Below are 184,959 nucleotides of genomic sequence, written 5' to 3'. Positions count from 1 at the left end.
AAACTAAATAACCAGTCGCCAGTGAATTACCGGCGTCTGGCTGCTTAAACTTGTAAGGTGTTTTGATCCCTGTCTCACATAAAGGGGTCAGTCCCTTGATTCCAATTTTGTACATAGCTTGGGTTTTTAATTTTTACTTAATTTTAGTGACTAACTGTAATGTTACCCACAGAAGTTCTCAGTGTGATCGGAGGTCCTCCGCCGTTAAGCTTAACTCCCTCATTATCTATTCCTGTTAACTCCCCTAGCTCGGTAGTCGCCTCTACTTCAGAAGGTAAGGTAGATGGAACCTTTGCAATAAGATTTCCTAGCTCCACCATCGCACTTAAGCTGCTAAAATTAGATTGTTCATTAATACTCATATCGAGCTGACCTGTATTCACAATAATAGAGGAATCACCTGCGATTTGAACTTCCTGAATCTGAATTTCACCAACATCAGCCTGTAGCTGTAAGGAACCTTGTAGTTTACTCATTGTAATATTGCCGACATTGCTATGGATTTGATACGCTGTAACCTGCTCAGGTACATAAATAGTATAATCAACAAGCAATTTGGAAGTCTTATACTGCTTTTGCGCCCAGTCCCATAGATTTTCATCTTGGTTACCATGAGGATGGATCAATAAAGTTAATGTCTCTTGATCAGGTACAAGTGATATCTCTGCTTGCTCAAAAATTTGCTTTATTTTCTCCTTTTCTGCCTCACTTTTGCTTACCCATAACTTTGCCTCCACCTTAATTTCCCCACTTTTGGAAGAAGGCTCAATCGTAATGTTCCCTATTGGATGATTAATGTTCAATGTTGTTGCATTATTTATCGGCTGAGTTCGATTTAGTTCAGTTAATACACCTTGACTTCTCATATCCTTACTCCAATCTGCTCCAGTGTCTTCAATTAAATCTCCAACCTGATGGACGGCATTTTGCGCACCACTCGCTACCTCTTTTAAATTATCCTCTAGCTGGTCACTGCAACCTGATAACAATAGTGTAGAAGCTAGCAATGAAACACCTAGCGTTTTTAAAGAATTCATTTTATTCCCCCTATTTGTGTAAGCCTTATGTATAAATTCAGTATACTCCATTAAACTTAGTTCAGCTTCAACCTCAGGTCTATAAAAAAACTAGACCGTAGTCTAGTTTGAAATTTTATAATTCATTTTAATTCATTTATCTAATTTCTGATGGGCTTTTTCCTGTGTATTGTTTAAATTGACGACTAAAAAAGAAAATATCCCGATAGCCTAACGCATCTGCAACTTCGGTAACATTCATTCCCGCATGTAACAACAAATGCTGCGCACGATCAATTCTAGATTTTATAATGTACGATTGGACAGACATACCGATGATTTCTTTAAATTTAATTGAAAAATATCTTGGGGACAATCCCGCTCTTGCTGCTAAATCCTCAACCTTATGCGGTAATCCAGGATGCTGAACAACATAATTAGAAATTTCATGAATGACCTCTGCAAGCTGGTTACTCACCTTTTTTTCAACCTGTGGTTGGCGTTCTTCTCTCAGTAAGGAAATGAGCAGCTGCTTCAAAATCAGGCGAGCCTCTTCCTCTGCAGCATACGCTTGGATAAGAAATAAGCGAACATAACGTGACAGCATATATTCGAAGTCCAGCGTATCCTCCAAAACTCGATAAGGACTAGGCACCTCAGTCACTGGTTCAGTGACATCAAAATGGATATAGGTTAGCACTAACGGCTTTTGCGGGTTATGGGTTGCAGTCGTATGATCGCCTTTACGAAATAAAAAACAGCTTCCTTTGCCAACAGAAAAAGATTGGCCATTTAGCACAACAGTGCCCTCACCACTCCATACATAAAAAAGATCATAGTTATCTAATGCCTTTTCTCGCTTGCGCCATCTCCATGTCGGCTCACAAACAATTTTGGCAAATGCAGGTTTAAGTACAAATGAAGACGGTGACAGGTGAAGCATATTTTTATCCCTCCGTAAGTAGAGTCCAGACTTGTTATCCATATTATACTCATTTGTACGTTTTACCAAAAGTAACTTTTCAATATTTATTCTATAAAGTATCCATTTCTGTTGATGTAGAGAGTGACGACGATAGATCAAGATGATATAATGTTAGGCAATATAATGGTTGTCGCCTAGTACAACTCACATCGAGAGGATGAGTTTTGAATGAACCCACTTGCGGAGCAGATGAATCATAATCTGAAATCCAGCAATATCCATGTATATGATATGTTGTCTACAATCGGAAAAGAAATTTACTTTCCTAAAGAGGGCATTCTTAATCAGTCTGCTGAAGCAGGTGCTAAAGCAACAAAATTTAATGCTACGATAGGGATTGCCACAGAAAACGGTACAGCAATGTACCTTAATGCGATTCAGGAAACATTATCTGCTTATCACCCAAATGATTTATATCCTTATGCCCCCCCCGCGGGTAAGCCTGCTCTTCGCAAGTTATGGCGCGAGAAAATGCTAACTGAAAACCCATCTCTCGAAGGTAAAGCTTTCAGCCACCCTATCGTTACAAATGCACTAACACACGGCTTAAGTATTGTTGCAGATTTATTTCTGAATGAAGGTGATGTCGTTATTTTCCCAGATAAAAACTGGGAAAACTACGAATTAACATATGCTGTACGTGGTCATGGTACAATTGTCAATTACCCATTATTTACAGATGAAATGAAATTTAATAGTGCAGGGTTACGTGAAGCCTTGCTTGCACAACAAGAAAAAGGAAAAGCGATCGTCCTTTTGAACTTTCCAAATAACCCTACAGGCTACACCCCTGGGGATCGTGAGGCCAATGAAATTGTAGCTGCCCTACTTGAAGCCGCTGAAGCGGGAATTAATGTTGTCGCCGTTACGGACGATGCTTATTTTGGACTCTTTTTTGAGGATACCATTTGCGAATCATTATTTGGTAAATTAGCAGGTTTACATCCGCGTATTTTACCGATTAAAGTAGATGGTGCAACAAAAGAAGAATATGTATGGGGCTTTCGTGTAGGCTTCATCACCTATGCTTGTAATGATAAAGCAGTTGTAGAAGCATTAGAAAATAAAACAACTGGAATTATTCGTGCCACAGTTTCAAGTTGTTCCCATCCTTCTCAAACCTTTGTATTACATGCGTTGCAATCACCAGATTTTGCAGCTCAAAGGGAAGAGAAATTCATTACGATGAAACGCCGTGCAAATAAAGTCAAAGCGATTTTAGATAATGAGGATTATATTAAAGTATGGGACTACTACCCCTTTAACTCCGGTTATTTCATGTGCTTAAAATTAAAGCATGTGAAGTCAGAAGATTTGCGTCAGCATTTGCTGGAACAATACGGAATCGGAACAATCGCTTTAGGAGAATATGACTTACGGATCGCTTTTTCCTGTATTGAGGAAGAGGATCTCGAAGAGTTATATAGCCTGATCTATCAAGGTGTGCTTGATCTGTTGAAGAAATAAGGCTATAGAAAAACCTGAAAGATTACGAAAATCTAATTTAGAGTTTCTTAGTCATTCAGGTTTTATTTTTAATCTATATTTGCAATTCCCCATTGCCCTTCTTTGTTTTTAGTGAATGTAAACATAACACTTGTATTACTAATGACATTATCTGAAGACTTTTCTGCATATCGAATTAATACATTAATTCTTACACGATCATCAATAATAAGCTTTTGAATGAATTCAACATCATAAAACATATATTTGTTTTTTTCTTCGCTAAAAAAGAGTGAATCAAGTGAATTACCTTCATGTATATATTTATTAAAGTTCTCTTTATTTTGATCGATAACCGCTTTAAGCGTGCTATTTAACATATTAATAATCTCATCATTAAAAAAACTTTCTTTATACTGTTCTAAATTAACAGCAACTTGTGGTTTAAAGTTAGTTTTGGTAATCTCTTTGCCTTCTTTTGTTGAGTTATCTAGTAATACTTGTGACTCAGGTTCCTTACTTTTGGGTGAAGAAGGTTGTTCTTTATTTTTATCTACTATGTTTACTTGATTTTTTTGGGTACTCGGCTCTGAGGTATTTAGAGCCTTTTCTGTGCTACAGCCCGATATAAGCAAAGATCCAAATATACAGACAATCAATAATCTAAAAGCTGATGCAGCCATCAAGTATAATCCTCCTATTTATAGCTAAAAACTAAAAGGCCGGTTTTTGTTTATGTCTTTAATGCGAAAAGTTTTTAAACTTAACCGAATGTGTTCTAAGCTTATTCAAAATATAACTAAAGCACACATCAGCTATAATAAAACCAACAGTATTAAGTATAAGATCATCGATATCACAAAATCCTGTTCTTGTTATCCCCTGGATCAGCTCTACAGCTACAATAAGAAGGACAAAGCCTACATATTTTTTAAGCTTGCTAGTCCCTTTAGGTAAAAGCAAAATAGCGAACAAAGCCATCGGCATAAACAATATTAAATTTCCAAGTAGGTTTTGAAGGACAGTACCTACATTTATATTGTGACTTATCAACTCGTTAATGTAGTTAATTATTGTTTTGAATGGAACTAGGTTAGTGTTGTCCTTCATATAGTCAGACCAAGAATCATATTCCCAAGTAGGCCCACCTTTAAACAAAAAGAAATAGAGCAACACAATATAATATATAAAATAGCTTAGTAACCCAAGCCTCACTGCTCTTATCTGTTCTTTTGTCTCAGTAGCCATCCATTTATGAAACTGCTTTCCTATAAAAATACTAACAATATAACCAAACCCTAACAACAGCAAATATTTCATAATATCTGTATTATAACCCGCCACGATTACGATATAACCTGTAAAAACTAAGATAGCTAACGCTATAATGTAAAATATGAGTGCCCCTAGCTTTTTGAATAAATTATTAACATTCATTGCCTAGATAGCCTCCTTAATAATTTCAATATAAACCTTTTTTACTATACTTTATTTTCTAGTTTTAAAAATACGTAACAAACCTTTAACTACGAGTACAGCTAAGACTACAAAAACTACTAATGCAACAGATGTTAAAATTATATTTTCCCAAAGTACAGTCATGTAATAAAACCTCCTGCTTTTAGTTAGTAATCTCTTTTACAATTTCCCCGTCCTTTAACTCTATCACACGATCACACATCGCTGCTACTTCCCTATTATGAGTGGCAATTACAAAAGAAGTTTTATTTGTCTTATTAATTGTTTTTAACAATTCCATTATTTTTATAGTTGTTACAGAATCCAGTGCCGCAGTGGGTTCATCAGCAATAATTAACTGCGGACGATTAACAATCGCACGCGCGATCGCAACACGTTGTTTTTCACCACCAGAAAGTCTTTTAACTTTTTTGCTAATATATTGATTTAATTGCACTTTGGTTAACACTTTTCGTACTAATTGTTCGATCTGCTCCATAGGCACATCCTTATTAAACAATAGGGGTAACTTAACATTTTGAAATACTGACAAATTCTCAATCAATCCAAAATCCTGCCATATATATCCGATTTCCTTATTTTTAACGGTTGAAATTTGCGCATCAGATAGTTCATTTAAAGCTTTACCCTGAAACAAATAAGTTCCTTTATCCTGCTCCAATGCACCACCAATAATGTTTAATAAGGTGCTTTTTCCAGATCCAGATTCACCAATAATGGCTACCATCTCTCCCTGTTCAACCTGCATTGTTATATTTTTTAAAGCAAACCCGTATTCATCATATTGTTTACCCAAATTTTCTAAATGTACTAGTGATTTTTTCACAAATATAACTCCTTATTTTGTACTTAAAAATATTGTCTAGCTTTGTGAAAATAATAGTAATTTAACAAGGTCAGACAAGTCATAATAAATAGGCTCAAACTAAATGTAATAAAGGTATGGCTAAATAAAAAAGAAAAATCGCCTACATATCGTAAGAAAGCCCACACCATTTCTCCTATAATAAAGGCACCGATACAAACTATAAAATTCAAGCACAATAAAGCACGAACCAAAAAAATTCGAGTTATGCCATAGCTTAAATAAATATAATATTGTCCCTTTTTATTATAAAACTCAAGATAATAGAAGCTTCCCAATGATACGATTATAAGAAGTAACAATACAATCAAAGAGGTTATGTTAATAGAAAAATCATGATGAGACACTTTGGCTGAGTTATTTATATTTTCTTCGATACTTCGAATATCAAATAACCCTGTAGGGGTAAGTAGCTCAGATAGCATACTAGAATCATCTACTTCACTTTGAAACGTAACTGTAATTTTATTACTACTATTAACATAAAATAATGGAATTGTATCTTGGAAATGATCAAAAACCAAAATGGTATGATCTCGATTTTGGATATTAGGACTATAGGCTAAATCTAAAATGTAATTATATTCACGAACACCAATTACTTTGATCGTTATCTCTTTTAATGGTTTTAAATTTTTTTCAACAGGAATTTTGTATGCTTGTCCCAATTTATATTTACTATTTAATTCACTAGGAATTATCGCTTGATATATGTAATCATTGTCCCATTTACTACTAAAATATGAGCCCTTAGTAGTTTGATATTTGAACTGCGTTATTTCATCCAAATTCATAAAATTAATTGTAATTTGCTTCCCTCCATTCCTTTCGTTAGTGTAGGCAAACTGTTTATTTGGCGTAATAATGTTAACTCCTTTTGGTAATTTTCGTTGTAATTGTTCCATTTCAGTTGAAATATGATCTTTATCCTCGATGTAATAATATCCTTGAAAAAGTTGCTCCGCGTTAGTATCTTCTATTGTTTGTTTTAAGTGCTTAATTTCAAATAAATGATATAACACTACATGAAGAAGAATAAGTACCACCACAAACTGAAGTAGATGATAAATATACTTTTTTTCACTCTGATTAATATACAACACTAAAAATTCATATATTCGTTTCATTATGTCCCCTTTAAATCATTGTTAGATCTTTAATTACTGGAGATAAATAATTTGAAATAGCTAGTGCAATGCTTACTGATACAATGAGCATCAAAACAATTTCTGATATTAAAGAAGCGATTGTATTAGCTCGTGTATAGCCCAAGCTTACATATATAATTGCTGTATTTTTATTTGTTAATATTAATATTTTTACGTTAAAGATTATATTAACTATAGAGATTATGCATATAATTAACGCAATGATAACACTGCCAGTAACATTTTCTATTTTCGCAGTGAGTATTGAAGAAAAATTAGAACTAATCTCATATTCAGTATCTTGAACAATATTGGATGCATGTTTAATCATACTTGTAATTTCACTGTTTATTAACGGTTTTACTGTCGTTATCCAAATTTCATTAACAGATAATTCGTTGTTAGTTTGTGATAACTTTTGAATTGTATTATAAGGAAATACAGTTTCATATTTGCTAATCCCAATAAATTTAAAGTTCGTATTAAAAATAGGAATTTCATCTCCTAGGTCGAAATTTCTATAATATGTTAAATAATCATCTTGGTTTAAGATAATTACTTGTTCTCCATTCTCTAACTCAGTTGAATTAAAAGGTCTACCTTTTAAAATACTTGATTCGATGGATTGAGGATTTAAAAAAGAATAGTTACCTGAAAAATATACAATATAATTCCCATATATATTTCCTTTTTCATATAGTGATACTTTATTAGCTGTCTCAATCTCCTTTTTCACCCAATCTTGCAGTATCGTATCTAAAGCTTTTATAGTATTTGAGGAAGAAATCCTAGTGACATAAGTCCTTTTAGCAAGACTTAAGCTTTCAAATTTGGATGCACTATTATAAATTTCATGTCCAGTTAGAATCAAAAAAGAAATTGTAAGTGCAAGTGTAAAAATCATTACTAAATACTTATTCCAATTCACAAGAAACCTTTGATATAAAATTTCGATTAAAACTTTTATATTTCTCATTTGACCTCACACATAGGTAGGGTGTGTAATAAAACCTGGAATTTAGTGCTTTAAAACACATCCTAGTAGTAAAAATAATAAAAACATAGAGGAGAGACTAATAAAAATAATAAATCTCTCCTAAATACTTTGTTTAAAGCTTATTCAATTATTTATTAATTATTAGTTATAGTCCCTGATCCAACTAAATAATGATTATCTCCCAGTCTATCATTATTCACAACTCTCAATTTATAATTACTACCCTTAGATAAACCTGAAATCGTTCCAGATTCAGTTTTACCCAATTTCATTTGTACTGATTTAGTAGTAAATCCTTTAAATAATTCAACTGTATATTTATGACCTGAATATCCACTCACTCTAGTTCCGTTATAATTTTCAACATGCGCCGAAGCCTTCACCTTCACAGATGAGCTATCAATCTTAAAACTAGTAGATTCTACTGAATAACGAATATTAAACTCAAATGACTTAGCAACAGATCCCATTAAGGAAAATTCTGAAGGAACATCCTTCCATCTAAAATATTCACCTGTCTCTTTATTCTCATAATCTACACCATACTCAATTTTGATTGTTTTATCATTTTCTTGTGCTGAGGCACTGATGGGAGTAACTAAAATAAATGCCATACATAATGTAACTAACACTGCTAACATTTTTTTGACTTTCATTCTTATTTCCTCCTAGAAAAATAGTATTATTGCAAACAATCTCTCTATATGAATTACTAGACACACCTTCTTTCCATTTATTATTATAAAAGAGATTATTTTACAATATACTAATATGCTAGGATATATATTATTTTTTGTCAAATTTAGACAATGATATAAATGTTTTCATTCATTAAAATAACTTCTATTTACCCTTCTTTAATTTAAACGGAATCCGCCTCCATTTCTTTCCACACTTCATAACACTAAACAATCAGGTCTATAGCAAACAAAACATCGAACGCTGAAAATGACCTCATAAAGCCATGAAGCCCCTCCCCTTTATTTTTCTAAAGTTAAAAATTAAAACAAACTTAATTGTCTCATGAGGATATCTGCCCAATCATCTAAAGGCGTTCTGACATAAACTACGATTGTAATATAACAATTCTTCACACAGAGAGGGGAATAAGTACATGGGAGCAATTGAAGAAAACAGAGGTTATGGTGCTGCTGGTCTTTTTACTAGCACAGGGGTTATTCTCGTATTGTTTATCCTCTTAGTTATCGTTAGCCGCGCATTTGTATAATTCATTACTGATCCAGTAAGGGTTATACCAAAAAAGGTGACTGGGGCTGTCTATAAGACAGCTCCAGTCACCTACTTCAACGTTTACCACATGATTGATCTACCGTTACTCCTCTTCCTCTCTCCACTTTCGAATCCAAGTAACACGAAGAGCAACAATGAATATAAATCCCAAACCAAGTGCAGCCAGTTTAATTGTCAGTTCCCCTACTGGAACAAATAACATTGGCAACCACATGATAAGGCTGATCACGCATAAAAAGGATATAATCACACTGATTACTGTATTTTTCCGCACCCCTTCTGGGATGGGATAATATTGTACCGCAGGCGAATCCTCATGTACTTGGCGTAAGGAGGTTAGCTGTGCCCCAATTAAGAAAATAAACAATAGATACACAGCAAGCCCAAGCCAACTTCCTCCACTCCAGCCAACTAAAAAGGCACCTAATATCCCTAAGCGAATGACGATCGCTAGCAATTCACTACGAATCAACGTTTTTTGCAATAAATATTTGTAAGACAATTCCTTTTTCCAAGGAAGATGTTGCCCTATGCTGGAGAGCCAGACACGATGTACGATCTTTTGCCCTTCAGCTTGGACATCTACAAACCAGCTCAGCACAAGCATCACCCTTGAAGCGGATGCCTTCTCGATCGCAATCAGATTTTCCCATGCTAACCGATGTTTCATCGGAATACGCAATACAACTAAATAGGTTGCGATAACCAAAAGTGAGAAAATAACACTTTTCCAAATTGGTTGCCAAAGCCATACACCTAAAATAAGGATTAGCACACTAAAACGCATCAGTTTAAGTAATCTTCTTGTGGTTTGGGAGATTGTATTGATTTCTTGCCAGTAGCCGTAGCCACTCACACATTTTAAAACAGTAAGTAAAAGTAGCAACAGCCAGATTGGCAACATGTCAATTTTACTAATAATCACCATCGGCCACAAAATAAAGACAATTAAAAATAATCCCACTAGCTTATACACAATGCCACGAATAAAGGTAGGTCTCAAATACTGATTCATTATACTTTCTTGAGGCATCAACAATACAACATCTGCTTCACGTAAATAAGTACGAAAGCTAACATGTGCAATAAATAAAGCCAGCGTAAAAAATACAATAAAGCGAACTGGAAAGTCTGCAGGAAAATGAGTTAAAAAGGTGGTGTACCATGCTGAAAATGTAATTAAGCTGATTAGTAGCAGCACAGCCACACCGCTTTGCATCACATAAGGAAAAAAGGGAAGCACTTTGCCCCAAAAGGCGTGCTTACGTTTTTGATAAAGTGCTTTAAGCTCCATATCTATTCCCCATCCTTAACGAGGGCATAAAACATGTTTTCTAATGTAGCTCCACGCATTCCTGTTTGCTCCCCGATATTTTCAAGCGTTCCTTGTGCTATTACAGCCCCGCGATGCAACACGATAAAGCGATCACAATATCCTTCAATCGTAGATAAAATATGTGAGCTTAGCAAAATAGAGGCGCCTTCATCCCGAATTCGCTTCATAAATTCTAATAATGAACGAATACCAAGGGGATCCAGTCCCAAAAATGGCTCATCAATAATATACAAAGGCGGGCGAGCAACAAAAGCACACATAATCATCACCTTTTGCTTCATCCCTTTGGACAAATGCATCGACAAGCTATCTGCCTTTTCCTCCATACGAAATAGCTTTAATAGCTCCTCTGCTCTTTGCTTATAGGCTTGTTGATCAATTCCATACGCACGTGCTGCAAATTCTAAATGCTCCCGAACGGTCAACTCCTCATACAAAAGTGGAGATTCAGGTACAAAAGCTAACGAGGACTGATATTGATCTGGTGCTTCATTTTTAGTGCTACCTTGGATTAAAATATTGCCTTGATGAGGAGTCATCAGACCTAACACATGCTTCATCGTGGTGCTTTTACCAGCTCCATTTAAACCGATCAAGCCCACCATTTCCCCTGGCTTCACATCAAAGGTCACATCATGTAAGACAGGCTTGCCGATGCTATATCCACCTGTTAATTGCTTTATTTCAAGTACAGGAGTTTCACTCAATGCTGCTTCCTCCTTTATTTTTTATCCTTTAACCATCTTGGAGCTCCTTTATTTTTCCGCTCTAATTCAAGCTCCTTTTTGCTTTTACGTTTATTCGTCGGCTGACTTTGCATGTTACTTCCTTTTTTCTTAGGCTCAGTTTTCGCCTTAGGCTTGGACTTAGGAGTGGATATAGAGCTGGTATTGGCTGATGATTTACGTTGGTGTTCTCCAGCTTCTAACAGTTTCCCATCAAACAATTGACGTGCAGCAATTTCAATGTCTAGCTCTTTAGCAAACTTATTCATAATAAATTGCTCTTGTGGTGTGACGAGGGAAATCACCGTCCCTTTCCGCCCCATTCGACCTGTCCGACCAGAGCGATGAACATAATGATCACTATCAATCGGAGGATCAAAATTAATGACAAGCTCTAGCTCCTCTATATCCAGCCCTCTTGACGCAATATCGCTGGCAACTAATACTTCAATTTTCCCTTCACGGAAACGACGTAAGGTTAAGCTTCGTACCGTTTTATCTGCATCACCATACAATCCACCCGCTTCCAGATTGACATAGTTAAGCTTCGCTTCTACTTCAGCAATTCGATCAACATGATTCACAAATACGATAACACGTTTTGTGTTAGATTGACGCACAAGTCTACGTACATAGTCCACCTTGTCACGCCCATCACATGTGATATACAAATGTGTTAAAGTTGCCGCCGTTTTTGTCTCAGGCTCAATACCAATCTGAACCAAATTTTGCATTTGACGTTGGGCAAGTTGTAAAATTTCGTCATTGATCGTTGCAGATAAAAATAATAGCTGACGTTCTTTTAGCGTACCACGCAAAATATGCTCTAGCTCGGCTTTGCCCCCAAGCTGGAACATTTGATCCACCTCGTCTACCACGATCATTTTTACGGTGTGTAGCTTAAGCTTGCGTAACGCTACGATTTCCCTTATTCGTCCAGGCGTTCCGACAACAAGGTGTGGGTGTAGACGTAGCTTCTCCAATTGTCTTTTAATCGCCGCCCCTCCAATTAAGGGTTGTGACGAAATGCCAAGTGGCTCGCCGTAATTTTCAGCCTCACGCTGAATTTGCATCGCTAGCTCTTGCGTAGGTGCCAAAATAATAGCCTGCAAGCCTTTTTCCTCTGGGTTGATACGTTGAAGCAACGGTAATAAATAGGCAAGCGTTTTTCCTGTCCCTGTCTGAGATTGAGCAAGTATATCTTTACCTTCAAGTGCAGCAGGAATACTCTCTGCTTGTACCTGAGAAGGTGTTGTTATCCCGTAATCTGCAAGCTTGTCTACTAATACATTGCTTATACCTAAGCCTGCAAAAGTGGTTAATGTCATTGTATTCATCCTCTGTGGTCAAAATTTTTAGCTTAAGTATAGTATATGACACTTCATAGAGAGAAACCAAATAAAAAGAAAACAGATTTGGCTAAAGAGCATAGAGGCCAGGTCTGTTTTCATCTAAAGATGCCACACATGTATAAAGTTAATATGTGTCATTCACCAAAATATTTTACTATTTTTTGTTTAACATGCGATAACTTACTGCATCTGCAATCCGTGGAAATAGCTGATACAGCTTGGTTCCGATACTTGCAAGCCTAGGCATGTTTGTCTCGGGTTTCCCAGTTCTAGCAGCCTTTACAATCGCTTTAGCAACCACCTCAGGCTTTAACATCATCCATTTCACATTATTCACGTAATGTCCACTTGGATCTGCAAGCTCAAAAAATGGAGTATCAATCGGTCCTGGATTAATGCTACTCACACTAATTCCATAAGATCGCACCTCTTGTCTGAGGGCATTGGTAAACCCTAAAACTGCATGTTTTGTTGCAGTGTAGGAAGTTGATTTTGCAGTCCCAATTTTTCCAGCAATGGAAGCTACATTTACAATTACACCATTGCGTGTTGCTTTCATATATGGCAAAACAGCCTTAGTGCAACGAACAAGACCTAAATAATTGACGTCCATCATGTCTTCATATTCATCCATTGAAGTCTGCTCGCAGTACTCAAATACACCATAACCTGCATTATTTATCAACACATCAACTCGTCCAAATTGTTCGTATATTTGAGAAAAAACAGAAGCTACCTGCTCATCGTTAGTTACATCTAGTTGAAAAATTTTATGTAGACCTTGTAATTGAGACCCAACCGCCTCAAGCTTGCTTAAAGATCGGGCTGTTAAGATGACAGTCGCGCCTTCTTCTGACAGCAATTTAGCAGTAACGGCCCCAATCCCACTGGACGCCCCTGTAATTACAACCACTTTGGATTGTAGTGACATGTATAAATCAACCTCCTAGTTACGCTCATTGGCAAACTCGTAAGATTAATTTTACCATATAGCTTATTAGGAGACCATGACTTGAATATCTAACTCACCAATGCCATCCATTAACAATGGTACACACAATGCTTTACGAGGACTAAGTCCTTGCGCAGCAGAGCTCTTAATGACTTGTGGTGGTGTAATATCGACAACGATCCCTTGGTTAGATAATAACGTGCTTGCATTACCACTAATCATATTTCCTAGCTCTGAAATTGCACTTTGCCCCATCTCGTCCATTTCAGTTAACACAAAGCCCCCCATCATGGCGGACACGATGCGTAATGCAACGGCTTCCTCTAGACCAAATGTAACCATACCGCTAAAATGACCTGTCATGCCAATCTGTATCCAGATGTGATCTTGTATCGGAACGATCTCCTTCAAGCCAGGACTTCCGGTTGAGGGAGAAACCTGAACAACTTGTTCAATTACAGAGCATGCTGACTGGAGAAATGGATTAATAACTTCTACTTTCATTATCTTGCCCCCTTCGCACTAGGAAGTAACTTATTCATTACAAAAGTCCCATGTTTTGGCTAACCATTATTATACTTTATTCCTATACACAAGTCATTAAAAATGTAAGATTACAAATTTGTAAAAGGGCGCATCATTGCGTTTTTAAGGTGGAATCACCTATAATGAATGAAATCACAGCTTGCTCGGGTAAATTTATATATAGGAAAAGAAAGGAGGGGTTTAGATGAATATGAGTCAATTGGAAACGCTAATTACCATTTCAAAAACGAAGAGTTTTCGGAAGGCTGGCGAACTGCTAAACTTAACGCAACCTGCTGTGTCAGCACAAATTAAAAGTCTAGAGGATGAGTTCAAGACTGTACTTGTGGATCGCAACCAACCCGTCACACTTACAGATCGTGGTCAGGTTTTTCTCGAACATGCAGAGCGTATGCTTGATATTGTTGATCAATTACGGCTGAAATTGTCTGATATGGAGCAAACACCACAAGGTCACATTGTATTAGGCACAACGACATCGATTGCCATCCAAATTTTGCCCCGTATCTTATCTTATTTTCAGGATCAGTTTCCATTAATTAAAACTACCATTCAATCGATGCCTTCATCATTAATTTATCAAAATGTAGAGCAAGGACTTGTCGATATCGGAATTGGGTATTTAATTGAAAACAATCCGCAGGTACTCTCCTCTGTTTTATATTACGATACGTTTGATCTAGCAGTATCTCCGCTACACCCTTTAGCTAAAGAAACGGAGCCAACGTTAGATAGTCTTAAAGATGTGCCGATAATTATGTTATCTCCTGATACTGTAGGCAGACGTTTCACAGATGAATTGTTTGTACGCCACAACATCGAACCTCATATCGTCATGGAATTATCCAGTAGTGAAGAGGTAAAAAGAATGGTTGAGATCAACCTTGGGGTGGCTATCATTTCAAGGCAATCGATTTTACGTGAGCTACGGCAAAATACGTTAAAGATTGTACCTATTCCTGAGCTTGCTGTTACTCATCCTGTTGGTGTGATCTATAAGGCTAGTCGTTACGTAAATTCAGCGATGCAGCAATTTCTTGCAGATTTAAAGGGCATGCCAGAGGATCACTTTACACGAGAATAAAATGTTAGAAGGGAGACATCACCTTGAAATTTGATCTTCATACACACCACTTCCGCTGTGGTCATGCAGACGGGAACATTCGTGATTATATTGAGGCTGGGATTGCCGCAGGATTATCGGTCATTGGCATTAGTGACCATACCCCTTACTTTGGAAGTCAAGAAGAACAACCTTTTCCACACATTACGATGGCTAAGGGAGAATTTGCTCATTATGTGCAGGAGGTGCTTGCACTTAAGGAAGAGTATGCTGGAAAAATCGAGGTTTTACTTGGTATCGAAAGCGACTTTTTTCCAAAACATGCTCAAATATATCACAGTACACTAAGCCAGTACCCTTTTGATTATGTGATTGGTTCTGTACATTTTGTGAGGGACGTTAGTATCTTTAACAAAACAAGATGGAATAACCTCTCTACTGAGCAAAAGATTGCTCACAAAAAGGATTATTACGCCTTGATTAAGCAATCTGCGGAGAGTGGCATGTTTCAAATATTAGGGCATATTGATGCGATGAAGGGGAATTACCCTGCTTTTTCTGAAATTCCTGCCAATGAAGCCATTGATGATGCGCTTGAAAGTATTGCTAAGCATGATGTCGCCATTGAAATCAATACATCAGGCAAAACAAAACTGAGTGGTGGCTGGTATCCTTCCGATGAGATATTAGAACGTGCGTTGAATTTCGGGGTAAATGTTACATTTGGATCAGACGCACATAAACCAAGCCGTGTAGGGGATGAATGGCAACAGGTGGCGGATCGCCTGAAGGAAATCGGCTTTAGCCATTTTGTATATTATAAACAAAAGCAAAAAATTGAAGTTCCGCTTTAATCCATTTTTAAGTTATAGGGCAAAAAAAGAGAACCCTTTCACGTCCGTTCCGTAGGGTTCTAAAAAATAATCTATTCAAAAGGGGGTCATGTGATAAGTTTACCCTGTCACTGTTAGAGACAGATCACAGCAATATTTCATTTGTGTAACAAATGTTAACATTGTGGTTATAAGCTTATCGCATGGGTTCTCCATAAATGGTATTTAATATTTGACTCCGTTTTACCTTCCATCGCCTTAACCATTCCACACTTCTTTAGTACACTTTCTGAGGCTACATTCCCAACCTGGCACCTTGCCTCGATCATACCTAAGTTTAATGCGGAAAAGCCGAAGGACAACACTAGCTTTGCAGCTTCTGTTGCATAACCTTTATTCCAAAATTGTGGCGCAATAAAATAGCCCAGCTTCGCTTGTTTAGTGATCTTGTCCAAAAATTGTAATGAACAGAGCCCAATCACAGAATCTCCTACCACCTGTTCGTGATGATCCACATTAAATTGCTTTGAAGATAACGGAAGAGTAACGGCAAAATGAACATCTCTAAGTCGCTCATAGCTTTCTTCGAAATAGTGAAATAGCTTTGACGGTGTACGCAACACACCTTCTCTAAAATTAATAAATTTTCGAACTCTATCATCTAACATATAATGTGACAATAATGAGGTGTCATCCTCTTCTAATTTGCGTAATATGACTTGCTCACCAATAATGTGCGGAAATGCGGATCTAAGTTGCTTTAGAACCTTTTCCAATGCCTACTCCCCCTGTCCATTTACCAAATAACCAGCATAACGTATAAGATACAAAGGTGATCAGGAACATCCATTTACAAAAAGCAAGCGTGTGCAATAAATTAGGTTTGTTTAAAAAATAGGTCAATGTTTCCTCTAATACATATAGAGGACGATGAAATACATCCCAGCTATTCCATCTTAAGAATCTTCCCAAGTATACCCCGAAGCTGCTAAGCCCAAGCACAATAACTGCAAAACACCAGCCCACTACTTTACCATATAAACGCTCCACGATAAGGTGTACCGACACTAAAGAGATGATCCCTAATATTAATCCTAACAGAGCTACATAAAACAAAATAAATAAATGATTCCAAAAAGGAATCTCCATCCAAAATCGGCTTGTGTCAGTAGGATACCTTACAAAAGGATGCAACATATCCGTAATTAAATAGGTAGCATTAGGATAAAACAACAACCAAATTATTCCAAAAGAGATCATACTTATCATACGTGTTGCTTTTAATTTAATCAAGCTTAGTGCATCAAGAATAATACTCAAAATAGCAGGAATCCATGCTAAAAATGTGTTCCAGATTAAAAATAAATAAGGTGGTTTACTTACACCCGGTAACCTTGTCTCACTTACGATCTTTAGTCCAATCATCGTCGCGATAAATAAAAAGAGATATAAATACAATTTAGCAGGATAGCCAAGTTCCCTCCATTTTTGCATGTTGTAGTTGTCCTCCAAGAAATAAATTCGTTATAGTATACAACGTATTGCTGTACATATAGTTACTATATTTCTGTAATTTGTTATTTAGTTAATTGTATTTTTAGCTGTATATGAACATTGGTAATTGTGTATTACAATTAACTTATCTTTTATCTTTCTAATGAACGATCGTATCATTAAGGTTGAATCTTGAAATTAGTGCTTGACCACAAACCCAAACTAGCGAAGAGACAGAGAGATTCTGAAGGTTGTCTCTTAAAATCAAATTCCACCCTTAAATATACTTAAATAGAGGAATTTGATTTTAACAACAATCGCAAGAACTCTCTGAATCGTAGCTCCCAGCTTCTTCTCGCGGTTAAGTACTAGGTTTCTATTATAAGCTTTATTAAACGGAGAGTGATAGATATGACACCATTTACAAGTAGAGTAGTTGCAATCATTCAAGGTATTCCTGTCGGTAAGGTTACAACCTATGGGGAAATTGCCAAGGCGGCGGGAAGTCCTAGAGCCGCTAGACAAGTTGTACGAATTTTACATAGTATGAGTCAAAAATATAATTTACCTTGGCACCGCGTTGTTAATAAGCAAGGGGAAATAGCTATTAAAAATGATGAGTATACTTTTATGCAGGGTCAGCTATTAGAAGAAGAAGGTGTCACTGTGATCGCTGGTAAGCGAATTCCACTTGACACCTTCTTATACATCCCATCTGCAGTTCATAATGATCAATGCTAAAACTGCTTTAGGAGCTCGGCAATTCGCTCATTAATCTGCTTTACATCTGGTCCTATTGCCTGCTGATGATCAGTAAGCTTATATTTTTGTTTAAGCTGTAAAACTTGAGTTACCCGTTCATCAAGCATTTTGGGTGTAATCTCACCTTGCTGGACTGCATCTGTAAGTGCTTTTGCAACACTTTGGATATTTTCCATTCCATGTCCAATTAACACTACGTTACCACCAGCTTGGATAAATTTAACAGTAGCTTCGCCCATATCATAATGCTCCGTAATCGCTCCCATCGTCATATCGTCGGAAATTACGACACCTGTAAAGCCTAACTCTGCTCGAAGCAGATCATGAATAATGATGGATGAAAATGAAGCAGGAGCACTATTGTCTATCTGAGGCATTAGAATATGCGCAATCATCACCGCGTCAGCCCCCTTAGCAATAGCTTGCTTAAAAGGCACCAACTCAAGCTGTCTTAATCGTTCTATATTATGCTTTACAATCGGTAACCCAATATGAGAATCTACTGAAGTATCTCCATGCCCTGGAAAATGCTTGACGACTGGAATAACATTTCTTTGCTGCAACCCTTTCATCACTGCAATCCCCATCTGACTAACAATGTTGATCTCATTTCCATAAGCCCGATCACCAATGACAGGGTTTTTGGGGTTACTATTTACATCAAGTACAGGTGCATAGTCCATATTAAGTCCAAACGACTGTAGCTGATCACCAATCACTTTACCAATCTGGGTAGCAAGCTGTTCGTTTTTCGTATCCCCTACTTTTTTAGCAGATGGGATTTTTTTAAGCGTCGAGGGCATCCGTGATACTTTTCCTCCCTCTTCATCGACACTCATAAAGAGAGGAACACCTGATTTCTGTTGTGCGTTGAGTTGCTTTAGATCATTTAATAGCTGAACAGCTTCGTTCTCTTTTTTAATATTAGTACTATAGAAAATAAAACCACCCACGTTATAGCTACGTATTAGCTCCTTCGCAGCTTCATCAACCTCTGTCCCATCTATTCCAGCCATAATAAGCTGGCCAACCTTTTCAGAAACAGAAAGCTCCTTTAGCTTGTCCTGGATGGGGTCTTTTTGTGGTTGGTTAGACTCAGTAGGTGAAGAAGGCGTGTCGGTATTATAATTAATATTATGATCCTTTGCTGTATTTCTAGCTGTATCTTGTTCTGTAAAAACACACCCCGTGAGGAGCAATACCATTAGAAAAGTCAGTGATCGTAATCTCATAATCAGCTTCCTATAGATTTATTTTGTTCATTTACTTCATTCTCTTCGGTTTTCTCATTTTTAACATATAGATTTTGATGACAGCTTGGACATTGAATCAAATAAGGTGATTTTTTGTGAATCGTTTCACCACAATTTGCACAAACAACCTTATTGCGTATCTTCATTTGAGTCAGGAAGCTAATTAAGCCTCTTACAAAAATAATAATAGGTCCAAGCAGTAACGTTCCAATAAACCACATCGGAATTGTACCGCCACGCCCTTTAAAATACAGTGCAAAGCCAATTGCATACACAAGAAATAGTAACGCTAAAATAATAGCGAGACGGTTTTTTTTACCTAGATTCATGTTTCGTAGCCTTCCTTCTCAGTTGATGTCTTTACAAGTATAACGCATAATGCTCTTTCATAATCGTAGAATTTATAAAAAAAAGAGTATCCTGTCGGATACCCAATACCAAGCGCTTGTTGTATAAACAGTAGTACACATTATCGATCTGTAAGCTTACTATCAATTTTCCCTTGTAATTCCACCATTCTCATAATAACTGCAGCAGCTTCCGCTCTAGTCACCTTGGCCTTACCATTAAACCGTTCATTGGTTGGCTTTAAAAGTCCTAATTTCATTACCAATGCAACTTCACCACGATGCTTAATCTGTGATATATCTCGTAGCTTAGCTACAGTAGTGTCGTTCTCCATAAATTTAGCGATTTTATTATATTTCAAAATTGAAGCTAACTGTACAGCTAGCTTTTCTCTTGTAAGAGCTTCGTTTAAATTCAGAACCTCTTTATCAGAAATCCACTGACGTTCCAGTGCAAAGCTTGCTAGAGCATAATATTCATGCTCTGGTGAGATGCCAGCTATATCTTGGTTTTGATTATTTATAATGCTACCATAGCTTTGATAATAAGGATTAACTGCTTTTGCAATGATTGACAACCATTGACCTTGAGTCAAAACCTCGTTTGGTTGCACCATCCCCTCCTTAATATCTAACAGATTATACGCTAACAGTATCTTAAGCTGTTTTTCAGCCCAATGGCCTTTAATATCACTAACCTGTGTCAGATCTTCTTGATTTACCGATAACTCTTCATAAACCTTTGTCCATTGTCCTGTAATTGCATCTAAAACCGTATTGTTTTTTTGCTTATCTTTAAATTCTGTCGTATATACTAAACGAATGTCTGGCTCCGAATACGTTCCATTTACGATCTGACTCCCAAAATTTTTATATTGAAGCTGTTGCTGCACAAGCGAAGCGTATATCTCTTGGGCCTTTTCCTTAGATATTTTAATTTTCGGATCCTTTGGCATTTTAGAAAGATTATAATGATTAGAATTATAGGAGATCACGTTCCCCTGATCATCCAAAACTAACGATGCTGCATTCCCTTCAACAACAATGTCATTATAAAAACGTTCAAAGGAATATGTAAATTCCTTTTCATTTTTGGTTGAATGAGTACTATTACGATTAACAAGCTTTAAATTTGTACTTGCATCATTATATAGCAGCTGAATCCATTCGATTGCCTTATTTTTTAATGCCTCCTCTGAAAGTTTGGCTGTCACATCTTTTTTATTCATATCCGGTGCTACTACTCCCAAGCCGATTGTAGGAAACTCCTGATAATAATAATTAATAATTTCACCCGTTAAAACGTCTACTTCTGCTGTCGTTCGGTCTGGCAATGCACCTAAAGAAGTTTGATCAGGACTTTGCCACGTTAAGCTCCATACTTTACGATCTTTATTCCAATAATCGTTTCTAACTGATTGCGTCATTAAGGTGCGATCATCGGGCACCTTGAGTATTTTTTTTACAATATTAGCCGCTTCCTCTCCAGTAAGCTCTACTGAAGATTTTCGTGGTTGAAAAATCGTTTTCCCTTGATCTATCGAAGCATAGGTAATCCCTTGATCAGAAATGAAATTCCCTTCATTATCTAAACTTCGGCCACTATTCGCATCAATTGAAATTAATGCAGTATTCCGATCTAAACCCCATGCCAAAACCCAATTATTAACTTTATTACTGCCAAACACAGGAACATATTTTAATTGGACATTCAGCTTTTCCTCCTGCTTCTTTTTGACCTCTTCTAAGGTGATTTTAGGCGTCGCAGAAGGATAATAAAAATGATCTGATGGTCTAGAAAAGTCTAATAAATCGCCATTTGAGCTTATACTAATTCGGATATATTGGGCATCTGATGGAACCCCATTTTTATATACATCAAATGTAAAGCCGTATTTCATAGGTCCAAACAATGAATCATCAAAGCTACTACCAGTATGATTAAGATGAAGATCATCCAGTTCAATTGAGGAAACTGCCTTTACAATTAATTGCTTCGCTTTTTTTAGCGCCTCTTCTCTATTAAGCTTAGGCGGGTAAAACTCATCATTTTGATAAATGTTGTGGATATATCCTTGAATCAAATCGCCTGTAATTGCATCAACAGAGCTACTAAATCCATAGGTCACATTTTTTTCACTATAGCTCCAATTCATCGTCCATACCATTTGATTTCTAGGTGCAGGATATGAATTGTTTACGCCTAATTCAATAGAGCTTAGCTGTGATTTGCTATTTTTAAGGACTGGAAATAACGATTTAACTTTTTCAATCGCTTCCTCTTGACTTACTTTGACCAACGAGGGATCAGGGGTATTCGTTAATTTATGGAGTGGAGTGTTATCCCCAGCCGCCTCCTTTAATAATTGTTTTGTTTCATCTATAGTCGTATTAGACGTGAAATCTGCTAAAACTAAGCCTTGCGGCAATATAAGAGAGAGGGTAATCGCTAAAGCTGGAACCAGCCTTTTCGCTCCTGAGTTTCCATCTTTTGAACTCAACTTTTCTTCAACCTCCTAAGTAAATTTTCCCATAACATGTCTAGCTTAGTATACTATATAATGTATTATTCGTCAGTGAAGAACTCAGAAACAATGATCTGTTTTAGCTTGTTAAGAATGCGGTGCATATCCACAAGATCTGCTTCGTCCAACTTATAATAAACACGCTCAATCATAAGTTTTTCTATTTTTTCGGATTTTTCTATGAATTTATTTCCATTAAAGTCTAATTCGATGATAGTCTCTCTTCTATTGTCTGGATTAATAGTTCGTTTAATATATTGTCCCTTCTCTAATTTAGACAAAATTTGACTCACAGCACTAGGAGAGACATCCATTAATTTAGATATCTCTCCTGTATTTAAACAATGATGTAGATGTAGATGACGTAATAAAACAGCCTGCTGTCCAACTATATTTTCATCAAATAAACGATGAAAGGCCTTCAACATACTAGTGTGACATTCCATATTTAAATGATTAACTTCCTTAATAAATGAAATACGTTGTTCCTCTTGCATCCCAAGTCCCTCATTATATATGAATTTAGGAAGATTCAATATTCTTCCCCGTATCAAAAATCTTAAGGAACTATTAAAATAATGTCAATCAATCTATATTACTCTGTAGAGGCACCAAAATCAGTTATTGTTAATTTCACATCAAAATCTACTGGAATATTTGCATAAACCTCATCCCAACGATCCTTCACTTTTTTCCACATTTTAGGATTTCTAATACTTAGACATTTTTGAAAACCAATAACATCTGCCTGATATACCTTTTGTGTTTTTTTCATCACGGATTGGATCATTTTTAGGAGGTGTTCCTCAAAAATCTTTTCTGCTTTCTCCTGATTTTGAATCTCAGAGAAATTTTCTTTATCATCCCAGTTTTCAATTAATCGACCATCCGACTTAAGCTCAACATGATAAGAGATATCATTCCCTTTTACGGTACATCTCATTTTACTTTTAAAATTTTTAATTTCATATACAATTTGCTTTCCTCTCTTATTATAGGCTTTTATTAATCCTCCTTTTGTATTTCCGTTAATTAAGTTTATAGTGGCAACTTCATCTTGGGTTAAATTCCCTATCCAATATCCTGTATCTCCTTTAATAATACCCGCACCAGAAAATTCAATATGATCATTTGCTGAAACAATATTTTGCAGTATATAGCTTTGCTTGGAGTTGGCATGTTCATCTAGTTGAGTTAAAGTAAAACCTTTCAAAATTTTGTTTGTCCGAAATGTGTTCCGCGTCATGTCCTGAAGTTTAAAGGCTGGAACTTCCCCAGGATTATTTGTTAGTAATGTTTCCTTAGCATCTCCCTCACTTAAAAAAAGAAGTGCACTAGGACGAATATCATTGTCTCTTAATATAAAATCAGTAAGTTCACCTACTTTGTATTTTTTTAGTGCATCATTTGAAATAACAATCACCTTTAAATGATGACCAATTACAGGCCGATCTCGCCAAATAGAATATTGACGCATAAGTTCAAGAACTGAATTACCTGATATTGTTACATTATTAAATTGTCTTGCATTTCCACTATCCGTTTTTGTTTTACTGCCAAACGCTTTTACAGGAACAACTTGAACTGTAAGTGTGATCTCATCTTTTTTCTGGTATGACTTAGATCCTTTTTCTACGAATTTTTGCTCCAATTCAGTTGGTCTAGCCGCATCTATTGCAATTCCTGCATAAATACTTAAATCTTCGATTTCTTTACTACTCCAGCATCCTGGAAGTAAAAATACGATTGTAGCTAGAATAATAAGCAGTTTATATTTAGGTATATATTTATACATTCTGCTTCAATCCTTTCTTGCGAATAATATAGATTAAAGATAACAAGCAAGGAACTAAGAAAAAGAGGACTATAGCGGCATACCCTATATCATTTCCAAGATTAAACACATCATTAATTCGTTTAGGAATCATCGTAAAAACAAATATGACCGGGATAACCCCTAAAATTGCCCATGTTCGACTGACCTTAAATATCTGAGAGATACCTAGTGATGCATTGAAATAAAAACTACTGAAATTACAAAACATTTGCATAATCCAAATTACTAAAAATGGAAACTCAAAACGTTCAAAAAACAAGCCTGTAATTTCAAACGTCCTCATTAAATCGATGGTTGGCCAAGTACTGCGCATCACCGCGTCTACAGACATCCCACCAATAACAACAATTACAGTAGACAAATAAATGAGCAGGGGAATTCCAATTCCAACTGTCATTGCTTTCATAGCATCCTTTGGACACTCCATATGCCCTACAAGCGTCATAATTACTTCACATCCGCTATAAATTAATATTGTTGATTTCAAGCCTTTAACTACAGGAACTAAACCTTCACTTAAAAGCGGACGTAGGTTATTAATTTCAAACAAATGAAAACTAAACCCATACGCAATCACAAGTACAAATACGCTGATGGGAAAAATAATTTGAAACACACGTGCGATGGAGTTGATTCCTCCAAAAACTAAATATGTTGACACCCAAATAAAAGGAATGACAATCGCCCATGATGGCGTGCCCTCAAGTAAGAAAAAAACCATAATCTCTACTAATACTCTTGCTTCAAAGGCAGCAATCACTAAATAATAAAGGATTAGAAGACTACACAAGGCGCCGCCTGGAATCTTACCCACAATTAATCTTGCATATTGGTAAATGGTAAGGCCTGGAAATTGTTGACTTAATTTCACCATGACGAATATTACGCCTAGTACAACTAGGCCACCCAATAAAACCGACAACCATACATCTGGGGTTTTTACGATTTCCACTACACCTCTTGGTAACGTCAAAATACCTGCTCCAAGAACAGAGTTCGTTAAAAATATGGACGCTTGTGTCGTTGTTATTTTGTCATCTGAGCGCGTGAACATGAAATCCCCCCCAAATATCTACAACTCGCTTATCTTCGTTTTTTGTTTTGTGTTTTCATAAGGTCAGGTCTATTATCCATTAATGAAAGCGGAGCACGAATGTACAAATCCTTCCAGTCACTGATGCGAAACGGTGAAAATGGAGTAACATAAGGCACCCCAAAGCTTTCCAGCTTCGTTAAGTGACTGCATAGGAATAAGAAAAATATAATCGTGCCAAACATTCCAAGTGGTGCAGCAAACATCATGCCAGCGAACCTCAATAGCCTTAGTGTTATTCCTGCACTATACATTGGAATCGCAAATGAGGATATTGCAGTAACCGCAACGACAATAACTAAAAACGGACTCACAATCCCCGCCTGAACAGCGGCTTCGCCAATAATCAAACCACCAACGATCCCCATTGCAGGCCCAATTGGTTTAGGTAATCGAATGCCAGCTTCACGTAAAATTTCAATCGCAATTTCTAAAATCAGTACCTCAACAAGAGATGGAAAAGGAACTCCTTGTCTCGTTTCAATAATCGTAATTGCCAATTCAGTTGGAAGTAGACCTGGATGGAATGAAATAAAAGAAATGTATAGCGATGGCGCCATTAACGATATAAATGCACACAGGAAACGCAACATCCGTAAAAAGCTAGCAGGCAGCCAACGCTCATAATAATCCTCTGGTGATTGCAGAAGCATACTAAAGGTGACAGGAACTATTAACGCAAATGGTGTGCCATCCAATAAAATCGCAATTTTCCCCTCCAAAAGGGAGCTAATTACCCGATCTGGTCTTTCTGTATTTTGTGCCTGTTGAAATGGACTCAAAACGTCATCTTCCACTAATTGCTCAACGTAACCAGCATCCAAGAAAAAATCCATATCAATATTTTTAATTCGTTTTTCAACCTCAGCCAGTAAATCCTGATTTACAATTCCTTTCATATATGCGATAACTAATGTTTTTCGAATTCGCGTACCAACCTTAAACTTTTTCATCTCTAAATCTTCTGTATACCCTTGCCTACGCAACATTGAAGTATTTTCGCTTAATTCCTCTGTGAAACCAAGCCTTGGTCCTCTCAATAGAGACTCTGATACAGGTTCACTAATCGATCTCGTCTTACCACTGGGAACTCCAACCAATAACACTTCTGGCATCCCTTCGATCATTAATGCTGTATAGCCCTTTAACACATACTCATTAAGATCGTCTAACATCGTAATCACATCAACATCTGCAATGGGTAATACTTTGTTTAAAATATATTTATTTAGCTCTTCTGAGGAACAATAGTCCAGTTCACTTTGATCTTGGTACATTAACATTCGCATAACCTGCATACTTATACTTTGTGGATCTAACATGCCATCAATATAAATGAGTGTAGCCTTTATATTCGTTCCCTTAATTATGAAATCTCGAATATTTACATCTCCATTACTTCCTATCGCTTCTCTTACAGCTTGAAGATCCGTATTATAATCACCAGCAAGCGGTTTAGGGGAAGTTGGATGTGCTTGCTGATATCCATAATCCTTTTTATTTATTACAAAGGAACGAACACGACGATAACAATAATAAAATAAGGTTGGAAGAAGAAATGCAGCTGTAGCCTGTGCCCATATTTGCCAGCTAGGAATATATGAAATGATTGTTTTCCACATCTATGTTCACTCCCCACTTCCCTTTAATTATTAAAAATGATTCAGCACATATAAAATGCCCTATTTTTTTACTTTCAATACAAAAAAACGAACCTAGAGCACTTACTCAGGTCCGTTTTTTAATATTTATTTTTTCGTATTTATTTTTTCACATTGTATTATATAAATAGTTTAATAAACCCCATACACTTTACTGTACAGCACATGCTTGACATGATCGAACTCCACTGGAGACAACAAAGCAGGATAACTCATAATGAGTAATGGAAGCTCAGCTTCGCCTTCGCGTAAAGCAGGTTGAGCATAGCTGTAGTTGTTGTTAACTTGAAATCCTAACTTTTTGTATAAACCAATTCGCCGCTGTGCCATCTCTTCATGAGGATGCTCTACCTCTAACACCACGGTTTTATTTAAATCCTTGCGTAAATAATCAATGACTAATTTACTCCCGATTCCACCCCCACGTAACGTTGGATTCACAGCAAGATGCTCTACAAATCTAAAGCAGGAAAATTCCCAGCTAGCAATAAAGCCTTCTATCTGTTTTTTTTCATTAAATCTACCATATAATTGATACAAAGGATTGCTTAATAAATTAAGCTGTCCGTCATAATTCCTGTATTCACTTTTGGGAAATGATTCTGACATTAATTCATATACTTGATCAAACGAAGATTGATCGATTTCTTTCATCAATTGATACAACTTCCTTTCTTTCACCCATTCTTTCTTGATGCTAAAGCTAAAAAACATATTTATTTAAATGGCTCAATCTTGAAATAGTACTTGACTGCTAACCCAAACAACAATCGCAAGAACTCTCTGGATCGTAGCTACCACACTCTAGTCGTTGGCAAGTACTAATTTATAAATAGAGCCAGTTAAATTGTAGCATTATTTCCCCCCATTCTCATTCATCTCTGCTGTAAATGTTATTTTATGTAAATTAACGAATAACCTTCTTTATTTATCGGCAAAGTGTTCTAATAAAGTTTAGTGTACTTCTCATATTTATTTATTTTAATTTCTTACTTTCATTTGATTATATTACCTGCTTTAGCATTTAGACAAAATGTTCTATAATAAGAGCCATGTCGCCTATATATTACCATTATAAAAATAGGCTGAGGGGGATTCTTGCGTTGTCAGATCAATTGTTAATTATTTTCCGAAGTGATATTAGAAATTTAGATGAAATTACTCAAAAAAATTTATATTTTTCATTATATAATCTCATTTATCCGCAATTATTATTTTTATTAAATGATCATGGCCTAGCTGAAGATGCAATTAATGAAGTTTTTATAAAAGCGATGAAATCGGGACCCAAAACAAAACCTGATTCTAATATTAAGGCTTGGCTGAAACAGATTGCTCGTAATACTGCTTTTGATATTTTAAGAAAAAATAAAAAATATCGGCAAGTTTCAGATATAGAAAACGTTATAGATACTAAGAATAGTAAAAGTTTCAATGGAATTACAGAAGATATTGATAAAATGATTGATAATTTAATTCGTACCGAGGCCATTCATACCTGCTTATCCCAAATTAAATGGGAATATCGGGTTGTCTTATACCTCAAATATATTGAAGATAAATCCAGTAAGGAAATCGCCAATATGTTAGGAATTAAAGAACCAGTCATGAGTAAACGACTCAAAAAAGCCAGATCAGCGCTAGCTGAAGTATTAACACAAACCTGGGGGGATAATTAAATGAGCCCTGATAACAATGAAAATCAGCATAATGAGCTAGATAATATGGCAAAAAAGACTGTTCAACGCTTGTATAAACAGATCGAAAATAACACACCTGATCCAAATGCAGCTTGGATAAAAATGCAAGGCCAATTACAAAAAAGAAAGAAAAGATATCAATGGTTCAAAATGAGTTCCGTTGCAGTAGCAATAGCCTGTATTTTTTTAACTGTGGCAATTTTCTCTACTGGCTCAAGCCCTGCTTATGCTTTTCAGCAAATGATACAAATTGTAAAAGATGCTCAGGCGGGAATTATTCACATTATGTATGGGAGTGAAGAAGTCACAGCTCCCCATGATGATGCAAAAACAGCACCACCTCCAGATGTAGCACAAGGTGACGTTCATTCAAGTCCAGTAGAACCTGAAGCGACTCTCACTTTAGACCCTGTCGAGGTGAGTTTGAATGATGCCTTAATGCAAAGTGATGTACCTATTTATATGCCTCAATCACTGCCAGATCAGGTTCAGTTGGATAAAATCGAACTTTATCCAAATGCAGAAGGTATTTACCAAATGGTCAGAATCGAGTATATCCAGTCAAATGGAAATTTGATCTCGCTGACAGAGCGAAAGCTCAATTCACATGGAACACCTTGGAATACCAGTGTGGATCAAGAGGCAGGGAAAGTAACTGCAATACAGATTCAACACAGGGAAGGTATCTTAGTTGAATATGCTGAAGGTGGCGGACGGGTAGAATGGCTTGATCCCACAAATCACTATTTGTTGCAGCTGACAGGAAACTTAAGCTCAGAGGAGCTGATAAAGATGGCGGAGGGTACGTTACAACAAGGGAATACGCAGAAATAATGAGCATGTCTGACAGAGGGATTATTCTTAATCTCTCTGTCTTTTGTTTTTGTTTCATTAATTTTTAACCTAATTAAAGCAATTTCTATTGCTGAATGTAAAACAATTACTTATTATAATTTATAAAGGAACTAAAGGCATAAAATAGGAGATGAGATCTGTTGAGAGATTTAATTATTGATCATTTACATATCGACGCCATTGTAGATTTACTGAAAGCTGCTTTTAGAATGGAAGATTGGGATAAAATGATAATCATCGCTGACAAACTCTACTCAAATGCCGTAAAGCTACAGCAAGAAAAAAGTAGCATTTCCCCACAAACTAAACGACATTTAGTTTATTACTTTGGCTTTAGCCAACTTGCCAAAGGAGTCGCATTACAAAATAAAAAACAGTTTTCAGAGTCAAAAATGCTGATTGAAAAATATAGTGATTTATCTCTATTAGATGATGGTAGCCCTGAGGCAAGAGAAGAGATAATTTTTTTTAGATCATTTGCTAATTTAAATAGATTAGCAGTGAATGTTTTAGAAGGTAACAAACAATATATTGAGACATATGTACAGTTTTTAAAAGAGGCTGATTTTGATGATAAATTAGCAGGAATACTTAATATTATTGAAGCAAGTCTAACACATAGTTTTAATATAGATGATATTCTGACTTCATTTGAAAATGAAATTAACACAGCAATCTCATTTTTAAAAGATAAAAACTCCTCTTATGTAATGAAACTTTTTTACTCACTCGCCTTGTATAACATTAAACATCGAAAGTACACCAATGCAATAAATAACATACTACAGGGTATAGAATCATCAAAGTTATTTAAGGATTCAAACTTTTTCAGAAAGTTTGTTAGCCTATATAAGTCTTTTTCCCATTGTGCTGATGACACTCAGCAGGAACAATTTATGATCATTATGAAGGAAACGCTTAAGAGCGAATTAATAAATGAAAAAAATATTTTTTTTGATTCAGATTTCTACTTTGAACTAGTATTTGATTAAAAATTTTCATGAAAATTTTCCCTCCTGCATATTTATTCTATTAACCCAAGTTCAATACTGCGAAATACTGCGATTTGACAAGGGAATAAATAAATATCTGGATGGAGGAGTTGGATTGAAAAGAAACGGATTTATCTCTAGGTTATGCATGACCTCAGCAATTGTCGGGCTATTAGTCAGCCATTTAACTGGACTGGCAGCAGCCAAAACCCCATCACTTGACACCTCTCCAATCATTTCATCACAGATCACACAAACTAGTGGAGATATTTCTGTCATTGTACAGCTTGGCACCCAACCTGCAGCGATAGGTAAGTATGCAGCCGCTCAAGGGATTCAAAGCTTAGCCAAAACAGCGACCGAAGCTAACGTTCAGACGGAACAAGCACAATTTCTAGAAGAAGCGACCGATTCAGGCTTATCCCTCAAGGTCAATTACCAGTATGATACCGTATTAAATGGCTTTGAAGTTACATTGCCTGCGGAGCAGCTATCAGACCTAGCCAAGCTACCAGGTGTGAAGGCGATTGATGCCAACCGTACTTGGTTCCCGATTCCGATTGAACCTACTGGTGCTGAAAACGATGAATTCCAATATGATAGTAACCCACTTAAACAGATTGGCGCAGACCAAGCTTGGGCCAAAAACCTGACTGGTGAAGGCTTAAAGGTGGGCGTGATTGATACAGGAATTGATTATACACATCCAGATATCGCCCCAATTTATAAAGGAGGTTACGACTCCTTTTATCAAGATGATGATCCTTATGAAGAAGTCCCATTAACAGCTCAAGAGGACCCTTTTAATGTTGGCTACAAAGGGACCTATCATGGTACACATGTCGCTGGTACTATTATTGGCCAATTTGCAAATCAAGAAAGTGAAATCGTACAAAAAGGAGTAGCCTACAACGCGCACCTGTATGCCTATAAAGTGCTTGGCAGAGATTTAGAGCAACCGGATCGCTCCTCTGGTTCATCCGCTCAAGTCATTGATGGCATTGAACGCGCGGTCAAGGATGGAATGGATGTCATTAATTTATCGTTAGGCTCTGACTCTGAGAAAAATGTAAACTCACCTGATTCCATTGCCATTAATAATGCGGTGCTTGCAGGGGTAACCGCGGTCGTGGCAAATGGGAATGCAGGACCAGGTCACTATACGATGGGTTCACCTGCCTCCTCTCAGCTTGCTATTTCCGTTGGAGCGATTACGAGTGAGGAGCAACGTTTCTCCGGTCAGCTTAGTGCAAGCTTCAGTGATAAAGATGGGAATCTAGATGAAGATGAGAATCTAGACAATCTAGATGAAGCTGCGAATCCAGATGACAATGAGCCTCTACCTGAAAATGAAACTACACCTGAAAATGAGATTGCAGCTGAACCCGTTGATTTTAAGCTGTTAGGATGGGAAACTGCAAAAACTGATTTTTTAGCTATTTTGGGAACCGAACAACATGAGGTTGTTTATGTTGGACTTGGTGATAAAAGTGATTATGATAATAAAGATGTACAAGGTAAAATTGCATTGGCTTCAAGAGGAAAGCTTGCTTTCGTTGATAAAATTATAAATGCCAAGCAGCATGGCGCAACAGCGATCGTTATTTTTAATGGTAAAGCCGCCGCAAACCAAACTGATGCCGATTTAACCCCTTCCCTACCTAACCTTGACGGTTTTATCAATTTAAATGTCGGTGACAGCTTTGACTATATTCCTGCATTTGATATCCAAGGGACAGTAGGTAGATCGTTAGCCAATCAGCTTATTGAAAATGAAAATGTAGAGAAGACACTTTCCATCACATTCCCTTCTCATTATGAAGAGGATATCGTTGCAGGGGATCGCCTTGCCGACTTTACTTCATGGGGACCTAATGCCGATGCAAAGCTAAGTATAAAACCTGATATCACTGCCCCAGGTGTAAATATACTCTCTACTTATCCAGCCTACGGGAAAAATAAAGAAGGTGTCTCCTATGCGAAAGCTTATGCTCGGTTAAATGGCACAAGCATGGCAGCCCCTCATGTGGCTGGCTTAGCATTATTGCTGAAGCAACAGCACCCAGATTGGACTCCTTTTGACATTCGGGCCGCACTTGCTAACACCTCTGACCTTTTAAGCGATGAAGACGGGAATCCGTATGATGTATTTAAGCAAGGGGCAGGACGTGCAAATGTTGCAAAAGCAATAGAAACGCCTGCTCTACTCCAAGCGGTTGAACCCATCACAATTTTAGATAAAAATTATAATCGGCAACAAGTGATTAACTACAATTCCTCTACTAGCTTTGGCGTAGTTGGACTAAACCAAGAGCTTACTAAAAAACTACAATTGAAAAATACATCAGCGCAAACTGTAGACTATACTACCTCGATCGAATGGTTTGGTGGGGATGGAGGCATTGATGCTACCCTTTCAGACGGAACAATATTAGCCAATGCACAACAAACGAAGGAATTCACCCTAAACCTCAAAACGCCTAACGAAGCGGCAGAAGGCTTTTATCAGGGACAAATTAAATTAGAAAATCCTCAATTGCCTACACTACATCTTCCGTTTTCAATCTATATTGGGCAAGAAAAACCAAGCACAGGATTTGGAGTTCAAGATTTAGCCCTATCCAAGGAGCTGATTTACCCTAAACGCACAAATCAAGACAAGGCTGAGCTTTCATTTAAATTAAGTGCGGAAAATACTAATTATTATATTTTGGAGATCTTAAACCTTCATGATGAAACGATTGGTTATTATGAAGAAAAATTCACTGACTCACCGACTACCTTCTTTAAGCCAGACACATACACCTATAAAGGCGTAAGTGACGTCTACCACCCTTATGATGAAGAAGGAAAGCCGATATTAGATGATAATGGCAAGCCCAAAACTGCTCACTTACAGGAAGGTCAATACAGAATCAACGTGGTTGCAGCTCAATTGGATGAGGATGGGCAACTCGTGTACGAAGGAACCAAAGCCATCTTGTATAAAGGTTTTATTGCGTTTCGGATTGATCCATCTCCTACCCCTGATTCAGGAGGGAATCCAGGCGGAGAACCAAATCAAGGGGGCAACACAGGTTCAAATGGTAACGGAGGTAGTGGGAGCGGGAATAACCTAAGTTCTCCACCTAAGTCTGAAGCCAATCAAAATGTAACACCAGTTGAAAAAACCGTTATTCCACAAGGGTTTAAGCAGCATGTGCTCGTTGGAGCTAAGGGAAATGCTGAAAGCCATGTTGTTGAAATTACAGCTGCTCAGCTTAAAGAAGCAATAGAAGCCAATAAAGAGCATCTGACGGCCTATATCATACGTGCACCGTTCACGCCAGATAATAAATTAACACAGATTTCATTTTCAGCAGAGCAATTAAAATTAATTACAGCTTTAAAAGAAAAACCACTTCTTGTTATAAGCACAGGAAAGGAAGCTGTAGCTCTTCCATCCACCTTGATAACTTTAGCACCTAAAATTGCGGGACTTAGAATTACACTTGGCACAAATAAGGATGTAACCTTTACAGGGAAAATTTCCAAACAACGTACACTTCTTGGTGATCCTGTCTCATTTAATGCAGAATGGACAACAGCAAACAGCATCCAGCCTATTCAGCTTCCAACAGACTTATTTATTAAACGCGCATGGACTGTAGGAGAGGAGGTTCAAGCAAACCAAGCCGGCGTTTTAGTTCAAGCAGGAAAACAGATTGGGGCAATTCCTTCATTTGTCGAACCTCAAGAGGATCATACTACGATCGTATCCGTCAATCATCCAGGTTGGTCAACGTATGTATTAGCAGGACAAAAAATAAGCTTCACCGACATTTCTACCTCTTGGGCAGAATCACACATTAAAGCGTTGGCACACAAGTTTATTATTGAAGGAACGAGTCAAGACAAATTTTCTCCAGCTGCGTCGTTAACTCGTGCACAGTTTACAGCATTACTTGTGCGTTCACTAGGCTTAAATGCTTCAAATTCAAATTTAAACTCAACTACAGGACCTACTTCAACTATTGGGAAGCAAGTGAGCTTTAGTGATGTCCCATCAACGTCATGGTATGCACAGGATGTAGCAACTGCTTATGAAGCAGGGCTAATTCAAGGTATTAGCGCAACAAAGTTCGCGCCTGATACAGTTGTAACCAGACAAGATTTAGCCGTCTTACTTGCTAGAGCATTGGAACTAACAGGCGTCAAGCTCCAAAACAGTAACCCTAGCCTACACACTTATTCTGATGCTAATGATATTCAAAACTATGCAAAGGATAGCATTAAGCTATTATCACAATACGGAGTTATTGATGGGACCGCCAACAATAAAGAAAAATTTGACCCACAAAAACCAGCCACTCGTGAAACCGCAGCAGGTGCACTTCATTTGTTACTACGTGGAATTAAATTTGTAGAATAATTACGGCTCAACACAGAAATCGGTTCTTCACAATCAATGAAGTAAGAGGCTACGTAGCAGGGAGTGGCTTCAACCGCTGTTAAGGCCCCAATTTCCGATTTTAAGATTGAGTCATAATTATCGCTCTATTAAAAAATTAGTATTTATTTAACCCGAACTACTACGGAAAGAAATTTTCGTAGTAGTTCGGGTTTTTCTTTAGCTAAAACTTAAAACAACTATTGACAATCTCCCCCTCCGCTTATATAGTTAGTTACATGAGTAATTAACCAGTTAGGTGGTGTGGTGATGAGTTTTTTGACAGACGATGGTCGTCCAATCTTTATACAGATCGCAGAAAAAATCGAAAACGATATTGTTGAAGGACGCCTTCAGGAAGAGGCGCAAGTCCCTTCTACGAATCAATTCGCAGCGTTTTATCAGATTAATCCAGCAACCGCTGCGAAAGGCGTCAACTTACTTGTAGATCAAAATATTTTGTACAAGAAGAGAGGGATTGGCATGTTTGTTGCTGAAGGAGCCAAAAATACGTTGATTGAAAAACGAAAAGAACAATTTTATGAGCAATACATTGTCACTATGGTGCGAGAGGCAGCCAAGCTTGGGATTACAGCCAATCAACTGACTGAGATGATCCAAAGGGGAGAAGAACAATCATGACTACCAACGTGATTGAGGTCAAGGGACTGACAAAAAAGTATAAAAAGATGACAGCCGTAGATAATCTTAGCTTCCAGCTCAAACCAAATGTGATTTATGGGTTAATCGGCAAAAATGGCGCGGGGAAAACAACATTATTATCCATGTTAACTTCACAGCTACTCCCCTCTTCTGGCGCAATTTCTATTTTTGGCGAGTCCCCTTACGAAAACCTACAGGTCCAAAATAAGCTTTGCTTCATAAAAGAAAGTCAGAAATACCCCGAGCATTTCTTAATTTCAGATGTACTTGAAATATGCGCTCACTTATATGTGAATTGGGATGCACAATATGCAAGTAAGCTTGTAACGGGCTTTAAGCTCCCCTTAAAAAATAAAATGGGTAAATTATCTCGTGGACAGCTATCCGCGGTAGGCATTGTTATCGGCCTTGCTAGTCGCGCACCCATTACGATTTTAGATGAGCCCTACGTAGGTTTAGACGTTGCAAATCGAAGCTATTTTTATAGTGAGCTTATTGAGGATTATGCCAATTTTCCACGTACCTTTATTTTATCAACGCACTTAATTGATGAGGTTAGCGACCTACTAGAGCATATTTTAGTTATTGATTGCGGCAAGCTTATATTACAAGAAGAGGTAGAAAAGCTACAGCAATCGAGCTTTTATGTCTCTGGTGCAGTCAATCAAGTCAATCAATTTATCCAGCAATACAACTGCCAAACCTTACATTCTGAAACGCTAGGAGATACGATGACTGTGATCATATCTGGTGGATTAACAAAGGAAATGTCTACAAGTGGTAACCTTAATGCGCTCACCTTTGCACCTGTGCCATTGCAAAAGCTAATTGTATATACAACAAGGGCTGTTCATGGCAAAAAAGGAGTGAAACTGTATGAATAATAAAATCAGTGCTGTGCTTCGTATCCATTTAAAGGATAAAGCCACATTGCTTTATCTCCCTATCATTATTTTTTTAGGAAACTTACTCATCGGTTCCATTCTTAACATTTTTCGAGATCAGCCTACCATGAAAAATAGTATCGTTACGATTTATGTTTTTATGTTTGTGATGGGGATTTTAATCATAGGTCGAACCTTCTATTATGCTGTAGGTCTAAGCACGCGTAGACGTGATTATATGATTGCAACCATGATAACATTAATCTCAATCAGTGCTATTTTGTCATTATTTTTTTCATTCATATCCTTATTAGAAAACTACTTTTCCTTTAACTTAGGTGTAATGATTAATGAGTATTCTGACTTAAATAATTTTCCAATCTGGGAAAGGTTTTATTTTAACTTTTGTGTATTTCTGCATATGTTTTTGCTAGGCATGCTAATTAATTGCCTAACTAGAGTATTTGGTAAGCATTTAATTTGGATGCTAGGATTGCTGGTGTTAGGCTTCGCTAATTTAGAGCCACTTCAGGATTTGGCTGTTGCTTTCATTAAAACATTATGGGAGCTCCCCCCTGCCGCGCTATTTAACTGGAGTCTTTTGCTCTCTTTTGTATATGGATGGATTGTTTATCTATTTTTAAGAAGGTTACCTGTTTAAGTTTTAATAAGAATGTATAGAGAGGTGAATGAATTTGACACCCACATTGGAATGTCGTGATATAAATAAAAGCTTTCAAGCCCACCCCGTTTTACAGCAAATTAATGTAACCTTTGAGCCTAACGTCATCCATGGACTATTAGGTGCAAATGGGGTTGGTAAAACAACTTTAATGCATATGTTAGCTGGTCATACCTATCCAGATCAGGGAGAAATCATCGTAGACGGGCAAAATATAATGCTAAATGAAGAGCTTCGCTCACAGGTCGCTTTGGTGAAGGTAGATGATCACATTTGGAGTGAGCATAAAGTAAATGAGATTATGGCGTTTGGCGCATTGCTCCATCCAAACTGGGATACAAAATTAGCAATGCGATTGCTTGAAATATTTGGACTCCCACTCAAAAAGAAATACAGCAAATTATCACGCGGGATGAAATCAATGGTAGGGATTGTGAGAGGACTTGCCAGCCGCTGTCCAATTACGATCTTAGATGAACCCACGTTAGGGCTTGATGCGGATAAACGGGAGCTTTTTTACGATCTACTATTACAGGAATATACGAAGTATCCAAGAACATTTATTATTTCTACTCATCTTATAGATGAAGCTTTTAAGCTCTTTGAAAAAATTACTTATTTAGAAAATGGAACGATCTTAGCTACTATGGACAGTGATACATTTGTACAGCAGGCGAAGCTAATTCAAGGTGATGCACGTTTACTGGAGCAATGGGTACAAGATTCTCATGTCATCCATCAAGAAAGCTTAGGTGGTACGCTCGCCCTTATTTGGTTAGGGGAACTACCACCGGCGTTGACTACCTTACAAGGGCAAGGCGTACAGATTTCAGGCTTAGCACCGCAAAAGCTAGTCCAATATTTAATTAAAATGAACGATCAGGACAGAGGTGAATGGTAATGCTTCCATTAAGAAAAATGATACCCTTATTTGTAATGCAATACCGCAAAGCTTATATAATTTTTTGGGGCATTTTGCTTATTGTAATTACCGACCAATCTTTAGTTCGTGGATTTTTTAGGAGTGAAGGGAGATTAAACGATTCACTCCCTGCTGCCATTACAGCGGTATGGATTTTCGTTTTGGTTACAAGTATTTATAACGCCACACATCTATTTTCGTTAATGATGAACTATAGTGTCACGAGGAAAAGCTACTATAAGACCTTGGTAATCTGGTCGACGATCAGTTGCATTCTAATGTCACTTTTCACGGTTATGCTAGTCTATGGTGTAGTATTCATCGCACCATGGTTAGGTGTACAGCTTGCAGCACCAAGTGCTAATCCTGTAATTATGTTTTACCATTTATTCACAACCTCAATGATTGTTTCGGCATTATCTTTAATTACAGGTGCGTTATTTTACTTTTATCATTTCATTGCAGGTATCGCTAGCCTATTGCTATATTACGCTCTATTTTATCAATATTTATTTCATAATTTTGTAGCCTTAACCCAAATTGATCAGCCTATGTGGATGGAAAATCATCTCATGTTGATCCTGTCCTGTATCTTGTTAGGCTTGGGATGGGTGTTTTACCGCCGTGGTAATGTAAGCACGAAAAAGAAATAATTATTCATCCAGCACAATTAATAAAAAAGCGAACTATCTTTGAAATTCTAAAGGGAACGATCCCTGTTAAAATTTCTTGGATAGCTCGTTTTTTAGTACTACTATTGTTGTTTGTATCGTTTATCTTATTTATGTTTTGCCGCTAACCACTCCATGATTGTCGTGCGTTTACCTCCGATTTCCTTGGCAACCTCATTGTTATACACATAAATCCAAGACCAATGTCCGTCATATTCATAAGGTGTACCATCACTTTTTTTATAAAGACCTGAAGTATCACTCACGTTATCAAATAAAGTCATGTGCGCATCCTTTGCCCCTGCTTTTATTAAGCGATTGTACGTAGAGACCATATAGTCACTTGGTGGAACTAATTTATCTGTTTTCGCAGCCACAAACCACATCGGAACTTCCTTCATTGCAGCGATTTGCTCATCTGTAATTAAGTCATCCTTTAAAGCCTCACAAGCTACAAACGCCGCGGCAAAATAGTCCTTATAATCGCGTACCATCAACATCGTCATGTAACCCCCATTAGAGTCACCACCAATGTAAATACGATCCTGATCAATATCATGATGTTTAGCGACATAATCCTGAATAAGCGACATTAAAGCTTTTTGGTATTTAGAAGTTCCATCTCCAAACCCATTAAAGCCATCCATCCAGAAGGTAGGTGTCTGTGGTGCTAGTACATACGCACCTTTAAAGTATTGCTGAATATCCTTTGAGGCAAAGTTCACGACCTTATTGCCAGCAATAGCAACGGTTGGATCTGTCCCACCTTCACCCATCCCATGTAGCCAAATTATGAGTGGTTTTTTGTCATTCTTTCTTGATTTTTCCTTACCTTTAACTTTCGGTGGCGTATAATCTGCATACGTTAATTGAACACCATCATAAGTGGCCTTCCCTGTCTTGAACTGCTCTACTCCTTTTCTAATTTCACCCTGAGAAGTAGTCACTTTTAAACCGGTCAGCTTATCACGCTTCATCTTAATAGGTTGCTGTTGAGTAATGATATATTTACTTTCCACCCAGTCATTTAAACCTGTTTTAAGATCAAAGTTCATCGCTGAACCTAAAGTTTTATCAGGTGCAATTTCCATCTCAAGTGCTACATAATTTCCACTCTTTTTTACGGGATTTCCGTTATTATCGGAGATATAAGCTTTGGTAACTGTACGGTTTCCTTTTTCAAGTAAAGGTGTACTTAACCTTTTATCACTACGTTCTACATAAACATCAAAAGCATGATTTGAAATTGCTTGCTTAGGCACTGCTTTCCCGACATTAACAATGACTTTGGAAATAACGGGTCCCCAGTCCTCGACTTCAACTACAGTACGATAGCTAGGGGTTTTCTTTTTGCTTTCTTTTGCTTCTACGGCTGGAGTAAAATGAAATGCCATTGTAAAAATAAGTGTACTCGCCATCATAAGCTTGGCGGACTTCAATGTTTTTGTGAACATTAGTCATCCTCCTAATTAATTTAAACTTTTAGTAAACGCTTACACTTAATTTTAATTCTAAACATAGAAAGTAACCTGCACATTATTAACCTTTTTATGGTCAATTTTCATCCTTTATGATCATACTCCCTTTTCGAGCCTTGCGATATTGATGGGGAGTAACGCCATATCCATTTTTAAAAACTCTTATAAACGACTTTTCATTAGGGAATCCATGGTTCATAGCCACATTTAAAATTGACAGATCTGTATTCATAAGATCACGATATGCCTTCTCTAGCCGTAGCTCATTAATATATTGGAATAAGGTCATGCCCGTATGCTTAATAAAAAAACGAGACATATATTGAGGGGAGAGCTGAAAGGTGTGCGCAATTTGCTCTACAGATAAATTTTGATCATAATGTCTCTCTACATAATTTTTTATGGAAAGTAAGCGTTCCCTATGTTTACTAGTTTGAACGGCCTGCTTCTCTTCTTTTCTTATTACAAAATATTTTAGCAATACATAAATAATCTGATACGATAACGCAGTTAAATGAATATGTGCAAACTGATCTCTATGTTGCTTTAAATGAGATACCACGACCGCATTTAGTAATTTACGCAACTCTGCAAAATGTGCCAACCGCCGTTGATCATTCTCTACGATCGAGATACAATCAAATTCAATTGTCTCACTCCCTTGGACACAAGGTTTTATAAAATCATAAGGAATCAAAATGGTAACAGCTTCTCTGTCCCCATTATTCCGAGTTGTAAAAGAATGTAGGGCTTTCGAGTTAATTACTACAATATCTCCAGCGTTAGAGCTGTAATGGGTCCCATCAATATAAATATCATCAATCTTTCCCGATAAAACATAAGATATTTCAACACTGTCATGCCAGTGCAAAGGCACATGAACGGGGCGATTATATTGATGAATAATAATTTTTAATGGTAAGTGATTATCTCTCTGAACTAACTCATACTTATATTGCAACCCTAGCACCCCATCCCAAAAATGATCGATAACTATTTCGTAAATGAAATGTTTTGCTCATAGGTGTTTTGTGATCTATTATTTATTCCTCATCTTCGTTTAAGGAAGACTCGAATTCATCAATTTTACGATTTGGCCCAATAACGACCATAATATCTCCTTCACATATCTGATCCATAGCAGTTGGCGCAACAATAATCCCATGCTCACGATGCAGAGCAACGATACTACAGCCAAAGCGTACTCTTGGATTAAGCTCAGCTAACGACTTGCCATTAAGACAATTTGGCGCTTTCAACTCTACAATGCTGTAATCCTTAGAGAGTTCAATATAATCTAACATATTCGTGGTTACAAGTTGGTGCGCAACACGTACCCCCATATCTCGTTCAGGGAAAATAACACGATCAATACCTAGCTTTTCAAGGGCACGACCATGCAAAACAGAAATCGCTTTGGCGACCACGGTTTTAATCCCTGAGTCCTTAAGTAAGATCGCAGTCAAAATACTTGTCTGAATATCACTCCCAATCGCGACAATTCCACAATCAAAATTACGAACACCTAATGACTTCAATACCTCTTCTTCTGTCGAATCAGCAACAACAGCATGTGTCAGTCGATTGGAAAATTCATGAACCACCTCTTCATTACAATCAATACCCAAAACTTCATATCCTAAATCCATTAGCTCCAACGCTAAACTTGATCCAAATCTTCCTAGACCTACGACCACAAATTGCTGTGTCTTCATGTTCCTTTTTAGACTCCTTATCCTATAATAATTTTACCTTCTGGATAACGAAATAACTCTCGTTCTTTTTTAGGTCCAAGCGCATAGGCTAATGTCAGTAACCCTACTCGGCCTACAAACATCGTTAAGCAAATAAATACTTTACCTACTACTGATAATTCCGTTGTCAGCCCCATAGACAGACCTACCGTCCCAAAGGCAGACATTGCTTCAAACAATATACTTAAAAAAGGAGCGGCTTCCGTTACAGATAATATCATTGCAATCGCGATCACCCAAAATAATGAAAACATTGTAATCGTAACTGCTTTAAAAATTCGCTCCTGTGCCAAGCGATAACGAAATAAAATGACATCATTTTTTCTAGTAATCATCGCTATAACTGCGCCAGCTAATATGGCAAAGGTGGTTGTTTTTATCCCTCCACCCGTTGATCCAGGAGATGCACCAATAAACATTAGAATAATCATAAAAAATTGGGTTGCCTGACGCATACTACCAATGTCTAAAGTATTAGCTCCTGCAGTACGTGATGTAACTGACTGAAATAATGCACTCCATAGCTTCTCTCCCCAAGATAATGGGGAAAGTGTAGCTTTATTCGTAAACTCAAATATAAATATCGTAATAAAACCGATTGCGATCAATGCAGCTGTCATCGATAATACAACTTTAGCATGTAATGACAATCTACGGTTTTTACGATAACTAATCAAATCAGCAATCACGATAAACCCAATACCACCACTTACAATTAGGAACATCACAACGATATTTACGATCGGGTCCCCCACATAATTGGTTAAGCTATGAAATTGTCCAAACAAATCAAACCCAGCATTGTTAAACATAGATACCGCATGGAAAAGTCCAAAATAGATTGCCCTGAGAATCGGCATGTCTACAGCAAAACGTATTGCAAGAAGCACCGCTGCACTACCCTCAATAATTAAAGAGTAATATAACACTTTACGAATAAGTCTTACAATTCCTTCCATACTACCTTGATTCATGGCTTCCTGTAAAATTAGCCGGTCCTTAAGTGATATTTTACGTCTAAATACGAGGGCAAAAAGTGTAGCCATCGTCATAAAACCAAGACCACCGATTTGGATTAAGATCATAATCACAACTTGTCCAAACGTCGTAAAAAAAGTACCCGTATCTCTTACAACTAATCCGGTCACACTCGTTGCTGAGGTTGCGGTAAAAAAAGCATCTATAAAGGCAAGGGATTCACCCGTATGATTCGCAATGGGAAGCATCAATAAAAAAGTGCCAATAAGGATCATGCCACTAAAGCCCAGTACTAACATTTGAGGTGGGGAAAGTTTAAATTTTCTTCGTTGCTTCGTGTGCAAATCATTCACCTCATTTAATTAAAATAAAGCTATCATTATTGCTTTATTTACAGTCTGTGATAAACAGCCCATATGAACTAGCGGAGAGACAGAGAGATTCTGGAGAAGATAGCGGCCGTCTTTAAAACCGGATTGTAACCATTAAATTTCATAATTAAGAATCTGGTTTTAACAAGGGTCGAAAGAACTCTCTGGAACGTAGCTAGCATAGCAAAGTTGCTGTGGAGCACTGGCTTTAAAAACAAGTCATAATTATAGGCTAAAAATGGATTATAAGCTTTATTTTTGCGAAGCTCAAATACAGATTTTAACCAAATATAATGAAATAGTACCAAATGGATTCAAACTTGGCTCGTATTAATATTGAAGCCTAGCCATACTTCTTGTATCATGCATTATTACCGTTTTAAACACTTTATTCCTACTTTAGATTAAACTACAGCAAGTTAAGTCAAAACAAAGGCATCGTATTGAAGTACTATGTGTATACCCTTAGTAGCACCAAGCTGTTCTTTTATGTTATCGTACAATCATAATGTTTATAAGACTTGGAAAAAATTCGATTTAGCAAAGGAGTCATTTCATGTTTACAAAATCAAATCATTCTAATGCTCGGCATAATGTAAAATCAAATAAATTATGGATATGTGCAATAATTGGACTCATTATTTTTGTTTTTGTACAACTTATCCCTAATACATCCTCTGACACGATTGGTGTAAATCAGGCAAGCAAGATCATTACAAAGGAACAGGCAAAACAAGCAGCGATTTCCTATCTCAATACAAATCTTAATATGAAGGATGAAGGGAATCAGATCACTGTTACATACGATAGTCGTCCAGATATTTATGGATATTTATCAAAAGAAGGACTATTAAAAAGTTATGGGGAGCAATATGGACAAAAATTTCCTTATGATGTTTTTAAGGTAAACTTCAAAAACCCTAATGCTGTACTTAAAGCAATCACCGTTGATGTACACATGACAACAGGAAAAGTAGTTGGCTTTGAAAAAATTAGTATAACCAATAATGAATCCAAACAACTTATGCTGCAAATCGATCCTGCTAACGCTAAGTTTCTTTTAGACCGTGAAGGTCCGATGACCGTCGCAGAAAAGGAAACAGCTGCCCTTCCTTATTTAAAGCAATTTGGTTATGAGCCTAATCAGTTGCAGCTTGATAACAATAGTAATGGGCTTGGATTACGTTATCAAGTTAAGGACTACAACATCGGTCAGTCTAAAGCCTATATTGAATTACATTTTGAATATAAAAATGTGTCTTCGATTGAAACTTATTTTGCGCCACCAGCAAGCTACAAAACGTATGTGGATAATCAAACCACTATAGCAAGCTGGCTCACGTATGCAGGATATGGTTTACTGACATTTGTATTAGCCATTCTCGCAATTATCTATAGTGCAAAAACTCGTGCTTATACCTCATTTAAACGTGGTGCATTCCTAAGTGCTTGTTACTTCATATTTTCAGTGATTGGGACTTTAAATATGTTGCCTATTTTAGAGCAAAGTGTATTCAGTCAAAGTGTGCTCATCAAATCATTAATTTTTCAGTTTGGCATTACACTCATTATGTCCTTTTCCATTTATTTTTCTCTTGTAGGTGGTGACGGATTGTACCGTGCTCAAGGGAAGATATTGTGGAAGCAAAGAAATGAAGCCAACTATGGAGAACATGTTTTGCAAGCAATGAAATTAGGTTATGCATGGGCACTTATTTTGCTAGGTGTACAGTCGATTATCTACTTCATTATGGAGCCACTTTTAGGCACCTGGTCATCCACAGATCCAACGCAATCTCCTTATAATATGGTCTATCCATTATTATTCCCATTACTTGCATGGGTAGCCGGCATAGGAGAAGAAGCCGTTTATCGATTATTTGGGATTCCGATGCTTAAAAAGATGTTCCGTAGTACTTTGATCGCTAGCATTGTGACCACTGTGATCTGGGCGTTAGGACATACGTTGTATCCGATTTATCCAATTTATACAAGACCGATTGAGCTTCTCTTTATCGGACTCATATTTAGCTTTATTTTTATAAAGCATGGTTATATTGCAGCCATGTTTGCCCATGTTATTTTTGACAGCATCCTAATGGCATTAAGCTTAATTCTTATGGGAGGTAGTGTGAACTGGATCGCGGGGATATTCTATATGGTGTTACCTGCAATCGTTGCCTATGTGGTTTATCGATTTAATCGTGCTAAGATAGCTAGTATAGGTTAATAACTTTAGTTAGACACTTCGAGACTAATAGAAAAAAGAAGCTGGGATTAAGTCCGGCTTCTTTTTTTTGTAAATTACTGAAGTTGAGTTTTATCTACATATTCCTTAAATTTTTTATATGATTCCTGTATATCATGTATACGAATATCTTGATTATCAGAGTCTCTTATGTTAGGAATAGGCACTACTCCATAATTAGAGATTTGAGATAAAATAGGTACAAAAACTACCTAAATTATTCACCGTCATGCAATGCTTCTAAAATTTGTGTCGCTAGCTTATCCCCAATCGATAATGGACGGAAATCCTCCACGGTCGCTTCTTTAATTTTTTTGAGTGAACCAAAATGCTTAAGCAGCGCTTTTCTGCGTTTTTCTCCAATGCCTGGAATCGCATCAAGCTGTGACACGACCATCGATTTCGCACGTTGCTCACGATGAAATGAGATGGCAAAGCGATGCACCTCATCTTGAATACGTTGTAGCAAATAGAACTCTTGGCTATCGCGTGGCAAAGAAACCGGCTCAGGTGGATCACCAATCATTAACTGTGCGGTTTTATGCTTGGCGTCCTTCACTAGTCCGCAGACAGGGATATCTAACCCCAGCTCGTTTTCAAGCACATCGATCGCGGCTGTAATTTGACCTTTCCCACCATCAACGACAATTAGATCAGGTCTAACCAACCCTTCCTTTAATACCCGCTCATACCGCCTGCGAATGACCTCACGCATCGTCCCATAATCATCAGGTCCTTCAACTGAACGTACCTTGTATTTACGATAATCCTTTTTAGACGGCTTCCCATCGATAAATACAACCATCGCAGATACAGGATTCGTACCTTGAATGTTAGAGTTATCAAATGCTTCAATCCGCGATAATGATTCAAGACCAATATGGCGTCCTAAATTTTCTGATGCCTTTAAGGTTCGTTCCTCATCCCGCTCAATTAAACGGAACTTCTCATCTAAGCTTACCTTGGCATTATCCTCTGCCATCGTAATCAACTGCCGTTTTAAGCCACGCTTCGGTACTAACACCTTGACCCCTAACCATTCCTGTAGCGCAACTGCGCCACTAGCTGGGTCAAGTAAAGCATCTGTTGCTTCATCACCAGACTCCCCTACCTCAGCTTTAATCTGGTCTTCAATCTCAATCCCCTTCAGCTCTGGCAAAATAATTTCCTGCGGAAGTGCTGGATTATCACTGTAATATTGCGTCACATAAGATAAGAAATCACTATAAGCATCACCATAAAACGGAAAAACAGAGGCATGTCGTTCGATCATTTTACCTTGACGCATGTACAAAATTTGTACACACATCCAGCCTTTATCGACTGCAAAGCCAAACACGTCCCGATCCTTGGCATCCTTCATCGTAATTTTTTGCTTTTCCATTAAGGCATCAATACTTATAATCTGATCCCTTAATTCCTTCGCACGCTCAAAATACAATTCCTCAGCAGCTTCATGCATTTTACGTTCCAGTTCCTTCTTGATTTCCTCATGTCCACCACTTAAAAACTTCTGAATCTCCGAGGTGATTTCATCATAACTAGACTGATCAATCTCCTGTACACAAGGGGCTAAACATTGCCCCATATGATAATACAGACATACTTCCTTTGGCAAAACATTGCATTTACGCAAAGGATACATGCGATCCAGTAGCTTTTTCGTTTGCTGGGCTGCATAACCATTAGGATACGGTCCAAAATACTTGGCCTTATCCTTTACGATTTTACGAGTTACCTCCAATCGTGGATGTAGCTCATTTGTTATTTTTATATATGGAAAAGTTTTATCATCCTTTAAAAGTACATTATAACGAGGATAATATTTCTTTATTAAATTACATTCAAGAATAAGTGCTTCCATGTTACTACCAGTCACAATATATTCGAAATCCCGAATATCTGTAACTAAACGTTGAGTTTTACCATCATGACTACCTGTAAAATAGGAACGAACACGATTTTTTAAAATTTTTGCTTTACCTACATATATAATAGTACCTTCGCGGTTTTTCATTAAATAACAACCTGGTAAATCGGGCAACAGAGCTAATTTATGGCGAATACCTTCCATCGCCTTTTCCCGTTCCTCTTCTCGTTCCGCTAACGACTCAGCATCAACAACCTGTTCAATTTCTTGCTCATTTTCATGCTGATTTTCATTGAAATATTCATTCTCATTATCATGTTCATGCTCCATGTTAGTTCTCCCCCTTCCCTGCATTACTTTCTCTATTATACAAACAAACGTTCCAAAATACACATTACTTTGTAATTACAGCAACGAAAAAACCTCCGGACAACTGTACCGGAGGTTTTACTGTTGATTAGCTTCACATCACCATTATTGGTGTTTAGCCACTAATTCCTTCAGCTTATCTTTAGAATTAAGGCCTACTACTTTATCTACTGCTTGACCGTCTTTGAACAAGATCATTGTAGGGATACTCATTACGCCAAAACGGGAAGCAGATTCAGGGTTTTCATCTACGTTTACTTTTGCAATTTTTACGGAATCACCAAGATCACCAGATAAATCCTCAAGAATTGGTGCTAGCATTTTACAAGGTCCACACCATGGAGCCCAGAAATCAACTAGAACTACGCCTTCGCTTTCTACTTCACCATGAAAGGATTGGTCAGAAACGTTAACAATTGCCATAATTAGCACACTCCTTATATATAAGTCTGTCATCTTAGTTTAACCTGTTTAGGGTAAAACATAAATTATATACCGAAAATCCACCCACTATTTTATAAAAGGTGGTTACTTAATTATAGCACATTTTATTTTTAAAGCAACCTCATGACAAGAAGACCAGCTCTTCTGACTTTAATTAAGACCGACGTTTATTGCTACCTTTTATTTGAAGCACATCTACAAATGGGGCAATACGATCCATAATCCGTTGTCCTTTATGGACGTCTTCGCCTTCCTTGTTCGTAAAGGCAAGGTGCTTTTCTAACATGGACAATGAATAATTGGAGGTATAAAAAGTAGGCTTCCGATTCATTCGATAATTTAAAATTGCACCTAAAATATGATCGCGTACCCACGGGTTCAAATTTTCCGCACCAATATCGTCAAAAATCAACAAATCAACTTCCTTCATTAGCTCCGTGGTTTCCTTTAGCTTCCCATTATCCTGCATCATGGACTTCAAATCCTCTACAAAATCAGGCATATAAACAATTGCACCTGTATATCCCGCCTTTGCTAACTCATGCAGCATATAACACATCAAAAAGGTTTTGCCTGTCCCAAAGCTCCCCTCCATATATAACCCTTTGGGGGACAAGCCTTGCTCCTTAGTTTGTTCAATATATTGAAATAGCTTATATACAGCGGGACTTCTGTCACGGTCCTTGCCCATAATCTCAACTTCACTATAGCCCTCGCTTAAAGCACGCTCATCCACATAAAAGCTTGTTATTTTTTCCTTGATCAACTGTTCCTTTTCACGCATCACCTGAAGCTGACAAGGCACTTGACGATCTACGATGGTGGAGACACCACCTTGAGCTTCTACACTAATTTTCGTGAAATGCCCAGGGAAATCATTAGGACAACGATCAAGACCAGGGCACTGGCTACAATGCTTATCATCCTTCACACACTGATATAATTTCGCCATATTTAATGTAAGCTGCTTCTCTGTAATTTCAGGATGTTCATTCCTGAGCTTTAACACAAGTGGATCGTTTAACAAGGAGGTTGTTAGCTGCTCTGTTCGTTTGCGTAGCTCCGTATTTTTCATTTGTGATAATAGATCACCTAGTGATTCCATCGTTAGATTCACCTCCTCTGACATTTAGTGTAGCTATTTTAAATAAAGAGTCCTAATTACTGCTAGGACTTTTTCTTCGCCTTTTCAAGCTGCTCCGCTGCCTTCATCATTTGGACAAAATCTTCCTCTGAAAGTTCATTTCCTTGATCTGAGTGCTCAACTACAGGAATATACGGTTTTGCATTTTCCTTCCGTCCTGTATAACCTTTTTTGCTACGTCCTTTATTAGCCCCTGCCTTACCTTGCTCTTGCTTATTTTTTACCTTAGATTGCTCACGAATATAATGAACCGCTTTTTCATACGTATCAATTTGCTTTAATAACATATTTGAAGCAATTGCATCTACAAAATTCCGATTAATTCGCTGATCGCCACCTTGTGTAAGCAGGTTCATTAAATAATGAATAAGTACATTAATAACTTCACCAGGTAAACGATAATTCAAATCAACTTTTTCAAAAATATCCATTAAGTTATCAGGAACAGCACCAGGGAAAAAGGTTTTAAGTAAGCGTGTATAGGGCTCATTGCGAAGCATCATATTATATTGATGAATATCACATTTACTGCGGAATTGCGGAGGAACCTCCACATAATATTCCATTTGTACTGCAACTTCCTCTTGAATTTGCTCCTGTGCTTTTGTTGCACTAGCCTCCTGCTGCTCTGCACGCAAAGACACCACTTTATTATAAGTAACCTCTCGTTCCTCCCGCCGACGTTTCCCTTGTCTAAACTGTACATTCGCTTTATGCTGAAGCACTTCAAGCAGCAAATTGCCATTTGAATCAAATACGCCATCTTCATCAAGCAATCGACATAGATCAGGCGCAGCTAACTCATATTTATGTGCTACATAATTTACCGTTGCCATGCCCTCGTGATTAAAACGTAGGCTTTCAACATAAGTACGATTATGAGATTCACGCGGAAAACGTAAGATAATATCTGCATAATTTAGTTTATTTTCTATTTGACTAGGCTGCTCATTCATTCTTGAAATTGCCGTTTCAGCAATCGCCTGCTCTAATTCATAATCAATGACATGTGTATTTAACTCAAATATTTCATAGAAAGGAACTGAAATATTTTCTTTATTATGTGAAGTATTCCATTCCTCTGGCTCTGCACTAAATAACTTCTCGCGTAAGGACAACAATGCAAATTTGCCTAGCTTGTCCCGCAACAGCAACGTTAAATGTTGTGTTCTAAAAAATTCTGTAGGTGATAACGGAGCTTGAAGCTCATATTCATACATATAATCATCATGCTCTGGAATATATAAACGACTGGTCTGTAGTAGTCCTACTGCCTCTAAACAAGACGCTTGCTCGATTAAAAATTTACGTCCCTTCTCACTAGGCTCTATTCCTAAGGTAAGAAATAATCCTCTTTGCTGCTCAATACTAGAATAGCCCACCTGCTCCATAGGAACCTGCTCCGCCAATACTCGATACAATGCCACCGCAAATGCACCTAACATCGGCTGATAAACCATATTAAGCATTCTAGATTCCAAAGGACCAATACAAAAATCGCGGTACACAAGGTAACGGTGATTTTCTGTGAAATTCAGAATGTGACTCATTCGCACGGCTTTCATCGCCTACTTTCTAACCTTAAATCTGTAACCCATCTAACCTATTCTATCATAAAAATAGTGGCTTAAAAGAGGCTCAACATAGAAATTATTGGTTGAGAGGAAGCAAAACCGATAACTATTTAATTCAAGGAAATCAGACTGTAACAGGGGTCGAAGCCACCCTCTGCACCGTAGCTGCTTTCCCCCTGAAGTTAGCAACCTTGTACCGATACAAAAGAAATTATATAATCTAAGAAGGTGTATCATGAGTTTATCATGATATGACATGTAAATGTAGAGGTGATTATATAATGAACGAAGCAGCCTTAACCCTTGAAGGTTGGTATGCGCTTCATGATTTTAGATCCATGGATTGGAACGCTTGGAAGAGAGCAGATGATGAGGAGCGTGCAGGTGCACTTGAGGAGCTACATACCTTTTTACAAGAGTGGGGTAGCGTCGAGGAAGAGCACAAAGGTAGCTCTGCTGTATATTCCATCATCGGACAAAAGGCAGATTTCGTATTTATGCATCTACGTGAATCCCTAGAAGAAATCAATAAGGTGGAAACCGAGTTTAATAAAACGACCTTTGCTGGCTACACTCATAAAGCATATTCTTATGTTAGTGTAGTAGAATTAAGCAACTATTTAGCTTCAGGTAATGGTAACGATGAGGACCCAATGCAAAATCCTCATGTTAAAGCTAGATTGTTCCCGATCCTACCGCAGTCCAAACATATTTGTTTTTATCCTATGAATAAAAAACGGGATTTAAACGACAACTGGTACATGCTTTCGATGGAAGAACGTCGAGACATGATGCGTAGTCATGGCATGATTGGACGTAGCTATGCAGGTAAAGTGAAGCAGATTATTACTGGCTCGGTTGGCTTTGATGATTGGGAATGGGGCGTAACCTTATTTTCCGACGATGCCCTCCAGTTTAAAAAGCTTGTATATGAAATGAGATTTGATGAGGTAAGCGCTAGATATGGTGAATTTGGCTCCTTCTTCGTAGGGAATTTACTTCATGAACAAGGCTTTGAGGATATGTTAAAGCTATAAATGAAGATCAAGCAAAGTTAACAAAAGGCTATACCTAAGATGATGTCCACCTTAGGCATAGCCTTTTTATATTAGACTTTTTGATTAAGTTATTGTTTAATCCTGCTCTTCATTTTGCTGTAGTGAAGCCAAATAATCTGCCGTTTGCTGGTCACGTTGTCTACTTTTTTCCTTAAGACGTTCAATCGCCGGCAAAATTAAAATATCCACCTCTTTTTGCACTGTATATGCAAAATCGTATTGCTGCATCGATTCAAGGTAGCCACCTAGCTCCATCAGTGCATGATAACGATCCAGCTCTTCTCTCGTCAGCAATCCCCGCACCTGAACACTACAGTGTCTCATCTTAGAGGAATCTGCCTTTTTTCAAAACTAAACCAATACCACCAATAATAAATAAGTAGCGCATATCTACTACCTTTTTCAATTGAGCAGCAATCCAACCTTTGTATTTTTTACCAAATGCTGATGCTACTGCCTCCCCTTTACCTAAGGAAGCTACTGTACCTTTATTACTAAACACAAATTTCTTAAATTCTTTGCCCCGAATTGCCGCAACGACGTTTTGCGCACACACAACACCTTGCTGCATCGCAATTTGCGCTGTAGGCGGGTAAGGACGGCCTTCCTCATTAAACATCAAAGAGTTATCCCCAATAATAAATACATTGTCATGCTCAGGCGCCTGTAAGAAATCGTTGATTTTCACACGTCCACGTGCAGTTTCAAAACCAGCAGCTTCAATCAATCGATTACCACGAATACCACCTGTCCATACTACTGTTGCTGCCTTAATTTCTTCTCCTGTTGCAAGCAACACACCATCAGCAGTACATTCCTTAATTGCTACACCAATTTTGAATTGAACTTTTTTCTTCTTTAATACATCCATCGCATATTCCACTAATTCAGGATCAAAGCCTGGCAAAGCAGTTGGTGCTGCCTCAACATTGTATATATTAACAAGATTAGGATCTACATCATATTCTTTACATAGCTCAGGAATGCGGTCCGCCAATTCAGCAACAAACTCGATTCCACTAAAACCAGCTCCACCAACGACAAAATTTAGACATTCTGTCCGGCTCTCATCCGCTTTATATAAAGCAAATTGATATTCAATATGTTGGCGAATAAAACGAACAGAGTTAATGCTACGAATGGTCATCGCATGCTCAGCTAAACCTGGGATACCAAATGTTTCAGGCTCTCCACCTAATGCAATCACTAAATAGTCGTAAGATAACGTTCCATCCTGCAAAACAACCTTTTTCTCAGCAAGACGAATTTCTTGAACATTAGACTTTACAAGATCAATTTTAAATTCATCTATTAATTTAGAAATAGACACACGCGTATTATCAATGGAATCTGTACCCGCAGCAGGCATGTGAAGATGGGTTGTAAAATAATGATAGTCATGACGATTCACTAATGTCACATCAGCTTCATTATAGTTTAATTCTTTTTGTAGACGTTGGGCAGTTAATATACCACCATATCCAGCTCCAAGAATTACAATTTTAGGTATGGTACTCATTTTAGTTCTCCTTTATGGCTTAAGCCTTCTATATTTGTTGTTTAATAGCACAAAACTTATAGTAAATAATGTGAAAATTAACACACAGGGTTGCACAATAATACTACATCCTATTCAATGGAATAAAATATAATAACGTTTTAGTAGCCAACAACATATTATGCAAAAAAAATCTGAGATATTTATCACAGTTTATTTTAAACAATTTTTGTCTTTCAATCAAAAAATACTGATTTTTTCAACTAAATGTACGTTTTTTGTCACAATGTTTCACACATACATCTGAATGATATCGACTTTTCCACAAAAGATCAAGTCTTTATTTACAGTATTTTTGTATAAATTTCCCTGCTCTAAGGGTGTGTTTTTTATTACCTTTGCAAGTTCTCAACGGATGTTTATAATAAAGTAGAAATGACATTATAAATTAAGCTCATTACAAACCAGTACTTGACAACGACTAGAGGCTAGAAGCTACGATCCAGAGAGTTCTTACGATTGTTGTTAAAATCATATTCCTTTTGTTGAAGTAGTTTATTGGTGGAATTTGATTTTAAAAGACAATCTCCAGAATCTCCCTGTCTCTTCGCTAGTTTGAGTTGGCTGTCAAGCACTGATTTCAATAATCGAGCCATAATTTACTGTTAAAATATATGGAGGTGTTTACTCGTGTCACCAACTCATCCAACTAGCGAACCTACTGATCTGCTTATTATCGGTGGAGGTCCCGCAGGGATGTTCGCTGCTTTTTACGGAGGTATGCGCAAAGCTTCCGTTACATTAATTGAAAGCATGCCACAGCTTGGAGGTCAGGTAGCTGCACTCTATCCTGAGAAATATATTTATGATATAGCCGGTTTCCCTAAAATCACAGGCCAAGAGCTTGTTGATAATTTAAAGGAACAGCTTAAATTGTTTAACCCCGATATCCGATTGGAAGAAAAGGTTTTACAAATTATTAAACAAGATGAACGTCATTTTATAGTAAAAACGGACAAGACTGAGCATCATGCCAGAGCAATCATCATTACAGCTGGCGTTGGTGCATTTGAGCCGCGCAGACTTGATGTTGAACATGCATCTAAATTTGAGAAAGCTAATCTTCATTACTTTATTAGTGATCTTAACCAATTTGCAGGACGCAGGGTTGTTATTAGTGGTGGTGGCGATTCTGCTGTGGACTGGGCACTTATGCTTGAGCCAATCGCAGAAAAAGTCACGTTAATTCATCGCAGAGATAAATTCCGTGCGCATGAACATAGCGTTGAACAATTGCTTGCATCTAAGGTAGAGGTAATCACACCTACTGAAATTACAGCACTTCATGGGGAAGAAAAAATCTCTAGTGTTACATTAACCCATGTGAAAAGTAAAGAAACACAACAAATTGAAGTTGATGATGTTATCGTTAATTTTGGATTTGTATCTTCATTAGGTCCAATTGCAGAATGGGGACTTGATATTGAAGGAAATTCAATTGTTGTGGACTCTCGTATGGAAAGCTCAATTCCAGGTATTTTTGCTGCTGGTGATATTACTACATATCCAGGTAAGCTAGATTTGATTGCCGTTGGTTTTGGTGAAGCGCCTACTGCAGTTAACAATGCAAAAGTTTATATCGATCCTGAGGCGAAGCTATCCCCAGGGCATAGTAGTAATTTGAAGCTCTAATCCGCTATTATTAGGATATAACATAAAATTTAATGTTTTAAAAAAAGGGTATCTTGTTTATACGAGTTCATTCGTACAACAAGGTACCCTTTGCCATGCTGTCCAATTGGCTGTGGACAACTTTAGCCATAACCTGCTTGTCCACAATTCGTGGATACAAAAATTGATTGTATTACTCACACATGCACGTCCTAACCCATTCTTAGTATTTACTAATGAACAATACAAACCTTCTCTGTAGTTAAATTGCGACGATGAATCTCTGCCAATAGCAGTGCGATAAAATCATGATCTAACTGCATTTTATTCGCCATGTAGTAGGATTCGAGCAGCATCTCATCACTCAACATCGCCATTGGTAACACATCCTTTCTTAGTTTACGTTTCAATCATAACAAGATTTATTCAGTAGAACAAGCGTTCTTCTTATCCACATATGCCTGTGGAAATCCTGTGAATAATTTGTTGGTAAGGTTGGCAAATGCTTGTGGATTATAGTGGTATAATGTGGATAAAAGTTATTCACAGGATAGTACTTGTCGGTTTTTGCGTTTAATATCTTGCTAAACCCCTTTTTCTTACAATTATTGCGGTCTAGTATTCACTTCAAAAATCCATATTTTCCCACTTTTGTCTAGTCCATAATCAAATCCTAATTCACCGATACCAGGAAAAGAAGATTCAAGGATACCGATGCATATATTTGTCAGATTCCGCATTTCCTTACGTTTCGAAGCTGCAAACTTTTTACTTCTAAAAGAACGAGTTAGCCCTTCTCTTGCACTTAGTTGTGTCCCACCCTTGCATAAGTTGGTAACAAAAAGTCCTGGTCTTGCCAATCTACCTACCATTGATCGATAAATCCAATTTCCTTCAGGCTGTTTAGCTACTTTAACTCTATAATCAATAGGACGATTATGAATACGTGCTAATTCGATTCCTTGTTGGATCATATATTTCCGTCCTACCTTCACTTTATTTAATGCCCGAAACATCTCATTAAAGTTACGAAAACTTCTCTTCTTCGCAAAATAAGTAAACGTATACACACCCATGTAATACGTTATTTTGATGACACCATATCCACCACCACCCACAAGTGGCTTAATGACAACCATGCCAAATTGATGTAACATTTGTTGCAAATCGTGTTCACTATACATTCGGGTTTGCGGAATGTGAGGTGCTACTTCCCCATGCTGCAGTAATGCTTCCGTTTTGAGCCACTTATTTGCTAGCTGTCTTCCTGCCATTGATCCATGCCCCCTTTCAGCTTTATATCCTATACATACTCAGCTAGGGCAATTTGTTCCTGTATGATTGTCCAAGGCATATGCCTTTTTTGAATTTTCTGAAACCAAATGAATTTTATACGTATTATTTATATAGGATAGGAGCACAGCTATATTTAGAAGAGAGAACTATATTTTATAAATAGGGGGCGCTAAATATTAATGGCAGCAGATTCTTCAACTCACAGCACTAGGAATAATCGTTTCTTTCAATTTTTCATTAACAATCGGCTTGTTGTTTTTCTCCTGATCTTGCTTCTAATTGGTCTAAACATTTTTATCTTTTCAAAAATTTCATTTATATTTAATCCACTTACTGTTTTTATTAAAACGATTTTGTTCCCGATTTTACTCACAGGGGCGCTTTACTATTTGCTTAATCCACTTGTGAATATCCTTGAAAAAAGAAAAATTCCGCGTGTTTACACGATTATTGCTTTATATCTAAGTATCGCACTTCTTATTACCTTATTATTAAACACCGTTATTCCGCTTGTGCAGGAGCAAATTAATTCATTAATTCTGAATTTCCCTAGATACAGTCAGGAAGTGCAGATCCAATTTGAGAGCTTAGTAGGTAGTGACCTATTTGGAAAAATATCAAGCACGAGTGGCTTTGATCCCTCTAAAATTGGGCAAACGGTAGCAGACCAAGCAACCTCATTATTTAACGGTGCAGTTAGTGGTTTAGGCGGATTTATTGGTGCAGTGAAAGACATTATTTTAACGATTGCTACCATTCCGTTTATTTTATTTTATCTATTAAAAGACGGCAAAAAGTTACCTGGCTTTATTTTACGATTTGTTCCTGTAAAGTTTCGTAAACAAAGTGGTCGTGTCATGGCTGAAATGAATGATCAGATCAGCTCTTATATTCGTGGTCAGATTATCGTTAGTATGTGTATCGGTTTATTGTTATATATCGGCTTTTTGATTATCGGAATAGAGTATTCGCTTGTTTTAGCAATTATTGCCGCTTGTACATCGATTGTGCCTTATCTCGGTCCAGCTATTGCGATTACCCCCGCATTAATTATTGCGATCGTAACTTCACCAATGATGTTACTTAAGTTAATCGTAGTATGGACCGTTGCTCAATTTGTGGAGGGAAAGTTTATCTCACCTCAAATTATGGGTAAAACGTTAAAAATCCACCCGATTACAATTATTTTTGTCATCTTAACTGCGGGGAACTTATTTGGTTTCCTTGGTATCATTTTGGCGGTACCAGGTTATGCTGTCTTAAAGGTCATTTGTACACATCTGTTTCACTGGTTCGAGCGAAGAACGCATTTATATGATGAAGAGCCAGAGCTCGTAGAGATGAATGAGAATGAAAACAATGAAGTTGTGCTAGAACCAAATAAGTTAAACGAAATCAATACACCTTAATGAACTTTACTACCTAAGGGGCTGGTTTTTTTGGAACACTATCGACATAGTGTAGACAAGACACTGCAAGTGGTACAAAGCTCTGTATCAGGACTTACAGATGAAGAAGCTTCGGCACGCTTACAAACTAATGGCTACAACGAATTAAAGGGAAAAAGCAAAACACCAATTTGGAAATTATTCCTTGAAAATTTCAAGGACCCTATGGTTATTGTGTTGCTAATTGCTGCGGGCGTGCAGGTTGTTTTAGGTCATCTAATTGAATCCCTCATTATTTTTTTAGTTATTGTGCTCAATGCAATTATAAGTGTTGTCCAAACAAAAAAAGCTGAGGGCTCCCTCGATGCGTTAAGGCAAATGTCTGCCCCTCAAGCCAAGGTCATTCGCAAGGGCGAAAAGAAAACGATACCGGCTAGGGATCTCGTTGTGGGTGATATCGTCTTACTTGATGCTGGAGATTATGTGCCTGCGGATGGACGGATCATAGAAGCGGGTAGCCTTAAGGTTAATGAAGGAATGTTAACCGGCGAATCCGAACCTGCCGAAAAAAATGTGGAGCAGCTTCAAGAAGAGGCTCCCATTGGTGATCGCCTGAATATGGTATTTAGCGGATCGCTTGTTGTGTATGGACGAGGTGTTTTTGTAGTTACAGGGACAGCATTAGATACAGAAATCGGGAAGATAGCTCAGTTAATTGAAAATGCTGAGGCGAAGGAAACCCCGCTACAGCGTAAGCTTGAAGCTTTTAGTAAAAAGCTAGGTTTTTTCATTCTTGGCTTATCTATTCTTATTTTTGCCGTTGAGGTAGGCCGGGTTTGGTTAGTGCAGGGGACAGAAAATATCGGTACATCCGTCATTAATGCGGTAATGTTTGCAGTTGCGGTTGCCGTGGCTGCCATTCCAGAAGCCCTTTCTTCCATTGTGACGATTGTATTGTCTTTAGGAACAAATAAGATGGCAAAGCAACACGCCATTATTCGTCGCCTTCCTGCTGTAGAGGCGTTAGGCTCTACAAGCATTATTTGTACAGATAAAACGGGAACACTCACGCAAAACAAAATGACGGTTGTGGATTATTATATTCCGCATGGAACCAAGGATGAATTCCCTACTAATCCTGAGGAGTTATCCAAAGAGGAGCAAAGGTTGCTACATATTGCGGTGCTTTGTAACGATTCCAATATTAATCAGGAGGGCAAGGAAATTGGTGACCCAACTGAGGTTGCCCTTATTGCCTTTAGCAATCGGATGAACAAAGATTACCGTGAAATTAGAGATCAATTTCCGCGTGAAGCTGAGCTGCCTTTTGACTCGGATCGCAAGCTGATGAGTACCGTGCATACGTTTGAGGGAGTACCTGCTCTATTGACTAAAGGTGGACCTGATGTCTTGTTTAATCGTTGTACAAGGGTATTTATGCATGGTGAGGTCAAGCCGTTAACAGATGAGATTCGTAAACAGTTTGAAGAGCAAAATGAAGCCTTCTCGAAGCGAGCCTTTCGTGTGCTTGCCTATGCCTACAAGCCAATTCAAGATCAAGATCCACTTACGCATGAGGATGAAAATGATTTAATCTTAGTTGGTTTAACGGCAATGATTGACCCTCCTCGTGAGGCTGTATATGGCTCGATTGCGGATGCAAAAAAAGCTGGTATCCGAACGATCATGATTACAGGTGATCACAAGACGACCGCCCAAGCGATTGGTGTTGATATTGGACTTGCTAAACCTGAAGATATCGCTGTCACAGGTAGTGAATTAGATCAAATGTCCGACGTGGAATTGGATGAGAAGCTAGAGAAAATTTCTGTATATGCTCGTGTTTCTCCAGAAAATAAAATTCGTATTGTTACTGCATGGCAGAAAAAGGGTAAGGTTACAGCGATGACAGGCGATGGTGTTAATGATGCACCTGCTCTTAAACAAGCAGATATTGGCGTTGCAATGGGAAGTGGTACGGATGTGGCTAAGGATGCTTCTGCCATGATTTTGACGGATGATAACTTCGTTTCCATTGTCCAAGCGGTTCACGTGGGGCGTATGGTATTTGATAACATCAAAAAATCGATTGCTTATTTGTTTGCAGGCAACCTTGGTGCTATTACCGCTATCTTAGTTGCACTCGTTTTAGGTTGGGTTAACCCATTTACCGCGTTACAGCTTTTATTTATTAACCTTGTTAATGATTCTTTACCCGCTATCGCGTTGGGGACTGAAAAAGCTGAGCCGGACGTCATGGCGCGGAAACCACGTGACATTAATGAAGGTATATTTGCAGGTGGAATGCTTCAAACGGTATTAATTAGAGGTTTACTTATTGGCGTTGCTGTTATTGTCTCACAATACATTGGGCTTGGCATATCACCAGAAATGAGTGTCGCAATGGCATTTACAACGTTGATATTGGCACGCACACTTCAGACATTTACAGCAAGATCCAATACACAGACCATCGTACAGGTTGGGTTCGCAAGTAATAAGCTTGTGCTTGGCTCCATTTTGATTTGCCTCTGCCTTTATAGCGCCACCTTATTGCCTGGGATAAGATCAATTTTTGCGATTCCTGACGCGTTTGGTTGGGATGACTTCCTCATTGCGGGTGGCTTGGCGTTAGGAGCCGTTATTTTGATGGATGTGGTTAAATGGGTGCGTAACCATACTTATAAGCAAGGCTAATTGTAGTGTAGAGAAAGCTATAAAAAGACCTCCAGAACATTAGTTTACTGGAGGTCTTACTTTTAATTAATTAACTAATAACTCATTCATATCAATTGAATTTTTTTCGCTTTCTAGTATCTCTATCATAGGACTATTAATATAAGTTTCACCTTCTTCATTACTAAAATTAATAATAATCTCTACATTTGAATTCTCTAATAAAACACCTAAATCTTCAAATGTGATATAACCTTCATTATCTGAGGTAATATGAACATTCCCTAACAAAGTACCTTCTACATCCCCTATAATCTTAGCCACTATTTTTGCCCCAGGAATAGGTTCTCCATTACTGTCAAGTATTCTAAGCACTGGCTGAACATCCAAAATTTCTCCATTAATTACACTCGTTGAAGGTAGCGTCACAAGCTCTATCACTGTTTTTGGCTTATCGATTGATATTTTAAGAGTGATTGCTTCTTGTTTATTAAATCCTTCAAGTTCAAAATTTAAAGTGTATAATCCTCCATCATCAAATGTTAAAGGTAAATACGCAATTCCTTCATTAAATTTTATATCTTCTACACTAGCATTAACATTCAGTTGATTAGAGTTTGAAGTATGATACTTAGTAATTTTAAGTTTACTGATACCAGTATATAAATTGTCTATCACCTCATCTGCATTATAAACAGATAATGTTACTGTAACTTGGCCACTCTTCATTTCGGTACTATTATCCATTTCAACAGTAAAATATGATGGTAAAGTAGTCAAGCTAAATGTATTTAAATTATCAGATACTGGAACCATTATTGGGATTAAACTTTCACTTAAACCTCCATCTCCCAGCTGACCTCTATCATTCCGTCCCCAAGCCCATATACTTCCATCTGCTTTAACGGCATAACTTGCCGTCTCGCCTCCTGCTACTCCAACAACTTCCTTCATATTCGGTACCTGAACAGGTATCGTTCTGTTTGTTTTTGTGCCGTCTCCCAGTTGACCATATGTGTTCAATCCCATTGCCCACATAGTTCCATCCGTTTTTACAATTTGAGTTGTATCCATGCCTCCAGACATCGTCTTTACACCACTCATGAGCTTCGTCGGTTGAACTATTCTATTATAGTTGTGTGTACCCCAGTACCAAAGTTCGCCTTCCTGTGTCAATGCCATGCCATGAATTGAACCAGCGGCTATACGCTTCACATTGCTTAGTCCCTTAATTTGCATTGCTTTGACTTGGGAATATACACCAGTACCTAGCTGAAGCTCCCAACCATCTCCCCAGGACCATACTGTTCCGTCACTTTTCAAAGCCAATGCATACCGGTTATTAGTAGCGATCTGACTCACACCTGTTAAATCATTAATTTTCTCTGGTTTAACAAGGGAATACCCACCAGGACCATATCCCCAAATCCATACTGTTCCGTCTTGCTTTAGGGCATAACTACTCTTTGAGCCTGCAGTGACGGCTATAACATTTTCCAGGTCAGGTACTTGTACCGGGGTTAACGACGATACCGTATCTCCGGTTCCCAATTGGCCATTAACGTTATTACCCCAGGTCCACACTGTCCCGTCGTGCTTTAACGCCAGGCTGTGCTCTGCTCCAGCACCTACCATCACCATGTCACTTAATCCTTCTACCTGCACCGCTGTCGTTTTATTCGTTTTTGTTCCATCTCCCAGTTGACCTTGCGCATTATCGCCCCATGTCCATACACTTCCGTCTGTTTTTACATGCACAACATGATGACTCGACGTTGCTAGTCCTGCATCTTCTTGAACTACACCTTCTTCAATCCCAATTTTAAGCCACCTCGGTTCGGACCATTCTGACCAAGCTGCCTCATCCTTTACCCGAACCTGTATCTTCAGCGCCTTCCCTCTTGGTAGTTCTTCGTTCACTGTCCATGCATTACTGTCCTGTGTAATTGACTGATTGACGATACCTGTGTCCAACAGGATCTGGTCCACTCCATCCATAATTTGGACTTGGTAGGCTGTGAACACTGTTTGAGCATCATCCTTCTGATTCCAAAGAATCGAAGGATAATTGATATTCGATATAGAAGGTGATGCTTGACTTCCAGTAGGATAGCCTAATGTAACACGAGGTGCACTGTTGTCTAGTACTTTTACCGCTGTTAGACGGTCCGCAATTGTCCCATCTCCCAACTGACCTCTGTCATTCCGTCCCCAAGACCACACACTTCCATCTGCTTTAACCGCATAACTCGCCGTCTCGCCTCCTGCTACTCCAACAACTTCCTTCATATTCGATACCTGAACAGGTATCGTTCTGTTTGTTTTTGTCCCGTCTCCCAGTTGACCATATGTGTTCAATCCCATTGTCCACATAGTTCCATCTGTTTTCACAATTTGAGTTGTGCCCAAACCTCCAGACATCGCCTTTACACCACTCATAAACTTCATCGGCTGGGCTATACCGTTATTGTAAGGTGTACCCCAGTACCAAAGTTCGCCTTCCTGTGTCAATGCCATGCCATGAATTAGACCAGCTGCAATACTCTTCACATTGCTTAGTCCCTTGATTTGCGCTGCTTTGACACGGGAATATTCACCATTGCCTAACTGAAGGTCCCTACCGTAGCCCCAGGTCCACACTGTCCCGTCGTGCTTTAACGCCAGGCTATGCTCTGCTCCTGCCGCGACCATCACCATGTCACTTAATCCTTCTACCTGCACCGCTGTCGTTTTATTCGTTTTTGTTCCATCTCCCAGTTGACCTTGCGCATTATTACCCCATGTCCATACACTTCCGTCTGTTTTTACTCTAATGGAGTGATTCGCACTTGAGTCCAATAGTATGAGTGCAGTTTTTTCTATATATGTTGCTTCTTCTGATGAGTTTTCTGCCTCATCCCTAGCAACAATTTTAATAGTATAGATAGTATTTCGATTTAGATTGTTAAAGGTATATTCTGTATCCCTTGTTGTCCCAACAAATTTAGAGTTGAGATACATATCGTAGCCAACAACCTCTACGTTATCAGTTGAAGGGACCCAACTTATTTTAATTTGTTCATAATCTCTAATTAGTGTTTTTATACTTTCAGGCTTAGATGGTGGAGTTTTATCAACTTTCGCTTCCCCTGATATCGTTTCACTCTCATTAAAGACGTTATCTAAAGCTTTCGCATAAACTTGATGCAGTCCTTCAGTACTAATAATCACAGGTTCTTTATAATCAATCCAATCTGTACTGTCATTGATTTTATATTGGTATTTTTGGAAACCACTATCTGCATCCGTTGAGTTACTTAAAGTAATACTTACAAATTTATTCGTCCATTTTAATGGCTCTATAGTCATTGTTGGTTTAGTAGGCTTTGTAGTGTCTACTTTTATTGTTTCAGTTAAAACTTCAGAATCATTTCGGTTTTTATCTCTAACAAAAGATTCAAAATTATATATTCCTGTATTAGGAAGCGGAATTGGATTAATGTATTCTTCAGTTTCAGAATCATTTACTTTGTAAAAAATTTTATAGACACCTGATTCTTCATCTTTTCCTTCTAAATTATAATGAGCACCAACTCCATACCATTCATTTACTCCCTTAACACCGTCCATATGTGAGCTAATAGTTGGAATTGTCTCGTCTTGAGTACCATTTAAATCTAGTTCTACTGCAGGAGTTACAGTACGATCTATTGTTCCATCCCCGTTGTCATCGATTTGAAGTGTAATTTTTCCGTTTCTATCTGTACCAGAAGTAAAAATAGAATTAGGTGTTACTGGAATGCTATCAAACCTTACTGTTTTTTCCTCTATATCTTCTTCATTTGACCAAATTAAAGAATAGGTCATTTCTCCATATCCAGTTCCTTTTAGACTAACACTATATTTCCCATCATTAAGAAATGCAATTTTGGTTTCACCATCAGTATAATAACTTCCAAAAGGTATATTTTCCTCATAGGTATTTTTTCCAGTTGATCCAAGATGATTACCATCACTATCAACAACACTTAGTTCTACTGGGCACTCTATCTTTAATTTCAAAGTCTTAGTTGATTGTGTAGATTTCCGAATATTCGCCTCCAACTTCCCAGGATTTCCCTCAAGAATATTTTCAATCTGTTTCTGTACATTCTTATTTCCTGGTAATTCAGAATGTTCTTCTTGTATATAATATGTTTTATTAGCTTTAAGTAATCCTCCAACATTGGCACTAATAACTGGAACAGTTCCATCCCCTTGAACTGTTTTCAAATCTGTAATAGACATATCTGGAGATCCTGGATTATTATAGGAATTAAAAGTCATACCACCAATAGTTCCAATCTTATCTCCGATAATATGATATGAATCCACAGTATTTACATTTGTAATAATTCCTAAGTTATCATGAAATTCCTCTGCCTCAGAAAGTAATTTTTTATTTATCCAACTGGTTTCAGTTTCAAAAAATGTTTTTGTACTTTTGTAGTCTTGTATTTTTTCTTTTTTAGGACGTGGATTATTATATGTAATAAATAAATGTTTTGAAATATAATAAGTTTTATTTACTGAAAAATAACTTTTATTAGGTAATAGTTGATAAGCAGATGATATATTTCGCATAATACTTTTTAACTTCTTGCCAACAATAAAATCGTTTAGCTGATCTCCTGTTGCATTACCAGTTTCAAAAATATATGCTGCTTTAGGTGCCCCTAAAAATGGCGTTCCAATAGTTATTAATTTATCAACGTCTTTTCTATTACCTTGATTAAGATATTCAGTTGCTACTACCCCCCCCCATACTGTGAGCAACAATAAATATCTTACTAGAAGGTGATTTCTTTTTCTCCTTATCTATAACATTCTTTAGTAGGCTAGCATTTTTAGATGCACCATTTCTCCAATCATATCCAAAATCAACCACATGATACTTGACATCTAAAAATTTATGTAAAGAATTATAGTATTTGGGCACTGGTAACCCAGCACTTAGTTCTACAATTTGTTCTCCATTACTGTTCATGGCTAATTTTCCTATTTTATTAGTGGCAGCAATCGGGTTTATTGTATCTGGAATCCAAACCTTTTCATTTCCATCATATAATTCTGAAGCCATAATCCCTGGAATTAGAATGACCCGATGTTTATATACATTGACAACACATTCTCCTGTAAAATTAGAAGAATCTAGTGGTGTAATTACAAATTTATAATCACCTTCTTTATCAGCTTTGTAGTCCATTGTATTGCTCTGTTTTGCATCAACATATCTTACATCTATCTCTTTTCCGTTATAATAAATTGATATTTTAGTATAGTGAGAACCATCATCAAAACCATAATGAATTTTTATAGTTTTACCAAACTCTACTTTATATTCATCTGCCCAAACATTAGTGCTAGCATTCACTATAGGTAAATAAGAATTAAAAATATTCAAAAAAATAATAAGTACACAAAATGAGACAAAGATTTTCTTCATAAACAACATCCTTTTCTTTATTTTTCCAACTAATTTCGAATCTTCTAAGATTTATTTATACTATTTTATAAAAAACTAGCTATAATATCTCCAATCACAGGAAATAATAAAAATGAAAGGGTAAATACTACAAAATATCTCCTTGTTATTTTTCTACTTCCTTCTTTTTTTACCATGTATAAATAACAAAAAATATTTAACACTAAAATAGCAATTAAATATACTAATGGAATCCAAATTGGACCTGGATCCCAAACAATAAATGAAGCATTTTTATTACCTATACTCACTAAAACTGCTAATAATAATGAACAACTTATAAATCCACTAATACTACCGAATATTAAAAACAAAACTTTTAGTAGTAATTTCAATTATTAATCCTCCTTTCTATAATCTAATGTGGTAATTATACAAGATACATGAAGTCGAATACTGTCGTAATTTGTAATAAATTATATAATTAGTTCAAGCTACCAACATTTCATGTGACTTCTGAAATCTTTTAATTAGTAAGTGTACTGTGTTAAGTTTAATTCTCTATTATATTTTAGAAAAACCACCTTCCTATTGAGTAATATTTTTACATTTTTTATTAACACGGTACAGTGTTTAAATTGTTTTAATACACTAATTAGTATCTGACACCCCGAACGTCTGATTTTCCGAGGATATAAATTTGTGTTCCTCATAGCGCACACGATCGTATTTCATATACGAAACATGATCTCGTAATATTTGCATTGTAATTTCGTGAACATAGACCACATCCGGATGGACCTCATTAAGCCATTCAAGAAAATACCGGTAGTGCTTCTTATAGTCTGATAAAGTCCGCTCACGAAGCCCTTCCGATTTTTTAACGCTGATCACTAAGTCTAATCCTTGCTCAAACGTCAGGGTGGGATATTCCTGTAGAGTCCTCGCGCCTACTGGTACGCGTCTTTCTCTCTTTTTTAACGACACAAAAAGACCTCCATATACGAAATATTATCGAGATAATACCCGCGGAGGTCGTAGTCCACAACCCGGAAACGAATAATTTAGGGTTGTTAATGTTCAATAATCGGGGTTGTTAATGCGCGTTTTTCCGTTGTAATCCACAACCCTCGTCTATTTAAGTTACCGTAATTCTCGTTACGCTCACGTTAAGATCAACGTAATAAAATCCCCGTTAGATCAACGATTATCAATCGCAAACCTCAGGCTTACCTTCCTCATTCCGCATTTTAAATGACTGTCCACAGCCACAGGAAGCTACTGCATTTGGATTATGAATGGTAAAGCCGCCACTCATGCCAGATTCCTGATAGTCAATTTCAAGTCCGTTTAAAAAACGTACACTTTCCTTATCTACAACGACCTTGACGCCTTTGATATCCATAAATACATCTTGATCACTTTCTTCATTGTCAAGTCCCATGCCATAAGAGAACCCGCTACATCCACCTTCATTAACGCCTAAGCGCAAAAACATATTTGGTGTTTCATCCTGTGCAATCATGTCTTGAATACGTGCTAAGGCACTATCTGAAATATTAATCATTATATAACCTCCTATAATTAAGGCTCAATCTTGAAATCAGTACATGACAACCACCCATGCTAGCGAAGAGACAGAGGGATTCTGGAGATTGTCTCTTAAAATCAAATTCCACCAACTTATTTATTCCAATAAAAGGAATATGATTTTAACAACAATCGAAAGAACTCTCTGGATCGTAGCTTCTATCCGCCAGTCGTTGTCAGGTATTGATTTATAAATAGAGCCAAAATAATTAATCAAGCTTATATTTTAAGTATACTCCTTTTGTCACCCAATAGTAAATGAATGAGCAAATGTGATATTTTACACAGACATACATAATATTCAGCAGTAACATTTGTTGCCCTTCTATGAAATGGAGGTTTATAATAGAATGAGCTTTGGATTTAGGAAACGGAGGTAGCTTGCTAATGTTAACAGTCGAAACAACAGGTATGGATAAAAGAATGGCTGAGATTGTAGAGAAGGTAACACATGGAGAACGATTAAGCCTCGAAGATGGCGTTTATTTATATAAAAGTGATGATCTACTCACCATCGGTCAACTGGCAAACCAAGCAAATTTAAAGAAAAATGGTAAAAAAGTATATTTTATCGAAAATATGAGTCTTTACTTCACCAATGTATGTGAATCGTATTGTGCTTTTTGTAATTTCCGCAAGGATCAAGGTGAAGAAGGGTCCTATACGTTATCTGGTCAACAAATGGTGGATTACGTGAATCAGCATATTCATCCCAACATTCGTGAGTTTCATATCGTAGGTGGACATAACCAGCATGTGCCGTTCCAATATTATGTGGACTCCTTACAAGCATTGAAGGACAACTTCCCAGATGTAACAATTAAGGCTTATACCGCAGCAGAAATTGACTTCTTTACACGCATTAGCGGCTTATCGATTACAGAGGTGCTTAGAGAGCTACAAAAAGCAGGCCTTCAAACCCTCACTGGTGGTGGTGCTGAAATCTTATCAGATCAATACCGTGAAAAAATGAAGGTGGATAAAGCAAACGTGGAGCGCTACTTAGAGGTACACCGCACCGCACATCAGCTTGGTATGAAAACACATACCACCATGCTATATGGCTCAATTGAATCTCATGAGGATCGGATTCGCCATATGCTGCATGTCCGTGATTTGCAGGATGAAACTAATGGCTTTATGGTCTTTATTCCATTATCTATGCAGCCACGCAACAAAAATGCAGGCATTATGCGCCGTAATTCTGCTTATGAAGACTTGAAGACATTAGCGATTAGTCGCTTGATGATAGATAATATTCAGCACATTAAGGCGTATTTCATTAACATTGGCGTACAGCTTACCCAAGTCGCAATGTCCTTTGGTGCATCAGATGTGCATGGTACGATTGTGAAGGAAAGAATTAGCCATGCCGCAGGTGCTTTGACACCAGAAGGCTTAACACGTAAAGAATTAATTTGGCTCATTCAAGGTGCTGGTCGAATTCCAGTTGAGCGTGATACGTTCTATAATGAGATTAAAGTTTACGAATAAAAAGAACAGCTGAGATTAACTTAGAACTTTTTAACTGTGATCTGAGCCATTTAAATTTAAACTTTTTTATACTATAATAGGGGAAAGAAAGGAGTTGAAACTAATGAGTGAAAAAACACATGACCAATTGTATGATGAAGTATTGGAAGTGTTAGATAAACTTCGTCCGTTCTTACAACGTGACGGTGGCGACGTGGATCTCGTAGATGTTGAGGACGGGATTGTAAAATTGAAACTGCTCGGCGCATGCGGCGGTTGCCCAAGCTCCACCATTACTTTAAAAGCAGGGATTGAACGCGCCTTGTTCGAAGAAGTTGAAGGTGTAGAAGAGGTCGTTCAAGTATTTTAATAAATAGCAGGACTCGATAAAGCCGGTATCTCACTACGAGATGCCGGCTTTATTTAGTACAGGCTAATACCAGTATGTGCAGTGAAAGACAGCCGTCTTCAGAGAAACACTAATGTACAAAAAAATGCCCGCCCTCATCAGAGCGGACATTTTACATACCGTATTTTGGTTAAAAATACCTCAACTTAAAATACAGGGACTAACGCACCTTTGTACGTATCGTTGATGAAGGTTTTTACTTCATCGGAAGTTAAAGCCTTCACTAGCTTTTGGATAGCATCAGAATCTTTATTGTCTGGACGAGTTACAACAATGTTTGTATACGGAGAATCCTTATCTTCGATAAATAAAGCATCCTTCGTTGGGTTAAGTCCTGCTTCAATTGCAAAGTTTGTATTGATAAGTGCAAGGTCAACCTCATCTAACTGACGTGGAAGCATAGCCGCATCATTTTCAGAAATAACAAGATTTTTAGGATTTTCTACAATATCATTTTTAGTTGCTTCATTTCCTACACCATCTTTTAGCTTAATTAAGCCTTGTTTTTGTAGCAATAGCAATGCACGACCACCATTTGTTGCATCATTTGGAATCGCAACCTTTGCTCCGTCTGGAATCTGGTCAACAGATGTAATATTTTTAGAATAAGCACCAAATGGCTCAACGTGAATACCTGCAACAGAGACTAAATCAAAGTTGTTATCTTTATTTTGTTGATCAAGGTAAGGTTGATGTTGGAAATAGTTTGCATCAAGCTGTTTTTCAAACAATTGACGGTTAGGCTGATTGTAATCAGTGAACTCGATTACCTTCAAATCCACGCCTTCTTCCTTCAACTTAGGTGCAATAAACTTCAAAATATCAGCATGTGGTACAGTTGCGCCTACTTTGAGTTCCACCGTTTCTGTCTTTGTATTATTACCTGCGGCTGCTCCAGTATCAGAACCTGTTGTACCTGCCTTATTTTCTGCCTTGCTGCCACATGCAGACAACACCAACACAAGTGCTAAAGTTAAAAACGTTAATGTCCATTTTTTCATACTAAGATTCCCCCTAAAAGTGTTTTTAAAATAAGGTTGGTATACATGGTATATGTGGTATATGTGATGTTTCCTTATTTCCATTATTTTCGTGTAAAATGACTTACTAATCGATCCCCTACCATTTGTAGTATTTGTACCAGGATCACCATTAATACAATGGCAACAATCATAACTTCAGATTGATATCTATAATACCCGTAGCGAATGGCAAGATCCCCTAATCCTCCACCGCCAACCATCCCTGACATCGCTGTATAGGATACAAGCGTAACCACGGTAATGGTCATCGCCGCAATAATGCCTGGTAATGATTCAGGTAACAATACTTTGCGGACAATTTGCCAGATCGAAGCGCCCATCGCTTGTGATGCCTCAATAACACCACGATCTACCTCACGCAGAGCAGTTTCAATCAGTCTTGCAAAAAATGGTGCAGCTGCAATGACTAAAGGAACGATGGTTCCTTTTACGCCCATCGAGACGCCAACAATAGAACGCGTTATCGGAATCAATGCAACGATTAAAATAATAAATGGAATGGAACGTAATATGTTAACGACTAGCGATAACACTCTGTAAACCCATCTTGATACCCAGAAATTAGACCTCGAAAGGACAAAAAGTAATACACCAAGCGGTAATCCCACTAAAAAGGTAAAGAGAGCGGAATACCCTAACATTAGCAAGGTATCTGTAGAGGAAGTGCCAATCTCCTCCCAATTTACCTGTGAAAAGTCTAGCCCTTTCATGACTCCATTACCTCCACATCTAAATCACGTTCTCTTAATTTTTGTATCGTCGTATCGATATTACTAGCTTCTCCTTCAAAAGAGACGATCAATTGACCATACGGTGTTTCTTTTATTTTGGAAATTGTACCTTGTAGGATCGCAAAATTTACATTTGTTTCCTGTACAATTTGGGATAATACCGATTCATAAGTGGCTTTACCAAGGAAGGTAATTTGCACTAACCGTCCAGATTTCTCTAGCTCTAAATCACTCCATTTTTCACTGCCACCCTGCACATCACGATGAATGAAATCTTTAGTGACATGATGTTGAGGCTTCAAAAATACTTGCGTGACCGGCCCTTCCTCTACGATATTGCCATCATGGATCACAGCCACTCGATCACAAATGCTTTGAATGACGTGCATTTCATGTGTAATCAACAAAATAGTCAGGTTAAACTTTTTATTAATATCCATCAGTAGCTTTAAAATGGAATCTGTAGTTTGTGGGTCCAAAGCAGAGGTCGCTTCGTCACATAACAACACATCAGGATCACTAGCAAGTGCTCTTGCAATACCAACACGCTGTTTTTGCCCACCAGATAGTTGTGCTGGATATTTATTGCGATGCTCCTCTAATCCAACAAGCTGGAGTAACTCATTTACCTTTTGCTCTATTTTTGCCTTGGGTGTACCAATCAAAGTTAAAGGAAAAGCAATATTGTTAAACACCGTTGCCGACGATAGCAGATTAAAGTGCTGGAAAATCATCCCGATCTTTCGTCTTTGTTGCTGTAACTGCCACTTTTTAAGTTTCGTAAGCTGTATATTGCCAACCCACACTTCACCTTTTGTTGGACGCTCAAGCAAGTTAATACAGCGAATCAAGGTACTTTTCCCTGCACCGGAATGTCCAATGACTCCAAAAATTTCACCTTTATTTACTTTAAGGTTTAAATTGGACAAGGCCGTTGTCTTTTTGCCTTTAGTACCGTAAACCTTAGTCACTGATTTTAGCTCAATCAAAGAAATTTCCCCCTGAAACATCAAAAATTTATCAAAAAACCCTCCGAATTAGATTCGAAGGGTTTAAATTCCTAAATTCTCCTTCTCATCTGCCAAAACCGTATACCTATACGATTTTGAAGGATTTAGCACCATGACACTCTACCTCGTTAAAGCAAAAACAGTAGAATCGGTTGCTGGGCTTCATCGGGCCTTTCCCTCCACCACTCTCGATAAGAAAATATGATGTTGTCTTAAACTTATTTCTGAGTATAGATTCTTTCTCTCATTTTGTCAAAAGAAAAATAATAACAAATTTAGTTATGTTCAAAAGTTAAACTATAAACCATTTTTCTCAATAACCTCTTTATACCAATAAAAGCTATCCTTCTTCATTCTAGCTAACGTTCCGTTGCCATCATCGTCTTGATCGACATATATCATTCCGTATCTTTTTTCCATTTCAGAAGAGGAATAGCTAATCAGATCAATGATGCCCCAAACCGTATAGCCCATTAATTCAACACCATCTAGAACAGCCTCATGCATTTCTTCAATGTGGGACTTGAAATAACTAATACGATAGTCATCCTTAATACGCCCATCCTCATCCACCTTGTCATACGCACCTAGTCCATTTTCAACAACGAACAGCGGTATTTGGTAGCGACTATATAACGTATTTAAAATGATTCTTAAGCCAGTCGGGTCAATTTGCCATCCCCATTCGCTTAGGGGTAAATATGGGTTTTTTACGCCCCCCATCGTATTGCCACTTACCTTTTCCAAGCCTTCACTGTCTTTACTAGCTACAAAAGAATTGTAGTAGCTGAAGGATAAGAAGTCGGCTGTGTAGGTCTGTAATAGCTCTGCATCACCCTCCAATTGCTGGAACTCTATTCCTTTTTCTTTGAAAAAGCGTTTCATATAGTTTGGATATTTCCCTCTAATCTGTACGTCTGAGAAAAATAAATTAAACTCATTATTGCGGTGTGCAGCTAATACGTCATCTGGACTACATGTATGAGGATAATGTAACAAGCTCGTGAGCATACAGCCAATTTTAGCCTCTGGCATAAGCTCATGACCGTACTTAACTGCCAGTGCACTTGCTATAAACTGGTGATGTAGTGCCTGATAAACTGCTTGCTCTACGTTCTCAAAGCGATCAGGAACAATTCCACCATTCGTAAAGGGATGACGAACAATCCCATCAATCTCATTGAAGGTAATCCAATATTTCACTTGATCCTTATATCTATTAAATACGGTCTTGCAGAAGTTACCAAAGAAATCCACGACCTTACGTGATGTCCAGCCTCCGTATTCATTAACCAAATGCATCGGCATTTCATAATGTGATAAGGTGACAAGGGGTTCAATGCCATGTCTGTGCATTTCAGCAAATAATGAATCATAAAACTGCAAACCAGCTTCGTTAGGCTGTGCTTCGTCTCCATTTGGATAAATCCGTGTCCATGCAATTGAAAGACGTAATACCTTTAAACCCATCTCCCCCATTAACGCTAGATCCTCAGGGTAACGATGATAAAAATCAATCCCTCTACGTTTAGGATAATTAGCATCAGATGGATCAATCATCGCTTTTTTAATCTGATTATCATCAATTGCATTTAAACCCTTATAATCATTTTTATTTATATTTTTTTTGTTAATTGCGATATCAGCAGTGGACATCCCTTTACTGTCTTTGTTCCATGCCCCTTCCGCTTGGTTAGCAGCTATCGCGCCTCCCCACATAAATCCTTTAGGAAAAACTCTTTTGGCTTGTTGCATTCCTCTACATCCTCCTTAAATCGACCGATTCATTACTCTTCCAAGATGTATAATCAAATACATCATTTCATCATTAGACATGTCACTGTTAAACTTAGCATGAATATAGCTTTTAATTGACTCAACACATTTTGCTTCCTCAGGATACTTTTCTATGATTTGTGGTAAAAGATCAAATTCTTGTGGCTCAAGCATTTTATTTTCTAATAAACGCTGCACAAAAAATTGAAGATGAGTTAAAAATCGTGAATAATTGATACTCATTGTATCCATTTCCATCCCATAATGTATCTTGATAATATTTAAAATGTCTTTAACTGTATTAGTCATCAGCATAACTTGATTCATGTTGTCATCCGTTTGCTGCGCATTCACTAAATGAAATGCAATATTAGCCGCCTCTTCTTCAGGCAAATTGACATCAAGGCGTTCATTGATGAGAGCTACGCCATATTGTCCAATCTGAAACTCCTGTGGATAAAATTTGCGCACCTCCCAGAGCATCCGATTTTGAATTTGAATGTTAGCTTGTGATCGTTTGACAGCCATATGCAAGTGATCCGTCAAAGAAAGATACAACGTTTCACTCAGATGCTTCGATAAGACTCCTTTAGCATGCGATATGATTTCATCTGTCAATATCAAGTACTCTTTAGGAGTTTCTCTCATCAATGCAACCATCTCAGAGGACATGCCTTCATTTTCAAGGACATAGACCTTTTCAATCTCTGCTGGATTGACCAAATCTCCGGGCTTGCTCTTGAAGCCGATGCCTTTGCCCATGACAATAACCTCTTTTTGGTCTTGTCGCTTTGCTATGATGACACTCACATTAAGGACTTTAACTACTCTCATATCGCTTCTCATCTTTCGTGCACCTCTTTTATATAGATTTACACTACAATACAGTAATTAAAGGCTTAGAGGGTCCTGTTACCCTTTCATTTTGATGACCTAAAACTTCTAAATACTGTGCTGTGTTCGTAATAATGATTGGTGTTGTAACGTCATAACCTGCTTGCTTTATCGCTTCAAGATCAAATTCAATTAATAAGTCTCCATGCTGAATCGTAGCACCTTCTTGGACATGAACCTTGAAATGTTGTCCTTTTAATTTAACAGTATCAAGACCAATATGAATTAACACCTCAACACCCTCAAGTGATCTTAAGCCAATGGAATGTTTTGTTTTAAAAATGGTATCTACTACACCATCAAATGGAGCAACAACTTTTCCGCTTGTAGGTCGAATTGCCATCCCTTTTCCCATCGCTTCTTGGGAGAATGCCTCATCGTTCACTTCAGCCAAAGGAATGACCTCTCCTTCAAGTGGCGCAAATACAACCGTTCTAGTATTAGCTTTATTGACATGATTCACAGCATTTTCTTTATTCGTAACGATTTGTTTGTCTGCTGATGAAGTTGTGGAAACTTGTTGCGTTGCTTCTGTATCAGGATTGTCAAAGCCAATAAAGTAGACTGCAATTGGTGTTACAACAAGTGAAATTGCCAAAGTAATTAAGGCATAAATAAAGTTATTTCCTTCACCTATAAACATAGGAAGTGAAGCTACACCCGGTCCAACTGGAGCGTAAGCTTTTAAGCCAACATACCCAGCAAACGCACCTGCTGTTCCTGCACCAATCATACAGGCAATCAAGGTCTTTTTAAGGCGTAAATGCACCCCATATAGTGCTGGCTCAGTAATCCCAAACAAACCAGAAATACCAGCAGGCAATGCAACTTGTTTTAATTTAACATCCTTAGCCATCATCCATACTGCTAATGCACCAGCACCTTGCGCAATATTGGAGGAAAGCATTGCACTATGAATTAACATTTCATATCCAGGTGATGCCATTGCCGCAAAAATAACAGGATAAAATACTTTGTGCATCCCAAACATTACGATTAATGGCATAAAGATAGAAAGTAATGCTACAGTAGGCCAACCAATTTGATCTTGAATCCAAAATAGTCCTGTGGATACTCCTTGACCTAAATAATTACCTAAAGGTCCTAAAACGATAAGAGACAACGGCGCCATAACGAGAATAACAATTAATGGCTGTAAAAATATTTTTACAGGTTTTGGAGATATTTTACCCGCAAAACGTTCAACATACGACATAATCCATACTGTTAAAATAATCGGTAGCACGGAAGACGAATACGCTACGTTAGGTACAGGTAAACCAGCGAAATAAACGGGTACTTCCCCCCCAAGTAAAGCAATTAACTTAGGATGGACAAGCACACTTGCTAACGCAACCGAAACATAAGGATTTGTTTTAAACTTCAGTGCACTCGTATACGCTAACAATAGTGGCAAGAAATAAAAAGCACCATCAGCAATAATGATTAAAAGCTGATAAATTTGTCCTTCCTTTGACATAAGGCCAAGGCTTGTAACTAATAAAAGTAAAGCTTTAAGCATCCCAGATGCCGCAATCGCAGGAATAATCGGTTGGAAAATACCCGTAATTAATTCAGCAAAGCTACCAAACAAACCTTTAAAGCTACGATCCTTCTTGGTTGTTACTACCACTGTTTCCTTTGTCTCTGGCAACATTTTATTTAATTCATTGTACACATAGCTAACATCATTCCCAACAATAACCTGAAATTGTCCCCCACCATGTAGTGCTCCCATAACCCCATCTAAAGCCTTAATCTCATCAACATTAGGTAGCTTGGTATCCTTTAATTTCATTCTTAATCGTGTTGAGCAATGAATAACACTTTCAATATTCTCGGCTCCGCCCACTTTATTTAAAATTTCTGTTGCCAATTGTTTGTAATCCATCGTTTACCCCCCTAAAAAATTCCAACAAAAAAAGACCTAAGACGGGCAGGAAAGAAGAAACTTCTATCCTCCCCAATCTAGGTCTTGCCTGATTTACAGTAACACGCCTATAATTGGAAAATATTTAATTTCATTAAATAAGGTTGAAAACTTATATACACCGCGGTTTCTAAAGCGTTTTCACGTTTAATATATCATTTCCTTTATGCAAATGCAATACCCTATTCAATTGTTATTTTTTGCATAGCTCAATTATCCTTCACTTTTTTCCACCGTTGATTAGTATATGAAAATGTCGTTAACATCGTTTCACACACCATGTTAAAGCCTTGTTGTAGATCATGCAGATGGGCATCTAAATCCTCTAGCTTTATTTTCCCATATAACGCTTGGTGTCGTTGCCACAAATCATCCTTCATTTCTGAATTCATATAATGAATTTCTGTGTTTCTACGCCGTCTTAGCTCAGATAATGCTTCCTTGTATTGCTCCTTTATCGCAAACAACTTATTACCAAGATCAGGATGTGTTTTCATATAAGCAAATTGTCTAAGCACTGTAAAATACGAAAAATGTGTCTTTACCTTAGAGGTATGAAGATCAAATAATTCATTTAATACAGTACCTAACTTATCTAAAATTGAAAAAACACGGATAAATCCATCCTTATAAAAGAAAACATATCTGGCATAGTCCATCTGCTCCGCGGCATTCATATCCTCTGTTGAGCTTTTTACGACCTTATTTCTGAAAAACGTAGCTGCAAATAAGCATCCCTCTAGCTCATCCAAAGAGGATAACAAGCCACGACACCAAATTTCTAATTTACGAAAATCATGAGAAGGATCTTTGGAATCATTCATTTCTTTTTGAAGCAAATGAATTGTTTCTTTTATACTTAGAAATGTGTCAGCAAGCAAGCCTTCATTTTCCCGAGGAGATTGACCAAGTAATTCACGCAGCATGCTTATTCCCTCATTCCATCATAATTCTCAAAATTCGCCCGCCAGCTTAATACCCACAACAAAGCAAAAACCAATGCGATAGCAAACAAATGAGTAAAAGAAATAAATAGTAACTGGTTGTGTAACAGGCTAAAATACATAATAACACCCGACCCTACATATAACATGGCCGCCAAGGTGACGAAGATACCTAACCTTCGAATGGTTGGGGCATCTGGATGACTCCAAAATGCAAAATGGCCTACTATCGCAACGCCAGCAAACAATAAAATCCCTTCCACCACAGTGGACTCAAATCCATGTGTCAGTAGGCGGCTAACAACAAAATATGCATACATCGTAACAATCAAACAGCCATAGCTAAAAAAATTCGTGGTTATAATTCCAGTAGGAGCTTGGCGCTTACCATCTTCCGTAGTTGCGGGTGACACCTCGATGTAAAGCTTAAAGCTTAATAAAACAGCACAAATAAAGTTGATTAAATCCAAATAAATTCGTGTTGGAATTGGCATCCATGAGATAGCACGTGTTAGAAGGAACATGATAATCGTTAAATACACCAAGTCCTTCCTTACCTTGTTGCTAAGCCAAATGATAATTAAAAGGATACCAACAACAACCGTACTCATTACATTTATGATTTGAGGAAGCTCGAGTAATTGCTTAGGGAAAAGCAAAATAAGTAAAGGTCTCCATACACTTTTCCCTAAAGCTGCACAAAATATTACAATACAGCAAAAAATGCTATATAACCATATGGCTCTGCGGCTAGCTGTACTTTTGCCCATTACTTATGAAGGTAAATTGCTGTAAACTGCAACAGCTTTGTTTAGGAAATCTTCAATTTCTTCCCGTGATTTACGGAACTTATTTACAAAACGAATTAATTCCTTTCCATTGGCGTAAGCCACAAAGCTTGGAATACCTAAAATATTTTGCTCCTGACTGACATCGCCCACCTGCTCAGTATCCACTTCCACTATCGTTAGCTTATCAGCATAATTTTTCTCAACCTCAGGCATAAACGGATCAATAAATCTACAATCAACACACCAATCTGCCTTAAAAACAGCCACGGTTAGTGTAGGTTCGGCAATTTGCTCTTTAAATGCTTGTTCTGATGTTATGGATTTCATATCTGTTCATCCCTCTCTATCACTTTTATTCTTCTAGTCAATCAAAATTGGGAGTGGAAGTCAACTCTACTGGGCATACTAAGCATAAAAAGAAAGTGTGGTCATCATGCAATGGAGTAAACTATTTTTACAGCTTCCTTTGCTTATCGGTGAAACTTTACGTATAAAAAGAGAGTCATGGTCTGACTCCGCCAAGCTCAGACAACAAACATTGAGCTTACAATGGAATGAAGCCTCTGCAAGGACCGTAATTTCAGAGCTAGAGCAGCTCCTAAGTCGTGATCACCTCGAACGAGTGGAAAAGCACATATGGAGTGATGCTGACTTAAGCTTGGCTGAGGAAATTGCCGCTGAAACGGCGAAGGCGGGAATGAGCAACATTACCCGTACCGCTAGCTATCTTAAGTGCTTTCAGCAATATCCCGAGCTACATTGGGCATTTTTAGCGCATATGGTGTCTCGTAATGCAGGCTGGAATATGACTGATTTACATGGCACTTTAATTCAAGATTTTATTACGAAGGAAGATAAGCCTGTATACTATCGTTTTCTAGAGCGAAGTAATGCGCTTATTTTTCAAGATGCCTATCCCCAGCTTCTGCTCTATATGAAAAGCCGTGAGCGTGGCATTAGTCATTTCCATTTACTCCCTTATTTTCATGTGTCACGATTTATGAAGCCGTTCTGGGAACGCTTTTGGATTGATCGTAACAGTGCCTTGCTTACTGTCGCTTTAATCATTAATGAGCAAAATTATATAGAACAGCGCGTCATTAAGAATTCCTATTATCAAAAAAAGGTGAGCAACCAAGCTAAATTCCATTTATTTAGTGTGGGGGGATTTAATCAAACTTTATTTCCGATGATGAATCCCTCTACGGCTATGATCAATCGATTTGCTGGACGCACTGTATCGGAATTTTCAAGCCTACAGGAGCGAATTCAGCTTGGCAAAAATTTATATGCAATTTTAATGGGACTTCAGGATGTGCGTTACGAAGCCCTATATTTTGCGGAGCAGGTTCCGCATACCGGTTCTAGAGCGGATTATTTACCTGAACTGTTCACTTGGGATAAAAAAGAAACGTTGCCCGCTGGACAACGCTTCTACAGCCCAAAGCTGTTACATATTTGGCATGATACTCCATATGAGCCAATTACAAAGGAAGATTGGTTTATCGATCACAAGATGCTACATACCATTAGTCAACCAAAGCTCCCTTTGTTATGCGATATAACGAAGGAATATTATGCGAATATGACAAAGCTTACGTTTGGAAACTCTGTGATATAGCTGAGGCTTAGTCATTCAACCTGTACAACCTTTACCCTCTAGCTCTATACTTGACGCGCATAATTGGACTTACCAGCTTACGGATCAGTCTCGGATAGCTATCCAATTCATCCTTACGAATGACGTTAAGCATGATAAGTAGAATCGGATAAACGATTAATACACCAATTCCCACAAGCATACAGGTTAAGAAAAAGGCTACACGGAAATGCATGATGTGCACCATTTGAATCCCTAGCTGATTTAAACCATAGGTTACACCTGCAAGCACAATTACGCTGATGATTAGGCTAACCCAACGATCGCCCATTAGCTTAAATGGTACAAACTTCTTCATCGCATAAATATTTAAGCAGGTGATCACAAGGAAACATAGTCCTGTTGCAATAATAACACCGTATATACCTAAAGCTGGAGATAACGTATAGTTTCCAATAATTTTAACGATAAGGCCAATCCCTACATGCACCATCGATAAATTAGGTTTGCCAATGCCTAGCAAGATTGAATTACTAGTCATCATTGTAATTTGGAAAATAGTCATTAAGGTTAGCAAGCCCATAATTTCACTGCCATCTAACGTTTTGAACAACAATCCATTTACAGAATAAGAAGCCATTCCTAACATAATAACCATTGGTAATCCTGTTAAAATCGAAATTCTCATCGCTAAAGTTACTTGATTGGTTAAATGCTTGTTATCTTTTCTTGCATATGCCGCTGAAATAACAGGAATCAGCGAGGTGCTTAATGCAATGGCCAAGATAGGTGGAATCCCAGCCACCATCTGTGCACGTGAGGCAAGGTAAGCAAGTGCCTTTTCTGCTTCAAGTTCCCCAATTTGTCCTAAGAGTAGACCTTTTACCATACTTGTATCAATAAAGTTCACCGCACTTACAGCGAGTGAGGTTAATACTATCGGAATCGATAACTTAAAAATACTCATATAAATTTGCCCTAGGGGCATTTTAGGTCCCGGTGAAACCGTATCAAGCATATCTGCTTCTTTACTACGCAACTTCATGGCACAATATAACATAACAGCAAAAGCTCCAACACTTCCGAATACACTACCAAAGGAAGCACCTGCTGCCAGCCATTCATCTGAATAACCTAAATGCAACATAAAGAAGGCTAAACCAATGGCAGTAATGACGCGCAAAATCTGTTCAACAATTTGAGATACACCGGATACAGTCATATTCCCGCGCCCTTGAAAATAACCTCTCATCATCGCAATGGTTGGGAAAATTAACAAGGCTGGTGCAATCGCACGAATCGCTATAGATGCCTGTGGCACTTTAGAATAAGCAGCATAATACGGCGCAGCAATATATAAACCCAACGTAGCAACGATCCCCATTACAACAGAAAAAATTAAAGCCGCATGGTAAATACGCTTCGCTTCATGAGGTTTGTTTAATGCATATTTTTCCGAAACCATTTTACTTAACGTACTTGGAATTCCGCCAGATGCAACAGTTAATAACATTAAATATACATTGTTCGCAATCCCGTAAGCAGCATTTCCTAAATCACCAAAAGCGTGCTCCAGCGGTACACGTTGCGCAATTCCAAGCAACCGAACTAATAACGCTGCTCCAGCAAGTATCAGCGTCCCTTTTACAAATGACTCCTTTTTAGCCAAGGTAATCCTTCCTTTCAACAGTGCCGACCTAGTCACATTGGCTAAGGGGGACTTTGTCTAATAAATCTTATAATTGTTATCAATATTATGATTTAAAAATATAATCTCGAATAATTAACGCAATTCCATCTTCATTGTTGCTTGCAGTAACGACATCCGCTTCTTTTTTCACAGTTTCTTGTGCATTGCCCATTGCAACACCTAGCCCTGCCGCTTTTATCGCTGCCAGGTCATTTAAGCTGTCTCCAACCGCAATCACTTCAGACATTTCAATGCCAAGTAATTCCTTACAAACACGTTCAATTCCCGTCGCTTTATTAATCCCCTTCGGGTTAATTTCCAAATTCCAAGGTGATGAATTCGTAATTTCTAATCCATTTGTATCCTGCAGGGTGGTAATAAGCTGGTGGCGTACCTCTTGATCCTCAGTATTATACCCAAACTTCATCCATTGCTGTGTATCAATAAGTGAATCATCCCAGTTACGTTGATTATAATTCCCCTCAACAGAATAAGCCCAAAACCAAGTGCCTGTCTCTTTTCCCAATTTGACCATTAGCCGAACTAGCTCTTTATCCATCATTTCACGATGGTGTAGCTCATATGGTTTTTTCCATACTTCACTACCGTTTACAGTAATCATTGGTGTACTTAAGCCTAATTGTTCCCCATGTGATATGGCCTCATAGAAGGATCTTCCTGTTGATAAACAGACATGAACACCCGCGTCTATCGCTTTACGTATCCACTCCGCGGTCATAGGTGTTACTTCCTGTTTGTCATTTAACAATGTGCCATCCATATCTAATGCTAACAATTTGTATTTCAAGATGTCGTCATCCTCCGTTCATATGCTGCAAACCCTAGTCAAAAAAATCACATAAGCTTATTCTACCATGAAGCAAAGGAAGCCACCAAGCTTTACTTACATTAACATTCATTTAGAATAGCTGTACCATCAGCAAAATAGCCACTCTCCTTCACCTATTCGTAAAGGAAAATGGCTATTTTCAACATTAGCTATTTATTATGAATCTACAGCTACCGATTTTAACCGACGTCGTTTACTAAACCGTGCAAGTAAACCATGTCGTGGCGATAATATAAACACAAGTGCAAAAATAATACCCGCAACACTTATCATCGCACCTGCAATGGAGGCATCTATCCATTTTGCACTATAATACCCACCTACAGCACTTAAAATTCCAATCAGCGAGCTGTATACGATCATCATCCCTAAGCGATCTGTTAATAAATACGCTGTCGCCGCAGGTACAATCAACATTCCAACAACTAGAATTGCTCCTACACTTTCGAATGAAGCTACTGTCGACAAGGATACTAACCCCATCAGTAGGTAGTGAAATAACATCACAGGGATGCCAAGCGCTGCGGCTAGCGCAGGATCAAACGCGCATATTTTAAACTGCTTATAAAACAACGAAATGACAACTAAAATAATGAAGAGTGTTATGCCTAACATCCACACAGCGGCAGGTCCCATATCATAACCGTTTATAATCAACGTGTTCCACTGAACATATGCGATCTCTCCAAACAATACACAATCTAGATCCAAATCAATTTGTGATGCATTGCGGCTTATAATAATGACGCCAATTGCAAATAAAGCCGTAAACACGATCCCGATGGATGCATCACTTTGTAAGCCTCCATTTTGCAATAATTGAATGAGAAATACCGTAATTAGCCCTAAAATAGCCGCGCCAAGCAACATCAGCATGGAGTCTCTTGAACCACCAATTAAAAAGGCAATAGCTATACCTGGCAATACAGAATGGCTAATCGCATCCCCAACTAACGCCATTTTACGTAAAATGAGAAAACAACCTAAGATGCCACAGCTAATCGCAACGAGGGAGCCCGTTAAAATAATCCAAAAATCACTCATTATAGCTCCCCTCTTTCTACGGTTGATTTCGTGGATACGATCGGTTCGACATCCAATTGACGCTTCAAATCATATCGATGTCTCGCTTGCCTCATCCACTTGAATACCAAGCCTTTGGCTGGAGCAAATAGAAAAGAAAAAGTGAATAACGCTGTTGCTGACAATACGGTAACTGGGCCTGTAGGTAAATTAGAGACACTAGAGCTAATCATCGTCCCCACCATACCTGATAAAGCACCAAATAGACCTGCCAATACAACCATCACACCTAACGTCTCACTCCAATACCGTGCTGCAACTGCTGGGGTAATAAGTAATGCTGCAACCAACACAACACCCACAGCTTGAATGCCAATGACAACCGCAATCACCGTAAATAACAATAACAGTTGCTCTAGCAATGCGACTTTAAAGCCTAATCCCCTAGCAAATGCAGGATCAAAGCAAATCAGCTTAAATTCCTTAAATAACAATGTACAAACCACGATTAACACAAGCGAAATGCCTGCCATTAAATATACATCAGATAACATCATGGATGCGGCTTGACCAAACATATATTTATCTAGTCCACTTTGATTTCCACTTCCGCTATGCTGAATTTTAGTCATTAGCACTACGCCAATTCCAAAGAAAACAGTAAGAACAATTCCTAACGCTGCATCCTGCTTAATTCTAGAAAATTTCGTAATAATATGAATACCTAACGTTGCGATGACGCCCGAAACAATCGCTCCAAGCATAAAAAGCCCCATTGATTTTATTTCTGTTAACATAAATGCAATGCAAATTCCAGGTAAAGCAGCATGGGCTAAGGTGTCGCCTAACAAGCTTTGCTTACGTAAAAAAGTAAATGCACCAATCACACCACTACCTAAGCCTAACAACAAGGAGCCCATTAAAATCCATAACATATTTGGGTCTAACATAAAATTCAAAAGCGTATTCCACATATTCTCACCTCACTTCTACAGGTGCTTCTACAGATGATACTGTGGGTGATACTTTAGGTGATTCTATAGATGGATTTACGACATCACTGAGAATCGCTAATCTACCACCATAGGCTTGTTGCAGATGATCACTAGTGAAGGTCGTTTCTGTAGGTCCCGCTGCTACAATCGTTTTATTGATTAAAATAACGTGGTCAAAATACTCACGTACCGTAGATAAATCATGATGAACGACAAGGACGGTTTTCCCTTGATTTTTAAGCTCATGCAATAGCTGAATAATTGCCTTCTCGGTTGTTGCATCTACACCTGCAAAGGGCTCATCCATTAAGTACAAGCTAGCATCCTGAGCTAATGCCCGGGCAAGGAACACACGTTGCTGCTGCCCACCTGAGAGCTGACTAATTTGTCTACCTGCAAATTCAGCCATGCTTACCTTTTCCAAGCAATCCATCGCTATTTTGCGTTCTTGTGCACCAGGCCGTTTAAACCATCCCAAATGCCCGTACCTTCCCATCATCACAACATCAAGTGCGTTTGTTGGAAAATCCCAGTCGACAGACTCTCTCTGCGGAACATAACCAACCTGCTTGCGATTTTGCTGATACGTGCCCCCAAATATTGAAACCTCCCCGTCCACGACAGGGATAAGTCCCATTGTAGCCTTTAGTAATGTAGATTTACCTGCCCCATTAGGACCCAATATTCCAATCAGCTTGCCTGACGGAACCTTAAATGATACAGATTGAAGCACTGATTTCTTTTGATAAGCTACAGTTAAATTTTTCACTTCTATTGGATATGTTTCCATATTAGTTTCAACTCCTTTTCCCCAGTTATCCGTCTTATATCTTATTTCAAAGCTTCGACAATGGTGTTTACATTATGTTGAACCATTTTAATGTACGTATCTGCATCTGAGCCAGGTTCTCCTAAAGAGTCGGAGTATAGCTCGCCGCCAATCGTGACTTCATGTCCTAATTGCTTAGCGCCTGCAATGACAGCCTCCATTGATTTTGTAGGAATACTAGATTCAACAAACACCGCTTTAATTTTGTTTTCGATTAAGTAATCACGAAGCTCACTTACATCCTTAGAGCCATATTCTGCGGCAGTACTTATCCCTTGTAGCCCCATTACCTTCATGCCATAAGCGTCACCAAAGTAACCAAAAGCATCATGTGCCGTAACCAATACTCTCGATTGTTCTGGAATTTGAGCTATTTTCTCTTTCACCTCAGTATCTAGCTTCTCTAAATCCTTAATGTAGGCGTCTGCATTGTTACGGTATAACTCTGCATTGGCTTGATCGTATTTGATGAGCACATCACGCACCGTTTCTGTAGCGGAAATCCAATGCTTTACATTAAACCAGATATGAGGGTCAAATTCAGTCCCACCTGTATCCTGACCTGAGCGAAGCACAGCTTTATCAATATTTTGCGAAACAGCCGCAACTGGCTTTTGATTTCCTAATTTTTTAAAAATATCGTTGAGCTTCCCTTCCAAATGTAAGCCACCATAAAAAATAATATCCGCTTGATCTAGGCGCTCCATATCGCCATGTGAAGCTTTGTATAAATGGGGGTCCACGCCTGGCCCCATAAGTCCTTTGACCTCTACCTCATCCCCGCCTACTACCTCAACAATATTCGTAATCATCCCTATCGTTGTAACAACATTTATTTTGTTGTCAGCAGAGGCACGCGTTGCTTCACTTCCTGAACTATCCACCTTACTACATGCCGCAATAATAATGAGTGCCACAACGCCTAACGTCATCTTCAAACGCTGAAATGGCCCCTTTTTAACCGGAAGTTGATCCTGATTCATTTAAATCTCTCCTTTTAAAAGTTGATTTATATTTTAGTACAAGCTAATTTTCTTTCTCATAAGACTAAGTTTTATCCTAATGTAAAAATGTTTCCCTAAGGCAAATTTTAAAGCATAGACATACCAAAAGGCAAGAGAAATTTTATATTATCTAAAAAATGTACATTAGCCTATAGACGTAAAGAAAACCCGACTACTCTCTAGAATTCTAAGAATTCAGAAAGTAACTCGGGTTTATTATATTAATTATTTACCTTTTCCTTCTCTTGCTTCAATCCCTTTTTAGGAACACCGTCAAGCCCATATTCTTGATCATACGCATCAAAAATTTTACGAGCGACAGGAGCAGCACTAGTGGCTCCAAAACCACCCTCAGGAATAACTACAGCTACCGCCAGTTTTGGATTTTCGCGTGGAGCAAAGGCGATAAACACCCCATTATCACGCATTTTTCCGTTTGCCCTTTGTTCAGATGTACCCGTTTTTCTCGCGAAGGAGTAAGGGAAACCAGCAAATGCTTGATTTACATTCGTTTCCATCCCACCAATAACAGTTTTCCAATAGGACTCATTAAATTTGACTTCATTGAGTACCCTCGGTTTAAATTCCTCAATTATATTTCCCTCTGAGTCGGTAATTTTCTTCATCAAATGGGGTTGCATTCGTTTACCATGGTTAGCTAACGTTGCTGTATATTGAGCTAATTGCAATGCTGTGTATTTTCCCTGCTGTCCAAAGGATGCATAAACCAATCGAGATAACACTGTTTCAGTTTCGTTAGTGTATTCAAGCTTACCATGATATTCAAGAGGAAGATCAATTCCAGTTGAAACACCCAATCCAAATTCCTTCATGTAATCATCCCATTGTTTAATCCCTTTAGCCCCATACTTTTGATACATCTTTTCCCCAACCATTTTAACCATAAAGGTATTTGATGATTTACGGATTGCATCAGCTGGGCGTAATGAGCCATAAGCATGGGAACCAGAGTTACGTACCTTAGCAGAATTGTTTTTACCAAAATAAGCAACACCGCTATCATTGTAATACGTATTTGGTGTATAAAACCCTTCATTTAAGCCAATTAAGACTGATAACGGTTTGATTGTAGAACCAAGCAACACTGTAGAATCAAAATTATGCCCTGATTTTCCTGAACTCATTGGTGTTACTGTTCCATTTTGATAATTTCCAGAAATTTCCACCCAGTTCTCTGAGGAAATACTACCACTACTCCATACGTTAGTATCATAGTCGGGCATACTTGCCATAGCGATGATGTTACCTGTATCTACTTCCATTGCAACGGCATATCCTGTTTTTGCATTAGGCTGAGTTGATCCAGATACAGCATGGGTACGCACCCACTTAATTTGATCCAAAATCGCTTGCTCCGCAGTCATTTGTACCTTTTTATTTAACGTTGTATGCACATCATAGCCTTTTTCAGGAGGTGTTACATTTGCAACCCCTAAAGCCATGTTACGTGGATCGATGGGCACACTTTTGTAACCATTTTTCCCACGAAGCTGCTCTTGATATTGTAGCTCTAGTCCATCATATCCAACATCTTCAGTTTCCTTATATTGCATTGCAGGATCATCATTTTTACTTGCTTTAATATCTTTATAATATTTTAAATTTGTTGAAGCGTTAGCATATTTTCTTATATAACCCACTGCTTGCACCGCAACGGTATCTGGATCATATTTTCGTATGCCTTCTTCCACAATATCAATTCCAGGAAATTCATTTTTTCGCTCTAAAAAGTAAGCAACCTCCTCAGAATTTAAATCCATTTTAATTCGACGAGGGATAAACCCACCGTTCATGGCGTAGTTCAAGTCCATCGCTTTAATAATTTCTTCTTCTGTAAGTGGTTTTTCTTGTTTGGAACCATATTTGTCAAAAACATCTTTTAGCTTTTTAGCTAACGCAACGGCTTCCTCATAATTTTTTTTACCTGCTTCGGATGCCTGATTATATGAATTTTTTTGTAAGGTCAAATAAAGTGACTGAACCGGAATAGAATATGCTAATTTCTCCCCATCATCCGCTAAAATGGAGCCACGAATTGGAGATAAGGGTACTTCCTTCACACGCATACTCGCTTCTTGTTTCGATAAAGATGGCCCTTCTACAAATTGTAAAATAGCAAGTCGTACAATAATAACGGTAAAAATAGCAAAAGCACTAAAGAAAAAAATGTTAAGTCTTATATTAAAATGACGTTGCATTTGATCTTCTTGTTCGCGTTGATCCTCAGAATAAGCACGCTTCATGATTTTCATGTCCCACCTTCATTAAACTAAAACCTTTTTTACTTTTCTATATTAACATAACGAGAAAGGGAACTGTGAAGTTACAGTGATTACAATTTTGAAAAAAATTTTTGCCTCTCCATAGAGCGAACTAGTAAGTTGTAATTTTTTAAAAGCAGACAGTAACGAAGGAACAGGGCGATTGTGTAGAAAGATTCCCCAAGAATTGGACTTTAACAGCGATTGAAACAACGGTCTGTTCCGTAGTATCCCTCTTTTCCAAAAGAAGTACTATTACTGGTGAAACTAATAAAAATGATTAGATACCTGAAACGAGCTTATCTGCAACATGGGTTTCAGCAAATTTAGGTGGGTTAAACCAGTCTCCACTACTTGCCCAAGTGCTATCTAAAGGAATCCAACGTTTAGACTCAGAAAGATATACTTCATTCCAAGCATGGGGTCCATAACCACCCTTTCCATCATAACCAAGTCCTGTTACTACCTTCACCTGCAAGCCTTGGGATCTTGCCATCACTGCGTATAATCGAGAATAGTCAATACAGACACCACGCTTCGTATCATACGTCATCTGTGGCGTTTGCTCATGCCATATCCCTTTTTCTTCATAATCCTTCACTTTATTGTTGTCATAAACAATTCGTTTACCAACCCAATCATATAACTTACGGGCCTTCTCTTCATCATTAGTTGCACCAGAAGTCACCTTAATCGCTGTCTCCTCAATTGATGTTGAAATATTAGCATCAATGACCTCATACTTACGTTGCCACATTCCATTTAGCTCTTGACCAACAGTACGCGTAAATACAGGTAATTTCTCCTCAATCAGGTTCCCTGCCAACGGCTTAATCACACGATTAGCGACCTCTTGATACGGAGGTGAAGCCTGTACATAATGACTAAATTTACTTTCTGGCATTAGCGTGACCACGATAAACAGAATAACAATAATCACTAAGGAGCGTGCAATCCCGATGACCAAACCGATAACTCCACCAAATACACGACCAAAGCTAGTTAAGGAAGAAGAACTATTAAAACGATGCGTGGCTCCACTAAATACATAACGATGAACAAGCGCTAATACGACACGTATGAGCCAATATATAGCAAGGAAAACAATCGCAAACCGCATGAGTGGGAAATCTCGAATCGCAGTTACAAATGTATACCATGTTTTCTCCCATAATGATAAATCACGCGTTGGAATGACAACATGCTTAACTAACCAGTTCTGAACCACAGGTGCCATCCACATCGTAAGTGGCAGTGATAATGCAATCCCAACCACGGAAAGCACCCCACCACTGACTAATGAAAGTAATTGATTTGCAGACCTAGAAGCTCCACGCAACATCCCTTGCAGAACAGACCCTAACAAGATAAATATAATAATGATCGTTATAAAATTACGCTCCTGTAGACTCTGTACCCAATCTGTTAACATGTGTGCCTCCTACTTTACTTCTTGTTATTTCTCTTCGCCTCTTGAATAAAAGCAGTAATCGTATCATTTACAGACCATTCACCTAAAGATACGCCATGTGATGAGATTTTCACCTTATCATTCCCTGGTTTACCAACAACCTCAAGGTTTTTTGTTGTAATGGTGTACGTCCCATCACTATTTTGTGTCCATTTTGCTTCCTTCGCTTCATTTTTAAGCATGTTCAGCACTTGATCTTTACTTAAGCTTACCGCTTGATCCGTTACGGAGGTTAATGCACCGCTAATGTCCTTGAGTGAAATTCCACTGTAAATAATTATAAAGGCAGCAATGATCAAAACCAAAACCCACTTAATTACAGTCTTTACAAAATTAATAACCATTAATAAGACAACAAGTGCAACCACAATCACAAGCCAATTTTCTTTTAAAAACGTAATCCATACGTCTGCATTCATCTCTACTATAAGCCCCCTTATCAAATTATCCATATTTCATTTCATTTCAAATCTCATAATAGCTTATTATACATGATGCTTATGCATGAAGTCATTTTCTCAGGTCTAAGTTTGTCCAGCGGAGCGTACTAGTTTATTAGAAGACTTAAATAGGAGGTCAGGTTATGAAGATGGCTTTTTGGCTCTATTTTTTTATGTTTTTAGCCTTTTTTGATTTACATGCCGCTTATCCCATTTTAACACCGTATGCCTTATCACTTGGAGCTGCCCCTGCTTTTATTGGCTGGATGATGGGCATCTATGCCCTTACTCATTTACCTGGCAACCTGATTGCCGGACAAGGCGTTGACCGTCATGGGAGCAAAGGATATATGGTTTTTAGCTTAATTACAGCAGGAATTATCCTTTTATTGCAGTCCGCCGTTACAGCTCCTTGGGAGCTCCTAGTTTTGCGCTCTATTAGCGGCTTTGTCCTTGCTTTTTTATCCCCCGCTTGCTTAGCAATGCTTACCTCTCTTTCAAGTCATGCTGCACAACAAGGGAAGCTATTAGCTGGTCATGGCGTCGTGCATACGTTAGCGTCGGTTCTATCCCCCGCGGCAGGCGCACTTTTAGCAGCTAAAATGGGCTTCACCTTGACATTCCAATTTTTAGGATGGTTACTCATTGCAACAGGAATCATCGCCATATTTACAATTAAAGAAAATCGTGCCCTACTTCAGCCTACGACAAACCAAAAAAAATCAGTCCCACTTCAATTGAAAATTATTCCTTTTCGCTATTACGTATTACCGTTAGCCGTGTCATGCGCACAAGGGATTTTATTTTTTGAGCTCCCTTTACAAGCAGGTGGCACCGCTCATATTATGCATACAGGTATTTATTTTTCAATTATTAGCCTTGGATCCTTATTGACGTTATCCTTGCTGTTTTTAAATCATTTTTCTCCCTTTTACAGAGTACAATTTGGAATCCTGGGCATTGCCTTAGCTTTTTTTGCCTTAGCCGCAATACCAGAAATCCCTATGTTAGTCACTTTATTTATGTTAGGTATGGCAAAAGGAATTGTGTTCCCTGCAATGGCTTCCTTGTTTATAGAGCTTAGCGGAGGGAAACGGCTTGGGACTGTATTTTCATATCAATCCATTGCAATGTCGATTGGAGCATTTATTGGACCGATTTTAGCTGGCGTCATCCATGGAAGCTCGTCCCCTTACTTTGTTTCATTTTTCATTCTAATGATTTGTCTCATTACTATCTATCCCGCAAATAATTTAACGACCGTAGGCTCCCACACAAGAGTTTAGGAGATGACCTACATAAAATACCTTGTAACAATGAACATACGGTTAGAGGAGGGGAAAACATGAGCTATATTGATCCATGTGCTCCAGCATGTGGTGCTCCTGCACCAGTTTATGGCTTCTGGACAACAACAGGAACCATTCTTGTATTGTACATCTTGCTTGTCATCATTTTGCGTGCACCTTTTGCATAACAGAGACCCTAAAAACCCCTTGTACGGCTAGCCAATCTGGTTAGTCGTATTTTAATTTCATTAAGTGTAAACTATAAACTATAGTTACCTGACTTCATACTATACGCTTTACAGCAGAGGTGAATAACTTGGACATCACAATCATCGTAGAAGGTAAAAATGATCGGAGCAGGCTAAAGCCATTACTTAGCGACCAGGTTCAGATTTTGTGTACATTTGGCACGCTGAATAGTCAAAAATTAGAAACGTTACGCAAAAAGATTGGAACTCATGACGTTTATTTGTTTATGGATAATGATGCGGCAGGAAAAAAAATTCGAGGTGTGCTTAGGGATGCTTTTCCAGATGCTGAACAGATTTATACAAGACGAGGTTATGCAGGTGTGGAAGGAACGCCTAATGAATATTTAATTCAGCAATTAGAAAAGGCCGGACTAGAGGAATGGATCAACTACCCTCCGCCCGACCTATTAAATTTATAACCAAGTGGTATCCAATACAATGACAAGTAGCATAATCGTTAAATAGTTAATAGAGAATAAAAACACTTTCTTAGCCCATTTATCATTGTCTTGTGAGTTAAAGCCCTTAACCGCCATAACCAACCATAAAACCGACAAAATTTCACCGATAATTAAAAACCAAATACCTGTGTAATTGTATACATACATCAAGATTGGAATTGGGATTAACAGTGCAATATAAGGAAGCATTTGTAGCTTTGTTCTTGGTATTCCCTTTACGACAGGAAGCAATGGGAACCCCGCTGCGCGATATTCCTCTACACGACGAATCCCAAGTGCCCAGAAGTGAGGGGGTTGCCACAAAAACAGCATTGCGAATAACAAAATTGCACCCAAATCAATTTTTCCTGAAACGGCAACGTATCCGATCACAGGTGGCATCGCTCCCGAGATTGCCCCTACAGAGGTACTCCATGTTGATGTACGTTTTAGCCACATTGTATATACGAGCACATAAACGACCATACCCACAATCCCACACACACCTGCTAACCAACCAGAAAATAGGAATAGTGTGGTTAAACCAACAATGCCAAGGATAATTCCATAAGCCAGAACCGTCGCTGATGATATTTTACCTGTAGGCAACGCTCTTTGCTTAGTGCGCTCCATTTTTGTGTCCATTTCACGATCCAAATAGTTGTTAAACACACAAGAAGATGCCATCACAAGCAATGAACCCAGTAATGTCCATAATAAAGTACTATAGTTGATGCTCCAGTGTGAAGCTAACCAGAAGCCTGCAAAAACAGCAATCCCATTGGAACGTAAAATTCCTGGCTTTGCAAGTGCAACAAAATCCCGCCACGTAGCGGAAGAGCCTTGTGACGTTGATGTTAATGACATTGTGGCTGAATCTCCACCAGAATGATAATTAGCATTTTTCGCCATACGTAAACATCCCTCCAAATTTATAAAAAATCCATATCTATTTAGTAGTAATTTTTTGTTGTTTTCATTCTCTTTCTATAAACTTTATCACATCACAAGCCAAATTTGTTTACCAATACTTTGAGAAAATACGATATATGTGTCTATTCGGTGAACAAAAAAACTCCAACCTCAAAGTCACATTGAGATTAGAGCTTTTGTTAAATACATTCCAAAAATCATAGGTTTAAATTATTTAAGGCTCAATCTTAAAATCGGTACTTGACAATAAGCCAACGAAGCGAAGGAACAGGGAGATGGTGGAGAAGCGAACACGTCCGCCTTTAAGGTTACAATTTCATCCATTCAATACATGTTCTAAAGAAAATGGGGCCTTAACAGCGGTTGAAGCCACTCCCTGTTACGTAGCCTCTTACTTTTTAGATTGTCAAGAACCGATTTCTTTGTTGAGCCTGATTTAAATCATTTTTTCCGGCTTCACCATTTGATCAAATTGTTCTTCGGTTAGAATGTTTAATTGAATTGCTGCTTCCTTCAAGGTTAAGTTCTCTTTATGAGCAAGCTTGGCAATTTGTGCTGCCTTCTCATACCCAATATAAGGATTAAGCGCCGTTACGAGCATTAAAGAATGCTGAAGGTGCTGATTAATGATTGGAAGATTAGGTTCTATCCCCTTCGCACAATGCTCATCAAATGAAATCATTACATCAGCTAATAGATTGCACGATTGTAAAAAGTTATAGATGATCACTGGCTTAAACACATTTAATTGGAAATTGCCTTGGCTTGCGGCAAAACCAATACTCGTATCATTGCCTAACACTTGACATACCACCATCGTCATCGCTTCACTTTGAGTTGGGTTTACCTTGCCAGGCATAATCGAGCTACCTGGTTCATTTTCAGGAATGATCAGCTCTCCAAGTCCACTACGAGGACCACTTGCCAAAAAACGCACATCGTTAGCTATTTTCATCAGGTCTCCACTTAACGCTTTGAGTGCACCATGCACATAGACAAGCTGATCATGGCTAGTTAATGCGTGGAATTTATTAGCTGCTGAAGTAAACGAAATAGATAACTCCTTACCAATGCCTTCTGCCACTAATCGTCCGAAGTCAGGATGTGCATTTAGCCCCGTGCCTACTGCTGTCCCGCCAATGGCTAACTCCAATAGCGATTGAGAGCTATGCTGGATAAAATTTTCACATTTATCTAGCATTTCATGCCATGCACTAATCTCTTGACCTAAAGTTAGTGGTGTTGCATCTTGCAGATGTGTACGTCCAATTTTAATGACATCCTCAAATGCTTTTGCTTTATGAGCTAAAGTTTGTTTAAGTTGACGTAGTGCTGGCAATACCTGCTCATAAAGCGCTACGTAAGCAGCAATATGCATCGCTGCAGGGAAAGTGTCATTAGAGCTTTGGCTTTTGTTTACATCATCATTGGGATGAACCTGCTCCTGACTATTCTGGAGCGCGAGCAGTTCATTACTACGCCTTGCAATGACTTCATTTACATTCATATTGCTTTGCGTGCCACTGCCTGTTTGCCAAACGATCAGAGGAAAATGCTCATCTAGCTTGCCTGCGATTATTTCATCAGCTGCATCGGCAATCGCCTGAGCTTTTTCAGCGCTTAGCGTACCTAAAGCTTGATTGGCTAATGCTGCATGTTTTTTAATTTGGGCTAAGCCATAAATAACAGCAAGCGGAATCTTTTCTTCCCCAATTTTAAAATTTTGCAAGCTGCGTTGCGTTTGTGCCCCCCAATATTTATCATTAGGAACCTCTAGTTCACCAAATGTGTCCTTCTCAATACGAAATTCCATAACTCTTCACCTCATTATCTTGGCAGGAAGCCCATTAGATGGCGTACTTCCTTCAATGTTTTTGCTGCTTCCTCTCTTGCACGTTCAGCACCTTGAGCTAAAATACTAGTAAGCTCACCAGACTGACGAATATCATGGTAACGTTGTTGTAATGGCTCAATAAAACCAACCACAACCTCTGCTAATTCTTTTTTAAACGTGCCGTACATTTCTCCCTCATACTTCTTCTCAATTTCAGCAAGTGTTAATCCAGAAAATTGACTATAGATTGCCATAAGGTTACTGATGCCCGGCTTCTCAGCTGGATCAAAACGTACTGCACCACCGGAGTCTGTTGTTGCACGGCTAATTTTTTTGCGGATTAACTTCGGATCATCTAGCAACGTAATATAGCTTCCTGCATTAGGACTGCTTTTACTCATTTTAACCATAGGATCATCTAAAGCCATTACACGAGCGCCAACCTTTGGAATAAATGGTTCTGGAAGAGTGAAATATTCGCCATAACGAGAATTGAAACGTGTAGCCAAATCACGAGTCAGCTCTAAATGTTGCTTTTGGTCATCCCCTACTGGAACTAAATCAGCATTATAAAGCAAAATGTCCGCTGCCATTAGCGCTGGATACACAAATAGTCCGGCTCCGATCGTTTCCTTCCCGGCAGACTTATCTTTGAATTGAGTCATTCGCTCAAGCTCACCCATAGATGCCAGCGTCGTCATGATCCATCCTAGCTCAGCATGCTCCGGCACATGGGATTGCATGTATATTTTAGATTTGGTTGGATCAACACCTGCAGCAATATACATGGCTGCTACTGATTCAGAGCGCTCTCTTAAATCTGCGGGATCTTGAGATACAGTAATCGCATGAAGGTCCACAACCATATAATTACAGTCATAATCATCCTGCAAAGCAACATAGTTTTTTATTGCACCAATATAATTACCAATCGTAATATTACCGCTAGGCTGCGCGCCTGATAATACTTTCTTTTTCATTAGAATATCCTCCTTTAACATATAACTACACAAAACTGTACAAAAAAAACTGAACGCAAAAAAATCCCATCATCCCCGAAAGGGACGTGAGACCGTGGTGCCACCCTTATTCGTCAAATGAAGTCATTCCTAGTGATAGAAATGAACATGTGCCATTTGACCTCAAATGTTCAAATAACGACGAACAAGCCGTCTGGCATACTGTGCTAAAATATAAGTATTCAAGCAGTTGTGCTCAGAACTCCCGAGTCCATTCAGCATAAGGTTACCTACCGATTCTCATCAACCATCGGCTTTCTGACAAAGTACATCCTAAGCTTACTTATCTCGATCAACGTTTTCCAATTTATTAAGTTTTTGATTTTAAAACGCTATACGTTGCTTTTGTTAATGCAATCATAATCGTAGTTTGTCAAAGATGTCAAATCTGATTTTTCGTGACACCAAAAAAGTGTTATGATAAAGCATAAGTTTAAAGATTATGTGGGAAAAGGAGCATCGATATGAACAAAGTGACCAAAGGGCAATGGAATGGTTATGATACTTACATCTTACATAGCCCTGAACTTGAAGTCACGCTGCTACCCCGTTTAGGCAATAATATTATTCGCTTGTGGGATTGTAAACATCAGCGCGATGTGCTTCGCCACCCAGATGAAAATGAGCTGGAGTTTTATTTACAAAAGCCGTATCATTTCGGCATACCGTTATTATTTCCACCTGGTCGAATCAACAAAGGGCAATTTCAGTATGAAGGTCAGCAATATTCATTTGATCGTAATACTGCAAATGACAACCATATTCATGGTTTACACCGTATTCAAAGCTGGTGTGTCAGCGATATTGAAGAAGAGGAAGATAGCTGCGCGATTATCACTGAATTCAATACACAAAATGATGAAAATTGGATGAGACAATTTCCAGCTCCTCTTAAATTAGAAATGACGTTACGTCTACAGGGTTCCGTTCTTACGCAGTCATTTAAAATTACACATTTAGGCGATAAAGCCGTTCCTATTGGTCTTGGACTTCACACTTGGTTTCTTCTCGATGGTGAACCAGAACGATGGCAGATTAAATTACCTTGCGAAGGCATTTACGAGCTTAATGAGGAACAAATACCTACAGGCAACATCGAACCATTAGGCAATCTATCTCTTTTAAAAGAAGGCCTTAACTTAGCTAATCAAAATTTTGATACCCTTTTTCATATCGGCAACCATCCTGCGGAAGCACTGCTTTTACGTGAGGATGGTTATGGAATTAAGTATACTGCCGATGAGGCCTTTAAGCATTGGGTGCTGTTTACAAAAGGGGACATTGATCAGTTTCTCTGTATTGAACCTTATACATGGCTACCTAATGCGCCTAATCTTCCTGTCTCACCACAAATCAGTGGTTTAATTGGTCTTCAGCCACAACAAACAATCTCAGTTTCAACAAAGCTTGAGATCCTATCCGCATTAGAATAATTGAAGAAGAGTGAGTTAAGGATCCCACATCCTAACTCACTCTTCTTTTTGTAATCTAATCCCTTTAACTGTATCTATGCTTCTCGTTTTGCATCTAACCTTCTGTGTAATATTTACCAATATATTTACTCTGTATATGCTGTATATTTTCTCTCCTAAAAACCATACTAACATCACAACAGCAAAGGAGGTGACACACATGGCAAATAACAATCAAGGCGGTAGCCGTACTAACAACCTTGTTGTTCCTCAAGCAAACGCTGCTCTTCAACAATTGAAATATGAAGCTGCTCAAGAGTTAGGCGTTACAATTCCGGCTGACGGTTATTACGGGAACTACACTTCTCGTGAGACTGGATCTCTCGGAGGTTACATCACTAAACGTCTAGTACAAATTGCGGAGCAACAATTGTCAGGTCGTTCTAACCTGTAATTGTCATTACTCCATATCAACATATGAGAAACAGGCGTACTGTGCATAACAGGCGCCTGTTTTTCAATATATATCATTGTTACATCATGATCTTTATTTCAGTGTAGATATACAGCAGGATTTCATTTCAAGAAATCATATCACGAAGTCATATCGTTGCTATATGTATGTTTACGTCCTTGGTATCTTTGAACCATTAAACTTGCCATATTATAATTGGATTCAATAATAGCATCTACGATAATTTTCCCTTGGCGTAACGCAAACTCATAACTAATTTCTCCATGAGTCCAATAATGCTTAAATTTTAATGCATCGATCGCCATCTCACGAAATGTGTTAAATTGCTCTCCATTCAGACCATTTTCCTCTTGCGCTAACATCCCGCCACGTCCTGCAATCGGATTATGCTTAATTCCAAACTTCCCAATCACATTGTTACGAATCTGTATAAATACGGTTCCTGACGACATCGCTTTTAGCTCTACTTCTAATTCCTTAAACACAAGATCAATTTGCCGAGCAAGAGAAAGTTCTGTAGTATTCAAATCACATTCCCCTTTTATAGTTAATTTTACCCAATTGTTAGGTATTAAGACTCATTATATTCCATAATTATACTATCATCAACACAAACTACAAAAATAGGTATATTTTACTGAAAACTGGACAAAAAAAGAGCATATCTCACATAATTGTGGAGACATACTCTTAGGGTACTACATTCTATTTACCACTTTCCTTGGACGCCTCATCTTTTATTGCCTTATCTAATATGACTTGTCCTTCTTGTTCTATTGTTTGAAGTGCTTCATCCATCGATTTTTTGTTGTCCTGAACCAATTTCATCTCTCGATCTACAATCGGCTGGTATTGAGGATAAAAACTTTGTGGAATTTTACTCATGTCTTTTGAAACTGCGCCTTCCAGCTTCGGTTGTAATTTATAGAACACGTCAAGGCTCACACCCTCAAATTCCTTTGAGTAACCCATTCGAGACATTAGTCCGTTATTTAACGATTTTGATTTAACCTTAGCGAAATCCTCGCCATTCACGTATTTAATAAATTCCCAAGCGGCATCAGCATTTGGTGAGTTAGCTCTTATTGCAAACACTTCATTAAACTTAATATTTCGAGATTTTTCTGGCTCCGCCGGATCAATCGGCCCCGCAACGATACCAACTTGAAAAGGTTTATAATCCTTCATTGAATCCTTAGCATTTTTCATCACACTTAATGAATAAGCATTGCCCGTTGTCATTGCCGAACGCCCCATAACAAACAACTGACTTTGATAAAAATCTTCTATGGTCCCCCCCTGGAACGTACCGTCCTTAGGATTGTAAATTACACCCGCATCGATTGCCTCTTTAGCAAGCTGATAGGTTTGCTTCCATGAATCGGTATTTAGTGTAATTTTCATCGTGTCTGTGTTTATATATTTCAAGCCTTGGGTCGATGCGATTTTCATTGCTAAATTATCAATTGTCATCCCATAATCATTGGCAAATCCATAAATACGGGTTTTCTCATCGCCATCAGTGGGAAAACGGCGCGCTAGATCAAGGATTTCCTTCCATGTCATACTATCGTGTGGTACATCAACCCCGTGTTTGGCGAATAAATCTGCATTATAGAAAAGAGCGTTTCCATAAAATGAGGGGGCTAACCCGAATAGTTTACCTTCCCCTTTGTCCTTCAGGATCTCGATCAATGCTGGATAAATATTTCCAATATCATACTTATCTCGTTCGATCAGGGTATTAAGCTCCATTAATTTACCTTCTGCAGCAAATTTCTCATATTCTTCCATACTTAACGCAACGACATCTGGTTGTTCCTTCTCAATGAGATCTGCTAGCGCTTTACTTAAGTCCTGAGTATCTCCCTGATAGATACTATTTGTCGGAATCACTTCAACATCAATATTAGGGTATTTTGACGAAAATACATCACCATATTGAGTAGCAAAATACGCTGCATCCATATACATGATTTTAAGACTAGAGTGCTGCTCTTGTTCCTTGGTTGGTGCACTGGAGCAACCTCCAAACAAAATACCACATAACAAAATCAATAATGACTTACCAACCCATTTTCTTCTCATCATAACCTCCAAGTAATAGCTTTATTTTACTTCTCATATTAAAAAGTAGAAGCCAAAGGGAAGTAATCTGAAGAATCTTGGCTAAGTGCTTGGAAGAGGGTGATTAAGCAGTCTTCGTATCTAAGAAGTTGTTGTGCTAAGATTCTTTGCAGAATAGATCAACAACCATCTTATCTAATTCATATTCCATATTCTAAGTTTGTCAAAATATAAGAGGATTGTGTGAACATAACGAAGTAGTGATTATTTTCACTTTAAAATACAATATTTCCCTTACCTATAAATCTACGATAGCATTTAGTTTTTACTATATAAATAAAATCAAGGTCAGAAATAAACCTCACCCCCTTACATTTCCAGGTTAAGTAACTAGGAATCATAAGGGGGTGGGTTAATTTATAAATAAATTGTCTTTAATTTTCCTCAGTTAACGCCAAGAAATCCTCGACATCTTGAATTGCAAGCTTCATCGCATCTTCCCAGAAATCAGGCTGCGTTAAATCAACGCCAAGATGCTTGGAAGCAAGCTCCTCTACATTCATACAACCTGTGTCCCGCAGCAATGCATCATATTTAGCAGCAAAAGCAGTCCCTTCTCGTTTCGCAATCGCATAAATGCCTGTGCTGAACATATAACCAAACGTATACGGGAAATTATAGAACGGAACACCTGTAATATAGAAGTGAAGCTTAGATGACCAGAAATAAGGATGATAGCTGCTAAGTGAGTCCAAGAAGGCTTCACGTTGAGCTTTCTCCATTAATGCAGAGATTTCCTCCGCCTCTAGTGTTCCTTGTTTACGTAGCTCATAAAACCGCGTTTCAAACAAGAAACGAGCATGAATGTTCATAAAAAATGCAATACTACGTTGTACCTTATCGGCAAGTAAAGCAATTTTTTCTTCTTTAGATTGTGCGTTTTGTACTAAAGCATCTGATACGATCATTTCGGCAAAAGTAGAAGCAGTTTCTGCTACGTTCATCGCATAATCTTGATTAAACATCGGTAGTCCATCCATCAAATATTGATGATAAGCATGTCCTAATTCATGCGCCAATGTGGACATGTTGGAAACCGTTCCCCCAAAGGTCATAAAAATACGCGTTTGCTTACTGACTGGCAGAGAGGTACAAAATCCTCCTGGACGTTTCCCGTTACGATCTTCGGCTTCAATCCACTTTTGATTAAATGCGTGGGTAGCAAAATCAGCTAGTTTTGGACTAAACTTAGCAAATTGCTTCACGATTTCTTTTGCCGCATAGTCATAGGTGGTTTGTCCTGATGTATTGCCAACTGGAGCATCTACATCACACCAGCTTAGCTTATCCACACCTATCATTTTGGCTTTACGATCCATATATTTAATAAATAACGGCTTATGCTTATTAATTACCTGCCACATCATGTTGAGGGTGCCTTCAGACATTCTATTAATGGCAAGCGGCTCCTTAAGCACGTTATCCCAGCCACGATTTTCATATAGCTTTAGTCTGAATCCAGCTAATGCATTTAAAGTGTCTGCACTAAAGTCAGCCGTATCCTTCCATGCCTTTTCCCATTGTACAAAGGTTTCCTCACGCACATCACGATTGGCGTCATCCAGCTTATTCGCAGCTTGACCTACAGATAGCTGAACTTCATTTCCTTGCTCATCCTTGCTTGGGATATGAATGTTGGCTACGATCGTATCATAATGCTGACCCCACGCATGATAACCAGAAACAGCTAAATCAGAAGCTAAGCTTTCCAGTTCAGGAGATAACTTCTCTTTGGCCTCATCCCTTTTTTCAGTTAGGACAAAGGCGATAGGCTTCATTTCTTCCCGTTCCATCCAGCCTTGCCATACGTCATCAGAGGTAAGGAATAAAATATTGTGGAATAAAGTCATCATATTAGAGGCTTGAGCATCCAATGAAGTCACCTTGCCAGATAACTGAACTGCCTTTTTGTCATGTTGATCTTGTGCTGTTAAGCATTCAGTGAAGCTAGAAGCTTCTAAAATTCGGGCTGACACATCTTGTAATTGTTTAATGATGGGATCAAGCAAATAAGTTTCCTCTACAGAGGTAGGTGCTTGTTGATTTTTTAACGTTTCGTTTAATGCTTGAATGTCCTTTTCTAATTGGGCTAAAAACTGCGGAAAGGCTTGACCTGTTGATCCTCCTTCAAACAAGCTATCAAGGTCCCAAGTTAAAGCTACTGGTTCATTTAATTGTGACAATATTATTCATCCTTTCTAAATACCACAGACATGGTTATGATAATGTGGTAATATACATTTTAAATAAAATTCAAACTAAATTAGGAGGGCAATGCTCCATGCCACCATTAAAAATATCTGCCGAAACTGCAATCAAACTTTCAGAAAAGCTGAAGGTGCCCATTGAACATTTAATGCATATGCCTCAACATATATTACTTCAAAAACTTGCAGAACTTGCCAAAGAAACGCCAAGTGAGGGGCAACAAGTTCCAACAGACTCAACAGAAGAGGATAAACAATCATGATTCCTTTTAATCGCGCCTTACCTTACGACATCTTTACGAAGGATGTCTACGTGCCCACCTGTCCATTTTGTGGACAAGAGCAGGTGTTAATTCCAATAAAACCATCTGAAATTCAAGCCGCACATGAAGGCAAAAAAAAGCTCGTTGTTTTTCCTTGCTGTGGTAACAAATTGTTCGTCACAGACAGTGATCAAGATTATTTAATGACGGATACAATTGTTAGACGATAAAACATAAGTACGCATAAACATAATACTATGAATACGAAAAGTCATTGGTTTTGCATTTTTGCTCCACTACTGTCCAACCTTAACAAGTAATGGATAGCAAAAATGCAAACGATTATAGGTTATGACTTCATTTCATCAGGTAACTCATGTCCCCCTGACAGCATATCTTCACGTAATAATGCCCATTGCTCTCTTGAAGCACGAATCATCGCAGCGTCCATGATCTTTTTATCATTAATAACTCTAGAGAACCATTGTACCGCTTCATTATAACGACCAACTCTACGGTTAAGTTCTCCAATCAAATACATCAGACGAGCGTCACTGCCACTAATTCCCTCCAATTCATATACTTTTATGTAAGACTCCAACGCATATTGTAAAAATCGAAGCTCCTGCTCCTTATTATTTTGATAACGATAGAGCCAAGCAATATGATGAAGCAGGCTAGCGATAATACGATCCTTCTCCCCAATCGTTTGAGCACAAAGGAGCGCTAACTTATACGTTTCTAATGCGGATTCCCAATCTCTTTTCCCACTAAAATCTCGTTTAATATAGCGACTACCTATATTTTCTTGATACTTCGCACGTTGCTGATCATTTAAACGATCTAATGAATTTTCTGTGGAGGCAAATCCACAAGACGGGCACACACGTACAACATAAAAATCAGGATTTTCATTATTATAATATCTACAAAAATCAGTATCACTACTTGCTGCACGCTTAAAGCTAGGACGTACTCTAGAAGTCATAAATTCATGTTCACAGCACACACATTTAATTTTAATTTGAAATAATGGTTCCAGCTCCACTTTGTGTCTTCCTCCCAACATTAGTCATGAGCTAAAGAATACAATAATCGGCTTAGGGAGTATTTACAAAATGAAACGCGGGTCCAGACAGCCGTTTAAGTACAATTTCTTTAAGTGATTCCTCCACCTGAATTTGTTCCAGTGCTTCATTCATACAGCTTAACCATGCTTCTGCTCTTTCTGGTGTAATCGGAAATGGCATGTGTCTTGCTCTCATCATTGGATGACCATGTGCATCAGAATACAACGCAGGGCCTCCTAAAAATTGAGTAAGAAACATCTCTTGCTTTTCCATCACAGGGACAATATCCTCAGGAAACAATGGACCTAACAAAGGATGGTCTTGTACCTTGGGATAAAACGCCTCAACTAGACGTTTAATTGTATCTGCACCACCAAGCTGATCATAAATACTGTCACTTTGCTTCAAATTTTCCAACTCCAAGCTCATTTTTTAAATCGATGATGGCATCTCTTCATACATAACCACCAATTTTTTGCTTAAAGCTTATTATATCAAAAAAAAATAAAAGCTCCTAATAGGAGCTTCCACGTATAGTTGTAAATAATATTTTAGTAACTGCTCCAATCCTCTTCACCAGAATGGATATGAGAGGCGCGAATAACATAAACAAAGGCGCATACGAGTAATCCTGCTATATAACTCATATTATCACTCCATTCACATAAATTCTAGGTATCAAGTCATTGCTTCTATAGTCTTATTCTAACACAATTTCGAAATGAATCCACCCTTTCTGTAATCGCTTTCTTAGGTTTTTTTTGTGATGTTTGTCCTCTTTCTCTCATAAGCTTAACTATGACTAGGATGGAGGAATTAAAATGAAATTAAAGCATCTTCAACATATATTGCTCATTTTATTATTATTTATGTTAAGTATTCTTATGTTTTATTATCCAGACTCTACATGGAAATCTGGGGTTCGAGGTCTTGCGATCTGGTGGGATGTTTTATTCCCCTCCCTTTTTCCTTTTTTTGTTATTTCCGAGGTGATGCTTGGATTTGGTATTGTACACTTCCTAGGTACGCTACTGGATCCCTTAATGCGCCCGTTATTCCGTATTCCTGGTAGCGGAGGCTTTATCGTTGCAATGGGCTTTGCTTCAGGTTATCCCATGAGCGCTAAGCTCACTGCTAAGCTACGGAAGGACAATCTCATTACACGAAGTCAAGGGGAACGTCTTGTTTCGTTTACAACAAGCTCTGATCCGATCTTTTTAATTGGCGCGGTGTCCGTCGGTTTTTTTGGTAACCCTAAGTTAGCTTTAACTTTAGCACTCGCCCACTATGGGAGTGGCATGTTACTTGGGGTATTTTTAAGATTTACCACACCCAAAGAAGAAAAAATGAATATGCAAAACGAAGCAGCACGTAAAATTAGTCTCAAGCAAGCCTTTCAAGCCATGCACGAGGCAAGACTCAAAGACGGAAGAAGTGTTGGACTTTTACTTCAGCAGGCTGTGACCTCCTCCTTACAGCTTATGACTGTAGTTGGTGGTTTGGTCTTATTTTTTTCTGTTATACTTGAAGTCCTTACGGTATCTGGTATTATGAGCTATTTAGCCCATGGTTTGGAGTGGATATTAGCACTTATACAGCTACCACCTAATTTAGGCGATTCCTTAATTGGAGGTTTATTTGAGGTCACATTAGGAGCAAAGGCTGCTGCTACAACCGCGGTATCACCAATGCTACAGGCCGCAGTTGCCGCTTTTATATTATCGTGGGGAGGCTTATCCGTACATGCTCAAGTTGCTAGTATTTTAAATGAAACAGATTTAAGATATACCCCTTTTCTGCTTGCACGTCTGATCCATGCTTTTCTCGCTGCATTTATGGTCACTTTATTATGGCGATTTACGATGGGTGCATCTAGCTCATTTATTAATTTAGGTATTCCTGTACTTAATCCAACTGAGTATATGTCCAAATGGGTCATATTTACAACGAGTTTAAGCTGGTTCATGTACATGATTGGCATAATGCTACTCCTTTTATTACTAAAAAAAATGAAGCAAATCATCACAACATTAAAAAACATACAATGAAACATTGTTTTCTATGAAAGAATTGATTATGATCGTTGTAACTAATGATAAGGAGCCTTTAACCTTGAAATATTACGTACTTGATCGTGGCGATGAGCTATCTGTTAATCTTAGTCAAACCTTTCATAAGCTAGCGTTTGAGCATGGACTTAGGCTTGATGCAGAATACCCTGATATCGTTGTATCCATTGGTGGGGACGGGACAATGCTCCATGCCTTCCATACATTTATCGATCGAATTTCCACTACTGCGTTTGTTGGTGTACATACAGGTCATCTAGGTTTCTATGCAGATTGGAAAAGCGATGAGATTCCACAATTGATGAGTCTGATGGAGAGCCATGCAAATGGGGAGCGACCTCGAATCGCATCCTATCCTATTATTCAACTGGATATTATTAAAAAATCAGGTACTTTATCTACCTTATGCTTAAACGAGTTTACAATTAAAAGTGTAGACGGTACCGTAATGGCACAAGTGGATATTAATGATCAAATGTTTGAAATGTTTCGTGGCGATGGCATCTGTGTCTCTTCACCTTCAGGTAGCACTGCCTACAACAAAAGTTTAGGGGGCACCGTTGTTCACCCTTCCATTGAGGCTTTGCAAATTTCCGAAATTGCATCGATTAACAATCGTGTTTTTCGTACAATGGGCTCTTCGTTGTTGTTACCTGCACACCATCATTGTGATATATACTCTCGTAAGGAGCAAAATTTGATGCTGACCATTGATCACCTTAGCATTCCTGTCAACGATCTTATTTCTGTTCGCTGCCAAGTTGCGGAGCAAAAGGTTAGCTTTGTTCGTTATCGTCCATTTCCATTTTGGACAAGAGTACGTAATGCGTTTTTAGATTAAGTGTTGTTTCATGTATGTGTATTCATGGGATTTATGATCAAACACATAGATTCAATTTAGAGAGAAAAGGAAGATACCCATGTTGTTTACAAAGTTTAAAGTAAAGTCTCATGCACTCATTATTGTACTTAGTATAAGTGTATCTTTATTCACTCTGCCTCAAGCGCTTGTATTTGCACAAAATACAACCACAGCTAACAATGTGGAAGCCTCCAGCTCCGAGGAACGAAATAAAGAATTGTCCTTGTTTGAGGAAGTGCTTGATTATTTAGATACTTATAATATTCAAGGTGTTGAGCGAGAGCAATTTGTTGAAAATGCATTAAGAGGAATGGTTTATACACTAGAAGATCCATACAGCGATTATTTTACAAAAGAAGAGCTTCAAGCCTTTCAAGATGGAATTTCGCAATCGTACACAGGCATTGGGGTTACACTCCGCTTTAGAGATAATAAGTTATATGTCACTGATGCGCTTGATGGCTCCCCTGCTAAAATGGCGGGTATTAAAAAGGGAGATATCATTACCAAGGTAGATGGAGAAGCTATAACTAGTAAGGAAGATACGATCCTTATTCAAGGAAAAGAAAACAGCTCCGTTGTTTTAACGATTTTACGTCAGGGCAAACCATTGACGTTCACGATAAATAGAGCTTCATTTTCACTTCCATCTGTTAGAGGACAAATGTTGCCTTCCACAAAGGTAGGATACATCTCTATCGCTTCCTTCTCTGAGCAAGCTGATAAACAATTTAATCTGAAATTGCAAGCACTGAAAAAGGAAGGCATGACTTCACTTGTTCTTGATTTACGAAACAACTTAGGTGGTTATGTGGATGCAGCCAACAATATTGCTAAACAATTTATAAAAAATGGAATTTTAATGTATACATCTGACCAAAGTAATGAGTTATCCCCTGTTAGAATTAGCGGAGGTACAAATATAGGAATGCCCGTGGTCGTGTTAGTAAATGAGCAAACAGCAAGTGCTTCGGAGATTTTAGCTGGTGCATTGCATGATAATGGTGTTGCGGTTACGCTAGGTTCTCAGACGTATGGCAAAGCTCGTATTCAAAATATATTCTCATTATCTAACGGTAGCGCATTAAAACTAACTGTTCAGCGTTACTTAACACCAAACAAAGTCGATTTTAATCATATTGGACTAAGTCCAGATATTGTTATCGATAATAACGCTACAGCGCAATTAATAAGTGGAATGTATAAGGCTGGCGTGAGAAAATTGGAGCTAAGTGGGAGTGTTTATGGCATTGCCATTAATGGTAGCCCATTTGCTGGTGAGCTTGATGTCATCCAAAATGGAAATAAAACGAAAACATATGCCCAAGCCCGTGTGTTGTCCTCCCTAATTCGAGGTGACATAAGCTGGAATAATCAGACACAAAAGCTGATTATTAGGGATAAAAACGGCAAATCCAAAGTATTTACAAAAGCTTCAGGCAATGTGAAATTAATACAGGATGAGGCCTTTATCGAGCTACATGAGTTTCAACGCCAATTTCCAGGGTTAAGCTGGAGTTATCATCAAGACACACTAAAGTTAGCTTATTAGTCATAGCTTAACAATAAAATAACCCGAGTGATCAAGAAATTCTAATAAGAATTTGGAATGATCACTCGGGTTTTCATGTCTATTTTATGATGTTAAAGGTTAAGAAGCTTAAATTTAAGCTTAGGCCTCTGTATTTTCAACTGGAGCCGGAGCTGTTGCATTATTATCTTTCACTCTTTGTAACACAAAATAGGCACAACCAAAATTGCAATATTCGTTAATGTAATCTGTGATTCCGGAAAATGCGGTGTCTCGATTCGCTTTCGGATGGGTGTCACGTAAAAAACCTTTAAGTCTTAGCTTTTCATAACCCCAGTCTCCGATAATGTAATCATATCGGTCAAGAACCTCACTATATTTCTGCTTAAATGCTTCCGGATTCCAAGCTTCGCGATAATTTTGAATTAATTCATATGTTTTATTACCTATTTGAATCAAGCTTTACTCCCCCTGAGCATTATAATCACGATTTATTATAACATAGCTCGTCTTTGAATACGATCATAGACTAAGAATCAGAATAAAATTAGAAATTTTAAACAAACTAAGCTCATTGCTTGTTAAGGAGGAGTTTGGTTTGCGGTCATTGCAATTTAAAGGTACACGTCGTTTTTCTACAAAGGTATGGATTAGTCTTTGCTGTGTAACTGCTCTTCTTGTTGTCTATTTATTTTCAGGCATAGGTGGCGCAAGAGCAGCAGCTCCTGACTTGCCTGTCCAAGCGACCAATAAAGATGACGTATATAAGCAACGTTTAACCTTATATAAAGATATTTCATTACTTACTAATGTCCCTTGGTATTGGTTAGCTGCATTAGATCAATATGAGAGATCGATTACACCTCAAAAAAAAATAAATAAGTCGAGTCATCGCCTAACACAGATCTCTTTTCAAGAACGACAATGGGAAGGAGCATTAAATCCAAATCCTTCTGATCAGAATCCAACAACAATTGCGATGTTTGGTGGAATTGGAATTGATGCAAATGCTGATGGCAAGGCAGATCCGAACAGTGATCGAGATGTGTTATTCACTGTGGCTACCTATTTATCAAAATCAGGATATAATGAAGATGATATTCGAATTTCTTTATGGCGATATTATCAAAAGGATTCTGCGGTCAGACGTATTCATCAGTTTGCCAAAATATATAAGCAATATGGTCAATTAAATCTTACAGACAGTAAATTTCCGTTGCCTTTAAAAAGTATTTATACGTACCGAGACACTTGGGGGGCGCGTCGGGGCTGGGGTGGCTTACGAATTCATGAAGGGACTGATATTTTTGCCCCTCATGGCACACCTGTTCGAAGTGTATGTAATGGTATTATCGAGACCAAGGGGTGGAACCCTTATGGGGGCTGGCGAATTGGTATACGTGATCTTAACAATCGTTATCACTATTACGCACATTTACAAGGCTACAACAAAAAAATTGAAGTTGGCACCATCGTTGAAGCAGGACAAGTGATCGGTTGGGTGGGTAGCAGTGGTTATGGTCCAAAAGGAACGCAAGGGAAGTTCGCTCCTCATCTGCATTACGGCATTTATCGGGATACGGGCTCGCAGGAGTGGGCATTTAATCCTTACCCACTACTTAAACAATGGGAACGACAAGAAAAAATAAGCTTAACGAAGAAAAAGGCTGAAACTACACAGTAGTTCGGCCTTTTTCTTTTATTTTTAAGCGACATTCTTCAGAACCGCTTTGTCTCTTCGCTATTTTGGGTTAGCGGTCAAGAGCTCATTTCAAGTTTGATCTATTCTTCGTATTAAAGTTACCAATCATACGTTTAATGAGTAGTTGATTTGGTTTGGGGAACCTCATTTGTGCCTGAACTACTGCCACTCTCTCCACTTTTTTCGCTTTTGTCAGTTTGCGCTAGTGGTAAAGCAATGGTTGGTGCTCCTGCCCCATTATTGCCAACGGGATTCCCTTTATTGTCATAATAATACATCGGAACATCACCAACAACTAGCAAATAAGAAATCGGAATCTCCGTTTCAACTGACTCTGCCCCCATATCAAAAGGAACAACAACAGCTAACTCTGTTTTCACTCGTAAGTAGACCTCAACTAAAATCATATTGATCCCAGCGTCCTGCCGTCTTGTGTTTAAATCAACCTTCACGTCCCCTTGTGGCTCAATTTTGATCGGGATATTGGGTCCAAAGGAAGCAATCAAAGGACTGCCTAATGCTTGCCCAAGCGGGATATGCTCTGATAATTTGGATACATCCTCTAATGTCTTGCGCACCGTTTTAATCGTATCTGAAGTAATGCGCATATGTGCAGAATAGTTCAGCATAAAACCATTAATTTTGCCCGAGCTATCTTCCTTCCAATCAATCAGGTCGGCGATAGCTGCTTGGTTGGCTACCTGCGCCATAATAGCATCACTAATTGATTTTGTGGCAATTTGCTTCACGCGAATATTGGCTAAATGCTTAATTGGCTCCTTCATATTACGTTCCACGTAACCGATAAATTGAAAAATAAATAAAATAAAAACAGCACTAATTATGAGCCACAGCTTACGTCTACTTACACGAGATCGTCTCTTCCGACTATGCCAGCCTCTTCTAAATCTCATCCCCATGCCCCCTTGATGGCGGTTCATCATCTATACAAGTTATGCATAGCAAGGACAAAAAAGAAGAAAACCCTACCCCATTTCTCACAGCACATTGATGTAGCATGCATTGGAGTAATTTCAATTATCTTTACATCTTTTCAAGCAAGCCTAGCTCAAGACAAAGCGCTAAAGACAATGTTTTTTGTACCGTCCCAAAGTTCACCTTAATATAATCATGGTCGATGGAAATGAGTGTGCCCATGCCAAACTCTCGATGGTTCACGTGCGTTCCTAGAGCTAGCTCTTCACGATGATGGATTAAGCCTTGCGTATCCACAGCTGGACGAATTTCCCCGCCCCCATGCTGAGTGCAATATTGTTTTACACTCGTCATAAATATGGACTCCGCAATTTTGCGGTTCTCCTTAGTCGTATAACTGATTAGCTCCAAATGTGATTTCGCTCTAGTCATTCCAACATAAAATAAACGAGCCGCCTCTTCTATTGTAGATATCCCGCTTCCCTTTTTCCCCGTATCATGTGCTGAGGGAATAACACCATCAATAAGATCAATCATATACACTCGTTCAAACTCCAAACCCTTTGCGCTATGAAAAGTAGAAAAGGTGACTGCTCCAGCATGGGGATGGAACCTCGATTGCTTCATTAACAGTTCTAATTCCTTTAAGCGATTCGCAAAGGCCACCATCGTATCAAGTGGTTCTGCGATTTCTGCTAATGTGTCCAAAATTCCTATTAAGTTTTCTGCGTTAAAGCCTAGACGCTCACTCATTCGTAAAATTGCCTTCTCATACCCTAACCGTTCCCGAATCACTGCGATGGCATGAACAGGAGGCATGTCCTTCATTTGCGTTAACACGTCTCTTACCTCTTCAAGCTGCTTACGTTGGTAGTCCTTCAGCTCCATTTTCGATAATAACGTCTCAAACACAGACTCACCTTGGTTTAGCAACGTCAGTTGCTTCATTTGAGCCTTCGTAAGGTAACCATTAATTTTCATATAAATTTGTTCAAAAATATCAACCCGTTTGTCCGTGAATGTCATCCGCATTAAATTTAAAATATCACTTACAACCCAATGTGAGAAAAATTTAAAGTCGCCATCCTTGGCATAAAAAGGAATGCCTGCACGTTCAAACTGGTTCATGAGCAAAATAGAACTATTATGATTCCGATATAAGACAGCAACCTCGGCGTAATCTCCATTTGCACTATACTGCTGTATTTCTTCAATTAAATAATTGAGCTGATGATAAGCATCTTGACATGTCTTGAGCACAATTTGCTCGCCTACCTCGTTATGTGTAAACATACTTTTATCATAACGTTCTTTATTTCGCTTAATAAACACATTTGCCGCTTGAACAATCGTAGAGGTAGAACGATAATTTTGCTCCATAAATAAAACGTTACAATCGGGGAATTTCTTTTTAAACTGCAACAAATAAGAAGGCTCCGCCCCTCGCCAGCTATAAATCGACTGATCATCGTCCCCAACGACACATAAATTGTGATGCTCCTTCACCAACTGCTCAATAATTGCATATTGCAATAACGATGTATCTTGGCTTTCATCTGTCAGCACATAATCATGTCTAACTTGATATTTATGCAAAAGCACGGGATTCTCTTCTAGTGCATTATAGGCAACCACCAGCATATCATCATAATCCAGCAACAGGGTTGAATGCTGCTCTTGCTTATAATGCTCGTACGCCTTCATCACCTCGAATGCATGAGGAATATTACATTTTACCGTTGCCCACTGGGACATAGGCAGCATTTTGTTTTTTACATAGCTAATGAAGGTGGTTAACTCCTCCATCTGATCCTCTGTTAAATTCTCTTCCGTCATCTCAAAATAAAGCTGTCTAAGGATCATCAATTTGTTAGGCGCATGACTATATTCCTTTTCGTCCATTCTGCCTTCAATCAGCGTGTAGGCTTTACGTTGTTCATATAAATAGTCACGTACAATTTCATAAGCTAGGCTATGAATCGTGGAGAAGCTTGCTGTAGGCAACGTAGGAAAAAACCGTTGAAATCGTTCCTGCATATGGGTAGCCGCCGCTCTACTAAAGGTTATTGCCTTAATCCGATTAGCAGGAATATGGCAAGCTTCAATAAGGAAGCCAATTTTCATTATTAATGTCATTGTTTTCCCTGAACCTGGCGTAGCAAGCAACAACATTGGACCTTCGGTATGTAACACCGCCTGCCGCTGAACTTCATTTAATGCTACGCCTGCTTCATGCTCTAATACTAGCAATTGCTGTGCCTTCGTTATCGTTGGTACATTCATACTATATATAAATCCTTTCAGTTGTTTAACCACATAAAAAAACCTCCAACAGCCTATGCTTCATAACATAAGTGTTGAAGGTTTAATTATATACGATTTTATGTTACATTGCTGCTCTTGTTGCTTTAATAATATCAGTGATTTTTCTAGCATTTTCTGTAATTTCAGCCTTGGAGCCTTTTGTTAACAATCCACCCAAGCCTACAGAATCTACGCCATTTTTAATCCATTCAGCTAAGTTGTCTAATGTTACGCCACCAGAAGCCATAACAGGCATATAAGGCATTGGAGTTTTTACAACGTTAACTAAAGATGGGCCATAGAAGTTAGAAATCGGGAATGCTTTTACAAATGAAGCACCTAATTCCAACGCTTGAACCATTTCAGATACAGTTGTACAGCCAGGTCCATAAGGAATACGGTAACGATTACACATTACAGCTACCTCGCTGCTCAAAGTAGGAGCAATAATAAATTTAGCGCCTGCTAAAATAGCTAAACGTGCTGTTTCGCTATCAAGCACTGTTCCTGCCCCAACTAAAATTTGATCCTTAAATTTATCGTTAATCGCTTTGATTACTTCACCAGCGTTTGGAAGTGTGTAGCTAATTTCTAGTACATCTACGCCACCTTCAAGACAAGCTTCTGCAATTTCAAGACCACGTTCGATGGTTTCTACTCTAACGATGGCCATTGCACCAGTTTCAATAATTCTTTTCTCTACGTCTGGTTTAATCATAATGGTACCTCCACTAATAAAAATTTTGTATTATAGCTTGTAATAGCTAAGCATTTCTTTGATTTTACCTACAGCCTCGTCTTCTAAGGCAGCAACAGGGAAACGCGCAGGACCTACTGGAATACCTGTTAATTCAACAGATTTTTTCAACACGGACGGAATGGTTCCTAGTTTTAATACAGCTCTTAGCTCTTCAATATCATCTTGTGCTTTTTGAGCAGCCTCTAGGTCGCCATTTACATAGTTCTCATAAATAGATACATCAAGCGCTGTGATCAAGTTCGCAGTTGCGGCAATTGCACCTGTAGCACCGATTTTCAAAGCTTTTAAAATTAAGGAGTCGGAACCAGACAACACGACAAAATCTTGTCCTTTTGCAGCTTCGATATAGCCTTCAATATTTTCAAGCTTACCGCTGCTGTCTTTAATGCCGATAATATTGCTCACTTTTGCAAGCTCTCTAACTGTCTCTATCTCTATATTGTTGCCTGTCATTTTAGGAATGTTGTACAAAATAATTGGCGTTTTTACAGAAGCCGCAACAGCTTTATAATGTGCAACTAGCTCTGCTTGTGTAAGAGGGACAAAATGAGGTGTAATCATGGACAATGCATCTGCGCCAAGCTTCTCCATTTTTTGAGACAAAGCAATGACTTCACTTGTGCTGTTGCCTCCTGCACCTACATACACAGGGACTCTTTTGTTTACTGTATCAATAACGATTTTAGCAAAAGAAACCTTTTCTTCTTCAGTTAAAACATGGAATTCACCATTTGTACCAAGAATAAAGATTCCACTTACGCCATCTTTAATTAGCTTCTCAATAAGTTGCTTCGTTGCTGCTTCATTAATCTTCTGATTTTCATCAAAAGGGGTAACCATTGCGGCAATAATTCCTTTTACTTCCATGATTTCATCCTCCTAGCAATTTGCAAATATACAATATCAAGATTTCGATTTACAATCTGTATTTCTGTAATTTAACGATTTAAGCTGTTGTAATTGATTTGCCTAAAGCGCCACCTGGATGCCATTTCACATACTTTTCAGGAGTCAAATTTCTTTCCTCTTGAAGCATGACACTCAAGCTTTGTAAAGCGATAATTTCAGCAACGATAGACGCACGTGGTGGTTTGTTTAATGTATCGCCTTCCAATTTAACACCTGCATGAAGAAAAACATCACCCTCGTTAGCTAACCAAGAGTTTTTATTACCTGTTACGGAAATAATTTTAGCTCCGTTATTTTTCAACGTCTGAACTGTTGCTTTTAATTCCTCAGTTTCTCCACTGTTCGAAATCGCAATTACAACATCGCCTGGAACAACTTGACCTGCAGAACCATGTACCGCTTCTGTTCCATGAAGCTCATAGGTTGGTGTTCCCGTTGATGATAAAAGTGAAGCAATATAACCAGCAACATGTCCCGGTTTACCGATTCCTGTTACATGAACTCGATTGTGATTTTTTTCTGCTTCGAGAATAAGATCACGTGCTTGCTTAATTGGCGCTTCATCAATAGAGCTAATATAAGCCTTAATTTCATCTTCTAAAATATTCAAAAAGTTAGGTAAAGTTTGTTCAGCCATAGGAGCCTCCAAGTAGTCTTTTTTTGTCATTATCTGTGGTCTAAGCTAGAGACAATAATGGATACGTAATGGAATCCCCTGTGAGTCAAATAGACTTACAGGGGACTAATGATTTTGTTATTAAAGATATAGTTTCGCTTTAATTACAACGGTTTAATGAATTGTAGGATGCTATGCAAGATTGTTCCGAATACGTTATAGTCGATGTTCGGGAACGTTGCACCTTCGATACCTAATGTTCCGTATACTGGATACAAAATAGTTGGTAAGAATGCAAGCAATAAACCAACTACGAAGGAACCAGCTACCGCACCTCTCCAACCACCTGTGGAGTTACCGAATACCGCCGCTGTACCACCTGAGAAGAAACAGATATGTGCAGCTGGGATAATAACTACAGGGAACACGCTAGGGAAGGACGCCATAACTACAATCGCTAGCAAACCAGCAGTGTAAGCAGAAATGAAGCCTACAATAACTGCGTTTGGTGCATAAGGGAATACAGTTGGAACGTCTAATGCTGGGCGAGAACCTGGGATATATTTCTCGGAAATAACTACGAATGCAGCTGTAATTTCAGCCAAGAACATACGTACACCAGTCATCAATACGGACATACCTGCAACAAATGTAAATGCTTGTACAAGCGGGAATACTAACCAGTGTTGTGTACCAGCAAGCTCTTGTGTAAACGCTTGACCTGCTTTAAGTGTTGCTACATAGAACAAGATTAACATTACAATCGCAAGACCCATCAAGAAGTCTCTGAAGATGGAAAGCCATTTCGGGAATTTGATGGATTCAGTTGTTTTATCTTCATATTTACTGAAGAGTTTACCGATATAACCAGACAAACCATAACCAAGCATGTTGAAGTGACCAATTGCTTGCTCGTCTCCACCTGTCATTTTACGCATAAACGGTTGACAGAATTGTGGAAGCGCTGCGGACAAGAATCCAAGTAATGTACCACTTACAAGAATCGTTGTAGTACGGTCAAAGCCATGCGCACTCATAATCAATACCAATACGCAAGAGAAGAATAAACTGTGACCTGTTGTAAAGAAGATGTTTTTAAACTTGGTAATACGTGCAAACACTAAGTTTAATACGAAACCAAGAATCAAAGTAAGTGAAACCTCAAAGCCATATGTGCTTTGTGCAAGTGCTGTCGCTGCTTCTGGAGAAGCGATAACCCCTGTAATTCCAAAGCCATATTGGAACAACTTGTTGAAGTTTTGTAAAGCACCGGTCATTGCACCAGCACCGATACCAAAAATCAAGAACCCGATCAGTGTTTTGGAAGCCCCGGTAAACACTTCTGTTGCGGATTTCTTTTGTAGCACTAAACCGATAAAGGCTACGACACCCAATAATACCGCAGGTGTACTAAGTAAACTAATGATGAAATTCACAAACAATCCCCCTTGCTTAATTTATGTTTAAGTAATTAATTTCCCTTCGAAGCAAGGAATTTTTCCATTGCTGCTTTAATCTCGTTGCGGTCGATAATATTGTTAATTCCGATAATATCGATTTTTAGACCTTTGCTTGAAAGTTCTTCTGCAACGTCGATCAATGTAACAACAGCGTCACCGTTAAAGCCGTTTAAAGCATCTAGTGATCCGTGTTCTACTTCGATTGGAAAATTATTTTCCTTAATAACCTGTTGTGTTTTGATTTTCAACATCAAACTTGAACCTACCCCAGCTCTACAAGCAACTAAAACTTTATACATAATATGTTCCTCCTTATAATTCCTGCGCTTTAATGAAATCAACGACTTCACTAGCATCAGTTGCGTTATCTAAAATTTTGTAAAACTCGTCCATCTCTAGCAGCTCTGCAAGCTCAGACATTGCACGCAAGTGACTGCTGCTATCTACCGCACTTAAAGTAAATACGTATTTAACTGGGTCGTTTTCTCTGTGACCAAATTCAATCGGATTTTCTAAAGTTGCGACGCCGATAGCAATTTCTTTGGTTCCCATCTTGGGTCTAGCATGTGGTAATGCCACATGTTTTGAGATGACGATGTATGGACCGGATGCTTTTGCTGACTCCACCATTGCATCAACATATCCCGGCGTAACTTTGTCATTCTCAACTAGCGCAGAAGCGGATAGTCTAATTGCTTCCTCCCAGTTTTTAGCTGGCACTTTTAGCTTCACCAGTTTTTCATCGACGAGATCATTCAGCATGGGATCTTCTACTCCTTTATCCTTAAAATTCTCTATTTGTGTAAAATAGGATAACAGTTCATTGGCAAGCATAGTTTCTGAAGTGACGCTGGCATGTCTTTTTATAATGGTCATCACTTCATCAATTTTGGGCTGTCTAAAAAATAGATCACCAAGCAAAATATATACTTCCCGAGTAATTTTGTACTTCTCTTTTGGAGTCATTACAGGACTGACTTTAACTATTGGAACATCTATTTTTAAACTTTCCGCTTTGTAATTTGTTGTAAATACGACATCTACCGAATCCGCAAAATTTTCTAGCTCCGAAAACTCAAGTGGTGGCAAAATATGCAGTTCTGGAAATAAATTTATAAGTTCTGCATAAAGAATCGCTGAGCTACCAACGCCATTAGAACATACAATTAATGCCTTCTTTTTCTGCAAAAGATCAAATTCTTTTTTGTTAGAAAAAACCGAGGCAAAATGCATGGTCAGATAAGCTAATTCTTCCTCTTGAATTTCTTCGCCAAACAAACTGACAAAATCTTTAGTGGCGTTATTTACAATGCGATATACCATCCGGTATTCTTCCTTCACCTTGTCACGAAGCGGATTGTAAATAGGAAGCTTAAATAATAGTCTGTAGTAAGCTGGTCTGAAATGAGAATAAAGCTGCTTAAATATTTTTTCTTGGTTGATGAAATAAACACCACTCAAATATTCAAATTTACTCATCATTTTAAGTACAATTTCTGATATAACCTCGCGATCCATTGTAGCCTCTTCATTGTCTCCAACAGAGATACCTAGAATCCATGCACTGATGTACATCACATCATGAGGTTTTATCCATTCGTTGTTATCGTCATACACCGCCAACAACTCTTCTGCGAACTTGTACTCCTTCATCGAAGGCATGACCGCAACACTTGGTATATCTATACATGCTACTGCTCCGTTATTTTTAGAAAACATACGTGCCTTCATAAAAATGAAAATATAGATAAACTCTACTAGGCGATCCTCGACAAAAGTAATTTCATGTTTTTTGATGAGATTCAAGATGATTTTCTTTGATTCCTCAAAGCTATCCAATTTGTATTCTTCAATAAAAATGTCGAATACTCTCGAATTTTCTTCTGCAGCAAGACCATCAATAATTTTTTGAATCAGTACACGTCTGATCTCCATCTCCGAGCCAACCAAGTAATAACCATGAATCCGGTTATTTTTGATGACGACTCCTTTTCGCTCAAGAATTTGAACGAGGTCTTTGAAGTCAAGGTTTACTGTGGAACGACTAACCTTCAAAGAATCAATGAAATGATTAAGTGAAACATCATCCATGTTAATAAAAAGCATCAAATACATGTATTGAATTCGTTCCGCTTTGCTCAAATAATACGTATTTTTAGAATACTTTTGTTCAAGGATATCTTTGATTGCGTCCTTTGTCTGCTTAGGAATAATGGTGTCCTTTTGAGAACCTAGGGATATTAGAGGCACCTTATACGCCTGTAATAAAGCGTTGATTTTTCCCAGTCTGTAAGCAACCTGCCTCTTCGTAGAATGAGTTTCATCTTGCAACCCTTTTGTTGTTACAACAGTGCTGTTCAACAAAATACGAAGAATGGATTCGATCTCCTTATCCATGTGCCGTCCCTCCTTCCTGTCCAATCATGCTGCATCCCTGAGCTTCGTTTCATCCCCTCCTTGACCTTATTGTATGAGAGATATATAACGCTTTCAATTAGAATTGGGTCCAACTTTTGTACTACGACGGGACAAAAATTGAATTCATATATCAAAGAACTACGGCTATTCAAAATTCAGTATGCCCCCCTTCTAAATTGTGTATCCACATTTTAGGTCTGTTTTGACTACAAATACGCATAATGCGATCGATGTCGAATTATATCGAATAATGTCAGTTTATGCAATGATCATGCGGGAAATAAGAGTTTAGGGAGGGTAAAAAACGAAGGAAATGAGCGCTGAGAAAACAATAAAAAAGACACACCATTTAGATGTGTCTCAGGTCATATTTTCAATAATTTAATTCATTACTTTATAATTATTTAAATACTATTCAAGCTTATAATGTCACCTGAATCGGCATCCACACAATGTTCACAATCTAGTTTTGCACATAAAACATATCTCTTTTCTTGTTGATTCCATACGTAAGTAGGGGTTAGTGTTAAATATGGATATAACAACGATATAGCCTCCATTAGGTTGTATTTTAAATTAAAGCCTTGTGGCACTTCTTCTGTTACTTCTTGTGTTGTCTGAGGTAACTCCAACAACTCTAACCACTTAGTACGATCAATATAATTTATAACCTTTAATGTTACGCGATCAAGGATAGCCACGATTTTCCCATCCCCATTTTGCTCTTTTAACAGAATACCTTCAATATAGTTGTTTTTACGTCTTAATGAGCCTAAATGCCATAAACCAGATTCTTTAGGATATAAAGCAGTGCATAGTGCTGTGATCTCAGCAATACACATCTGTTCCTCTTCCTTAGTAATTGGCTGTAAATCAGGATGCTTTTCTTTATTAAGTGCTTGTTCTATTGTGACTTCATACTCAAAGGAAAGTGGAGAGGTTGTAGGCAGTGGCTTAATCTGTTGCTTTGTCCAAATTAAAGGTAAGTTTAACTGTAATCGCTCTGTTGTTTCACCTTCAAACAAAAAAGGGTAGGTAATAGCACCATCATTATTATTACGAACCCAGATTTCCTCGATCCCGTATACTTGACGATGGTTGCGCTGTGCTTGTTCTCTTTGCTCTCCCAACCGTTTGTCCACAGATTGTCCTATAGGCAAGGCAATAAGTTTTACTTGCTTCGCGATAAGCTGTTTTATCTTTGGTAAGGCAAGCGTAAATTCCTCAATCAAAATTTCATCTTGGGCGGGGATATCTCCATAACAGCTAAACATGACTAATTTACAGCTTTGGTCCCATTTAATCTGAACCGATACTCCTAAAATATTAATTTCGTTAATACAGGCCTGTAGAACAACAGAATCTGTGGATAAATGTTTAATTTTATACAGCTTACCTATTTCATTCATAAACTGAACCATGTATTGCACATCATTTCTGCTCAAAGCTTCAACATCAATGTAAGGACCTTGTGCAAAGGAAACTCCACCGACAAAAATAGTAGACTTCAGTGCTCCAGTATGGAAGTCCACCTCTACAACACAAGTTCCTGGTGGATTCCCTTCTTCTATATTAATATCTCCTACCGAACGAGAACGTGGAAACCAAATAAGGTTAAGTAAATAACTTGTTTCCTGTTTGATGGTTATCTCTCTGTGAAGAGTATAGGAGTCAAAACGGTATTTATCTAAACCAAACAAATCTTCAATGCTAGCGATATAGGATTGTATTTTTGGATGCATTAGCTCTCCCCTTGTAATGTAGTTATGTAACGAACAATATTTAAGTTAAAAAAGCTCAAACACGATATATCAGTAAAAACCTTGGTCTGATAAGTATATCTACACTATAAATCGTAGCTTGCTTTTGCTAAAAAAACAAATAGGGCTGTAGCCTCTTACTGCCACAACCCTAATTTTTGATCTAATAAACTTGCTTTATTTTTTCCACCAAGCATCAAATGGTGTTGCCGGAAGCTCACGTTTATGAGTTGTCACAAGGTAACGACGTTCAATGTTGGCTTTTGCCTCTTCTGCAACCGGTTGCCCTGTTAAATATTGATCCAAAATTTCATAAGATAACCCAAGCTCTGTTTCATCCGCTTGTTGTGGCTTATTATCAAGTAAATCAGCAGTAGGTACTTTCAAGTATAAATGTTCCTCCGCACCTAAAGCCTTTAACAGCGCTCGACCTTGCCCTTTTGTTAGTCCGGTCAGTGGCAGAACATCAGCTCCGCCATCACCATATTTAGTGAAAAAACCTGTAATTGCTTCAGCAGCATGATCTGTACCTACCACTAAGCTTCCACGTTCTCCTGCAATCGCATATTGCGCAATCATCCGCATTCTCGCTTTTACATTTCCTTTATGATAATCAGATAATGGCTCAGCGTTACTGTCATTATAAGTACCAGTAAATGCAGTCACACTTGCTCCAATATTAAACACCAAAGATTCATCTGGCTTAATAAAAGCTAATGCAGCTTGTGCATCATCCTCATCATGTTGCGTACCATGCGGCAAGCGTACGGCATAGAAGGTTGCTTCATAACCTTCAGCCCGCAGGCCTTCAACGGCAAGCTGCGACAATCTGCCTGCTAACGTAGAATCCTGCCCACCACTAATGCCTAACACTAATCCCTTTGCACCTGCAGACTTTACATATTCCTGCAAAAAAGTAATACGTGCTTTAAGCTCAGACTCAACATCGATGACTGGCTTTACATTTAAACTACGAATAATTTCATCTTGTAGGCTCATGCTCCATCCATCCTTTATATATATTTTTAAGCTAAATAAAGCTGGTGCTGAATGATATATTGGTAACATGACTCAGGCATTAAATATCTAGGTTCACCCCCACGTCGGAATTCCTCTCGGATATAGGTTGAACTAATCTCCATTGCTAACCCTTTATCGATTAGATGGAACGTATGCCCATCATCTGCATTTCGTAAAATCGGAGATTTACTAATCGCAGCTAACATATTAATGCCATCCCTTGCCATTACAATAAACTTATTTTCTTGAATCAGCTCTTCGGACTTTTTCCATTTGCCTTCGCCGATATCCAGCAGCAAATCCGCACCCATAATAAAATAAATTTCATCATTAGGATATTCATGTTTGAAATGCTCTAACGTCAAATACGTAGCAATTTCCCATGCAGGTTGATCCATTTCATAGCGATCCGCCACAAACTTATCATTCCCATGGATGGCTAGCTCAATCATTTTCCAGCGATGCTCATCTGAGATCGTTAACATTTTGTCTGTTCGTTTACTAGAGCAGGGTAAAAAAATAACTTGATCAAGCTTACAACGATGTGCGATTGTACTCGCTGTCCATAAATGAACGTTCGTAATTGGATCAAAGGATGAACCGTAGATACCGATTTTGCCCATTGTTACTTACACCTCTCCTATGCTTGCAAGCTTGCATTTACCTTTTCACGTACAGCTTCAATTAGCTTCATCTTGTTATTCCAGCATTGCTGGCTAAGGTTAACAGGATACTCAGCAGGATTCAGCATCCGTTTATACTCATCCCATAATACGTCTAGGTTTCCACGTGCAAAGCTTTGAATTTCTGTTAGCTCAGGCAGTTTATATACAAGCTTCCCTTCCAAAAATACAGGAATCTGTAGCTCCACGGCCTCAAAATCAGTCACAAATTTCGCGATATACGTATGCACAGGATGGAACATTTTCAGCTTTTGTTCTACTTGTGGGTTTTCATTAGCAAGTGCTATATAGTCGCCTTCAGACTTACCATTATTTCGGTTAATAATACGATATACCTTTTTAATACCTGGTGTCGATATTTTTTCTGGATTTGCACTAATTTTTATTGTATCTACCATTGTTTCATATTCATTTTCAATCGAGATGAGCTTATACACCGCACCGAGTGCAGGTTGATCATAGGCAGTAATTAGCTTCGTCCCTACGCCCCATACATCGATTTTAGCGCCTTGCGCCTTAAGGTTCATAATTGTATATTCATCTAAATCATTAGAAGCATAAATTTTTGCATTATTAAATCCTGCAGCATCTAGCATTTTACGTGCTTCCTTAGATAAATACGCAAGGTCACCACTGTCTAGACGAATACCACGGAAGTTAATTTTGTCGCCAAATTGTTGTGCCACTTTAATGGCATTAGGTACCCCTGATTTTAGCGTATCATACGTATCCACGAGGAATACACAATCCTGATGGTACTCAGCGTATTTGCTGAATGCCAAATATTCATCCTGATAAGCCTGCACAAAGGAATGCGCATGAGTCCCAGACACTGGAATGTCAAATAACTTCCCTGCTCTTACATTTGAGGTTGCATCAAAGCCCCCGATAAATGCTGCGCGTGTTCCCCAAATTGCCGCGTCCATTTCCTGCGCACGTCTCGTACCAAACTCCATACTCACACCGTCACCAATTACTTGCTTAATTCGTGCTGCTTTGGTAGCGATCAACGTCTGATAATTGATAATATTTAAAACGGCAGTTTCGATTAATTGCGCCTCAGCTAGCGGAGCTTCCACGCGTAAAATAGGGACATTTGCGAACACAAGCTCACCTTCACGTAAGCTGTACACATTGCCTGTAAAAGTAAGTTGCTTCAAATAATCCAAATAATCTTGTTGATAGCCTTCTTCTTTTAAATAAGCAATATCACTCTCGGTAAATTTAAAATCATGCAAATAACGAATCACTCGCTCTAAGCCTGCAAATATCGCATATCCATTTTGAAACGGCAATTTACGAAAATACACCTCAAAGATCGCCTTGCGCTCATGAATCCCGTCTCTAAAATAACCCTCAGCCATATTAATTTGATAACGATCGGTATGAAGTGCCAAGCTATCGTCATTATACTTACCTTGTGGTAGTTCTACTTCAGAAATTTTCATCTTGGTTGCTCCTTCTTCTTATCTAATTTCAGCACCTAATGAGCCTTTAAAATGGCGCAGTGACCATAAATGACCTTCTGCATCAAAGCTAGCAATCGCTTTTTCATGGATTACGATCTCAAAGCCTTTATTATAAGCATCTACTGCGGTATGCAATACACAAATATCACTACATACGCCAACTAAATGAAGTACCTCGATTTTCCGCTCACGTAATCTCAGCTCTAAATCCGTCCCAGCAAATGCGCTGTATCTTGTCTTATCCATCCAATACACTTGTTCATTATTACGATTAGCATCATACACTGCTTGTAATTCACCATATAAATGACGTCCACTTGTGCCTGCAATATTATGAGGAGGGAATAATTTTGTTTCTGGGTGTAACACGTCCCCCTCTTTATGCAAATCAATCGCAAATACAACATAATCGCCTTGAGCGATAAATTGTTTTGTTATATCAACAATTGCTTGCTCAATGTCCTGACCTGGCTGACCACACGTTAACGCACCCTCTGTTGCAACAAAATCATTTGTATAATCAATGTTAATAAGTGCTTGTCTTTTTGCTAAGTTAGAACTGTTAAGGTTGTTATTCGCATTATTGTTCACAATGATTCCTCCTCATTTTAGAAAGCTATAGTTAAGGTACTGAGTAACTAATGCAAAACTAAATTATACTTGAGCTATTTTCATTACTACCTAACGTTTATTATGGTAAATCGAATGGTTGACCGGCACATCCACAAAACGATAAAGCTGTGTTGGCTTTTTAGACGTACGTGTCGTTTTTTCTCCCTTTACCTCTTCAATAAAAGGCAAGGATTTAATTTTTCTAGCAAAGGCTGCATCAAGTGAAATCGCAGAATCATCACTTATTGTGAGCAACACCGCCTGTAATTCAGAATACGTAAACTTTTCTGGTAAAAAGGATTGAGCGACCGTTGTCTCCAGCAATTCACGCGTAATGACCTCGATCGCATCCTGAATGATCTGTCTGTGATCAAATGCAAGGTCTAGCTGTAGCACCTCTTTTACCGAAAATAATTCGACCTCACTAGCATCATCATTGGCTTGGCGCTCCTGTAGCCGATGCTCTGGCACAATTGCATAATGTGCATTCGTTATAATCCAACCTCTTGGATCACGACCTGGTGTATCATATACCCCAAAATGCTTTAAATGAATATTGGTGACCCCTGTTTCCTCCATTAGTTCGCGCTTAGCTGACTCAAATGCCGTTTCATCTGGATTGACAAACCCACCCGGCAACGCCCACTTTCCTGCCTCCATATTAGGTCTGCCTTCACTATCCGTCATACTGCGCTGTATAAGCATTAGCTTCAAATCCATCACAGGTGGCTTAAACTCCTGCTGTTCTGACACAATCGTAAAAATCGCAATGTCCGAGGTGTAGCCGTCTGGTGTTCTATATTTTTTAACATCGTATTGCTGTAATGCCTGCTCGTTAGACAATGAATTTGAACTCCCTTCTTTATTATGATTGAAATGAGCTTCTGAATTTCTAATAACATTTAACCTTTTGTTAATTGTAATTATAGAAGATGAAGAAGGTTTTGTCAATTTTTTATGTGAAAAATAGGCGATTGCCTTTTTGTTGTACTTTATCAATTGGTTAATCAGTTATAATACTACTATCAGTGTCATTTGAAAGGGGCGTTATGATGTTAAGCTACAAAACAAGCGGTCAACCTGCAAATCCTTCTATTCTTTTTCTACACGGTGGTGGACTTAGCGGTAAAATGTGGGATGATGTCACAAAGTTACTACAGGAGCACTATTACTGCATCGTACCCGATCTTCCCGGTCATGGCGATAGTTCCTCCATCACACCATTAACAGCGGATAAATGTGTAGAAGAACTTACTCCTTTTTTATCTCAATACGGACCTGTACATATTGTAGGCTTATCTATGGGTGGTATTTTAGCACAAAAGCTGCTCGAAACTTCTCCAGACTCCATCCAATCAGTAATCATCACTGGCTCTTCTCCACAATTGAGTGCCTTTAAAGTAGCATTGATTAATATGTTAGTTGCACCAACCTATCGCTTCATGTCGTCTAAAAAGATGACGGCTTCCATGATGAAAGGTCTGAGCATCCCTGAAGCTTATGCCTACGACATTGAACTTGATATGGAAAAAGTAACGCCCTCAACTATGCGCGAAATGTACGGATTAATGAAAGAAATAAAAGTCCCCACTCCCTCCACTCATCCTTTGCTAGTTCTTGCTGGAGAACGAGAAGGTGCACTTGTGCGAAACAACGTTCGTAAGCTGTTAGCAGCATTACCTAATAGTAAAGGCGCTATCGTTCCAGGTTTAAACCATGCATGGAGTTATGAAAATCCGCAATTGTTTGCAGAGGTTGTAGAGACGTGGATTGAGGAAGGAGAAGTTCATGAGGGATTAATACGTTTCATTTAAGCGTAAAATCAAGCATCTCAATCAGAAGCAGCCAAGGCTGCTTTTTTTAAGTAATTCTGACTATGCACAATAAATTCAGCGACAACAGGAGAAATGTCTGACTGGTCACGCACGGCAATGACTAGCTCACGGGTAATCGCTGGACGAAGAGGAATCGCTGTAACCTTAGGCAAAACCTCAGGAACGTATAGCTCAGGCAGAATTGTAACCCCAACTCTTTCTTGCACCATAGACAGAATCGTAATGGGGTCCTGCACTTCCAACGTAATATCAGGCACGATACCATGCTCCTGTAGCAAGCTTTTGATTCCAGAATCCTTAACCATGACAAAGCATTTCCCTGTAAGCTGTTCAAAAGTAAGATACTCCTCCTCCTTCAGCGGACTGTAGTTGGAAACGAATACCTTCATTTGATCCCTTAGCAAGGGAAAAGCATGGAACTTCTTATCAGGCACGGTCATAAAAGCTACATCTGCAACAGAGTCCGCAAGCCATGTCTGAATTTCTTCGTTACTTCCTTCAAATAATACAAGCTCTATCTGAGGGAACAGCTTACGAAACGAACTGATAATACCAGGCAAAATCTTTGGAGAAACACTGGAAATGACTGCGATTCGCAGCGTCCCCGCCTCCATTCCGCGTGCAGCATTTGCTTCCTCTCTCATGTAGGATGTAATTCGTAATATATCTCGTGCATGTTTAACCATCCGCTTACCAATGTTGGTGGTTGTAATCCCTCTCCTACTGCGGTCAAACAAAACAATTTCTAATTCCTTCTCTAGGTTATTGATCATTTGAGAAACTGCCGATTGCGTAAAGCCTAAAGATTCTGCCGCTTTCGTAAAATTTTTGTGCTCCGAAACCGCGATCAATACCTGTAATTGCAATAATGTCATGCTTTCACCTCTCCCATTCATTAGTAAATACTAATGTTATATATTATAAACCATAATTTTACTAATCCAACACCTAATCGTATACTTCGATATAAGCAATATGTAGGTAACACTTGTATTGTGAAATAAGGAGGAATTATTCATGCACCCGGATTGGAAAAACATATGTCAGCAATTTATAGAAGCAACCTCATACAAGGTTGGTGATTTAGAAAAAGGTTGGGCAAGCAAATACGACTTCTCTAAAGCACCGCCAAAATATCTCCGATATGAAGACGCACTGATTCACATTCCATTAGGAGTGCCAGATTTTCCAGAGACCATAAATATATGGGAAATTCTCAAAACCCGCCGTACGATGAGGAATTTTATCCATGAATCTCTTTCGTTAAATGAACTCAATCTTCTTCTCTGGGGAACACAAGGAATTACGGCAACACACGATGGTTATGAGCTTCGTACCACACCTTCCGCTGGAGCACTTTATCCAATTGAAACCTATCTGATGGTCAACAATGTGGAAGGATTAGAGAAGGGATTATACCATTTAGATGTAGAGCGGTGGACACTAGAAGGATTAAAACTGGAGGATGTGTCAGAGATTTCCTATCTACTAACTGAGAATCAGGAAATGACGCGCCATTGTGCTGTTAATTTCATCTGGACTGCTGTATTAGATCGAACAGAGGACAAGTATAAAGAGCGTGCATACCGATATATTTTCTGGGATTCAGGCATTGTTTCACAAAATCTACAAATTGTTGGTAGCGGACTAGGGCTGGGCGTAGCCACCATCGGTCATTTGATGGATGAGAACATGAATGATTATTTAGGGATTGATGGAATCAATCATCTATCCATGCTTATGGCGTCCGTAGGACATGTATCAGGACAAGGCTGGGAGCATGACAGGCGGTATAGAAAGTATATATAAACACACCTCACGCTCAGACCGCTATTTCGCAATTATCAAAAATTAAAGATATAATATATAAAGATTTTGATTGCGGAGATCATCAATTAATTGTCAAAGAATAGGTGGAGAAAGCCCCATGAAATTTATTATTTTTGGCGCCAGCGGATTTATCGGCAGTGCACTAACAGATTACTGGTTACGCGAAGGACATGAAGTCCTTTTAGTTGGTCGAAAGGCGGCTGTAACTCTCCAGTTCCCACTTGCCTCCAGCACGACTTGGGCTGAATTAGAAGCAACTCCCGAGCTGGCTGAAGGATCAGATGGCTGGGTCAATCTATCGGGCGCCAGTCTAAATCAACGCTGGAGCCAAAAAAACAAGGACCTCATTATTCAGTCCAGACTCAAAGCGGTAAATGATGCCGGGCGACTTTTACAAAGACTTCACACGAAGCCAAATGTCATCATTCAGGCTTCAGCGGTTGGCATTTATGGCACCTCTCTGGACAAAACCTTTGACGAAAGCTCTCCAGCCAACGTATCAGACTTCCCCTCACATGTGGTGAAGCTTTGGGAAGCAGCGGCGGACGAAGCCTATTCCGAAATCGGCTCACGAGTTGTAAAGCTACGTACCGGCATTGTACTTGGAAATGGTGGCGGCGCCCTCACTATGCTTAAGCTCCCTTATCTGCTTGGTTTCGGTGGGCGCATGGGTAGCGGAAAGCAATGGATGTCTTGGATTATGCTAAGCGATATCATCAAGCTGATAGACTATGCTGTACATCAATCATCGATCGAGGGTCCACTTAATGCTGTCGCACCGCACCCAGTAACGAACGATGAGTTCGGACAGATGCTCGCGCGTGCCTATCACCGTCCACATTGGTTTCCCGTTCCAGCCGCAGTATTGAAGGTTGCGCTAGGCGAGATGTCGGAACTCGCGCTCCAAGGACAAAGAGTATTACCTGCCAAAGCGTTGGAGCACGGCTTTGTGTTTCAGTACCCTGATTTACTGCCAGGATTGAAATCGTTGAAAATACTGAAATGAGATTGAAGTCAGATTGGAATGTGTTTGTTTTGTTCATGTTTCTTCGGTTGTCATGAAAAATATAGTGGCTCGGTTTGAGTCATTTTAAATCTTTATTCTTAACAAACTCATCAAAATCTCCACTTACGTCAATAGCTAACCGCTGCTGGTTATATTTTTCGTATTCAGCTATTGCTAATTTCTCAGCAATTTCATGTGAAATTCCACCTGCATTGCTGAGAATCTCTCGTTCATTAAACTTTAGAAATAAATCTAACTTTTCCACCCAATCCTTCATATACATAAGTGCGTGACGTTCAGCTTGATCTTCTGCATAATCTAAATACATAGTTACAATGCGATTTAAAGATTGTAATTCCTTATCTGTTAAATAATTTTTGGCTACCAAGACATCTACCTTTCTTACTTTATCACCTTTCCAACTGGTTAAGCCCATATTATCCTTAGCTGCACTAGCACGTTCCGCTATTAATTCAGCAGCTGTATGACCATGAATAGCAAAATGAAGCTTATTTTGTACAGTAGCAAAAAACTCCTTAGATATACTTGCATTAGGATCATAATCGACAGATGTTGCATATATATCTGTAATCTTGCGATTAAACCTTTTTTCAGATGCCCGAATATCACGAATACGCTCAAGTAACTCATCGAAATAGTCTTGTCCAAAACTTCTCATATCTTTCAATTTCTCATCATCCATTGTAAAACCTTTGACTAAATACTCATTAAGTCGTTCAGTCGCCCAACGTCTAAATTGTGTTCCTCTGTGAGAGCGAACACGATAACCAATGGCAATGATCATTTCAAGATTGTAGAAAGAAACTTCACGTTCAACCTGCCGTGTTCCCTCAGTTTGAACTATTCGGTTTTTCCGAATTGTTGCTCCTTCTTCTAACTCTGCCTCTTCATAGATATGTTTAATATGCTCGCTAATGGTACTAGCACCTTTCTGGTACAACTCCACAATTGCTTTCTGAGTCATCCACACCGTTCCATTTTCTAACTTCACATCGATCTTTGTATTTCCATCTTCAGTCTGATATATTAAAATGTCGCTATTGTTAACCAATGATATCCTCCCTCTTCTTTACCTGTTCAGAATATAGAATCATATGTTCCTATTTTATCATATATTTGCTGAAAAAATGCACTTCATGAGATCTGTTATTCCTCACAAAGTGCATCAATATTTGACATCATTTTCATAGAAGCAATTCTCAATAAAGCCAATGTAAAGTCTAAATCCTTTTACTCAGGTACCCTAGATTTTTTCTTATGCAAATACCGCATAATTCCCCAAATTATCACAAAAACCTCTATCTTAGTCCTATAAGCTATTCTCTATCACTTCCCCAGAAAAGAGGCTCTCAAATTGAAACCCTTCTCTCCCCCGAAACAGTATTGTTATGCTTACAAAAAGAAGTCCATAGTGTTCTGTTAAATTCATCTCTGACCTCTAATTCCTACGTAACGTTCCCGTGCCACACCTTTGAACGAGAGGTATGAAAGAAACAATACTCTTTGTGAGGGTCTTCCTGATGCAATTCACTGTATCTCTTTAATGCTTTATCCGCTAACCCAGAGTCAGTAGGTCACTTCTCTAAAAAAAGGATGATAACATGTATCATCCCATCCTTTACCTAGACCGCTCATCAATCAATCTTTCTAAAAACTCCGCAAAGCTTGAAGCATACTTCTCAATCAAATTATTCATGAGATCATAACGCATAATCGGAAATTCTCCATGCTCATCTTTAGTAGAAGTATCAAAAAAATAAAGCTCATCGCTGTCTGGCACAAACAAATCCATTCTGTTAGGAAACTGGCTCACCCACCATGCCTCAGCTAGGTTAAGTCTATGCCTGTAAAGAACATCTGCATCATGGTATTCTCTGTGTTCTGGAGCGACAATGGTCAGAATTTCCCCATCACCCAACAGGGCATTACCATAATGAGTTATCCACCAGCGATAAGATGGAGGCAAACGGAAGCCTAGCTCCTCTTCAACTTCCACGATCCAGTTCTCTTGTGCACCATGTCCATTAAACCATTTTAAAGCAGTTGTTGTTTTCATCTTTTCTTCTAATCGCTTATACATAATGTTTACTTCTCCTCCCTTGTTAACTATCTATAAAACCTTAGGTGTCCCCGTATCCCAATCCCCTTCTGTCTCGCTTCCTTCTAAAGATCAAACGGTCCAAAGAGTACCATCTAAGATCATTTTCCTCTTTTATATGAATTCAAAACTCATATTTTTCAAATCTTTTTTTAAGATCAGCTTCAAATTCAATCCATTCCGCATCACACCATAAAGACATCTTCAGCAATTGTGACAGCTTATCCACAGCTTGAGCAGGGTCGTTAATTTCAAGGAGTTGTCCAAACTCCTCATTATCTACATCCAACATTTTTTGCAAGTATTCATCATTAAGACGCTCTTCTTTAAGCTGCTCATATTCTTCTCTTGTCCATGGCTCACAAAAGATTTTTTCGGCTTGAATTTCCCCGTTCTCGTAAAAAGACCACTCAAATATTTCCTCGTTCATATATCCGATCGTCATAACGGGCTCTTCAACAAGCTGGGACAACGTTTTACCTATTTTCTTCACAGTCCCCCATACAAAATAATCGTGGAGCACGCTAATCCAGCTCTCATTCACATTACTTTTACTAATATACATAGTAATGTTAGTCTCTGAAGAGTCATTTTCCCGATTACCTAATACTTGGGCATGACCTTGGCTGAGTACTTTTAATGCTGAAATCGTCTTCTCAAGATGATTTGACTTAATATGCAAGTTGGCAAATGACCTTCCCATAAGCTCCCTCCTCTTATGTGGTTTTTTATTTAACCTGATATAATATTTATTCTATAAATTGCTTCAGACCTATTTCTTATGTTGATTATAACAATCACTTATTTTGAATCTACCTACTTTTTACCTAAATTTTGAGATAATTATATACAAATAAAAGTGCTGATCACACCAATAGACTTAGTTTAGTACAGCGCAACTTACCAGTTGAAACCCTAATAAGAACAACTTACTGGACAAATTGCGTCTATGAGGGATAATTTGGGTATATACATAATTAATAAATAAATTAGGAGGATATTATGTACAAACTTGCTTATATTGTTGGTTTAATGCTAATGTCCCTTTCAATATTGCTCGCTTTTCATTACCAAGATGAAGGCATTCATCTCGTGCCGATTATTACTTTTTTGTTAGGAGTCAGTTGCTTTGTCATCGGAAAATTCCTCTATAGAAAAAATCACGCTGAATCAAAGTTCTAATATGGTATCATGTACTCTATAGGTACTTTTTACCTCAAAGGAGGACTTTGTGTGATGAATACTAAGCTCAGAAAGCTAACCGTTGAAGATCAACCTTATGTATATTGGCATGTGGGTGGTTCCCGCCTCACCTTAAACATTTCACCCAAGGAAGACAAAACAACAAAAATCACACTCATTTTCGAGGCTGATCCACCAGATGAAGAACGGCATACCTTCTGGGCTTTTTATGATATCTCTGCACACAAAAACAACCTACAAACGACCATTCATCTAGGCAAACCAAAGCATATTGCTGAGATCATTCATTATTTACAAAACGAACAACAACAACTTTGGCTCAAAGGAAAGCAAAATACGATCGACAACGCTTGGGAGTTGCTGCAAGCCATGGGTTACTCTGATATGGAGCCAATTTGGATTGAGCAATGGTGATATATATAACGAAAATGAAAGGACTGTTTATATAGACTATGCCAATTTTTTATATGGCTTTTGGAGTATTTACTATTTTGATTGGAATTTTATATATTAAAAAACCTGAATTCGCCTGGAAAATTACTGAGGGTTGGAAACATAATGATGATAACGGACCTAGTGATTCATATCTCATCCTTTCACAAATTGGTGGAATTATTTGTGTAGTTGCAGGTGGACTTTCTTTTATTTATGGTATTCTAACTTTACTTCGAGACACGTTCGCAACTTAAGCTTTTTTTAAAACTTTTTATAGGTGTACATTCATACATTTTGTACGAACGTAATAAATCAATCATTAGCCCTAAACCAACCCCAAAGGAGTTGTTACTATTGGTCTTCCCTATCATAACTATAATTTTTGGACTTATCTTTATTTGGCTAGGTATCCTCAGAATAAAAAAACCAGAATTTGGGTTACATCGTAATGTGCGGTGGAAGTTTAAAAATGAGGTTGAGCCTACTGAGTCATATTTAGCATTTCTTAAATTTGGTGGAATTGTTGTAATTATTGCCGGAGTATTTTTTACATTTTTTGGTATAATGAACTTGCTTCAAGCCATATTCACTTCTCAATAAACTACAATTTACCTAGCAGTGATCAATTATCTTTTTTGCAAAAACAAAAGTGTCAGCTCATTCACAATATCGGCATGCTCCATAGTTAAGGAATGACTTGCCCCAGCAATTAAATGAGTCTCAAGATTAGGGATGAGTTCTTTTGCATTTGCTATTGTTTTTGCTGCAGGATAAATTACTTCTTTATCTCCGATCAGGAGCAAGGTAGGAATATTAAAATCATAAAACTCTGCTTTATTAAATACAGAAGGCATGAGCTGCAAAAGTGGTTTGGCATAACGATAACCCGCGATAACCTGAGAACGAAATACAGGATGTAATGGCTCCCCCTTCCCAGAGAACCACAAAAAAGCATTGTCAATCCACTTCTCCGTGTGAAACAACAATGCAGGATAAATTTTCGCGAAAAATTTCATGCTTATTTTATGAAACGTTCCTGCTGGGGCATAAAGCAACAGCCTTGATATTCGCTCTGAATAAGCAAGAGAAAAATTTAAAGACAAAAATCCCCCCATAGAATGCCCTGCTAAATCTACCTGATTCAACTCCATAGCGTCCAAAACCTCAAGAAGCCACTGATTCGCGTCCTTCCGATTTTTTATGGCTACATTAGGTTTACTTTTACCGAAATCCCCCATAATATCAACCGCATAAATACAACGTTCTTGTGCTAGCTGCTTTATATTGGGAAACCACATTGTACTACTCATGGTCATCCCGTGCAGGAGAACCATCGGCGGCTTACTTTGATCACCAAAGCAAAGTACGTGCGTATCACCAAAGCTTGTATGTATATAACTTGATGTTCCTTCCACTTCAATCATATTTAAACATTTGTCGTAGCAAACATAATATTCTGCTTCAGCCGCTTCATTCTTAAAAATAGATCCCACAAGACACCTCTCTCCTCAGAGCGTTCAACTTTCACAATAAACTAAAAAATATTTACCTTGATCACATTATGTAACTTCAAATAACGAATAACCTATAAAGCATATCACAAACTTACTTAAAACATTGTTACTTTTGTTTCTCATTGGGTAGTTTGGGTAGTTTATTAGACTTAATTATGCAGAGATGTTAAGCATTAAAGTATAGTGGATAGATCTATTTTGTGGAATTTATTAACGAGGGAAATATTCGGAGTTCATAGTTTTTTAATCCTATATATATCTAATTATGATATAATTTAGCATGTACAACTGAACTTGGGTGGGAAGTATTACCTCCGGATTGGAGGTGATACCTATGACATTTTCGTTTTCGGATGTGATGATGATTGGAATGTTTATTCTAGCATTGCTCACTTACCTGAATAAACGAAAATAACCTGCCCAGGTTAGCGCCAAGGGAACAGGTTATTTTCAAACACCAAGTTTGGAGGTATCCCACCCAAGTGTTGTGCTGAGGGCGGTCGGCGGACCGTCCTTATTTCTATCCTTATCTTAACATAAAAATATAATACATGTGAATCCATTTCACTTGATTTCTACATGAATGAAGACATTATTTTGACTCCTATTACTTTTGCTCCATCACAATCTCAACGTCCACTTTGTCCAGCACATTTTCAATATACCCCTTACCCCACTCATACATTGCATCCAAAATCGGCATCAGGCTTTCTCCGTATTCTGTTAGCGAATACTCCACCTTAGGTGGAACAACTGGATAAACTTCACGGTGTACAATAAGGTGCGCCTCCAGCTCACGAAGCTGACTGACAAGCATTCGTTGGGTAATGCCCGGTATAAGTGCCTTCAGCTCACCAAAACGCTTCATTCCCTGCTTCCAAGTGCCATAGGATGAGCATCTTCCACTTCCCGCCTATAATAGCTAACGTTAATTCCTTTTCACAATTGAAGCTCTTTTCATCAAAATGTGGCATATACGATACCTCCCATATTTTATTATCCAATACATTTCTCAGTTCACAGTATACTTTTAGACACTATATGCGATTAAAGTGCGTACTTCTATAAATTTTATATATTTAGTATAGTGAGCATGAACCAAATAGTAAACCATAATCAACCGCAAACATAAGGGTAGAAATAAACATAACTCGGACAAACGCTGTTGAGCTTGATATTCAGTTAAACCACTATAAACTAAGGAGCGTGTATGTAATGAAATTACAATTAGCACTAGATCTTGTTGATATCCAAGGGGCAATCGAAGTTGTAAAAGAGGTACAAAACCATATTGATATCGTAGAGATTGGTACACCGGTTGTCATCAATGAAGGATTGCATGCTGTAAAGGCTGTAAAAGAAGCATTTCCACATTTGACTGTATTAGCTGACCTTAAAATTATGGACGCGGCAGGTTATGAAGTTGGCCAAGCATCTGCGGCTGGTGCAGACATCATTACAATTTTAGCAGCAGCAGAAGACGAGTCCATCAAAGGTGCTGTAGCAGAAGCCAAAAAACTAGGCAAGCAAGTGCTAGCAGACATGATTGCGATCAAAGACCTTAAAGGTCGTGCGGCACAATTAGACGAGTTTGGCGTAGACTACATTTGTGTGCATACTGGTTATGATTTACAAGCTGTAGGTAAAAACTCTTTCGAAGACCTTGCAACGATTAAAAGTGTAGTGAAAAATTCTAAAACTGCGGTTGCTGGCGGAATCAAACTCGAAACTCTTCCAGAAGTAATCAAACAAAACCCAGACCTTATTATTGTAGGTGGCGGAATTACTAGCCATGATGATAAGCAGGCTGTAGCAGCTAAAATGCAAGAGCTTATTAAGCAAGGTTAATTTGGTATGACACACACATCACTCTATTTCAGTCAGGTTATCGAAGAATTAAACAAGACGGCGAATTCTATTCCCGATGAAGCATCCGAAGCCTTACTGAATCAAATGATGAAATCGGGCAAGATTTTTGTTGCAGGAGCAGGGCGATCTGGACTTATGGGTAAAGCCTTTGTAATGCGGATGATGCACATGGGGTTAGACGCTTATGTTGTAGGTGAGACAGTAACAGCAAATTTGGAAAAGGGTGATCTACTCATTATTGGCACAGACTCTGGTGAGACAAAAACACTTATTCCTATTGCTGAAAAGGCAAAAAGCTTAGGAGGCATCGTAGCGGCCGTTACGATTTCACAAGACTCTACGATCGGGAAACTAGCGGATATCGTTGTTAAGCTTCCAGGTTCACCTAAAGAACAACATGAGAGTATATCTCAAAGTATTCAGCCAATGGGTTCCCTCTTTGAGCAGACGATGCTGTTATTTTACGACGCATTAATCTTACGTTACATGACGCAAAAAGGTTTAAGCTCTAGCCAAATGTATGGCAAGCATGCTAACCTTGAATAAAACAAATAATGTAAGCCTAGAAAAGAGATCTCTTATGGAGATGAGCTTTCTAGGCTTTCTTTTGAATCCATTTAGGGGAACGATGAAAGGAATCCTTAGTTATGACATTAGATACAGTACTACAGCTCCGGAAGGAAAAAAAGTACACGGAAGCAAAGGTTGCCATGCTTCAGTTACTTGCTACGGACCCCAATCACGGTGAAAATCATTACCAGATGGCATGGTGTTATGACAATCTTGGCGAGGAACGACTTGCAGTCCCTCACTATATCCAAGCTATCTCACTTGGCTTATGTCCAAGCAGTCTAGAAGGTGCTTATCTTGGTCTAGGAAGTACTTATCGTTCTCTAGGGCGATATACAGAGGCAAAAGAAACCTTCGAGGCGGCTATATTAGAGTTTCCAGATAAAAATAATTTGAAGGTATTTTACGCCATGACCTTGTATAATTTACAAGAGCACAGCAAGGCGATGGAAATATTGCTGCAACAATTAGCAACGTCTAGCAACGATGAATCCATTTTAGAATATAAACAAGCGATTCTTTTCTATTCAGATAAGCTAGATGAGAAGTGGGAATAAACCACATAGATATATAGCATATAAAGGATAAGATTATTACTTAGGAGATATATTAGGAGATGTATACCGATGAAACACCAATCCACGATTAACCACCTCAAGCCCGATTGCCAAAATTGCTTTGGGCTTTGTTGTGTTGCGCTGTATTTTTCTAAGCACGATGGCTTTCCAACCGACAAGCACGCAGGCGTACCTTGCCCTAATTTAGCACAGAATTATACCTGTAGCATTCATGAAAAGCTCTCGGAGCAAGGACTAAAAGGCTGTACCTCCTATGAATGCTTTGGTGCAGGACAACAAGTATCACAGGTGACTTATGGTGGTGGAAATGGCTGGAGAGCACAAGGTGCAGAGCATTCATCTTCTGAACAAATGTTTAACGTCTTCTTAATTATGAGGCAATTATACGAAATGTGTTGGTATTTATATGAGGCACTCTCCTACGACATCCCATCTGCACTTTCTGACGATGTGTATTATCTTCTTAATGAGACGGAAAAAGTCACACTAGCATCTCCTGAAGAGCTACAAAATTTTGACTTATTTGCTCATCATACTAAGGTTAGCATGGTCATTAACCAAGTTACGCAAGTGATTCAAGCCCATACTCGCCAAGTATTAACTAAAACCTCCAACTTTAACGAAAACAAAATAATTAACACCAAGCAAAAAAGAGATTTTATCGGAGCTAATTTAACAAAAAAAGAACTTCGCTGTGCAGACCTTCGTGGATGTCTACTGATCGCTGCCAATTTAGAAGGTGCAAACCTGTGCGGAACTAACTTCATTGGCGCTGACCTAAGAGATGCCAATTTACGAGGCGCAAACTTAACACATACTCTTTTCCTCACCCAATCGCAACTTAACGGGGCTAAGGGAGATAAATATACCAAGCTACCTACTATCCTTTCTTGCCCAGTTCATTGGGTATAAACTCAAGCTTTTTACTTATTAGATATCTATTCCAACCTTGCTTTACTGATAGATGTTATAACCAAGTTGCCCACTAGCCATCGGTTACCGCATACATTCCATCAGCTTGCAGACTGATATTTCTGCAGACCTTTTTTCCATATCCACATTGTTAATGCCGTTAATCCTATAGTAAATACGATATACCAGATCATTTCCAACCATAAATAATCTTGTTTAACAAACAAAATTGGCGCATTAAATGCCATTAATAGTGGCAACGCCCAAGATAATAAATAACGGAGTATTTTGGGATAAATACCTGCCGGCCTACTCGACAACTCACTTAAATACTCTGGTATGGCAAGGAATTTCCCACCACGATCCTTCCAAAACGCCGTCATAATAAATACTTGATTGATCAAAAATAAAAGCCAAGTTGCCACTAAAATAAGAACAAAAAACACAAGCAAGTTAATGAAAGACAAAGAATAGTTTGTCAAAACATATATTTGGACACCTAACGCTATAAGTACGTTCACTAAGCTGGGAAAATCAATACGGTTAAAAGCATAATAGAAAAAGGAATTCACCGGTCTCAGCAACGTATAGTCCAATTCTCCCTCCAAAATAACCTCAGACAAATTTTCGTGTGAAACAATAAAAAACGTATGGTATAAATACGTGATTAAAGAAGCGGTGCTGATTAGCAATAAATAATCATTTCGACTCCATCCTGCAATCACATTACTATATTCAAAATAAATAATCCCCGTTATAATCTCAATTGAGAAAAATAAAAAACCAAATATAACGACAATAAATGAAGTCGCTCGATAGGATAATGCCTCCTGCAAGCTTTGTGAAACCAATGTTTTAAATAGCTTCCACGACATTAGCTCCCCATCCCTTCATATTTTTTTAGTCCTTTTACTAAACTCAAATTATAAATAATTAAAAATAAGACTGCCCAACCAAGACAAATCACACAACTAAGCCATAACTTATTCATATCAAGTTTGCCCTGTAATGCATTCGAATATTGATAACCAACAAGTGAAAAGGGATTATATTGCACTACCGTATAAATAGAATTAGGAAACAAGTTTAGTGGAAAATAAAGTCCACCTAAAATCAAATATAATGCGTTCAAAACAGGTCTTATCGGCCACATTTGAATTAGCCAAAATCCTAACGTACTTATCATAGATATTAATAAAAAAAACATCACAATAATTAATACAGAAAATAAAATTAATCCTAAGAAATAAAGCGAATGATCACTCGTGGTATTTACACTACCAAATGAAACCAAATATATCACAGCAAAAATAACAAGGTAAATACACTTCTGACCCATAAATACAGCAAAAGACTCCTTCAGCAAACTGATAGGCCTAAGCAATAATGTTGATAATTTGCCTGTGCGAATTAATCCCCCTAAACGAACGACATGCTCGAATGAAAATAAGATAGATAGTAAATTAACAACGATAATATAAACTAGCATTTCATTTTCTGTGTAGCCACCAATGACTTGTCCACCATTTGCAGCATAAATTGCTTTCCACATAAAAAATGAAAGGAAAATACTAATTAGATTAGAAATAATGCCTGTAATCAAATTAAATTTGTAGGAGAGCTGAATATTAAGTTGATTCAAAAAAATAACTACATATTTTTTCACTTCATTCCCCCTCCGTCTTTGAAAATCTGTGCAATTATATCCTCAAATTCTGCACTTTTTTTCGTTAAGCTAGAAATAATTTCAGGATGAGGTAACTCATAAAGGATCTCTATAACATGTCTAAGCTCATTTGCTGGAAAAACAATACGCGTACCATCCATTTGCTTGTACCGTTGTAGCTCAGCCGGAATTTTATCACTAAACATAAGCTCATATGTATCCTCAAAAGTAAAGTCCGATTTTAACTGTTGAATCGTTGTATCTTTGACTTTATCCCCATGCATGACAATGACGATTCGATTTGCTAACGTCTCAATATCCTTCATATAGTGACTAGTTAAAATAATGGTCGTTTGATGTTTCTCATTAACTTGCTTTAAAAACGCATGAATATTTTTTTGACTTGTAATATCCAACCCAATCGTTGGCTCATCTAGAAATAAAAGAGCTGGATTATGTATAAGTGCACATACTAGCTCAAATTTGACTCGTTCACCAAGCGATAACTTTCTTACTGGTGTTTTCTTTTTCTTGTCGATATCGAGTAGCAACATCATTTCATTTAATCTTGTTTCAAATATAGCCCGATCTATTTCATAAATCACCTGTAACATATTTAACGTTTCAATTGGGGGTAGATCCCATATTAACTGGGATTTTTGTCCCATTAGCACACCAATACTTTTTAAATAAGCTGCTTCCTTTTTAAACGGTTGAAATTGATTACACCATACCTCCCCCTCAGAAGGCTGTAAAATCCCACACATCATTTTAATAAGTGTTGTTTTCCCTGCACCATTTGGACCAAGAAGCCCTATAATTTCTCCCTTACTCACTTCAAAGTTAAAAGACCTAATCGCGGTCTCCTTAATGGCTTTCCGCTTTCTAAAATCTTTTAAAGAACCTAGAAGTCCTGACTCCTTCTCATAAGACTCGTAATGGTAATGCACATTTGTTAACTTAATCATCACGTTCTCCTTTGTAGTTACAAAGTATAACTTTATTTAAGATATCCAACTATTATTGGGAACTGCTAAAATACCGTTATTAATTATTTGGAAGTTATCCATTCCAGGGATAAGAACTTTAACGCAAAATAAGTTATCAGAAGAATAAATCTGGTTTATATATACATCAAAATTATATTTACTTAGTAATTCAATAATTATTTGTAGGAGGTTCTCTAAATCTAATACTTCAAAATAGTTATTATAATTAAATGAACTATATCTTATATTAAAATCATCGTAATTACATTTAATAGCTTTATAATACTTATCATACTCCGAGAATAAAGCTGAAGTAATAATGGCCTCTTTTTCATTCTGATTATTGTGCATATGATAATGTTGCAATAATTCTAATAGAGTTCTTTCTATTGCATATTCACTAAACAATGATGTACCAGACCCTTTAAAAGGAAGTGAAAATTCCAACTTTTTCAAAAAAGCATAGTAGGTTGGAAATTCAGGATATTTTGTTACATCCAGCAAAAAAATTTCTTCTTCTAAGGTGTTCTGTACTTCATAATATATACCTTTTAACTTTTCGTTTAAAGAATCTGGAGAAACTACATTTACAGTATCTATTGATTTTGTTATGAAGCAATTTCTTAAATGTGTAGATAAACTATCGCGTTCAACTATTTCATTTATGCCATGAATAATAGCCTCTTCTTTACTATATCCAGTTGCGCAGCCACTATTTGTTCTATACTTTTTCAAGCCTACTAAATTAATATCTACTTCATTTACTTCACAATTTAAAAAAGAGGGATATTGAAGATAATTATTTTCTTTAGTGATATTTTCATACTTAATAACATTTAACTCTTTTTCATATTGCATTTTATGTAAATAATATATAGGGTAAAATTCCAGCAGTTTTGTATTTGTATTTACTATTTGATTAATAAAGGCTTTTTCACTCGATTGAATACTATTATCCAAATACAATAGGTGTTCAATTGCCTCGAATAATGCACTCGCTAATGCCTGTTTTCCTACTCCTTTACCACTAGAGATTAATTCAACGTTATCTTTATTACTTTTATCAAAGACTGCATATGTACACAATAGGTTATTTTTAGAATTCTTTTTTTGCAAAGAAATATCTACTCCATGCTTTATAAAAAACTGTTCTGCAACTTTAATTGCTTCTTCAACATGTACACTTCTCTCAAAATTTTCCATTAATGTCAACCCCAGATTAAAATTATAAAGAGATTGATATATAAAATATCAATCCCTAAACCATTTATAATTATAATGATTCAATAATATTTTTCTCATTTTTAGAAATGATATTGTTTAAGATTGAAGATAGCTTATCCTCTACTTTAATCATTTCAATAATTCTATCCACCTCTTTTAATTCAAATTGAAATTCTGTCATTTCAGATCTAGCTTTTCCCATATCAGTTTGTCCTCCAAAGATTTATTTAATTACATTAATAACCATACCACCAAACACCTATTTTGTAAATATTAACCTAAAAAGTGTTTGTTATATAATATTTTACAATATAATACTTTTGTGGAGAGTAGAAGAAAAATACTAGAATAGAAATTACATATGTAACTATTTGATTAAGATATTTATACAAAAAAACAAAAGTTTAGTTGAAAATTAATCCAACCAAACTTTCGTTTTTTATTCCCTACTATACTCCCTCTGCCTCAACACCTCATACAACAACACAGATCCCGCCATTGCAACATTCAGCGACTCGGATTGCCCGTGCATCGGAATGATTAGCCCATCATCCATAAGCGCAAGCACCTCCGCACTTAACCCTTTCGCTTCACTGCCCATAAGCAGCCATACGGAAGAGGTAAAATCATAGGTATAACAGTTCACTGCTGCTTGTAAGCTTGTCCCTGCTAATCGTATTCCGTGTGCTTTAGCTTGTGGTAAAATCTCAGCTAATTCCCCCTGCAGCACAGGTAAATGGAATAGCGATCCCATTGTTGAACGGATGACTTTAGGATTGTACAAATCAGCACAGCCATTTCCTAAAATAACACCATCCGCCCCAACTGCGTCTGCACTCCGAATTAAAGTTCCTACATTTCCTGGATCCTGTACTCCATCTAATACAAGCACTAAGCTGTTTTCTTTCGAACACAAACGCTGTAATGTCTGCTCATGATCAAGGCTATTTACCTTATGTATAACAGCAAATACAGGCTGAGGTGACTTCACCTCGGTACACTTCGCTACCACGGCATTAGACACAGCAATCCACTGTACATCTAATCTTGAAGCAGAAAATGAAGCTAACTCCGCAGGAATCCCTGCATCGATATCATAGCAGACACACTCAATGACAGTGGTGGCATTTTTGATCGCTTCCTGTACCAAATGAATGCCTTCCACTATATACTTTTGTTTCTGATCACGATGCTTTTTTTCCAGTAAAGAAGCCCATTCCTTCACTCTGGCATTTTGAGGCGATAATATTTCCATGCTTATCCATTCATCCTTAACTTTTCTATATTCTAATTTAGCCTACTAGCTCTCATTAATTCCGCACAGGCTGAGGTGCATAATACAACTCTAGCTTCGTGAGATCATTTCGCTCGCCAACAATGACAAGAATATCATCTTCAGTTAAACGCTCAGAAGCATCTGGAGAAATATTCATTTTACTGCCACGTTTTATCGCCATGACGTTACAGCCAAATTTCGCTCGAATCTCAAGCTCCTTCAGGTTTTTGCCCACCATCGCTTTAGTTACAGTATGCTCCACAATGCTATATTCATCAGAAATCTCGATATAATCAAGAATATTAGGGGAAATTAAATGGTGAGCAACACGTAATCCCATATCCCGCTCAGGATATACAACCTTGTCCGCACCAATTTTCTTCAAAACCTTCCCATGTAGTTCATTTTGCGCCTTCACAACGATGAGTGGTCCACCCATATCCTTTAAAATTAAAGTCGTTAAAATACTTGCCTGAATATCTTCTCCGATAGCAACAACAACAACGTCAAAATTACGTATGCCTAGTGCACGCAATGCCTCTTCTTCCGTAGAATCGGCAGAAACGGCATGTGTCACGACATTAGATAACTCTTGAACCCGATGCTCATCTGAATCAATCGCAAGTACATCAAATCCCATATTACTTAATGAGGTAGCAATGCTTGAACCAAAACGTCCAAGCCCAATTACTGCAAACTGCTTTTTGGCTGCATGTGCCATTGTCTCACCTACCTAAATACATTAGCTATTATAGTTACTGTAACTTCACTCAATCTTATTCATGCTATTATTCGTTATAGTATACCACAATCGTTGTCGAACTTGAATTTTCAGACTGGAAGCGGGGAACATTAAATACGGGTCAAATTTGATTTCAAGGGAGGAGCTTGAACATGCCAATTACGATGGATCTACGCCAAGCGGTCATTCATAAAATGCATGGTAAAAGTGAAGATGGCTTACGTGAAATGATTGATGGCTCGATACACGCTCAAGAGGCGGCTTTGCCCGGTCTAGGCGTAGTATTTGAGCTAATGTGGGAGGACTTGGCTGAGCCTAAAAAGGAAGCCGTTGTCCGCAAACTACATCATCAATTAGAGGAAATCGATAAGCACTAAAGAACAACCATTGAAATAGTGATATTTGCCCACTATAACAATAGCAAGCTTGAGGCTAGAGAAATGTCTCTAAGCACAAGCTTGCTATTGGTTTTAAATTAAAGATGTAATTAAATTACAATTTAATTTGTTTATAACTTATGGAGCCATTTCTAAAAATTTGGCATCTGGATTTTTTTCCATCGCTGTGCGCATTGCATATTCATTTTCAAACAAGGCAACATAGTTCCCTTTTTTATCCTTCACAAGTGTAGAATTGATTCTGAACTTAGATGGGTCAACTTTATCCGCAACAATCCATCTCGCAAATTGGAATGGCATACGTTGCAATTGTACGTCTACCCCATATTCACCCTTCATCCGGTACTCAAACACCTCAAATTGCAATTGACCTACAACGCCAAGTAACGTATCCTCAAAACCAACCGTTGTGAACACCTGAATCGTGCCCTCTTCGGTAAGCTGATCAATTCCTTTTTGATATTGCTTATGCTTAAGCGCATTTTTAACGGTAACTTTCGCAAAAATTTCAGGTGAAAATGTCGGTAATTCATCAAATACGATTTCTCCACCTTGACTTAGTGAATCCCCAATCCGAAAAATACCTGGATCAAACAATCCAATAATATCCCCTGGATAAGCTTCACTTACAATATCGCGATCCTGAGCAAGAAATTGCTGTGGTTGGGATAACTTAATATCCTTACCTACACGAACATGCTTCACACTCATTCCACGCTCAAATTTACCTGAAACGATACGCAAAAACGCAATCCGGTCACGGTGAGCAGGATTCATATTCGCTTGAATTTTAAACACATAACCCGAAAACTTCTCTTGTGTAGGCTCAACGATTCCTGTTGTGCTCTTACGTGGTTCTGGCTTAGGTGCAAGCTCGAGGAAGTTTTCCAAGAAAGTCTGAACACCAAAGTTATTAACTGCACTACCAAAAAATACAGGTGTCAATTCCCCATTTTTGATTTTTTCCAAATCAAATGGATCACCAGCTACATCTAATAGCTCTAAATCCTGACATAACTGATCATGTAGGAAATCGCCTGCCATCTCACGAATCATTGGATCCTCATAGCCATCTACCTTAGTAACCTGAATTTCATCATGGTTGTCGCCTTGGAACAACTCCACCTGATTTTTCATGCGGTCATATACCCCACACAATTCACGGCCTGAGCCAATTGGCCAGTTCATCGGAATAGAGCGAATTCCAAGCACCTGCTCCAGTTCCTCCATCAAGTCAAAAGGACTACGCCCTTCACGATCCAGCTTATTAATAAATGTAAAAATAGGAATGCCACGCTTCGCACACACTTGGAATAGCTTAATCGTCTGTGCTTCGACCCCTTTAGCAACGTCAATCAACATGACTGCACTATCGGCAGCTGTTAGTGTACGATACGTATCTTCACTAAAATCTTGGTGACCAGGGGTGTCCAAGATGTTAATACGATGTCCATTATAGTCAAACTGCATTACAGAGGAAGTTACAGAAATCCCCCGCTGCTTTTCAATCTCCATCCAGTCACTTGTTGCATGCTTACTTGCTTTACGCGCTTTAACAGAACCAGCAAGACGGATCGCACCACCAAACAGCAGTAGCTTTTCCGTTAATGTTGTTTTCCCGGCATCCGGGTGGGAAATAATCGCAAACGTTCTCCGTTTATCTACTTCCTGCTGTAATACTTGATTCAATGCGTTACTCATCCTCACGTTCCTCTCATTTAACAAAAATCACGTTCTTCTATTGTATCACAAAAAGTCGTCTTTCAAGCATCATTATACTTGAAAGACGACATATAAAAAAATCAACTTTATTTAATTTAATTATCGAGAGTTTTTAATCCAAATGACGTTATCCTCATCTTGACCATTTACTGGCCACCAGTGGAAGCCGTCCTTAGCAAGTAATTCATGAGCCGCATCTGGTCCCCATGAGCCTGCCTCATACAGATCGATGTCATTTGGCGCTTCTGCCCATGCCGCAGCAATTTTGTCTACGAATGCCCATGCAGCTGCAACCTCATCCCAACGGGTGAAATAGGTGGAGTCACCTTGTGCAGCATCATAAATGAGACGCTCATAAGCTTCAGGGGAATTAATACCGATCTGACAGCTTTGACAAAATTCCATCGCTAGCGGTTCGATTTGTGAATCAGAACCTGGCTTTTTCGCGTTAATCTTAATATAAATCCCTTCCATCGGGTTAACACGAATAACAAGCAGGTTAGGTGCAAGGTCATGCTTTTGACGTAAGTATACATTGGTTGGCATCGGTTTAAATTCAACCACGACCTCTGTTGTTTTAACAGGAAGACGTTTACCAGTACGAATATAGAAAGGAACACCAGCCCAACGGAAATTATCTACAAGCACCTTCGCTGCAAAATAGGTTTCCGTATTTGATTCAGGGTTCACTTTATCCTCTTGACGGTAGCCTGGTAATACCTTGTCCCCTTGCTTACCTTCGGAATATTGGCCACGAACAACACTTGCCTTGACCTCTTCATGCGAAGCATATGGACGCAAGGAACGAAGCACCTTCACCTTCTCATCCCGAATGTCCTCTGGGATCAGACGACTTGGTGGCTCCATCGCAATCATCGTCAGCATTTGCAGCATATGGTTTTGTCCCATATCACGCAAAGCACCAGAATGATCGTAGTACCCGCCACGTTCTTCAACACCCACCGTTTCACTTAACGTGATTTGTACGTTGGAAATATGCATATTATTCCAAAGTGGTTCAAAAAAAGCATTAGCAAAACGAATGACCTCAATATTTTGTACCATTTCTTTTCCAAGATAATGATCGATACGATAAATTTCTTCTTCCTTAAACACTTGGTTTAGCTCTTCATTCAGCTTGTGTGCTGAAGTAAGATCATATCCAAATGGCTTTTCAATAACTAGGCGATGCCAACCACTACTGCTCAGCATACCACCCTTTTCAAGATTGAAGGACACACTCCCGAACAGCTCAGGCGCAAGCGCAAGATAGAACAAACGATTGCCAGGGATACCAAATCGTTCTTCCACCTGTTCAGTTAGCTGCTGCAATTCACGATATCCTTCTAAATTGTTTATATCTAGTGACTTGTAAGAAAAATGCTCTGCGAAGGTGTTCCACTCCGAATCATCCTTCACTTTATAACGGCAAAACTCCTCAATAGAGCGATGTACATCATCTCGGAATTCCTCTTGCGAACGCGGCCGTCTCGCCACGCCAATAACAGCAAAATCTTCCGCTAACTTCCCTTCACGATACAATGAAAATATCGCAGGAAAGAGCTTACGGCGTGCCAAATCTCCGGTTGCTCCGAAAATGAAAAATACTGCCCCTGGTGTATGCAGTGATTCTAGATTTTGATTATCAGCCATGGCTCCTCATTCTTTCTATTGAATATTGTGAATAATTATACAATCTCCCTACAGTGATAAAGCTTCTCAGCTTACACAAGGATTGATGTAATTTTAGCATATTCAATTCAAGGATGCTATAAATTAATTACATTTAAGAATAAGTTTCTTCAAGTTTCATCTAATTTTTAGACTAACTTCATCTTTAATTCATCTAATATTCAATCGTTAATAGCGGTGAACCGATGGATACTTCTTGTTTATCAGAATCTGAGCTTTGATGAAGCGCAAGCTGTATATTGATACGTTGTTCACCACTTAATACAGATAAAGGCAACTCCCCAACATGATACGATGAGCTTACCGTATTTCCATCCTGATATTGATCTACCCTAGTTACTTCCTTCCACTGCATTTTCATTAAGGATTCTAGCTTAACTAAAATCAACTTCGTAGGCATTTCATCTTCTCTACCTTTTTTACCGTCTTTACCGTCTATACTATCTTGACCTACATCAGAATTTCTTTTCTCGTCCACCTCTTGATTTAAGTCGATTGGGTTCGCAGAGGACGTCAATTCGCCTTGTATTGCACCATTCCACTGAATGTCAACACCGGCTTCATTTAATATAACACCGTAGCTTCCTTGTAGCTGCTCTAGCTTGGCCAGCCCTTCCTTATTAAAGGCTTCAACTCTAACCATGACATAATATTTTCTATCTGCCTGCTCAGTTAAAGTGAAGGTGCTTTTAACCTCCTTTGTAGCTTGAACAGAAGTATATTGTTGATGTCCTTGAAAATGAGCTGCGGTTGGTGTTGTTAATCCTAGACTATCCGCTAGACTAGCTGCGGCTTCTTGAGAGGATAATGGACTTACCCATGCGCCTTGCCATTTCACCGTGATATGTGCAGAACCTTCTGTCAGTTGTGAACCTACCTTCCATAGTTGTGCCCATTGCTCCTGTGCGAATTCTAACGTCTGATTTTTCTGCGCAAAGACATGATTTTGTTGTTGGTCCAACTGATTAAATAAGAATAAACATACAAAAACACTCAATATCATGACATACATTTTTTTCATAATAAAAACTCCTTCTCTATTCAACCCAATTCATTATCAATCGGATTCAAGCTATAAACCTATCTAATAAATCTAGTAAATCTAGTAATCTATTAAGTAGGTTAACCAGAGAAGAAGCATATTATACGTTACATATTATTTTGTCCATTTTGTTCATTTAATCAAACTATTGGTTTATCCACGTTATATACCTTATTACTCCGCTAATCCATTTTTATAAGCGTAGATAGCCGCCTGTGTGCGGTCATCTACCCCAAGCTTAGCTAAAATGTTAGTCACATGGAATTTAACAGTTTTCACACCAATAATCAGATCATCTGCAATATCTTGATTTGACTTCCCTTGGGCTAACAATCTGAGCACATCCATTTCACGCTCTGTTAATTCCTCATAAGCAGGTGTCTCTGGCTTAGGTTGGCGCAAACGATTCATCATTTTAGAGGCTACCTGTGATTCAAGCACCGATTGACCTCTAGCCGCAGCACGAATGGCCTCCGCAATTTCGGAAGCACGAGATGTTTTTAACAAATAACTGAATGCACCTGCTTCGATTACAGGGTACATTTTTTCGTCATCCAAATAACTCGTCAACACTATAACTTTACAATTAGGATTAAGCTTTAATAATTCACGTGTTGTCTCAATGCCATCCATCCCGTCCATGACCAAATCCATTAACACAACATCTGGCGTATACTCTTGAACAAGACGAATACCTTCTTCACCATTACTGGCCTCACCTACAACCTCAATCCCATCCTCTGTTCCAAGTACAGCCGCAAGACCAATTCTCACCATTTCATGATCGTCTACAAGTAACACCTTGATATCTTCGTTATCGTTCTCCATGCTCCAATCCCCCCATCTCATCACTCATTAAAGGTATCGATATCTCAATACGTGTCCCTTTACCAACTGCAGTTATGAATTGAATTGAACCTCCAACCTCATGCACACGTTCTTGCATCGTGGATAAACCATAGGAGGTCTGTTTTTTATCATCCAGCTCAAAACCAATTCCGTTATCCCGTAACGTTACCTTAAGAACCTCGCCACGCCGATGAATTTTAATTTCCATTTTATCTGCTTTAGCATGACGTAATGTGTTAGACATCGCTTCTTGAATAATACGAAATAAGTGATTTTCAATTCCTTTTCCTAAAGTAAGGTTCTCATCCATTTCAAGCACCAGATCCATTGGAACCTTTGTTTTTAGCTCCTGTACTAAATCCAGTAAGCCCTGCGATAATTCCTTGCCCTCTAAATAAACTGGACGTAAGTGAAGCAATAACGCTCTCATTTCTGACTGAGCAACCGAAGCCATTTCCTCGATTAATTCCACTTGCCTTCTTGCCTTTTCAAAATCTTTATCCATGGTTCTACCTACCGCAGTTGCTGTCATCGAAATGGCGAACAATTGCTGCGATACCGCATCATGCAACTCTCGTGCTAACCGTTGTCGTTCCTCTACAATAGCTGAAATTCTAGCTTGCTCGGCTAACTGAGCGTTATGTGTAGACAACCGTTGTAAGGAGCCCACCTGCTCCTCCCAGCGTTTACCTATCCGCTCCATCTGCTCCGCTAACCTTCCAATCTCATCTTCACCAAGCTTAGGCACGGTTCCCGTCTGATTTCCTTTTTCCCATTGTACAAGAGAAGCTCTCAGCAAATCCACCTTGCGCTTCGCACGATAGGATTGTAGAAAACCACCACCACCACCAATAATAACAATGAGACATAGCAAGGTGATGCCTGCTCTAATCCCTGTTTTCCATGAGGTAGGAGGAATTAAAAAATCATATGTATATAAAATATAAACGACAGCAAGGACAACAACAAACGAAACTAAAATACCCTCCCGCATGCTACGTGATAACATATCCTTTGAACGTTTAACCTCCATGCAGGAGCCTCCTTTAGTAAACTTAGTTTAAATAACCATTTCTAAATAAATTTAATATCAACATCGCCAACTAAATAAGAAATTACAATTTTGACTTTATACTCTTTTTGCTCATATTGCGGTGACTTCCAATACAATCTATTCATCATGCCCGTCGTTTTTTCATCTCTAAAATTCAACTTTCCAAACAACACAAATACCTCTATATCTACACCATAATCCATCGGAATCGTGAGATCCACATCACCAACAATTCCTTGGAAAATTACAATATGGGAATGTTCCTCTTCAATTGCAAGTGACAAATCAATGTCCAGCTCTCCAACAATGTGCCACATGCTAGTGTTACGTAATACCCATGGATCGCGATCCCATTGGATATTAGTCGTAATGCTTTGCTTTTGCGTGTAATTACGATCTGCTTGTACCTTTCTCACTTTAGCAAAATAAAACCCAAGCGAAATCATAATTATAGCTGCCACAAGCATGAAGTTTTTCAACAAAATTAACCCGCTACCAATTGCAACTAAAATATAGCCTTGACGTACATCGTCACCTTTACGGATTTTATAAATACCTAAACCTAATACCAGCAGTGCGACAACACTAAAAAACCCTAAATAGTTTCCGAAAATAATCAGAAAACTAAAAGCAATAAACCCAAACAATAGGAGTTTTTTTGGTTTGTTCATGTCACACCTCCATCTTCTGCAGAAAATACCACTTTGTAAAATTGGCAAAAGCCATCTCAGCGAATGCTGTATGGCTTTTTACCAACTTGATTAGCATAACATATTCCAGGTTTGACGTGTATAGCTGTTATTCAGAAACGTTATCCTTTGATGCAGAGCTAGAAGGATTTAATTTAGATTTTAATGCTTCCAATTGTTGATCTACCTTCATTTGCTTTTCTGCTTCTTCTGGGCTGATGTAAGAAGAGGTTGCAGTGTCACGATATACGATACCGGATACTTCTGCTTCTGCCTCTAATTGCATAATTTTTTCCTCCATACGGTGGAAACCAAGAGAAGCATGGCCACTTTCGATGCTGTTAAGGCTACTTAATTGAGACATTTGCTTTCTAGCCTTCGCCATTTGTGCACGACTAACCAATTCGTTACGTTTATTGCGAAGCTTATAAAACTCATCTTTCATGTCATGCAATTGTTGTTTTAATTCAGCAGCATGTACTTCTGCTTGAGCATGCAATTGACTAAATTCGTTTTGCTTTTGATCATAGTTCAATTTTTCTTCAAGCAATTTACGAGCAACTTCCTCTTGTCCGTTACGAAGAGCAAGCTCTGCTTGGCTCTCACGTTGTGCTGACACCCGAATCGCTTCGTCTAAACGTTGCTTCATACGACGTTCGTTTGCCATTTGCTTAGCCACTGTAACTTCCGCATCACGGATTTCTGCCTCCATGTCACGTAAGTACTGATTTAGCATTACAATTGGATCCTCAACCTTATCCAACATTTCATTAACAGATGCTTTAGTGATATCTTTAATTCTTTTGAATACTCCCATTTTATTTATCTCCCTTCTCGTTCTCGTAGTTATTTAATTTTTTGCGAAGCTCTTTTAGTTCTTTTTCCATTGCTTTTTTCTCAATATCCTTCATCATATCGTCTAGACTTGATGTAGGCTCTTGCCCTGTATTGGGATTAGGATTGGAATATCCTTGGTTATACGGGTTATAAGGTGGCTGTTGTCTAGTGTTGTAATCCTGATTAGGTCCTCCCATATTCCATGGGCCACTTGGACCACCTTGACCTCCTCTTCCTCCCCTGTGTCCCCATTCATTGTAATAAGGATCATTCGGATGACGTGGTTCCTTAGGAACAACTAAGGATGCCAAGAAATAAATAGGGATAGCGGTCCCGCTAGAGAAAATCACGACGAATACCATAATCACTCTCAAAAGCGTTGAGTCCAGATTAAAATAATTCGCTAACCCACCAATTAACCCTGTTACTTTGTTATCATATCTGGAGCGATAAAGCTTATTCATCTTACTCACTCCCCATCCTTCGGCTTAAGCTTCTGCTTCAAGCGACTTAGCTCTTGCTCCAACGTAGACTGAATATTACCGCTAATGTCGTTAAAAAGATCCTCTCCAGTTTTGCGTAAATCTCTAAGGCTACGTGCCTCAAGCTCCATATCAGAAACTCGATCTTCAAGACGTCCAAACATTTTAGGTACATCTTGATTATTTCCCATGCGTTGATTCATTCTTTGCTGAAGACGTAGGGTTTCCATTCTAGCATGGTAATATTGGCGTTTGTTATACACGATTTGATACTCAGTTTTGAGTTCATTAAGCTGAGCCTCTAGCTCTTGAAGTGATTCTAAGCTTTGTGTATACAATCCAGTGTATTGTTCCATTTTTTCTTCATATATAATCTTTTCTTGTAAAGCAAGCTTAGCCAAATGCTCTTCATCGGCTTTTAGTGCCAATAGCGCTTGCTCTTCTCGCTTATCTCGCATCACTTTAGCTTGGTCAACCTGCTGCTTCAAGCCTTTAGTGTGATTGTAATAATGATGATGCAACTTCTCAGCTTCTGCAATTTCCCGTCTTGTCTCATTTAAAAATTGATCTATTAAAGTAACAGGATCTTGGGATTGCTCAAGCTTTTCATTTAAAGTTGCGACTGTAATGTCTCGTACTCGTTGAAACACACCCATAACATCTCATCCCTCCTGACGACTAAACAGCTTTTTAATTCCATTTATATTTTATTAATTAGTAGTTACGTCTACCGTTACTAAGTGCAGATATTCCGTATACAATCAGCCCGATACCAAGCAACGGAACAATTAGCCACGCAAGCTTAGATAGTAAGGATAGAATACCGAAGAATAAAATGATCCAGCCAAAAAATGAATTTCCTCGACGAATCCCATAGTAACCAAGAGCGATCAGCAACAGACTGAAAATGACTCCAAACAAACTTCCTAAAAGCGGGGTGAATTTCCCTATTAAGATCAGTACCCCCATCACAATCAAAACGATAGCAAAGCTATTTGGCTGACTTCTTCTCATTGATTATCACCGCCTTTCATTGTCATCAACCTTATACTCTTATTCTAGATATTTCTTTCACTTTTCAAAACAGACTACAGACGGTTTTTATACTAGACCTAAGTCGAGGTTGATTTTAGTTTTTGCATCACTTTGCGCTTTGAGATACTTTTGATTGTATGATATCCTTATTATAGCTGAGCGGGTAACCTCGCTATAGTTTCGTTTATTTCCACTTAAATAGTAATATTGTTTGAATACTAATGTAAATGTAATTTATGAGTATGTTTGTAGCAGCTAATGATTGGCATTACTTATCGTATTACTTATATTGGAGGCTTGAATCAAATGAATCTCAAAGAAACCGAAATACCAGGCGTTGGCAAGCAATTTGTCGCTGAAGCTCGCAGTGGTGACAAAATCTCGATCGTGATCCATAACGATGGACGACGTGAAATGCAACATTTTGAACATAACAATCCTGAAGAAAGTGCTTCAATGATTACACTTGAGGATGATGAAGCAAGATATATTTCTGCTATTATTGGTGGAATTACGTACACCCCTACTGCACTTGAAAATATTGAAGTCGCACTTGGTGATATTACAATTGAGTGGTATAAGCTAGAGCCACATTATAAATCGATTGGCAAAACGATTGGTGAGCTTCGTGTTCGTCAGCGTTCAAGCGCTACTATTATTGCTGTGATTGAAAAAAACCATACGAAGCATATTAATCCAGGAGCTAATACACTGCTAACCGTAGATGCAACTGTTGTCGTGATCGGAGAGCGGCTCCATCAGCAACAAATTAGACAGATCTTATTAAATGGAAGTGCTTAAAAAAATAAAAATTTCAAAAATTGTCGGGATCATAACAGGTGCAATTTTAGCCGCGGTTGGTTTAGAATTGTTTTTAATGCCTCATGGCATTGTTGTAGGCGGAATGACAGGATTATCTGCGTTGATGTCTTTCTACACTGAAATGAGACTTGGCTTATTTTTATTTATGCTTAACATTCCTTTTATTGTTTTGCAATATCGATATATTAGAACTTCCTTTAACTTATTAACCATTCTAGCTATTTTAGTGTTGTCGACAGGAACCATCCTTCTTCATCCCTTCCCGGCACTATTTGATAGTCCAATCGCTGCGGCGATGAGTGGTGGCATTTCATTAGGACTTGGCATAGGATTGGTGATTCGCTTTGGAGGCCATCTAGATACTGCTGAAAAAGCGGTGGCTTGGATTAATTTCAAATTGCCATTACCAGCGGAATGGTTAATGTTAATTCTTAACTGTAGCATATTAATTTTTGCAGGCTTTTTTTTAGGACTTGAGCAGGCTATTTATTCAATTATTGCTTATTTCTTAGCCTTTGAAGGCATTAAATTACCCTTAAGACATTTTCGAGTAGCAAGAACACTATGTATTGTAAGTGATAAAAGTAATGACATTGCAAATGAGCTGCGACAACGCCTTGATCTAGCGTGCACTCCCATATCCTCAAAAATTAGGGGTGACGCTGAGATAGTAACCTTATTATGTAAGGTTCGGCATTGGGAAGAATTAAGATTACGGGCGATTGTTCAAGAAATCGATAAAGAAGCAGACATCGCGTTATATCAATACAACGCAAATGAAACTACTTCCACTACATCTCCACATTAAAAAAGCAACCCCAATTATGTTGTTGGACTTGGGAATCTCCCCTTGCCCTTCATGATTGAAAGTTGCTTTTTATTTTGTCTTAACACCTACACTGGCATAGCTACATAATGCCCTTCAGAAACCTCTATCAACTTCGAGTGTTCAACACCATAATCGTCATGATTATCGTAATATTCTTCTAGCGTCAACCGACGCTTTTGACTTTCAATTTTAGGATCAGGCACTGGAATTGCAGCTAACAATTTTTTTGTATATTCATGTTGAGGATTGCTATACAGCTCTTCACTTTCCGCCATCTCTACGATTTTACCCATATACATTACTGCAACACGATCACTAATATGCTTTACCATTGACAAATCATGAGCAATAAACAAATAGGTTAGCCCTAGACGTTGCTGTAACTCTTCAAGCAGCTTAACAATTTGAGATTGAATAGATACATCTAAAGCAGACAATGGTTCATCACAGACGATAAATTTAGGCTCCACAGCGAGCGCACGTGCAATTCCTATCCGTTGACGTTGTCCCCCCGAAAACTCATGTGGATACCTTGAAGCAAACGCAGGATCAAGTCCCACCATATCAAGTAATTCCTCCACGCGATATTTCCGTTTCTCTTTACTTCCCCCAAGCTGATGGACATCTAATGCCTCTCCGATAATATCCAGTACCTTTAATCTAGGATTTAAGGAGGCGTAAGGATCTTGAAAAATCATCTGCATATGCTTGCGCATCACTTTCATCTCAGGCGCTTTTAATCGGTTTACAGCGACACCTTGATATAGAATGTCCCCTTGGGTTGGCTCATGTAAACGTAAAATTGCCCTTCCAGTGGTCGATTTCCCACAGCCGGACTCTCCTACCACCCCTAAGGTTTCTCCTTCATGGATATGGAAGCTAATATCGTTCACTGCCTTTAAAATATTACCTTTCCCAAGATTAAAATGCTGACTTAGCGAATTAACTTGAAGGATTGGCTTGGCATGTCCACCCGTGATTACGGTTGGGGTTGCTTTAGGCTTTTTCTTATCATCTAAACGTGGTAAAGCATGAAGTAGCTTTAATGTATAGGGATGCTGAGGGTTTTCGAATATTTCATTCGTACTCCCTCTTTCTACGATAACGCCATCCTTCATTACAAGCACCTGATCACACATACCAGCAACAACACCTAAATCATGCGTAATTAAAATAATTGAGGTGCCAAATCGTTCCTGAATATTTTTCATCAAATTTAAAATTTGTGCTTGAACCGTTACATCCAGTGCGGTAGTAGGCTCATCGGCAATTAATAAAGCAGGTCTACAAGCTAAAGCAATCGCGATCATCACCCGTTGACGCATTCCCCCCGAAAATTCATGTGGGTATTGTTCAAATCTACGCTCACTATCCCTGATCCCAACTAACTTTAACATTTCAATCGCTTCTTTTTTAGCTTCCTTCTTAGATAACTTCTGATGCTTAATTAAGCTCTCCGCAATTTGCTTTCCTATTTTAATCGTAGGATTTAAGGAGGTCATTGGATCTTGGAAAATCATCCCCATATCTTTCCCACGTATCGCTTCCATTTCTTTTTCGGAATATTGCGCTAAATCTTGTCCTAAAAAAATAACCTCCCCGTCCTTCATAAAAGAAGGTGGAGATGGCAGCAATCGCATAATAGATCTAGCGGTCACACTTTTTCCACTACCGGATTCACCCACAATACCGAGTGTTTCTCCTCTTTTTACCTCAAAGCTAACGCCACGTACAGCTTCTATTTCTTGCTCGCGTCCTTGAAATGACACTGTTAGATTTTTCACTTGGAGTATGGAATCCATCCCAAAGTCACCTACCCATAAATAATTTGCAATTGGACATTATATAAATGTAAAAAAAGTAGTATTGTACTTATTATAGATATCTTACTTTATTATAGAGACTGTACTTATTATAAAGAATTACTTATTATAATGATAGCTTGACATAAAAAATAAGCTAAAATAAAATATACTATATCGATCGGAATAATGCAAAACTTAAAATCGAGGAGAATGTATGATGGCACAACCTTCACCGAACCATCGCCAGCACCAGCCTAAATATACAAATTTATTTACTAATAATTATAATAAAGCACTTTTAAATCCTGCGTACAGGTATTTTATATATATTTTAGGGGCGCCTGTCCATCTCTTTATTTTAATCTATTATTTATGGAATAGAAAAAGGGATTCTTATCAAGTTGCAATGGAAGAAGCCACGAACAAGCTTATTGCTTCTGGTTATAAAGAAAAGCTGATCCTTGAGCTTCGAGAGCAGGCGGTAGCTAAACAAAAGTTTTTTAATGAACAAATAGATGAAGCAAAGCAAAATAAAGAAGTAGAACAGCTTGCTACCATTAAACTTAAAGAAAAAGCGACAGAAGAAGTAAATAAGCAGCTTGAATTAAAGCAAACTGAAAAACTGTCGTTGTCCAATACCTTTTCTATTTTAATGAAAACAAATTGGTTTTTCCCAATAAGCTTTATCCCTGGAATTTTGATGTATGCGTTAATTTTCATCTATAGTCAAACTTATTTGAAGTTCATATTTGAACGCTTAGTTATGGCTTTATTTGTAATTCTGGGAGTATCTACACTCGTCTTTACCATTTTGCATTTATCGCCAATGACCCCTGCTCGCAATATTCTTGGTGAAACCGCAACGACAGAACAGATCATGAAGTTTAATGCGATATATGGTTTGGATCAGCCTTATCTTGTTCAGCTATGGCACACTATTAAAGGCATCTTTACCTTTGACCTAGGGAACTCCTTTGCCGGCAATGAAAACGTAACAAGCGCCATTGCTAGGAAATTCCCAATAACGTTAACACTAACGGTCATTTCATTATTTGTCTCGATGCTTATTGCTATACCTGTTGGGATTATATCTGCAACAAAACGAAATACATTTTGGGACTATTCCTTTATGTTTATTGCACTGATAGGATTATCCATCCCAAGCTTCTGGCAAGGGTTAATCTTTATTTTAAACTTTTCAATCAAGCTAGGACTATTACCAGCAACCTACAATCCACAAAATGCATTGTCCATCATAATGCCAGTGATTGTATTAGGTACAGGACTGTCGGCGGCAGTGGCAAGAATGACTCGTTCATCGATGCTAGAGGTTATTAATGAAGATTATATTTTAACAGCAAAAGCCAAAGGTCTTGCTAAACGACAGGTGCTATTGAGACATGTGATCAGTAACGCCATGATCCCCATCATTACCGTCATTGGACTGCAATTTGGGGGCATGTTAGGTGGCTCTGCAGTTACCGAAAAAGTATTTAATATTAGTGGGTTAGGTAATTATATTGTGGATAAGCAATTTATTCCTGATATCCCCGCAGTTATGGGTGGTGTCGTATACACCGCGATTACGATCTCACTAATTAACGTGATTATAGATATTATGTACGCCTTCTTTGACCCTAGAATTAGAGCAAAGATGAAACAAAACTAAAGCAGGTGGGGTTATGTACAAATTAAAATCGTCTCAGGATTATAGCCATGCTACGTTTTCCTTTATTATTTCCTTGGTGCTAACATTAATCCTATTGCTAAACAGCTTTGACTTTGCAACGAATGCAATAAATAGCTTTATGTTTTATTTATTTATTGCTTACGCCGTTTTTACAGTAATTCAGGGAATTATTACTTGGCGTATACGAAAAGACATTCTTATTAAAGGCGAAATAAGCACCTTTACACGCAGCTTAGGTTTCTTACAACTATTAAGTATTTTTACAGCTAATATTTTTGTTGGTGCATCTGGCTTTCAGTTAGTTAAAAAGGAAAAAAATACAGAATACACGCTTGCAGTCTATACATTTCTAACTGGACTATTTGTAATTGGAATTTCAGCTCTAAACTTATTTAAGCCTTATGTATCTAATACGTTTATACCTGCCATGCTTGTCCTTATTTTATTTATGGTATTTCACTTGATTGTTTTATTACTCATATCAAAATTTGTTGTTAATCATTATGCACCAAAATGGATGCTCCCTATCGCCTTCTTGTTAATACTAACCACGATTTCAGGTAACCTATTTGCCTTATTGTTAGGCATTAATTTAATCGTAAAGGTAAAACATAAAGGTGTCGCTGTCACCGCAAAGTGGAAAACGATTTGGGATAAGCTTACAACGAACATTTCAGCAATGGTGGGACTATTTTTTGTCATCTTACTGTTTTCAATTTCAATTTGTAGTCTGTATACCTTTGATTATGATATGGCAATCGTCAATAACTATAGTGCCATTTTACAGCCACCTTCGCTGGCTTATCCGTTAGGAACAGATAATTTTGGCCGTTGTCTTTTCTCTCGGATCATCTTTGGAGCAAGAATTTCATTGATTGTTGGCTTTATTTCTACGCTGATTCCCGTTATTATTGGCGGTATACTTGGCGCCCTAGCAGGTTATTATGGTCGTCATGCCGATAATTGGATCATGCGTCTGTTAGATATTTTGTATGCGATCCCTGGTATTTTGCTTGCTATCGCAATTATTGCTGCATTTGGGGCTAACACTGTCAATTTGATCATCGCATTAAGTGTCGGGGCAATTCCTACCTATGCGAGAACAATGAGAGCCAACGTCCTTATGGTTTCTACGTACGAGTTTGTAGATGCGGCTAGAGCATTTGGCTCCAGCAATTTCAAAATTATTTTTAAGCACATTGTTCCAAACTCGCTTGCGCCAATGATTGTGAAATCTACACTTACCATTGGTAGTGCAGTCATCGCAACAAGTAGTCTTAGCTTTCTTGGCTTAGGTGTAGAACCACATATCCCTGAATGGGGAAACATCTTAAAGCTAGGGAGTACGTATTTAGAAACGAATTCTTATTTAGCGATCTACCCTGGATTAGCCATCATCTTACTCGTCTTATCCTTTAACTTCTTAGGAGATGGACTACGGGATGCACTTGACCCTAAAATTAGTTAACGCCTAACAGTCGGTAATATTTTGTAGCTTGAAATGCCAATGCCTTTGTAACCTTCGGCAGCTTCAGTCTACAAATTTTATACATTGCTTCACAATATAAAAACTATTCGGAGGGAATCATCATGAACAAAAAGTCACTGCTTATGCTACTACTGATCTTCACCATCGTAGTAAGCGGATGCTCAGTTAAAACAAAGACAGATACAGCATCCACAGATGGCAAAAACACGACGAACACAGCAAGTGGCGCACCTATTGACATAGAGCTACTTGGCATGAGCTTGAATCAAGATGATATGAATATCATTCGAGATCAATTAACCAAAAATGGCTTCAATGTGAAGCTGAATATCCAACCAGACTACAGCAGCTTCAAAGCACAAGAGGATGCTGGGAACTATGACCTTTCCCTTTCAGGCTGGACAACCGTCACAGGTAACCCTGACTATGCTGTAAGATCCTTGTTTAAAACAGGCGGAGATTACAGCCGATTAGCTGACCCTGAAATTGATGCTTTGATTGATAAGGCAGCAACTGAAACTCCTGAGCAATATGTAGAGACCTACAAGCAATTAGAGCAAAGACTTGTATTTGATAAAGCGTATATCGCTCCATTGTACATTTCTTTAAAAAGCCAAGCGTTTAACAAAGATATTTTAAATCCAGACAGTGTTCGTTTGTCTAAATCACGTGCGTTAGCATGGGAGCCTATTGACTTTAAAGATACTTCAAAACGTGCAACACAACCATTAGTACTAACTCAAACGCAATCTAATCTAACTTCTCTTGATCCAATTAAAGGGAATGACGGTTCGATCAATCAGCTAAACACAAATATGTATGTTCGCCTTATTAATTTAACGGATGATGATAAAATCACATCTGAAAATTCCTTATCCTACAACTACACCATTGCCGAAGGTAATTCTGAGTATTACTTCTTGTTACGTGACGATATTAATTTCGCTAAAATTGACAAGAAAAAAGCAGTCGATACAGGTGAACGTGTAGGCGCAGACGATGTAGTCTTCTCACTAAATAGAGCGAAAGATAAAAACTCTGTACCTGATCATCGTACCTACAGCTTGCATGAGCACATTAAAAATGTAGAGATCGTAACAGACCTAAGCTCACTTGATAACATCAAACAATCCAATGGCACAGGAACAGTGCGTGAAGCACTTGAAGCAGGACTAAAGGATAAAGTGACTGGGCTTGTTGCAAACAAAACTGATGCAAACAATGCTGCAGGTAAATACCAAGTAATTAAGCTAACTACTACTGAGCCTTTCCCACAAGTACTTAACTATTTGGCTCACCAATCTGCGGGTATTGTTTCTAAAAAGCAAGTCGAAAGCATTAACACTTATGATGTAGCAAAATTTGATGTAAACAAAGACATTCCTTATGGTGATCAAAGCACAGTAACTGAGGGTGCTAAATATAACAACACGTTATATGCAAGTGGTCCTTACATCATGAGCTATAAAAACGACTACGAAGCTATTTTCTTGAAAAACCCTGGTTATCGCAAAGGTACCGATGCAGCAGGTAAAATCGATACTGTAAAGGTTCGCTTCATTCAAGACATGGACAGTGCATTATCAGCACTACGTAGTGGTGAAGTTCATCTTGTTTACGGTGTACCTGAAACCAAATTCGATGTAATTACAAGTGATAGTAAACTTAAATTAACTTCGATTGAAAGCAACGCCGTATCTTACCTCCTATTTAATACAGGAGAACGTCCAGTTGCTAAGAGTGAAAACCTAAGAAAAGCAATTCTGTATTCGATTAATCAAGACGAAATTCTTTCCTTCTACAAAAACAATAAATTCAAAGCCGCATCTACTGTAAGTCCAATCGTAAAAACCGGCAATGAACTTGTTGCAGATGCGAACAAGGTAAAAGAATTTTTGGCAGCATACCGAGCTGAAAAATAATTAACTAGTGAAATAATCAATTAGGCAAAATGAAGCGCTAGCCCAATTGTTTGAATCGTAAAGAGAACCTTAAATCCACTATATAGTGCGATTTGAGGTTCATTTTTTTGTCCCAAGCCTTAATTTAGTCTATGTGATACATAATCTCAGCTTCTGAACACAACAAAAATTCATACTTATTCCACATGTTGTGGATATACCTTATATTTATGTGGATATTCAGTGAGTAAATCCAGCATTTATTCACAACTTATTAACAATCCTCACAAATCCACATCATACTCCATATATATAACTTTATTTTATATTGAAATGTATATAACATGTGCACAATATGTTGATAACTTCTGATTTCAGTGGATAATTATATTTCATAAAATAAACAGTGGTCGATTCTTCCGAAAAATTACCTTTCCTGTTAAACTGGAATTACTGTATAGGCAGACTGGAGTGAATCATTTGAGCATTTTACGGCAAATATTTAATAAAATTGGGGGCTGGCCCCGCAACATCCAACTCTTTTTTCTAGCAAGTGTACTGTGCCAGGTTGGAAGTGGTATGTTCTCTGTTTTATATAATGTTTACATCCAAAGACTTGGTTATAATGATACAATGAATGGCCAGATTGTCAGCATACAGTCATTAGCCACAGCAATTATGTTTATCCCCATTGGTTTGGCTGGTGACAGATTTGGTCGGAAGAAACTACTCATAGCAGGTGCTTTATTCAGCGGTATTGCTTTAATTGGTCGTTCCTTTGACTACTCTGCGAACGGCTTGATCTGGTTTGCTGTGTTCTCTGGCCTATTTGCCGGAGTATTTCAGATATTATCAATCCCTTATCTTGCTGATAGCGTGAAGGAAAATCAGCGTCTCAAAATATTTAGCTACTATTCTGCACTTGTGCTTGCATCTCAGGTTATAGGAAGCCTTGGAGGTGGAGTTCTAGCTGACCTGCTTCATCACACCTTCGGAATATCTGAAGTGTTAGGACTACAGATCGTGTTACTCCTAGGTGGAGCTACGACGCTAATCGCTTTTATTCCTTTACTATTTATTACTGAAACTAAAACCTTACATAGGACAAAAATTGAAGATAAAGTAAATGTAAATAAAGTGCTTGTAAATAAAGAACCTAATGAAAATAGCCTGACCCCAACCAAAGTAAACTCGGATGTTAAAATAACCAAAGATAAAGATTCTCGCTTAATTATTCAATTTGTTACAACCCAATTGTTGATTGGCCTTGGTTCTGGGCTTGTTATTCCTTACCTTAATCTTTATTTCACTAATCGCTTCTCATTGTCCATGAGTGGCATGAGTTTACTCCTTGCACTTGGTCAAATTATGACCATTGTATCTATGTTGATTGGCCCAACCCTAGCTAATAAAACAGGTAATGTACGGGCAGTAGTCATTTTTCAGATCATGTCCCTGCCTTTTCTCTTATTAACAGGGTTCACTAATATACTTTTTGTAGCATCAATCAGCTTTCTGTTTAGACAAGCCTTAATGAATGCAGCCAATCCAATACAGTCTGCAATTTTAGTTGAGCGTATTTCTGACAAACGACGGGGAATTGCCAATTCCTTAATGCAGACGGCATTTATGGTTGGTTGGGCGACGATGGGCCCTGTTCAGTCCTATCTAGTCACAACCTACGGAACTTACTGGGGTTATGCCATCACATTTAGTATTACAGGAAGTCTGTATGTAATCTCATCACTTATGTATTATATAATGTTCAAAGAATCCAAACCTTCTAATACTACATCATCAACACCTGCATCTTGAAAACTGACACTCTTAACTGATGAAATAATGAAATAAAACTCATAGAATAAAGCCAGCAAACGATATTAATCCTTATCTTCGCTGGCTTTTGCAAAATTTTTATAAAGGAGACCTTATGTTATTACTACTTAAAGGCTGTTTCATTGGATTAGCTATTGCTGCTCCAGTTGGTCCTGTTGGCGTAATTTGCATTCGACGTTCACTAGCTCAAGGAGCTAAATATGGTTTTATTTCTGGTCTAGGTGCAGCAACAGCAGATGCTATATATGGTTGTGTAGCCGCATTTGGCTTTACATGGTTAACAAGTCTACTCATAGGCTATCAAGCATGGCTTCAATCTCTTGGTGGCTTGTTACTAGTTCTGCTAGGTATACAAACTTGGTATTCTAAACCGGCTAATCTTAATACTGAAGTTTCAAGGAAAGGTTTGCTTGCAGCTTACGCCTCTGTATTTGCAATTACAATCACAAATCCTATGACCATATTAGCTTTTGCAGGAATTATTGCAGGGGCAGACATCGCCATAGCACATTCTAATCTTGGACCCGCACTTCTACTAGTAGCAGGAGTTTTCACTGGCTCTTTAATCTGGTGGCTCTTTATTTCCTTCACAGCGTCTCGTTTAAGCACAAAAATAAAACCGACATCATTGCTATGGATCAATAGAGCATCTAGTATATTTATTGCATTTTATGGAGTATGGGCTTTTCTATCAGCTTATAATTAAAAAACATGTTAACAACTTTCTTCAATTTCAAATCCTAAATCCTCAATAATTTGATAATCTGTCGTAATATCTTGGCCTGCTGTCGTTAAATAATCTCCTAAAAAGATTGAATTGGCAGCATACAATGTTAAAGGCTGTAGCGTACGAAGATTAAGCTCTCGACCACCTGCCACACGAATCTCTTTGGTAGGACAAATAAAACGAAATAGAGCTAGCACCTTTAAAGCCTTTATAGCTGGTGTATGGCCTGCTTCTTCAAGAGGTGTTCCTGGTATAGGATTCAGGAAATTAATTGGAATGGAATCTGCATCTAGCTCACGGAGTGCATATGCCATTTCAACAATTTCTTGATTGGTCTCGCCCATACCAATAATGACACCAGAACAAGGAGATATACCATATTTCTTCACTTTCTCTACAGTTTCTACACGTTGATCATACGTATGGATCGTTGTAATTGCTGAATAGTTAGACTTACTAGTATTCAAATTATGATTGTAACGATGTACCCCAGCTTCAGCAAGACGTTTGGCTTGTTCTTCCTTGAGAATACCTAGACATGTACAAATTTTGAGGGGCATCGTTTGGCGAATTTCTTTAACTGCTTCCAGTACCTGATCTAGCTCTTTATCTGTTGGTCCCCTTCCAGATGCTACAATACAATAGGTTCCTGCCCTACGTTTTATCGCTTCATGCGCACCTAATAGTAACGTACCCTTATCAAGCAAGCTAAATTTCTTTACTGGGGCTGTGGAAACAATAGATTGCGAGCAATTGGTTATTTTAACAAACCTAAATTTCACTGTAAAGATACTAAATGAAATAATAACTAATATAAAACTAGTGTGTTTTGTAAAACACTTATGTAACGAAATTAAAATATTTGTTTAAGACCGAGAAGTAATAGAAAAGTATTGTAGTATGGGGACATTGAGTAAAATGAAGTATCATAACGTAGTGTAGAATTTAAATTTAAGCATAAAAAAAGCCCATTAGAGAAACTCTCTAGTGAACTCTTTAAATTAATACCGGTGAGAGGACTCGAACCTCCACGGTTTCCCACTCGATTTTGAGTCGAGCGCGTCTGCCATTCCGCCACACCGGCAAATTTTATAATTGCTATACACACCACTTTAGTTTATATAAAATGGTGCGGAAGACCAGACTTGAACTGGTACGATAGTCACCTACCGCAGGATTTTAAGTCCTGTGCGTCTGCCGATTCCGCCACTCCCGCATGTGTAACCGCATTGCTACGCTGTTTTTCCGTAATTCTCCCAACGTACAATATTCGATTCTCGCCGGATACGTTTCGTCATCCTTACGAACAAGGTTTTATTAGCCTTGCGCAGGTTCATTACGGATGTACGTCCGCGGCGACAAAATATATATTAGCACGTCCGCCCCGCACATGTCAACTATGTATTTTAATAATTTATTATTTACAATTATTACCTGTTGGGTTTAATTTGGTGTGCGGATTTTGAGGGTGTCTGCCGCGCCCCATCAGGAACACCGCCTTGGGGTAATACGTCACCACGGTAAAGTGTTATATATTCGTAGTGTTTACGTTATACATTTATATGCGTCTATCTCCACGTAGGATATAGAATCCTGTACGTTGTGTATGTACGACAAACCCGCACCACTATGCCACTCTCCCCGCCCATGTATAAAACACCGTTATACAACGCATATACATTTCCAGTATATTTCGCATAACGACGCGGTTTATCGACTATTCAACTGGTAATTTATACAACGTGATTAAATCCGTTTATTCATCGTTTATACATCGTCAAGCACGTTAACCCCCCGAGTTTATTCCGGTCTTCCGGTCCGAGTCGCCTTGTTGATGCTATGAACTGAAAAGTTTCGGGAGGCTTTGCGTCTTGACCCTCTAGTTGAAAAAATGCGTAAATGTATGATTTTGGGACGCTAATTAGTACGTTGAATAGTACGCATAATCAGCGTCATATCAACGTTTCAAGCTGTTTATTACGTTTATTCTTCTGTTGTGACTGTTGTTTACGTTACTAAATAAGATCGCAAGCTCGAAATAACTCCTCGATGTAGTCATACGATGCCGTTGCGTGCTTAATCCTCGCTTTACCTCTGCGTATATATTCATTTATTTTACGTTGTTGTACCTTATTCAACTCTCTCGTAAAGTCTTTACGTTCCCTCCATCGAAAGAGAGTCCGTCGATCAACACCGCAAGCTTTCGCAATATCTTCTAGGTTCTCCGTTGGACTGGTCGTTAGTAATTCGATTGCTAAGTAATGGCGTATGTCAAGCGGCGTCCTCGGTCGGCCCCGTTTCGGCTTCTTTAAGCGCATCTACCTCATCCTCCAATGCAAATAACGTAGTAGTTATAACGTCGGATAACGATTGAATTAAACTAACTCGATCCTCTGCGTTAGGTATAGCCGCTAACACCGCGCCGATAACTTCGGTAAGTTCTGCGTAAGGTTTCGATATATCTATAGTACACTCGATTAGTCTACGTTGATTCATTAATATTCCTCCGTTTCTGCACGACAAAAAAGCCACGCCGGAAAGGACGTGACTTTATCGTGTATTCTTTTTCTATTCGCCTAATTCTGTTTTAATCTTTAAAATCTCTTTTTCAACGCTTAGTAGTCTTTCTTGAATATCCTTCTTGTACGCTTCAAGACCTTCAATTTTTGTTTTATCTTGGGTTTCTGCAATCTCGTCCTCTGTTTGTTTAATTACTTCTTTGTATCTTGCTGTGTGTACTTCCCGCGATTTTAAGTCCTCAATAAGTTCGTCTCTTTTTGTATTATTAATAATAGGTTGTTGTGGCAATTTAGATTTCCCCTCAAGAATAATTGTCTTTCCTTCTACCGTGAGTCCGGTGCCGGTCGCTTCGGCAATAACCCGAACAGGCACATATGCTGATCCATTAAGAACTACGCCGTCCGTTAGTTTCTTTCCGTCTTGTTCAACCGCGTATATTCCCGTTACTTTAGTTCCTATTAAACTTTTTACGGAATTAGCAAATGCCGGAATAGCACCGAATAACAACGCTCCCACGACGATACCTGTGATAAACTTTTTCAAAGTGCAACACTCCTTAGTTTTTCTTAATTATAGTACGTCGTGAGAAAATTTAACAGACTAAGAGATTGTTACCTGTGCCAAGAGACTACCGTCCCGCGCCCACATTTTTAAGTTTTTTGTTCCTTTGTCGTAAGTCATATTATAGGCCGCCTTACTCTCTAACTCAGACCTAATAACTATACGATTAGAATCCGAAGAAGCCGATCCAAGGTATGAATAAGAGGGAAGCGTTGCCTGCATCGCGGAGATTGTAACGTCTAATCCGCTTCGAATACGCACGTCGTTAGCCCCGTATACCTCTAATTGTTTAGTGGCGTCAGTAAATCCGATGTATGAGCGATACGGCCCGCTGTCTACAAACTCAATTCTACGGTCATTCGTCTGTCCGGTTAGTCCGAGATAGATGCTGTTGCCTACACGGATGTCTCTCGTAACATTAATGTCGGCGTTAGACGTAATACTTCCCCCGATTATCTGCGTACCGCTAATTGTTCCTTGCGATAGCACTGCGCCTTGAGCTGAAACGTCGCCCGACGAGCTTACCGTAAATTTCCCGTTACCGACGTTGATTGATGATCCTACGATTGAGCCGTCAGTAAAGTTCGAACTCTTTATTTCCGCAGAGTTGGCGGTCAACCGATTCATTACGACATTCCCTTGATGATCGACGCGGAAAGGCGCCGAGTTAAAGTTCGCATGCCCCGCGGATAATCCGCCCGTCCGATTGAGTAGGATTATATTGTTCCCGCTACCTACCGATAGCGACTCAAAGTTACCGATTTGTCCGATAATCCGAGGGCCCAAAACTCCGTCAGGCGTAATCGCTGCACTGACCGTCTTCCACCCATCGGTACTAACGCCGAGTCCTGCCGAAGTCAACCGCACTTGACGTAAAGGATTCGTTTTATCCCTCGCTAACAGTCCGCCCTCTTCCGGCCACACTATTTCCGTTTTACTATTCGTAATATCTGCGATTGCCTGTTTCGCGAACGACTCGAACACGTCCGTGCGGATCATGCCGCCGCTCATAATGTCGTGGACAATACGTTTTGACCGATCTAAGTCCGCAATGATATCGGCGAAATCCCGACTCATTACGTTAGACACGACGACTTGGGCGTGTTTGTTTATATCGTAGGGAAACTCGGTAATTTCCGTTATTCTTGCGGTTATATTCGACATTTCCATTTCGGGATCAACGCAATAAACGGTATCGCCGAGATTGGGACGCGTTTCGTCTTCGTCGATTTTGTACAAGTCCGCTTCACTGACGGAAATTTCTAACGCAGGAACTTCGTTTTCGGCGAGGGCTTTGCGCGCTTGTCGGAGTAAATCGTTAACATTCGTGATGTTTTGTTCGATAATCTCGTTGTCATGAAACGGGATGTCCGGCGTTGCCCACATGCCCGCATATTGCGAGACGAGGTAATTCACTTGTAAAACCCCGTTAACGATAGCGCCGGGAATCGCTTCGAGTCTAGCGCGTTCTTCCGCCGTTAATATCGTCGCAGGCTGTCCGATCCACGTTCGATCGTCTTTCATACGTGCGAATAAACGAGTAGTTAACGCAGAACTATCGTCTTTAAACGACGAGCTTATTACGTTCTTGGCCGCTCGGTATTGGTGGCCGTTATCTGCGCCGATCCGTTTACGTACGTGAATAACGAAATTATCCGGTTCAAGCTCAACGTTATACATCCGCACCATATCGTTAAGAGCCGCAAGACAGTTCGTGCGGCCCCAATCTTTGACATCGAATAAATCGAATGTATCGTGAAGGACAAACGTAAAGCGGCCGTTAGTAGCCGCGGTGAGCTTATCCGTTAATTGAGAAATATGTGCGCCGTAAAGCTCCTTAATATACGAAGCATACGGAACTTTATAATCGGTGAGTCGGAACATAACGTGTGAACACGAGATTTCCGCGATTAGTTTCTTTCCGTCGCGTTTCCGAGTGCGCGAATTGATTACGTAATATTGGCCGCGCTCATCCATTACGTGACCTTTAATCGTGATGAGTTCGCGGTATTCTGTGGAGTTCATCGGGATTTGAAACGTCAGCAAATAATCGGAATTGATTCGGCGGCGGCGTTGGATATCGTAGGCTTGCGTGAGTAGGCCGGTTGGGTTGCGTGATCTATCGAATACTTTTAAAAAACCTAATCTATCATCTATACTCATTTAGACAACCCCTCTCGGATAGCTTTGGCGATCATTTCTCGATACTCATCCGCATTTTGTTTGAGCGGACGTTCGAGATATTTCGGCGTCGTTCCGGGCGTTGTCGGATCTTTAAACCGGATGCCCGAAAAGCCGTCGCCGGAATGGAGTTCGTGCGTGATTAGCGCGTAATTTACTCGTTCACCGCTCTTACCCGTTTCCGTTGCGCTATAGAAGACCTCGCCCTCGACAACATCGCCGTTTGTGGTTACGTTTTTTCCGGCGGTCATCCGGAGAGTTCCTTCGTCTAATGGGGCGAAGTCCCGTGATGTTTGAAGTAAACTGTCGGTCGCTTTATCTACTCCGACCCCTGCCGCCTTAATTAGCGCCTCTTTTGATTTATCTATTCCCTTTAAAAACCCACTAAAATCAAATTCTATATTCAAATAAACTCCCCCTTTAGATGATAAAGACGCCCCAACTACTAGAGCGTCTTAATTCCTTGAGTTTGTAATCGTTCAACCGACCTGCGACGTTCATTGTACATTGCTGCTATATCCGCATTATCTTCGAGCGTTACCTCTCCGACAGACATGTCAAATGTGTTGTGTATAATCGTATCTCCGCCGCTATTTGACGGGTTTTGCACACGGATGCCTCCGTTTATTGCGTCCCAAAGTACCGCCTGTTGACGATCGTTTAACACCATTTCGCCGGCATGCGCTTTAACAACGACAGGTTCGTCACCAACGCCCTGTACAATGCCTCCGACACGGAACGATTGGAGTTTCTTACCGTCGTCAGTTTTTATACCGTATTTCTTACGGAGTGCTTCGTTTTCTGCGTTAAGTCTCGCCATTTCTTGCGTGTTCCCCATCGCTTTAGCCGCAACCCAAGCCTCCTTGTTCGAGTTGTACGTAGCTAAATCGTCAGACTCTTGTAACACGGCAACCTTCGCCATTTTTGCGTTATACTGTACGATAAATGCGTCAAGCTCCGTGAGAATTTTCGTATTAGCACGAGCCGCTTCGGATACACGGAAGTCCGCAAGTACCGCCTCTATCGTTTTAATATCGCCACTATATCCGTCAAATGCGGTAAGTAACATATCGTAGAGATTTTCAGTACGTTGAATTTTATCGTCGTATTTCTTTTCCTCGATAGTTCGCTCGTCCGTTAGCGCCTTTTTCTGCGACTCAAGCTCGCGTTTGCGTAAGTCCCGATCGTGTTCGAGGATCATTCGGTCGCGCTCTTTAATCAAGTCTTCGCGCTCTTGGATGCCTTCGGGACCGACAGCAGAGGCGAGCAAGTCGATACGTGCGTTTTTCTCGCGTAATTGTGTTTCGTAGTCAATGTCCGAATTTAGTTCGGCTTCCTTCGCCAACAATTCGTCGATAGCCTTAATTCGCGCGTCATAGTCCGCAAGCGCTGCCTGCTTGCGTTGTTTGATCGCTTCGATCTCCGCCTTTTTAACGGTGTCGATCGATGATTTCTGCGTCTTAACGAGGTCAATCGCAAGCTTCGTCGTTTTCGTTGTGAGGTCTTTGCGCGCCCGATAAACTTCTTCGTCTGCCCGTTTATAAAGCTCCGAATCCTTTGCGTGTCTATCCCGAACTCTCGTCCATGCGTCAAGCTTCATTTGTGCGATTTCCGTTTCGGTCTTGCCGGATTCTTCCATGCGGCGCTCCTCTTTCGTGATCCATTCCGCCGAGAATTCATAACGGGACTTGACGCTATCTTCGCCCAAACGTTTAAGCTGCAAGTTAAGCGTTCGTGCGTCCGCTTGAGACTCTTTTAAAAACTTCGCGTGCTTCTTCTGCAGCTCCTCGTATTTTTTAATCTGCATGTCCGCGTCCCAGTCGTAAAAGTCCGACATGTATCGGATAGTCGCTAAGTCTGCGTCGTACGCTTTCTTGCGCGCCTCTGCTGCGAGTTCTGCGGCTGATTTTCCGGACTTCTGCGTCTTGGCGCCGCTTTTTTTCGCTTTCGCCGGTGATGTATCGTAAAGTCCCTCGCTCCGCGATCCGCCCGATCTCGGTATGTTTCCGCTGCTTAGTTTTGCGCGACGTGCTTTAATATCGTTTAATGAGGCTTGTACTTGGTTTTGCTCCGAGTATAGGCTATTAACCTCACCCATGCTACGGACGTAATTCTTTTCTTGCTGGAGCGTGTTCGCGCTGTTTGTTGTGCTAATAACGTCGAGCATGGTTGCCATTAGTGCTTCGTAATTTTTTATCTGCGCCTCGATTGACTCTTTTTGAGCCTCGGTCGTCCGCTGTAACGACGCTAATCGCTGATCCTCATAATTCAGCGTTGCATTTAACATATCCCTTTCCGCGGCGATCTGTTGGCCGGCTAGTTCGATGTTAGTCACACGCAAACGCCCCTCTGCGTCCATTACCGCATTTAACCCCGGATATGCCGAAGTGAGCGCTATTGTGGCGTCGCGTAACTCTTGTTTTTGGGCCGCATCAAGCGTTTGGCGTGCATTTAGTTGTTCGTAAACCGTTAACGAAGCTTCGAGAGATTTAAGACGCTCGTTGTTCGCCGCCGCCGCAGCAAAGGTTGCGTCTTGCTCCTGTAACGTCGCATTAACCGCATTTTTCGTCGCCTCTTTTAGCGCATCAATCGCTCGTGCCGCCTCCTCGGGCGTTTTAAAATCAAGATCGCGCAACGCGTCGTCGATCTCGTCGATACCTTTTCGTATCTCTATCAACTCGCGGGTTAGCTCAGGGTCTGGGTTACCGGGCTGCGGGTTTGACATATCCGGCATTTTTGCGCGAAGTTCATCCATCTTGGATTGTAAAATCCTGCGCTCGGCTACCAAATCCTCTAGCTGTTTAATATCTTCTCTAGCGTTCTTTAGGTCTGTAGACGTCCAGTTTGCCGCATCTTTCATTTTAGCGTTAAGTTCGCCTTGACTATTTGCGAGGCGCAATACCGACCCCGACGCACTATCTGCCGCCGCTCCATACGCCAAAACTCCGGCAGCTACCGCACCTAAGAGCGTAAGTACAACTCCGATTCCACCCATCGCCGAATTTAATACGACAAACGCCGCGGATAATGCGCCCACTACAGATATAAGCGAGGTAATCGCCAAGCCCGCGGCGGCAGTTCCGGCGATTACTTCTTTATTTTGCGACGCCCAATCGGCGGTATTTTTTATTAGTGGCGTAATAAGCTCCAACACTTCTTGTAGCGCTGGGACAAACGCGCCTCCGATCTCTGCGCGGGCTTGTTTAATCGTATTTGTAAACGTAGCTTGCACGCCGGTATAGCCCGCCATCGCCTCGTCCGCATTACCGACGAACATAGCCGACTCGTTAATCATGCCGTTATAAGCCGCTTGGACCTTGCCGGCTTCTGTTAGTTTCCCCGCGGTCGTGCCGAGAGTCTTAGCATACCGATCGTACATAACGGATAGATTCGTTGTAATCCCCGCCGCGTCCGTAAGCTCCGAATTACCTTGCTTAATACCGCGCGCTGTCTGTAATATCGCCTCATCCCACGATAAGTGAGCTTGACGATTATACGCAGCTGCGTCGGCTGTTGCGATAATAAGGTCCTTCGTCTCCTTGAGCGTTAAGCCTGCGGACAGGTACGTCTTAACCGTCTCGGCGAGCGTTGTTTGGTTGAGCCCCCAACGATTGCTTAACTCTTCGACTAAGCCGATTGACTCGGAAACGTCCACGTTTAACGCCTTACTAACGGCGGTTACGCCGCTGTAGGACATTTGCAACTTGTTTGCCTCGTCTGCGAGACTAGTTACGGTATCAACGATTGATTTCGCCGCAAAGCCTGCGCCAAGACTCGTTAAAGCTGAGTTTAGCCCCGCCATACCTTGCTTAGTCTTATCCGCTTGCTTTTCCGTTTCTTTGAGCTCACGCTCAACCTTTTCGATTTGATCCGCGCTTGCTCCTAGCCTTACAAGCTCCTCTCGTACCGCTTTGATCTGCGTCTCCGTGGGTTTTGCGTTAACCTCGCCGAGCGCTTTGCCGACGCGGCTAACTTGGTCCGCACTTAGTCCGATCTCTTTAAGTTTACCGTTAAACGAGGCGAATTGGTTGCCGGCTTGTTTTGTCGAGTCCTCAAGCGCCGCAAGCCTAGCCGCGGTATTATCAGACGCTTGAATAAGCCGTAACATATTAGCCTCGGTATTTACTAGTTGCTCTTGTAGCTTGCTCTTTTTAGCGGAATCAAACGTCGAAGCGATTGACATTTTTAGCTCCGCCATCTTGCGTTTTTGTATCTCGATTTTTTGGTTAATGTTATCGAGAGTCTTAGTTAGCTGGCCGATTTTCTCGCCAGTATCGCCGATAGCGGCCATATCTGTAGCCGCCTTTTTACCGGCAACGCCTAACTCTTGCGCCTTGGCTTTCGCGCTCTCCATTCCGGAGTTATATGCGCTTAAATCAACCTCGATCTTGGCGCGTATTGCTCCGACGTCTACTGCGTCACTAATGTTCGTCACCTACTTTCATTAAGTTATGTCACTGGAAAGCTCTGCCGATCCGCTTCCCATAGTTACTAAGGTTTGGACGCTTTTCAAGAGTTTACCGAAATTATTCACTCGTAACGTTTCCACAAAAAACAACACTAACTCGTCAAGGGCGGCATTCTCTTCGATAAACTTTTCGTCTAGTCCCGTTAAGACCGCTGTTACGCTAACAACGTCGTTTAGTGCCTTTTCTAGGACTAACACTAAGTAGGCCGAACGTTGTTCTTCCGGCGCCGCTACTACGCTAAGTAAAAGTTGAGGTAATGTTTCAACGGCCTCAAAGAGCTCTCGCCATTTTGCGGGCGTAATTTTACGTACATGTACATTTTTACCGCCGATTTTGACACCCGAGCGTTTAAATAATTGCAAAATCACCACTCCTTATAAAAAGTAAAGCCGACGATTACTCGTCAGCCGTTTTGTTGCCTTCAAATTTGCGTTTTAGCGTAGCATATAAGACCCGCACTTCTGTCGATGAGTTATAGCGGACAAGGCGATGCGCTTCGTCTAAGTCCCCTTTAGTTACTGGACCGCCACTATTCACCAACTCGGTGAGCTTTTTACGAGACGCCCGCCAGTCTTTAGACTTATTATTACTATTCTCGTTGTGTGTGTATCTATCTCTCATGATGATTGCTCTTGCCTCATCGTCCGGATCGCCGGTTTCTGCCGCTTTTTGTTCTAGTTCATTAACATAGTTTAGATTGGGGTACTGGACAAACTCTGCGACGGACTCGTCGTTAAACAAATGGGCAATAGCCGCTTCGTACTCTCTTTTTGCCGTACTGTATTTCGCAATTCGCTCCGGCGAACCCCCCGCCATTACTTTCATTTCTTCAAGTTGCGAAAATGTTGTACCTAACCTCATAGATAGCCCCCCTTTAATTTTGTAACTTTTGAGGAAGTGTTCCCGCATTAATATCCTCAAGATCGGTTTCATCAAGTCGCGCCATATATAGCGGGCTGTTCGTGTGGCGCATTCTTCCTTTTATATCATGTAGCCTATACTCATAATTCCACCCCAAAGCTTTTTTCGTTTTATAGTGAAGCGCATCAACATCGTTGAGGATAGTTAGGACTCGTTGATATTCCTCTGCGTATGCGCGCCCTGCGTCTTTAAGCTTCTCTAATGCGGGCTCTAACGTATCTCTCATAATAGTGTTTGGGTAGTAATCGGTATTCCACGCATCAGCTACCGCTTCTCTACCGTCTACATCATTTGTAAGAGTTAATCCAAGACTTACCTCTGCATCTATTCGTCTATAAGTACGCTCCGCCTGTTGAATTTTTCCGTCTAGCTCCTCGATAAGCGCTACGTTATCCTCGCCCTCAAGTACCGATTTTCGCACAGCCGCGGTATATTCCGCTTTTAGTGCTTGCACTTCCTCGATTGCAGACTTACGTCGATGTTCCAATTCCGCACGTCGTTCTCCAACTGTGTTGTGTTTAGCTATAAAGTCCTCAATCGCCTGAAACTTTTTCATTACTTCTTACCTCCATGTTGTATATTTTTAAAATTAGGTGCTCTAAAAAACGGACTGCTTTTGCTCGCCATCCGGTTAGCTTTGGTCTTTCTTCTTCTATTTCCTCTTGCTGTTCCTCTGGATAAAACTCTAGGTATATATCAGACCCACTCACTACCTCGCGATAAATATTTGACGTATCTGATTCATGGACTATTTCAGTGTTTAGGTCCGGTTCTAACGTTGCCGCAACAAACAAACTGCGGTCAGACGTATGAAAATCTACTATTCCAAAGTAGCCCGCAAATTCAACCATTTCTAACGCAACTTGAACGGCGAGTTCGGGATTGTCACAAGGGCAAACAACCGATGTTGTATAATTACCGTGCTTGTCGTATAATTGTGCGGCGAATAAAGGCTTAATCCCGTTGAGATTAACAAACGTTGCAATAATTAATGGCCGCATGTTATTCCGTATCCTCTTCTTCGTCTTCTGTGCTTGGCTCAACCCACTGAATACGCGGTGTGTCCTTTTCGTCAATCCTCGGATGGCTTAACAGCATACCCTCAAAACCGCCAGAATTCGCTTTATACTCGTATCTCCCGCGTACATTACAGTCGTAGATAACACGTTTAGGCGACAAGCTGCGCTTGAGCACTCGCAACAAAAATTGCGTATTATCCGCCGCAATTTGAGCAAGCGGATAAGCCTCGTAATCAGTAAAACGCCGCCCTAATACTTTGCCGGAGCTATCAACGATAGTGACGTGAGCGCGCGTCTTATCTCCGCTAACAAATACTTGTTGATATACCGTGATTGTCACCCTAAATCAGCCCCTTTTGCATATTTGAGAGTCTAAGTAACGGCAACGCACCGAGTTAATCCCTCGAAATACCTTGCATCGTGTGTCCGTTTTGCTCATCGCCCGAAGCAAAGCACAAGCTGCATCAGCCCCTCGAAAATATGGACAATAGGATTTTGCGTCCGCTCGTCGGTCATACACCCGCTCTCCTCCCTCCATATTCGGTACTCTTTTCGTTGAATTTACACGACTTCAGGCACGACAAACAGCCCGTTAAGGTGTTACATCCTCCGAGCATTAAAGGCGGTAATTTACCGCAATATTTACGTTATTGGTACATTGAATAAACGACGAACAACCCGCTTGCGATCTGATGATATACGATATTGACGCGCAAATATAACACCGTCTTTTTCGTAAGTCGCCGCTTCTGTAAAGTCCGGATATGATCGTCTAATCTTTCGCATGATCTCGCGATCCTCCGTGTAGGCCGCTAATGTGGTCGGGCTAAGTCGCCAAACTGAGTTATTCAACATAATCAGCCCCCGCTTGGACGAAAGTATCGCTTGATACTGGGTAATACTCCGGCCATTCTCCCGCCGCAATCCCCTCTTGAAGAATAAATAAAACAATCCCACGTATTCCTTGTTTCGTAACGCCCCAAGTCCTTAACGGTGAGAACTCTTTACAAACCATTACGGATAATCGCTCAACTAATGCGTAAAACTTTGACTCGTCCATTTTTGCAAGGTTGCTCGGCGCATTGGATACCCTAGTTATATAGGAATCAACTTGTTTAAAAATAGATTCGTCTTCCGCACAATCAAGGACAAAAGGCTCAATCTTTAACGGACGCTTATCATCTGCGTACTTAACAACCGTAATATGTTCATCTTGCGTAACAGTAACGGGCATTTAGATACCACTCCCATTTTTATTTACTCTTTTGTGCGCTTTTACAATATCGTCAATCTGTGCGTCTGTTAACTTTAAAGCTTGGCGGATACTACGTGCGACGTGGGGCAATAAGGCACGGTCCCCTCGCTCAATCGCGCCGAGCATTGGACAAGAGACTCCCGAAGCTCTAGCTAATTCTCCTTGTGACATTCCGAGATTAATACGACAAATACGAATCACTTCCGACGTTAATAACATGGGTTTACCTCCTTTTGTAGTAGTATTTTATTGCTACAAATAAATAATAAAAAAGTAACCACACCGTCAGGCACTCGGCATGGTTACTTATATTAAAATCAAACATATTATGAAAATTTCCCCCGCTTGTTTCTCACTTATTAAATTAATACGTCATTGTTTAACACTTTTTATTTTTGCTAGTGCTCGACTTAAACTTGCCTCGTGCACTCCGATCCGGTCCGCAATATAGCGATTCTTTATTCTATAGCCTCCTCGCAAATCGACGTTGTATCTATCCGTCTCACCTTTAGCATGATCCTCCCTCACTATTTCGATTATGCGATCAATTAGTTTAGATTGCCTCTTAGTAATTGAGTCTAAGTCAAAGTTAGCTCTTCCGAAAATAGTGTAAATTGGTCCGTAGTAGGTAGGCACGACATACCTCGTCTTTCCGCCTCGGCGAACTCGTCGCATTCCCTCAAACTGATTACGATAATACGCCGTACGTGTGGCACTGTTTATATAGCGGACAATTTCTCGCTCTGATCGAGAGGTATCAACCCGCCGGATAGCGTACTCTAGTGCCTTTTGTAGTTCGATCCAATTCTCTTCTACAATTTCCTCCGTAAAAAGTTGCCACAACGTAGGTCGGACGCCGATTATTCTTTCATAGGCACGTCTTAAGTCGTTGAATGTTGGGAGATACCTAGAAAGATAATCCTCATGTTCCGTGAAGTTCTCCACAGTTAAATCAATCCCCGTCCAGCCCTTTATAGCCGCCGAGAACTCCGAAAAAATATGCTCCGGCGTATCTCTGCTTGAGTGAAGCCCGTAATCAGTAAGTGTATATTTAATAGTCGCTAAAAATCCCCTAAGAAGACGTAAGCACCGAAAGGCGACATACATTTCGGGCTTCTCGAATTTCATACCCGTTTGTGAGTTCATATAATCAATGCTCATAGCATCGCGAATTATTGTAAAAACGACACTGTCTCCCGTTTGTTGATACTTTTGGATGGCTTCAATAAACCGCACATTAATCTTCTCCCTAGTAGAATGACATACTATTACGTAACCTTTCGTCACTATCGTTCCTCACCTTCACTTCCGTTCAGGAACTATTAATTAACTGCGTCTATCTCTTTTTTAAATAATAGGCCGCCGAAAATGAAGGAGTGAAACGACTGAATAATGAGGCGTAATGTTTATTATTATTAATTCGTTATTGTTAAATTCGTTATTATTATAATCCTATAAACACGATTAACTCGATTCCTATAAACGGGAATTAAGCCGCCCCGTTTACGGGAATTACCTCTCTTGCGTAAAAAAGTGGCAAGTACATTTTTTTTGTATGCCCATTCCAAGGTATTCTCTTTGTTATAAGTAACCCTTCCGTTTCGAGAAGTTCGCATAATTTGCTTATTCTATCGCCATGTATACCCGTGTCCTCGTGTATTTGCGTTACGGTTGGAAACGCCCACATATAATAATCATTGGATTCGGTCCCATTAACCCACGCATGTAAATACAAGAGAAGAAAGAGCGCGTCTCTCGCGTCGCCCTTTTTGTGTTTCTCCTGTAGAGCGGGTAAGTGTATACGGAATAGGTCGTGATGCGTCGGAGAGTAGCCGCCCCGATCCGCACTTAATACACTGGCTTTTTGTTCGATTGCAATTTTACTCAAACGACGTAATTCACTCATAATGGAACCCCCTCTTTTTTTTGTTGCTCCTATATAGTCTAAGCCGTTTAGGCTCGATTGTTAATCTCGCATTAAAAAAAAGAAAGGGCGTGCCTGAATCACGGAGCCACCCGCGCACCCTTTCTTAGCTATCAATAAATGCGACTAGCCAAACGGAGTTGCCGCTCCGAGTCGCAGGAATTAGAGAAGTTTATACGTCATAATAAGACCGATTCCCCTTGCCTTGTTGTAAGCGAACCCGCTTTCGATAAATAAACCAAAAGGTCCACCGCAGACATAGCCGCAATTTCATCAATAGTCAAATGCCCCGGCACACTAAATAACATTTCCATCGCTTCCGTTCCGCGGCTTACTTGGAGTTCTCTACCAACTCGTTCGACCTTTTCGATCGATAACCACGTCTCTTGCGGGTTCAAATCCGCACGTAGAACCGAGGTGCGTCCCACTTTAATCGCTTTAAATTCGTATCGACCCACTTCACCAACAACGTCAAGACCGTCGTATAACTCTACAACATTTACTATTTCCATACTTGCCGCCTCCTCTCAACTAATCGAGAACTGCGCTAATTAGCAAATCCAGTTCACTTTCAGCGGTAAAAATTTTGTGTAGCGATTGAATAGTCAACGGAGTCTCGAAGTGTACGCCGCGATCCGCGTTCGGATACTGAACGCCGTCCAGTTCAGATAAACGTGTGAGAATCGCTTGTCCCCGCTCGATGTCAACTATTACAACTAGGTTCTCCTTAATTATGAACGCGTCACACCCGTCAATTTTAATTTTCTTCATCGTAAATCCTCCTTAAATTTGAGTTAACAATAGTAAATTAATCCAGTTACCTCTACGTGTGCGGACGTAAAGTCTACCGTTAATAAGTCGCCCGCTACTATACGTCATATAATCGCCTCCTAAAAATGGGTACAGCAAATAATCAGAAAGTTATAGATTTTTCTGTAAATCGATGATATACTGTTTAAGTCAAGATGTTGACTTCTTGTGCATGTTTTAATATTACATCTTTTATTTCAGCATGTCAACATATTGTGCATAAATATTTTCGGGAGGTTTCTCATGTCTATTAGATGTTGTCTAGGAGATATTATGAAAGAAAGAGGTTTAAGCAATAAGGAAGTGGTAGAACTAACCGGCGTAAGTCGTAATACCATAACTTCTCTATCGGCCAACGCCACAAAAAGAATTGACTATGATACATTAGAAGGTTTGTGTAGAGGTCTAAACGTTACTCCCGGCGATTTAATCGAGTATAATCCCGATAGAACGGCCGTAGATTTAAGCGGACTCGAATAATAAACGAAAAAAGAGGCGCAGACCTACGGAATATTCCCGCAAATCTACGCCTCTTTGTCGTCTTCCTACTATTTATACGTCCGAACGCTTATAATTGCTAATTTCCCGTTAATCCTCCGTAAAAACATAGGCTAGATGTCTAGGTTATTTAACGGACTATATTTCGTGTGCTGACCGGATAAGTCTACACCGAAAAGGTTGACATATATCCTCACGACATCTAACGAGGTGTGACCCAATATTTTCTGTAGACTAAAAGCGTCACCACCTTGCATAATATACATTTTACTAAAGGTATGTCTAAACGTGTGTGGCGAAACCCGTACTCCCTTTATACCCGCCTCGGCCCCAATGTTCTTTATTGCTTGCTGAATGCCTCTCCGCTTAAATGGTTTGTTATCAATATTAACGAATACAAAATCGTGTTCTAATAATCCACGATGCGCGACATATTCACGTAGTTGTTCATCTAATTTAGGCGAAAAAGGAACGAGTCTTTCTTTATTTCCCTTTCCTCGAACCTTGATTTGACGCTCTTTCCAGTAAATATTGTCGATCCTAATGCCTTCTACCTCCTCTAGCCTAAGGCCCGTATCGAGCATAAGTAACATTATGACCGCATCCCTAAACCCCGTGAAGGTATTTCGATTTGGGACGGACATTAATTTTTTAATCTGATCCTCTGTAAACGTTTGTATAATCTTTTTTTCTGACTTGATCTCGCGGATCGTATCAAACGGTGAGTCCGTTATGTGACCCTCTGCGCGTAAAAAGTTAAAGAAAGCTCGCCACCCACGAATATACTTGTTCATAGTTGCGTCTGCTTTTCCTTCCCGCTCCCGCTTATCCGTGATTATCTCCATAATGTGTGTCTTCTTAACGTCAATCGGTCGATAAATATGTCGTTCTTTTAACTCTCGTGCTAACATCGTTAAAATATCCTCGTAATACTCGGACGTGCGTATGGATAAGTTACGCTCCTTACAATCACGTAATAACGCGGAGATAGCTGCGTCAAAATCCGTAGATTCAAGGGCGTGAGCTAGTCCGTTAGCGGGCGCTGATATAGCGTTTGTACGGCGAACCCTATTAACATTAGACAACGCAAAAAACGCCTCCTTTCGTAAAATGTACGTTAGGAGACGTTCTCGGATTATATATAGCGTATCATAATAGTATGCGTAATCCTTGCGTTACAAGTACCGTAAAGCCTTACGGATAGTTTAGAAATAGCGCGAACAGAACGACATAATTTTAAGTCCTGTGCGTCTGCCGATTCCGCCACTCCCGCATGTGTAATAAAAATGGAGGCGCCACCCAGATTTGAACTGGGGATAAAGCTTTTGCAGAGCTGTGCCTTACCACTTGGCTATGGCGCCGTATATGGAGCGGACGACGGGAATCGAACCCGCGACCCTCGCCTTGGCAAGGCGATGCTCTACCGCTGAGCCACGTCCGCATATAAATGGCTGGGGATATAGGATTCGAACCTATGGGTGACGGAGTCAAAGTCCGTTGCCTTACCGCTTGGCTAATCCCCAATATATTGTAATCAAAAGGGCGATCGATGGGTTTCGAACCCACGAGTGCCGGAACCACAATCCGGTGCGTTAACCCCTTCGCCACGACCGCCACATCAGAAAAAAATCAACCCAATGATTAGATCATAAGGCTCTGTATTACAATCTTAAATTAATGGGGCGGTCGAGGGGAATTGAACCCCCGAATGCCGGATCCACAAACCGGTGCGTTAACCACTTCGCCACGACCGCCACAATGTAAAGAAAGTAATATTGGCAGGGGCAGCAGGAATTGAACCCACACCAACGGTTTTGGAGACCGTTGTTCTACCTTTAAACTATGCCCCTATAAAAAAACTGGTGGGGGCTGATGGATTCGAACCACCGAACTCGACGAGAACAGATTTACAGTCTGCTGCGTTTGGCCACTTCGCTAAGCCCCCACAATGGTGCCGGCGAGAGGACTTGAACCCCCAACCTACTGATTACAAGTCAGTTGCTCTACCAATTGAGCTACACCGGCATATGCTATTGTATTACTTAAATGGTGGCTTGGGACGGAATCGAACCGCCGACACAAGGATTTTCAGTCCTTTGCTCTACCGACTGAGCTACCAAGCCATATAAGATTATATCTGCAATTAGTTCAATAATGGCGGAGCCGACGGGATTCGAACCCGCGGTCTCCTGCGTGACAGGCAGGCATGTTAGGCCTCTACACCACGGCTCCACATTAAGGTATTGCAATTGCGGGGGCAGGATTTGAACCTACGACCTTCGGGTTATGAGCCCGACGAGCTACCGAACTGCTCCACCCCGCGATATTATATTAAATGGTGGAGATATTAAATGGTGGAGGCTGAGGGGCTCGAACCCCCGACCCTCTGCTTGTAAGGCAGATGCTCTCCCAGCTGAGCTAAGCCTCCAAATAACATATACATTTTATTCTAACATATAACTCACTCTGATAGCAAGTATTTTAATGGTGACCCGTAGGGGAATCGAACCCCTGTTACCTCCGTGAAAGGGAGGTGTCTTAACCGCTTGACCAACGGGCCATAAATGGATTGAATAATAGTGGCGGAGAGAGAGGGATTCGAACCCTCGAGACGCTTGTGACGCCTACACGATTTCCAATCGTGCTCCTTCGGCCAACTCGGACACCTCTCCATATGGCTCCCCGAACAGGACTCGAACCTGTGACAACTCGATTAACAGTCGAGTGCTCTACCAACTGAGCTATCAGGGAATATTATTCATAGATAAATCAAGGTTGTACCTTGAAAACTGAATCCGAAACGAAACTATGCGTTTTACTATTGGATAAGCCCTCGACCGATTAGTACCTGTCAGCTCCATACATTACTGTACTTCCACCTCAGGCCTATCTACCTCGTCGTCT

176 protein-coding genes, 17 tRNA genes, 1 rRNA gene, 2 pseudogenes, 1 riboswitch and 1 other annotated feature are annotated in these 184,959 nt (G+C 38.9%); of the genes and pseudogenes, 53 read left to right on the top strand and 143 right to left on the bottom strand.

Going from position 1 to position 184,959, the window contains the following annotated elements; all coding sequences use genetic code 11:
• Positions 1-143 precede the first annotated feature (143 nt).
• Entirely contained in the window at positions 144-1,037 is an 894-nt protein-coding gene (locus J2Z32_RS11445) for a DUF4097 family beta strand repeat-containing protein (RefSeq protein ID WP_210089290.1), read from the bottom strand.
• A 136-nt stretch (positions 1,038-1,173) separates the two neighbouring features.
• Positions 1,174-1,959, bottom strand: coding sequence for a helix-turn-helix domain-containing protein (locus J2Z32_RS11440; protein ID WP_210089289.1), 786 nt, complete (start codon positions 1,957-1,959; stop codon positions 1,174-1,176).
• A gap of 210 nt (positions 1,960-2,169) precedes the next feature.
• Here J2Z32_RS11440 and J2Z32_RS11435 point away from each other — a divergent pair, with 210 nt between their 5' ends.
• Positions 2,170-3,468, top strand: a complete 1,299-nt coding sequence (locus tag J2Z32_RS11435; RefSeq protein ID WP_210089288.1) for an aminotransferase class I/II-fold pyridoxal phosphate-dependent enzyme — start codon at positions 2,170-2,172, stop codon at positions 3,466-3,468.
• A 68-nt stretch (positions 3,469-3,536) separates the two neighbouring features.
• On the opposite strand, the gene J2Z32_RS11430 is transcribed toward J2Z32_RS11435, so the two are convergent.
• The 6 genes from J2Z32_RS11430 to J2Z32_RS11405 all read right to left on the bottom strand — a co-directional run bounded on the left by J2Z32_RS11430 (position 3,537) and on the right by J2Z32_RS11405 (position 8,592).
• The gene (locus J2Z32_RS11430) at positions 3,537-4,130 is read right to left on the bottom strand and encodes a hypothetical protein (protein ID WP_210089287.1); all 594 of its coding nucleotides are present in this window, start codon (positions 4,128-4,130) and stop codon (positions 3,537-3,539) included.
• Positions 4,131-4,188: 58 nt separating this feature from the next.
• Positions 4,189-4,884, bottom strand: a complete 696-nt coding sequence (locus tag J2Z32_RS11425) for a VanZ family protein (RefSeq protein WP_210089286.1) — start codon at positions 4,882-4,884, stop codon at positions 4,189-4,191.
• Between the two features lie 184 nt (positions 4,885-5,068).
• Complete coding sequence (locus J2Z32_RS11420; RefSeq protein ID WP_210089285.1) at positions 5,069-5,752, bottom strand: ABC transporter ATP-binding protein; 684 nt, start codon at positions 5,750-5,752, stop codon at positions 5,069-5,071.
• 23 nt (positions 5,753-5,775) lie between these two features.
• Positions 5,776-6,918, bottom strand: coding sequence for a hypothetical protein (locus J2Z32_RS11415; protein ID WP_210089284.1), 1,143 nt, complete (start codon positions 6,916-6,918; stop codon positions 5,776-5,778).
• Positions 6,919-6,928: 10 nt separating this feature from the next.
• Positions 6,929-7,915: an ABC transporter permease gene (locus J2Z32_RS11410; RefSeq protein ID WP_210089283.1), complete on the bottom strand. Its 987-nt coding sequence runs from the start codon at positions 7,913-7,915 to the stop codon at positions 6,929-6,931.
• Positions 7,916-8,070: 155 nt separating this feature from the next.
• On the bottom strand, positions 8,071-8,592 hold the full coding sequence (locus J2Z32_RS11405) for a hypothetical protein (RefSeq protein WP_210089282.1): 522 nt from the start codon (positions 8,590-8,592) through the stop codon (positions 8,071-8,073).
• A gap of 458 nt (positions 8,593-9,050) precedes the next feature.
• On the opposite strand from J2Z32_RS11405, the gene J2Z32_RS11400 reads away from it, so the two are divergent.
• Positions 9,051-9,164, top strand: coding sequence for a YjcZ family sporulation protein (locus tag J2Z32_RS11400; protein ID WP_210089281.1), 114 nt, complete (start codon positions 9,051-9,053; stop codon positions 9,162-9,164).
• Between the two features lie 105 nt (positions 9,165-9,269).
• On the opposite strand, the gene J2Z32_RS11395 is transcribed toward J2Z32_RS11400, so the two are convergent.
• The 5 genes from J2Z32_RS11395 to J2Z32_RS11375 form a co-directional block, all read right to left on the bottom strand.
• Positions 9,270-10,481 (bottom strand): ABC transporter permease, encoded by a 1,212-nt coding sequence (locus J2Z32_RS11395; protein ID WP_210089280.1) that lies wholly within the window; start codon positions 10,479-10,481, stop codon positions 9,270-9,272.
• Between the two features lie 2 nt (positions 10,482-10,483).
• Positions 10,484-11,230, bottom strand: a complete 747-nt coding sequence (locus J2Z32_RS11390) for an ABC transporter ATP-binding protein (protein ID WP_210089279.1) — start codon at positions 11,228-11,230, stop codon at positions 10,484-10,486.
• Between the two features lie 14 nt (positions 11,231-11,244).
• Positions 11,245-12,576, bottom strand: coding sequence for a DEAD/DEAH box helicase (locus tag J2Z32_RS11385; RefSeq protein WP_210089278.1), 1,332 nt, complete (start codon positions 12,574-12,576; stop codon positions 11,245-11,247).
• A gap of 178 nt (positions 12,577-12,754) precedes the next feature.
• Positions 12,755-13,531 carry an SDR family NAD(P)-dependent oxidoreductase gene (locus J2Z32_RS11380; RefSeq protein ID WP_210089277.1) on the bottom strand — a complete coding sequence of 259 codons (777 nt, stop codon included), beginning with the start codon at positions 13,529-13,531 and terminating at the stop codon, positions 12,755-12,757.
• A 66-nt stretch (positions 13,532-13,597) separates the two neighbouring features.
• Positions 13,598-14,056, bottom strand: a complete 459-nt coding sequence (locus tag J2Z32_RS11375) for a chemotaxis protein CheX (protein ID WP_210089276.1) — start codon at positions 14,054-14,056, stop codon at positions 13,598-13,600.
• 226 nt (positions 14,057-14,282) lie between these two features.
• Here J2Z32_RS11375 and J2Z32_RS11370 point away from each other — a divergent pair, with 226 nt between their 5' ends.
• Together J2Z32_RS11370 and J2Z32_RS11365 are read left to right on the top strand one after the other, a co-directional pair.
• Positions 14,283-15,182, top strand: coding sequence for a LysR family transcriptional regulator (locus tag J2Z32_RS11370; RefSeq protein WP_210089275.1), 900 nt, complete (start codon positions 14,283-14,285; stop codon positions 15,180-15,182).
• A gap of 23 nt (positions 15,183-15,205) precedes the next feature.
• Complete coding sequence (locus J2Z32_RS11365) at positions 15,206-16,015, top strand: histidinol-phosphatase (RefSeq protein WP_210089274.1); 810 nt, start codon at positions 15,206-15,208, stop codon at positions 16,013-16,015.
• Positions 16,016-16,182: 167 nt separating this feature from the next.
• Here the strand turns inward: J2Z32_RS11365 and J2Z32_RS11360 are convergent, their stop codons facing one another.
• Positions 16,183-16,770, bottom strand: coding sequence for a GNAT family N-acetyltransferase (locus J2Z32_RS11360; RefSeq protein ID WP_210089273.1), 588 nt, complete (start codon positions 16,768-16,770; stop codon positions 16,183-16,185).
• Positions 16,745-17,488 carry a DUF1361 domain-containing protein gene (locus tag J2Z32_RS11355; protein WP_210089272.1) on the bottom strand — a complete coding sequence of 248 codons (744 nt, stop codon included), beginning with the start codon at positions 17,486-17,488 and terminating at the stop codon, positions 16,745-16,747. The genes J2Z32_RS11360 and J2Z32_RS11355 overlap by 26 nt, the downstream gene beginning before the upstream one ends.
• 411 nt (positions 17,489-17,899) lie before the next feature.
• On the opposite strand from J2Z32_RS11355, the gene J2Z32_RS11350 reads away from it, so the two are divergent.
• Positions 17,900-18,229 (top strand): MGMT family protein, encoded by a 330-nt coding sequence (locus J2Z32_RS11350; protein WP_210089271.1) that lies wholly within the window; start codon positions 17,900-17,902, stop codon positions 18,227-18,229.
• Here the strand turns inward: J2Z32_RS11350 and nagZ are convergent.
• The 8 genes from nagZ to J2Z32_RS11310 form a co-directional block, all read right to left on the bottom strand.
• Entirely contained in the window at positions 18,226-19,482 is a 1,257-nt protein-coding gene (gene nagZ, locus J2Z32_RS11345) for a beta-N-acetylhexosaminidase (protein WP_210089270.1), read from the bottom strand. The two genes, J2Z32_RS11350 and nagZ, sit on opposite strands and share 4 nt — an antisense overlap.
• A 2-nt stretch (positions 19,483-19,484) precedes the next feature.
• Entirely contained in the window at positions 19,485-19,832 is a 348-nt protein-coding gene (locus J2Z32_RS11340; protein WP_210089269.1) for a hypothetical protein, read from the bottom strand.
• Between the two features lie 140 nt (positions 19,833-19,972).
• Positions 19,973-22,351, bottom strand: coding sequence for a YcdB/YcdC domain-containing protein (locus tag J2Z32_RS11335; RefSeq protein ID WP_210089268.1), 2,379 nt, complete (start codon positions 22,349-22,351; stop codon positions 19,973-19,975).
• Between the two features lie 65 nt (positions 22,352-22,416).
• Positions 22,417-22,872 carry a MarR family winged helix-turn-helix transcriptional regulator gene (locus J2Z32_RS11330; RefSeq protein ID WP_210089267.1) on the bottom strand — a complete coding sequence of 152 codons (456 nt, stop codon included), beginning with the start codon at positions 22,870-22,872 and terminating at the stop codon, positions 22,417-22,419.
• 98 nt (positions 22,873-22,970) lie between these two features.
• Positions 22,971-24,170, bottom strand: a complete 1,200-nt coding sequence (locus tag J2Z32_RS11325; RefSeq protein ID WP_210089266.1) for a Ger(x)C family spore germination protein — start codon at positions 24,168-24,170, stop codon at positions 22,971-22,973.
• A complete protein-coding gene (locus J2Z32_RS11320) occupies positions 24,163-25,266 on the bottom strand; it encodes a GerAB/ArcD/ProY family transporter (protein WP_210089265.1) in 1,104 nt (367 codons plus the stop codon). The genes J2Z32_RS11325 and J2Z32_RS11320 overlap by 8 nt, the downstream gene beginning before the upstream one ends.
• 29 nt (positions 25,267-25,295) lie before the next feature.
• Entirely contained in the window at positions 25,296-26,927 is a 1,632-nt protein-coding gene (locus J2Z32_RS11315) for a spore germination protein (protein ID WP_210089264.1), read from the bottom strand.
• 171 nt (positions 26,928-27,098) lie between these two features.
• On the bottom strand, positions 27,099-27,620 hold the full coding sequence (locus J2Z32_RS11310) for a GNAT family N-acetyltransferase (RefSeq protein ID WP_245251398.1): 522 nt from the start codon (positions 27,618-27,620) through the stop codon (positions 27,099-27,101).
• Between the two features lie 449 nt (positions 27,621-28,069).
• Between J2Z32_RS11310 and J2Z32_RS11305 the strand changes: the two genes are divergently transcribed.
• The 9 genes from J2Z32_RS11305 (at position 28,070) to J2Z32_RS11265 (ending at position 38,746) form a co-directional block, all read left to right on the top strand.
• Complete coding sequence (locus J2Z32_RS11305) at positions 28,070-28,645, top strand: RNA polymerase sigma factor (RefSeq protein ID WP_210089262.1); 576 nt, start codon at positions 28,070-28,072, stop codon at positions 28,643-28,645.
• Positions 28,646-29,500 (top strand): DUF4367 domain-containing protein, encoded by an 855-nt coding sequence (locus tag J2Z32_RS11300; RefSeq protein ID WP_210089261.1) that lies wholly within the window; start codon positions 28,646-28,648, stop codon positions 29,498-29,500.
• Between the two features lie 161 nt (positions 29,501-29,661).
• A complete protein-coding gene (locus J2Z32_RS11295; RefSeq protein ID WP_210089260.1) occupies positions 29,662-30,513 on the top strand; it encodes a hypothetical protein in 852 nt (283 codons plus the stop codon).
• Positions 30,514-30,628: 115 nt separating this feature from the next.
• Positions 30,629-34,924 carry a S8 family serine peptidase gene (locus tag J2Z32_RS22540; protein WP_210089259.1) on the top strand — a complete coding sequence of 1,432 codons (4,296 nt, stop codon included), beginning with the start codon at positions 30,629-30,631 and terminating at the stop codon, positions 34,922-34,924.
• 288 nt (positions 34,925-35,212) lie between these two features.
• Complete coding sequence (locus J2Z32_RS11285) at positions 35,213-35,584, top strand: GntR family transcriptional regulator (RefSeq protein WP_210089258.1); 372 nt, start codon at positions 35,213-35,215, stop codon at positions 35,582-35,584.
• Positions 35,581-36,489: an ABC transporter ATP-binding protein gene (locus J2Z32_RS11280; protein ID WP_210089257.1), complete on the top strand. Its 909-nt coding sequence runs from the start codon at positions 35,581-35,583 to the stop codon at positions 36,487-36,489. The genes J2Z32_RS11285 and J2Z32_RS11280 overlap by 4 nt, the downstream gene beginning before the upstream one ends.
• Complete coding sequence (locus tag J2Z32_RS11275) at positions 36,482-37,150, top strand: hypothetical protein (RefSeq protein ID WP_210089256.1); 669 nt, start codon at positions 36,482-36,484, stop codon at positions 37,148-37,150. The genes J2Z32_RS11280 and J2Z32_RS11275 overlap by 8 nt, the downstream gene beginning before the upstream one ends.
• A gap of 34 nt (positions 37,151-37,184) precedes the next feature.
• On the top strand, positions 37,185-38,072 hold the full coding sequence (locus J2Z32_RS11270; RefSeq protein ID WP_210089255.1) for an ATP-binding cassette domain-containing protein: 888 nt from the start codon (positions 37,185-37,187) through the stop codon (positions 38,070-38,072).
• Positions 38,073-38,107: 35 nt separating this feature from the next.
• Positions 38,108-38,746, top strand: coding sequence for a hypothetical protein (locus tag J2Z32_RS11265; RefSeq protein WP_210089254.1), 639 nt, complete (start codon positions 38,108-38,110; stop codon positions 38,744-38,746).
• Positions 38,747-38,871: 125 nt separating this feature from the next.
• On the opposite strand, the gene J2Z32_RS11260 is transcribed toward J2Z32_RS11265, so the two are convergent.
• The 4 genes from J2Z32_RS11260 to J2Z32_RS11245 all read right to left on the bottom strand — a co-directional run bounded on the left by J2Z32_RS11260 (position 38,872) and on the right by J2Z32_RS11245 (position 43,273).
• Positions 38,872-40,218 carry a prolyl oligopeptidase family serine peptidase gene (locus J2Z32_RS11260; protein ID WP_210089253.1) on the bottom strand — a complete coding sequence of 449 codons (1,347 nt, stop codon included), beginning with the start codon at positions 40,216-40,218 and terminating at the stop codon, positions 38,872-38,874.
• A 100-nt stretch (positions 40,219-40,318) separates the two neighbouring features.
• Positions 40,319-41,203, bottom strand: coding sequence for an AraC family transcriptional regulator (locus J2Z32_RS11255; protein ID WP_210089252.1), 885 nt, complete (start codon positions 41,201-41,203; stop codon positions 40,319-40,321).
• A gap of 82 nt (positions 41,204-41,285) precedes the next feature.
• Complete coding sequence (locus tag J2Z32_RS11250) at positions 41,286-41,957, bottom strand: potassium channel family protein (RefSeq protein ID WP_210089251.1); 672 nt, start codon at positions 41,955-41,957, stop codon at positions 41,286-41,288.
• Positions 41,958-41,974: 17 nt separating this feature from the next.
• Positions 41,975-43,273 (bottom strand): TrkH family potassium uptake protein, encoded by a 1,299-nt coding sequence (locus J2Z32_RS11245; protein WP_210089299.1) that lies wholly within the window; start codon positions 43,271-43,273, stop codon positions 41,975-41,977.
• Between the two features lie 628 nt (positions 43,274-43,901).
• On the opposite strand from J2Z32_RS11245, the gene J2Z32_RS11240 reads away from it, so the two are divergent.
• Positions 43,902-45,575 carry a CPBP family intramembrane glutamic endopeptidase gene (locus J2Z32_RS11240; protein WP_210089250.1) on the top strand — a complete coding sequence of 558 codons (1,674 nt, stop codon included), beginning with the start codon at positions 43,902-43,904 and terminating at the stop codon, positions 45,573-45,575.
• A gap of 235 nt (positions 45,576-45,810) precedes the next feature.
• On the opposite strand, the gene uvrC is transcribed toward J2Z32_RS11240, so the two are convergent.
• From uvrC to J2Z32_RS11220, 4 genes are all read right to left on the bottom strand, one after another.
• On the bottom strand, positions 45,811-47,667 hold the full coding sequence (uvrC, locus tag J2Z32_RS11235; RefSeq protein ID WP_245251396.1) for an excinuclease ABC subunit UvrC: 1,857 nt from the start codon (positions 47,665-47,667) through the stop codon (positions 45,811-45,813).
• A gap of 270 nt (positions 47,668-47,937) precedes the next feature.
• Positions 47,938-48,255 (bottom strand): thioredoxin, encoded by a 318-nt coding sequence (gene trxA, locus J2Z32_RS11230; protein ID WP_210089248.1) that lies wholly within the window; start codon positions 48,253-48,255, stop codon positions 47,938-47,940.
• A 175-nt stretch (positions 48,256-48,430) separates the two neighbouring features.
• Positions 48,431-49,381, bottom strand: a complete 951-nt coding sequence (dnaI, locus tag J2Z32_RS11225) for a primosomal protein DnaI (protein ID WP_210089247.1) — start codon at positions 49,379-49,381, stop codon at positions 48,431-48,433.
• A 62-nt stretch (positions 49,382-49,443) separates the two neighbouring features.
• Positions 49,444-50,976, bottom strand: coding sequence for a replication initiation and membrane attachment family protein (locus tag J2Z32_RS11220; RefSeq protein WP_210089298.1), 1,533 nt, complete (start codon positions 50,974-50,976; stop codon positions 49,444-49,446).
• A gap of 299 nt (positions 50,977-51,275) precedes the next feature.
• On the opposite strand from J2Z32_RS11220, the gene hemQ reads away from it, so the two are divergent.
• Complete coding sequence (gene hemQ, locus J2Z32_RS11215; RefSeq protein ID WP_210089246.1) at positions 51,276-52,031, top strand: hydrogen peroxide-dependent heme synthase; 756 nt, start codon at positions 51,276-51,278, stop codon at positions 52,029-52,031.
• Between the two features lie 96 nt (positions 52,032-52,127).
• Here the strand turns inward: hemQ and J2Z32_RS11210 are convergent, their stop codons facing one another.
• Both J2Z32_RS11210 and J2Z32_RS11205 read right to left on the bottom strand, forming a co-directional pair.
• On the bottom strand, positions 52,128-52,376 hold the full coding sequence (locus J2Z32_RS11210) for a hypothetical protein (protein ID WP_210089245.1): 249 nt from the start codon (positions 52,374-52,376) through the stop codon (positions 52,128-52,130).
• 1 nt (position 52,377) lies between these two features.
• Complete coding sequence (locus tag J2Z32_RS11205; protein WP_210089244.1) at positions 52,378-53,571, bottom strand: NAD(P)/FAD-dependent oxidoreductase; 1,194 nt, start codon at positions 53,569-53,571, stop codon at positions 52,378-52,380.
• A 669-nt stretch (positions 53,572-54,240) separates the two neighbouring features.
• On the opposite strand from J2Z32_RS11205, the gene J2Z32_RS11200 reads away from it, so the two are divergent.
• Positions 54,241-55,242 carry an NAD(P)/FAD-dependent oxidoreductase gene (locus J2Z32_RS11200; protein ID WP_210089243.1) on the top strand — a complete coding sequence of 334 codons (1,002 nt, stop codon included), beginning with the start codon at positions 54,241-54,243 and terminating at the stop codon, positions 55,240-55,242.
• Positions 55,243-55,454: 212 nt separating this feature from the next.
• On the opposite strand, the gene sda is transcribed toward J2Z32_RS11200, so the two are convergent.
• Entirely contained in the window at positions 55,455-55,598 is a 144-nt protein-coding gene (gene sda, locus J2Z32_RS11195; RefSeq protein WP_210089297.1) for a sporulation histidine kinase inhibitor Sda, read from the bottom strand.
• A gap of 228 nt (positions 55,599-55,826) precedes the next feature.
• On the bottom strand, positions 55,827-56,495 hold the full coding sequence (locus tag J2Z32_RS11190) for a YheC/YheD family protein (protein ID WP_210089242.1): 669 nt from the start codon (positions 56,493-56,495) through the stop codon (positions 55,827-55,829).
• 201 nt (positions 56,496-56,696) lie between these two features.
• On the opposite strand from J2Z32_RS11190, the gene J2Z32_RS11185 reads away from it, so the two are divergent.
• Positions 56,697-57,926: an AI-2E family transporter gene (locus tag J2Z32_RS11185; protein WP_210089241.1), complete on the top strand. Its 1,230-nt coding sequence runs from the start codon at positions 56,697-56,699 to the stop codon at positions 57,924-57,926.
• Positions 57,927-57,956: 30 nt separating this feature from the next.
• Complete coding sequence (locus J2Z32_RS11180) at positions 57,957-60,602, top strand: cation-translocating P-type ATPase (RefSeq protein WP_210089240.1); 2,646 nt, start codon at positions 57,957-57,959, stop codon at positions 60,600-60,602.
• A 66-nt stretch (positions 60,603-60,668) separates the two neighbouring features.
• Here J2Z32_RS11180 and J2Z32_RS11175 read toward each other — a convergent pair whose 3' ends face one another.
• The 5 genes from J2Z32_RS11175 to J2Z32_RS11155 all read right to left on the bottom strand — a co-directional run bounded on the left by J2Z32_RS11175 (position 60,669) and on the right by J2Z32_RS11155 (position 67,591).
• The gene (locus J2Z32_RS11175) at positions 60,669-65,378 is read right to left on the bottom strand and encodes an RCC1 domain-containing protein (protein ID WP_210089239.1); all 4,710 of its coding nucleotides are present in this window, start codon (positions 65,376-65,378) and stop codon (positions 60,669-60,671) included.
• Complete coding sequence (locus J2Z32_RS22535) at positions 65,341-66,045, bottom strand: lipase/acyltransferase domain-containing protein (RefSeq protein ID WP_210089238.1); 705 nt, start codon at positions 66,043-66,045, stop codon at positions 65,341-65,343. The genes J2Z32_RS11175 and J2Z32_RS22535 overlap by 38 nt, the downstream gene beginning before the upstream one ends.
• Before the next feature lie 65 nt (positions 66,046-66,110).
• The gene (locus tag J2Z32_RS11165) at positions 66,111-66,419 is read right to left on the bottom strand and encodes a hypothetical protein (protein WP_210089237.1); all 309 of its coding nucleotides are present in this window, start codon (positions 66,417-66,419) and stop codon (positions 66,111-66,113) included.
• A 256-nt stretch (positions 66,420-66,675) separates the two neighbouring features.
• Complete coding sequence (locus J2Z32_RS11160) at positions 66,676-66,918, bottom strand: hypothetical protein (RefSeq protein ID WP_210089236.1); 243 nt, start codon at positions 66,916-66,918, stop codon at positions 66,676-66,678.
• A gap of 316 nt (positions 66,919-67,234) precedes the next feature.
• Positions 67,235-67,591, bottom strand: a complete 357-nt coding sequence (locus tag J2Z32_RS11155; protein ID WP_210089235.1) for a HesB/IscA family protein — start codon at positions 67,589-67,591, stop codon at positions 67,235-67,237.
• A 410-nt stretch (positions 67,592-68,001) separates the two neighbouring features.
• Between J2Z32_RS11155 and mqnE the strand changes: the two genes are divergently transcribed.
• Positions 68,002-69,108, top strand: a complete 1,107-nt coding sequence (gene mqnE / locus J2Z32_RS11150; RefSeq protein ID WP_210089234.1) for an aminofutalosine synthase MqnE — start codon at positions 68,002-68,004, stop codon at positions 69,106-69,108.
• Positions 69,109-69,211: 103 nt separating this feature from the next.
• Entirely contained in the window at positions 69,212-69,457 is a 246-nt protein-coding gene (locus J2Z32_RS11145; protein WP_210089233.1) for a NifU family protein, read from the top strand.
• 185 nt (positions 69,458-69,642) lie between these two features.
• Here the strand turns inward: J2Z32_RS11145 and J2Z32_RS11140 are convergent, their stop codons facing one another.
• The 9 genes from J2Z32_RS11140 to J2Z32_RS11100 all read right to left on the bottom strand — a co-directional run bounded on the left by J2Z32_RS11140 (position 69,643) and on the right by J2Z32_RS11100 (position 78,942).
• Entirely contained in the window at positions 69,643-70,497 is an 855-nt protein-coding gene (locus J2Z32_RS11140) for a MetQ/NlpA family ABC transporter substrate-binding protein (protein ID WP_210089232.1), read from the bottom strand.
• 83 nt (positions 70,498-70,580) lie between these two features.
• On the bottom strand, positions 70,581-71,249 hold the full coding sequence (locus J2Z32_RS11135) for a methionine ABC transporter permease (RefSeq protein ID WP_210089231.1): 669 nt from the start codon (positions 71,247-71,249) through the stop codon (positions 70,581-70,583).
• The gene (locus J2Z32_RS11130; protein WP_210089230.1) at positions 71,246-72,259 is read right to left on the bottom strand and encodes a methionine ABC transporter ATP-binding protein; all 1,014 of its coding nucleotides are present in this window, start codon (positions 72,257-72,259) and stop codon (positions 71,246-71,248) included. Before J2Z32_RS11130 ends, J2Z32_RS11135 begins: the two co-directional genes overlap by 4 nt.
• Positions 72,260-72,341: 82 nt before the next feature.
• Positions 72,342-72,478, bottom strand: a riboswitch (SAM riboswitch).
• Positions 72,479-72,577: 99 nt separating this feature from the next.
• Positions 72,578-74,035, bottom strand: coding sequence for a glycoside hydrolase family 1 protein (locus tag J2Z32_RS11125; RefSeq protein ID WP_210089229.1), 1,458 nt, complete (start codon positions 74,033-74,035; stop codon positions 72,578-72,580).
• A gap of 15 nt (positions 74,036-74,050) precedes the next feature.
• The gene (gene licT / locus J2Z32_RS11120) at positions 74,051-74,902 is read right to left on the bottom strand and encodes a BglG family transcription antiterminator LicT (RefSeq protein WP_245251388.1); all 852 of its coding nucleotides are present in this window, start codon (positions 74,900-74,902) and stop codon (positions 74,051-74,053) included.
• A gap of 31 nt (positions 74,903-74,933) precedes the next feature.
• Positions 74,934-76,841 carry a beta-glucoside-specific PTS transporter subunit IIABC gene (locus J2Z32_RS11115; RefSeq protein ID WP_210089228.1) on the bottom strand — a complete coding sequence of 636 codons (1,908 nt, stop codon included), beginning with the start codon at positions 76,839-76,841 and terminating at the stop codon, positions 74,934-74,936.
• A 248-nt stretch (positions 76,842-77,089) separates the two neighbouring features.
• Positions 77,090-77,806, bottom strand: coding sequence for a Cthe_2314 family HEPN domain-containing protein (locus J2Z32_RS11110; protein ID WP_210089227.1), 717 nt, complete (start codon positions 77,804-77,806; stop codon positions 77,090-77,092).
• Positions 77,807-77,808: 2 nt separating this feature from the next.
• Positions 77,809-78,594 (bottom strand): hypothetical protein, encoded by a 786-nt coding sequence (locus J2Z32_RS11105; RefSeq protein ID WP_210089226.1) that lies wholly within the window; start codon positions 78,592-78,594, stop codon positions 77,809-77,811.
• A 3-nt stretch (positions 78,595-78,597) separates the two neighbouring features.
• Positions 78,598-78,942: a thioredoxin family protein gene (locus J2Z32_RS11100; RefSeq protein WP_210089225.1), complete on the bottom strand. Its 345-nt coding sequence runs from the start codon at positions 78,940-78,942 to the stop codon at positions 78,598-78,600.
• Positions 78,943-79,048: 106 nt separating this feature from the next.
• On the opposite strand from J2Z32_RS11100, the gene J2Z32_RS11095 reads away from it, so the two are divergent.
• A complete protein-coding gene (locus J2Z32_RS11095; RefSeq protein WP_210089224.1) occupies positions 79,049-80,236 on the top strand; it encodes a DUF2515 family protein in 1,188 nt (395 codons plus the stop codon).
• A gap of 31 nt (positions 80,237-80,267) precedes the next feature.
• Here J2Z32_RS11095 and J2Z32_RS11090 read toward each other — a convergent pair whose 3' ends face one another.
• The 9 genes from J2Z32_RS11090 to J2Z32_RS11050 form a co-directional block, all read right to left on the bottom strand.
• The gene (locus J2Z32_RS11090; RefSeq protein ID WP_210089223.1) at positions 80,268-81,884 is read right to left on the bottom strand and encodes a putative polysaccharide biosynthesis protein; all 1,617 of its coding nucleotides are present in this window, start codon (positions 81,882-81,884) and stop codon (positions 80,268-80,270) included.
• A gap of 85 nt (positions 81,885-81,969) precedes the next feature.
• A complete protein-coding gene (locus tag J2Z32_RS11085; RefSeq protein ID WP_280921129.1) occupies positions 81,970-82,713 on the bottom strand; it encodes a Cof-type HAD-IIB family hydrolase in 744 nt (247 codons plus the stop codon).
• 198 nt (positions 82,714-82,911) lie between these two features.
• The gene (locus J2Z32_RS11080; RefSeq protein WP_245251387.1) at positions 82,912-83,799 is read right to left on the bottom strand and encodes a metal ABC transporter permease; all 888 of its coding nucleotides are present in this window, start codon (positions 83,797-83,799) and stop codon (positions 82,912-82,914) included.
• The gene (locus J2Z32_RS11075; protein WP_210089222.1) at positions 83,799-84,752 is read right to left on the bottom strand and encodes a metal ABC transporter permease; all 954 of its coding nucleotides are present in this window, start codon (positions 84,750-84,752) and stop codon (positions 83,799-83,801) included. Before J2Z32_RS11075 ends, J2Z32_RS11080 begins: the two co-directional genes overlap by 1 nt.
• A 4-nt stretch (positions 84,753-84,756) precedes the next feature.
• Positions 84,757-85,563, bottom strand: coding sequence for a metal ABC transporter ATP-binding protein (locus J2Z32_RS11070; protein WP_210089221.1), 807 nt, complete (start codon positions 85,561-85,563; stop codon positions 84,757-84,759).
• Positions 85,564-85,604: 41 nt separating this feature from the next.
• Positions 85,605-86,585 (bottom strand): metal ABC transporter solute-binding protein, Zn/Mn family, encoded by a 981-nt coding sequence (locus J2Z32_RS11065; protein ID WP_280921128.1) that lies wholly within the window; start codon positions 86,583-86,585, stop codon positions 85,605-85,607.
• 242 nt (positions 86,586-86,827) lie between these two features.
• Positions 86,828-88,870 (bottom strand): peptidoglycan D,D-transpeptidase FtsI family protein, encoded by a 2,043-nt coding sequence (locus J2Z32_RS11060; RefSeq protein WP_210089292.1) that lies wholly within the window; start codon positions 88,868-88,870, stop codon positions 86,828-86,830.
• 298 nt (positions 88,871-89,168) lie between these two features.
• A complete protein-coding gene (locus J2Z32_RS11055; protein ID WP_210089220.1) occupies positions 89,169-90,320 on the bottom strand; it encodes a transglutaminase domain-containing protein in 1,152 nt (383 codons plus the stop codon).
• Positions 90,321-90,334: 14 nt separating this feature from the next.
• Entirely contained in the window at positions 90,335-90,778 is a 444-nt protein-coding gene (locus J2Z32_RS11050; protein ID WP_210089219.1) for a hypothetical protein, read from the bottom strand.
• Positions 90,779-90,942: 164 nt separating this feature from the next.
• On the opposite strand from J2Z32_RS11050, the gene J2Z32_RS11045 reads away from it, so the two are divergent.
• The 3 genes from J2Z32_RS11045 to J2Z32_RS11040 all read left to right on the top strand — a co-directional run bounded on the left by J2Z32_RS11045 (position 90,943) and on the right by J2Z32_RS11040 (position 92,758).
• A complete protein-coding gene (locus J2Z32_RS11045; protein WP_210089218.1) occupies positions 90,943-92,085 on the top strand; it encodes an MFS transporter in 1,143 nt (380 codons plus the stop codon).
• A 59-nt stretch (positions 92,086-92,144) separates the two neighbouring features.
• Entirely contained in the window at positions 92,145-92,276 is a 132-nt protein-coding gene (locus tag J2Z32_RS22530) for a hypothetical protein (RefSeq protein ID WP_280921127.1), read from the top strand.
• 128 nt (positions 92,277-92,404) lie between these two features.
• Positions 92,405-92,758: a toprim domain-containing protein gene (locus J2Z32_RS11040; RefSeq protein WP_210089217.1), complete on the top strand. Its 354-nt coding sequence runs from the start codon at positions 92,405-92,407 to the stop codon at positions 92,756-92,758.
• On the opposite strand, the gene cyoE is transcribed toward J2Z32_RS11040, so the two are convergent.
• From cyoE to trpS, 3 genes are all read right to left on the bottom strand, one after another.
• Positions 92,753-93,691 (bottom strand): heme o synthase, encoded by a 939-nt coding sequence (gene cyoE, locus J2Z32_RS11035; RefSeq protein WP_210089216.1) that lies wholly within the window; start codon positions 93,689-93,691, stop codon positions 92,753-92,755. The genes J2Z32_RS11040 and cyoE overlap by 6 nt on opposite strands.
• A 457-nt stretch (positions 93,692-94,148) precedes the next feature.
• The gene (gene fumC / locus J2Z32_RS11030; protein WP_210089215.1) at positions 94,149-95,525 is read right to left on the bottom strand and encodes a class II fumarate hydratase; all 1,377 of its coding nucleotides are present in this window, start codon (positions 95,523-95,525) and stop codon (positions 94,149-94,151) included.
• A 14-nt stretch (positions 95,526-95,539) separates the two neighbouring features.
• Entirely contained in the window at positions 95,540-96,526 is a 987-nt protein-coding gene (gene trpS / locus J2Z32_RS11025; protein ID WP_210089214.1) for a tryptophan--tRNA ligase, read from the bottom strand.
• A 77-nt stretch (positions 96,527-96,603) separates the two neighbouring features.
• Positions 96,604-96,870 (bottom strand) — a binding site (T-box leader).
• A gap of 159 nt (positions 96,871-97,029) precedes the next feature.
• Between trpS and J2Z32_RS11020 the strand changes: the two genes are divergently transcribed.
• Together J2Z32_RS11020 and J2Z32_RS11015 are read left to right on the top strand one after the other, a co-directional pair.
• Positions 97,030-97,998, top strand: coding sequence for an aldose 1-epimerase (locus J2Z32_RS11020; RefSeq protein ID WP_210089213.1), 969 nt, complete (start codon positions 97,030-97,032; stop codon positions 97,996-97,998).
• A 199-nt stretch (positions 97,999-98,197) separates the two neighbouring features.
• Positions 98,198-98,431, top strand: a complete 234-nt coding sequence (locus tag J2Z32_RS11015; RefSeq protein WP_210089212.1) for an alpha/beta-type small acid-soluble spore protein — start codon at positions 98,198-98,200, stop codon at positions 98,429-98,431.
• Positions 98,432-98,571: 140 nt separating this feature from the next.
• Here the strand turns inward: J2Z32_RS11015 and J2Z32_RS11010 are convergent, their stop codons facing one another.
• The 3 genes from J2Z32_RS11010 to J2Z32_RS11000 all read right to left on the bottom strand — a co-directional run bounded on the left by J2Z32_RS11010 (position 98,572) and on the right by J2Z32_RS11000 (position 102,762).
• The gene (locus tag J2Z32_RS11010; protein WP_210089211.1) at positions 98,572-98,979 is read right to left on the bottom strand and encodes an O-methyltransferase; all 408 of its coding nucleotides are present in this window, start codon (positions 98,977-98,979) and stop codon (positions 98,572-98,574) included.
• A 178-nt stretch (positions 98,980-99,157) separates the two neighbouring features.
• Positions 99,158-100,540: an ABC transporter substrate-binding protein gene (locus J2Z32_RS11005; protein ID WP_210089210.1), complete on the bottom strand. Its 1,383-nt coding sequence runs from the start codon at positions 100,538-100,540 to the stop codon at positions 99,158-99,160.
• 413 nt (positions 100,541-100,953) lie between these two features.
• Complete coding sequence (locus J2Z32_RS11000) at positions 100,954-102,762, bottom strand: M3 family oligoendopeptidase (protein WP_210089209.1); 1,809 nt, start codon at positions 102,760-102,762, stop codon at positions 100,954-100,956.
• A 98-nt stretch (positions 102,763-102,860) separates the two neighbouring features.
• Between J2Z32_RS11000 and J2Z32_RS10995 the strand changes: the two genes are divergently transcribed.
• Both J2Z32_RS10995 and J2Z32_RS10990 read left to right on the top strand, forming a co-directional pair.
• The gene (locus J2Z32_RS10995; RefSeq protein ID WP_210089208.1) at positions 102,861-103,049 is read left to right on the top strand and encodes a YycC family protein; all 189 of its coding nucleotides are present in this window, start codon (positions 102,861-102,863) and stop codon (positions 103,047-103,049) included.
• Positions 103,046-103,279: a hypothetical protein gene (locus tag J2Z32_RS10990; RefSeq protein WP_210089207.1), complete on the top strand. Its 234-nt coding sequence runs from the start codon at positions 103,046-103,048 to the stop codon at positions 103,277-103,279. Before J2Z32_RS10995 ends, J2Z32_RS10990 begins: the two co-directional genes overlap by 4 nt.
• Before the next feature lie 119 nt (positions 103,280-103,398).
• Here the strand turns inward: J2Z32_RS10990 and J2Z32_RS10985 are convergent, their stop codons facing one another.
• Both J2Z32_RS10985 and J2Z32_RS10980 read right to left on the bottom strand, forming a co-directional pair.
• Positions 103,399-104,097, bottom strand: a complete 699-nt coding sequence (locus tag J2Z32_RS10985; RefSeq protein ID WP_210089206.1) for a DUF2225 domain-containing protein — start codon at positions 104,095-104,097, stop codon at positions 103,399-103,401.
• A gap of 52 nt (positions 104,098-104,149) precedes the next feature.
• On the bottom strand, positions 104,150-104,548 hold the full coding sequence (locus tag J2Z32_RS10980; protein WP_210089205.1) for a globin domain-containing protein: 399 nt from the start codon (positions 104,546-104,548) through the stop codon (positions 104,150-104,152).
• 392 nt (positions 104,549-104,940) lie between these two features.
• Here J2Z32_RS10980 and ylbJ point away from each other — a divergent pair, with 392 nt between their 5' ends.
• From ylbJ to J2Z32_RS10965, 3 genes are all read left to right on the top strand, one after another.
• Positions 104,941-106,167: a sporulation integral membrane protein YlbJ gene (gene ylbJ / locus J2Z32_RS10975; RefSeq protein ID WP_210089204.1), complete on the top strand. Its 1,227-nt coding sequence runs from the start codon at positions 104,941-104,943 to the stop codon at positions 106,165-106,167.
• Positions 106,168-106,231: 64 nt separating this feature from the next.
• Entirely contained in the window at positions 106,232-107,029 is a 798-nt protein-coding gene (locus J2Z32_RS10970) for an NAD kinase (RefSeq protein ID WP_210089203.1), read from the top strand.
• Between the two features lie 79 nt (positions 107,030-107,108).
• The gene (locus J2Z32_RS10965) at positions 107,109-108,602 is read left to right on the top strand and encodes a S41 family peptidase (protein WP_210089202.1); all 1,494 of its coding nucleotides are present in this window, start codon (positions 107,109-107,111) and stop codon (positions 108,600-108,602) included.
• A gap of 120 nt (positions 108,603-108,722) precedes the next feature.
• Here the strand turns inward: J2Z32_RS10965 and J2Z32_RS10960 are convergent, their stop codons facing one another.
• Entirely contained in the window at positions 108,723-109,040 is a 318-nt protein-coding gene (locus J2Z32_RS10960; protein WP_210089201.1) for a YutD family protein, read from the bottom strand.
• A 139-nt stretch (positions 109,041-109,179) separates the two neighbouring features.
• Between J2Z32_RS10960 and J2Z32_RS10955 the strand changes: the two genes are divergently transcribed.
• Positions 109,180-110,265, top strand: coding sequence for a M23 family metallopeptidase (locus tag J2Z32_RS10955; protein ID WP_210089200.1), 1,086 nt, complete (start codon positions 109,180-109,182; stop codon positions 110,263-110,265).
• A 131-nt stretch (positions 110,266-110,396) separates the two neighbouring features.
• On the opposite strand, the gene yunB is transcribed toward J2Z32_RS10955, so the two are convergent.
• The 14 genes from yunB to J2Z32_RS10885 all read right to left on the bottom strand — a co-directional run bounded on the left by yunB (position 110,397) and on the right by J2Z32_RS10885 (position 126,073).
• A complete protein-coding gene (gene yunB / locus J2Z32_RS10950) occupies positions 110,397-111,197 on the bottom strand; it encodes a sporulation protein YunB (protein ID WP_210089199.1) in 801 nt (266 codons plus the stop codon).
• A gap of 130 nt (positions 111,198-111,327) precedes the next feature.
• On the bottom strand, positions 111,328-113,502 hold the full coding sequence (locus tag J2Z32_RS10945; RefSeq protein WP_210089291.1) for an ATP-dependent helicase: 2,175 nt from the start codon (positions 113,500-113,502) through the stop codon (positions 111,328-111,330).
• 103 nt (positions 113,503-113,605) lie between these two features.
• Positions 113,606-114,241 (bottom strand): beta/alpha barrel domain-containing protein, encoded by a 636-nt coding sequence (locus tag J2Z32_RS10940; protein WP_210089198.1) that lies wholly within the window; start codon positions 114,239-114,241, stop codon positions 113,606-113,608.
• Positions 114,242-114,271: 30 nt separating this feature from the next.
• A complete protein-coding gene (gene dapA / locus J2Z32_RS10935) occupies positions 114,272-115,150 on the bottom strand; it encodes a 4-hydroxy-tetrahydrodipicolinate synthase (protein WP_210089197.1) in 879 nt (292 codons plus the stop codon).
• 79 nt (positions 115,151-115,229) lie between these two features.
• Positions 115,230-115,829, bottom strand: a complete 600-nt coding sequence (locus J2Z32_RS10930; protein ID WP_210089196.1) for a KpsF/GutQ family sugar-phosphate isomerase — start codon at positions 115,827-115,829, stop codon at positions 115,230-115,232.
• A gap of 143 nt (positions 115,830-115,972) precedes the next feature.
• A complete protein-coding gene (locus J2Z32_RS10925) occupies positions 115,973-117,244 on the bottom strand; it encodes a PTS ascorbate transporter subunit IIC (RefSeq protein WP_210089195.1) in 1,272 nt (423 codons plus the stop codon).
• A 35-nt stretch (positions 117,245-117,279) separates the two neighbouring features.
• Entirely contained in the window at positions 117,280-117,567 is a 288-nt protein-coding gene (locus J2Z32_RS10920; RefSeq protein WP_210089194.1) for a PTS sugar transporter subunit IIB, read from the bottom strand.
• Positions 117,568-117,580: 13 nt separating this feature from the next.
• Positions 117,581-119,665, bottom strand: coding sequence for a BglG family transcription antiterminator (locus J2Z32_RS10915; RefSeq protein ID WP_210089193.1), 2,085 nt, complete (start codon positions 119,663-119,665; stop codon positions 117,581-117,583).
• A gap of 425 nt (positions 119,666-120,090) precedes the next feature.
• The gene (locus J2Z32_RS10910) at positions 120,091-121,428 is read right to left on the bottom strand and encodes a hypothetical protein (protein ID WP_210089192.1); all 1,338 of its coding nucleotides are present in this window, start codon (positions 121,426-121,428) and stop codon (positions 120,091-120,093) included.
• A 195-nt stretch (positions 121,429-121,623) separates the two neighbouring features.
• Positions 121,624-122,445: an ammonia-dependent NAD(+) synthetase gene (nadE, locus tag J2Z32_RS10905; RefSeq protein WP_210089191.1), complete on the bottom strand. Its 822-nt coding sequence runs from the start codon at positions 122,443-122,445 to the stop codon at positions 121,624-121,626.
• A gap of 26 nt (positions 122,446-122,471) precedes the next feature.
• Entirely contained in the window at positions 122,472-123,089 is a 618-nt protein-coding gene (gene nadD / locus J2Z32_RS10900) for a nicotinate (nicotinamide) nucleotide adenylyltransferase (protein WP_210089190.1), read from the bottom strand.
• 17 nt (positions 123,090-123,106) lie between these two features.
• Positions 123,107-124,597 (bottom strand): nicotinate phosphoribosyltransferase, encoded by a 1,491-nt coding sequence (locus J2Z32_RS10895; protein WP_210089189.1) that lies wholly within the window; start codon positions 124,595-124,597, stop codon positions 123,107-123,109.
• Between the two features lie 18 nt (positions 124,598-124,615).
• On the bottom strand, positions 124,616-125,209 hold the full coding sequence (locus tag J2Z32_RS10890) for a cysteine hydrolase family protein (protein ID WP_210089188.1): 594 nt from the start codon (positions 125,207-125,209) through the stop codon (positions 124,616-124,618).
• A gap of 90 nt (positions 125,210-125,299) precedes the next feature.
• The gene (locus tag J2Z32_RS10885; RefSeq protein ID WP_210089187.1) at positions 125,300-126,073 is read right to left on the bottom strand and encodes an NUDIX hydrolase; all 774 of its coding nucleotides are present in this window, start codon (positions 126,071-126,073) and stop codon (positions 125,300-125,302) included.
• A 185-nt stretch (positions 126,074-126,258) separates the two neighbouring features.
• Between J2Z32_RS10885 and J2Z32_RS10880 the strand changes: the two genes are divergently transcribed.
• Positions 126,259-127,044 carry an alpha/beta fold hydrolase gene (locus J2Z32_RS10880; RefSeq protein ID WP_210089186.1) on the top strand — a complete coding sequence of 262 codons (786 nt, stop codon included), beginning with the start codon at positions 126,259-126,261 and terminating at the stop codon, positions 127,042-127,044.
• A gap of 17 nt (positions 127,045-127,061) precedes the next feature.
• Here J2Z32_RS10880 and J2Z32_RS10875 read toward each other — a convergent pair whose 3' ends face one another.
• A complete protein-coding gene (locus J2Z32_RS10875) occupies positions 127,062-127,940 on the bottom strand; it encodes a LysR family transcriptional regulator (protein WP_210089185.1) in 879 nt (292 codons plus the stop codon).
• 142 nt (positions 127,941-128,082) lie between these two features.
• On the opposite strand from J2Z32_RS10875, the gene J2Z32_RS10870 reads away from it, so the two are divergent.
• Both J2Z32_RS10870 and J2Z32_RS10865 read left to right on the top strand, forming a co-directional pair.
• Positions 128,083-128,874, top strand: coding sequence for a SagB/ThcOx family dehydrogenase (locus J2Z32_RS10870; RefSeq protein WP_210089184.1), 792 nt, complete (start codon positions 128,083-128,085; stop codon positions 128,872-128,874).
• Between the two features lie 118 nt (positions 128,875-128,992).
• Positions 128,993-129,901: a TIGR01777 family oxidoreductase gene (locus J2Z32_RS10865; protein WP_210089183.1), complete on the top strand. Its 909-nt coding sequence runs from the start codon at positions 128,993-128,995 to the stop codon at positions 129,899-129,901.
• 79 nt (positions 129,902-129,980) lie between these two features.
• Here the strand turns inward: J2Z32_RS10865 and J2Z32_RS10860 are convergent, their stop codons facing one another.
• The 3 genes from J2Z32_RS10860 to J2Z32_RS10850 all read right to left on the bottom strand — a co-directional run bounded on the left by J2Z32_RS10860 (position 129,981) and on the right by J2Z32_RS10850 (position 132,723).
• Positions 129,981-130,973 (bottom strand): virulence RhuM family protein, encoded by a 993-nt coding sequence (locus J2Z32_RS10860; protein ID WP_210089182.1) that lies wholly within the window; start codon positions 130,971-130,973, stop codon positions 129,981-129,983.
• A 567-nt stretch (positions 130,974-131,540) separates the two neighbouring features.
• Positions 131,541-132,002, bottom strand: a complete 462-nt coding sequence (locus J2Z32_RS10855; RefSeq protein ID WP_210089181.1) for an SMI1/KNR4 family protein — start codon at positions 132,000-132,002, stop codon at positions 131,541-131,543.
• Between the two features lie 142 nt (positions 132,003-132,144).
• Positions 132,145-132,723 (bottom strand): hypothetical protein, encoded by a 579-nt coding sequence (locus J2Z32_RS10850; protein ID WP_210089180.1) that lies wholly within the window; start codon positions 132,721-132,723, stop codon positions 132,145-132,147.
• Between the two features lie 299 nt (positions 132,724-133,022).
• Here J2Z32_RS10850 and J2Z32_RS10845 point away from each other — a divergent pair, with 299 nt between their 5' ends.
• Genes J2Z32_RS10845 through J2Z32_RS22720 form a run of 4 tightly spaced genes read left to right on the top strand, consistent with a single transcriptional unit; the run spans position 133,023 to position 134,258 of the window.
• Entirely contained in the window at positions 133,023-133,202 is a 180-nt protein-coding gene (locus J2Z32_RS10845; protein ID WP_210089179.1) for a hypothetical protein, read from the top strand.
• A gap of 54 nt (positions 133,203-133,256) precedes the next feature.
• Complete coding sequence (locus J2Z32_RS10840; RefSeq protein WP_210089178.1) at positions 133,257-133,637, top strand: hypothetical protein; 381 nt, start codon at positions 133,257-133,259, stop codon at positions 133,635-133,637.
• Between the two features lie 53 nt (positions 133,638-133,690).
• A complete protein-coding gene (locus J2Z32_RS10835; RefSeq protein WP_210089177.1) occupies positions 133,691-133,912 on the top strand; it encodes a DUF6199 family natural product biosynthesis protein in 222 nt (73 codons plus the stop codon).
• A 40-nt stretch (positions 133,913-133,952) separates the two neighbouring features.
• A complete protein-coding gene (locus tag J2Z32_RS22720) occupies positions 133,953-134,258 on the top strand; it encodes a DUF6199 family natural product biosynthesis protein (RefSeq protein WP_425342997.1) in 306 nt (101 codons plus the stop codon).
• A 26-nt stretch (positions 134,259-134,284) separates the two neighbouring features.
• Here J2Z32_RS22720 and J2Z32_RS10830 read toward each other — a convergent pair whose 3' ends face one another.
• Together J2Z32_RS10830 and hxlR are read right to left on the bottom strand one after the other, a co-directional pair.
• Positions 134,285-135,151: an alpha/beta fold hydrolase gene (locus J2Z32_RS10830; protein ID WP_210089176.1), complete on the bottom strand. Its 867-nt coding sequence runs from the start codon at positions 135,149-135,151 to the stop codon at positions 134,285-134,287.
• A gap of 628 nt (positions 135,152-135,779) precedes the next feature.
• Positions 135,780-136,146, bottom strand: a pseudogene (gene hxlR, locus J2Z32_RS10825) (transcriptional activator HxlR).
• Positions 136,147-136,387: 241 nt separating this feature from the next.
• On the opposite strand from hxlR, the gene hxlA reads away from it, so the two are divergent.
• From hxlA to J2Z32_RS10805, 4 genes are all read left to right on the top strand, one after another.
• Positions 136,388-137,020: a 3-hexulose-6-phosphate synthase gene (hxlA, locus tag J2Z32_RS10820; protein WP_210089175.1), complete on the top strand. Its 633-nt coding sequence runs from the start codon at positions 136,388-136,390 to the stop codon at positions 137,018-137,020.
• 6 nt (positions 137,021-137,026) lie between these two features.
• Positions 137,027-137,587 (top strand): 6-phospho-3-hexuloisomerase, encoded by a 561-nt coding sequence (gene hxlB / locus J2Z32_RS10815; RefSeq protein WP_210089174.1) that lies wholly within the window; start codon positions 137,027-137,029, stop codon positions 137,585-137,587.
• Positions 137,588-137,688: 101 nt separating this feature from the next.
• The gene (locus J2Z32_RS10810; RefSeq protein ID WP_210089173.1) at positions 137,689-138,168 is read left to right on the top strand and encodes a tetratricopeptide repeat protein; all 480 of its coding nucleotides are present in this window, start codon (positions 137,689-137,691) and stop codon (positions 138,166-138,168) included.
• Positions 138,169-138,237: 69 nt separating this feature from the next.
• Positions 138,238-139,101, top strand: coding sequence for a pentapeptide repeat-containing protein (locus tag J2Z32_RS10805; RefSeq protein ID WP_210089172.1), 864 nt, complete (start codon positions 138,238-138,240; stop codon positions 139,099-139,101).
• A gap of 101 nt (positions 139,102-139,202) precedes the next feature.
• On the opposite strand, the gene J2Z32_RS10800 is transcribed toward J2Z32_RS10805, so the two are convergent.
• From J2Z32_RS10800 to J2Z32_RS10770, 7 genes are all read right to left on the bottom strand, one after another.
• Positions 139,203-139,976 (bottom strand): ABC transporter permease, encoded by a 774-nt coding sequence (locus J2Z32_RS10800; protein ID WP_210089171.1) that lies wholly within the window; start codon positions 139,974-139,976, stop codon positions 139,203-139,205.
• Complete coding sequence (locus tag J2Z32_RS10795) at positions 139,976-140,767, bottom strand: ABC transporter permease (RefSeq protein WP_210089170.1); 792 nt, start codon at positions 140,765-140,767, stop codon at positions 139,976-139,978. The genes J2Z32_RS10800 and J2Z32_RS10795 overlap by 1 nt, the downstream gene beginning before the upstream one ends.
• A complete protein-coding gene (locus tag J2Z32_RS10790; RefSeq protein ID WP_210089169.1) occupies positions 140,764-141,735 on the bottom strand; it encodes an ABC transporter ATP-binding protein in 972 nt (323 codons plus the stop codon). Before J2Z32_RS10790 ends, J2Z32_RS10795 begins: the two co-directional genes overlap by 4 nt.
• Before the next feature lie 36 nt (positions 141,736-141,771).
• Positions 141,772-142,959 carry a YcaO-like family protein gene (locus tag J2Z32_RS10785; RefSeq protein ID WP_210089168.1) on the bottom strand — a complete coding sequence of 396 codons (1,188 nt, stop codon included), beginning with the start codon at positions 142,957-142,959 and terminating at the stop codon, positions 141,772-141,774.
• Positions 142,960-143,029: 70 nt separating this feature from the next.
• Positions 143,030-143,182, bottom strand: a complete 153-nt coding sequence (locus J2Z32_RS10780; RefSeq protein WP_210089167.1) for a hypothetical protein — start codon at positions 143,180-143,182, stop codon at positions 143,030-143,032.
• 237 nt (positions 143,183-143,419) lie between these two features.
• Complete coding sequence (locus J2Z32_RS10775) at positions 143,420-144,235, bottom strand: TrmH family RNA methyltransferase (RefSeq protein ID WP_210089166.1); 816 nt, start codon at positions 144,233-144,235, stop codon at positions 143,420-143,422.
• Between the two features lie 55 nt (positions 144,236-144,290).
• A complete protein-coding gene (locus J2Z32_RS10770) occupies positions 144,291-144,977 on the bottom strand; it encodes a potassium channel family protein (RefSeq protein WP_210089165.1) in 687 nt (228 codons plus the stop codon).
• 173 nt (positions 144,978-145,150) lie between these two features.
• Between J2Z32_RS10770 and sspI the strand changes: the two genes are divergently transcribed.
• Positions 145,151-145,375: a small acid-soluble spore protein SspI gene (gene sspI, locus J2Z32_RS10765; protein WP_210089164.1), complete on the top strand. Its 225-nt coding sequence runs from the start codon at positions 145,151-145,153 to the stop codon at positions 145,373-145,375.
• A gap of 138 nt (positions 145,376-145,513) precedes the next feature.
• On the opposite strand, the gene J2Z32_RS10760 is transcribed toward sspI, so the two are convergent.
• The 10 genes from J2Z32_RS10760 to J2Z32_RS10715 all read right to left on the bottom strand — a co-directional run bounded on the left by J2Z32_RS10760 (position 145,514) and on the right by J2Z32_RS10715 (position 154,777).
• Positions 145,514-147,097, bottom strand: a complete 1,584-nt coding sequence (locus tag J2Z32_RS10760) for a peptide chain release factor 3 (protein WP_210089163.1) — start codon at positions 147,095-147,097, stop codon at positions 145,514-145,516.
• Between the two features lie 120 nt (positions 147,098-147,217).
• Positions 147,218-148,771 carry a glucose-6-phosphate dehydrogenase gene (gene zwf, locus J2Z32_RS10755; RefSeq protein ID WP_210089162.1) on the bottom strand — a complete coding sequence of 518 codons (1,554 nt, stop codon included), beginning with the start codon at positions 148,769-148,771 and terminating at the stop codon, positions 147,218-147,220.
• 193 nt (positions 148,772-148,964) lie between these two features.
• The gene (locus tag J2Z32_RS10750; RefSeq protein ID WP_210089161.1) at positions 148,965-149,831 is read right to left on the bottom strand and encodes a YwmB family TATA-box binding protein; all 867 of its coding nucleotides are present in this window, start codon (positions 149,829-149,831) and stop codon (positions 148,965-148,967) included.
• Positions 149,832-150,026: 195 nt separating this feature from the next.
• Complete coding sequence (locus J2Z32_RS10745) at positions 150,027-150,680, bottom strand: response regulator (protein ID WP_210089160.1); 654 nt, start codon at positions 150,678-150,680, stop codon at positions 150,027-150,029.
• On the bottom strand, positions 150,667-151,734 hold the full coding sequence (locus tag J2Z32_RS10740; RefSeq protein ID WP_210089159.1) for a sensor histidine kinase: 1,068 nt from the start codon (positions 151,732-151,734) through the stop codon (positions 150,667-150,669). Before J2Z32_RS10740 ends, J2Z32_RS10745 begins: the two co-directional genes overlap by 14 nt.
• Before the next feature lie 41 nt (positions 151,735-151,775).
• Positions 151,776-152,426, bottom strand: coding sequence for a cell wall-active antibiotics response protein LiaF (gene liaF, locus J2Z32_RS10735; RefSeq protein ID WP_210089158.1), 651 nt, complete (start codon positions 152,424-152,426; stop codon positions 151,776-151,778).
• Positions 152,427-152,553: 127 nt separating this feature from the next.
• A complete protein-coding gene (locus J2Z32_RS10730; protein WP_210089157.1) occupies positions 152,554-153,261 on the bottom strand; it encodes a PspA/IM30 family protein in 708 nt (235 codons plus the stop codon).
• Between the two features lies 1 nt (position 153,262).
• A complete protein-coding gene (locus tag J2Z32_RS10725; RefSeq protein ID WP_210089156.1) occupies positions 153,263-153,745 on the bottom strand; it encodes a PspC domain-containing protein in 483 nt (160 codons plus the stop codon).
• A 5-nt stretch (positions 153,746-153,750) separates the two neighbouring features.
• The gene (locus tag J2Z32_RS10720; RefSeq protein ID WP_210089155.1) at positions 153,751-154,419 is read right to left on the bottom strand and encodes a PspA/IM30 family protein; all 669 of its coding nucleotides are present in this window, start codon (positions 154,417-154,419) and stop codon (positions 153,751-153,753) included.
• A 58-nt stretch (positions 154,420-154,477) separates the two neighbouring features.
• Positions 154,478-154,777, bottom strand: coding sequence for a LiaF transmembrane domain-containing protein (locus J2Z32_RS10715; protein WP_210089154.1), 300 nt, complete (start codon positions 154,775-154,777; stop codon positions 154,478-154,480).
• Positions 154,778-155,104: 327 nt separating this feature from the next.
• Between J2Z32_RS10715 and J2Z32_RS10710 the strand changes: the two genes are divergently transcribed.
• The gene (locus tag J2Z32_RS10710; protein WP_210089153.1) at positions 155,105-155,599 is read left to right on the top strand and encodes a cation:proton antiporter regulatory subunit; all 495 of its coding nucleotides are present in this window, start codon (positions 155,105-155,107) and stop codon (positions 155,597-155,599) included.
• Positions 155,586-156,428: a YitT family protein gene (locus J2Z32_RS10705; RefSeq protein ID WP_210089152.1), complete on the top strand. Its 843-nt coding sequence runs from the start codon at positions 155,586-155,588 to the stop codon at positions 156,426-156,428. Before J2Z32_RS10710 ends, J2Z32_RS10705 begins: the two co-directional genes overlap by 14 nt.
• A gap of 86 nt (positions 156,429-156,514) precedes the next feature.
• Here J2Z32_RS10705 and J2Z32_RS10700 read toward each other — a convergent pair whose 3' ends face one another.
• Positions 156,515-158,251, bottom strand: coding sequence for an ABC transporter ATP-binding protein (locus J2Z32_RS10700; protein ID WP_210089151.1), 1,737 nt, complete (start codon positions 158,249-158,251; stop codon positions 156,515-156,517).
• Between the two features lie 220 nt (positions 158,252-158,471).
• Between J2Z32_RS10700 and J2Z32_RS10695 the strand changes: the two genes are divergently transcribed.
• From J2Z32_RS10695 to J2Z32_RS10675, 5 genes are all read left to right on the top strand, one after another.
• Complete coding sequence (locus tag J2Z32_RS10695; protein ID WP_210089150.1) at positions 158,472-159,923, top strand: ABC transporter permease; 1,452 nt, start codon at positions 158,472-158,474, stop codon at positions 159,921-159,923.
• A gap of 13 nt (positions 159,924-159,936) precedes the next feature.
• The gene (locus J2Z32_RS10690; RefSeq protein ID WP_210089149.1) at positions 159,937-161,412 is read left to right on the top strand and encodes an ABC transporter permease; all 1,476 of its coding nucleotides are present in this window, start codon (positions 159,937-159,939) and stop codon (positions 161,410-161,412) included.
• 122 nt (positions 161,413-161,534) lie between these two features.
• Complete coding sequence (locus tag J2Z32_RS10685) at positions 161,535-163,355, top strand: ABC transporter substrate-binding protein (RefSeq protein WP_210089148.1); 1,821 nt, start codon at positions 161,535-161,537, stop codon at positions 163,353-163,355.
• A 459-nt stretch (positions 163,356-163,814) separates the two neighbouring features.
• On the top strand, positions 163,815-165,149 hold the full coding sequence (locus J2Z32_RS10680) for an MFS transporter (protein ID WP_210089147.1): 1,335 nt from the start codon (positions 163,815-163,817) through the stop codon (positions 165,147-165,149).
• A gap of 115 nt (positions 165,150-165,264) precedes the next feature.
• Positions 165,265-165,876, top strand: coding sequence for a LysE family translocator (locus J2Z32_RS10675; protein WP_210089146.1), 612 nt, complete (start codon positions 165,265-165,267; stop codon positions 165,874-165,876).
• Between the two features lie 8 nt (positions 165,877-165,884).
• On the opposite strand, the pseudogene bioB reads toward J2Z32_RS10675, so the two are convergent.
• From bioB to J2Z32_RS10570, 21 genes and pseudogenes are all read right to left on the bottom strand, one after another.
• Positions 165,885-166,649 (bottom strand): annotated as a pseudogene (bioB, locus tag J2Z32_RS10670) (biotin synthase BioB); the annotation flags it as partial.
• A gap of 253 nt (positions 166,650-166,902) precedes the next feature.
• Positions 166,903-166,981 (bottom strand) — tRNA-Leu (locus tag J2Z32_RS10665).
• A gap of 43 nt (positions 166,982-167,024) precedes the next feature.
• Positions 167,025-167,113: transfer RNA gene (locus tag J2Z32_RS10660), tRNA-Leu, on the bottom strand.
• Positions 167,114-167,912: 799 nt separating this feature from the next.
• On the bottom strand, positions 167,913-168,215 hold the full coding sequence (locus J2Z32_RS22715) for a phBC6A51 family helix-turn-helix protein (RefSeq protein WP_210089145.1): 303 nt from the start codon (positions 168,213-168,215) through the stop codon (positions 167,913-167,915).
• On the bottom strand, positions 168,169-168,393 hold the full coding sequence (locus J2Z32_RS10650) for a hypothetical protein (protein ID WP_210089144.1): 225 nt from the start codon (positions 168,391-168,393) through the stop codon (positions 168,169-168,171). The genes J2Z32_RS22715 and J2Z32_RS10650 overlap by 47 nt, the downstream gene beginning before the upstream one ends.
• A gap of 72 nt (positions 168,394-168,465) precedes the next feature.
• Positions 168,466-168,960, bottom strand: a complete 495-nt coding sequence (locus tag J2Z32_RS10645) for a hypothetical protein (RefSeq protein WP_210089143.1) — start codon at positions 168,958-168,960, stop codon at positions 168,466-168,468.
• A 57-nt stretch (positions 168,961-169,017) separates the two neighbouring features.
• Positions 169,018-171,141, bottom strand: coding sequence for a phage tail protein (locus tag J2Z32_RS10640; RefSeq protein WP_210089142.1), 2,124 nt, complete (start codon positions 171,139-171,141; stop codon positions 169,018-169,020).
• Positions 171,138-171,566, bottom strand: a complete 429-nt coding sequence (locus tag J2Z32_RS10635; protein ID WP_210089141.1) for a hypothetical protein — start codon at positions 171,564-171,566, stop codon at positions 171,138-171,140. Before J2Z32_RS10635 ends, J2Z32_RS10640 begins: the two co-directional genes overlap by 4 nt.
• A 38-nt stretch (positions 171,567-171,604) precedes the next feature.
• Positions 171,605-175,594: a hypothetical protein gene (locus J2Z32_RS10630; protein WP_210089140.1), complete on the bottom strand. Its 3,990-nt coding sequence runs from the start codon at positions 175,592-175,594 to the stop codon at positions 171,605-171,607.
• Between the two features lie 9 nt (positions 175,595-175,603).
• Entirely contained in the window at positions 175,604-175,990 is a 387-nt protein-coding gene (locus J2Z32_RS10625; protein ID WP_210089139.1) for a hypothetical protein, read from the bottom strand.
• Between the two features lie 34 nt (positions 175,991-176,024).
• Positions 176,025-176,489, bottom strand: coding sequence for a hypothetical protein (locus J2Z32_RS10620; RefSeq protein ID WP_210089138.1), 465 nt, complete (start codon positions 176,487-176,489; stop codon positions 176,025-176,027).
• Between the two features lie 13 nt (positions 176,490-176,502).
• Positions 176,503-177,105: a hypothetical protein gene (locus J2Z32_RS10615; RefSeq protein ID WP_210089137.1), complete on the bottom strand. Its 603-nt coding sequence runs from the start codon at positions 177,103-177,105 to the stop codon at positions 176,503-176,505.
• Positions 177,083-177,550, bottom strand: a complete 468-nt coding sequence (locus tag J2Z32_RS10610) for a hypothetical protein (RefSeq protein WP_210089136.1) — start codon at positions 177,548-177,550, stop codon at positions 177,083-177,085. Before J2Z32_RS10610 ends, J2Z32_RS10615 begins: the two co-directional genes overlap by 23 nt.
• Position 177,551: 1 nt before the next feature.
• Complete coding sequence (locus J2Z32_RS10605) at positions 177,552-177,908, bottom strand: hypothetical protein (protein WP_210089135.1); 357 nt, start codon at positions 177,906-177,908, stop codon at positions 177,552-177,554.
• Between the two features lie 302 nt (positions 177,909-178,210).
• Entirely contained in the window at positions 178,211-178,354 is a 144-nt protein-coding gene (locus J2Z32_RS10600) for a hypothetical protein (protein ID WP_245251382.1), read from the bottom strand.
• Between the two features lie 58 nt (positions 178,355-178,412).
• Positions 178,413-178,802, bottom strand: coding sequence for a hypothetical protein (locus J2Z32_RS10595; RefSeq protein WP_210089133.1), 390 nt, complete (start codon positions 178,800-178,802; stop codon positions 178,413-178,415).
• Positions 178,803-179,042 (bottom strand): helix-turn-helix transcriptional regulator, encoded by a 240-nt coding sequence (locus tag J2Z32_RS10590; protein WP_210089132.1) that lies wholly within the window; start codon positions 179,040-179,042, stop codon positions 178,803-178,805.
• A gap of 153 nt (positions 179,043-179,195) precedes the next feature.
• A complete protein-coding gene (locus tag J2Z32_RS10585; RefSeq protein WP_210089131.1) occupies positions 179,196-180,059 on the bottom strand; it encodes a hypothetical protein in 864 nt (287 codons plus the stop codon).
• A gap of 253 nt (positions 180,060-180,312) precedes the next feature.
• The gene (locus J2Z32_RS10580; RefSeq protein ID WP_210089130.1) at positions 180,313-180,729 is read right to left on the bottom strand and encodes a hypothetical protein; all 417 of its coding nucleotides are present in this window, start codon (positions 180,727-180,729) and stop codon (positions 180,313-180,315) included.
• Between the two features lie 197 nt (positions 180,730-180,926).
• Entirely contained in the window at positions 180,927-181,259 is a 333-nt protein-coding gene (locus J2Z32_RS10575) for a hypothetical protein (RefSeq protein ID WP_210089129.1), read from the bottom strand.
• 19 nt (positions 181,260-181,278) lie between these two features.
• Entirely contained in the window at positions 181,279-181,518 is a 240-nt protein-coding gene (locus J2Z32_RS10570; protein WP_210089128.1) for a hypothetical protein, read from the bottom strand.
• A 312-nt stretch (positions 181,519-181,830) separates the two neighbouring features.
• Here J2Z32_RS10570 and J2Z32_RS10565 point away from each other — a divergent pair, with 312 nt between their 5' ends.
• Positions 181,831-182,037, top strand: coding sequence for a helix-turn-helix domain-containing protein (locus tag J2Z32_RS10565; protein ID WP_245251381.1), 207 nt, complete (start codon positions 181,831-181,833; stop codon positions 182,035-182,037).
• Positions 182,038-182,168: 131 nt separating this feature from the next.
• On the opposite strand, the gene J2Z32_RS10560 is transcribed toward J2Z32_RS10565, so the two are convergent.
• The 17 genes from J2Z32_RS10560 to J2Z32_RS10480 form a co-directional block, all read right to left on the bottom strand.
• Positions 182,169-183,140, bottom strand: a complete 972-nt coding sequence (locus J2Z32_RS10560; protein WP_210089126.1) for a tyrosine-type recombinase/integrase — start codon at positions 183,138-183,140, stop codon at positions 182,169-182,171.
• A 202-nt stretch (positions 183,141-183,342) separates the two neighbouring features.
• Positions 183,343-183,416, bottom strand: a tRNA-Cys gene (locus J2Z32_RS10555).
• A 5-nt stretch (positions 183,417-183,421) separates the two neighbouring features.
• Positions 183,422-183,496, bottom strand: a tRNA-Gly gene (locus J2Z32_RS10550).
• Between the two features lie 7 nt (positions 183,497-183,503).
• A tRNA-Gln gene (locus tag J2Z32_RS10545) sits at positions 183,504-183,578 on the bottom strand.
• Between the two features lie 18 nt (positions 183,579-183,596).
• Positions 183,597-183,669 (bottom strand) — tRNA-His (locus tag J2Z32_RS10540).
• Positions 183,670-183,733: 64 nt separating this feature from the next.
• Positions 183,734-183,809, bottom strand: a tRNA-His gene (locus J2Z32_RS10535).
• Positions 183,810-183,831: 22 nt separating this feature from the next.
• Positions 183,832-183,905, bottom strand: a tRNA-Trp gene (locus J2Z32_RS10530).
• A 10-nt stretch (positions 183,906-183,915) separates the two neighbouring features.
• Positions 183,916-184,000, bottom strand: a tRNA-Tyr gene (locus J2Z32_RS10525).
• A gap of 4 nt (positions 184,001-184,004) precedes the next feature.
• Positions 184,005-184,080: transfer RNA gene (locus tag J2Z32_RS10520), tRNA-Thr, on the bottom strand.
• A 22-nt stretch (positions 184,081-184,102) separates the two neighbouring features.
• Positions 184,103-184,178: transfer RNA gene (locus tag J2Z32_RS10515), tRNA-Phe, on the bottom strand.
• A 32-nt stretch (positions 184,179-184,210) separates the two neighbouring features.
• Positions 184,211-184,287: transfer RNA gene (locus J2Z32_RS10510), tRNA-Asp, on the bottom strand.
• A 17-nt stretch (positions 184,288-184,304) separates the two neighbouring features.
• Positions 184,305-184,378 (bottom strand) — tRNA-Met (locus tag J2Z32_RS10505).
• A 29-nt stretch (positions 184,379-184,407) separates the two neighbouring features.
• Positions 184,408-184,483: transfer RNA gene (locus J2Z32_RS10500), tRNA-Val, on the bottom strand.
• Between the two features lie 57 nt (positions 184,484-184,540).
• Positions 184,541-184,615 (bottom strand) — tRNA-Glu (locus J2Z32_RS10495).
• A gap of 20 nt (positions 184,616-184,635) precedes the next feature.
• A tRNA-Ser gene (locus J2Z32_RS10490) sits at positions 184,636-184,727 on the bottom strand.
• 3 nt (positions 184,728-184,730) lie between these two features.
• Positions 184,731-184,806 (bottom strand) — tRNA-Asn (locus J2Z32_RS10485).
• 70 nt (positions 184,807-184,876) lie between these two features.
• Positions 184,877-184,959 (bottom strand): 23S ribosomal RNA (locus tag J2Z32_RS10480); the annotation flags it as partial.

The sequence above is a fragment of the Paenibacillus turicensis genome (genome assembly GCF_017873435.1).
GTDB lineage: Bacteria > Bacillota > Bacilli > Paenibacillales > Paenibacillaceae > Fontibacillus > Fontibacillus turicensis.
The sequence above is the reverse complement of the archived record's forward strand: the minus strand, read 5'-3'. Positions and strand labels throughout refer to the sequence as shown.

What these genes read in the sequence shown, in the direction of transcription:
- J2Z32_RS11445 (WP_210089290.1), bottom strand. Translation starts at nt 1,037, where the DNA reads ATGAATTCTTTAAAAACGCTAGGTGTTTCATTGCTAGCTTCTACACTA.
- J2Z32_RS11440 (WP_210089289.1), bottom strand. Translation starts at nt 1,959, where the DNA reads ATGCTTCACCTGTCACCGTCTTCATTTGTACTTAAACCTGCATTTGCC.
- J2Z32_RS11435 (WP_210089288.1), top strand. Translation starts at nt 2,170, where the DNA reads ATGAACCCACTTGCGGAGCAGATGAATCATAATCTGAAATCCAGCAAT.
- J2Z32_RS11430 (WP_210089287.1), bottom strand. Translation starts at nt 4,130, where the DNA reads ATGGCTGCATCAGCTTTTAGATTATTGATTGTCTGTATATTTGGATCT.
- J2Z32_RS11425 (WP_210089286.1), bottom strand. Translation starts at nt 4,884, where the DNA reads ATGAATGTTAATAATTTATTCAAAAAGCTAGGGGCACTCATATTTTAC.
- J2Z32_RS11415 (WP_210089284.1), bottom strand. Translation starts at nt 6,918, where the DNA reads ATGAAACGAATATATGAATTTTTAGTGTTGTATATTAATCAGAGTGAA.
- J2Z32_RS11410 (WP_210089283.1), bottom strand. Translation starts at nt 7,915, where the DNA reads ATGAGAAATATAAAAGTTTTAATCGAAATTTTATATCAAAGGTTTCTT.
- J2Z32_RS11405 (WP_210089282.1), bottom strand. Translation starts at nt 8,592, where the DNA reads ATGAAAGTCAAAAAAATGTTAGCAGTGTTAGTTACATTATGTATGGCA.
- J2Z32_RS11400 (WP_210089281.1), top strand. Translation starts at nt 9,051, where the DNA reads ATGGGAGCAATTGAAGAAAACAGAGGTTATGGTGCTGCTGGTCTTTTT.
- J2Z32_RS11395 (WP_210089280.1), bottom strand. Translation starts at nt 10,481, where the DNA reads ATGGAGCTTAAAGCACTTTATCAAAAACGTAAGCACGCCTTTTGGGGC.
- J2Z32_RS11385 (WP_210089278.1), bottom strand. Translation starts at nt 12,576, where the DNA reads ATGACATTAACCACTTTTGCAGGCTTAGGTATAAGCAATGTATTAGTA.
- J2Z32_RS11380 (WP_210089277.1), bottom strand. Translation starts at nt 13,531, where the DNA reads ATGTCACTACAATCCAAAGTGGTTGTAATTACAGGGGCGTCCAGTGGG.
- J2Z32_RS11375 (WP_210089276.1), bottom strand. Translation starts at nt 14,056, where the DNA reads ATGAAAGTAGAAGTTATTAATCCATTTCTCCAGTCAGCATGCTCTGTA.
- J2Z32_RS11370 (WP_210089275.1), top strand. Translation starts at nt 14,283, where the DNA reads ATGAATATGAGTCAATTGGAAACGCTAATTACCATTTCAAAAACGAAG.
- J2Z32_RS11355 (WP_210089272.1), bottom strand. Translation starts at nt 17,488, where the DNA reads ATGCAAAAATGGAGGGAACTTGGCTATCCTGCTAAATTGTATTTATAT.
- J2Z32_RS11350 (WP_210089271.1), top strand. Translation starts at nt 17,900, where the DNA reads ATGACACCATTTACAAGTAGAGTAGTTGCAATCATTCAAGGTATTCCT.
- nagZ (WP_210089270.1), bottom strand. Translation starts at nt 19,482, where the DNA reads ATGAGATTACGATCACTGACTTTTCTAATGGTATTGCTCCTCACGGGG.
- J2Z32_RS11340 (WP_210089269.1), bottom strand. Translation starts at nt 19,832, where the DNA reads ATGAATCTAGGTAAAAAAAACCGTCTCGCTATTATTTTAGCGTTACTA.
- J2Z32_RS11330 (WP_210089267.1), bottom strand. Translation starts at nt 22,872, where the DNA reads ATGCAAGAGGAACAACGTATTTCATTTATTAAGGAAGTTAATCATTTA.
- J2Z32_RS11325 (WP_210089266.1), bottom strand. Translation starts at nt 24,170, where the DNA reads ATGTATAAATATATACCTAAATATAAACTGCTTATTATTCTAGCTACA.
- J2Z32_RS11320 (WP_210089265.1), bottom strand. Translation starts at nt 25,266, where the DNA reads ATGTTCACGCGCTCAGATGACAAAATAACAACGACACAAGCGTCCATA.
- J2Z32_RS11315 (WP_210089264.1), bottom strand. Translation starts at nt 26,927, where the DNA reads ATGTGGAAAACAATCATTTCATATATTCCTAGCTGGCAAATATGGGCA.
- J2Z32_RS11310 (WP_245251398.1), bottom strand. Translation starts at nt 27,620, where the DNA reads ATGAAAGAAATCGATCAATCTTCGTTTGATCAAGTATATGAATTAATG.
- J2Z32_RS11300 (WP_210089261.1), top strand. Translation starts at nt 28,646, where the DNA reads ATGAGCCCTGATAACAATGAAAATCAGCATAATGAGCTAGATAATATG.
- J2Z32_RS11285 (WP_210089258.1), top strand. Translation starts at nt 35,213, where the DNA reads ATGAGTTTTTTGACAGACGATGGTCGTCCAATCTTTATACAGATCGCA.
- J2Z32_RS11280 (WP_210089257.1), top strand. Translation starts at nt 35,581, where the DNA reads ATGACTACCAACGTGATTGAGGTCAAGGGACTGACAAAAAAGTATAAA.
- J2Z32_RS11275 (WP_210089256.1), top strand. Translation starts at nt 36,482, where the DNA reads ATGAATAATAAAATCAGTGCTGTGCTTCGTATCCATTTAAAGGATAAA.
- J2Z32_RS11265 (WP_210089254.1), top strand. Translation starts at nt 38,108, where the DNA reads ATGCAATACCGCAAAGCTTATATAATTTTTTGGGGCATTTTGCTTATT.
- J2Z32_RS11260 (WP_210089253.1), bottom strand. Translation starts at nt 40,218, where the DNA reads ATGTTCACAAAAACATTGAAGTCCGCCAAGCTTATGATGGCGAGTACA.
- J2Z32_RS11250 (WP_210089251.1), bottom strand. Translation starts at nt 41,957, where the DNA reads ATGAAGACACAGCAATTTGTGGTCGTAGGTCTAGGAAGATTTGGATCA.
- J2Z32_RS11245 (WP_210089299.1), bottom strand. Translation starts at nt 43,273, where the DNA reads ATGTTAGTACTGGGCTTTAGTGGCATGATCCTTATTGGCACTTTTTTA.
- J2Z32_RS11240 (WP_210089250.1), top strand. Translation starts at nt 43,902, where the DNA reads ATGTTTACAAAATCAAATCATTCTAATGCTCGGCATAATGTAAAATCA.
- uvrC (WP_245251396.1), bottom strand. Translation starts at nt 47,667, where the DNA reads ATGGAAGGTATTCGCCATAAATTAGCTCTGTTGCCCGATTTACCAGGT.
- trxA (WP_210089248.1), bottom strand. Translation starts at nt 48,255, where the DNA reads ATGGCAATTGTTAACGTTTCTGACCAATCCTTTCATGGTGAAGTAGAA.
- dnaI (WP_210089247.1), bottom strand. Translation starts at nt 49,381, where the DNA reads ATGGAATCACTAGGTGATCTATTATCACAAATGAAAAATACGGAGCTA.
- hemQ (WP_210089246.1), top strand. Translation starts at nt 51,276, where the DNA reads ATGAACGAAGCAGCCTTAACCCTTGAAGGTTGGTATGCGCTTCATGAT.
- J2Z32_RS11210 (WP_210089245.1), bottom strand. Translation starts at nt 52,376, where the DNA reads ATGAGACACTGTAGTGTTCAGGTGCGGGGATTGCTGACGAGAGAAGAG.
- J2Z32_RS11205 (WP_210089244.1), bottom strand. Translation starts at nt 53,571, where the DNA reads ATGAGTACCATACCTAAAATTGTAATTCTTGGAGCTGGATATGGTGGT.
- sda (WP_210089297.1), bottom strand. Translation starts at nt 55,598, where the DNA reads ATGGCGATGTTGAGTGATGAGATGCTGCTCGAATCCTACTACATGGCG.
- J2Z32_RS11190 (WP_210089242.1), bottom strand. Translation starts at nt 56,495, where the DNA reads ATGGCAGGAAGACAGCTAGCAAATAAGTGGCTCAAAACGGAAGCATTA.
- J2Z32_RS11185 (WP_210089241.1), top strand. Translation starts at nt 56,697, where the DNA reads ATGGCAGCAGATTCTTCAACTCACAGCACTAGGAATAATCGTTTCTTT.
- J2Z32_RS22535 (WP_210089238.1), bottom strand. Translation starts at nt 66,045, where the DNA reads ATGAAGAAAATCTTTGTCTCATTTTGTGTACTTATTATTTTTTTGAAT.
- J2Z32_RS11155 (WP_210089235.1), bottom strand. Translation starts at nt 67,591, where the DNA reads ATGATTAATATTTCAGATAGTGCCTTAGCACGTATTCAAGACATGATT.
- mqnE (WP_210089234.1), top strand. Translation starts at nt 68,002, where the DNA reads ATGTTAACAGTCGAAACAACAGGTATGGATAAAAGAATGGCTGAGATT.
- J2Z32_RS11145 (WP_210089233.1), top strand. Translation starts at nt 69,212, where the DNA reads ATGAGTGAAAAAACACATGACCAATTGTATGATGAAGTATTGGAAGTG.
- J2Z32_RS11140 (WP_210089232.1), bottom strand. Translation starts at nt 70,497, where the DNA reads ATGAAAAAATGGACATTAACGTTTTTAACTTTAGCACTTGTGTTGGTG.
- J2Z32_RS11135 (WP_210089231.1), bottom strand. Translation starts at nt 71,249, where the DNA reads ATGAAAGGGCTAGACTTTTCACAGGTAAATTGGGAGGAGATTGGCACT.
- J2Z32_RS11125 (WP_210089229.1), bottom strand. Translation starts at nt 74,035, where the DNA reads ATGCAACAAGCCAAAAGAGTTTTTCCTAAAGGATTTATGTGGGGAGGC.
- licT (WP_245251388.1), bottom strand. Translation starts at nt 74,902, where the DNA reads ATGAGAAGCGATATGAGAGTAGTTAAAGTCCTTAATGTGAGTGTCATC.
- J2Z32_RS11115 (WP_210089228.1), bottom strand. Translation starts at nt 76,841, where the DNA reads ATGGATTACAAACAATTGGCAACAGAAATTTTAAATAAAGTGGGCGGA.
- J2Z32_RS11110 (WP_210089227.1), bottom strand. Translation starts at nt 77,806, where the DNA reads ATGCTGCGTGAATTACTTGGTCAATCTCCTCGGGAAAATGAAGGCTTG.
- J2Z32_RS11105 (WP_210089226.1), bottom strand. Translation starts at nt 78,594, where the DNA reads ATGGGCAAAAGTACAGCTAGCCGCAGAGCCATATGGTTATATAGCATT.
- J2Z32_RS11100 (WP_210089225.1), bottom strand. Translation starts at nt 78,942, where the DNA reads ATGAAATCCATAACATCAGAACAAGCATTTAAAGAGCAAATTGCCGAA.
- J2Z32_RS11095 (WP_210089224.1), top strand. Translation starts at nt 79,049, where the DNA reads ATGCAATGGAGTAAACTATTTTTACAGCTTCCTTTGCTTATCGGTGAA.
- J2Z32_RS11080 (WP_245251387.1), bottom strand. Translation starts at nt 83,799, where the DNA reads ATGAGTGATTTTTGGATTATTTTAACGGGCTCCCTCGTTGCGATTAGC.
- J2Z32_RS11075 (WP_210089222.1), bottom strand. Translation starts at nt 84,752, where the DNA reads ATGTGGAATACGCTTTTGAATTTTATGTTAGACCCAAATATGTTATGG.
- J2Z32_RS11070 (WP_210089221.1), bottom strand. Translation starts at nt 85,563, where the DNA reads ATGGAAACATATCCAATAGAAGTGAAAAATTTAACTGTAGCTTATCAA.
- J2Z32_RS11065 (WP_280921128.1), bottom strand. Translation starts at nt 86,585, where the DNA reads ATGAATCAGGATCAACTTCCGGTTAAAAAGGGGCCATTTCAGCGTTTG.
- J2Z32_RS11060 (WP_210089292.1), bottom strand. Translation starts at nt 88,870, where the DNA reads ATGAAGCGTGCTTATTCTGAGGATCAACGCGAACAAGAAGATCAAATG.
- J2Z32_RS11055 (WP_210089220.1), bottom strand. Translation starts at nt 90,320, where the DNA reads ATGTTAACAGATTGGGTACAGAGTCTACAGGAGCGTAATTTTATAACG.
- J2Z32_RS11050 (WP_210089219.1), bottom strand. Translation starts at nt 90,778, where the DNA reads ATGAATGCAGACGTATGGATTACGTTTTTAAAAGAAAATTGGCTTGTG.
- J2Z32_RS11045 (WP_210089218.1), top strand. Translation starts at nt 90,943, where the DNA reads ATGAAGATGGCTTTTTGGCTCTATTTTTTTATGTTTTTAGCCTTTTTT.
- J2Z32_RS22530 (WP_280921127.1), top strand. Translation starts at nt 92,145, where the DNA reads ATGAGCTATATTGATCCATGTGCTCCAGCATGTGGTGCTCCTGCACCA.
- cyoE (WP_210089216.1), bottom strand. Translation starts at nt 93,691, where the DNA reads ATGGCGAAAAATGCTAATTATCATTCTGGTGGAGATTCAGCCACAATG.
- fumC (WP_210089215.1), bottom strand. Translation starts at nt 95,525, where the DNA reads ATGGAATTTCGTATTGAGAAGGACACATTTGGTGAACTAGAGGTTCCT.
- trpS (WP_210089214.1), bottom strand. Translation starts at nt 96,526, where the DNA reads ATGAAAAAGAAAGTATTATCAGGCGCGCAGCCTAGCGGTAATATTACG.
- J2Z32_RS11020 (WP_210089213.1), top strand. Translation starts at nt 97,030, where the DNA reads ATGAACAAAGTGACCAAAGGGCAATGGAATGGTTATGATACTTACATC.
- J2Z32_RS11015 (WP_210089212.1), top strand. Translation starts at nt 98,198, where the DNA reads ATGGCAAATAACAATCAAGGCGGTAGCCGTACTAACAACCTTGTTGTT.
- J2Z32_RS11005 (WP_210089210.1), bottom strand. Translation starts at nt 100,540, where the DNA reads ATGAGAAGAAAATGGGTTGGTAAGTCATTATTGATTTTGTTATGTGGT.
- J2Z32_RS10995 (WP_210089208.1), top strand. Translation starts at nt 102,861, where the DNA reads ATGCCACCATTAAAAATATCTGCCGAAACTGCAATCAAACTTTCAGAA.
- J2Z32_RS10990 (WP_210089207.1), top strand. Translation starts at nt 103,046, where the DNA reads ATGATTCCTTTTAATCGCGCCTTACCTTACGACATCTTTACGAAGGAT.
- J2Z32_RS10980 (WP_210089205.1), bottom strand. Translation starts at nt 104,548, where the DNA reads ATGAGCTTGGAGTTGGAAAATTTGAAGCAAAGTGACAGTATTTATGAT.
- ylbJ (WP_210089204.1), top strand. Translation starts at nt 104,941, where the DNA reads ATGAAATTAAAGCATCTTCAACATATATTGCTCATTTTATTATTATTT.
- J2Z32_RS10965 (WP_210089202.1), top strand. Translation starts at nt 107,109, where the DNA reads ATGTTGTTTACAAAGTTTAAAGTAAAGTCTCATGCACTCATTATTGTA.
- yunB (WP_210089199.1), bottom strand. Translation starts at nt 111,197, where the DNA reads ATGAGATTTAGAAGAGGCTGGCATAGTCGGAAGAGACGATCTCGTGTA.
- J2Z32_RS10945 (WP_210089291.1), bottom strand. Translation starts at nt 113,502, where the DNA reads ATGAATGTACCAACGATAACGAAGGCACAGCAATTGCTAGTATTAGAG.
- J2Z32_RS10940 (WP_210089198.1), bottom strand. Translation starts at nt 114,241, where the DNA reads ATGATTAAACCAGACGTAGAGAAAAGAATTATTGAAACTGGTGCAATG.
- dapA (WP_210089197.1), bottom strand. Translation starts at nt 115,150, where the DNA reads ATGGAAGTAAAAGGAATTATTGCCGCAATGGTTACCCCTTTTGATGAA.
- J2Z32_RS10930 (WP_210089196.1), bottom strand. Translation starts at nt 115,829, where the DNA reads ATGGCTGAACAAACTTTACCTAACTTTTTGAATATTTTAGAAGATGAA.
- J2Z32_RS10920 (WP_210089194.1), bottom strand. Translation starts at nt 117,567, where the DNA reads ATGTATAAAGTTTTAGTTGCTTGTAGAGCTGGGGTAGGTTCAAGTTTG.
- J2Z32_RS10915 (WP_210089193.1), bottom strand. Translation starts at nt 119,665, where the DNA reads ATGGATAAGGAGATCGAATCCATTCTTCGTATTTTGTTGAACAGCACT.
- J2Z32_RS10910 (WP_210089192.1), bottom strand. Translation starts at nt 121,428, where the DNA reads ATGCATCCAAAAATACAATCCTATATCGCTAGCATTGAAGATTTGTTT.
- nadE (WP_210089191.1), bottom strand. Translation starts at nt 122,445, where the DNA reads ATGAGCCTACAAGATGAAATTATTCGTAGTTTAAATGTAAAGCCAGTC.
- nadD (WP_210089190.1), bottom strand. Translation starts at nt 123,089, where the DNA reads ATGGGCAAAATCGGTATCTACGGTTCATCCTTTGATCCAATTACGAAC.
- J2Z32_RS10895 (WP_210089189.1), bottom strand. Translation starts at nt 124,597, where the DNA reads ATGAAAATTTCTGAAGTAGAACTACCACAAGGTAAGTATAATGACGAT.
- J2Z32_RS10875 (WP_210089185.1), bottom strand. Translation starts at nt 127,940, where the DNA reads ATGACATTATTGCAATTACAGGTATTGATCGCGGTTTCGGAGCACAAA.
- J2Z32_RS10870 (WP_210089184.1), top strand. Translation starts at nt 128,083, where the DNA reads ATGCACCCGGATTGGAAAAACATATGTCAGCAATTTATAGAAGCAACC.
- J2Z32_RS10865 (WP_210089183.1), top strand. Translation starts at nt 128,993, where the DNA reads ATGAAATTTATTATTTTTGGCGCCAGCGGATTTATCGGCAGTGCACTA.
- J2Z32_RS10855 (WP_210089181.1), bottom strand. Translation starts at nt 132,002, where the DNA reads ATGTATAAGCGATTAGAAGAAAAGATGAAAACAACAACTGCTTTAAAA.
- J2Z32_RS10850 (WP_210089180.1), bottom strand. Translation starts at nt 132,723, where the DNA reads ATGGGAAGGTCATTTGCCAACTTGCATATTAAGTCAAATCATCTTGAG.
- J2Z32_RS10845 (WP_210089179.1), top strand. Translation starts at nt 133,023, where the DNA reads ATGTACAAACTTGCTTATATTGTTGGTTTAATGCTAATGTCCCTTTCA.
- J2Z32_RS10840 (WP_210089178.1), top strand. Translation starts at nt 133,257, where the DNA reads ATGAATACTAAGCTCAGAAAGCTAACCGTTGAAGATCAACCTTATGTA.
- J2Z32_RS10835 (WP_210089177.1), top strand. Translation starts at nt 133,691, where the DNA reads ATGGCTTTTGGAGTATTTACTATTTTGATTGGAATTTTATATATTAAA.
- hxlA (WP_210089175.1), top strand. Translation starts at nt 136,388, where the DNA reads ATGAAATTACAATTAGCACTAGATCTTGTTGATATCCAAGGGGCAATC.
- hxlB (WP_210089174.1), top strand. Translation starts at nt 137,027, where the DNA reads ATGACACACACATCACTCTATTTCAGTCAGGTTATCGAAGAATTAAAC.
- J2Z32_RS10810 (WP_210089173.1), top strand. Translation starts at nt 137,689, where the DNA reads ATGACATTAGATACAGTACTACAGCTCCGGAAGGAAAAAAAGTACACG.
- J2Z32_RS10805 (WP_210089172.1), top strand. Translation starts at nt 138,238, where the DNA reads ATGAAACACCAATCCACGATTAACCACCTCAAGCCCGATTGCCAAAAT.
- J2Z32_RS10800 (WP_210089171.1), bottom strand. Translation starts at nt 139,976, where the DNA reads ATGTCGTGGAAGCTATTTAAAACATTGGTTTCACAAAGCTTGCAGGAG.
- J2Z32_RS10790 (WP_210089169.1), bottom strand. Translation starts at nt 141,735, where the DNA reads ATGATTAAGTTAACAAATGTGCATTACCATTACGAGTCTTATGAGAAG.
- J2Z32_RS10785 (WP_210089168.1), bottom strand. Translation starts at nt 142,959, where the DNA reads ATGGAAAATTTTGAGAGAAGTGTACATGTTGAAGAAGCAATTAAAGTT.
- J2Z32_RS10780 (WP_210089167.1), bottom strand. Translation starts at nt 143,182, where the DNA reads ATGGGAAAAGCTAGATCTGAAATGACAGAATTTCAATTTGAATTAAAA.
- J2Z32_RS10775 (WP_210089166.1), bottom strand. Translation starts at nt 144,235, where the DNA reads ATGGAAATATTATCGCCTCAAAATGCCAGAGTGAAGGAATGGGCTTCT.
- J2Z32_RS10770 (WP_210089165.1), bottom strand. Translation starts at nt 144,977, where the DNA reads ATGGCACATGCAGCCAAAAAGCAGTTTGCAGTAATTGGGCTTGGACGT.
- sspI (WP_210089164.1), top strand. Translation starts at nt 145,151, where the DNA reads ATGCCAATTACGATGGATCTACGCCAAGCGGTCATTCATAAAATGCAT.
- J2Z32_RS10760 (WP_210089163.1), bottom strand. Translation starts at nt 147,097, where the DNA reads ATGAGTAACGCATTGAATCAAGTATTACAGCAGGAAGTAGATAAACGG.
- zwf (WP_210089162.1), bottom strand. Translation starts at nt 148,771, where the DNA reads ATGGCTGATAATCAAAATCTAGAATCACTGCATACACCAGGGGCAGTA.
- J2Z32_RS10750 (WP_210089161.1), bottom strand. Translation starts at nt 149,831, where the DNA reads ATGAAAAAAATGTATGTCATGATATTGAGTGTTTTTGTATGTTTATTC.
- J2Z32_RS10745 (WP_210089160.1), bottom strand. Translation starts at nt 150,680, where the DNA reads ATGGAGAACGATAACGAAGATATCAAGGTGTTACTTGTAGACGATCAT.
- J2Z32_RS10740 (WP_210089159.1), bottom strand. Translation starts at nt 151,734, where the DNA reads ATGGAGGTTAAACGTTCAAAGGATATGTTATCACGTAGCATGCGGGAG.
- liaF (WP_210089158.1), bottom strand. Translation starts at nt 152,426, where the DNA reads ATGAACAAACCAAAAAAACTCCTATTGTTTGGGTTTATTGCTTTTAGT.
- J2Z32_RS10730 (WP_210089157.1), bottom strand. Translation starts at nt 153,261, where the DNA reads ATGGGAGTATTCAAAAGAATTAAAGATATCACTAAAGCATCTGTTAAT.
- J2Z32_RS10725 (WP_210089156.1), bottom strand. Translation starts at nt 153,745, where the DNA reads ATGAATAAGCTTTATCGCTCCAGATATGATAACAAAGTAACAGGGTTA.
- J2Z32_RS10720 (WP_210089155.1), bottom strand. Translation starts at nt 154,419, where the DNA reads ATGGGTGTGTTTCAACGAGTACGAGACATTACAGTCGCAACTTTAAAT.
- J2Z32_RS10715 (WP_210089154.1), bottom strand. Translation starts at nt 154,777, where the DNA reads ATGAGAAGAAGTCAGCCAAATAGCTTTGCTATCGTTTTGATTGTGATG.
- J2Z32_RS10710 (WP_210089153.1), top strand. Translation starts at nt 155,105, where the DNA reads ATGAATCTCAAAGAAACCGAAATACCAGGCGTTGGCAAGCAATTTGTC.
- J2Z32_RS10705 (WP_210089152.1), top strand. Translation starts at nt 155,586, where the DNA reads ATGGAAGTGCTTAAAAAAATAAAAATTTCAAAAATTGTCGGGATCATA.
- J2Z32_RS10700 (WP_210089151.1), bottom strand. Translation starts at nt 158,251, where the DNA reads ATGGATTCCATACTCCAAGTGAAAAATCTAACAGTGTCATTTCAAGGA.
- J2Z32_RS10695 (WP_210089150.1), top strand. Translation starts at nt 158,472, where the DNA reads ATGGCACAACCTTCACCGAACCATCGCCAGCACCAGCCTAAATATACA.
- J2Z32_RS10690 (WP_210089149.1), top strand. Translation starts at nt 159,937, where the DNA reads ATGTACAAATTAAAATCGTCTCAGGATTATAGCCATGCTACGTTTTCC.
- J2Z32_RS10685 (WP_210089148.1), top strand. Translation starts at nt 161,535, where the DNA reads ATGAACAAAAAGTCACTGCTTATGCTACTACTGATCTTCACCATCGTA.
- J2Z32_RS10675 (WP_210089146.1), top strand. Translation starts at nt 165,265, where the DNA reads ATGTTATTACTACTTAAAGGCTGTTTCATTGGATTAGCTATTGCTGCT.
- J2Z32_RS22715 (WP_210089145.1), bottom strand. Translation starts at nt 168,215, where the DNA reads ATGCGCTTAAAGAAGCCGAAACGGGGCCGACCGAGGACGCCGCTTGAC.
- J2Z32_RS10650 (WP_210089144.1), bottom strand. Translation starts at nt 168,393, where the DNA reads ATGAATCAACGTAGACTAATCGAGTGTACTATAGATATATCGAAACCT.
- J2Z32_RS10640 (WP_210089142.1), bottom strand. Translation starts at nt 171,141, where the DNA reads ATGAGTATAGATGATAGATTAGGTTTTTTAAAAGTATTCGATAGATCA.
- J2Z32_RS10620 (WP_210089138.1), bottom strand. Translation starts at nt 176,489, where the DNA reads ATGAGGTTAGGTACAACATTTTCGCAACTTGAAGAAATGAAAGTAATG.
- J2Z32_RS10615 (WP_210089137.1), bottom strand. Translation starts at nt 177,105, where the DNA reads ATGAAAAAGTTTCAGGCGATTGAGGACTTTATAGCTAAACACAACACA.
- J2Z32_RS10610 (WP_210089136.1), bottom strand. Translation starts at nt 177,550, where the DNA reads ATGCGGCCATTAATTATTGCAACGTTTGTTAATCTCAACGGGATTAAG.
- J2Z32_RS10600 (WP_245251382.1), bottom strand. Translation starts at nt 178,354, where the DNA reads ATGCGAAAGATTAGACGATCATATCCGGACTTTACAGAAGCGGCGACT.
- J2Z32_RS10595 (WP_210089133.1), bottom strand. Translation starts at nt 178,802, where the DNA reads ATGCCCGTTACTGTTACGCAAGATGAACATATTACGGTTGTTAAGTAC.
- J2Z32_RS10590 (WP_210089132.1), bottom strand. Translation starts at nt 179,042, where the DNA reads ATGTTATTAACGTCGGAAGTGATTCGTATTTGTCGTATTAATCTCGGA.
- J2Z32_RS10580 (WP_210089130.1), bottom strand. Translation starts at nt 180,729, where the DNA reads ATGAGTGAATTACGTCGTTTGAGTAAAATTGCAATCGAACAAAAAGCC.
- J2Z32_RS10575 (WP_210089129.1), bottom strand. Translation starts at nt 181,259, where the DNA reads ATGGAAATAGTAAATGTTGTAGAGTTATACGACGGTCTTGACGTTGTT.
- J2Z32_RS10570 (WP_210089128.1), bottom strand. Translation starts at nt 181,518, where the DNA reads ATGAAGAAAATTAAAATTGACGGGTGTGACGCGTTCATAATTAAGGAG.
- J2Z32_RS10565 (WP_245251381.1), top strand. Translation starts at nt 181,831, where the DNA reads ATGAAAGAAAGAGGTTTAAGCAATAAGGAAGTGGTAGAACTAACCGGC.